The sequence below is a fragment of the Marinomonas mediterranea MMB-1 genome, assembly GCF_000192865.1.
In the GTDB taxonomy this organism is placed as follows: domain Bacteria; phylum Pseudomonadota; class Gammaproteobacteria; order Pseudomonadales; family Marinomonadaceae; genus Marinomonas; species Marinomonas mediterranea.
Genome location: NC_015276.1, coordinates 230,687 through 461,372, shown reverse-complemented (window position 1 = coordinate 461,372; position 230,686 = coordinate 230,687). Strand labels below are relative to the sequence as shown.

Genomic DNA, 230,686 nt, shown 5'->3' with positions numbered 1-230,686 from the left:
TCATAACGCCATTGCTAGGGTACATGTAAAAGACGATGTCATCGGAAAATTTCAATCGTCTTATGCGAAGTACATATCGGCTTTAAGAGACAATGAATTTCACTTTATCATAGGTGAAAGCCGTAAACCCTCCTCTGACGAGTTGTTCTTAAAGCTGAATACTATGACGCTTATTCCTAAGTGGGACTGGATGATAGGTTATGGCCTTTATATGGATGAGCTAAACGTGCAAGCGTGGGAGCTATCCACACCGTATTTTATCGCCGCTTTCTTAACCCTTATGTTAATGCTCATTATCGTTCGAGTTTTATTAAGTAGAATACAAAAATCGATCGGAACAGAACCCTATACATTAAAACAACACATTGAAGGCATGGAGCGAGGCAATTTAACCCACGCTTTTTCCAGTGTTGCAAAAGACAGCATTCTAAGCGCCTTAACGCTGTTAAATAAAAGCCTGAATGGAACCTTTTTAGACCTACGCAACAAAGCAAGCAATCTAAACAATGACGTAAAATTAAGTGAATCCAGCTTAGAAAAATTATCTCAGAGTATTGATAAAAATAGACGTCACCAACAAGAGATTCGTGTCTACTTAGAAAAATGCAGTGTCGCTGGAAATGAATACACGGACCTTATCGCAACACTCGCTCCTGTAACGGTCAAACTACATGAAAGTGCTAAGCAATGCTTTACTGACTCTGAACGCAGTGACATCGCGTTGTCGGATCTACGTGCGTTAATCAACGAAAACAAACAACGGTCTGAATTTCTAAAGCGTCTATCCAGTAAGTTGCTCGACACGATTACACAATTACGAGAATCAAACACGTCTTACGAAGGCAGTAATGCAAACGCAGGGTTAATTCATCACTTAGAACACCTTGTTAATGAAGAGCTCAGCGAACTGGACTCACTTTCGCGAGCCTTTCTTTCGGCCGAGGAATACCTCAACTTCGCTTTGGATTCAGCGTTAACTGAAAAAGTCACACAAACATACAAATCGTCGACCAACATAATGCAAGTTTGCCAGGAGTTTAACGCGTTCAAAGACGCATTAGATAACAACCATAAAACAAAAATTCAAATGATAGAGCAATTAGAAAAAGACTTAATTAGTTTGGCAGAAGAAAATGAGAAACTGACTACCCTCGTCCAAGGTTTAGGAAGTACCTCTCAAAAACTGGAAAACGACTTAAGCTCATATAAGCTTTAGATTCAACAATACACTCTGGGGTTGTTACTTTTGGGCTACATTAAAAGTCAGCTAGTAAAATTTGGGATATTTTTATCCTACTTACCAAAGCCTTCTTGGTCATCCACGGCTCTGGTAAGTTTGATCTGTATCTTTGTTATTTTAAACACAGCGCACTTTCGTACTATTGGCGATGAGTTTATTTCTTTAAACAAATACGCTCATGATGTAGCCCTAAGAAACCAACAAGTTAGCTTTCAGGCACAAAAAGTACTGGCACTTGCCTCCGAACTATCCGACCAATCCTGCGATAATAATAACTTAAATCAGCTACGACGCATTCGCGCACGCTATCACTACATTGAAGACGTTAGCTATACACAAAACAACGCGATCCACTGTAGTGCCGTTTGGGGAAAACTAGACTCGCCATTTCAACTAACAGCACCAGATTCAGACGACGCGAGTGGAGAAGGCTTGTCTTTCTGGCGCTCAGCGGACTATCTCACCGGAGAGTTCGAGCAACGGACACTGCTAAAAATAAAAAATGTCATCGTCGCGATATCGCCCGCCGCATACTTAGACATTAACCGACGGTCCACAAAAACAGGAGTAGTGATGTACAACGACAACACTGGCTTTGTGTATTTTACCTTAGACGATATGCCATCCGACTATGTCGCCAAAGCCATTAATCATGAGGCGTCATTTAAAGATTGGCTTCCTCTGCCAAATGCCATCATCACTGAAAAGCGCTGTGATCACTCCAGAAATTTTTGCTCTGTCGCTATCGATAGAAAACTAGGCTTATACGCAAAGCCCTTTACCTACAGCGCCTCGCTCGTGGTACTGGGCATTATCGTCGGTATCGTCCTATCTTTTGTTATCCAATATAGGAAGTTTGCGCCTAGGGCATTGCTCAGCAAGCTGCGTTTTGCCATAAAGCGAGAACTCGTTTTTCCACTGTATCAACCCAAAATACACTTGCAATCAGGACGCATTATCGGGGTGGAAGCCTTGGCTCGCTGGGTCGATGACACAGACGGTTTTATTTCACCGGATACATTTATCTCCCTTGCAGAACAAAATGGCGACATACTAAAGCTCACGAAAGTCATCGTTCGTAAAACGCTAAAGGATTTACACACATTCCTAGAAGCCGATCGCTCACTGTCAGTCAATATCAACGTCGCTGCTAGCGATCTAGGCGAACTCGACTTCTTTGACTTTATCTACCGAGAAATGAGTCTATACAACATCCACAACAATCAAATCGTCTTTGAAGTCACCGAGCGCTCAGCCATGGATCATGACGTGCTCATTAACTCTGCGAAACGACTCACTCGCGATGGCTACAAACTTTCATTGGATGATTTTGGCACCGGCTTTTCGAATCTGTCTTGGTTGAGCTCTTTGGAGCCAGATGAAGTCAAAATCGACATGATGTTTACCCAAGCAATCGGCACCCAAACGGTTAATCAAATAACGCTTGATGGGATCTTCCAGCTTTTAGAGGCTTTGGATACGTGTGCAGTATTCGAAGGAATCGAAACAGAAAAGGAATTAGAGTACATTCTGAGCCGCTCTCTAAACTCTAATGGACAAGGTTGGTATTACAGTAAAGCGGTTGATAGAACAGAGCTGAGCAGAATGCTAAAAGAACAGCCCTATTTAACGTAGCGACTACATTTACAATCGCTACTCGTCACACTTAGGACTCTTTAACGAAGACTATTAAAGAGTCCTGATAACCGACTAACGCTGACCAGTCGGCTTATGACCTCTTGCCAGCTCTCCCGAACGCTGGCCATTATTATGGCGAGACGTACTTCGGCTTTTTGGCTTCTTTGGTTTTTTCGGTTTTTTTACTTTATCCGAAATTCTCGTCTCACGAACTTCGTTGACAGGTTTAAATCCTTCCAAGTAATCACGTGGAATCGGTTTACGAATCAAATTCTCAATATCAGATAACTGATCCGCTTCATCCTCGCTCACCAAAGAGATCGCTTCACCCGTTGCACCCGCGCGGCCAGTTCGGCCAATTCGATGCACATAGTCCGCTGGAACATTGGGTAAATCAAAATTAACAACATGTGGAAGCTGGTCAATATCGATACCACGAGCGGCAATGTCTGTGGCCACCAGCACTCTGATTTCGCCAGACTTAAAGCCAGCTAACGCCTTTGTTCTGGCGCCTTGGCTTTTGTTGCCATGAATCGCCGCCGCTTCAATGCCTGCTTTTTGGAACAGGGTCGCTAATCGGTTAGCGCCGTGCTTCGTACGAGAGAAAACCAACACTTGGCTTAAGTCGCGCGACTGTATCAAAAACTTTAACGCCGCACTTTTCTTCGACTTATCCACTGGGATAAGGCTCTGCCTGATCACCTCTACCGTGGTATTAGGTGGCGTAACAGAAACCTCAACAGCGTCTTTAACCACATTTTGCGCCAATTCTCGAATATCATCAGAAAACGTCGCAGAGAAAAGCAAAGTCTGACGTTCTTTAGGTAAGAGTTTCAGAATACGTTTAATATCGTGAATAAAACCCATGTCCAACATGCGGTCTGCTTCATCCAATACCAGAATTTCAAGCTGCTTAAATGAAATTGCATTTTGAGAGAACAGATCCAGCAATCGACCCGGTGTCGCAACGAGAACGTCAACGCCGCGTCTTAACTTCATCATTTGTGGGTTGATTTTAACGCCACCAAATACGACTTCAGCGCGAAGAGGCAAGTTCTGAGAATAGGCTGCCGCATTTTCGTGAACCTGTGCTGCAAGTTCTCGAGTCGGTGTTAATACCAAAGCCCTAACATTATTACTACGAGCCTTTTCGCCCTTAGATAGCAGCTCAAGTATTGGCAACGTAAACCCAGCGGTTTTACCCGTACCCGTTTGCGCCGCCGCCATAACGTCTTTCCCTTCTAAAACGGCGGGAATAGCCATGGCTTGTATTGGTGATGGTTCGGAATACCCTTGGGACTTAATAGCATCCAGAATAGGAGCAGATAGCCCCAAAGAAGAAAATGACATGAATTGGTCTCGATTCAGTAACAATTACGCATAAAAGCGGGTTCAGCTGAAAAGGAGTATTACGACAAGCCAATTCCACACTGAAGAAGACGCGAAGAATACAGCAATAGGAGGCGTATCGCGACTCTAATCTTTTGAACAAAGAGAAAGCGTTTTATTCAACCTTGAGCAAGAAGATTAGAAGATAACAAGCAAGAATCAGCAAAATAAAAAAGAACAAAAAATGGAAATGCACGAAATGTAGTAATTTTACTCCAACTTATATATTACTTATTCCTATAGAAAGAGGAGAAAGTCCAAAAAATAGACAATAAGTTAAGGGATTAATAAGAAAACAGCCCAAATTAAGCAAAAAATAAGAAAGAAATACCATTGTCTTCATGTCTTATATTGAAATATTGTTACCTAATCGAAAGATTATTTCCTGAAAATACTTTCGAGGAACAATAAAAATAAAATATAAAAGGTAATAGAAAATGAAGAAAACCTCCCTATACGTTGCCGTTGTCTCGGGACTAATTGCTATGAATAGCGCCTACGCTAGCCCATCATTTGACGCAGACTTCGAGATAAACACAGACATTAAAAATCAAAGTGGCAGCAATGATTCAAGCGTTAACGGCACGACATACGATCAAAACGGTCGAGTAGCGCTCAACATAGCCTCAGAACATACATCCGGTGATAATTTTATAAAGTCTAAGGGAACCTTGCTTGTTTCTACGGATGGCTCCACAGGCATCGACGATGCATTTATTCAATTAGGCAATGACTCCTTTGACGCTCAATTTGGTCGATTCGAGGCCATCAACCTATTCCCACTCGGCAAAGATACCATTGTCGAACATGCTGGTGGCGTTACAGTCTATCAAGGAAACAAAGTAAGAGGTCGTGCCGGTGACGATGGCGGTCAGATTGCCCTAAACATTAAATCTAGCGACGCTCTGTCTTTCCAACTCGCTACGATATATGGCGATGATGACGCTAACGGCGACGACAACACAGCCTTTTCAGGTATCCGCCCGACAGTGACTTACGCAACCGATGGCATGTCTATTTCAGCCGGCTTCGAACAAATAAAGTACGATGGTACATCCTCAACTAACGATGTCAGCCAGTCCGGTTTTTCCATAACAGCCAATTTCGATGTGGGTGGCGCAAACATCAACCTATCAGCTGCAAAAATGGAAGATGACGAAAGCAAACAAGAAGTCATGTCATGGGCTGCAAATATGACAAGCGGAGATTTTGGTGTTGGCATCATTTCCTCTAATGAAGACAATGCCACTGGTGATGACCCGAGCGTTCTTACAACATACGCAGCTTATACAATGCCGCTGCTAGATATCGACGCGGCGTCCATGACGTTAGCAGCTTCGTACTCTAAAGCAGACAAAGTTGCCGCTACGACAAACGACGAGACAATCGCAACCCGACTACGCTTTAATTACGCGTTTTAACGGGTAGCCTCAGGAAGCCGTGCATAATATCTTCCCCTTTTATTATTGCATCGCTTCCACACTCTAACAAAGGGGAAATGGCCTCAAACATAGCCACCTTATCGATACGTCTTCCTCAACACATCCAGCATAGCTGTCGCCGCGACAGAAAGGCTGGATCGAGACTTACACACCACCCCAACATGACGACTGACAATAGGGCCAGAAATCTGCTTACAAACCACACCTTGTTCCTCTGCTTGTTGTCGACACAATGCAGGCACCACGGCGACGCCCAACCCTTCGCTCACCATTCGTCCAACGGTGGCAAGCTGGTGAGCATCAAAGGCAACCGTAAAATCGATATTCACTTCTTTTAACGCATTTTCGATCATTGCTCTCACGCTAGAGGGGCGCTGTAGAGTAATAAAGTCGTATTTCAGTAATGCTTCCCAAGTTAAAGATGCATGCGCGTTTAACGCATGATTATTCGGTAAAATCGCGATAAACCTGTCTTCGAATAAAGGGAAGAAGTGTAATCCTTTCGTCTGATAAGGCTCAAACGCGATACCAAGTTCAACCTGACTGGCGCTCACCATTTCGACCACCGTGTCTGACAGAACATCGTCGATCGCTACTTGAATATTTGGAAACGAGTCGTGGTAGTTTTTGATCGCCTTTGGCAACAAAGACGCTGCAAAAGAAGGCATCGCGGCGATGCTGATTTTCCCCTTTTGCAAAGCAAACCTTTGACGAATTTCTTCTTCTGAATTTTGCCAATCATTTAATAGACGCTTGGCTATGGGTACGAGCGCGTTACCTTCTGGCGTCAAGGCAATGGTTCGTGTTGTGCGCTCAAACAACTTTCCACCGAGCGATTCTTCTAAGCTCTTTATCGACAAGCTTAACGCGGGTTGAGAGAGGCTGAGCTGATTTGCCGCGCTGGCAAAACTCATGGACTCCGCAACCGCTAGAAACACTTTCATTTGTTTGACGTTCATAAGCGATCTAGCTCCGCACCATTATTTTGAATTTCTTATTAATAAATAGATATTACAAAATTAACTTATCAATCTACTTAGATCAAACTAAAGCCATAAACACAAAGAATAAAAACATTGAGGACAGTAACTATGGCTGGTTTTAATAAAGTCGTGCGCTCCTATGAAGACGCTCTGAAAGGCCTAGAAGATGGCATGACCGTTCTAGCAGGCGGTTTTGGGTTGTGCGGCATACCTGAAAACCTTATCGCAGAAATCCAACGAAAAGGCACGCGCGGGCTCACCGTGGTTTCCAACAATTGTGGTGTAGACGGCTTTGGCTTAGGCCTGCTACTGGAAAAGAAGCAAATTAAGAAAATGGTGTCGTCCTACGTCGGCGAAAACGCGCTGTTTGAACAACAACTCTTATCTGGTGAGTTAGAAGTAGAGCTCACACCTCAAGGCACACTTGCCGAAAAAATGCGCGCTGGCGGCGCTGGCATCCCGGCGTTCTTCACCGCCACAGGCGTTGGCACTCCCGTGGCCGAAGGCAAAGAAATTCGCGTATTTAATGGCAAAGAGTACCTAATGGAAACAGCCATTAAGGGCGATTTCGCTATTGTTAAGGGCTGGAAAGCGGACAAGTATGGCAATGTAATGTATCGCCATACCGCGCAAAACTTTAACCCGCTAGCGGCAACCGCAGGTGTCGTAACCGTCGTCGAAGTCGAAGAGTTAGTTGAAGTCGGTGAATTGGAGCCGTCTCAAATACACACCCCCGGTATCTATGTTGACCGCGTTATCCAAGGCACGTTTGAAAAGCGCATCGAACAGAAAACAATAAAAAGCAGTGAGGTCTAATATGGCACTTTCTAGAGAACAGATGGCGCAGCGAGTCGCTCAAGAGTTACAAGATGGGTATTACGTTAATCTCGGTATCGGCATCCCAACTCTTGTTGCCAACTACATCCCAGACGATATGGCAGTGATGTTGCAGTCGGAAAATGGCTTACTGGGCATGGGCGAGTTTCCCTCAGAAGAAACCCTTGATGCCGACATGATCAACGCCGGAAAACAAACCGTCACCGCTGTCGAAGGCGCGTCTATTTTCTCATCGGCGGATTCATTCGCCATGATTCGCGGCGGTCATGTAGATCTAACCGTACTAGGCGCGTTCGAAGTCGACGTTAACGGAAACATCGCGTCGTGGATGATTCCCAATAAACTGGTGAAAGGTATGGGCGGCGCTATGGATCTGGTCGCTGGCGCAGACAACATCATTGTTACGATGACCCACGCATCCAAAAGCGGCGAATCCAAGCTCCTTAGCCAATGTAGCTTGCCCTTAACAGGAAAAGGCTGTATCAAAAAAATATTGACGGACTTAGCTTGGCTTGAGATTCACGATGGTGCCTTTATTCTTAAAGAGCGCGCGCCGGGCGTCAGTATCGAGGAGATCCAACAAAAAACAGAAGGGACACTGATTATTCCAGAGCGAGTCCCTGAAATGCTTGTCGGTTAACACATGATAAAAGTAGAAAATAGCTTGTTAACATGAATCACACACTACCTGAGACCTTTGTACAAACGACATCGCGAACAAAGCTCTCTAACTATAACAATAATGAAGGAAGCCACATATGAAAGCAGTTATCGTCGCTGCGGCACGCTCCCCCATTGGCGCGTTTAACGGCGCGCTATCAACCCTAAGCGCCGTCGAGATTGGAACACAAGTACTGTCGGGGCTACTAAACCAAACTCCAGCCCTTAGAGCACATATTGATGAGGTGATTCTCGGTCAAGTGCTCAGTGCTGGCTGTGGACAAAACCCAGCTCGCCAAACAGCGTTACACGCAGGATTAGCTCAATCCGTTTCCGCAATGACCATCAATAAGGTCTGTGGCTCAGGCCTAAAAGCCGTCCAGCTCGCCGCCCAGTCAATACTCAACGGCGACGCAAAAATGGTGGTCGCTGGAGGACAAGAAAGCATGAGTCAGGCGGCACATGTTCTACCGAAAAGCCGCAATGGTAAAAAGATGGGGGATTGGACGCTATTAGACTCCATGGTCACCGACGGCCTGTGGGATGCGTTTAACGATTATCACATGGGACAAACCGCTGAAAACATCGCATCGAAGTGGAACATTACGCGTGAGGAACAAGACCGCTTTGCCGCTAAGTCTCAACAAAAAGCCGCTGCCGCACAAGCCGCAGGGCGTTTTATTGATGAGATCCTTCCTATTTCGATTCCTCAACGCAAAGGAGAGCCGCTAAACATCACGGAAGACGAGCAAATTCGTCCAGATTCCAATGAAGCGTCTCTTGGAAAACTGCGTGCGGCCTTTTCAAAAGACGGAACCGTGACCGCAGGCAACGCCTCCACTCTAAATGACGGTGCCGCAATGGTGGTCGTTACTTCCGACGAAGAAGCTCAACGATTAGAGCTCCCTATACTCGCAACGATAGAAGCTTCTGCAAGCGTGGGCGTAGCGCCAGAAATTATGGGCACTGGCCCCATTGCATCAAGCAACAAAGCATTGCAAAAAGCCCAATGGAACATCAATGATCTAGACTTAATCGAAGCAAACGAAGCATTTGCGGTTCAAGCGATGTGCGTTAACCAAGAGCTAGGGTTGGATCAAGACAAAGTCAACGTAAACGGTGGTGCCATTGCATTAGGCCATCCTATTGGTGCGTCTGGCTGTCGAATTCTCGTTTCATTGCTGCATGAAATGCGTAAAAGAGACGCTCAAAAAGGTCTCGCTACCTTGTGTGTCGGCGGTGGTATGGGAGTCTCGTTACTCGTATCGCGTTAATATTCCGACGTAAGCAAAAGAGAAAAAGAAAGAAGAAAGCATAGAAAAAAGAGCGGTCATCGACATGATGACTGCTCTTTTCACTTACCTCTACGGGCTTCTTCTCACTCACGTATTCATTATTGCAACTGCTCTTACAAATCCTGCAGACGCTTTTTCAATCTTGTAGGGGAAACAAGACACCAAAAAGCCATGGGCAGGTAATGCCTCAAGATTAGCGAGTTTTTCCATTTGCCCGTAGCCGATGTCCCTACCAGCTTTATGACCTTCCCAAACAATAGAAGGGTCTTTTTCTTCCTGAAACCGTTTAGCCGTATAACTAAAGGGCGCATCCCAACTCCACGCGTCAGTGCCAACCACGCGCACGCCCTGATCAAGTAAAAAAAGCGTGCCTTCTCGCCCAATGCCAACTCCCGCAGAGAGATATTCAGGCTCACCGTAAATCGCGCCCGCTCGTGTATTGACCAACACAATGTCCAACGGTTGAAGCTCATGTCCAATCCGCGCTAGCTCCTCTTGTATGTCTTTTGCACTAACAACATAACCATCGGGCAAATGACGGAAATCTAACTTCACACCGCGCTGAAAACACCACTCTAACGGGAGTTGATCGATCCCCCACGCAGGTTTGCCTCCATCGGTTGTCGACGCGTAATGCCATGGTGCGTCCATGTGTGTTCCACTGTGTGTTGTGATTTCAAGGTCTTCAGCCGCCCAACCTTCTGCATCAGGTAAATCTTCCGCTTTTAAACCTGGAAACATAGACAATAGACTGCCAAGACCTTCTTGATGATCCGTATACTTTATTTTTGGACGCAACGGTGGCGGATCAGTATGTGGATTGTTGTTTAGAGTGACAGAAAGGTCGATCACTTTATGCCCCGTCAATATGCCGTTTTTTAATGCATCAAACATTTACATTCTCCTGAACAATATATTGATCAATGGCACCGAAAACACTCCCGCCATCTGGTAAACAAGCCTCCATTCGAATGCGATCACCGAAAGACATAAACGGCGTTTTTGGTTTCCCTTCTTGAATCATGTCCAATGCACGCCTTTCAGCAATGCAAGATGAGCCTTTTCGCGTATCACGATTAGAAACCGTACCCGAGCCGACAATCGTGCCAGCACCGAGCTTGCGCGTCAGTGCGGCGTGGGCAATTAAATCCGAAAAAGAGAAGTTCATTTCTTCGCCATTTGCACTCCCAAACCACTCAGCGTTCCACTCAATGTTCAAAGGCAAACAAACACGCTCGTTCCTCCAGCCATCAACAAGTTCATCGGGGGTCACCGCAACAGGCGCAAAGCTCGTTGACGGTTTTGCCTGAAGAAACCCAAAACCAGCTTGGATTTCTCGTTGAATAAAGCCTCTTAAACTCACATCATTTAGCAACAAGATAAGCTTGATATGCTGAGCCGCGTCCGTTGACGAACACCCCATTGGCACATCATCTACCATCACAGCAAACTCGCCTTCAAAATCGATATTATGATCTTCGGTAGGCAGCCTAATATCGTCACGCGCGCCTAAGAAGTCATCCGCTGCACCTTGGTACATAAGCGGTATCGTTTCCATCTCCGCCTGAGGAGGTAAATTAAACGCCTTTTGCAATAACTCACCATGATTGAGAAACGCAGAGGCATCGCACCATTGATAAGAGCGAGGTAAGGGAGCCATTACAAGACTAGAATCGAACGCAAATGCTTGCTGGCAATTGCCGTCGTTTAAATCTTGATATAAGGCTTCCAGTGGTGCTTCCCATTGCGCCCACGTCTCCATTAAACATTGCATGGTGGGCACGTGATCAATAAGACTCACTGCACTATTAAGATCCCGTGAGACTAGTACTAACGAGCCATCACGATGTCCGTTTTTTAACGTCGCAAACTTCATAGTGAGTCCGCTCTCCTCAATTCATGTTGGATTGAAAAAATATTTTTAGATTTATCCATAAGTGAGCATTCACTTCCCCTATAACTAATTTAATTAAGGAAAAGAGGAAGTGTTTAGCAAAAAATTTAGCCGCTCACTCAGAGAGACTTAGATAAAAAACGAGTACTTAGGTTACAAAACTAGGCCGTTACCTTGTCCTCTTTTACCGAGGCATTCAGCTCTTCCGTTGCCTTCGAAACAGGAAGGAACAATGACAAGGCACTTGATACAAGCAGTAAACAAGACGCCACGATGAGCCACGATGAATAGCTTCCAGATGCATCGAACATACGGCCAGCAACATACGGTCCTACGGCACCGCCGACTAAGAACACCGCATAGATCACACCATAGACAATGCCGTATATTTGACGCGCAAATAGGCGACCAATTAGGAAGGCAATCAAATCCACCTCAGCACCGATCGCAAGCCCGGTAATGACCGCACCCAATTTCGCGTACTGCGGCCCACCTAAGCCCAGCGTCAAAAATCCAACGCTGGCGACTAGGAATAAACCTGCTGTGATATACGCCGCTGAGAAGCGGTCTAACAGGAAACCGACAATCAAACGGCCGACAATAACCGAGATACCAATCAAGGACGCCACCGCTCCGGCTTGTGGTGGCGTCAAGCCACTGTCAGTAAGCATGGAGAAAAAGTGTGCCACCGTCCCCAACACAGCCAGAGCCGTGAGAAGGAAGATGGCACAAAGGTGGTAAAAACGACCATTACTTAGGAAACTCGATGCCACAGGGCTTGAATTCGATGTTGATGACGGTTCCGATTTATCTGTGTTGACTTCGGTGTCTCTAGCGCCCATCAAAAGTACGCCAATGACAGGAATACACACAGCAACCACGACACCTAAAGCGTAGTAGCCCGCTCTCCAGCCGTGTTCCGCGATATAAGGTGCTAATAGATCGGGAAGTAACATGGCGCCAACGCCAGTTCCCGTCAGAATAATACCGAGTGCCTTACCGCGGTTTGCGCGAAATGCCACAACCACCAAGCGAGTAAACGGCAGCGGCGTCGAACCCGCCGTGATCATAGACATTAAACCAATCAGAATCAGGTACGTACTGAGGTCTTGCGTAAATGCACCCAACGCGAAGAAAGACCCAGACAACAGCGCTAGTGACACCAAGCACACCTTCACGCTACCAAAGCGATCCACCAACCACCCTGTCGGGATGACCATTGCAGCGGCGCATAAAGTGCCAATTAACGCCCCGAGAGAGGAATCCGCACGAGTCCATCCGAACTCAGCGGCAAGCGGCTTCATAAAGATGCCAATGGAATAGAAGTATATTGAGCTAACGCCAACCGCAATGCCTATAAACGAGGCAAGCAATACACGCCAATTTTGTGTAAATTCAGAAGTACTCATGCAGCACCTCCAACAACACGTTGACGAACAGGGTGCAAGGCACTATTGATCTCTATTAGATCATGAGAACCCAGCTGCATTTTCATTAGAAAAGAATATTGCATATCTCTTTTTCCTATTTATTTTTGTTATAAATCGATATCCAATTTCGATAATAGGTGACTAGAATGTATTAAAAAAATCGTATTTCACGATACGAGGCATTTAGATTTTCTGATACCAATAAAAATAAGACACAAATCTAGGACCCTTATGAGATTTCACCATTTAGACCTTAATTTACTGGTTGCACTGGATGCAATATTAACGGAAAAAAACGTCACCCGTGCTGCGGACAAGCTCTGTATCAGCCAATCGGCGGCCAGTGGTTTACTCGCTCGACTCAGAGAGTTTTTTGACGACGATTTACTATTGCAGTCAGGCCGTCAGATGGTGGCAACGCCGTTTGCGTTAACACTTGAAGAGCCGGTTAAAAGAGTACTGCTAGACATCCAAACCAACATTGTTAGTGGTAAGAGTTTCTCCCCAGAAGAGTCCAATCGCCACTTCAGATTTATGGCGTCTGATTATGTGACTACTGTTTTTTTGGCGGATGTATTTCATAAGCTTAGCAGCCTCGCACCGAATATGACCTTCGATGTTTTACAGACAACCAATCACTACGACGAAGCGCTAACACGCGGAGAAATCGACTTTTTGATACAACCTAATGCCTATATGAATGAGCATCATCCGCACGAACTGCTTTTCGACGACCAATACGTCTGCGTCGTATGCGAAAATAATACAAAGGTTGGCAATTCAATCAGCATCGAAAAATATCTAGAACTCGGACATGTCGTCATTAACCTTGGAGAAAACAGAGCGCCGAGCTTTGAAGAGTCCTTCGCTCAAAAATTCGGGAAAGAGCGGCATATAGAAGTATCAACGAGCAATTTCAATACACTGCCACACCTACTAATAGGGACAAATCGTATTGCTGTAATGCAGTCACGCCTTGCTCACCTCTATTTACCGACTTTGCCCATCAAAATCCTCGACACGCCAGAATCCATTCCCGCTTTAACAGAACACATTCAATGGAATAAAGTGATGGATAATGATCCAGCGCACCGCTGGTTAAGAGAAGTTTGCTTGAAGACAATGCAGTAACTCTTTTAACTTGTGACTTGTGACTTGTGACCTAAAAAGTACGACTGACGACCTAAAAAAGCCAATTGGATACACGATCACCGCACAAACAACGCTCTCTAAAACGCTGTTTGTGCGGACGTATTTAGAACTTGTAACTCACGCCCGTGCCATAACTGATGCCGCTTTTCTGATCCGTCACCTTATCTTGCATCAATCGCGTAAACCACACAGCCTGCTTCGACAGGTTATGGTCGTAGCCCAATGTCAGTGTTTCACGTTCAAGATCTTTCGCCCAACTGCGCTCCATGGTGGTGCTCGCAAAAGACGCCTTAAACGCGCCGTTTCCAACTGGCGCTGAAGCACCAAGTTGAACAGTGTTTAAACTGTAATCCTGATCCGTACTTAAGCGCGTTCCTTCCACCTCTGTTTTACTCACTTGTCCGTAGAGTTTTACCGACTTGAAGTCATACCAACTACCTAGCTGATAAACGCTAAAGTCTTGCGCGGTAAAAGGAGGCGTAGAGCCAGCGATACTGGTAAAGCCTAGTGGGTAAGTCAATGTCGCACCACTGATTTTTTCAGCCGTCGCCATAATCGCAAATGGGAAGCCCATCATAGAGACACTGGCTCCAACACGTTCACCCGTTGTGCCTCCTTCGTCTGGCGCAGCCATAACCCCGATACTGACTTTGCCTAATTTAGGTAACGTGTAATTTATGGCGTTGTTCCATGAACTGTCTGTTGCACCGGACCCTGTAGCCATCGGCTGCGCAGGGCTTCCCACGTAGCTGTGCATAAAACTCGGACTATAAGCACTTGAATTAAAAAATGGATTAAACACAACAGTGTTAATGAAATTGAGCGAGGTTACTCGGCCCGCTTTAACCGTACCAAAGTCGCCTTCCAATCCACCCCAAGCAAACCGACTGTACAACCCTTCGTTGTTGATGCCCCTCGTTGACTCGCCTTTGTCAAATTGAATAAAGCTCGCAACTTCCGCTTTTGCCGTCAGGCTGTCGGTGATTTTCGCCTCGCCTTTCAAGCCAAAGTAAGACGTCGTCATCATATTCGAGTCCACTTGAAGCTCACTATCCTGACTGCTTAACGCTCGTGATTGAACCCCTAAATTAATCAAACCAAAATACGATAACTTACCGTTTTCGTCAGAATACAGCTCGCCAGCTTGCGCCACGCCAGACACCGCTAATGCGCCGATGACGGGAGCAAGTTTCATTTTTTTGGAAATCGATCGGGAAACAGACAGGCACGTAGGACGTGATAATGACATTGCATTTTTCATATAACGCTCCAACTTTATTATTTTTTTTGGATTATGTTTGAAGAGTTAAACGTTATCTATGTGACTAAAATAAGGAAAATCAATTATCACGATATAAGTCATATAGTTTTTTGAATATATATTTTTTTAGATATCTTTTTTCGAGCTCCTGCCAGAAACACACAACATGGCAGGATAAGCAGCAATGGTAGACATCAATAAGCCACTCTGTTTTTCCTTTACGAGATCTTACTAACACCTTCTATTTATTAAGTTTTTGTATCTTTGTGTTCTTCTCTGTTTGAGTTTTTCTGCCTATTTGTAGGCTGCATTGACTCTCATCTCAAATCAGACCTTAATCAAGATTAACTCAGTACGCGCTATCTTATTTTCTTGATTTAAGGCCCTTCCTTCCTGCAACGAAAATCAGCGTCAATCACATAAAATTTTGGGAGTAATACACGTGTCTAAAGTAAAGATTTTAGTTGTAGATGATTCAATATCATTGCGAACAATCTCGAAGAAAATTCTGTCGGGGCAAGACGATTTTAACGTTATTGGCGAAGCCGCCGATGGCGCTCAGGCACTCGAACTTCTCAAAACCGTAGAGCCCGATGTCATCATACTCGACTTAGTCATGCCCATTATGGATGGTAAAGAAACTCTCTCTAAAATCATGGAGCGCGGCCACAAAGCCAAAGTCGTGATCGCAAGCTCAGTAGGAGGTGAAGACTCCGTAGAAGAATGCCTCAAGTTAGGCGCAACCAGTTATGTTCAGAAGCCGTACGAACATGAAGACCTAGTAAGAGTGGTGCGATTAGCAAACGCCAGCTAACCCTAGCAGGAGAAATTTGAAAATGAATACAAAGTTTTTTGGTCAGTTCCTACTTGAAAAAGGCATCATCAATAGAGAACAGCTTTTGGAAGCGCTCGACGCGCAGCGAAAATCAGCGCCGCTATTAGGCGATATCGCCATTGAAAAAGAATGGATCACAGCACAGCAGGCAGCACGTATCAATACGGAACAACGCCGCCAAGACAAACGGTTCGGAGAGATTGCCATTAGTCTTGCATTATTGGACGACAGCCAAATCGGCGTATTGCTAAGCGAACAAAAGTTCCGCCGCCAGTATTTCGGGGAAATCTTGGCGGAACTGGGGTACATAAGTCGAGACGATTTAGACACTCAATTAGTCAAACATCGCCAGTACAACAATGAGTTCGCGGCACACATTGATACATCATTCGAAGATTCCGCGCTAGGCACTAAAGCCCGTGCGGTCAGCGAGCTGTTTTCGCGTTTTTATCAACGTATGATGAAAACAAGTATCTCGATTACCGATGTCTTCAATACATTACCAGAGAATAAGCAAGGTGATTTATTTTGGACTCAAACCATCCAATCGGATAAAACCTATCATTTGACGTTAAGCTTAAATAAAGAGCATGCCTGTTTAATTGCATCCAATTTTTTAGACATAACAATAGACGAGCTGGATGAACTGAGCATCGACGCCGTTTGCGAGTTTTTGAATACATTCTTAGGACACGCGTACATCAAAATTAGCAACGACACCATGCCCAAAATTCAACCGCCTCAACATCACGCAGCCCTTACCAACATGCCGATTAGTGTATGCACAACCTTGATGTTCGATAGCGGAAAATTCGCCATTGGCGTGTCTATCTCGATTGCCGAATAAGCCTAAAGACGAAAAACATCAACGTTTTCAAATGGCGTTTAAGTGCTCGCTAAGCCAAAGAGCACTTAAACGCCAACAGTCTATAGGTCTGTTTCAGCTCGTAGCCAGTCAACAACCAACATTTCAATAATTAACATTTAAATGACCGATGAGAAATTGAAATCGTGTTTGCATGCAACTAATTCCCTAGAACGACCACCTACCTTTCAATAGTCATTTAGTAAGGTAGGCAAAATGTCCATTCTCACTCAAGAACTGACCAGTACACTGGCAAATACTTCGTGCACGCAAGAGCAAATAGCAACCTTAATCCAGCAAGGTTTTTCTCAGCTGATCCGCAATGAGGATCAAACACTGGATATTGTGTATTCTCAAGCGTCACATGCTTTATGCTGCTTATACCCATTAATCAGCATTGACCCTCTGGTCGATACGCACCTTTTCGAGTTTGCCTTACAACTCAACCTACTGCCCAGCTTTAACCTAGCGGCGGGCATCGCGTACGACCCCTCGCAGAAGCTATTGTATTTGCAGTATCTCTACCAAATTCAAAACGCTCCTATTTCATTAGATGACAGCCTGACAGAACTAGATACCTTAGCGTTTCAAGTAAAGTCAGCCTTAAAGCAGCAGCAATCTAGCATGCATTGAGCAGCTTTTATCAGCCTGCTCGCCATAGCTTGCTCATACAAGTCGACCCCCCCCCGAATAACGGCCACCTTAATTATTGATAAAAGGGACCTAAATTATGCCATTGAACAACATCAATACGTCTTTTTCACATCTCAAACTGGAAATAGACACGACGTCGCATGCATCAAGCTCAAACACTCATGCTGATACAAGCAAAAGCAAATCCATGGCATCGATGTCGAAATTCTTGAACTGTTTTGCGCCAATGAACAGCACAGATAGCCCAAAGACGCCCCATTCACCGTCGACACCAGAAACGCCCGAGACACCCACAACACCTGACTACGTTGCAATGATTGGTAAAAAGCGCATACAAAACAGTGATATGAAGCGCTCGCTTGCCCAGCTAATCGACCGTTTCAATAGCTCGGACGATCCGTATAAAAGCACCGCACCGAAACCGGCAGAATTCACCATTGCTCGCTCTCTAGAGAAAAAAGACCGGTCTCTGTTCGCCCACAATGCACTCTCCGACGATGAGTTTTTGGGGCTAAACCTTTACACCTCTGCCCTGTATCGACCCATTAATCAGCACCTCAGATACGAAGCAAAAGCGGACACCGCGCCCGTTGTTGATGCCATGATCAGTGGGATGAACAAACTCGCAAAAATCCCCGATTATCGAGTCGACCAAACCGTCTATCGCGGCATAGAAAAACGAATGACGGACCAAGAAGTTCAACAGCGCTTTCAGCAGTACAGCATCTATTCCGACAGCGCGTTCATTAGCTCATCACTGGACGAAGCCGAAGCGGCTGAATTCATCGGCCCTGTTCAACTTCAAATAACGCCTGTTACGGCAATCAAAGCAGAGGAATTTTCCGACTGGCCAGATGAAAACGAAGCGATTTTCAAACCCAACACCCAATTTTTTGTTGACGACGTAACGAAAGACGACAATGGAAAAACTTGGCGAGTCAAACTGACAGAAGTCGACGACGTCATTGCGGACTTTGTAAAGAATAGATAGACAAAACGGATACGATCTATGACACAACCTACCTTGCTACTCCTAAAATCACAGCTTCAGACATTAGCGTTGGAAACCGAACACATTGCGCAAATCCTCCGTGATGGTTACCTACTGCTAGAACGAGAGGCTCTGCCTGTTATTCTCATAACAGTCACAGAAAACAAACAACAACTTCACCTTACCAGCGCACTCATGACACTGGAAAAAGACACCTCGCCGACCTTGTTTGCTCATGCGTTGCATCTGAATTTCTTACCGCAACACACCTTCTCTGCAAACATTGGCTTTGATGCTGAAAACGACCAACTGTGCCTTCGCTATTGCCACACGTTAACCAACGAGCAATACGCACTGAACAACACCCTCAACAATTTCAGTCATCTCGCCGCAAAGATCTCGTTATCGTTGCAGCAGTTTAGAGGCACGCTTCGCAGCTAATATGGTGAATATATCGACCTCTCATTCCCAGTCCATAGCTCAGTTATCGCCGTTATCGCAGGAAAAAACTGACAACGAAGCGGTATCAAAAAGCCAAACTTCCTCAAAAAACCAAACAAATACGCTCCAAAAGAATGAAAAAATCGAAGCCGCATTAGGCGATTACATCGCCAATCACCCCGCAGCAAAAGCGACGATGAATGCACTCGTAAATGGCGCTGTAAAGACGTTCACCAAAGCGCACGGTGAACACAAAGGCTGGGCAGAAGTGATGCAGGCAGCAGCGCGACCAGGAGACAGCAACCGCAACGGTAACGGTGTGCTATCCGCGCGATTTGATGTTATTGGCAGCGTCGGTTGGAATGGCCCAGCCATAAAATCAACACTAAAATCGGGCAGTCTGCGAGAACAAGGAACCCTATTCTTAAACTTGATTTTGAGCAAAAACTTCCAGAGCTTACTAAAAAACAGCGCCTCCAATGAATCATTAAAACCCGCGCTTGCCGAGACTTTCAACACAAAACTGGCACACGAAAAACAGGATAGCCTATTTAAAATGACGGGGTGGGCAGCGCAAACAAATCACTCTAGAGAACAAGTCGCAAAAGCACACTTAGCGCCAGCTGGTGCCCTTATATCAGAAGGCAAAATTAGCCAGCGCGAACTTGCCTTCCATCGACATAACGCCGTAAACCAAAGCGGAAATCAAGATAAAGTTGGCTTTAACATCCCCCCACCAAGTACCGATGAACTAAAGGTCTTGAGAGGCTATGGGAAAGACATCTGGAAAATCAAACCAGACAGTGACTTTGCCCAAAAAGCAGACCAGCATCAAAAACCTGTGATAGCTGGGCCATCAGGAAGTGCGGCGCGCTTTATGGCCGTCGCCAAGCTACTAGAACCTCATTGTCAGGCACAATTGGGGGTTTCAGATGAACGCTCATTAACGGAATTGACCCGCTTTGCGTGCTACGCCTACTTCCTCCAAGACAGCCACCACAGCATGCTCGAAATAAACTTAGGCGCTGCCGAGCAAGGCCTAGACGAACAGTGGGATGATTCACTCTACAACGAAATGTTTAGCCAACCAATTCAAGGTAAGGGCTTCGAGGTAAACACAGACATGTTGAGCGCGGTGGTGAATGATCTAAACAAGGGAGACCGACAATAGACAATCGCCAAGTACGAGCATCACTCACTATTCAATCGGCTATTCGACACTCTACTCACAGCCTGCTCGACGACTTATTCGATCATCATAATGTGGGATCATATGCGCGATCACATCGCGCTTTTCTTGTTCTAAAGTCAGTCTTCATAACACTAGAACTTCTGACATAAGCAACACAAGTACATCCTTGCTTGAACAACATACAAGTTAGTATTTTAGGCGCTACAATTAGAACGAACTCATTCAGTCCGTTAAAACAATAAAAAGAGATTTTATAAACAAAAAGCAAAAAAAAGCTCTTCTATCTATCGATAGAAGAGCTCAACACCACCATGTTATGCAAGCTTGATAAACAAGCTCACATTGTTAGGTTCTTGCTAATGTCGTTTAGACATCAAGGAAATCCATGATGCCTTCGGCCGCTTTACGACCTTCGTCAATGGCGGTTACAACGAGGTCAGAACCACGAACCATATCACCACCAGCAAAGACTTTTTCGTTGCTGGTTTGGAACATGTACTCGCTGTCACCTGGCGCCACTACGCGGCCACGACCGTCAATATTAATACCAAATTTTTCAAACCAAGGCGCTGGGCTTGGTTGGAAACCAAATGCCACAAGAACCACATCCGCTGGGATGATTTGTTCACTGCCTTCGACTACTTCCGCACGACGGCGGCCGTTTTCGTCAGGTTCACCCATTTGGGTTTCAACCACTTTAATGCCTTCAACTTTTCCATCACCCACGATCTCTACAGGTTGACGGTTAAAAAGGAACTGAACCCCTTCTTCACGCGCGTTTTTCACTTCGCGGCGAGAGCCTGGCATGTTCTCTTCATCACGACGGTACGCACACGTAACATTTTTCGCACCCTGACGAATAGAGGTACGGTTACAGTCCATCGCGGTATCACCGCCGCCCAGCACGATGACTTGTTTGCCTTTCATGCTGATGTAGTCTTCTTCGTTTTCTTCGAAGCCTAGGCAGTGGTTGACGTTAGACACTAAGAAATCGAGCGCATCGTATACCCCAGGAAGATCTTCACCGGGGAAACCGCCTTTCATGTACTTGTAAGTACCCATGCCTAAGAAAACAGCGTCATACTCTTCCAGCAAATGCTCGAACGGTACGTCGTCACCAACACTGGTGCCAAGTACGAACTCAACGCCCATTTCTTCGAACACTTCGCGACGACGCGTCATCACAGATTTTTCAAGCTTGAACTCAGGGATACCGAAAGTCAGTAAACCACCGATCTCTGGGTGTTTGTCAAAGACAACCGGCTTCACACCGTTACGAACCAATATATCCGCACACGCAAGTCCCGCTGGACCTGCACCGACAATCGCTACGGTTTTATCAACCGGTACGACGTTAGACATATCTGGACGCCAACCCAATGCAAAGGCCGTATCGGTGATGTATTTCTCAACCGAACCGATCGTCACCGCACCGAAGCCACCTTCGCCAAGGGTACACGCCCCTTCACACAGACGGTCTTGTGGACACACTCGACCACACACCTCTGGCAATGAGTTGGTCTGGTGACTCAACTCAGCGGCTTCTAAGATGTTGCCTTCGCTAACCAGTTTTAACCAGTTTGGAATGTAGTTGTGTACAGGACACTTCCATTCACAGTAAGGGTTACCACACTCTAGACAGCGATGTGACTGATCCTGTGCTTTCTCTTCTTCAAACGGTTTGTAAATTTCTACAAACTGCGCCTTGCGCGTCAGTAGAGGTTTTTTCTTAGGATCTTGACGATCCACTTCAACAAATTGAAATACGTTGTTTAAGCGCTCAGACATAAGCGTTCATCTCCTATGGCTGCGTTGTTATTCCGGACGTTGACGAGTGTTCGCTAATAGCGCGCTCAAACTCGCGGCTTTAGGCTTAACCAGCCAGAATTTACCAATGAAATCGTAGAAGTCATCTAGAATTTCTTGGCCCCATTCACTACCTGTTTCGTTCACATATTCTTGGATAACACTGCGTAAATGCGAACGGTATTCTTCGGTCAACTCTGTGCCGACTCGTTGAATCTCAACCAATTCGTGGTTGTATTTGTCAACGAAGGTACGATCAAGGTCAAGTACATAAGCAAAGCCCCCTGTCATACCCGCACCAAAGTTGTAACCTGTATTGCCCAGTACCGTGACCATACCGCCGGTCATGTATTCACAACAGTGGTCGCCCGCGCCTTCAATAACCGCATGAACACCAGAGTTACGAACCGCGAAACGCTCGCCCGCAGTACCCGCAGCGTACAATTTGCCGCCCGTTGCACCATATAGACAGGTGTTACCGATGATCGCAGAGTCTTGTGACTTGAACATTGACCCTTTTGGCGGACGAATCACAAGCTTACCACCTGTCATGCCTTTACCAACGTAGTCGTTCGCGTCACCTTCTAGGTACATGTTCAATCCACCCGCGTTCCAAACGCCGAATGATTGACCCGCTGTCCCGTTCAGTTTCAAGGTCAACGGTGCATCCACCATGCCTTGGTTGCCGTAGCGTTTAGCGATCTCACCAGATAAGCGAGCACCAATAGAACGGTCACAGTTGGTAACGTTAAATTCAAACTCGCCACCTTCTTTCTCTTCTACTGTGTCCTTCACTGCCGCCCACATCGTATCAGCGTGTGCGCCTTTATCGTGCGGTGGGTTAAACGGTACTTCACAGTACTGAGGTTTGTCCGCTGGAATCGCATCGTTATTAAGAATAGGCGATAGATCCAAGTGCGCTTGTTTCTCAGTTTCACCCGGTAGCAGTGATAGCAGGTCGGTGCGACCAATCAAATCTTGCAACTTGGATACACCCAGTTTCGCCATCCACTGACGCGTGTCTTCAGCCATAAAGCGGAAGAAGTTTTTGATCATCTCAACCGTACCAATGAAATGCTCGTCACGAAGATGCTTATCTTGTGTCGCCACACCCGTCGCACAGTTGTTCAAGTGACAGATACGTAGGAACTTACAACCCATTGCCACCATTGGCGTCGTACCGAAGCCGAAGCTTTCAGCACCTAAGATCGCCGCCTTAACCACATCTAGACCGGTCTTAAGACCACCGTCTGTTTGCAGACGAATCTTGCCACGAAGATCGTTAGCACGCAGCGCTTGTTGCGCTTCTGCTAGGCCAAGCTCCCATGGCGATCCCGCATGACGGATCGAGGTTAATGGTGACGCCGCTGTACCGCCGTCGTAGCCAGAGATCGTAATCAAGTCAGCGTAGGCTTTCGCAACACCCGCTGCAATCGTACCAACGCCCGGCTCAGAAACCAGCTTCACAGACACAAGTGCGTCTGGGTTAACCTGTTTCAAGTCGAAGATAAGCTGCGCTAAATCTTCAATCGAGTAAATGTCGTGGTGCGGTGGTGGAGAGATCAATGTCACACCCGGTACAGAGTAACGCAGACGCGCAATTAAGCCGTTTACCTTACCACCCGGAAGCTGACCACCTTCACCTGGTTTCGCACCTTGCGCTACTTTAATTTGCAGCACTTCAGCGTTCACAAGGTATTCTGGCGTAACACCAAATCGACCTGATGCAATTTGTTTGATCTTAGAGCGTCGCTCTGTTCCGTGACGCGCTGGGTCTTCACCGCCTTCACCAGAGTTTGAACGACAGCCCAGTTCGTTCATTGCTTGTGCCAATGCTTCGTGCGCTTCTGGAGACAACGCACCTAAAGACATACCTGCTGAGTCAAACCGAGGAAGGATGGTATCGATGCCTTCTACTGAATCTAACGAGATAGCTTGCGCTTTATCAGACAAACCAAACAAGTCACGCAGCATAGAAGCTGGACGAGTATTTACCAACTCAGCGTATTGCTGGAAGTCGGCAAATTCCCCGCTGCCCACGGCCTTTTGCAGGTTACGAACGACATCTGGGTTAAACGCATGGTATTCAGCACCATGAACGTATTTCAGATAGCCACCCTGCACAATAGATTTACGTGCTTTCCACGCCGCAGACGCCACTTTTGCCTGCTCTTTTTGCAGATCCGCAAAAGTTGCACCTTGAATACGGCTAGCAACGCCTTTGAAACAAGTATCAACAACGTCTTTAGATAGACCAACCGCTTCAAAAAGCTGTGCACCACGGTAAGAGGCAACGGTTGAAATACCCATCTTAGACATGATTTTCATCAGGCCTTTATTGATGCCTTTACGGTACTTACGATGGCACTCAATTGGGTCGCCTAGCACTTCACCTTTATCGATCATATCGTTCATCAAACGATATGATAGGTATGGATAGATCGCCGTCGCACCAAAGCCAAGCAATACAGCAAACTGATGAGGATCGCGTGCAAAGCCCGTATCCGCAATAATGTTTGAATCACAACGCAAGCCAACAGCCGTTAAGTGATGGTGAACCGCACCAACAGCCATTGCCGCTGGGATTGGCAAATGTGTCTTTTCAATGTCGCGATCCGTTAGCACAACGATCACGGCGCCATTACGAACCACTTCTTCTGCACTCATCTGAAGGTTGCGTACTGCTTGTTCTAGCGTCACTTCTTCAGGGTTGTAGTTGGTGTTTAAACGAGCCAAACGGAAGCGGTGATCTTCCATCGCCAACAGTCGGCTGTATTTACGCGGCGACAAAATAGGCGATGACAAAATAATACGGTTGGCATGCTTCGGCGTTTCTTCAAATAAGTTACGCTCAACACCGACACAGGTTTCCAACGACATCACAACCGATTCACGTAGTGGATCGATCGGTGGGTTGGTCACCTGAGCAAACTTCTGACGGAAGTAATCCGTCACAGGACGCGTTTGACTCGACATGACCGCCATTGGCGTATCATCACCCATCGAGCCAACGGCTTCGTGTCCGCTTTCAGCTAATGGACGGAAGATTTGATCGCGCTCTTCAAACGAAACCTGGAACATTTTCTGGTAAGTTTGCATTTGCTCAGCAGAGAAAGGAACAAACTCCATTTCATGCTCTTGCAAAAGTGATTCAATACGAATCGACTCTTGCTTCAACCATTTACGGTAAGGGTGCGCTGATTTAAGTTTTTCGTTGATGTCGTCTGTGTGAAGTACTTCACCATTTTGCGTATCAACCACCAACATCTGACCCGGTCCGACACGACCTTTAGACACAACGTCTTCTGGTTTGTAGTCGTAAGTGCCGATTTCAGATGCAAGCGTAATAAAGCCATTCTTGGTAATCACCCAACGTGCAGGACGCAAACCATTACGGTCAAGCATACAGATCGCGTGACGACCATCGGTCATTACCAAACCGGCTGGGCCATCCCAAGGGTCCATGTGCATAGAGTTGTACTCATAAAAAGCACGCAACTCTGAATCCATGTTTTCAACGTTTTGCCAAGCAGGTGGAATAATCAAACGTGCGGCACGGAAGATATCCATACCACCGGTCACAAGCACTTCCAACATGTTATCCATGGAAGAAGAGTCAGACCCTGTCAGGTTAACGATAGGTTGCAGATCATTTAGCTCAGGAATAAGAGGAGAGCTTAGTTTAGAAGCACGCGCCAACGCCCAATTACGGTTACCTTCAATCGTGTTGATCTCACCGTTGTGTGCAACCATACGGAATGGCTGAGCAAGCGGCCAACGCGGTAACGTATTCGTAGAGAAACGCTGGTGGAAGACACAGATTGCAGTCTGAAGCTTTTCGTTTCCTAAGTCTTTATAGAACGAAGGCAAATCTTCCGGCATCATCAAACCTTTATATGACAAAACGCGGTCAGACAAAGAACAGATGTAAAAGTTTTCGTATTCAGAAAGTGCGATTTCCGTTTTACGACGAGACACGAACAAACGGGTTGCAAAGGTACGAGCATCCATACGGTTGCTGTCGACAAACACTTGTTCAATACGAGGCAAACAATCTAACGCGATGCCACCAAGGCACGCAGAGTCCGTTGGCACTTCTCGCCAACCGACGACTTTTAAGCCTTCTTTTTCAAGCTCTTGGGTCAAGGTATCACGTTGCTCAATCGCTAACGCTTCATCTTGATCAAGGAAAACCATACCGACGCCATATAGGTCGGACAACATATGATTGAATAAAGACAGCGCTTCACTGCGCAAGAATGCATCGGGCTTTTGAATCAAAAGACCACAGCCATCACCCGTTTTGCCGTCCGCGGCGATCCCACCTCGGTGTGTCATGCAAGTTAAAGACTCAATTGCTGTCTTCAATAGCTCATGGCTAGAAGTGCCTTCCATATGAGCGATCAGACCAAAGCCACAGTTGTCTTTGAACTCACCAGGACGATAAAGACCTGTATTCATACACCAACTCCCACTGTAAAACGTAAAATTAGAAAGATATTTAGAAACTAGTAGGGAAAAAACGAACCAAAAAAAACGTTTTTGCCTTTGTTAGGATATTCGTGTGGGCCTACAGAGAGGCTCTAAGTGACGAAATTTACCCACACTTCCCTTTTAAATTGGCACTCATCTTAACTCGCGACCACCCCTTGCTCAAATTTGACACCCGTGATTTCAAGTCAAATTCAAGGTAAATTAAACCCAATTCACGCGTTTTACATCGCTGTTGGAGTATTTTCTGTCGTGTCGTTTTTTTTCAACAGAAAAATCCTCTGAACATTGCGATTTTTCAGTAAAATATGGTGTTTTTTTCTATTTTCTCTCAATTTTATCAAAAAAGTACGATTTAGAGTCCGATTTCGCACTAATAGAAAACAAAAATATTCTTTAAAATCAAAGACTTTATGTCTAAATTATGGTTTTAGACGATATAACTCTTGGACAAAGTTGCGTGAAAATAACCGAATATCCAAAGGCAGAACAATTAACTAAGGAAATCACAATGTCTAGTAGAGTCTACTGTGTTGCTCAATTTTTACCCAAATCAGGTCAAGAGAAAACCCTCTTCAAGGTCTTGCAAAGCTTAGAACCGAACACACTTAGAGAAGATGGATGCATCGAATACCGAGTTACTCGACAAGTCGCCAGCCCCTACGCAGAAGGAAAAAGCTTCCCCATCGCCTTCCAAGAAATCTGGAAAGACATGGCAAGCTTTGAAGCACACTGTAACCGCAAGGAAATCGGCGAATTTTTCCAAACCTACTGCGAGGCAGACGACGGCTTAGCAGAAGACTGGAATGTCTGCATTTATACCGATGAGCCAGAAGAATTCGACGCACCCGTGTTTGCGTAGTTTTTTGAGATAAACAAATTAGAACAACTTAGGGTCGGTACTGAATCTATTATATAATTTAACCCATTGCTTTTACTGAAAAATTTTCAGATCCCTTCCCCTTACCAAGGGGAAGGTTAGGATGGGGTCAATTACTAACCCTAGTTTCATCTGCCCCTAATTTTCTGAGACATGACATTAAAAAGTGATACTGGTCAAACAATCATCACTTTTTTATGCAAACAATCATTTCCCCCTTATATATTAGAATTTACTAATATTAAAGAGAGGACAGTTCCATGATTCGCAGAAAACCCAACATGACGTTTCATCCAAGCTATTGGTTCAGTTCTTTAGGTGCTGGCGGTACGGCGGTAAGTTTTTTTATGTACCTGATGTGGATGGTACCTCATAAAAACACACCAATACCGACATTTGCGGATTGGAGTACTCAGTTAAATGAAGGTGGTTTTATGGCCGCCCTTACGTTTGCCTCATTAGTAGGGATTATTGTGTTTTCCATACTCCATTTTGCATTGTTGTTTTGGAATATCGCCGAAAGTACCGCGTTCAAAAAAGACTTAAAAGCACTCGTTAATACACCCGCTGAAGTACAACTTATGGCCATCCCTGTCACCTTCGCCATGACAGTGAACGTGCTGTTTATTCTCGGCGCTTTATTTATCCCTAATTTATGGGCTTCCGTTGAGTTACTTTTTCCCGGTGCAATTGCCGCATTCGCGTTAATTGGTGTTTACGCTGTACGTATCTTTGTTCAGTACATCTCCAACATGGTACGTAGTGGCGGTTATGCAAGTGTCGATCATAATCACCTATCCGCCTTAGTAAGTGTATTTACGTTTTCTATGTTATCGGTGGGATTCGCGGCCGCTTCGGCTATGTCTCATATTGCGATTACAGCTGCGATTGCAACGACATTGAGCATTGCATTTTTCGCCTTCGCGTTACTCATTGGCATTATTGTATTGAGTCATGGTATCAATGCGATTATGAAGCACGGAATCGCTGAAGCCGCTTCTCCTAGCCTATGGATGCTGATTCCTATTTTGACGGTATTGGGCATTAGTTGGGTACGTTTATCCCATGGGTTAAACCACCACTTTGGGATTGAGAGCAGTCCGGGTTCTCTCTTCTTACCTCTCACCGTTATTTTCATGCTGCAATTAGGGGTTTTTACATTAGGTTATAAAGTCATGAAAGCCAATCATTATTTGACGTATTATTTATACGGAGATAAAGAAAACCCTATCAGTTTTGGATTAGTATGCCCCGGTGTCGCTTTGTTTGTAATGGGGATGTTCTGGTGGCATATCGGTTGGGTAAAAACAGGAATTATTGAGCCTTTTAGCCCTGCCTATTGGATTGGAATAGGTGTCCTGTTTACTATTCAGGTCATTACTATTAGCGCCTTACTCAAACTAATCCGTAAACTACTACGTCACCCAACACCGACAAAAGTGGCCCATGTTTAATTCGAGCACTATTTTCAACTGGTCTTGAGACTCTCTCAAAAAATATAGATCAGAATATTAGCTAAAAAAGGGAACGTTCATGGCTCTTGGCAATCAATGATTTCGCAAAAAAATCACCGCCAAAGTCATGAATGCAGCCTCTATATCAGAATTAGATAGGCTCAAAATGGTAACCAAAGTTAGATACGTCTTCATGAAATACGTCCGCAACCAGCTCCTTACCAAAATCAGAGTAATACTCGCTATAATGAAGATGCTTTGAGCCATTTACGTTTTCTTCGAAAGGTTTCATGACATTCACTTTTGACAGAAATTTGGGGATATCCTGAGCATAGTTTTCAAATCGGCCAATCTCATCTACAAGTAAATTACCGTCATCATCAATTAATTGCTGCCACTGGCTAAAAACCAATCGATTTCCACGACATCCTCCGATTTTCTGGGTCGACACCGCCTCCAAAAATTCATCAAACTTTCGCCAATGGGGAGAATCCGGTAAGGCATTTAATGCGGCGCTGTTCAGGTCAAATGATGCATCAGATAAAGCCATCAAAGCGTACCAAGAGACTAGCCTCTCCCAGGGGTTTCGAACCAATGTAAATTTAAAAAAAGTATCGAATTCTTCCCCTAGAATAGCTTTGCCTTCTTTCATAGATAAGTGCTGTAAACGTACCTGTTCAACGTCTTTAACATGTCGTTTTATATGTTCGGTCAACGACGTCCCACCGGTTCTTGAAACATGACAGAAAAGAAAATTGTGTTGGCGTGATATGTACATATAACTTCCTTCGGCTTAGGCTGGTAATCCTCCCCTTTTTAATGCCGTTCAAAAGTAGACGTTAAGCGGCCATTAGAGGTGGCTTACCTCCGTTGGCAGTATGTGGCCTTTCATAATTGTAAAACCATAGCCACTCTGTTGCATAGTCTTAGACTTCTTCGAGCGTATCAAACAGGTGTTTACTGACCCAGCCATATCTCGCTGTTCGATTGTAACGCTCAATATACGCATTTTGTTGACGGTTACACGGTTGAATATAGTCTATTCTGATGCCTTTCTTTTTAGCCCACTTACCGAACTCATGACTAATAAACTCCGGGCCGTTGTCGCAACGTAAGCGTACGGGCGGATTACCGGCTCATGTGCAGACAAAAAATGCGCCACTTATGCTTGAGTAAATGTCGAGAGATCAGCGACCCATTGGAGGTATTCTAACGTCGCGACATAAAGTGTCCCTTTAGCGTCCAAGTCTAAAGACATCTCGATTTTCTTCAACGCATGAATAGGAAACAGTTGGTTTAGATACAGGTTTGGAAGACTAGCTTTTACAATCAGCCAACCCAAGCACTGACAGGAATTAACTAGAAAGTAACAGAACAATCCCTTCTCGAGGTCTGTCATATAAAGGTGTTGATCGTTATTTATAAAACAGCGGCGTCAAGATCTACTCATTAAAACACCAAGTACCATCTTCCGTTTTTCCCTTGGCTCTTAGAAAATACAAAAACAATTATGCTTTACGATATCGAGTGTCTAGGGAAGGCACGAATAAGTCTTATGAGCTTCAGTCTTATCAGAGAAACAGCCTATTAAGGCGAGAGTGAGCAGGAATGTTAATACCTTTCAATCACTCTTAACAAAGATAGGCTGTTTCTCTGAAAGACCCAGAAGGCGTAGGCTAAACTCTCTTTAATTCTTTGTTCACTTTCTTGCCAATATGCTCGATATTGGACGGCGAAACTTACCTCAAATAAAGAAGCGTTATCCACACGCTGAAGCCAATGGACTTATTCACACCTTCCCTAGAGAAAAGTAACGTAAAAAAATCAATGACACACTTTGAACTTAAGCTTCGATAAGAGACCTTTGGGTTACTTTTATACTTTCCTGTTGCTTGATAAATGCGTTATATTCAGAAAGCAATAAAATCATCGTAGAAACAATAAATACAAAAAAGAAACACCCCCAAAAACAAAACAAAATTTATAATGTTTAAAAAAACTTTCGTAAAAAATATTGTTATTCGTATTAGTTGATGCCATTACTGTAGTTAATGATACTGGTGATAACAATTGAGCATTCACAATCATAACAAGCCAAGCAATACATATTTGCTCTTCAGTAAATCCGGCATCTAACATTGGCTGAGAAAACAACAAACTAAAGGAAATAAAAAGTAATAAAGGATGAATAAGAAAGACACTCAAAATAGGCACTAAGAAAATAGGAAAAATCAATATAAAATCATTACCAAGAAAAGAAAGAACTTCGTATGGATTTACTGATTTTAGTATTGGGGATATAGAATAGCTAACACTACCAACTCCTATGAAGAAAAGAACTTGCCGCCATATAGAAAAGAAAGCTTCAGATACTTTAAAGATAGTACGCCATTGCAAGAATAATGAAAAAATAATAAAAAACAGTGATTGCTTTAACAAAAAGCTTCCATTCAAAAAAAGTGAAAAAACATACATATAGAAAACATTCAGAAATGCCAAAAACAAAGAGAAAAGCAAAATATTTAAATTGAAAAAGGAAAAAGGTGTCTTTTTATTATCCAGAAATATTATAAAAAGACATAAAGGTAGCCCAATCAAAAAAACAGAGAAAATTGAATCAAATTCATAAAAATCAAAAACATAACCAGATGCTAATGTTGTAGGATATATAAGCATACTCGAAGTTAATCCTCTTGATATTTTTTTTGTCTCAATAGGTCCCTTAGATAAAGCTTTAAGAAATGACGAAACACCTAACCCAAAAGAAAAAGCACTTAAAAAAGAGATTATTTTTGTCTCAATTGAAGAAGATTTAGCTTGATCAAATTCCATTTTTTGAAAAAGCCTTCTGTTGATTAAGGATAACTTCAAAAAGCTAAGTGCTAATATATAAACAATAACACTATCAAGAAAAAAAGCTCCTTCGATAGTTTTTTTATAGAAAGAATCAATTCCATCGCTTAAACTAAAATTAAAAACAAAAGATAATATTAAAAAAACTATCCCCATACTAGAAAGGTAGTTAACAATTAAAAATCGAAACATAAAAACCAAAATAATTAAAAGAAAAAAAGATCAAGAAACAACATTTTCTTTTGATGACAATACATCAAGATAAATTTTATTTGCTAAAAAATTACTATCCATCAAAAATGTCGATACCATACCTGGCCTTCCAAGAACCAATGTAAAATATTTAGGCCCTTCGGATGATAAACCAATAGCATGAAAATTTTCGCACGGTTCACCATTAATATCAATTACTCTATGCTGTGAATCAATATCAAGCCCTCCATATTGGAAACCGCCATTATTAAAAAATCTAAACTTTTCTTTTAAATTATTAACCAAGGTATCTTTTCGCTCATTAAAATTTATCGTGGGCATTCTAGCTTTTATCAGATAATCAATATTCTTTTCTTTTTTATCATTATTAAATTTTTGAACTAACTTAAAACCGTTTTCTGTTTTTAATACTGTAGGGTTAGCAGCAGTAGAGACTGAACATAACCCAGCTTTAATAAGTGCTTCGAGTTGCATCAGCCTTAGATATGGAGGCCCAACACAAATCTTATTAATTATTGGCTGCCATTTATTTATTAAAACCTTGTGTGACTCTGGATTTAAGGCAGAATAATCTGTAGCGACTCGAATAACATCACGTAAATCTCTTACGACATCCTGACAAAATTTATAAGGATTTTCAAACTTACCATCAAGTGATTGAGAATAGTCTAACTTTAACAAAGAGCAAAAACTTTCAACGAATTTTTTTTCATCATTAAAGTCCAATTTTTTCTCTGGATGGAAGAAATAATCCGTATCAAGAGCACCCTCTCCTCCTTGTTGCATATATGCAATTTGCAACTCAGTAATTAATAAAGGTAAAACATCGAGTTCAAAGTCAAGCTTACCTTTTATTTTTTTCATATACTCAATAGATTCAGTTTTAAAAACAATCGGCTTGTAAATGAAAGATGTATTAGCGTTATAGGCACGGCTTGAAAGAAAAATCCCAGATCGCGAAAAAATATTTAAAAAAGGCTCATTTCCTGAAGCAATATACTCTAAACCACCATCAGAAGACGCCACAAACTCTCCACCGCGCCCTTCAGTCAAACTACTAATAACATCAAAAGCAGTCAATCCCATTCCTTGAATGCCGACCTCAGATCCGCTTGGTATTTCGTGCATTTTTTCTGTAGAAAAAACAAAGTCAAACACTCTATCATTTCTAACTTCCATATCTTCATGACCACTACAAATTGTAATAGAATCAACCTTGTAATTATCATTTTTTGTTTTGATCGAAGCTCTACCAAAACTCGAATCAATATCTATCACTTCCTCATTAATTTCGAAGAATGAAATACCCAATTTTTTTAATCTGTTTATTTGAAAATCGTAAAAATAATTTAAGTATTCACCCAAAACACTTCTAGAAGGATAGTCTGATTCGCCAATAGGTTGTTTTTTTATCTGAGTATGCCACTCATAAAAACAAGGGCCAGATTTCACGGGGCCAAACGATTCCATTTCATCCCCGTAAAACATAGTTATTTGACTGGCGATAGTATTTGCCAATAACCCTTTAGGTAGATCTTTTTTATGACAACCTGACCCAAATTCTTTATTCTTCTCAAAAAACAAAAATGAAATATTAACTTTATCTTTCGAGTTCTCTATATATGTAATCATCCTCTCAAGTAAAGAGGTACCTCTTGGCCCCATACCGACAATCGCAATTTTTTTCATTTTCAATCCTTTATTGAAACAAAAAAATTATAATCTATTTATTCATTTAAAAGCGGTGCTTTCAAAGCTACTTCTAGATGAAATTCTCTCACACCACTTTGATAACTTAGGATAATTATCATTTATTTTCATTTCAGGAATACGAAACAATATATAGCTCAGGGATACTGCAATAGAAATATCTCCTAATGTAATGCTTTCCTCATGAGAATATTTTTCTATATTTTCTTCAAGTTGCCCTAGTGATCGACGAATTCCATTAAATCGCCTTAAATTCAATATTGAATTATCAAGCTCTCTACCCAAATATTTTTTGGAAATGACTATTGAAAAGGCGGCATCCATTATACCTTGACCTAACCCCATAAGATAAAACACATTTTCTTTATATTTATTAGGTATAAGCGAGGGAGTTTTTTCATCAATGGAGTCTAAATAATTGGCAATTATTATCGATTCATTTATTGCCAAACCTGATTCTAAAACCAAGCTAGGAATTCTTCCTAATGGATTTATTTTAAGAAAATTTTCATCATCACTCCAAGGATCACACCAAACAAGATCTACCTTTTCAGTCATTTCTTTCTCTAAAATCAGGATCCTAACCATTCGAGCATAAGGTGATGTTTTATTTGAAAATAACTTCATATTAAAACCTGCAATTAAATTATCGAAAAATTGAAAATAGTTTAAAGCCAACCACATAATTACTCAAAAAGGCTAGAAAAGCACCAATGAATAACGCAGCACTGCCAATGTAAAACAATAAATAATAACTCCCCATATTTTCATATAATGCAGACATAGCATAGCCAGACAAGGCCTGAGCAGTAGAAAAAAACGCAGTAGCGTATCCCCATAAACGCTTATAATTAATGGCATCAGACAGTTCAGAAATACGCCCAGAAGTTAATGCCACAATTCCTGGAACCATGGCGCCAACCAAAAAAGAGGATAAAGTTCTACAAATAATTGATATAGAAAATATAGGTATTACAATAGCTAGAGCTTTAATTATAAACGCAATATAAAGAGCAGAATGCCAACCAAACTGCTGACTTAAGCGCCCTGCTATCAAGGGACCAAAAATGGCTCCTACACCGAAAACAGTCCATTGTATTGATGCAACATCTACTCCTAATGCCTTTTCTCTTGCTAAATAGTCAACCCAAAATAGGGTATGAGGAATAAAGCCAATGGCATCCAAAGCATAGGCTAGCACTACAAATAGTACGGCTAATTTGACGTTACCTTTAATGCCTTTAGTAGAATTTGTCTGCTTTTTTTCTGTCGCTATACTTGAGGGAAGCTTAATAAAATTACGGTCACTTACTACTCCAGATAATAGACTAAGCAAACCAAGCATGAACCAAATCGAGGACAAACCAAACTGAATAGATAATGGCACTATCAGGGACGACAAAATAATACCAAAGCCAATGCCCATAAATATATATGAACCAATTTTGCTACGACTAGCTCCTGGGATAGCTAATAATGCAGTTGCGGGGCCTACAACCATGAGTATGGCGCCACTAATACCTGCGATTAATCGCCAAGTGAAAAACCATATATAACTGCCCGGTTGAGCACAAAGGAAGAAGCTTAAAGAGATTGCAGTAAAGCATAGAGCCATTAATAATCGAGGTTTGATATATAAGGAAATATAATGTGCAGCCAGTGCGCCAATTAAGTAACCAACAAGATTCGCGCCACTTAAATAGACGGAAAAAACCTCATTAAACCATCCTTGATGAACTAATTCTGGCAAAAGTGGAGTATAGGCAAAGCGTGAAACACCTATTCCAGAAAATGTTGCCATACCTCCCACTAGCAAAGCAGGCAAATATTTTTCTAACATAGCCCTATCCATAGCTCTATCTCTTTCCTTGCTCACGATAAACAAAAAATTCGCTTCATTATAGTGCCAAAACAAAACAACAGCACCATATCGGTACACACATTTATATTCCCATACACCCAAGGTGTCAAGCTGATTTTAAATCAGTATAGAAATTAGAATCATAATCAATCTATCTATAATTTTTTTCTAATATCGAGCTAACAATAAGTCAACCGCTACTAGGATATCAAACGTCAACTACTTTATGAGGTTATCGTAAATTAACTTGGCCGCTTTTTTCGGTAGATTTCATAGCGCGCTTTCTGCAATAACTCTCTCCTTCTAGTCTATAAATGTCAGATTGATACGAGCCACCCATAGCTTTAGGAGCGAGTTCGATAATTCAGTAATGTCAAATAGCATAGTCAAGAATGAGGAAGATAAGCGTCTAGTAAACTACACATAAGCATCTGATTTCGATTTACATAGAGTGATGATTTCTTTGGTCTAAAGAATGATTGTCTATGTTTACCTCCTCTCCCCAAGTTTCTATTATCTTGATTTGTGGCTCAACCGATATGCGTAAAACCATTGATAGCTTATGTGGCCGTACACGTAATCGAATGTTGAGAAACACTGCGAATAACGAATACGTTTGTATCGAAAGCGCTGGCCGCGGGTGCTACCTTCAAATCACGCACAACCACCTTCAAACAGCGCACAATTATCTTTAGACGACCTGCTAGAAGCACAAAGAACAGCATTGCATAATAACCAACAGAAAAAGCCAGCAATGGCATGAATCTGGACGAGCCTATGGGTTACAAAACCTCGGTACCAACGCCTGCGTTTCGAGAATCATTATCATCCGATTCGATTACCACAACGCCAATTGAGCTCTCACTGAATTCAGAGCTAGCCTCATCAGAAAGGTGGCCAGCTCAATTGACACCTAGCACGATATAATTGGGTAACAGCTAGGGAAAAATGCCTCAATTCTGTTTTCCTGCAACTCGTAGAGTATCCAAAACAAGTTACGAAGTGATCTAACACTTAAAGACTATGCGTTGCGCTATACCATCAAGGGCACTTCTGGGTCAGATGAAAATTAGTCCTTTTTTAATCTCTTTTTCTTCTGCCCCCAATTTATTTAGCCTTTTTCAGTCATCTCAAGAAAAGCGCTATGGGTTTCTCGATAAGCGGGCCTTTGACGGATCCGGTCGACGTAGGCAGCGACTTTAGGAGAGGGCTCCATCCACTTAAAGACCATGGAAAAGTCGAGTAAACCACCAAACACCACATCCGCCGCGGTGAATTGTTCACCCAGCGCCCAACCTGCTTCTGGCGTCATGGATTCTATTGTTTCCAACACACTGGGCATATCCCCCCAACCTGCCGTTGTCGGTTCTGGATGCACCAACCCGCAAACAGAAAGTGAAAACATAGGCTCAATGGTGTTACCTGCAAAAAATAGATAGCGGTAATACGCACCTCGATCAGTGGAATCAATGGCAGGCGCAAGCTTCTTTTCAGGGAATTTATCGGCAAGGTACGCACAAATAGCAGACACTTCCGTCACCACCGTATCGCCGTCCATCAACGCTGGCAACTTGCCCATAGGGTTGATGTTCTTGTACTCGGCTTGGTGATTCTCTTTAGTTGTAAAGTCGATGAACACTCGCTCATGCTCTACCTTCAGTTCTTTCAGCATCCAGTCTGTTGTGATGGCTCTACTCATAGGGTTGTAATAGTGCTTCATGTTTATACTCCTTTTACGCGTCATAAAGTTAATAGATGGAAGCTTTCCACTGATTTGAAGTATATGGATATTTATGCCATTTCATGACATATTTTATCTATGATAAATACCAGCTTTGAACAACGAGCCGAACGGCGTAATCGTCTCATCGGCCTACTTCGCTCCGAAGAATATTGGAAGACATCAGACCTGCGTGAGCAATTAGGGGTAAGCCAACGAACCTTAATGCGTGAGCTGGCTGAACTGAAAAAAGCGGGCTACCCCATTGAGTCAGATAGGGGGCGAGGTGGTGGCATTCGACTAAACGGCCGATGGGGAATCGATCGATTAAATTTAAGCCATCATGAGGTCATTGAATTGATACTTTCTTTGGCCATTATGGAGTCTCTGAAATCCCCGCTTCTTACAAGCAATTTAAAAGCGATCAAACAGAAACTGTTCCAAGCCTTCCCTCAAGAACAACGCAATGCCGTCAGTAATATCCGTAAGCGCATCATGATTGGCGACAACGCAGGCGCCAATACCGTATCACGCTACACAGAACCCGCTCAGGCCTTATCCGAGAGCATCGCAGAGGCGTTTTTACGGCAAAGATGTCTGGAGATTGATTATCAGTCTGACTCAGGGGAAAAAACAACGCGTGTGATCGAAGCGCAATACATCTTATTAAATTGGCCTATCTGGTACATCACTGCTTGGGATCATCTTAGATCGTCCTCTCGAATGTTTCGAATAGATCGAATCCAAAACGCTCGGATGGTTGACGGTTACTTCCAACTTCGACCAATAGAAGAATTTATCGGTGCGTATACGCCATATTATAAAAGCATTTAACAGGGGACTTTATCCTATCCACTCATCTATAGACGGGATAACTAACACCTTATGATAAGCAGTTGTTGGTCTAAGTGGACTGAATCATTTTTTTCAGCAGTTTTTCACAGGCAGTTAAAAGCAATGGTTCTAGATCTTTGGAAACAAAAATCGGCTTGTACCTAAAGACTCCCCTCAGGCTTAAAACGCCCGCAAGGTATTCACCCCAAGGCATTTTTACGGTTACCGAATAAGTTTTCTTGGTGCGTTGACTCTTTATGTAATAGAGCCGAGACTTAATCTGAACTTTTGGGCGCCAAAAGATAGGTAATGAAAACGGTGGTGTCATTGTGGAAGTGAACTCAGCTCCTTGCACTTTGGCTATCATCACGTCCAAGCCTAGGTCATTACCCTCAGGCTCATACACAGAACTAACAGGCGGAAGCGACGAAAAAACGCTCTCCACGATCACTTTGGCTTCATAATCTAGCTTCTCAGATTTAAACCAACCTTCCTCATCTGAGCGTTTCCACTCCTCTCTTGGCACTGCGACAATTGACGCCATAAAAACGCGCGGTTTAGTAGGCTTAAATATCTTAGATAGCATATGAATACAGCTCCCTTATTTATAGAGTCCCTGCAAGATAAAGGCCTCGCATTGTTTACGCATCCCAGAGTTACTTATGATTAAAACCTAACAAACTTGTTAAATGCCACATTAGAGACAGCTTCTTAGGAGATGTCTTCATATTAAATTTCAAAATCCACTTTTAGGCTATTACCTTCTCAACTAATTGCTCACGACTTGTGACCGTTGCATATTCTCCGTGTAGATTTGCAAGAGACATCGCATGCACCTCATCAGCACTGCGTGCTAAGCCAAAATAGTCTGGTTTAGCAAAGGTAAAACAAGCATCGTCTACCACGTACACGGTATAGCCAAGGCTGCCGCCCGTTCTTGCGGTCGATTCCACTGAGTTGTTCGTTGCCACGCCAACCAAAACGATCTCATTAACACCAAGCTTTTTCAGTTCATCATCCAAGCTATTGTTAATAAACGCACAAGGAACCGATTTTTCAATGGTTGTCTCCCCTTCTAATGGCAGAAATGCTTCCTTGAATTCGAATCCTTCTTGATCTGGCCAAAACACAGATTCTCTTTGTTTAGATCGATGTTTTACATGAAAGATCGGCCAGCTTTTCTGACGCCATAGAGACAACAAACTCGAAATTTCAGTTTCAGCAGTTGGATTGTTTCTCACGCCTAATTTGGGATGATCAATTCCCTTTTGCTGATCGATTAAAATTAATGCATGCACGTTACTTATTCCATAGTAAATCCAACAATTAAGGGGCTTACAGCAAAGCCGCCACAGTAATAAACGCCTGTTGAATTGTCGTGTCTTATACAGGACGCACTTATTATCGAATTTAGGAGCAACTTACTCATCCTTGAGTAGGTTATTTGAGATTAATGAGTTAGAAATTTGGCGTCAATAAAGTTATGGGGGGCCTGTATAGATTTCATTATTTCTTTTTAAGCTCCACAACTTTCGGTGTATTTTCGAAGCCTTCTATTTCGTACTCATAAGGCTCGTAACCTGAAGCAGTGACCCTAACCTCAGCCCATATTCTGATTGCGGAAAATGGGATTGGCGTCCATACCCGCATGCGACTTACTTTGAAATTACCTTCATTGTCTGTCGTCAACGATTTAGTTTTATTGTCTAACGTCTTATGAGTAACTTCGATATTCGCTACCACGGGAACACCGTTACTGTCTCGCACCACCCCTTCGACTTCGGGACTAATTGAAATAACTGCACACCCAGAAAGAGACAGCAGTAATAAGATTATAAATAGTCGATTCATGATGTATAACGTCCAGCACAGCGGAAAGTGGCTCCGATACCGCCCCTTGTTATTGTTAAGAGCCGACTGTGAATACATTATAATGATATTTGACTGGCTCATTGTCTTACCCCCAGTCTTTAATTAATAACGAGCTATCCAAATACATTGGTAACTCATAGTCAGTTTTTAGGTTTTTGGGAATAACCCTAAATTTTATTCTTGATTCAAAGTACAAATAGCAATCTACACACTGTTCTACCGCCACAATCTCAACCTTTAACCCCACTGGGAAATTCGTTCGCGACTTTACAAATCTGTTGGCAGCTCCCGGAGGTAAAGAATACTGGGGCCTGTACAGTATGATCTTCTTCTGTCCATCCATGAAAAATAACGTCTTCGTTTGACGTAAGCGCCAATCCGACCGATTCAGAGTATGGTGTGATATTACTTACATCCTCAAAACTAACAGTGCCGCAACCTGTAACAGTAGCCATCGTAATTATGAATATTAAACGAAGCACGATACGCATTAAGGCCCCTAAGCGCCCAAAGCCGCGACAGTGACGCGGTCCAGCCCGAAGGGCGATGCAGCCTTAGCTTGTTACACCGTTTGTATTGCCCATAAATATGCCAGCCCTAGAGAAATAACACTAATTAGCGACACTTTAAGTAATTGCGTCCTGCGCTTTACCGCAACGTAAGCTATTAACCCTAAGTTGCCAACTACGAGATACGGTATCACAATCCCAAATAATATGGCATTGGGAAAAGCCCGATTAACGCCGCTGTAAACGAAAGAATTACCGTAAGTGCAAGAGCTAAGGGCAATAACCAAATTTTCTCGATAGTTTTATTCATTCTCAATTAGACACCTAACGTTCATCTAAACTGCCGTAACGGATTTGGTTGTTTTGCATTAACGTAGCGAACAAACACAAAACGGGAAACGCAGTGAAGGTCGGTTTGAGCCGATTTTATACGTGCTCGACAGCACAATAGGCCTCTTTACCAACTTTTAAAATTGCGTATAAAGAAACAGCACAAAAACCAGTTAAAAGCGTTGCTTCCACTCCAAGAACACTACCTATAAAGGCCGATATTATTGCGACTATAGACTTAGTTCCTTTTTCGCCTTCCAGCATTAACTGCTTACGCAACTTCAAATATTTTTCATCATCCGTACATATTATTGTACAAATCTCACTCTTAACAGCCTCCCAGTATTTTTTGGGGGGTCTAGACTCTAGCTCATTTTTTGTGCGCTCAATTGCTCTCGCTTTATCTTCCGAGCTCGCTAAAGGACTAGCCATGCCTTCTCGGTACAATAGAGATGCTGCCGTCTCGATATCATCAAAGAAAACAAATAAGGCAGGAACCATATATTGCAATTCCGATTTGTCAATTTTCTCAATCCAGTCCATTATGTCCTCCGTGTTCACTTACGTATAACATTTTATTTATAGGCATACCCAACCACACAGACATGATTTCGACCTAAACTCTAACACTTTGATGTAAATGAAATTTTAGCTTCTCAGAAAAACTGCATAATGTCGATGGTCATGCACCTACGTATTTTTAGATACAGCATTATTTCACCACCCGTTCACTTACATTCGATACTAATACACTTTAAAAGGTGCGTGATAGAGGTAACGAAAAAGTGAATTTCGTTCACCTCGAAATGGTTTGTTATGTTTGAGGTAGAGCAAAGTAGACTGGAAATATGGCTTAGAGGATGGCCAGTTTTGAGCGAGTCAATGACCCCTAACCCTCCCCTTAAGTAAGGGGAGCGAAGAAAATCGTTTAAACGTCCTGTCCGTGTTGCAGTAGGTAGGTTTTGGCTTCTTCTCGTCCCATGTATTTGCCGAGGGTTTTCAGAGGAACATTACGTAGGTCGACGACAATGAGGCCATCGAGTGTGTCGTTAAAGTCTGGATCGAGGTTAAAACAGACGAGTTTACCGTTCATTTTAAGGTACTGACGCAGTAAAACAGGAAGGCCTTTGCCATCTTCCATTCGGCTTAATAAGTTGGACAGTAAGCTGGTATCGGCTAAGCACGATAGTAGATGCGGCTGCCAAAATGTATTGCCTGCTTTTTTAAACGGAACGGAGGGCGAAACCAATTCCGCTTTGTGTTCGTCATAGCAATGCAACGACAATGCTTCCATCATCAGTTGGCGTGCCATTGGGCTGTAATCGTTGCTTATGCTCACTGGGCCAAACAAGTTGGTGTATTTTGGGTGCTTTGATGCAAACGCGGCGATCCCTTTCCAAAGTAGGAGCAGGGAGTTTAAGTTACGCTGATACTTTTGCGTCACGACAGAACGCCCCATTTCAATGGAGGTGTCTAACGTCTCTAAAAACTCTGGCCCGTATTGAAATAAGCTTTTGGAGTACAAGCCGTCGATCCCGTTGTTCTCCAGCAATTCATCCACCAGCCCCATTCGATACGCGCCGACCAGTTCTCGCTCTTTACGCTGCCAGACAAAGAGTTGTCGATAGTAGTGGTCGTATTCATCAATGTCGCATGCGTTTCCGCTGCCTTCGCCAACCGCTCTGAAGTTCTCTTCCCGAACGCGACCAATTTCTTGCATCATATTGGGAATATCACGCGTGTGAACGCAATACACGTCGAAATCCCCTTGCTTCAATAAACAACTGTCGTCGCTTAATGCGTCGATTTCTGATTCCAGTACATCGGGCGATATCGGCGAGATAACAGGGTCTAAGTGTTGCGACACAGGTTTAGTTTGCGCAGCACTCTGTGGGCTCATTAAGTAGGTGTTCAGGCGTAGATACTTGACCAGTTCTTTGTTGTCTTCAAAACGCCCTGTTTCAGAATACGGTAATGGGTTGCCGATTAAGATCTGAATGTTCGAAGAATGTTTGTTCAATAGCTCGCGTCCTAACATGGCCGTTCGCAATAAGGGATGTATTTTTCCTGCGTTATAAAACAAGGCGCTGTTTTTCCCATCGATGTACATAGGAACCGTTACTGCGCCGCTTCGTTTGATAAACTTGGCGACGCTTTGGCTCCATTCCACATCGGCTAACATGTTTGCGTTCTTTCCTGTTTCGGGGTCACGATACGTAGAGACTTCTCCGGCGGGGAAAACAACCAGCACTCCGCCGTCACTCAAATGTTTGTGTGCATCTCGAACGGCTTTGGCGTTGGTGCGAGCGGACGATTTGCCTTCGAATACATCCACACCAATAAACAGATCTGATATCTCTGGCAAACGCTTTAACAACTGATTCGCCAACACCTTCACGTCTTGCCTTACTTCGCCAATTAAGTCCGCGAGAATCACGCCCTCAACTGCGCCCAAAGGATGATTGGCCACAATAAGAACGGGCCCCTCTTTGGGGATATTCTCAATGCTTCCGGCGCCAACACGGTAATCCACGTTAAGCACCTTTAGGGTGTGTCGCATGAACTCGAAGCTGGACAGGTTTTGTGGACGTTTTTGATATAAACGATCCAGTTTAGCTAAGCCTGTCATCCATTCTAGAAAGGATTCACCCAAGCCAAATGGCGTGATACGAGGAAGACGAAAAGGACTTTGCATTCTAAATGCCTCACATTTTTTCAGCGGTGTTCAGTGGCAGAATAGTAGACAGTGTACCTTCAGAAGATGTCAGGTCTTTGACAGTCAAATAAAGCGCGCTTAACCAAACTAGGCAGGCCATTCCGAACAGCAAACCGCCGTCGTATCCGACAATGTCACCTTGATCATTAAACGCTGGCATTTCTATCCCTAGCGGTGTGAATAAGTGAAAGAAGATCGCGCCCGACATCACACCAACACTCATGAGGGCGCCAAAGCCATGCAACCGACTAAACAGCACGATGGCGGCAATCAATTCAGCTGTGCCCACCATATACGCGCCATAATCTGCAAACCAGCCAAAGCCCGACCAATCGCCTAACGTACTAAAAATATAGTGGGTTTCATAAGACCCCGTAAATTTGAAGAAAAGCGATTGAATAAACACAAACGCAATGAAGGCAGACAGCGCATATTTGATATGTTTCGGTTTCATTTTAGAGTCTCTAACACCAATTCGATTTATTTTGCGATGAGCGTTGGCCAGTTTTTATCGCCTTGAGCAATGTGACCCGGAATGTCCTGACTCCATTTATCTTTGATATTTTGGTTGTAATTTAGATAGAGTTTGCCATCTACTATAGACCAATGTTCTGGATCGCCTTTTGCAAAATCGTTTTTAGCAGAGACGGCCCACGCACAATAACCGCCGTACTGTGGCGCGTATTTGTCGGGGTCTTGTTTGAATAGGTCCAAGTTCGCTTGCGATGCGAAGTACCAGTTCGCACCTTTGAATTCGGTCTTATAATCCGAGCTTCCTTTAACGGGTTTACCTTGGGTAAAGTACGCGACGGTGTCGTAACCGCCCACGGCTTTGCTACTGAAATAGCCTGTGTAAATTTCGCTTTGGGCAAAGCCCAATGTGCTCATCATTAGCATCAGAGCGGCAAACATTGCTTTCATAACGTTCTCCAATTTTTCTAATAAGGGTATTCTTTATACTCTTAGATCTAAGGTCTAAGGTCTAAGGTCTAAGGTCTAAGGTCTATTCAAAAAGCACTAAGCGCTTGGCGAGTACTACGCTCGTTTAAAAACGCGCATTGAACCAACGCCTTTAACAAACCAAGCTCGTATATCGCGTTAACATCACGCTGTTTTGCTCAACGGCTGCTTTGGATAAATGTGTGCACGGCGACCCTGCGACGTAGCTCATCAATTGCTCTTTAGCGCTCACTCGCACATAGGTGAAACTCACACTTTTTGCATCGCCCCTGTGCATACACACTGAACGGTGTGGCACTGAGGCATGATGATGGCGGTGAAAATCAATTAAAGAGTCAAAGTCGGGGGATTCGATTTTCTCATAGACAGAACGTCGGTAAGCACTCACTTCAACGAGGTCAACTCCTGAAGAGAAGTGCGGAGACTGCATTTTTTCGACCGATACTGACTCACCATCCCAACAGAAGCCCGTTACTTGCGTTTGGCCGTACACGAACACCAACAGGGTAAAAGGTGCGAAGCTTTCCATTGCAAAGGCTTTGAACCGCGCCGCCACTTGTTCGATTCCGGTCGAACTGGATAGCATTTTGAGCAAGTGCCCTCGAGAAGTCAGTTCGCCTTCTGGCACTTTGCCTTGATAGTTGTTGAGCAAACACAGTGACAACCCGGCTTCATTGGTACTGATCCAACTGCCGTGCCCGACGGGGTCAATGGGCATGAGTACATCAACGCCTTTTAGTGTTACTTGCTCTGGTGGTAACGCGGCAGCGCGTGTTTTTTGCTCATCGCGATTGAAGAAGATCTCATAGCCGTTTTTATGAGTTAGCCAAGTGACTGAGCACATTATGATTCTCCTCGCAGATAGGTCGCGGTGGCGGGTGCAATGCCGAACAACGCATTTGCCTCTACGCTCGACAGACTCAAGGCGACTTTTATCATGGCATAATGATGGTTTGCATGCAGAGAGGCAAAGGTAATTTCACGCCCTAACGTGGAACTCGTTTTACTTGAGACCAGACGCGAGACGGAGACTTCGTTAATAACGCAAATTGCTTGATTTAACTGCGCGCTGTTAAGTGATAACAACCACGCTTGCATGGCTTTCAACTCTTGCTTTGCCACTTTTATGGAGGTTTCCACGTCGTGCCCTCGGCGGCGTAGGTTGTAATCCACTGTGATTTTTTCGGCGCAGTTTTCTCTCGCTTGCGCTTTGCTTTTTGCGTTACTCCTTTCCTCCTCGCGATTAACACCACTGGCAACTGCATGAAATACGTCTAGGAGGTGACGATAATGAGCGCCGATGCTGCTCATCATATGCGGCTTGGCAATATGTACGTACTGATCTTGCGACAGGGAGTTCAGGCAATCTAGCCCTTGCTGAAGGACTTCTAACCCGCCTTCTATGGCGGCCATTTCCTCGTTGTCTGTCATGCTATTTATTGAGATTACAGTCATCTTTTTTTCTCTGCCCTAATCCGTGGATGGGTAGTGGCTAACTAGGTTCTTTTCCGCTCGCCACGCTTTTAGGAGCGTTTTCAACTTAGGCGTTTTGAAACCACGCTTTTTATTCAACAAACCAATTTCAAACAAAATTCGATACTGCTTAAGCAGCGTTGCAAAGATGTGTTTGAGCGGCGTGCTTGAATCCCAGATGTGGGTCGCTTCGCTGCTGGCGCCGTTCATTTCGAGAATGCTGAAGCCTTCGCCTTGCATCAGTTTTTGAATGTTTTCAAACTTGACGTCCAAGCGGCCGTAATAGTAGCCGTCGACGTCTTTTAGAATGTCGTCGAGCTTGTCAGTCAACGCTTGTGATATGTACTGATTGCCGTCTCGAAAGATGGAACCTCGACTGTGACTACCTGCAAACGCTAAGCGCACCTCTTCGTTTTCGGCGGGGACGGAATCCAACCGATCAATGTGTCTTGGAAAGTACAGGTGACTTAACTGGCTCGCTCTTGGGCAATGCTCTATAAGCGCTTTTAAGGTTCGCTTACCATCGCCGACAACACTTGGCGCATACTTCAAGGTAATCGAAATAATCTTACCTTTGGATTCACCGGGGTAACGTACATAAAAGACGCCTGCTTCGGCTTCGTAAGGTGCTTTTCGTTGCAACAGAAAGCGCGCGCCTTGTGGAAAATCTTCAATGTAGTGTTCGAGCTGCTGCAACGTCCCAATGAGTTTCACGCCAACGCCCCGACAGCCTAGATCGGGTTTTGCGACGATCGGAAACTCAATGCCGGCTGTTTCCATTTTCTCTAATGCGTTCTCAACCTGTGTGTCTAAGGATGCTTCTGTTTTCGTTAGCGCTATAAAAGGCTCTATCCACTCTTTGGCATAAGACCCAGCAAGATCTAAGATGGCTTCTTTTGATTCCCCTACCATGCCACTGAGTTCAATCGATGGGTTGGCAACCAAGGGTAAGCAAATATCCCCATACCGAATCCCTTGTGCCAAACATTGGACAATGACAGGGGTATAGAAAAACCATGTGGGCATAAACTCATAGGGAGAGACGCTCCGCTTGGGACAAATCTCCAATTTCGGCATCCCTGCATTGACTCGATGCGGTTCGATAAACTGCATATTCCTTATGGGTACTGATGTTGATGTCATAGTCATAACTGAAGTCACACATACCTACGCTTGAGCGTTTTCGAGAGAATGAGGTTAACGAGTAGCAACACGGACAGCGCGACAACGGGCATAAGCCATTTCACGCCGTCATAGGTCTCGGTAGCGGCGATACCGACCGAATAAAGCAATGTAAAAATCAGCACACTCCAAATGCTAGTCGCGACCAAGGCGGCTGAGAAGAAGAGCCAAGGAGACAACGCCATAAACCCACTCAAGGTAAAACCTATGGTTCTTAAGCCTGGGATAAATCGAATCAGAAACAGATTAAGGAATGGGCGCTTGGTGAGCATTTTTCGAGTGAGCTTAAAATAGCGACTGGTCAAGGTTTTGTATCTCAACCCTCTGAGGCGGCGACCATATCGACCTAATACATAGAGCGCCAAATCGCCAGTGACGATGCCTATAAAGATCGCCATCAAGGCGACGGGGATATTGACCAGACCTTGGGTAGCTAAGGTGGCGGCGCATACAATCGCCACGTCTTCGAGTACATACGTTAAGAGCAACAGCCCAACGAACACGAAGCCAACAGAATCCGCATGCGCGACCAACCAAGCTTGCCATTCGACTAACATGGCGAACCTCGGTAATACGCTTGATTTGTTGATGCTATAAATGACATGTACGCTGACGCCTCATCCACATTAGAAGGTAAGGATTACCTTTTAAACTGTAGGTTAGACGCGGCTATATGGTGAGCTATTACACTCTTTTTTAGATTTATTTTTTAAACTTAATCGCGAAGCGCAGTACTTAGATGCACTAATGGAAGGCTCGGAGGGGTAAATTTAAACGATCAGCACGCGAAATAGGACAACCAAACACACTCAAACAAAAGACTCAACGAAGCGGAGAAACAGCTAAACACACTAGAGCAAGAGCGCCTCAAGAGCACGAACCTAGAGGCTGGAGCTGGCCTGATCCAGTGTCTGTGACGGTTTTTCGCCAAAGAGGTTTCGATAGTCTTTCGCAAATTGGCTGAGATGCCAAAATCCCCATGTTGCCGCGACGTCTGAAACGGTGGTGTCTATATCACTTTTGATGAGATTTCGACGCGCTCCGTTTAGGCGAGAAATACGCAGATACTGAATTGGACTAATGCCGATGATGCTTTCGAAACTGTATTGCAAAGTTCGACGGCTGACGTTGGCCACCTCACATAAATCGGTCACCGTCAGCGGCACATCAGGATGCGCTTCGATAAAGCGTCGCGCAGTATCGACCACTTCTTTGCGTCGATGAAACGTTTGTGTACTGGCGGGTTGTGGGGTTTCTTCTTTCAAGACTTCCAACAGTGCCATCATTAAAACATCGTACGACATTCTATTGGCTTTTGTGTGTGTACTCATGTCCAGCATGCGTTGAAGGACGACGCGAACATCACGCAACGTTTGCTCAGGTAACGCTAATCGCCCATGTTGCATAAGTTCTTTCCAGTTTAGCTCCACGCCATGTATCGCTGCGGTTTTCATGAGCGACTCTAGCTGCACAACCATGCCATAGAGATTGTAGTCTTCCGGTGTGGTGAGCTGGAACTCGTAATCTCCAGGGCGACACATAATGGTATTTGGGTGAATGCTTAACCCGTTAATTCGACTGGCTTCTTGATTTTCTACGGGAATACCAAGCCATACAGAGTCAGGCCATACAATGCATTTTTGCTGCAACGCTTGGCTGGTGTATTCCTGAAAAACTTGGAGATCGTCAAACGCAAGCTCTGTGATACTTCCAAAAAAGCTTCCTCGGCTGGTTTGATCGTATTCCTGATTCCAATTTGTCAGGTTCTCCGCATGCAAATCCGCATCAAATGCTTCGGTTCGACGAATTTCGTTGACCTTTTTTGGTGCATTCGTAGATAACAACATGCTGACCGCTCCCCAATTAATATCAAGTTTGTGCAAAACCGACAGTCATAGAAATACTAAATCATTGATTTTAAACGGTTTGTATTTTTGCCATTTTTCGATAACTCGAAACTAAATGACCGTCTTAGTATTAGTTACTGATATGAACCAGCAAAACCTGTGCCGAGGAACTGGCATCAAAACAGACTAAAAATGAAAGCAGACGCTCGTTCGAGCTGACTGCTACAAAGGAACAAAAGGTTAACGCTCAATCAATGTCGCTAACCGATATTAAATATCACGAAAAAGACTAATCAATCTCAAGAGGAACGTCCAAATGAGCACAGAAACGCCAACGCTCGAATCCTTGCAAGCAGCGCTCGATGCGCAGCAAGCAGTATTCGAAATGCATCAATCGATGAATGTCGAAGTATTCTACTGGTGGTGTACTGCCATAATGATTATGATCCACGCCGGTTTCTTGGCGTACGAAATGGGCGCGTCTCGCAGTAAAAATGCGCTGGCAGCCGGGGTGAAAAACGTACTGGCTCTTGCTGTTATTATTCCGACTTTCTACCTATTTGGTTGGTGGATTTACAACGCATTCCCAGGTGGTCTTATTCCAGCTGAAGCGTCCGCTGCACTTCCTTGGTCGCAAAGCATGGGCCCTGATGTTCAAGACATGGGTACAGGTATCTTCTGGGCAGCGTTTGCTCTATTTGGTGCGACAACCGGTTCGATCCTTTCCGGTGCTGTTATCGAGCGTATCCGCGTCAGTGCTTTCTTAATTCTAACCGTTGTTCTTGGTAGCGCGGTGTGGATTCTTGCAGGTGCATGGGGCTGGCATCCAGACGGTTGGTTGTTGACTGAACTTGGTTACCACGACGTAGGCGCATCCGGTGTTGTTCACGCGGTAGCAGGCTTCTTCACGTTGGGTGTACTGATCAACCTTGGCGCTCGTAAAGGTAAGTTCATCAATGGCATAGCTCAAGTGATTCCACCACATAACCTTCCTATGACGCTAATCGGCCTTATGATGATCATCTTCGGTTTCTTCGGATTCCTAGGCGGCTGTATCATCTTTAATGGTGGCGAAACTGGTTGGACTACGATTTACAACAACCCTACTAACCTATCTGCATTCGCGTTCAATACACTAATGGGCTTCGCTGGTGGCGTGATCGGTTGTTACATTGCTAGCCGCGATCCTTTCTGGACAATGTCTGGTGGCCTATGTGGCATCATCTCGGTTGCTGCAGGTCTTGATCTTTACGATCCAGCGCTTGCTTTCATTATTGCGACAAGCATGGGCTTCATTGCCGTTAAAGTTGCAAAAGCACTTGAAAAAGCAGGCATCGACGACGCGGTTGGCGCGGTTACCGTTCACGGTTTTGTTGGCTTCGTTGCGGTTATTCTAGTCGGCGTTTTCGCTGGCGGTACGCCAAACGTAGGTGGCAACCCAGAGATCTCTCTATACGGTCAAACAGTGGCTGCGGTTGTCATGGCAGTAGTTGGTTTCCTACCTGGTTACCTAATCTCTTACGCACTTAAGAAAGCGAACATGCTACGTGTTCCAGACAAAGCGGAAGACCTTGGTATCGACGAAGTTGAGATTTTGGCGAAACCTTACCCAGAAACCGACGTTCCCGCTAAAACTAGCCTAGAAACTCAAGGAGCTTAATAATTATGGGTACTTCTATTACATCATGGGAAAACGTATCAGCTTACTTCACGTTTGCTGATAACCCGCTTGCTCTTGTTCTATTCAGCATTGGCGCAGCGGCCATTGTAGCTGGCTTGATCTCATCGATCAAAAAGCACGAAGACAACGCGTTCGAAGAGTACAAGTAAATAGTACTCGCTCTCTCCCACCTCCCTAAGTGGGAGAGAGCTTTTTTACTCGCCTTAACCCATTGATACAACTCAACCTATCACGTTTATTGTCTGCAAATATGTTTATATAACAACGCTTTGACACATAAAATACGAAACGACGTAGACAAAGCATCTGACTTTAACGTAAATATAAATCAAATAGAGCAACCAGAGACTCGGCTATGAGCACACCTTCCTTTCAATTTCGCCATACGGTTGGTGAAAAGACATTCGGTTTTAAAGACCTCAAGGAGCTAATGGCGAAAGCGACGCCAGCGCGTTCTGGAGACCGACTTGCAGGGGTCGCCGCGGACAGCGCCGAAGAACGTGCAATTGCTCAAATGACATTAGCCGATGTTCCGCTGAAACAGTTTCTCGAAGATTTACTCATCCCTTATGAAGACGATGAAATTACACGCCTGATCATTGATGAACATGACAAGGCAGCGTTTGCACCAATCTCGCATTTAACAGTCGGTGGATTTCGCGATTGGCTTCTCAGTGACTTAGCCAGCCCTTCTGTTCTGAAAGGAATTCGCGCAGGCGTGACACCTGAAATGGCGGCGGCGGTCAGTAAAATCATGCGCAATCAAGATTTGATTCTTGTTGCCAAGAAATGCCATGTTACAACGGCGTTTCGCAATACCATTGGCCTGCCAGGTCATCTCTCAACACGACTTCAGCCCAATCACCCGACGGACGATTTAACCGGCATCGCGGCCAGTATGCTAGATGGCCTGCTTTATGCCAATGGTGATGCCGTCATCGGTATAAACCCCGCTACCGACAATGTGGCGCAAGCCTGCCGTCTGATAAAAATGATGGGGGACGTCATTGACCATTACGAGATTCCAACCCAATCTTGTGTCTTAACCCACGTCACCAATACCATCGAAGCCATTGAACAAGGCGCGCCTGTTGATTTAGTGTTTCAATCCATTGGCGGAACGCAAGCGACGAACGACAGCTTTGGTTTTAATTTAAATACCCTCGCCGAAGCCCACGACGCAGCGCTGTCTCTTAACCGAGGAACAGTCGGTAATAACGTCATGTATTTTGAAACAGGTCAGGGCAGCTCATTGTCAGCCAACGCACATCATAACGTTGACCAACAAACCTGCGAAACACGCGCTTATGCCGTTGCGCGCAAGTTCGACCCACTACTGGTTAATACCGTCGTTGGGTTTATTGGGCCAGAATATCTATACGATGGAAAAGAGATCACCCGTGCGGGGCTTGAAGACCATTTCTGCGCCAAGTTATTGGGCGTACCAATGGGGTGTGACGTTTGCTATACCAACCATGCCGATGCCGACCAGAATGACATGGACAACTTGCTTACATTATTAGGCGTTGCGGGTTGTACCTTTATCATGGGGATACCCGGGTCCGATGACATTATGTTGAACTACCAAACCACCTCTTTTCACGATGCCCTGTACGCACGTCGCGCTCTTGGGTTAAAACCTTCGCCTGAATTTGATGAGTGGCTCAAGAAGATTGAAATATTCCGAGATAACGATCATTTTGCCTTGAATCATCAGGTACCGGATGCCTTCCATCAGTCTCTAAATCGTTTGATTGGTTCTTAGTTAGGGTGGTTAAGATGAATACGATGAAAAAGGAGCAGAAAGAAGAGGTGAAACACGAGATGAATAACACAGCAAACCGTTCAACGGACTTCCCTAGCCACCCGACAGAAGAGGCGGTCGTCGAAAACCCATGGGAACGACTTCGCTCTTTTACGGACGCTCGAATTGGCCTTGGTCGTGCTGGTGTCAGTGTCCCGACAAAGCATTTGATGAATTTTCAGCTTGCTCATGCAAAAGCACAAGATGCGGTGCATACACCGCTTAATACCGATGAGCTGATCCAACATTTAAAAACGCAAGACTGGAACCCAAGTGACACGGTTCATAAACTTCACAGCCATGCGAAAGACAGACCAGAATACCTTCAACGTCCTGATTATGGTCGCATGCTGGATGCCGATTCTGTTGATACGCTGACCCATTATCGTCAGGAATCCAACGAAGAATACGATCTCGCTTTCGCCATTGTTGATGGACTTTCAGCGTTCGCCATCGAAGAAAATATCACCCCTTTCTTGAGCACCTTGATTCCTCAACTTACCTCAACGAAACAGCAATCTACGCCTTGGAAAATCGCGCCATTATGTGTCGTTGAGCAAGGTCGTGTTGCAATCGGCGACCACATTGGCGAACTGCTTAACGCAAAATGCGTAGTTGTGCTCGTCGGCGAAAGACCAGGGTTAAGTTCACCCGACAGTATGGGCTTATATCTCACGTGGGCCCCCAAAACCGGTCTCACCGATGCGTATCGAAACTGCATCTCAAATATTCGTATGGCGGGGATGAGCTACGCAGATGCAAGCTATAAAGCAATGTATCTACTTACCGAAGCCCGCGTTATGAAGCTCTCAGGCGTAAACTTAAAAGACCGAACAGGCGATGAGGTTTTGGAACATGACAGTAAAGACAATAATTTCTTGATCTCATAGGCCGATTCAATACCCAGTGGCTATCGAGAGGATTTACAGCAAGGTGTAGGGTTGCTACTCTCACGTTTTTCTCTATATACGGATTCGGTAATGCTAAAGGCCACGTTAGACGACACTTTGTATTTGTTTAAAAAGCACCAAAAAGACTTCTTACTCTTGGCAGTCTTTATGAGCGCGATATATTACCTTATTGAACTCGTATTTTTTGGCGGCATTTCAACCGATGTCGATACATCCCAAGACAGCGTAAACCCGAACTCGTTGCTGTTCCCTATACTGGTTTCGACTGTCGTCGGCTTTTTATTCAGTGCGTTGACCATTTCCTATGTGGCGTCAGTAAGACGCGGAAGTCCCAGTATAAAAAGCAGCTTGCTCATTGGTATGAGTAAGATTTTCCCAATTGTGATGGTCTATATATTGGGTGGTTTAGCCATTGCGTCAGGGCTAATGTTATTGATTGTCCCAGGCATTATTTTAATGGTGCGACTTTCTTTGTCGGCCTACTACGTCGTGTTGAGTAACCTCGATGCAGTGTCTGCGCTAAAAGCCAGTTGGCATAAAACCAAGGAATACTTCACGATTATCTTCTTTGCCTACGTTGCGATGTTTGTCGCAAGTATCGCATTGAGCAGTACGGACTCCTTCCTAATCGAGCAAATGCCCGCATTAAAATACCCACTTCATCTCGTCTATATGATCGTGTCTGAATTAATCACCATCATGATGACGATTTTCATTTATCGCGTATTCAGTTATTCAGAAGATTAATGTGAACATACGATGGGGCAAAGCCCCGTCGTATGTTTCTTAGCACGAAATACGTTCTTCATTGATTCCAAACAAAAACGACAGCGACCACTCTCCCGGATTCAATACAAACCCTTGTGACAAGCTTAGACCTGAAATAATCTCAATATCCCCGTGAGGCTCCCCAGAAACTGAGATGTCATAATCCTCGCTGACAATTTCGTCTCCTTCTTTCAGCCTCTTTATCGCTTTAGGATCATAAACAGCTAAGACTATGGTGTTAGCGTCTTTGATTGAAATCCCTTCGCCATTAAAGTCGCCAGCGGCGATTCTTAACGCACTTCGGTAACACAGGTCATGACTTTCTTTTCGAATCAATTCCCCTTTGCCTGCGATGCCCCTTAAGTACAACAAAGAGCCGACCGTCGGAGAATCAATGAAAACCACGCCTAATGCGTCTTCTGGAATCGAAACGGGCGCTTTAACTGTCGCGGAAGAACATGCCGAGAGGCTGAGCATCGAGACAATGATCATACTTACGGACAATAGTCGGCACCTATTTAGGTTAAATTTCATGTTTTTTCTCCTTACCGTTAATCGTGGCTGATATCTGTGGTTACTCGATACTGGTAGCCGTTGCGGTTCAGCGGCTACCAAGCTGATTTCAATAAGGCTAGAATGGAGCGAAATTAGTGAAAGTGCGTCCTCAATCGTGCTTGAGGACGTTTCAGATCGTGAATTGAGACATGCTACGGCCACGTTTAACACATAGGAAAGGTTATGATCGCTGTACCACTACCATTTGTCGTCGCTTTGCTTCTTTCTATCTTAGCGATGGTGATTTTTTTTAGAAGAGAGAGGGATGAACGCCCTGCTTTTTTGTTTTTGGCGCTGTGTGCATTCACTACAACCGTTGTGGGTCTTCGCTGGACAACGGATCTGACCATATTTAAATTTTTACAACCTATCCTTGCTTCCTTTATACCCGCAACGGCTTGGTATTGCTTTGCGCGAGCGCATCGTAAAACAGGCTTTAGTTATTTACACTTTGCTCCACCAGTAATCCTATTTCTCGCTTCATTGACCTACCCATTTTGGCGACCTCCCATCGATCCGGTTCTAACCACGCTTTACGCTGCGTATGGAATCGCGCTTTTAAGACTGTCTATCATACGCGATAGTATTCCAACGTACGTTCGCTTGAGTGATATTCCTAATGCCATTAAAGCTGAGCGCGGCGCAGGCATCATGCTGCTGATGTCGGCGACAATTGACGGTGCTTTAGCAATCGATTTTGCCTTATTCGGCGGTCAGCATTCCATGTTGATTCTCGCTCTTGGGCACGCTCTAATCTTGCCACTACTCGCCATTTTAGTGGTAAGAATTAGTGTAAGTATTCACTCCGAATCCAGCCTCGATGACGTTGAAGAACTCGCTCCGATAAATAAAAATGCATCCACCACGGGCACATCACTAGAAAAAGCAACAAAAGCGGATGCGAACAATAACGCACTCTCAGAAAGTGAAGCCGATGCTATTGTCGAGAATATTGATCGCTATATGAAAGACAGACAAGTCTATTTAGACCCTGACCTGACACTGGATCGTCTGGCTAGAAAGGTGTGTATTCCTGCACGACAAATTTCCTCAGCCATTAACTTGATACACCAAAGAAACGTATCGCAGGTCATTAATGAATATCGTATCGCCCATGCACAGCACTTACTGACAACGACGGACGATACGATTACCCAGATTTATCTGAACTCAGGCTTTCAAACAAAATCTAACTTCAATCGGGAATTTTCCCGTGTGGCTCAGCAAACACCAAGCGAGTTTAGAAAAGCCTCAAAACATCCTAGTCATTAGAAATAGCACTTCCGTTGTATATTTTTGTCGCCCCGTACTACTCACCTAGTACTACCTGCCTGCTGGGTCAATAATTAATTGGACGGCAATAAAAAATCATTTGACTCAACCTACAAATATGAACGACAATCATTTTCACTAACAACTCCAATACACATCTAGGATTATATATGTATCGCAAGTTATTGCCGCTCGGCTTAGTCATTTCATTACCTCTCTCTATACTTGCAGCAAATATGGCACAAGCCGCTGATGAAACCGAACTAGACACATTGGTTATTCAGTCTAGCCGTATAGATACTAAAGCGGAGAACAGCCCTCAGGTAGTCACGATCATCTCGAAGGAGCAAATCGAAGCACAACTGAGCATCTCGACCGATAGCTCACAAGCACTCGCTAACCTACTGCCAGCCTATGCACCCAATACTCAGAAGTTAAACAATGCAAGTCAGACTTTCCGAGGGCGTTCAATTCTTTACATGATCGACGGAGTTCCACAATCGAACCCGCTTCGTGAAGGCAGCCGATCAGCCCATACTATTGACCTGTCCATGGTAGAACGCATTGAGGTCGTGCATGGTGCTACTGCCATTCATGGACTGGGAGCAACAGGCGGGATCATTAACTTTATCACCAAGTCGACAAACACAGACACGCTTTCCCAGCATGTTGGCATACAAGTTACAACTCCAACAGAAGAAATAGACGGTGATACTCTTTCATATAAAGTGAATTATCAGGCGCAAGGGAGTAAAGGTAATTTAGATTATTTGATCGGACTCACAAAAGAAGAACAAGGTGTTTTTCTAGATGGCAATGGAGATTACGTCGGCTCGGCAACTACTCGTGGCGACATAATGGATTCAAGTAGCTACGATGCCTTTGTTAAATTAGGCTACTGGTTCGATGATGACCAAAACATTGAATTTGAACTAAACCAGTATCAACTTGAGGGAAACATGAACTTCTCTGGTGTATCTGGAGATCGCGACAATGGTGTGGCAACGTCTTCAATCAAGGGAACACCTGAAGGGAAAGCGCCTTTTAACAAAGTCCAAACGACCAGTATTACTTATACAGACAGTGATCTAAACGGTATGACATTGAAGGCTCAAGCTTTCCATCAGGACTTCAAAGGGCGATATGGCGCTACAAAGTCAGGCAGTTTTCAGGATACGAGCATCGCGCCAAGCGGTCAGCTCTATGATCAAAGTCAGAATGAGTCCGAAAAAATCGGAGCAAAATTCAGTCTTTCAAATGATGAGCTGCTTGACGATACCCTTAAGGTAACGGGTGGTTTGGATCTTATGCAGGATACAACTAGCCAAAAGCTTATCCTTACCGATAGGGTCTACGTGCCTGAGACCGTCTATGAAAACTATGCGCCGTTCATCCAGCTAGAATATCAACCTATTGAGCGCTTGGTGTTGCAAGGTGGGATACGCTATGAAACAGCCAAACTTGATATCGATACCTATCAAACCGTCGCTGCGCGTAATGGCGTAACCGTTGATGGCGGATCTCCGGAATTCGATGAGACGGTCTACAACGCAGGAGCGGTATTCAAAATAACCCCTTCAATTAGCCTGTTCGCAAATTATTCTCAAGGATTTGGCATGCCGGATGTAGGTCGTGTTCTTAGAGGGGTCAGTACAACTGGGCAAGATGTCGATACTCTGATCGATTTGTCCCCAATTCTGACTGATAACTACGAAACAGGAGTGCGTTTTAATAACAAAGCGGTGGACTTCGAAATCAGCTACTACGAATCCAAATCGAAATTGGGAAGCCGAATAGTCGAAAACGATGGTTTATACACGGTAAAACGTGAGAAGAAAGAGATCAAAGGCGCGGAAGCATCAGTTGGCATCCAGCTAAACGAGCAGCATAAAGTGTCCACCAGCTATTCCTATATTGAAGGAAAGTCTGACACAGATAACGATGGAAAAGTAGACACGAAACTCACTGGGGCGGACATTCCGCCAAATCGAATTATTGCCTCATGGCAAGCAAATTGGAATGATAAACTCTCCTCTCTCTTGCAAGCAAGCCACGCTCTCGACCGCAGCTTTGACGATGAAGAGCTTGAGTTTGATGGCTACACTTTGTTTGATGCATCCGTAGGCTATAAGCTGCCTGTCGGTCAACTTAATGTCTCCGTGGCAAACTTATTGGACGAGGACTACTTCACGTATTACTCTCAAAGTGCATATAAAAACGATGATTTCTACTTCAAAGGGCGCGGACGTACTGTCACTGTCGCGTACGGTTTAGACTTCTAGTTATTTTCTCAGTCGGGAAGGAAGGTGCGAATAAGTCAATAGCGGCCGTCATTGGCGCTCTTGACTTACGCTAGAGCCTTTTTGGCAGTCTTACATAATGGGCAGTTATTGCAGTATTCTGTAGGATCCGTTGCAAGATAATAGTAACAACAGGTTTTTCGAATTCTCACCGAAGTATCACCCTCTTCTTTTATACTATTTTTGAAATAAAATGGTGCAATTGGATTTCTATCTAGGCCATATATTTCCGAAGAATCAGAACTAAGCAAGTATAAAAAGTCCGATTCCGCTTTTTTCTTTGTTGTTTCATCTAATCCAGAAACGATGACTCTGCGTTCGTAAATACTAAAAACCCTTACCGCAATATTTTCCCATAATATACTCTCGGATACGCCGGTCAACTTACGCAGCTGCCGAACAAGTAAGGTCAAATTTCCCGAAAAAGCCTTTGTCAGCCGCCTCTTTCTCCAACTATCTCGACCTTTTTCAGGCTTACTTATCTGTGTTGTTTTAAGAGGAAACTGAGATTTCCAGAGTCTATTCTCTAGAGGATATTCAAATATACAGTTATTAATCGACACATCTAGCCCTTTATCATAGCGAGACATTCCATATAAAAACGATGCTAAAGTTAGGAAAGCAATTCGCTTCATAACTAAGGATGCGGTGACACGCAGGGTGCTGGCTCCAAGCGCAGGCATAATGGTATTAAGCGTCTTTAGACAGAGTTCATCGTCCAACAGTTTCTGTGTATCAATTGAATCAGAAGAACGCGTTTCAATACCTCTGAGGCCAAGCGTTGAAAGGGCATCCCACTCCCTATCGGTTAAGCTATTCATGCGGTGTGATTCTGCTCAGCTTGCTCATCGACTATAACTCTTCCTTTACCATGAGGGACACACATAGGTGTACCAAATAAAGGGTCCTTAGCGATATGACAACGCATACCAAACACCGCTTCAACCATCCCTGCATTCAATACCTTCTCAGGCGCACCTTGGCAATATACCCCACCATCTTTCAATGCAATAAGCTGATCAGCATAGCGGCAGGCTAAATTCAGATCATGCAGAACCATGACAATGGTGACTTTTTGCTCCCTGTTCAATTCAAACAATAAGTCCAGTATTTCAATTTGATAGGTTAAGTCTAGATACGTTGTCGGTTCGTCTAACAACAGAATTTCAGTATTTTGAGCCAAAGCCATTGCAATCCAAGCTCTTTGACGTTGGCCACCAGATAACACTTCAATAGGCCGATCAGAATAGGCCGTCATATTGGTATCAATTAGCGCTTTACGCACATAATACTCGTCTTCTTTACTCCAATTTTGGAGCCAATTTTGATGGGGATACCTGCCTTGCTTCACCAACTGTTCAACCGTCAGACCTTCTGGCGCAACAGGCCCTTGGGGCAATATTGCCATTTTTCGAGCGACGCCCTTTCCGGGAAGTTGATTGATATTCTGCCCTTCAAGAAAAATCAGCCCCGAGATAGGCTTTAAAAGTCGCGCAAACGATTTTAATAGTGTCGATTTACCACAACCATTACCGCCCACTAATACTGTCACCTTTTGCGATTCGATCGTTAAGTCCAATGAATCGATGACGGTATCAGACGAATCATAAGCCAAAGAGAGCTTCTCACTATTTAATGGCCACGAAGTATTTAACCTCATAACATCTGTCCCCTTTTAGAATCTCTGGCGGTAAAGTAAGTAAATGAAGAATGGCGCCCCAATAGCAGATACAAATACACCCGCAGGGACATCTAAAGGCAGAAATACAGTACGACCAACTAAATCAGCAAGCATGACTAAACATGCTCCCAACAACGCTGAGACGGGAAGCAATAAACCAAAACTACGAAATACAATTCGCCTTGCTATGTGAGGTGCAATGAGCCCAACAAAGCCGATAGCACCGACATATGCGATGGCAGGCGCTGCTAATACGACACTGATTATTAGCATTCCGAGTCTTAAACTCTGCACAGAAATCCCCAAACCTGTCGAAATCTGGTCCCCAAGCTCCTGCGCGTTAATTTGACGGGTAAAAAGCAATAAAAAAGGTAAACTGACACAGACCCAAGGAAGCAGAGCTTGCACATCTTTCCAATTGGCGCCATACACGCTTCCAGTCAACCAAATATACGCTGTGATGCTGGTTGATAACGGACTAGCGGCAATAGCAAACGTTGTAATGGCTCCCATCAACGCTGATATCCCCATCCCAACCAAAATCAGTCTCATGGGCGTAATTCCATTACGCCAAGCTAAGCAATACACTAATAAAACAGCGCTAAATGCACCAAGAATAGAGAAAAATGGTAACCAGAAAATACCGAGCGTTGAACTGAAAAAAGACAGATAAGTAATCGCGGCTGCCGATGCACCTCCGGTTATACCAATAACATCAGGAGACGCCAAAGGGTTACGAATCATAGACTGAAGTAACAAACCAGACGACGCTAAAGCGGCGCCGACGATCGCAGACATAACTACCCTAGGAAAGCGTAATGATTGAGCGATGAACTCTGAAAGAGTGTCACTTCTGGAAAACATGTCAAAGAGGATTTGCCCTATCCCAATAAACTGATTACCTACGCTCAAAGAAATAAGCATGATGGCAAAGACAACCACGATCAGAGCGCACATAACGGCGACAGCAGAAACAGGAATAGCGGCCGAAATTAAACGATTTCGAATAATCCACAGCTTAGACATGACTCTTTCCTTTTCTGGCAAGATAGATAAAGAACGGCACGCCTAAAATAGCGGTGAGGACGCCAATAGGAAGCTCTTCTGGGGCAATAACAAACCTTCCAATAATATCTGCCAGCATCAATAGTATCGCTCCCCATAGAGCACTTAACGGTATAAGCGATCTATGATCGTTACCCGTAAAAGCACGCACCATATGGGGAACAATAAGACCGATAAAACCGATGTTTCCCGCTAACGAAACGGCAATACCAGCCAAACCAATAATCAGTGTACTTAAGAGCGTTTTAATAAGCAGTGTATTTTGCCCAAGACCTTTCGCTATATCATCCCCGGACAGCAAAACATTGATATGAGGGGAGCACAATATGGCTGCAAACATAAAAAGACAGGTATAAGGCAAAACCTGTCCAACAGCATCTAATGAACGTCCGGACACTGAGCCAGCCATCCAAAACAAAACACTATCCAGACCTTCCTGCCCCAAGACTAATATTCCTTGAGTAAAGGCAACAAAAAGAGATGAAATAGCAACGCCAGACAATACAATTTTTACAGGGGACAGGCCATCACGCCCTAAAAAGCCAATGCCATAAACCAATCCTCCCGCCATTGTCGCACCAAAAAACGCGATCCACAGTAAGCTACCAGCGGACAACGTTGCGGAAAAAGAAGAACATAAAACGATAAAAAACACGGCTCCCGCATTAACGCCAAAAATAGAAGGCGCCGCTAACGGGTTGCGCGTTAATGCCTGCATCAATACACCTGAAACCGCGAGCGAGGCGCCGACAAGGCCGGCAACAAATGTTCGAGATAAGCGAGTTGTTTGAATGACGATGTGATCAATAGAATGCGGATCGTAAGCAAGGAAAGAATGCCAGACAGCCTCTAACGGCACCGGATATTGCCCAGAAGCAAGGCTAAGAAAAAAAACAGCAGCTAACGCGGTGAACGCACTAATAAACACCCACTTGGTTTTTGTACTCATACTCGATGAATACATCATTAACTGTCTGAATCTGTAATGATGTCAAAATGGCGATATAGATCATCAAGCATTAGATTGGCGCCAATAATCCCTCCTGAAAGCAACCAAGTCACTCTGTCGACCTCATATACCTTACCGTTTTGAGGAGCTTTTAATGCCTTCCAAAGCGGGTGAGAGCGCCATGCCTTATAATTTTGTCTTACAATCTCATCGTCAGAATGCAAAATAATAAAAAACATATCAGCGTTTGCGCTGGGTAAAGCCTCTTTAGTCTTTAACTTTACTCCCCAGCCTGTTTGACTGGGCAAAGGAAAAGTAAACCCGACCTCATGTAGTACCGAACCAGCAAAGCTTTTTTGCAAATATAAACGCAGGTGGTCAGCACGAATATTCAAAACCGATACACTAATTGGCCATTCAGAGTGGTTTTTCTTCATTACTTCTCTTAATTGGCCTATTCGCTCCTGAAAAGTCGACCAAAGCTCTTTGCCTTTCCTGTCACGACTAATTGCCTTTGCAGTTAGTTCTAGTGAATGCTGAAAGTCATACACATTTTCAGCTAACACAGTCGGAGCAATTTGAGATAATTGAGTATATATTTTTTCATGGCGGGACCTTGTACCAATAATCAGATCCGGCTTTAAAGCAGCAATTGCCTCTAAGTTAGGCTGTGTTTCCAACCCAACATGCGAGACACCTTTTAAAGCTGGGCGCAAATATCGATAAGTCGGTTTTTGGGCCCAAGAATCGACAACCCCTACAGGAGTAACACCTAACGCGACAACCGAATCTGTTGCCCCTTGAAAAAGAGTAACCACTCGCTTTATGTCTTTACTCACAGACGTTACACCCATCGCATGAGTGACCTTCGTCATACCTTCATCACTAGAATAGGCTGAAAAAGCCATTAAAAGCGACGCAAATATGCTGAGGTGTTTTATAAATCGATTCATTGAAGACACCCTCAATTCTCCTTACAAAAGGATAGAAATAAGGGTGATAATAATTACTATTAACAATCATATCAATTTATAATTTAGAAAATGATAAACATCGTTGTATATTGCATCGTGGAGCTGTTTCCGTGTCTTTTGTTTTCCATCCAAACAAATTATGCCGTCTCCAGGAAGTTCTTCTTCTAATATCTCGTAGGCATGAGGCTTACATAGCTGCACGAAGCTAAAATGCGTTGCATCAGGGTAGACTTTATATTGCACTGAACCACGTGGTAACTTCCTTGCGATGTGCCCTGACTCTTTATCGGCAGACAAACCATCAATAGAGCCTCCTTCAACAGAAAAGTCACCGATATCAATGCCCGCCCCCAGAACCAACACTGGTTGGTTAATTTGCTCTAAACTTTGGTCAGAAAACGAGTGCGCTGCCCCTAAATCAAGGCTCACAAACGATTGAATACGGCGGTCTTTTAATACACGATCAAGAGGCTTGGCAATGTCTAATCTCATTTCCTCAGCCACACTTTCTACACGAGGGTTTGGATGGTTATCGTGATATTGACGCATCGACGCGTAATCGACTGTCGCCCCCGCCAATAACATCACTGTCCAACCACCTAACGAGTGTCCTATGACGCTGATGTCCGATTCGTCGATACTTGCCTGCCAATCGCTATCGGTTTGGAGCCAATCCAATAATCGAGACACATCTGCGGGACGTTCCCACCATTGTTCCGCATCGATTTTATCGTGTCGAAAAGTTGAGGTCCCCGGATGATCGACAGCCGCAACTAAATAGCCTTGTTGGACCAATCTGGTCGCCAACCAATTTAGATTGCGCCAATGTCCGCGATAACCATGGGAAAGTAATACAAGAGGGAAGCGTTCTAGTTTTGGAACCGCATTTTTAACTGCATACGTCCCCTTAAACGCAATATTGTCTGCAATCTTAGACTGCGGCTCGCTCTGTTCTGTGGGGTACCATATCGTTGCGTCTAATGGACGCGAAGAGTCGGAGTAAATGGGGACATGCGTCAAGCCCACGTTATCCGCTATTGCAGACGACATCAGTAAACTCGTCACCAGCCCTGATAAAAGAGCCTTTATAAAGGTATTCATTGTTGCTCCCGATAAGAAGGTTAAGTCAGTAGCAACAATGTTGGTTTTATTCTCGTAAACAGACGACCTAAAAGAGGATTTAGGTCGTTCTAAAACCTGTTCGAGGACATTTCACAAGTCTCTATTATTTATTAGGGTTCGGCACCACAGGACAATTAACAACGATGCGGGAGCGATTAATGGTCACGAGACCTTTACGCTCAGCCGCGTAGATATCCCCTTCTGATTTCAGCTCATACGCTTTTTCAGGATCCGTCCACTTCACCCAGTACATAAGCCAGAGTGGAGAATACTGCGTGTCGGTACTTTTCGGCCCAACAGGCCAAGGAGCAGAAGGAAACACATTGCGTTGCTCTCCGCCAGGAAAACCATACACTCGTTCTAATGCTGTTTTGACTCGCGGCGGTTTTGGATATCGCGGAATAGCATCCCGCAAACGCGGCGTATAGTTGGCGTTCATCTGCTCAGCCATCTCTTTGTCTGATACATCAGTCGTAATATAAAAGACCTCTTTACCCTCATACCACGCTGGAAATACTGGCATGCTCATCTGCATGGGCAAGTCTTTATAAGAGTTTGAAGAACAGGCTGTTAGCAATACAGCAAGCAAACAGGACAAAGCGATCTTAATTTTCATAACACTTCCCTTAGTGGCTACGTTGATATAGCGGCGACATTGATACGGATAATAGTGACACTTTCTTTATGAATGCCTTTGGAATATGAGTATAGAGTCTTTGTTGTTGGATTCTAAGATTTTCTTACACTCAATTCGCCAATATCTTAATACGTACCCTTGATTAAGGTCACGTTGCGACATGAACAATTCCGATACAGTCTCACCAGTACTTTGAATAAGCGGCTTCTCAAAACATCTTAATAGAGAATTCCTTAGTAGAAAGGAGCCTTAGTAGACATCCATTCGTGTAATACACTCATTAGGATTTGTATTGTATGCAATCACCTCATGTTCGTTTAATACCCGCTTCTCTCTCCGTTCTATCCGCCTTAATATTGTGGTTTATTGTCCCGGTACCCGATGGCGTTAATGTCAATGCTTGGCATTTACTCGCTCTGTTTGTCGCGACGATTATCGCCATTATTGGTAAAGCCATGCCAATTGGTGCGGTTGCGCTTATTGCCATTTTCTTTGTCGCTTTCACTGGCGTAACCAGCAACAGCCCGTCTCAAGCAATCAAAGATGCGTTGAGCGGTTTTTCAAGCTCTCTTATTTGGTTGATTGGTATTGCCATTATCATTTCGAGAGGACTCGCGAAAACCGGTTTAGGGCAGCGCATTGGCTATTACTTTATTTCGATCTTTGGCAAACGTACATTAGGCGTTGGTTATGCTTTAGCTCTTTCTGAGTTGGTACTCGCTCCCGTCACACCGAGCAATACGGCACGAGGGGGTGGGATTATTCATCCTATTATGAGGTCCATTGCCGAGAGTTTTCATTCCTCCTCTGAAGAAGGGTCCCAACGAAAAATTGGTCACTATCTGGCTCTCGTGAATTACCATACCAACCCCATTACGTCCGCCATGTTTATTACTGCGACCGCCCCAAATCCTCTGATCGTAAAGCTGATCGCTGATGCCACCGGAGCAGAAATCAGTATCTCTTGGGGTACGTGGGCATTGGCGGCTTTACTTCCAGGATTGCTATGTCTATTACTCATGCCATTAGTGCTCTACTTCCTCTATCCTCCCGAAATTAAACACACACCGGATGCGACAAAGTTTGCCCAACAAAAATTGCGAGCGATGGGGAAAACCAGCACCCAAGAGAAGATCATGATCGCGGTGTTTACTCTACTTCTCGTACTCTGGACAGGACTGCCTGCGGCGCTGTTTGGTGATGACTTTAAGGTACACACTACGACGACTGCGATGCTAGGGCTCAGTGTGCTTCTCGTGACTGGCGTACTGACATGGGATGACGTTTTAAAAGAAAAATCTGCTTGGGATACAATCACTTGGTTCGCCGCCCTGATAATGATGGCAACGTATCTCAATAAACTTGGGTTAATCGCTTGGTTTTCTGGCGTTGTCGAAACAAACATTACTCATCTTGGGCTGGGGTGGATTCCTTCTATTTCAATATTGGTCTTAATTTACTTCTACACACATTACTTTTTTGCCAGTACAACCGCACATATTACCGCCATGTTCGCCGCTATTTTCGCTGCTGGCATTGCGCTGGGTGCGCCGCCTCTCATACTCGGCTTACTTATGGCTGCCGCTTCTTCTTTGATGATGTCTCTGACTCATTATGCAACTGGCACCTCTCCCATTATTTTCGGGTCTGGCTATGTTTCAATGGGCGATTGGTGGAAAGCAGGCGTTGTTATGAGCGTGGTAAATCTCGGAGTTTGGTGTATCGCCGGAGGTCTATGGTGGAAAGCGCTAGGGTATTGGTAGTACTTCAAAAACAAGGCGTATGTCGATCACAATTACCCGAGGGCTCATCCTAATACATTGTTTAAACTAAAGAACATGTAATGTTTTATATTTATATTGAAACATTATTCATATATCATCCGAAGTTTAAAATTTATGTAAAAATAAGGATGATATATGGAATTTAAAAAACTGTGTATAGGTGCTGGTTTGGTATTAGCTTCGACAGTATCTATGGCAGAAATGCCTGAGTTTGGAGCACAAATAGGATATGCATCAGGTGGTGATAAATTAGCAACAGCCACATTTATGGACGGTTCAACGGAATCTTTGTATGCGGGCTCAGGATTTACTATCGGTGCTTTTCTAACAGCCCCTATATCAGCAGAGAGTGACATTGATTGGAAACTCGCGATTAATTATCTTAACGACTCCATTGACGCAGCGAACGGCGAAATTAGCTTCAGCCGCTTTCCAATAGATGCGTTAGTTATAAAGAACTTCGAAAAGTTCAAACTTGGTGGTGGTATAACCTACCATTTAAATCCAACCTTGGATCTAGACACTCCAAGCTACAATGAAAAAACAGATGCAGATAATGCACTTGGATTCATATTAGAAGGTTCGTATATGCTTACACGCGACGTTGACCTTGGCCTTCGCTACACCAATATCGAATACGACTTCAAGAATGCGCCAGCATTTGACGGTTCTCATGTAGCAATCAATTTAGCGGTTACCTTTTAATAAAAGGCATACGCAAATAAATAGAAGGGTGCTAACTCACCTTTCTATTTAAAGCCCGTCCCTTGTTTCGCATATTTATACACGGTATTGCGACTTACGCCTGCCGCTTTCGCCGTCTTAGAAACATTGCCGTTGAACTGCCCTAGCAGTTTGGGAATTCTCACGTCTAGGCTTTCTTGCTTTTCACCCTCAACTTGGTTTGAAGTCAAAAGCTCATCCGTTTCGCCGCTCTGAAGATCGTCAAAAAAGTCATCCGGCAAATGCCAATCCTCTAATACATCGCCGTCGGCCATCGCCATACCAACTTTCAATACGTGAACCAACTGACGCATGTTTCCCGGCCACGGATGTGAACTCAGCAAGGTCAACATTTCACCCGTAAGTAATGGCGCTGGGTCTTCTAGTCGTAATCGGTCGTGTATGTAAGAAATAACCTCTCTCTTATCCATCCGATCTCGCAATGAGGGCAACTCGATATTCAACCCGGAAATTCGATAATACAGATCTTGTCGAAATCGACCTTCGTGAACCTCCTGTTTTAGTTGTCTATTGGTTGCGGAAATCAGTTTTACATCAACGGGGTAGACGTCGGTCGAACCTAACGGTGTGACGACTCGCTCTTGTAACACTCTTAACAATCGGGACTGAACCGCCATCGGCATTTCACCAATTTCGTCTAGAAATAACGTGCCTTTATGCGCGCGTCGTATGAGTCCAATCGACCCTTTACTTTGTGCTCCGGTAAACGCGCCTTTTTCATAGCCAAAAAGTTCAGATTCAACCAATTCTGATGGGATAGCGGCACAGTTTACCGCCACCAGCATTTGAGCCTGCCGCGAGCTATGATAATGCAAACTGCGCACGAAGATTTCCTTACCAGCCCCGGTTTCTCCATGAATCAGAATTGGAATGTCTTTCTCCATAATTTTATGAGCTTGCTTAACAACACGGCGTACTTTTTCGTCGCCATGCTCTAACTCTTCCAATGGAACAACATTTTCGGGCAGTAATCGCTTTTCTTTCGCGGGTTCAGGTCGAGGAGCAGCGTTAGGCTCGCTCAAAGTGGTTTCAGGTGCCACATACCCTTCCGTTTTTCGAAAATCAGGGATTCGCATAACAGGTAAAGCAGGCGGTAAGACATTGACATAAAACTGGTAACGACCGAGTGCTTTCAGTTTCATTGGGATATTAGTCGGTTGATGCTTGATTTCGCGCATTTCACAATCAAATACCTGAGCAATATTCAGCAAAGCTAAGTCTCTGGCTAGGACAACTTCTGCGCGACGATTCGCGGAGACGATGGTGCCATTCTCATCCAACACAAGCACCCCTGACCAATGACTGTCCAAACTGATGAGGTTGGTATTAAAAGTGAGAATGAAATAGTCTTTTTGAAAGGCGGCGAAGATCAGTCGATTCTCCACACTAAGTGACATGAGTTTGACCATACCCAGTGTGTGATCTTGAGGTAGATAGGCATCTGAGGAGATGTCGAGTACGCCAACAACGTCATTTTGCGAGTCGTAAATGGGAGAGGCAGACCCGACCATAAAGCGATTCGCACGCAAGAAGTGCTCGTCTCGCCCAACTTGAATCGCCTGCCCTGTAATCAAAGCGGTACCAATGGCGTTCGTCCCGACGCCTTCTTCGGTCCATTGATTACCACCGACTAAACCATGACTCTGGCCATACCTGTCATCACGACCAAAGCGGTTTTTGCCCCACGTATTCAAAACATGGCCTTGATGATCGGCCAGTACAATCATACAGGAAGAGTTATTTAGGATGTTTTCGTAATAAGGAAGAACTTCGTTTTCCGTGGTTTCAAGAAGACTACGATGCTGATCCAAAAGATCATGTAATTCACCTTGCGGAAGCGTACCAAAATCCGGTTCCGACCCATGATCTAACCCAAACTGCTCACAACGAAACCATGACGCTTCAATTTGCGACTTATGTTCCGCTTCAACGTGATCAGTACAGCCATCTTTTGCGTCCACGCAGGCACGCTCTGATTCCGTAACAGAGTCCATCGGCTTACTCTCTGATTGTGCTTTTTGTTGTTTTTCTTTTTTCATTCACTTCTCTGCATATCTTTTACGCAAAGAGCGACAAGCCATTGAGGAGTCTGCCAGCAACGAAATCTATTCTCAACTCCTAAACGCATTGTGCGACTAGAAAGCCGGAACATCAATGAAATGTTACCACTTTTTCCTGAACCATCTTTTGCCTGTGCGCATAGCCAATACTGGATAAAATACTGCTAATCCTTCTCTAAAGAACAAAAGCTAAATCAAATCAATCGTCTATACTCCAGCTTGCGATTTTTCTTTAAGTCCATTTAGATAAGGAAGACTATGAAAAAGATACAGATTAGAAATACCCTAAAAACAACGTCGATCGTATCAATGACAACATTGACCCTAATTGGTTGTGCTGCCCACACTCCGGATAAAGATAACGAATCGGTAGCAACGAGCGCTCCGATAGAAAACGTTTGCATAGGCACAACGGATTTACCCGATTCGCTGTCACCCTACTTCGAAGAAGTGCAAGACGAAGCCTTATTAACACAAACGCTTGGCCAACCAGAGAAAGGCATGCTCTGCCAAGGTAAAGTTTATCAAGCCAAAGCAGATACCCAAGTCCCGCTTTATCGCGCTTGGAATAGCACGAACCCTCACAGTCAATTCGGTAAATGGTGGGCTTTTAGTCAACCGGAAGGGCTCGTCTCTAAATATCGTTCTGATTACGAAATCTGTTACCAGTGGTCACCGCTCGACAAACTGGTCAGCTGTACGCTCAAAGCGGGGACGAAAGTGGTTGTAGGGAATGGTCAAAGCGCTATGTGCTCGAAGTACCTAACGTACGACGTCTCGCAATCTCAGCAAGTTTACTTAACGGAAGCTGAGCAATCCCTGAGTAACTGTGACGTAAAAGACGCTGCCTTCTCTTGGGAATAAAAAGCGTAGAAGAAATAGAAGTCCGATTACTAGAAAGAAAAAAGTAAAAAACGCCCTAAACTTGTCGAAGCCGCCTTCCTCCGGCAAGTTTAGGACTCGTCTCCAACAACCTCAAGCACCTACCTCCATACGTTAACGACAAAGCAAACGGTCTCAAAAACTGAACACTCTACTGAACACTTTTTTCGTTTTTGAACATATGTGAACACCTTACCTCCTCAGCTCTTCGCTCTCAGAGAATATCCAGAAAGATAAAAATAAACCATAAAAATCAATTCCTTAAAAATCACTCAATCATACTTTTCAAATATGGCACAAACATTGAAATACAAGTATTGAAACTGCTCTTTGAAAGAGTGTTTTCGAAAACAAAAATAACGTAATCGTGTTCATGTGCGAAAAGCGACAAGCCAGAAGCGAATCATTCATAAACACATTTATCCGCATCATTGTGGCGGCCATAACAAAAACAAAAGGTTAACAACAATGTCATTAACGCTAGAAAACGTTTCTCGCGTTGTCGAAGGTGAAACTTGGATCTCTGACGTCAATCTGACATTGGAACCAGGTTCGTTCAACGTCCTACTGGGCAGAACGTTAGCCGGTAAAACAACGCTAATGAGATTGATGGCTGGGCTTGATCGTCCAACCAAAGGCAAAATATTGATGAACGGTGTCGATGTCACCGGCGTGCCTGTTCGAGAACGAAACATCTCAATGGTGTATCAGCAATTCATCAATTACCCCAATATGACGGTGTTTGAAAACATCGCGTCGCCCTTACGTCTCGCTAATCTGTCGGAAACAGAAATAGACAAACGCGTGCATGAAACCGCAGAAATGCTGCGCATTGAAGAATACTTGGGTCGCTTACCACTGCAGCTGTCTGGAGGGCAACAACAGCGTACAGCAATGGCCAGAGCACTGGTCAAAGACTCTCAGGTTATTCTATTCGACGAACCTCTTGTGAACTTGGACTACAAACTCAGAGAAGAACTCCGCCAAGAATTGAGAGCCTTGTTTAAAGCAAGAAATTGCATTGCAGTCTACGCCACAACAGAACCAAATGAAGCACTCGCACTGAGCGGTAACACCGCAGTGTTGCACGAAGGTCGTCTTCTACAGTTTGGTGAAACCGCTGAGGTTTATCACCAACCTCAAAACATTATTACAGCGGAAATGTTCTCTGAACCGCCTATTAATGTGGTTCCCGGAAAAGTCACCGAGACGGAAGTTACGTTCGATGACAAAGTTCATTTTCAGCTCAATAATGATTTGCGAAGCCTGCCTGCGGGGCAATATCAATTTGGAGTAAGAGCATCACACATTGGCTTGGTCCCTCACAACGATGACGATTTAGAACTGCCTGTCCAAGTGGATTTAGCAGAAATCAGCGGCTCTGAGACGTTTCTTCATGTCCACAATCCTCACTTTGATTTGGTGCTGCATTTATCAGGGGTTCATCAGTATCAGGTAGATCAAGAAATCAAAGTCTATTTTCCTACGCATAAGCTGTACGCCTTTAACGACCACGGCGACATGGTGCATGCCCCAGCACGTATTGGAGGTCTTTGATCATGGCAGAAATTACACTCAATGCCTTGGCGCATACCTACAGCGATTCGCCTACCAAGCCCGAAGATTACGCCATTAGACAGATGCAACATGTGTGGCATCAAGGCGGAGCCTATGCGCTTTTGGGGCCGTCTGGCTGTGGTAAGTCGACTTTGCTCAACATCATATCGGGGCTGCTTGAACCGTCGGACGGAGAAGTATTATTCGATGGCAAGCGCGTGAATGAACTAAAGCCAGAAGAGCGCAATATCGCACAGGTTTTCCAGTTTCCCGTGGTATACGACACCATGACGGTTTACGACAACTTAGCTTTTCCACTTAGAAATATTGGTGTTCCTTCCCATAAAATTCGCTCGAAAGTTCTGGAAGTGGCCGAAATATTAGAGTTGTCAGATCAACTCAAACGCAAAGCCAAAGGTTTGTCGGCCGACCAAAAACAAAAAGTTTCGATGGGACGCGGCCTCGTCCGAGACGATGTGTCCGCCATTTTATTTGATGAACCGCTCACAGTCATTGACCCTCAGCTCAAATGGAAACTGCGCCGTAAGCTGAAGCAGATTCACGAACAATTCAATATCACCATGGTCTATGTCACACACGACCAGCTTGAAGCGTCGACCTTTGCCGATAAAATCGCGGTTATGTACGACGGTCAGATCGTGCAATTTGGCACACCAAGAGAACTGTTTGAGAACCCTGCTCATACCTTCGTAGGTTACTTTATTGGCAGCCCAGGGATGAACTTCTTTAATGCAACGTTTAGTGCCGGTTCTCTATCATTCGGTAAGCATGTCATTTCGATTCATTCGTCGTTAGCAAATCACCTCCAACAGCGTGGTGATATTACCGATGTGAAAGTTGGTATACGTCCAGAGTTTGTTCATGTCTGGGACGGCTTCAATGACGACGCTTACGAAGTGGAGGTCGACTATGTCGAAGACCTTGGCACCTACAAAATTCTGTCCTTCATTTTCAACGGCATCACAATGAAAGCACGACTCAGTGAAGATCAGAAAGTGCCCGTTGGCAAAGCCTATATTAGCTTTCCTGAGCAATGGACCAAGCTCTACATTGACGAATACCTTGTTGAGCTAGGCTCTGAGGCTCAATCCGAACATGAGTCCGAACACCGATCCGAAAGCCCATCACAAGGTTCTGAGGAGGCCGTAAATGAATAAGGTTGAAAACAATAAAGCTTGGTGGCTTGTCCTTCCGGTTTTCATCATTGTCGCGTTTTCCGCCATCATCCCGTTGATGACGGTCGTGAACTACTCGGTTCAAGACATTTTCGATCCATACACTCGGTACTTTGTTGGCACAGAGTGGTTCAAACAAGTGATGACAGATACTCGCTTACACGATGCACTGGGGCGTCAGTTTATTTTCTCATTCACGATTTTATTGATTGAGATTCCGTTAGGGATTTTGGTTGCCTTAATGATGCCCACCAAGGGAAGAAGCGCCTCGTTAGCATTAATCCTTGTCGCCATCCCGCTCTTGATTCCGTGGAACGTAGTGGGAACTATTTGGCAGATTTTTGGACGTGCCGACATCGGCTTATTTGGCGCATTTCTTTCGTGGCTAGGCGTTGATTACAACTATGCGTCTAATCCCATTGACGCGTGGATGACGGTCGTCTTGATTGACGTTTGGCACTGGACACCACTCGTTGCCTTGCTTTGCTACTCGGGCTTACGCGCCATTCCAGAAGTCTATTATCAAGCCGCTCGTATTGATCGGGCCTCTCGCTGGGCGGTGTTCCGGTATATTCAGCTCCCTAAACTGACCAATGTTCTGATCATAGGAGTACTTCTGCGCTTTATGGACTCCTTTATGATCTACACCGAGCCATTTGTGTTAACGGGAGGCGGACCCGGCACGTCCACCACCTTCTTAAGTCAGTCTTTGGTTCAACAAGCCATTGGTCAATTCGATCTTGGGCCTGCAGCAGCCTTCTCGCTGGTGTACTTCCTTATCATTCTGTTGGTGTGTTGGGTGTTCTATACCACCATCATGAACATGCAAAAAGACAAATAGGAGGCGATGATGTCAAACCCAAGCCTTGTCTCAGAAACTCAAGATAATGGCGTTTCAAAGAGACGCCTTTCAGAGACACCCAACACGGAAAAACCTCGTCATCAACCGCTTGCAATGCAAGCCCCGGTAGTAAGTCACGCACAAAAGAAAGCGCGTAGAGCCGTGTGGCGTGGACGAATCGGATTAAACCTCTATTTAATCCTTTTACTTCTACCGATCTATTGGTTGATTAATATGTCTTTTAAGACAAACACCGAGATTCTTAGCGGCCTTTCGCTGTACCCTGAGCATTTCACATTGGATAACTATGCGAAGATATTTGGCGACCCCACCTGGTACATGGGGTACGTCAATTCAATGCTGTATGTGTCCATGAACATGGTCATCAGCTTACTCGTCGCTCTGCCAGCCGCCTATGCTTTTAGCCGTTACAAGTTCGTCGGCGACAAACATATGTTCTTCTGGTTGCTGTCGAATCGGATGGCCCCACCAGCAGTGTTTCTACTGCCGTTTTTTCAGCTGTATTCATCCGTAGGTTTATTCGATACTCACATCGCGGTCGCGTTAGCGCATTGTCTCTTCAATGTCCCGTTGGCGGTCTGGATCTTAGAAGGGTTTATGAGCGGTGTTCCTCGTGAGATCGATGAGACAGCCTATATCGACGGCTACTCATTTCCTAGATTTTTTGTACGTATCTTCATTCCCTTGATTCGGTCTGGTATCGGTGTGACGGCTTTCTTTTGTTTTATGTTCTCTTGGGTTGAGCTATTGCTTGCTCGCACACTCACGTCTGTTGACGCAAAACCCATTGCCGCCATCATGACTCGTACCGTTTCCGCGTCCGGAATGGATTGGGGGCTATTAGCCGCCGCTGGCGTACTCACAATCGTACCCGGCATGCTGGTCGTTTACTTCGTTCGTAACCACATCGCCAAGGGTTTTGCCCTTGGTCGAGTATAGAGGAGAAGCACCATGGTTTGGATGTCTTGGACCTTACCCACTGCCCTATTCTTTGGCGGCATTGCACTCATTCTTGTGGCAATGACCACTTGGCAAATTGTTTCGCCGTGCGTTGAACGCAAGGGCTTTTTGCCCATTGTCACATCACGGGGAGACAGACTGTTTATCGGCCTGTTAACCAGTGCCTTTATCCACCTGACTTTTGTCGCGCTGACAGAAGTCGCCCTTTTGGTGGCCACCGCCCTGTCCGTTATTTGGATGATTATCCTAATGCGCTGGGGTTAAGGACGAAGCAGCGAAATAGGCAGGAAGCTTAAGAGAGTGTTCATAAAAATAAAGAAACTTAATGTTGAGGTAAAAGATGAAAAATAAGAAAAAAATCGCCCTAGCAGCATTACCTTTCGCCGTAATGATGCATTCCGCATCTGTCTGGGCTGATGCCTATTCCGACGCGGCGAAAAAATGGGTATCGGACGAGTTCACGGTCTCTACGCTATCGAAACAAGAACAGCTTAACGAGCTTTCTTGGTACACAGACGCTGCAAAACGTTTCCGAGGTATGGAAATCAACGTCGCCTCTGAAACATTAACCACCCACAAATACGAGTCTCAAGTATTGGCGAAGGCCTTCGAAGAGATTACGGGGATCAAAGTCAATCACGATTTGATTCAAGAAGGGGACGTGGTTGAGAAGCTACAAACACAAATGCAGTCTGGCCGTAATATCTACGATGCGTACGTTAACGACTCAGACTTAATCGGCACGCACTTTCGTTATGGTAAAGTCGTTCCAATCTCCACCATGATGACAGGTGACGGCAAAGACTACACGTCACCAACGTTGGATCTAGCCGATTTTATCGGTTTGGATTTCACCACAGGCCCCGATGGCGTGCTATACCAACTGCCAGATCAGCAGTTCGCCAACTTGTATTGGTTCCGAGCTGACTGGTTCGCCCGTGACGACCTGAAAAAACAATTCAGCGATATTTATGGCTATGAACTAGGGGTGCCTGTTAACTGGTCTGCCTATGAAGACATTGCAGAGTTCTTTACCGATCATGTCAAAATGATCGATGGCGAACCCGTCTACGGTCACATGGACTACGGTAAAAAAGACCCTTCACTGGGTTGGCGCTTTACTGATGCATGGTTCTCAATGGCTGGCGCGGGTGACAAAGGCATTCCAAACGGTTTGCCTGTCGATGAATGGGGTATCCGAATCGAAAACGGCTGTTCTCCAGTCGGCTCAAGTGTCTCCCGTGGAGGCGCAACCAATGGTCCAGCCGCCGTTTACGCGACAACCAAATACGTCGACTGGTTACGTCAATATGCGCCACCAGAAGCACAAGGCATGACCTTCTCGGAATCTGGGCCGGTACCTGCGCAAGGCAGTATTGCCCAGCAGATATTCTGGTACACCGCCTTCACAGCCGATATGACGAAACAAGGCTTGCCTGTCGTTAATGATGACGGTACACCGAAGTGGCGTATGGCGCCGTCTCCAGTGGGGCCATACTGGGAAGAAGGCATGAAGAAAGGTTATCAGGACGTAGGGGCTTGGACGTTCATGAATTCCACACCAGAAGATCGTCGTTTAGCAGCGTGGTTGTACGCTCAGTTCACAACGTCGAAAACCGTATCGCTAAAGAAAACCCTTGTCGGATTAACCCCTATTCGCGAGTCCGATATCAATTCACCTGAAATGCAAGCAGCGGCACCGAAGCTCGGCGGCTTAGTTGAATTCTATAAAGGGCCCGCACGTAAAGAATGGTCTCCTACAGGCACCAACGTTCCAGATTACCCTAAGTTAGCTCAGCTTTGGTGGCAATACATATCGCAAGCCGCCAGTGGTGAGGCAACCCCGCAGGAAGCTCTGAAGGGCTTGGCGGCAGCACAGGATAAAGTCATGCAACGACTTGAACGGGCAAATGTTCAAAAAACCTGTGGTCCTAAGTTAAATGAGCCACGTGATGAGTCCTACTGGCTTAACCAACCCGGTTCACCAAAAGCCAAACTTGCTAATGAAAAACCACAAGGCGTCACAGTGAATTACGAGGATTTGATTCGTTCTTGGGAGTAAACGCGATGTTGCACCTAGTCGCTCCAAGCGTTAGGTAAAACCTGAGAAAAAAGTAGCAAATCAAAAAGGGTCAACGGACATTTGTGCGTTGACCCTTTTTTTTGTTCATTACAAATTTGTATAGTTCCTGAATGTCTGATGTGACTTTGGCATACTAGAGTACCAACCTCGACAGGATGAACTTCTCATTCACACACGAGGAATTGAACATGAAAAAAGTACTCATCGTTGCCATCACCGTTTTTGCTTTGTCTATTACGAACGCAACAACCGCATGGGCAAATCAGCCCGCTGCTGACAAACAAGTAAACGTCGCCGAGCCAACAATCACCATAGTGGAAGCAAAAGAAATACGTGATTGGCTCTGTGAAAGTCTCACTAAAGTAGGTCATGTTGTCGATGCCTTTGATAAAGGCAGGGAAGCTTTAATTGCCGCCTCCACACGCGACTATCATGTGCTCATTTTAGATTGGATGGTCCCTGATCTAGATGGTATTGCCGTATTAAAAACACTGCGTGCAGCCAAAATAAACACCTCTATTATGATGCTTACCGCCCTCGGTGACGTCGATGATCGAGTCACAGGGTTAGAGGCAGGCGCAGACGATTATCTCGCAAAACCGTTTGCCATCTCTGAGTTACTTGCTCGGATCAACGCACTGGGAAGACGTACATTGTCAACGTCAATGGAACAACAGCAAGACACCACGCTAGTATATGAAGACCTTGAACTGGATCTGTTGGCGTTAAAGTGCCACAGAGCTGACGAGAATATTCTCTTGAATACCAAAGAAATCAGGCTACTCGAAACACTGATGCGTAACCAAGGTCGGGTAATGACACGCTCAATGCTGTTAGAACGAGTGTGGAATATTGATTTTAACCCTGAAACCAGTATTGTAGAAACTCACATCAGTCGACTAAGGGCGAAAGTAGATAAGCCCTTCCCCACATCACTGATCCGAACCGTTCGCGGAGCAGGATATATCTTTGGCAATTAATGCAGTGATCAGCAAGCTATTCAAAATGAGTGCGGTCCGCTATGCCATGCTCCAGTCCGTTTTTTTTATTGTCTTATTAGTGCTCGCCAGCGTCATTCTTCAGCGTCAAATCACCTTTCAAGCCTACGACGATATCGATCAAGAACTCATCCTTTTTGCAGAAGACCTAGCGATTAGTTTTGACGAAGCGGATGGCATGCCCAAGTGGTATACGCTAGGAGAGGATGAACTGGTTGTAAACAGAATCGACCGTTTTCGTTCAGATGACAATAAGGTTTATGGGCTAATCAAACACGATGTCTTTAACACAAACGGATTTTCGACACTTCCTGACGACCAATTATTCGAAGCGCGATTCTTACGAGAGCTCTATATTGACGAATTTTTTGGTGGTACATCGGGTGAGTTTTACTCAGAGCTCAGCGACATGACAGAAGGACATCACGAACGATATCAACTTAAACAGCAACAATGACGCAGCGCCCATAACAACAGAACTCATATCAGCGCAAGATATCGATTACGCAAGCAATTGGCGTGTTTATGTCGTTGACGTAAAAGGAGGCAAAATCGCCGTTTACATGTCAATAGATGAAACCAACGACGTACTCAACCTAATCCCCTCAATCGTTTGGCCTATTGGTATTCTGCTGGTCATCACGCCCCTAATTGGCGGGATTCTATTCGGCTCGTTCCAGCAAAAGAGACTGGCCCGTATCTCTCACGGCCTAAAACAAATTGCGGGGGAAATCTATCCGTTCGCATGGCGCCGAAAAATCAACGAGACGACATTGATGAACTAATGACACATCTTGATAGCACGACAGAAACGCTGGATCGCTCCATTACGCAAATTAAACACAATGCACAGCACTTTGCTCACGAGCTGCGCACGCCGATGACCCATTTAAAAAATGAACTGGAACTGGCTAATGAGACCGTTGACTTATCGCGAGCACTCAACAAAGCTGATGACGTCATTCGTATTTTTAATGCGGTTCAGCGTATAAACCGACTGAGTAATCGACACGTTTTAGAGCGACGAGAAGAGGTCTCTCTCAATGACGCCGTCAGTACCGTATCCGACTTATATAAAGAGGTTATTGAAGATAACGATAAGGCCCTAATCACGGCGACCAACGCAACCAAAAACATCATCGCGGACCGCCAATTGATCACACAATTGCAGTGTAATCTCGTTGAAAACGCCATGCGCTATGCAGGTGAGCACGGCATTCATATGAGGAAACGCCCTTATAACGGCCGCAGCCCGCAAAGAAGCCGCCGGCCTGCAAAAAACCATTAAACCGCAAAGAAGCGACACTGATTCACATACCAAAAGGGAACCATTTAGCGGTACCGCCTACTTAAAGTTCAAACACTTCTTTAGGTATGACCACCGTGACAATACCCACGCCGACCAATGCACTTGTTAGATCTCATACGTTTTCGCACACTCGGTCGTCTGAGCCTCATCAAAGACCAGTAAACGGGCAGGATGACACAGACAGCCAGCTACGTAAGAATCAGCTCAAGAAAAGGCTCATTGATCTGACTCAAACGGAAAAAGCACTCCAACAGAGTGCGCATCGACATTTACGTTTTGATCATACGGTGAATTTAGAAGGTGCAAGCGGTGCAAATTACTCGCAAAGCCGCAAAAACGACTTAGCGAAATTAAAAGGTACGGAAGAGATTGTCGCCCAATACGGACTCACCTTCGCATCGCCTGATCGCCCTTCAAAAGACCATCTAAACCAGCTGACCCTTATTAACGATTTGGAGTCGGATTATCTTAGGGACAATCCGTCTTTTGACTACAAAGATGCATGCGATGCGGTCTATCGGTCGGTTTGTGGTCGCCGTAAAAAACCCGCGCTGTTCGTGAACAGTCGTCATGCGGCCGGACAAATCCTAGAACATTTCAGAGGCACGAAAGACATCAGTGGCACGCCTGAACAACACTTAGAGAAGCACTTAAAGCCACTAAAAACGGGGATGTACGCGCTAGAGTTTCAACATCAAGCAAGTGTTGGCGCCGCTCGAAAACTAGTGGATGTTTATGGCGCACGACCTTCGGCCTTTGTTGTCACCTCGGCGACACAAAGCCAGCGCTTCGTGCCGGACCCTAAGATAAATAATCAAGATCTACTGGATTCGTTTCAAACGCTCTCGCACAATGTCAGCGATCGGCTTAGAGCTATCCCTGATGGCATCGGGTCTGCTAAGCTGGCTCACACAGCGGCAGATTTAATCGACCAGCTTATCGACGTATTCGACGCAAAAGCGACGATGGATGTCCATGCACAAAACCCTATTTTGGCAAACAGTTTATCGTCCATGAAGGCCATTGCGGACTCGCTCCCCGAACTGTGTCACGACAGTCGTAAGTTTAATAATGCTTACCAAGCGCTGATAGAGGAGCTTCAGGTTAGTCTAAGTACCACAAAACCTTATGACAGCGACGACTTGCATCAGATTTCTAAAGCATTACTCAGCTCAGACGCTTTACCCGCTTCCGTTCCCGAGCCTCGCGTCCATCTTGCCAGCTCAGGCATGGGTGCATTGACTCTGGCATTTGAAATTGCAGAACACCTTACTGGCAACCCAAACGTAGAAGAATTATCGACATCCAAACATGGTACAAGCCCCGTCTACTATGAAGTAGAGCAACTTCGATACCACCGTATGGTTGAGTCTGACAATGCCGCAACCGTCTACGCGACACTCAATCACAGCACGCCTAGAAAAGCAGGCGATCTAGCGTGGGACATTGATGCAGTCTCCTCTGCGTTAAAACAAAAATTAAGGCAAACAAACCAACACAGCACGGCTAACAACGCTATTACAAACAACAGCACAACAAGCCAACCGCTGTATTGTATTCTCGACGCGACGTTAGAAAAACGAGGGGACATAGACACGCTATGCCAGCAATTCGGCGACGACATTGCGCAAAATAAGCTCAAAATCATCGTCTGCAAGAGTTATCAGAAATTCGCTAACCTGGGCACAGCAAAAGTCATGGCAGGAGGAATCGGTATACTGTCCGCTGATGATCCTGATTTAAAGCGAGCCAACGACTATTTGAACGGCATAGAGAAAGACATAAATTTGATGGCCAACAACGATGGCCAGTTACTGACTCTCCTTTTAGGCTGTCGAGATCACGAGTTTAATCTCGTCGATAGGGCAGTAGAAAACAGCACGTTTACCGCTAAACATCTGTTTAATGGAAAAACAGAGCCGGATAATAAGAACCTATTTAACGGCCAAAAGGTTCATCAAACATTCGATTATAGTGAAGCTCATTTGCCCTTTGGGCTGCTCACTCAGAACAGTCAACCCCACTCACTGTCCTTAAATCTCGAAAGCGGTCAAAAAGACATTCCTCTGAACCGAAACAGTCACCTAAGCGGTTTATACACGCCCGCTCGTGACAGCTTCGGCTTCAATCAAACAACCCGCACTATGATCCCCGTAGACAATCAACAATCTGTTCGTCTGTCTTTTGGGCAAGAGAGTCAAGCGGAGCTGGTTGAACAGTTTTACGCGCCGAGCCTCTTAATGAAAAAAGACAAGCAAGCTTGGAGCTGCCAACATGCACGAACACTCATACATGATCTGGCGAATGAAGCAATAAAGTCGGTGCGGATTCCACCGCACGTCAAACCCGCTCTATGGCAAAAGCTGCATGTTGCAGGCCAACTCGAAAAACCGAAAACGTCGGATGCAGAACGGCTGACACTCTCCCCAGATTCCTTACGACTAAAACAGCTTCAAAATGGAGAGCGCGGTTTAACGCTCAATAAAATAACGTCCGTAATCAATCACCTTGGGGAAATGATTACGCGATCAACAAAACCAGAACAATGGACATTAGGGAAAGACAGACCCATCGTTGACGAGCTGTTAAATGGCTTGATTCAGTCTGGCCTACCTGGCGTCTCTTCTGCTGGGCGATCAGGTGTGTTGGCACTGCAAGCACACATGAGCATGGCTGATATGAAAAGTGCGTCAAAAAATCAGCGATTACGAGGGCTGCAATCGCTTACCTCGGCCATTCTGCGACTTCCCGGTTGGTCGGGAACACCACAACAACTCCTCGCGATCCCGGATGAGGTTTTCCAAAAAGCTACACCTTCCCAAAAAGAAACCACGCTGAGTGCCCTGTTCAGTACGCTAGACAACAGCACACAACTCAATTTAATGCAGCGACTCGCTGACAAAGGTGACCTAAATAAGGCGACCGCTTGCCTAGAACGGTTCGAGAAGCGCGAACATACGGCAGCTGAAAGCTTCCATTCAACGTCAGGCGGTGATGTCCAAACCATCAGCGATGCGAAACAAAACAGAATGGACAGCAAACTCAGTCAGCTCAGAATGGATCTCGGCTATAAAAGCTAACGTTTCACGATCCGCTCGCTTGCCTGCAACATCGAATGCAGCAAAACATTGGCGCCCGCTGCGCACTGCTCGGGTGAGCTGTATTCGATTTCGTTGTGACTAATGCCATTTTCACACGGAATGAAAATCATCCCCGTCGGCACTAGATCCGCCATATAACAAGCATCGTGCCCCGCCCCAGAATAGATATCCATATGACTATAACCGAGTAACTGCGTCGCCGCTTTTACATCATCCGATGCACTAAACTCAACAGGGGCGAAGTACCAAAATGGGTCCACCTTGATATCAAGGTTCCGATCTCGCGCCAGTGTCTCACAAAAAGAAATCAACTCCTGATGCATAGTAAGCAGTGTGTCTGACGATGGGTTGCGCAGTTCCGCGCTGAAAGATACCTTGCCCGGTATGGTATTTCGAGAATTCGGGTAAACCTGCATAAATCCGGTTGTGCCCAAGCCATTCTCATGTCGCAATGCGATTTGCTCTAGTTCTGCAATGATTAGAGAAGCTGGCACCATCGCATCCTGTCGCAAATGCATGGGCGTCGTACCAGAGTGACTCTCTCGTCCGTTCACTTCAACATTGTACCAACGAATACCTTGACCTAGGCGCACGACGCCAATGGCTTTATGTTCGTCTTCAAGTATAGGGCCTTGCTCTATATGTGCTTCAAAAAAGGCTCCTATAGGACGACTGCCTATTTCTTCCTCTCCTAAGTAACCAATTCGTTTCAGTTCATCGCCAAGTCGAATACCATTTGCATCGGTTTTGTTTAACTCCGTCGCTAAATCAAATCGACCTGCATACACACCGGAGCCTTGCATCGCTGGTTGAAATCTTGACCCTTCTTCATTAGTCCAAACGGAAAACTCCATAGCTGTGGGCGTTTGTATGTTATTTTCATGCAGTGTTCGTAGCACCTCGACACCAGCCAGAACGCCAAACACGCCATCAAACTTACCCCCGGTAGGCTGCGTATCTAAGTGACTGCCTGTTGCGACCGCAGGCGCATGGTTATCATCTCCCGCTCGTCTGGCAAATATATTGCCTATTTTATCGATATAAACATCGCAACCCGCTTCTTCACACCAAGAAACGAATAAATCTCGCGCTTGCTTATCGAGATCGGTTCCTGCAAGCCGATTGCAACCTCCTTTTTTTGTGGCACCGATTTTAGCCATTTCCATCAAAGACGCCCAAAGACGTTCCTGATTGATCCGTAAATCTGACATTTTTTCACTCCCATCCGCGATAGAGAATAAGCAGCAACAAGCAGGCCAATTTAAGACATAGGATCGACTAGAAACGTGCGTTCTGTTCAAAACGCACTCTATAGGAAGAGCGCAAAAGAACACAGCACAGGAAAAAAGAAATTCAAAAGAGTGAATTTAAAATTTAATAGAGAGCATTTGATATTCGTCTGTGCGGAGAGACGAATATCAAAGAAGAGGACGTGTGAGGTAAGAAGGCGAGAGGTGCGCTAATCCGTATACTGAACCAGTTGTAATTCGTTTCCTGACGGATCGAGAAAAGTCGCTAGCCATCCCCCCCAATTTTGTTGCTCTGGCAGGCCCTTAAACTCGACCCCCGAAGAACGCAGTCGTTCGTATTTTTCAGTGATATCACAGGTATCAAATGACAACCCGGTAAATCGACCAAGCAGTGATTGCTCGAATTCCGGTTCATTTTCTGAAACCGATTCCAGTATGAGCTTTGTTTTCCCTGTATTAAAAATACACACTTGAGCGTCTGGGTTGTAACACTCTAGCGCTAGCCCTATGTTCTCATAGAAGGCCTTTGCATCTTCAATATCGCTAACGAAGACACGAGCCGCACTTAGGTTCATAACTACCTCACAGCATTAAAATTATTCTAATGAATGTTATTTTAAACATATCAGCGATTAATGCTATAAGCCTGCACGAAATGGGGTTATATCATGGAAGAACAGTAACAAATGGCTACCATTTAAACATTGCGCTATTCTTTCTCATTTTTAAGAGAGATATAAAGTACACTGATAATAATCATAGCTGCACCAACCATTTGATAGGCACTTAAAGACTCATTCAACCAGACACTCGCGAACACTGCACCAAAAAGCGGCTCGCTTCCCATTAGCAATGCCACTTTGGTAGAGGACACCTTCCTCACCGCGTAGTTTTGCGCAAAGAACGCAAACAAGGTTGCGAAAATAATCAAATACGCCGTAATCAACCAGAAGTCCTGCGAAGACGGTAGAGCAAAAGACACATGTTCGATCCTGATTCCAGCGAACACAGCATCATTAAACACAGCCGCCAAAACAATCGCCCCCAATGACACAATGAACGACTGCGCCGCGGTGAGACTTAAGGAGGTAATTCTTCTCCCCTCTACAAGATATTTGGTGGTCGTCACCATTACGGCTCTTAGAAAAGCGGCCATCAGTATTAAATAATCACCACTGTTCAGATCAAAAAGCACCGTCAGTGAAAATCGCTCTGTGGCATCCAGTCGATTAAACGCCAACAATGCGACACCGATGACACTGGTGATTGAAGTCAAAAACAACGGTTTAGACACCCACTGTCGACGAGTCAAACTCTCAACAAACGCTGTCATTATCATGGAGAGGCTAATTAAAATCGCCGCATTGGTCGCGCTTGTTAACGCAATTCCCATTACTTCACACAGAAAGATTGAAAGCAGAATCACACCAGTTGGAAGTGATCGCACCCAGTCTTTGTTCAGCCCTTGCCATGATGCTCGTAGCACATGTGGCAGTAACAATAGAAACGTAATGCCAAAACGTAATGCGATAAAAGTAAAAACCCCAGTATAGAGCAATGCTTCTTTCGTTAGACCATAGCTCGTGCCCCACACAATCGCTACAGCGAGCAACATCAACTCCGTGAGCGGCAGTTTCGTTGTTTGAAAATAGTATTGCGTTAATCTCATTGTCGTTTCTCCATCTCAACGCTCACACATAAGAGCGTCATGGCATATTAATTGATATCTTTAGAACAACAATTGGGTAAAAATAGAAAACTGTATTGCTCAAGTAGCATTAATATTCGACTACGTACGACATAATAAAAACACGAGGCCTCTTTTCCTATGACACCGAATCAATTGCTTGAACTGCTGCCCGAGTTAGCCGTATTCGTCGCTGTCGTAGAAGAAGGCAGCTTTACCAATGCTGGGAAGAAGTTAGGTTTACCTCCCTCTTCCATCAGTCGGACAATTTCAAAACTCGAAACCGGTTTAACGACAAAATTATTGGAGAGAACCACTCGCCGTGTTGCGGTGAACTCAATCGGACGAGAAGTATTTGAATCAGCAAAGAATATGCTTAACTCGGCAAAGTCAGCGGTAGACATAACACAGTCTCGACAAAATCACTTAACCGGTGAGCTACGCATCGCCGCGCCCAAAGCATTCACAAAGCTCATACTGGCCTCGATCGTGTTTGAGTTTATGGAAGCGAACCCAACATTGACCCTAAAAGTCACTGCATCTGACCATATTATTGATCCTTCTAGTGGTGAGGTCGATCTCATTTACCGATTAACCAACCAGCCTATCGACGGCTTGGTGGCACGAAAAGTAGCTAATGTTAAACAAGTAATATGTGCCAGCCCAACTTACTTAAAGCGAAAGCAAATTCCCTCTAGACCGGAAGACCTGACCCAACACAACTGCATATCCCTCGGAGAGTTCGAAGGCGACCATATCTGGTACTTCGATCAGTCAGGGCATACGGAAAAAGTGAAAACTCAGGGAAATTTTTCCAGCAATCACTCAGAGATTCGCAAAGAAGCGGTACTCAGACACATGGGGATTTCAGCGTTCCCAGAGTTTGCAGTAAAAGAAGAGTTAGAAAGTGAAATGTTCATTCCATTACTACAGGACTGGCATTTTTCAGGAACCTATCAAGGTGAGGTGTTTGCACAATATTCACAATCCAGATATGTTCCCATACAAATTCGTCGCTTTATTGAGTTTTCGACACCACGAATCGCGCATGTACTCTCAGACGATTAAACACCATTTCCGAGGCTTATGATGCTCCCGAACCCTTTACTGCACATGGACTTAAAATCCCTAACGGGGCTCCTATACCTGTTGGAAGAGCGGAATGTGAGCAAAGCGTCGGATCGTTTGTTTATCAGTCAGTCCGCCATGAGTCGCCTACTTAACCGCCTTAGAAGCGCATTTAACGACCCTTTGTTTATACGAACCGCGACAGGAATGGAACCCACGGCCACTGCATTAAGGCTTGAAGCGCCTGTTAGACAGATGATCGAGCAATTGTCTCAACTCGCTCAAGATCAAGAGTTTATACCAGCCAACTCCAACCGAACATTTCGAATAAAGACGTCCCATTATCAATCACAAGCCTACCTGCCATTTATCGCAGAGCGCTTTTATACCGAAGCACCCAACGCAACATTAGAAACCAGCGCGTTTAAAGGAAACATCGCGGTTGATGAAACGGACTCTCTAATCGATGTAGTTTTGTTCAGTGAGCTTTTTATGTTGCCAAATCATTACGATGTCGAGCGTTTAGGTCATGAACAATTTGGCTGCGTTATGTCTAAGCAACACCCTCTTGCCAATCAAGAAAGCATTAGCCTCGAAGATTACCTCTCTTACAAGCATGTGCTTGTAAACATTGGTCAAAACGCCAAAGCCATCACGGATTTTGCCTTGGGCGAACACGCCAAAAGGCGTCATTTTGCTCTCAAAACACCTTACTTTACCGCCGCTCTCGAAGCCGTCGGAAAAACCCAATTGTTAATGACAACGAGCAAACTGTTAGCAGAGCGCTTCAAAGACCCGTTCAGTTTAACGATTCAAAAGCTGCCTTATGAGTTCAAAAACACCAATTACTCCATCGGCTGGCCTAAAACCGTTGCGCAAGATGCAGGCAGTACTTGGCTCAGAAACCTCTGTCGCGATGTTGTACTTGAGCACATCCCGTTCCCTAACATCTAACACCTAAGAATCAAACGCCAAGCAATCTAACATCACGCATTAAATCGTTTATTTCATGACTCTACACTGAACTTTCGCTGCGATTCTTCCACCTAGATCAGGACATTTAGATGACGGGACAAGAGCATGCAGCCACAAACGACGTTCGGATTTAATTACATTGAAGAGTTCAACTGCCTCGCGGATGCATGCGAGGACAATTGTTGCAGCGGGGATTGGCGTATTGCCATCGACGACAAGCAAGTAGAAACGTATCGCAACAATTACCCTGATATTTTCAACATCATCGCCAAAGATAATGGCGGCTATATCATGTCTCGAAAAGACTCGACTTGTGCTGGTAATGACGGCGGCCTTTGCTCGATTCACCGAGACTATGGTGAATCCGTTCTTTCTAATACCTGTATCAACTTTCCTCGTCTGTACCGCTCAATTGGACAACATTTTACCAAAGGTGGCACCATGAGCTGTCCGGAAATAACCCGCAAGTGTCTGTTTGACAAACGTCCTTTTGACATCGTCGAAAGCAAGCTGCCAGATAACCACAGCGGTGGTGAAGACATACCAAAAAGTAACGCATTATCTATTACAGATGCGAACTGGAAAAGCACCCTTTCCAGTCTGCTTACCTTAGTTCTCGATGAGCAATACAACATTGAGAGCACGCTTTATTCATTGCAAACTGTCATCCCAAGGTTGGAATCGTCGCCAATGGATGCATGGCCAGAGATCTTATTCGCATGCGACCTTAAGAACATTAACGACGTTCAGATCGACTCTGACGATAGCATCAGACATTATGAAAAAGTCACCATGTTACTTGGAACATTACTGGAGCATCTTGATCGTCCCAGCGCTTCTGACCTTCCTCGCCAACAGGCCGTTCAATCATTTGAGGTTATTTCAGAACAATCAGAGCCAACACGTGTAAAAATCCAGCCTCTTTTAAAGCAATATCATAGTGAGCTTGATAGCGTGTGGATTCAAACCACGTTAAAGCGATTTGTCGCAGCGGAAATGACTCGCTGTGGTTTTCCGTTTATTTCTGAAACCTCGATCGGAAAAGACTACGGAGAAAACCTAACAGAGTGGTTTCATACTCTCTGTGCGCGCACGTTAGCATTGCGATTACACTTGGTGATCCAAGCGGTTCATAGCGTGACTCAAGAAGACCTAACACCAAAAAAAAAGTGGATAGTGGACTGGGTATACAATTACTGTAGGAAGATTAACCATGAGCGTTCAGGCGCCATGGAAAGAGCACTGCGCAATGTAGTAAGCGAAGAAGGTCTTGATGATCTATGGCAGTTTAATCAAATGTGATGTTAAGAAATCGCAATAGGAAAGTGTCGCTTTCCTATTGCGCTAACACTTTAGTATTGGTTAGACAAAACCCATTTGTCGGCATTTTCCATCTCTAAAGCACGCTTTATTAACTCTTCACGTTCTTCAGAATCTTGAGCATGAAAGTCAATGTGTGTACGTACACGACCAGCATCTTTGTCATGTTTTAGCTCATATTCGACAGTGATAGGGAAAATGGTCATTTCACCATTCTTTACAATTAAAGGAATCGTTTTTCCGTCTTGCAAAGGATAAACTTTTCCTTTGCCGCCCGACGCACGAATTCTATTTCTCGAAGCGGCATCAATACGATAGCCTGTCACTTCATACTCACCCGCTGGAATAGTGTCATTGACATTAAAGTCGTTAACACCTGATGGTGGGTCAATTAAGATCGATAAATTGGGATCATTATTCAGGATAAAATGAGTCACTAAATAACCATTGGTCTTAGCCTTAATATTCGCTTCGAAAGGCGCTAATACTAGGGTCTCGTATCCCTCTTCAGGTTGAGGTAGCGACTTACACCCCACCAATAGAACAACGCCAATCGACATCGCAATAGCAGATACTATACTTCGTATTTTGTTCATTTCCTTACAATCCTTGAGATATTGATAAAAACAAGGGCGCATTCTGTCAATTTTCAGTAAGCAAATCAACGACAGACAGTTAGTCACTAATAAAAGCTATCCGTGAGCCTCAACAGACCTTAACCATTCCCAATCACTTGTCACCTGCTTGGCATAGTCTCGCTGCGATTGGATTAACCCATCCCAAGCCTCGCTAGAGGTTTCTACTACGGCTTTTTCAAACTGATTGGAGCGACGATCTGAACGAGCATGAGCCAGTGCGAGCACGACGCCACATGCTTCGGCATAATCCGCGAAACCACCTTTTTCAGCTCGCTTACCACAGGCAATGTCTTCTGGGTCGATCCCTACCCGAGCGTGATGTCGAGAGCGCACCAGCCAAGGCGCTTTTTTCCACATCACGTCGTCTAACACAAGGTCAGGGTTACGCTGCATACGGCGCTGACAATTAACGGTTAAGTGGGCGGGATTAAGTTGATTAATCGGGCTCAGGTCATGAAACTCATACAAGGGAGCCGCAGCTCGCTGTTTCTTTACTTCGACAATATGACAAAGGCTTATTTCTGCTTTTGAGAGCAATGGATTGGGGCCAACAAGTAAATAGTAACGTGTCATGTTGACCGAGCCTGTCCCCGCACCGAGCCTCACAACAATGTCCAAAATCGAATCATCGACATACGGCGCAAATGCTTTCTCTAATTCTCGATATTCCGCACACTCTATTCGACTAAACCTATCCGAGATATCGCGAAAACGCGGTGACTGCTCATTTAAATCAACGCTTAAGTCTACCGCTTTCGCAAGCGAGCTTTTGATTAAGAAGTCTTCCCCTAAATCCATGCGCTTTATGGCTTTTTGCTCTGGTTTAAACAGAATGTGCTCATTATCAACCCCGTTGAGAACATGGCTGTAATCCCATGTTTTTTCGACTAACTTTTCACACGCCGAACGATAACCATGGATAAATAACAGCAATGCGTTTTGTACCGCTGCATCGTCCACAACTTTGCTTTTAGAAAGCGGTTCTAACGGAACATAACGACCCGCTAAGACGCCCTGACAATGATCTGCAGCTAAGATCAAACTCACACCAAAGCGAAGGAGATCCCAGCCTGCGAAGCCAACGCACGCATCATCAAAGTCATTCGGTGCAAAAATCACCTCTTCACCGTGAGAACCTTCTTCACTGAAAAAGCCGAAGTTGGAAATGTGGCAATCCCCCATGATCATGGCTTGCGGCCACTGATTGATTCCATGAGGCAATTCCACTTTAGAGTGGGCTAAGTCGCGGTAAAAGACAGACGACGCACCACGCAGCATAACAAAAGGGCTAACGGCCATTTTTCGATGTTTTTCCAACCCAGAGCCTGGCTGCACACCATCAACACGGGTCATCACCTGGTTTAGCTCTTCTACTCTATCTGGCATGGACACTCCAATTCGTTACTTTCGTTGCTTTCGTTACTTGGCCGCCGACTCCATTGTCCGAGCTAACTCAAAGTCACGCTCAGAAATGCCACCAACATCATGGGTCGTAAGCTGGATATTCACCTTGTTATACACATTGAACCATTCTGGATGATGGTTCAATTTCTCGGCACTCAAAGCACATTCTGTCATAAATCCAAATGCTTGAGAAAAATTCTTAAATTGAAACTGTTTCGTCAGTTTTTCATTTTCAATATGCCACGGACTGTCCAATGGCTGATTAAGATCGATTAACGCCGCGACAATTTGCTCTTCTGATAATTTGTTCATAGTTCATCCATTAAATTGGGTTAGGGTCGTCGCCATAAGTTTAGACAACTTTATGCCGCTCTATACCGCTAATAGAGCAAACATTCTAAACCGCTCTGGATTTAATAATCGGCATTCGAATTAAACCTAAGGCAAAGAGCATTCCAACACACACCGCCGTTAGACCAACGGACTCGGTCAAGTTAATCGTCTCACCCAAGATGATGACACCCAAAATCAATGCCACAGGCGGGACAAACGCAGCGAATATCGCTCCTCTTGATGCACCGAGGTAACTGACACTTTTCGCATAGCAATACAAAGCAACGATCGCGGCAAGCACGCCTTGATAAAAACCATGCTGCAAAATAAGTTCAATCGGAACCTCCTGCACAACCTGAGCCGTAAAGGGAATACAAGCGATACCAGACACCACTGAGACCATAGCGGTTGCCACCCAAGAAGGAATTTTCCAGTATTTGCTAAATAGGGTGAAAGATGCCCACAAAGCGCCACAACCCACAAACATAAAATCGCCCATCAGCACAGCGTGATTAATTTCGCTCCCGTCACTAAAACTGCGGCTAGCTATCAGCACGACGCCCGCCAAAATAAGACTGATGCCTAATCCTCGTGCTAGCGATATTTTTTCCTTAAATAAAAAAATACTGCCCAACGTAGAAAACACCAGCATAGTACTCGGACCAATCGCGCCAAAATGGGCACTTGAAGAATACGTAATCCCAGTGGTCGCCAAATAAGCATATGGCGCTCCGGCTCCTATCGCCAATAACAAGCCTTTACTAAACAAATACTTCAGCTTAACGGCTTGATAGATCAGGATTGGCAGGAGTAAAACGCCCGAGACAATAAAACGCAATGTCACAATATCAACAGGCGACAGATGTTGAAGCGAGGCGACTTTTGAAAATACTGGCCAACTTCCCCATATTAGGGACGCTAGTACCCCCAGCGAAATCCCTTTAATTGTGTTGTTATCTGAACTCTGCATTGCCTCTACTCCTTTCTTAGTTATGCTATACAGTCTAACTCGTTTAACATTCGTTTCGCGGCTAACATTAACAGCTTCAGAAGATTAACTGCGTTTTTTCAAACTTTAAGAAGATTTTCTGCACATGAGAGCACTATGGACAATTTTGATTTGGAAATACTTGATCGATTGCAACGAAACAGTCGGATAACAACGGAAACACTCGGAATAGAAATCGGATTGTCCGCAACGGCAGTACAACGGCGCATAAAGAAGCTCAAAGAAACGGGGATAATCGATAAAGAAATCGCCGTGGTTAACGAAGCGAAGCTCGGAAGCGCCGTTACAGTCATTATTGAAGTCGCCATGAAACGCGGCGGAACGGACGTTATCGACGCTTTCCAAAAGAAAACACAATCCTTCAACTGTGTGCAGCAATGTTATTACGTTGCAGGAGAAAATGACTTCATTCTCATTGTAAAAGCCGATAGCTTACAACATTATGAAGAAATTACGCGAGACCTACTTCTTAACGATAAGAACATTCATAAGTTTTATTCCAATATCGCGATGCAAAATGTAAAAGTAGGATTGGAATACCCGATAAGAAAAGACAAAAGAACGATCACTTAAAATACGCGCTACGAAACCCAATGGGTGCCATTTGGTTCGCAACGCGTATAAGTGAGTCCTCTAAACCGCAATATAACGATTCTATTTTATGAACTTCACCTTCTCGTGAATTCGCTCAAGAATCGCGCCTTTACGTTCATTAAAGGTCTTCTTGTTTTCTTCGAATATGTTATTGCCTTTGGTATCGATGGAGATGATCAGAGGACCAAACTCTTTAACACGATTTACCCAAAGCGTTTCAGGCATACCTAAATCACGCCACTCAGCCGCTTCTATGGCTTCAACCTTTGTGGCAGCAACAACAGCACAGCCACCTGGGAATACGGCGTGTACAGCATTGTTTTCCAAACACCCTGCAGCGGTTTCTTCGCCCATTCCACCTTTACCAATGATCATTTTAACGCCGGTTTCTTCAATAAACTGACGCTCAAATTTTTCCATTCGCATACTGGTCGTTGGGCCAATGGAAACCATTTCAAACGATCCGTCGTCTTTCTCACGAACAATTGGGCCCGCATGAAAAATAGCCCCGCCGCGTACATCAACCGGAAGCTGCTGTTTCAGCTCAATAAGTCGACGGTGAGCAACATCACGACAGGTTACAAGGTGACCTGTCAGATACACGATATCCCCTACATTTAGGTCCGCTAGTGCCTCATCGGTAATCGGCGTTGTTAAGATTTTTTTCATAGCGTTACACCCTCGTGAGAGATGATTTCGTAGCTCAGGTCGGCATTAAATTTAATGGTTCCACGACGATGCGCCCAACAACCCGTTGATACAGCAACACCAATCGTTGAAGGGTGGCGTGCAGACGATTCGATGTTCACACCCATTACTGTGTTGTCACCCGTTAACCCTTGAGGCCCGATGCCAACTTCATTAAGCCCTTCTTCTAATAACTCTTCCATTAAGGCTGCATTAGCGTTCGGGTTGCTTGTATCAACAGGACGCAAGATCGCTTTTTTCGACAAACGTGCTGCCGTTTCAACGGAAGTTGACACACCGACTCCAACCAACAATGGAGGGCACGCGTTAACGCCTCGCGAGGTAATTACGTCAAAAACAAAATCCGCGACGCCTTCATACCCTTGCCCCGGCATCAATACTTTTGCGTGGCCTGGTAATGTACAACCACCGCCAGCCATGTACACTTCGATTTCTGCGGTATCTTCATTCGGAAGAATTTCCCAGTCTAACCAAGGAATATTAGACCCCGTGTTCGTACCGGTATTTTTCTCATCAAACGTCTCGACCGCATTGTGTCGAAGAGGCCCTCTTTCAGTCGCACCTAACGTTGCGGCACGTAGAATTTCCTCTAACTCTCCAATCAAAGGAAACTTGGCTCCAACTTTAAGAAAATACTGAATAACGCCTGTATCCTGACAGCTCGGTCTATCGAGCTTATCTGCCGCTTCTTGGTTTTCTGCCATTGTGTCGTAAATTTCAATGGCCATCGGGTTTTTTTCTTTCTTTCTTAACTCGGCCTGCTTTTTCTTTACGTCTGTAGGTAATCGTTTGCCGATGTAGCTGGTGAACCTACTCATTACATCCGACATGTGTTCTATGGATTGCTCGTTGCCCATATCTCCCCCTTATTATTGGTTTTTTACGATAGGCTGGTGATATGATTCTAGGGTTCTGGCATAAAATCAGTTAAAAATAAAAGACAGACACTTTTTCCCTGGAGGCAACAGTGGACCCGACTTCTGAGTATGATTTCTTTATTTCTCTGGCAAGAAATGGAGCGCTTTCAGCCACCGCACGCGAGCTCAACTTAACGCCCTCTGCCGTTACGAAAAGACTCACTAATTTAGAATCTCGTCTGGGAGTTCGGCTCGTTAACCGCACAACTCGAAAAGTAAGTTTGACCAATGAAGGAGAGGTCTATTTAGAGTACATAAAGAACATTAAAGAACAGATCGAAGAGATGGAAGCGGTCATTACCAAGCGCAGAAGTACACCAAGAGGCCTCCTACGTGTTAATGCGCCACTAGGTTTTGGAAGAACCTACATTGCCCCCATTCTTTCAGAATTTCTATCCGAGAACCCAGCTGTTGAGATACAACTCATGCTGACAGATCGACCAATGACGCTTCCCGACGATTCCATTGATGTTTGTATTCGATTTGGGCAAGCCCCAGATTCTCGTGTCATTGCACGAAAAATAGCCCCAAACAGACGTTTAGTCTGCGCTGCGCCAAGTTATCTAAAACGTTATCCCAAACCCAATAGCCCCGCAGATCTTGCTGAGCATAACTGCATCATTATCAAACAAAATCAACAAGTTGCAAGCGCGTGGCGTTTCTATAAAAACGGTAAAGAAGAGGTTATCAAAGTAAAAGCCAACATGGTAACCAATGATGGAGAAATCGCATTGCGGTGGGCGATTGACGGCCACGGTTTGGTCATGCGTGCGGAATGGGATTTGGCAAAATACATACGCCAAGGCAAGCTTGAAATCGTCTTGGAAGACTATGAAACCCCCGAGGCCGACATCTACGCTGTTTATATGGAAAGACAAAACCAATCGGCAAAGCTAACGCGCTTTTTGGATTATCTTCAAGATTCATTTCTTAACAGCGAAAACAAAGAAAGATCCTTTTGGTAGGACCTTTCTTTGTTACGTGCTTAAGATCAAGCGGTGCTAAAGCGTTCTAGACCTTCTAAACCACGTCTTAGAAGAGTAAGCCTTCTGGCATACGCAGAAGAAGAACCTCTTTCATCAACAGGTAGAATGCTCCAACTATAACCACTGAAACCGACACATTTTTAAGCATGGGAATCATTTTAGGTTTATCGAAATTTGCAATTAACATAATCAATGTAAATGCGAGTAACGATGAAAGCGCAAAACCTAATGTCGACATAGACAAAGTCCAACCGCCAACAACAACGATCACCCCTAACTGACGCCCATTGGGAACGACACAGAGTTCAGAAAACTTCGTCTCACTCGAACTCTTAAGACTTTTAACAAGCAACAACGCCGCAATACCTAACATTGCATAAAGTATGTAGCTTGGGAAAACAGAACCCAAAGGTGACATTCCGCCCATTTGCGTAAGCAATACACCACCCACAACCATAACCAACCCAGTCATCACAATATTGGATGTTTTGTGGTTCAACGTCGTGTCTTGAGTTACAACCTTTTTTTTGCGTGCCATCCAAAGAGGAAACACCAATGCAAAGATCGCACAAAGAATGATTCCTATTGATATCGGCCGTCCAAAGAACATTTCGAGCACTCGCCCCTGCGCGGAGCCAATTAAATAGGTTTGAACAAAGCCCTGTTCGGCAATTTTTCCGAGCACCAGCCCCAATACAATGGGCGAAGCACTGAAACCAAACTTCGACAATACCCATGCAACAACACCCAAAGAGAACATAACAAAGGTATCATGTGGATTACTGTGAATTGCATAACTACCAATAACGGTAAGGAATGCTACAGTAGGCACAAGCAACTGCTTTGGTGTTTTCGCTATCGATTTGTACGCATATTTACCGAGGATTAACCCAACAGGAAGCATTAATAACGTTGCGATCAACAAACCATAGATGAAAGTATAAACAATACTTCCCTGCTCGGTGAAAAGCGTCGGGCCTGTTTTGATTCCTTGAACCAAAAGAGCCCCTAATATAATGGCATCTGGTGGCGTTCCTGGAATCCCAAGCACTAACGTCGGGATAAACCCTCCACCTACTGTCGCATTATTAGCCGATTCCGTCGCGATAATGCCATCCGGTGCGCCTTTACCAAACTGCTCCGATTCTTTAGAACTACGACGCGCTTCAGTATACGAAACCAACCCAGCAATAGAACCACCCGCTCCCGGTAAAATGCCCACGATTGTGCCAATTACGGAACTGCGAAATAAATTAAATTTACGCTTAATAATCAGCTGAAATGCCGACGTCAGAGATGACTCACCCGAAGCGGAAGCAAAGTTGAGGTGCGGCGTTTTCGTTGCTACGAGATCTATGATTACCGGCATACAATACAGCCCGATAATCGCTGATGTAATGTCGATGCCTCCTAATAAGGAAACTTGATCAAACGTAAAGCGTACGTCTCCGCCCACAACGGCGACACCGACTGTGGACAAAATTAAGCCGATGCACGCGCCTATGAGGCCTTTTAGTGTATTACCGACAGACAAGGCTGAAATCAGCGTCAGGCCAAATACCGCCATCCAAAAGTATTCCGCGGGGCCAAACGCCAGCGCAACTTCGGCAAGTGGTGGAGCAAGCAGCAAGAGTGCGATTCCTCCTACGAGTCCCCCTCCGACAGAGGCAAAAGTCGCTAGAGAAATCGCAAGCGCGCCTTTCCCTTGTTTTGCCATAGGGTAACCGTCAAAGGTCGTCGCGATTGCGGAAGGAGTGCCCGGCGTATTTACCAGAATAGCGGCGAACGCTCCGCCATATATTGCTCCCGTATAAATAGCACCCAATACGATGAGACCCGAAGCGGGCCCCATCACATAGGTAAATGGCACTAACACGGCAACCGCCATTGTCGCAGAAAGCCCTGGCATCGCACCAATCACAGTACCTGCAATGACACCGACCAGTGCTAACATCAAATTAAGTGGAGTCAGGGCTTCCACTAAATAGCTGAGTAGGTCCATGATGTGCTCCCGCGCTTACTTAGTTAAACCAAGTAGCTCAGCGACTCCTTGATATTCTTTTTGATTCGCTTCTAGGAAGGCATCCATTTCTTTGTAAGAAATATCCGTTAACACGAACCCATTATCTTCCATTTTCTTAACAAACTCAGGATCTTTGTTAATTTCACCGATAATATTAGACAACTTCATGCGTACGTCTTCTGGTGTCGATTTTGGTACGGCAACACCACGATACGCACCGCCGACTAAGTTAATGCCAAGCTCTTTGAACGTCGGTACATCCGGAAAAGCAGACAAGCGTTTTTCTGAAGAAACAGCCAACATTCTGAGTTTATCGCCTGCACTTGCGCCCGACGTAGCGTAGGCAAAACCTGCTGTTAGCTGGTTGCCCATCAGTGAAGTCATTGCAGGCCCAATACCGCTAAAAGGAACATACGTTGTCGTTAGGCCGGTAAACTTATCAAATAAAGTCTGGCCGATATGGTTAGCTGAGTTGGAACCGGAACCTGCAAACGTTACCATTCCTGGGTTTTTCTTCGCGAATGAGGTCAAATCACTCAGCGTTTTAAATTTGCTGTTCGCTGGAACGAAGATCGCATTTGGCGTGTAATGGAAATAATATACGGGCGTCAGTTCTTCTGTTTTATAACCAGAATCTTTCACGATTGGCTGCATAATCGTATGAGGGATATTAATACCCATCACAGTATGCCCGTCTGCCTCCATTCCATTAAGCTGAGACCAAGCGACGGCTCCACCAGCACCCGGCATGTATTGAATAACCGTTTTTACACCCGCATGTTTTTCAAACACGGTTTGCTGAAAGCGTGCTGATAAATCAGATTCTCCGCCTGCATTAAAAGGCAGAATGTAGTTAATGGGTTTGGATGGGTAGTCATCCGCAATGGATGCTGCTGAAAATGATACGAGGCCGGCAGTAACAGCGGCTAGTAATGGCTTTGAAAGTCGAGCGAATTTATTTTTATTCATTATTTTACCCTTTATAATTTTTTTAGGATTGGCAAAAACACTATAACCATATGCGAATGGCCTTACGCCTTCTGAGGGTTAAATCTTTATTTACTTTTTTTCAATAATCAAACAACACAGGCACAAATAAAAATTGGCCATACGAAACCGCATTTAAACAGGCGCCGCTCGTCGCTTTATAGGCGTCGCTTTCACGATGGACGTACTCGTCTCAGCAATTTCATTAATATTCATCAGTATATCGTCCAATTCATGAATATCTCTTAGACACAATCGCCCATAAAAACAGTCCTCTCCCGTCACTCGATCACACTCAATAAACTGTGGAATCGACGTAAGTAACGCTTCGAGTTCTTTCATTTTTCCTGACAGTTGCCGAATACGAACGATCGCCGTTAAACTATAGCCTGCTTTTTCAGGATCAACCTCAACACGATACCCAGAGATAACACCTGTTTCTACAAGGCGCTTAAGCTGCCCACCAGCCTGATCGCCATTTTATCTTTCATCTATCCAATCACTGCTCTGATTGTTGACCATTTGGCTTTTGGTCCACACATCTCTTTAACCCCGATTGCCGGCGTAGTTCTAATACTCCTTTGCGTATGTGCCGTAAAGTTTAATTGGTCTGTGGCATCGGCATTAAAGCCAAAGAAAGCCTTATACGATCGCCCTTTCTAAGTGCTTTGAAGTGCGCTCTAACTGCTAAATTGGTGCGCCATAATCCACTATGACGTATCTTATTAAACCTCAAAAACACAATTCCATAACAAAAAAGAGGTTATTTATTCTTTATATTTCAAAAGGTTAAAAACAACAATTTGCAATCCCGCACAACATGGAACAAATGTTGCTCCTAAATTGATATCTGAAACTAAAGCGTCACCCGCCTAAGTGCGAGGGCATTTTTACACATTTATCATTACGTCTCGGAGCATTCAACATGAAGTCAGTGTTACGTTTATCCCTTTTAGCCAGTTTAGTCAGCGCCACGTCAGCCTTCGCGGCAGACAAGGTAACGTTCCAATTGGATTGGCTACCCGGAGGGGATAAAGCCCCTGTGTACGTTGGTATTCAAGAAGGTTTTTTTGAAGCCTTAGACCTTGATGTAAGCATTGCCAGTGGACGAGGCTCAACCGACGCGTTAACTAAGATGGCAACAGGTCAATCTGATATCGGCAGCTCTGATATCGGCGCACTGATGGCCGCTAAGGCACAAGAAGATGTGCCTGTCGTGGCGGTCTTACCTTACTTCACTCAAGCTCCGCATGCGTTTTTTGCACTCAAGAGTAGCGGTATCGATTCAATTGAGAAGCTGGAAGGCAAAAAAGTCGCAACGTCGCCTTTCACTTCTTCGAATGCCTTTTTGCCACTTGTATTGAAAGAGAATGACCTGTCCGAAAGTGATATCAAGCTGGTTAAATCAGACCCTGGTGCACTCGGCCCGATGATGATTACAGGTAATACGGATGCCATTATTGCTTGGGTAACGAATACCGCGCTGTTTACTTCGCAAGCCGCTGAAGCAGGAAAAGAGATCGTAGAACTGCCTTGGTCTAGTGCTGGCTTGTCTCTGTACAGTTCCTCACTTTTAGCGTCTGAACGCTTCTTAGAAGAGCGTCCAGACGTCGCAAAACGCTTTATTAAAGCGTACAAAAAGTCGATTGAGTTTACCTACTCCTACCCAGACAAGGCAGGTGAAGCGTTACACAATATGGTACCTGAGGTCGACGCTGGCATTGCAGCTGCTCAAATTAAGAGCATTACAAACCTTGTTTACAACGATGTCACGGAAAAGGATGGTTTTGGTCAATTTGAGCAAACTCGCCTAATGCAAACCTGGGACTACGTCGCTGAAGCGAATTCTCTTTCAACGGATGCACTTGATCCGAAAGACGCCGTCAATTTGAACTATTTGCCTGATTAATACTGACAAACAGTTCATTTGATTAGGAGCAGTACATGACTTCCCAACAGCAAACCGCGTTTGTCTGCATGGAGGGCGTTGGACATAAGTACGACTTATCGCCAAACGCCCCCATGGCAGTGCAAGATATCAACCTCAATATCCACCGCCACGAATTTGTGGCGGTGGTTGGACCTTCCGGTTGCGGTAAATCCACTCTTTTACGCATGGTCGCGGGTTTACTTATCCCGTCCCACGGCTCTGTCAGTATTTTTAATAATCCGGTTGTTGAGCCTCGTGACGATGTCGGGATCGTCTTTCAAAAGGCGAACCTTCTTCCTTGGTTAAATGTGAAAAAGAATGTTTTATTTCCTTTGAAGCACAAATACGGAAGGTACTCCAAAGACGACGAAAAGCGCGCTGACGAATTACTAAATATGGCCGGGCTCAGTCAATTTTCAGAAAAAATGCCCGATGAGCTCTCCGGTGGTATGCAACAGCGAGTGGGTATTGTTCGGGCGTTATTGCTCAACCCAGACATATTATTAATGGATGAACCCTTTTCGGCACTGGATGCATTAACAAGAGAACAAATCGGATTCGATTTACTCAAAATTTGGCATGAAAAGCCAAAAACAGTGCTCTTTATCACTCATTCGATTAATGAAGCGGTATTGCTTGCTGATCGAATACTGGTCATGAGTAAGCGCCCGGGCTCAGTGTTGGACCTCATTAAGGTAGACCTCCCCAGACCACGTACATCGAAAACAATTAACGATCCCAAATTTGTCGCATTAACTGACACCATTAGAGGACATATATATGAGCCAAGCGTCCCTGCCTAAAAGCGCTTTAGGGCGGCAACTCTATCGATTTGCTCCTGCGCTTTTCTTCATCGTCTTAATTGCGTTGTGGGAACTTGTTTGTCAGGTAGGCAACGTGCCGAATTATATATTACCGGCACCTTCTGCCATTGTTTCGGCTTTTTTCGACGTAGAGATTTCTCGATGGCTTACCCACCTCTGGGCGACATTGCGTGTTGCACTAATGGGTTTTGCCTTGTCGATTCTAATTGCGATACCACTTTCAATTGGCATGATTCGATCTGAGCTCTTAAATAGAACCTTATATCCTGCTCTGATTGTCATTCAATCGACGCCTGTTGTCGCCGTTGCACCCTTGATCATTGTATTACTCGGCACAGACGATCCTTCTAGAGTATTAATCACCTGTTTGATTACGTTTTTTCCATTGGTCGTTTCAACAACAACAGGCATGTTAGAAACACCACCCGAAATGATTGAATTAAGCCAATCTTTACGCGCGCCAAGATATCGTGAAACGTGGCAGATCCGGATCCCGTATGCAATTCCTCATATTTTTAGCGGCTTACGAGTGTCCATTACCCTCGCCATTATTGGCGCGGTTGTCGCCGAATTTGTCGCAGCAGAAAAAGGGCTTGGGTATTTCATTCAATTCTCAACATCGTTTTTCAAAATACCACAGGCGTTTGCTGGACTGATCTTTTTAGCCGCAATCAGTTTGTTGCTATTTAAATCCGTGCAATGGATACAAATGTACTTTTTCCCTTGGAGTTTACCGAAGAAAAAATAACGAATAATGCGTGAGAATGACTATGAATTCAGCGAATGAACTAAACGAAATAGACACTCAACTACTGAAAAAAACCTTCCGATTAGCTGAAGATGCAAAGCAGAAAGGGATTCACCCATTTGCTGCGATTCTCGCCGATGATCAAGGGCAGATACTTATGGATCAGATCAACGGTTATCTGCCGGATTTGGACATGACGGGGCACGCTGAACGCAAACTTATGACACGAGCCAGTAAAGCCTATCGGCCTGACTTTTTGGCGAAATGCACGCTCTATATTTCTGCTGAGCCTTGCGCGATGTGTGCAGGTTCGGCTTATTGGGCGGGTGTAGGTCGTGTTGTTTACGGTTTAAGTGAAGCCCGATTAAAACGCATCACAGGTAATCACCCCGAAAACCCGACATTAGATTTACCGTGTCGAACCGTTTTTAATTCAGGGCAACGCGACGTTGAAGTCCTCGGTCCTTGCCTTGAAGACGAAGCAGCAAAACTCCAAGAAGGGGTGTGGTAAAACAAAAATACACGAGGAGTAGAAGCTGGCAGGTGGGTCACACTAGGTCATTGCTCCATTCATCCTATACCGCGATAGAGAGACAACGGTATCGACATGTAAATGGAGAACGTAATGACCTATTCACTTGAAGAATTAAATAGAGAATCTGCTGTTGGTAACGCAGGCAAAGAAGCCAATGACAGAGAAATACGAGTCATCGATTTAAGCAACTTTGAACAACGCCGAAGTGAAATCACAGAACAGCTCTGGTCCGCTGCGACCGAAATAGGTTTTTTTCAACTCAGCCATCACGGGATTTCTAAAAGCGAAATCGATGCGGCATTTTTTGAATCAAACCGATTCTTCAACCTCAAAAAAAAAGTGAAAGAGCGATATCTAAGACCGAAAGGCATCAACGCGGGTTGGGAAAGTCGCAGCCAAATCAGGCCTTCCACAGGAACGGCAGACCAAAAAGAGTCCTACCAAATTACGCAATTCCATATGCAAGACCTCTGGCCAACAGAAGAGGAATTACCCGCCTTTCAGCATAATATGATGACGTTCGAAAATAAGTGCTGGTCATTAGGCATGAAGGTCCTGTCTTGTTTTGCCGACAAGCTGGGCTTTGAGCACGACTTCTTTTCAGACGCTCATGATCCGAATAAGCCGGATTATCAAAGCACTCTGCGTTTATTGCATTATTTTCCAACCGAGGGCGTCGATCAACAAGAGAACATTTGGCGAGCAGGCGCCCATACAGATTTTGATTGTCTTACCTTGCTGTTTCAGCATGAAGGGCATGGTGGATTGCAGGTTTGCCCAGGAAAAGAGATCGACAGCCAAAGCTGGACAAGCATTCCTCCAAGAAGCAATGTTGTGACCTGCAACATAGGCGACATGTTAATGAGATGGAGTGATGATCGGCTCAAATCAAACTTTCATCGTGTTCGTATGCCTTTAAAAGACGAATACTGTGGCAGTCGACACTCTATCGCGTTTTTTTGTCAGGCAAACAAAGAACAGACGATACAAGGCCCAGACAAGCGCTATCCACCGATAACAGCCAAAGATTTTTTAAACATGAGAATCCAAGCGAATTTTACCAAAGCCGACTATTAAAATTGGTCGCACTGCCAGCTGTATGGTTTCAGGTTACTTATAACTGACCTTATCGTCTTCCAACCATACAGTTTGACGAGGTATTGCCGCTATCTGACTCTACTTTCAGATTGGCCTGTACGCTATCGTCATACGTCGTCTACAAAAACTTGGAATTTGGTCATGCCGCTATATGCTCGCCTACTCGTTATGTTTATTCCCCTAATATGGGGTTTTAACTTTGTTGTCATTCGTTGGGGGGCAGAACACATGGATCCTGTGATGATGACCTGTCTAAGATTTACGTTTACCGCATTGCCATTAGCGTTCTTTCTTAAACGTCCTAACGTACCTATGTCTATGATTGCCTTACATGGGCTCCTTTTTGGCATTGGAATGTGGGGAGTAGTGAACCTTGCCGTCGCGCTCGGAACGCCAGCAGGTTTGTCTTCTATCCTGATGCAATCCGCCGTGTTTATGACGCTTATCATGGCGGTTATATTCTTTAAAGAGCGCCTCCCAATGGTAAAAAGTATCGGGGTCTTAGTCGCGTTTATCGGCTTTCTTCTGGTGGTTATGTACCGCGGTGAATCCGTTCCTGTTATAGGTATTGCGCTTATGTTTGTTGCAGCACTCAGCTGGACAGGCTGCAATGCGATCATTCGTCTCTATAAACCAGACAGGCCCATTAGCTTTATTGTTTGGTCGAGCGCTTTCGTCCCCGTACCGACACTTGTTATCGCAGCCATACAGCAATATGCGTCTTCTGGAATGATCGACACACAGCAGCTGATCCCGATGCCATCATTAAATGGTTGGCTATCCATTGTTTTTCAGTCATTGATAACAACGATTATCGGATATGGCATCTGGACGTGGGCCATAATGCGTTATGGGCTAGGAAATGTCACCCCTTACTCATTACTCGTGCCTGTATCTGGATTATTCTTTGGATGGGCAATCTACGAAGAAGCGCTTTCAAGCATGGAGGTGATTGGTTCCAGCGCTATTTTGGCAGGCTTAGCGATACTGTCCTATCCGGTCAAAGCCCCACATATAAATAAAAAGCCCGTACTTGAATAAGTATGGGCTTTTCAGGTTAAAGTGGTTTATTTTTTACCAACTTAGGGATAGGTCGGCTTACTAAAGTGTCGGCCATTAACAATGGCGTCCATAATCGAGGTGTACGTTGTGCTTCCTATCGTTGGGCTCATTAAATCCAAGTCATTGTAGCCTGTTGGCGCAGAACCACTTGAGTAAACTAACGCAGTAACATCAGTTTCATCTGTGAGTACGCTATCAATGTCTCTGTCGTAGCGGAATTCATTTCCTGTTACTTCAGTCTCGTAGAGACAGGACGTCGTCGGAGCATATCGAATATTACTTGAGGCCGAACTGCTCAGTTCGTACTGGTTACTTGAGCTAGAGTAGGACAAGAACTGGCGTTGAGCATAAGCATGTAATGTATGAGTTCCAGGCCCGGCCCAATTACAGTAAAGCCCTGTAATATCGCCACTCGTGGACGCATTCACTGAATCGCCATACCCATAGTAAGACTCACCATCGTTGCCACCAGAGTTCAAGCCAACGAACAATATTCGTGAGCTGCCATCACCAAATCCCGCTTGCCATGTATAAGCGTAAGAGCCGCTTCGGTCTGTTCGATCAAACTCTGCGGTTAAAATAGAAAAGTTATTATCCCATGCACTCGTAGGGCTCAAGTGTTGCAGTGTCTTACCCGTAATGGCTTCTGAGAAGTTAGTCTGATCATGCCCGCACAAATTACCGTATCTATGCTGAGTCACGATATTATCGCCGTTACGTTTATAATGAAGCGAGCCATTGTGGGTGATATTGGCACCACCGTGTGTGTCAGCAGTACAATTTCCTGAAGGGCTGTAATAATCGTCCATTTGATATTGAATCACCCCTTCGTACGCCGTTGATGACGACCCTGGCGTGTGTTCCATTCTAAGACCAATGGTTTGAGGTGTCGTTGCGCCCGTTGGTGGCGTTGAATCGGTATATTCAAACTCCAGCGTATACGACCAAACACCCGCACTGCTTTGACTCAACTGTGCCGTTGTAACCGAAATAGAGGATGGCATTCTAGAGCTGAGTGAGCTGCTCAGATCGACCGGCGTACCACCAGCAGTAGGCAATGAAACACCATCGAGTCGTGCGACTGCCAATAATCCAGCAAAGCTCATCATGGACATAAAGGTTCGGTTTGCGGCTCCGCGCATTTGTGCATTCAGCTCGGCTGCCGCACAGGCCTCGTTCGTTGATCCATTTGTTTCTGTCCAAATGCCCACATCACCTGAAGGAAGTGTCCCTGAATTACCCGCCGTTCCATCAGGGTGATTCGCATAAGGCACCGCGGGACCGAAACACTCTGCACTGCCAACATCCGTAAAGAAGTGAGAAATATCAAACTTTGAAGAAAAAGCGGATGCGCTGGCACTTACAGCTTCAATTTCCGTGGAAATTGCTTCCATACTGTACTTCGCATCTGATGCCGTTCTGTTTAGCATCCGAGATGCCGTTGTCGCGCTTGAAGAGCGTTGCAAAGGCGATGCGACAGAAAGCCCTGTAGGAAATTTGCCTTCCATTTCAACCGCAACCGAAGAACTAGAAGAGTTTGATGAAGAGCTCGAACTTCCTGAGCCGTCTAAATCGCATCCTGCGAGTGATACTGTGATAAAAACAACACTAAGTGACAATTTCTGCATAGCGACTCTCTCAACAAGACGCGCCCAACAAGAGACGCTCGACTAAACACTCTATCTTTAAAACACTCTCACAAACCAAATAAGAACGCCTTAAAATAACCAAATTGCATGTATGAAATAACTATAATAAAAATTTGCGCATTTTGTGCTTATTTTTATTGTTATTTTTCTATCGCCTATAACGTGTTTAATTAATAACTTTATTTAAAGTTTTGTCTCATCTTGTCGAGCCTGAAATTAAGCGTCTATTTGTGCTATTCCTGAAGACGTAACATTACTGAAAAGGAGCATTGCGTTGCTGATTTTCAACATAAGAACTGTCGGTTAGACTTTTTAAAAAAGCGATCAGATAATACGTCTCTTGCTGAGTCAATTCAAAGCCTGAGATTCTGGCATCTCGTAAAGGTGAAGCAGCGGTTTCGATATCAGACCGTCCACCTGCGGCATAATGTGCAATAACCTCTTCAAGCGTTTTTATAGAACCGTCATGCATATAAGGTGCTGACAGCTCGATATTACGTAACGTAGGAGTTCGAAACTTACCCTTATCTGAGTCGACGTTAGTCACTTCGAAAAGCCCCTGTTCTCCTTGAGGGTAACTGCCTTTTTTATCCACATTATAAAGCCCTGTATTATGAAAGCTTGGTTGTCCCGTTGCGTCGCTAAAGTGCCGACCTGAATGGCAACCAGAGCACCCTAGCGATTCACTAAAAAACAAAACCTCGCCCTTTTTAGCCGATTCACTGATAGCACCTTCTTGACCATAATAACGGTATTGATCATAAGGGGCGTTCACACTGATTAATGTTCGCTGATAAGCACCTAACGCCATAAACACCTGTTCAAAATCAATAGTGTCGCGCTCAGGAAAGGCGGCCTTGAATTTATCAGGGTACAACGGGTGATCAGAAAGGAAATTCAACACTTTTTTTTCATAGCCTAGTGTTCCCATTTCAACGGGATGCGTACCAAACATGGGAACTGTCGCTTGCTCTTCAAACAAGGTGATGTTCGGGTCAGCCCACGTCAATGTGGTCATATAGGCCGTATTAACGAGCGAGAGCGCGTTGCGGGTATGAAATTCTCCGGTGATACCAACGGACACTTTTCGATTTTCGGAAAAGGATTTTTCCGGAAGGTGGCACGTCGAGCAAGAGACATACCCCGCTCCCGAAAGGTTAGAGTCGAAAAACAGCTCTCGTCCCAATTCTACTTTTGCACTACTCATTGGGTTATTTTCGGGAACAAAGGGAGGGTCTACATCATGCGGTAAATTCCACTGCCAATCGTTTTGTTCCACTTGAGTAGCCGCTTCTCCTTGTGACCTTAAGATTAATACAAAGAATAAAACGACACTCAGCTGTATATCAATTCGCATCTCATCACTCCTATTACTGCCTATTAATCATAGTAAAAGAAGCGATGTATGGGTTATGCAAAAAAGAGTACGGTAACCTCCCTTACGAACTTTTCCTAGTCATCTTTCAAATCTGAAAACTGACGGTTTAAATCAAATTTCCGAGACGTCACATGACGTTCCATATTGGTTACACTAGCAGCAATCGTATTCAACTTATCTTTTGCTTTATGTAATCTAGCGGACGCACTCTCAGCATACTTGAACATTTTTTTCGGACGATAAGTATGATGTCGCTCATCGTATTCGTACTCGATGTCTTCGTAGTCGGGTTTAGGATCAAGAAATACCCAAAGCCCAATATACGCCATCACGGTAAACCCACCCAAAAACAAAAAACCACCGAAAACAGCAAGTCGGACAACCCAAGTATCGATGTCGAAGTGATCAGCAAGCCCTGCGCATACTCCGCCAATGTAGCCCTTCTGTGTGTTCCGATAAAGATTTAACGCCCAGCCCTGTTTCTTTTTTTGTTTAAAATCGCCTTGGTACTTATATTTCATTCTCGCTCTCCTATTGATCAAACGCACAGCTCACCGCGACTAGTCTCGTTCTTCTGCCGTAGCGTGTGCTCGCCATTGTGGGCTCGTCTCATCCAATATCTGTTCTAGCGTTCTTACTCTGTCTGACAACTTGTCGGCCTGAGCTAAAAGATGTTCCAGCTCTTTCTTTTCGGTCGAATCCAAGCCTTTTACGGATCGGGTTCGGCTGCGGTAATGCAACAATAACCAGATAGGCGCGACAAATGTCATAAAAATGATCGTGGGTACAAAGAAAAATACGGCCATACTCATAACATTGATCCCTTTATTTGATTTCTAGAAGCTTAGCTTTGTTTGTCCATCTTATCTTTAAGGCGCGCCAGTTCATCATTTATTGCATCATTGTTTTCCAGCTCGTCAAATTGAGCGTGTAAATCTTGTTTCGAGGTCGCTCCCATGTCCATTGACTCAACTTGTCCTTCCAGATGATCCATTCGACGCTCAAAGCGTTCAAACTTTTCAAATGCATCGCTGATGTCAGCACGATGACTTTGACGTTTTACTTTAAGGCGGTTTTCAACGCTAGACTGTCGCATTAGTAGCGCTTTTTGCTTCGCTTTAGCGTCATCTAACTTACTCTGCAATTGTGCAATTTCTTCATTCAATTGCTCTAGGTGTTCATCTAAATTGCCCAGTTCTGCATTGATTCCATCCATTTCCTTTTCGGATTGTTGCTTCTCAGATAGCGCCGCTCTTGCAAGATCTTCTCGGCCTTTCTCGATGGCCAATACGGCCTTCTTTTCCCACTCATGAATGTCTGCTTTTAGACGCTCAAGCCTGCGTCCTGTGGTCTTACGATCCGCTATTACTCTCGCTGTGCTGGAACGCACTTCAACTAAAGTCTCTTCCATTTCCTGAATCATCATTCGAATCATTTTTTTCGGGTCTTCGGCTTTGTCCAACAGCGAAGTAAGATTGCTGTTAATGATGTCTGTCATTCTTGAAAAAATACCCATGATCTCTTCCTCATTGTCGATAGATGAATATTCAAAGTAGCGCTCAATGCCACATTGAATAATTAATTTATACATATCAGAATGCATGCCAACTCTCATAACCCATTGATTTTGAAAAAATTAACAAAAACCATATGATTTTAGGATCATCAAAAAGGCGTATAAAACCAATTACTGGTAATTTAAACCTTCAAAATATGGTTAAATAAACCAAACTTAGCGTTAAATAATTGGGTAACGTGATGATAACTAAACCTCAGCGTATTATCGGCAGCTCATACGCGCTCGCTCGCACATTAGAACACGCGTCTCAGTTAGCAGAGATTGATCGATCCGTCTTGATTTGTGGAGAACGCGGGACAGGGAAAGAGTTGATCGCAGAGCGCTTGCACTATCTATCAAAACGCTGGGACCAACAGTTTATCTCGCTTAACTGCGCGACGCTCTCTGAAGAATTACTCGAAAGTGAGTTATTCGGTCATGAACAAGGTGCCTTTACCGGCGCAACGAAATCTCATAAAGGACGCTTTGAGCGCGCCCATTCCGGTACTTTATTCTTAGATGAATTGGGTACATTGCCAATGAGAGCACAAGAAAAGCTGCTCCGTGTTTTGGAGTATGGCGAATTCGAGCGGTTAGGCGGAAGCCAAACCATCAGTGTGGATGTAAGAGTCATTGCGGCGACCAATGCAGATCTACTTAAGCTGGCAAAAGAAGGTCGATTTCGCTCAGATTTACTCGATCGATTGGCATTTGATGTCGTGAACATTCCTCCTCTCCGTCACCGTAAAGAAGACCTTGAAGAACTGGCAGAGTTTTTTGCGATTCGGTTTACCACTGAGCTTGGCTGGGACGTCTTTCCAGGTTTTAGTGAGCAAGCGCTAACGACCCTATTCGACTACGAATGGCCAGGGAATGTTCGAGAACTTAAAAATGTGATTGAACGCTCGGTTTTTCGCACAGGGCAAACCAGCCATGAACTCACATCCATTATCATTAATCCGTTTGCACTTGATCATGAGCCCTTATCTAAAATAGGCAAAGAAGAGACGGATACCTCTACCGTAAACGCCGCTCATTCGAACGACGCTTTCAATGACCAACCGATTGACTATAAACACGAGGTAGAGCGACTTCAGCGTGAGCTTGTTTCCAAAGCGTTAGGTCGGCATCAGCACAACCAACGCAAAGCGGCGAATTATTTAGGACTGACTTACGACCAATTTCGAGGATTAGTCCGTAAATTCACACCTCCGTCCTAAATTACGGCACGGTTTCAAATGTCGGTACGCCTTCGGGGATCTCATACCAGCTTTTTTTACTTTTCACCCAAATGTGAGCATCAGGTTTAAATTCGATATCGTCAAAAGCCGTTAGCTTGAGCTTTAGAACACTCGTATCAAGCGGGTTGTAATGATAGATACGATTTCCACAGCCCGTACAAAATTTCGCCGCAGCGGTATTTCCGCTGTCAGCTTTTCGGCTCCAGTCTCCCATTTCACCTGAGATTTCAACGGTTTCTTCCTTAACGAAGAGCGTAAGACTAAACGCACTGGTCGACAGTTTCTGACATTCTTTGCAATGGCACGCCAACACTTTTGCGGGAGGGTTATTCAACACAACTTGAACTTGTCCACATTGGCAAGTTCCCTTTATAGGATAGCTCATAAACAACGCCCTATCAGATCGATGACACTAATCAGCATAGCGAACAATACAAACAAGCGTTACCACCAAATCTGACATCAAAAGTGAAAAGCACACAAAGCATGCAGTGCCTCTGAGACTTTAATCGTTCAGCTCACGTTTTTTCGCAGACCAATCGATGTCAGGCATGTTCATCCCATGTCGCCCTTTATAGTTAGGGCTTTGAGGGGGCTGCCAATCTGCTAAAACGACGTCTTCTAATTTATAAATTTCGACTTCAAGCGGGTGACAAGTAGACAAAGGGTCTTTTGCGTCAGGCCCCCATAAATCAACCGACAAATCCCCACCAGGACAACATGACAACGCGCACAGTAAATCAATCTCTGCAAAGAATTCGAGATAGTCACCTTTCTGCGCAGGGCAGGCCTTCATGAAATATTTATCTTCATTATTTAGCCCAGTACATTGGAAAATATTTAACACATCATGAACATCGAACTCGGTCAATCCAAAAGGTACAACGGCTCTGACCAAATTTGAATGACAGTGAAAGTCAAAATCATCTCCCGTCAGCAGGTGATTCACATAAGGGTCACAGCGAGTACCTAATAAATCATGCACTCGCCCGCCTTCTGCGTCTTCCCCGTAATCCGCTAGTGTGTCGTCAATAATGGTGACCATAGGGCGTAAAAACGGCAGTGTTGACCAAATTCTATCGTGAATGCTGACGTGCGCACGTTGAAGCTGGCGAGTACGAGATGCCCACATACGTTCTCTGGGGTCGTGGCGATTCCACATATTAAAATCGCCTACTTGTGGTCCATTTGGAACCTTCACACGAAATACATGCCCCGCAGGTACTTCCCAAGCCCTTCCAGAACGAAGTGGAATGTGAACCGTTTCAACCAGAGTACGCTGACAATTACCTTGCTTTAATCGCTCATAAAACTGGGTATCAATTTCCAGTTTTGACCCTTTGCCTGCCCGATAGGCCGCTTCAACATTCGACATCGTGTTCTCCCCAATTACTCTCTAACATTACGTTCTAACGCAATGACCTATGACTTCTTTTAGATTAAGCGATGAAATTACTGAAAAAAATGGATATATTTTAAGGAATAGATGACAAAAACTTGAGTTTATGACCATACCTTACAACGCACTGTATACCTTCCAACTTGCCGTCAAACTTGGCAGTTTGCGACGAACGGCTGATGAGCTGTCACTCACAGAATCCGCGGTCAGCCATCAACTTAAACGCCTAGAAACGCAAATAGGCCGACCATTACTGACCAAACAAGGCAGGCAACTCAAGCCAACGCCTGTGGGAGAAAGGCTGGCAAACCGCTTGGTTCTCCCCTTCAAAGACATCGGGGACGCTTTATCAGAGCTAAAGAACACTCAAGAAGACTTAAGCTTATATGTTCAACCTTCTTTGCTAGACGTCTGGTTACTTCCCAAACTACTGCACTTTCGACCTCAATATCCTCAAATTCGGCTATCCATAAACTACCTCACATCCGCGCCTGAAACGTTGAGCGATACGCAACTCCTTATACGCAGCTATGACCAAGATTACCGAACAAGCAATCATCTTTTTCCCATTTTGGATGGCGAGACTATTCCAGTATGTAGCCCTCTTTTTACAGAGATAAACCAAATACGGTCACCTAACGATTTAGTCGATGTCACGTTATTGCACGATAACTCAATTGACGCTTGGCAAAATTGGTTCGCACAGTTCGATCTTCACAATGCAGTACGACCCGACCTTGTATATGAAGACTTCCATTTACTTAAAAGTGCAACGTTAGCGGCTCAAGGTGTCGCACTGTGTCCGACGTGTTTAGTTAAAGAGGAGTTAGAGAGCGGAAAACTCGTGCAACTATTTTCCGATAAAGGCAATCAGGGAAGGATGTATGGATTAGAGTTCGCTACCTGCGCGAACTCTAATCTTAAACTACTCGCACATTGTCTTAGAGACAAATAAGCACGTTAACGCAGGCTGATAATTTCCCAGCCTTTCTGTTTTGCAGTTTCAGTCAAGATAGGATCAGGGTCAACGGCTATGGGGTATAACGCATTCTCAAGCAAAGGCAGGTCATTATGAGAATCACTGTAAAAGTAGGTCTCTTTCATTTCATAACCATGTTCGTTTGCCCACTGAATAGCGCGCGTCACTTTACCTTCTCTAAAAGTCGGAGTACCCACGATTTCGCCCGTAATGATGCCATCTCGATATTCAATATCGACGCCTAAGGCATGCTCAACCCCTAGGTATTTAGCAATCGGGGCAACGAGGTGCGTGCCCGTTGCGGATATAATAACAACCTCATCACCCTCTTGCTTGTGACGCTCTAGTAGCGCTTTTGCTTTATCCAACGTCATATCAGCAACCACATCTTCGATAAATCGCTGAATAAGATTATTTACATCCGCTTCCGATAACTGAGTCAACGGCGCTAGGGTGTAACGCATATACTGAGCCAGATCTAACGTACCGTTATCATAATCGTCCATGTAGGCATGATTAATCTGTAGAAAATCTTCCGGCGTTGGTGCATCGCTTTCTACTATGTATTCAGAAAATGCCTGCGCTGTATCGCCTGCAACCAATGTATTGTCCAAATCAAAAAAGGCTAATGCCATGACAACTCCTTAATAGAGACCTTTACCCTAGTGCAACTGCCACTAAACCGATAAAGGTTAAAATCACTCCGGTTAACTTTGGCATGTGAAGCGTTTCACCAAAACCAATAACCGCAAACAAAACACCCAGTGGAATACTCAATTGACGAAAAGCCACTACATAACTGACGTCGTCCACAAAGGCCATACTTAAAATAACAAGCGCATAGGTGCCCAACATGAGAACAGCGGTTAACACGCCATATTGCCACTTGTTTCTAACAACATCGTAAAAATCGTCACGCGAGGAGCGCTTAAAAAATACAAAACCAAACATCCAAAAAACCGCAAACAGGCTTTGCAACACAACATAAAGCAAAGCAATCTCTAACGCAGAAGCGACAAACTCACCTGACGGCGTCGTAAGAGCTCTCATAAAACTGGTTGCTTCATCATCCACTAATGAATAACCCGCTGTCGCAAACGCCGCAACTAAGGCAAATAATGTGGTTCGATTTACATAGTTAGCCAGTTTAAAAGATCTAAAGCTGGTTAACGGGATAAAGAAGCAGCCCGCTACAATCAATACAATGCCAACAATGGCCTGCACACTAACGCTGTCCTGACGACCTAAAACAAAGCTGGAAATACAAACCAAAATTAACGGTGAAGAACGAGCAATAGGATAAGCAACAGACATGTCACCGGCTTTATAGGCTTCTGACAACCCCCACAAATAAAGCGCTTGGAAAAAGCCCGTCACAAACAACAGCGCCAAAATGGCCCCATCGATAGAAAGAAGCAGCTCGTACTGCCATACCAATACAGGAGAAAACACCACGACGCCTGCGATCGATACAAAAAAGAAAAAAGGCACGGACGGACTGGAGCTCTTACCGAAATAATTCCAGCCCGCGTGCATAAAAGCAGAGATCAACACTAAGACAATCGCCGTTATGGTCATGTGTTTATCAGCTTAGTAGACTTAACTCGTTGACTCAGCTGTTGACTAAGGTAACCCTCCAACACTAACGTACTCGCCAGCGTTGAGAGCTTTTCAATAACACGTCACCAACAAACCAATGCACTATCTTAGCAACCATACAGGTCATCATGATCATAACGGCCATCGCGGCAGCGGGAGCAATATCACCGGCGTCATCCATGTTTAACACAGCAACAGAGGCTAGCGTTGTATTGTACGAATACAAAAATACAACAGCCGATACCGTTGTCATGGCGTTCACGAATAAATAGCTCGCAATGTCTAGAACAGCAGGCAGACAAACCGGTAACGATACACGCCAGAACGTAAAGATCTGCGGCACTTTAAGAGAAGCAGAAACGGCCTCGAACTCTGGATCAATTTGCTTCAGCGCAGTCGTTCCGGTCAAATGACACACAGTATAAAAGTGACTAATTGTACAAACGACCAATATAGTCATTGTGCCGTAGATGCCGTTTAACGGGTTATTTGGCCCATTAAAGAAAAAGATATAAGCAAGACCAAGAACCAGCCCAGGTACGGCAAGCGGCAGAATAGCGAATAAATGGAAGAACCATTTGATCACTTTATAGCCACCCAATTTTTCAATTAAATAAGACTGGAAGAAAATAAAGCCAGTACCAATCACAGCGGTATAACACGCCATTTCAATGGAATTCCAGTAGCTGTCCCAACCACCGCCGTCCATCAGGTCAAACTGATAATTATTCAAAGATAAGGTTAGATTGTATGGCCAAAAGGTGACCAAAGAGGCGTACACTGCCATGGCAATGATACCGACCACAATCGCAGATAAAATAAGCATGGTCACTAGGAAGAAGCGATCCACCAGCGGACGTTTTGGCGCAACCCAAGGAACCGCTTTTGATGTTAGCAAAGCAGATTGACGGCGCTGTAACCAGCGATCAGTAATAAAAGTAAGGATTGCTGGAAGCAGCAAAATTACACTGACGGCAGCCCCCATTTCAAAGTTTTGCTGACCAATAACCTGCTTATAAATGTCTGTCGCAAGCACGTTAAATTGCCCGCCGATCACTTTTGGTACACCAAAGTCGGTGATCACCAAAGTAAACACGACAAAAGCGACACTGATAATCCCATACTTCGCACCGGGTAAAGTGACCGTAAAAAAGGTTCGCATGGGAGAAGCGCCCAATACGTTAGCCGATTCATATAAACGAGCATCCGTATTACTCAGTGCCGTTACCATGATCATAAGGGCATGTGGAAATGTCCAAAAGCACGAACCAATGATAATACCAATAGGGCCATATATGCTTTCCCCCATTAGCAACTCTTTCATAATCCCTTGATTACCAAATAGGTAAACTAGGCTGATAGCAGGTAAGAGAGAAGGTGCCAAAATTGGCAGTGCCATAATCAGACGAAAGGAGCCTTTAAGCGGGATTTTTGTTCGTGTCAGGCCGTATGCTGCCATGAAAGCCAATGACGTCACAATAATGGTACAGACAATGGCAATCGAAACAGAATTACCGATAGAACTCGATAAACTCGGTGTTGAAATAAAGGTCAGAAAGTTATCTAGACCGACGAAATCACCCGCCTTGTTTTGAACACTTTTCGATAACAAAGAATATATCGGCAGTACAATACCAATAAAGAGAGCAATAATACCAACGACGAGAACGCCACCAAGTAACCACTCATCAAGGCTCTTTTTACCAAAAAGAGGGCGTTTAGAAGCACTTGAACCACTAGCAGAAGAAGTTGCGTCCATCATTACACCCCTTCAAATACATGCAAGCGATCTTTTGGTAACTGGCAAATAACTGAATGCCCTGCTTCAATGTTAAGTGTTGCCATTTCATTCATAGAGACGTCGGCCAACAAAGGCGCTTCAATACCATCTAGCTTCAAGGTTGATCGCACACGGGAGCCTAAAAACTCAGTGTGAGCAACGCGGCCGGTAAAGGTGTTTTGATCCTGCCCTTGAGCAAGAAAACGCACATCTTCAGGACGAATGGCAACTTGAATGGCATTTTTCTTTTGTCCAAGTTGTCCATCAAACTCAATCGTATGATCTCCCGATTTAAGTAAGTGGTCGCCAGCGATGTCCGCCTGTAAGAAGTTCATTTCACCGACAAATGACGCCACAAACGCAGATTTTGGCTGACTGTAGACCGTTTGGGGAGAGCCAATCTGTTCAATAATTCCGTGGTTCATTACGACAATTTTATCTGCCATGGTCAACGCTTCTTCCTGGTCATGGGTTACCATTATCGTGGTCACACCTAGCTTTTCTTGAAGCTGCTTTATCTCTTGACGAAGATGCGCCCTTACACGTGCATCCAAAGCAGAAAGTGGCTCATCCAACAAAAGTAGCCCAGGTGACGTTGCCAAAGCACGAGCTAATGCAACACGTTGTTGTTGCCCTCCAGAAAGTTGAGCAGGATACTTGCGCTCACTACCCGATAAGCCGACCGTAGCAAGCAGCTCTTTTACTCTATTTCGTCGCTCTTGCGCCGAAACATTTTGAGTAACAAGCCCATATGCAATGTTGTCCTCTACTGTGAGGTTTGGAAACAAGGCATAGGACTGAAATACAATACCAAAATCACGATGCTTAACAGGTGCATACGTAATGTCTTTGCCAGCCTGATTAACCTGTCCACCGGTTGGTAAATCAAGCCCAGCGATAATACGAAGTAAACTGGTTTTACCGCACCCAGAAGGCCCCAAAAAACAAACAAATTCGCCTTCAGCCACATCCAAAGATACGTCGTTTAAGGCGAGATGCGTGCCAAATTTTTGATGAATATTATTAAGCGCTAAATAAGTGCTGCTCATAGGGGTACCTTTATATTATGTGCGGTAAAACAAATGCCCCAGCATCATTCAATGACTGAGGCATAAAGTTAGATCAGTGATTATTTTGGATCACTTTTGCTGTCATAACGCTCTTGCCATGTTTTTAAGATGACTTTTCGGTTTGCAGCTGACCAACCAAAATCGTTGTCGATCATTAGAGATTCAGCGTTTTCTGGGAAGTACTTAACTGGCTTCGCAATACCCGGCATCGCGACCACTGCGTAACCTTTGTTGTACATCTCATTTGCTTTTTTAGAGACAGTCCAGTCAACCAGTGTTTGAGCAGCCTCTAACTTATCGGTACCTTTAATAATGGCCGTCGCTTCCATATCCCAACCTAAACCTTCAGATGGGAAAACGATATCAAGCGGTGCGCCTTTCTTCTTCGATTTTGCTGCACGGAAAGCAAAAGAAATACCAATGGCGGTTTCACCCGCTGCTGCTAGCTTACAAGGCTTAGAGCCTGAGTGTGTGTAGCGGCTGATATTTTGGTGTAGACCATCCATATACTCCCAGCCTTTTTCCTCACCGAAGATTTGTAGCCAGCTACTGACGTCCAAAAATCCAGTACCTGAAGAATTCGGGTTAGGCATGATGATATGCCCTTTATAGACAGGCTTTGTTAGATCTTGCCAAGAAGTCGGTTTTGGTAGACCTAGCTTCTCCGCTTCGACCGTGTTGTAACATACCGCTGCCATCCAAGCGTCCATACCTGTCCATACAGGCTCTGCTGAATTGTCACGGAATTTTGGAGAAAGTTTTTCAAAACCTTTTGGTTTGTAGGATTGCAGCATCTCTTCGCCATCCAACAACATCAAACTGGTTGCAGCAAGTCCCCAAACAACATCTGCCTGTGGGTTTTCTTTTTCGGCAAGCAATTTCGCGGTAACGATGCCAGTAGAATCACGAACCCAGTTGATTTTAATATCTGGGTGATCTTGGTTAAAACGTGCAGCGTACTTTTTCAAGTCTTCTGCTTCTACTGCTGTGTATACAGTAAGTTCCGTTTTCGCTGCATGCGCTGCAACAGATACAGTAGTGATACCCGCTAGTACAGCTAAACGATGCATCCAGTTTTTCTTGCTCATCTTCACTTCTCCAATCATTAAAGGGCGCCGATTCAAGTAATCTATTAGGCCTCTAATCAATTATCGCCAAATCGGTCAAAAAACTTAATCAGAGAACCTAACTTCAAACTGTCTATTTTTAAAATATACTGGTATAGACCAGAAGACAAGTAAAAGATAACAGCCTTTTATGTCATCAATATGACAAGAAATACTTTTTAATTGTGTAAAAAACACACTATCACGTGAAATTTAAGGAAAATAGAAGGGAATAAAAGAAAAAGTGTCGAATTCAATTCATGCGACACTTTATGAGGATGACAAAGCACTTTTGTGTGAAAGCCATTAGAGGACAAAACAAAATGATAGAAAGAGACTATTCGCGCACTTCAATTGCGATATTAACGGCATCATGTCGCCAGAATTCGTAATCGAGTTCCAACACTTGATTGCCGTTAATGTAGTTCACTCGCTCAACATGCAGCCCAGGCTGACCAGATGCGATACCAAGATCTTTAGCCGCTTCTTCGGGCAGTGAGGTGGATTTAAATGAAAGATCCATATCACGGTAGCAAAGATCATATTTGTTCTTCAGTAACTGGCTCAGTGATTGAGTAAGATCTTCATCTTCAATGCCCGGAAGATACGCAATATTGATGTACATTCTTTCGATTAAGACCGGACGCTTATCGATAAACCGTCGGCGATGCAAAAAAAGAACGGGGGACCCTTTTTTAATGCCCATTTTTTGAGCGATTTTCAATGACGCAGGCTCGACAACTTGTTCAATTTTTTCCGTCGATGGCGCAAAACCTTGCTCTGAAACATATAGGTTAAAACTAAGTTGTGCGGCAGGGTTATAGGTCACTGCAGGAGGCGTCACAAACCACCCTTTGCGATTCTCACGGTAAATCAGACCTTCCGCTTCAAGATTCTGTAGCGCTTGCCTTACCGTTACTCGGGTCAGGTTAAACTGCTCTCCAATTTCACGCTCTGAAGGAAGTTTCCCCCCTGCTTGAAGCACATTTTTGCGAATTAGATAACTAAAATGCTCTTGGATGTGGCGGTAATGCGTGTCTGCCATGATCTGACCCTTTAGGCAAATTTGATTGGGGCGCTATTCTACACCGAACCTAGACAATAGAGACAACGACTTTGCAACGAAGTGTTAAGACAGCATGAGCAAACCTTTCAAGAAAGTGTGAAATTCCTCCTCATAGGTAAAACGCGCAAGCCCTTATTTTTAGACAATCACTCGAACAGGTTCTAGTACTTTCATCTGCTCTGGCGTAATGTCGACACGGTATGCAATAACCTCAACCCCCTTTTGTACCGCCTCTTTCAACGCCTGCGCATACTTTTCATCAATATGTGCTGCTGGTGTTACCGAGTCAATCCCTGTATGACTGACACAAAAGAACAATACAGCGCGCTTACCTTGTTCCACCATCGAAGTGAGTTCATAAAGATGTTTTCGTCCTCGCTCCGTCACCGCGTCAGGGAAGTAACCTTGACCATCTTCCTCAAGTAAAGTGACACTTTTCACCTCGACATAACACTCACTTTCCGCATTAGACAAGAGCCAATCTACGCGGCTGTTCTGCCCATATTTCACTTCGGCCTTTATCTCATTGTAATTTTGCAGCTCGGGGATTACTCCACCTTTAATCGCCTCACCCACCAATTTATTTGGGTAACCCGTATTGATACAGGCTAAAAACCGCTCATCAACTTCAACTAACTCCCACGTATAAGCAAGTTTACGTTTTGGATTATCACTTTTCGATACCCAAACTCGTGCGCTTTCTTGCTGACAACGTTTCATTGAGCCTGTGTTCGGGCAGTGCGCCGTAATAATCTCGCCGCTGTCTAACTCTATATCAGACAGAAAACGCTTGTAGCGCTTGATTAAGCGCCCTTGCTGTAAAGAAACTGGGAATTTCACGTGTTTTCCTTTTTAAAACTTTTTAAAAGCTGTGTGGCTTAAACTTCAATCATATTATGGATTATATGCCGTTTCATTATATGTGGCACTTTTTCCCACACGAGATTAGACTTAGTCACTAAGCTATCGACAGAACACCTTACACAATATGTCAGCACAAGATCCAAACTGCGCCGAAACAAATTCTAAAAACCTAGTTCGCATCGCCTTAAAGCGTGTTTTAGGGGCACTTACTCGCTTGGCGATTCGATATGGCGTTAGCTTCCCTGAATTTGCGGAACTGACTAAAGATGCTTACGTAAGAGAAGTAAAGAAGTCGTTAGAACTGAACAATGAAAAAGTAACTCAAAGCCGAATTAGTATTGTCAGTGGCGTACACCGTAAAGATGTTAAACGACTCACTGACGAAGTAGACGAATCAAGCCACCTAACAACCAAGCACTCGATCACATCAAGAGTACTCAGTATTTGGTTAGGTGACAGTGGCTATTTAGATCCTCAGGGACATCCGTTGGAACTGGATCGACATGGAGAAAAGTCATTTGACACCTTAGTCAAACAAGTCAGTCTAGATATACGTCCCAGAACCTTATTCGATGAGTGGCTGCGCAGAGGCTTACTCGTCGAGCAACCCGGCGCCAAATTAAAACTCAACTTGGAAGCGCTCTTTCCAAGTGACGATTTAGAAACCAAAATGAGTTTCTTTGCCCGCAACACCGCCGATCATATTTCGGCCTGCGAACACAATCTAGACAACACTCGATCACCCTTTCCTGAGCGCTCCGTCTTTTACAACCGCTTATCTAAACAATCTGTAGATGAACTGCAAAAAACGGCGCACGAGGGAAGCCATAGCCTCCTACTTGCTTTAAATAAACAAGCGCAGCAACTAGCAGAAAGAGACGATCAAGACACACTTAACAATCATCACCGATTTATTCTCGGTACGTATTTTTTCCGGGAAGAAGAATCCTCCCTCGTGAGCGCTCAAACAGCGCAGGATCAAAAAAATGCCTAAGCTCATTAAGCTCCTGCTTGTTTCAATTTCATTGCTTATGCTGGTCGGCGCCAGTAATGACAGAGGCCTCGGTGGCACAGGTAAGGCGACAGTCGATGACCGAGGATTAGGCGGAACAGGCTTGGCAGACGATCGTGGCCTTGGCGGCACGGGAATTATCGGCACCATCACCGAATTCGGCAGCATTTGGGTAAATGGCTTAGAAATAGAGCTTGATGAACATACGTTGATTACCATCGATGGAAAGAAAGCAAACGAGACGGACCTAAGGTTAGGACAACAGGTCGCCGTACTCAGTCATAAGGTTGATAGCGATTGGTTTGCGAAAGAAATCCAGATACAACACGCATTGATTGGTGAGGTTGAAGAAGTCACTGATGATTCATTAACCATATTGGGGGAAGCCGTTTTTCGTGACCCTAAAGCGCCAGGTAATTGGCCTAACATTTCAATCGGTGACAGGCTCGCTGTCAGCGGCTATTTCTTTAATGGCGCGTTCTACAGTACAGATGTAAGTCGAGAACATCGAGCCTCTTCTACTAACTGGCAACTTTCAAGTCTCGCCTACCTCGACAACAAGGGCAATCTGAGATTGGGAAATAAACGCCTACCTTCCGGTATAGGTATCCAAGCAGGCGACAAGGTAACAATCACCCAAAACGGCATTGAAAAAGTGACAAGTCAAAAGGTGTTCGGTCGATTTGCGAATAGCTATCTAATTGAAGGTAGGAAACCTGATCGAGATAAAAAAGACACAGAAATAGATATAGAAGAAGACAAGCCTAATCAACGAGACATCGAGCTTTCTGCTAAAAGCCCTAAGCCTAAAGATGGCAATAAGAACTATGATACCAACCCGAGAACGACGCCAGAAGAACGCAATTCAACACCAAAATCTGGTTCGAATAACAATAGTAAGTCTTCAAAAAAAGAGCAAAAAACTCGAAGTAGCAGAAATGAAGGCTCATCTTCTAAGCGAAATACGAATAAGCAGGGAAGAGAAAAGAAAGATAACCGAGGAGATAAGAATCGAAGGTAACAGGTCTTTATCATTTAAATAGCCTGTTTACGTTTTAACAGTATTACGGATACAACTAAACCTTAACACCAATAAAAAAGCCAGCTTAGGCTGGCCTTTTTTTATTTCTAGACTAAACGAAATATACTATTCCCACTCAATCGTCGCAGGTGGTTTTGACGATACATCATAGGTAACACGAGAAATATGCTCTATCTCGTTGATAATACGACCAGACACTTTTTCTAATAGCTCATAAGGTAGATGAGCCCAACGCGCTGTCATAAAGTCAATTGTTTCAACGGCACGTAATGCGACAACGTATTCATAGCGACGGCCATCTCCAACAACGCCAACCGACTTAACAGGTAAGAACACGGTAAATGCCTGACTCGTTTTGTCGTACCAGCCTGATGCACGCAACTCTTCAATAAAGATAGCGTCCGCGCGACGTAAAATATCAGCGTAGTCTTTCTTAACTTCACCCAAGATACGAACACCTAGACCAGGTCCTGGGAACGGGTGACGGTAAACCATATGTGGAGGTAAGCCTAGTTCCACGCCTAATTTACGAACCTCGTCTTTAAATAGCTCTCGTAGAGGTTCAACCAATTCGAATTGCATATCTTCTGGAAGGCCACCCACATTGTGGTGAGATTTAATGACATGTGCTTTACCGGTTTTAGAGGCCGCAGATTCAATGACATCCGGATAGATAGTGCCTTGCGCAAGGAAATCAACGTCCGTTAATTTAGCCGCTTCTTCGTCAAAAATATCGATAAAAGTATTACCGATAATCTTACGTTTCTGCTCGGGGTCCGCCACACCAGCAAGTTTACCTAAGAACAAGTCTTCTGCATCAACGCGAATCACATTCACACCCATGTTTTCTGCAAACATAGACATTACTTGATCGCCTTCATCTAAACGAAGTAGACCGTTGTCGACAAAAACACAGGTCAGCTTATCGCCGATTGCCTTATGAAGAAGAGCCGCAACGACAGATGAATCTACACCACCAGAAAGAGCCAACAAAACCTTCTTATTGCCAACTTGCTCACGCATGCGAGCGATTGCGTCTTCTGCAATATTTGCTGGCGTCCAAAGCGTTTCACAGCCACAGATATCCACAACAAAACGAGAAAGAATAACACCACCTTGTTTAGTGTGAGTCACTTCAGGGTGGAATTGAACACCGTAGAATTTCTTCGCCTCATTCGCCATACCTGCGATTGGGCAGCTTTCAGTTGACGCCATCAAAGAAAAGCCTTCTGGCATTTCAACCACTTTGTCACCGTGGCTCATCCAGACATCAAGCAATGACACGCCATTGTTAGCAATGTGATCAGCTACGCCATTCAACAATGTATAGTCTTCATGTGAACGAATTTGCGCGTACCCAAATTCACGTACATCAGAGCACTGAACTTTACCGCCCATTTGCTCGGCCATGGTTTGCATGCCGTAACAAATGCCCAGTACAGGAACACCTAATGAAAATACAGTTTCAGGTGCGCGCGGTGAACCTTCTTCGGCAACAGATTCAGGACCGCCCGCCAAAATAATGCCCCTTGGAGCAAAATCGACAATTTCCTGGTCCGTCATATCAAAAGCACGAATTTCACAGAAAATACCAATTTCACGAACACGGCGAGCGATTAACTGAGTATATTGAGAACCAAAATCTAAAATAAGTATCTTATGAGCGTGGATATCTTGCGACATTGTTAGCCTATCCTTCACCCTTACACAAAGGGCTACGTATCAAAATAAATTATCAAATAAAGATGGGGTGTCAATGACACCCCATCTGAGTTTCTTTTACTATCTAAACTTAGCCAGCTTGATAGTTCGGTGCTTCTTTGGTGATTGTCACGTCATGTACGTGACTTTCACGCATTCCAGCGCCTGTAATCTGTGAGAATTGCGTTTTCGTACGCATTGACTCGATATCTGCGGAGCCAGTATACCCCATCGATGCTCTTACACCACCAATTAGCTGATGAACCACTGCCGCCATCGGGCCTTTTGAAGGAACGCGCCCTTCAATACCTTCTGGAACAAGTTTCTCTACACCACTGTTTGCGTCTTGAAAATAACGGTCGCTAGAACCTTGAGATTGAGACATTGCACCTAATGAGCCCATACCTCGATACGCTTTAAAAGAGCGTCCTTGGAACAGAACCACTTCGCCAGGTGCTTCATCAGTACCTGCTAGTAGGCCACCAACCATGATAACACTTGCGCCAGCAGCAATCGCTTTAGCAATGTCACCAGAGAAGCGTACACCACCATCAGCAATAACAGGAATACCACGAGGATTCATTGCTTCAGCAACGTTCGCAACAGCACTAATTTGTGGGACACCGACACCAGCAACAATACGAGTTGTACAGATAGAACCTGGGCCAATACCCACTTTTACGCCGTCTGCACCTGCATCAGCTAAGGCAATGGCCGCTTCCGCTGTCGCGATGTTACCACCAACAACTTGAATATGAGGGAAGTTCTCTTTTACCCAACGAACACGATCAATCACTCCTTTAGAGTGACCATGAGCTGTGTCAACAACGATAAGATCAACACCCGCTTCCGCTAGAGCGGTTACACGATCTTCTGTGTCAGCACCCGTACCAACAGCTGCGCCGCAACGAAGGCTACCTTGCTCATCTTTACAAGCGTCAGGATAAGTTCGCGCTTTATTGATATCAGTAACCGTCATCATACCGCGAAGTTCAAACTTGTCGTTTACCACTAACACTTTTTCAATGCGGTGTTCGTGCAGCATTTTACGCACACGGCCTTGAGAGGCATTCTCTTCTTCAATAGTGACCAAACGCTCTTTTGGCGTCATGATGTCAGCAACCGTTTGATCAAAATCTTTGACAAAACGAACATCTCGACTCGTAACAATCCCAACCAAATCGTTGCCTTCTACAACGGGTACACCAGAAATATTGTGCGCTGATGTCAAGTTCATCAATTCACGAACACTGGCACTTGGATTAATCGTTACCGGATCACGAACGATACCACTTTCGAATTTTTTCACTCGACGGACTTCTGCCGACTGCTCTTCGATGGTAAGGTTTTTATGAATAATACCGATGCCACCTTCTTGCGCTAACGCAATTGCCATACGATGTTCAGTAACCGTATCCATTGCAGCAGAAACAAGTGGGATGTTTAGTTCGATACCTTTTGAGATACGCGTTTTTAGACTAACGTCTTTTGGTAAGACTTCAGAATAGCCTGGGATAAGCAGTACGTCGTCAAACGTTAAAGCTTCTTGAACAATTCGCAACATAGTGGGGAGTTTCCAATGCCAACAGGGTGTTAAGATGGCAAGTAATTCTATCTCAACAGGGACGTTCGGTAAATCAAAACCATGAGTGATTGATGAAAAAATTTACAACTTTGCACACTTCAGAGCCAACTTTCAGCGTATCAGAGCTAAATAGACAGATACAACAGCTTCTAGAGGCAAGTTTGCCTTGGATTCTTGTAGAAGGTGAAATATCGAATTTAGCTCGTCCGGCGTCTGGACACTGGTACTTTTCACTGAAAGATGACAAAGCTCAAATCCGCTGTGCTATGTTTAAAAACCGCAACTCCGCCGTTCGTTTTCGCCCAAAAGACGGCGATCATGTTCGGCTTAGAGCGAAGGTGACTTTCTATGGACCAAAAGGAGATTGCCAACTCACTGTCGAGAGCATGGAGTCGGGTGGAGAAGGAGCATTGCAAGCAGCCTATGACCGACTCAAGGCCAAATTACAGTTAGAAGGGCTGTTTGAGCAAAATCACAAAAAGCCGTTACCAAAACGACCTGAACGGATCGCAATTATCACCTCTCCTGCCGGTGCCGCCATTCGAGATATGATTATCGCTTTTCGACGCCGCTTCCCTCTAACAGAATTAACAATATTGCCCTCTCTCGTTCAGGGTCAAGGTTCTGCGGCCAATTTAACAAAGCAATTAGAGCGAGCTGACAGCAGCGGCCATTTCGATGCCATTATTATTGGTCGGGGCGGCGGCTCCTTAGAAGACCTTTGGAGTTTTAACGATGAGCTTCTCGCGCGTAGCATTTTTCATTGTACAACCCCTATCGTCTCCGCTGTTGGGCATGAGACAGACTTCACGATTGCAGATTTTGTTGCAGACATAAGAGCAGCAACGCCAACCGCCGCCGCAGAATTACTAAGTCCCGAAATCTCAACCTTACTATCGGGTTTAAAGCAATCTGAACTCAAACTAACGAGGCGAATAGAGAGCATCACTCAAACCGCACAGCAAAGGCTAGACTTTCTCTTAAAGCGGATTCGACACCCTAAAGAACGCCTTGATATCCAGCAAGATAAATTACACAACTTAAATCATCGCTTAAAAGAAGGCATCCAAAAACACCTAGATTCGAAACAAGTTCGATTAGAGAAAGATTCGATAAAACTCATGTCCACGTCACCGATGCGCACTATAGTCAAAGAACAAGCGTACATAGAGCAACTCGAAGGGCGCTTAAACAGAGCGCTAAAAAGCACAATGACATCTAAGGCAACAACCTTTACCCGACTCGTTGAACAACTTAACTTAGTGAGCCCTCTAAATACTTTAGCCAGAGGGTATGCGATCGCGACACAAGATAAAAAAGTGATCCGTTCAAAAGATGACATTAGTGTCGGCAGTACCCTCAATATTAAAGTCGAAGACGGCTCTTTCGATTGTCAGGTTACACACATAGACGACATAGAAAAGGCGTTTTAAACTCTACTGGATATAGAAGCATCTCGACACCGAAGGAATTGTAATGACCGATATAAAATTTCTGAGTAAGCTCTCCGCTCTGACTGTTTGTTGTCTGTTAGCCGCGTGCACACAAACTCAATTGACCCCTGCTAGCAATGCTAGCCCAACAGCGGAAAACACCTGTATTCAGGAAGAGTTAAAATCGCCTAACTTACAATTCAACTGCGGTAATCGCATTATTGCCATTACAGTCGACGCTGAAAACTCGTCGCCTCCAGGCATGTTTGATAAAGAAAACGGGCAATGGACTCTAGCCCTGTCATTTGAAGCTAAATCTTCGACAAAACCACCGCTAACATTCGATTTCACAAACGCAAAGTTGACACGGGATGACATTAAAATCGCAGGTCTAGACGTCGACGATAGCATTACCAATACTATAAGAGTTAAAAGCTCAGTCACGGGGACCGAACCTGTTTTTGTGTCTGGTATCAAAGTCTCTACTGAACTAAAACAATTTGAGCTCAATACCATCGAGATAAAGCTTAATTATAACGAACTAACATTAGGCAAGTTTGTCCTTGAAGTGCTTGCTCACTCAGCCATTATTTTAGGCAGCTAGCCCTTAAATAATCTACATTTATAAAAATCTTTGATGGCTATCTAAGCGTTAACGAGCTAAAAGTGTGTTAACGAGCTAAGAGTGCTTCAATATGCTGTTTAAACTGATCAGTTTTTCCCAAAAAGCGGGAAACTTCAATAGAATTTAGAACCCCATCAATTTCTACCCCAACTGTTGGGTAACCTTGACCTTGCAGCTTTCGCAGCCACTCAAGGCTATCGCTTAGGTGACCGGCTAGATCCACTTTAAGGTACTCACCTAAAAATAGATCACGCCTCAAGCCTATTTCTTCTGCGATCTCAGCCAAGTTGTTAATGTCAGACACATATCGACCATCTTGGTAATGAGCATTTTGAATCGCCGCATACATTTGAAGCCCTTTATTCTCAAGTGACTCTGAGACAATAATTGCTCGTATTGGCGGTTCAGAATCCAAAATCAGATCTTCATTTTTAAGCAATTCATGCTGGTAACGATCACCAAATACCAGCCCTGACATCTCCGCAATACGCTTGTCATGAGGCAAAACAAATTGTTGTAATTTCGGCCCCATTTTTTGACGACGATCTCCAATCCAAAGACCACCACAATGCAATGTAACATGGACACATTCAAGTTCATTAGCAGCAAGAATCAAAGGGCTAGCGCCATAACACCACCCACAAAGAGGGTCATTAACATAATGTAAAATGACGTTTGACATGTTATTACCTACAATCAAGAAATGGGTTTATTTAGAATTTGTCAGTTTAAAGTAATGACAGACTGACGTACGTTATAAATTAACTATCGTGTTAATAGAAAGTTCATAAGATAAAAAACGATAATTAAAGAAGAAAAATATTTTTACTAGCCGTCGACGCGTTCTGAGAAATATAACTCAGATAGTAGAGGTAAAGTGATGTGAATTTCGCCAAATCACGTACGTTTCAAGCAACATTAGTCTTAGTCACTGCCGTTATTTTGATTGGGTTAGGAAGCAGTCTTGTAAAGTTCAAGCAGAGCATCAGAGATATACAGAAAAATATCAGCACAACACCGCACGAAATTCGCTATCAATTGCATCAATCCATTCATCAAGTCACGTTATTAGAACAGGAGATGAGGCTTCGAAAGCAGCACTCACTTTCTTACGACAGTCGCTCATTAATCAATCGAACAGAGCAACTAAAGTACCGAGTGATCAATATACGGGGAACGTGGGATGCATTGGATACCAACTTGGATAAGTCCCATGTACGTGCTGAGATAGGTGAATTTGAAGAACAAATCCTAACGCTTGAGTCACTTTTAAAAAATGCATTTAAAAATGAAATAACATTCATGCCAAAGGTCGCTCAGCAAATACTAAAGCTTAAATTTGCAAATACTCAAATGTTCGCCAGCGGCAGTAAATTTCTAAGACTGCATACCGAAAATTACGTCAAAAAATTATCAACAATTGCGACCGCTATCAATGCCTTGATCGTGGTATTTATCAGCATGCTGCTGATACTTTCCTACTCCTTAATTGTCATTTTCAAACAACGAAATACGCTAAATCGGTTGTCGACAGAAGACCCTCTAACGAAGCTGTACAATAGGCGACAGTTCAATCTACACCTTTGTAAATTGGTAGATAGGTATAACAACTCTCGGTCACCACTTACTCTGGTCGTCTTCGACGTCGACTTCTTCAAAATGTTTAATGACAACAGAGGCCATATAGCCGGAGATAAAGCATTGACCCAAATCGCCGAACGCCTTATCGCTCTAAATAGCGAAACGCTAGGGCTAGACGCCTACCGAGTAGGGGGCGAAGAGTTCGCTTGTCTCTACTGCGGCCTCGATTATTCAGACAGCTTGGCGTTAGCAGAAGACATTCGAAAAACGATTGAAAAACTGAAAATCCCCCATGAAACAAGCGACATTTCAAACTGTATCACAGTCTCTATTGGCGTCGTCAATGCAAATCAGTTTGAACACGCGACAAGTGATACGATGTATTCTGCAGCCGATCAAGCGCTTTATGAGGCAAAAAAACGCGGAAGAAATTGCTCTTACCAATATAATACTTAATTAAGATAAACTCTAATTAAGTCCATAACGTTCCAGTTTTTTAATTAATCCCTGACGAGACAGACCTAGCATTTTCGCTGACTGAGTTTTATTGCCCCCAGTTTCATCCATCGCTCTTCTTATGGTCTTGATTTCCAGTTGCTTTACTTGCTCATCTAGAGGTAGCTCCAAAGACACAGCACTTTCCTGCATTTGCTCACTTCCACACATTACGGATGCCGCCTTTACATCGGGATAGAGCAGGCTTATGTCGTCTAATGAGACCGCATCACCGGCGCAAATCGAGATGACGCTTTCCAATGCATTTCGTAACTCTCGCACATTCCCTTTCCAAGGTTGAGAACAAAACCACTCCATGGACTCCTTATTTAATGAAATCGCATTTGCTTTGCTACGTTGCTCGCTTAAAAAATGCTGGACCAGTAAAGGAATGTCTTCAGACCGATCATGCAGAGATTCGGTTTCAATATTCACTCCTTTAATTCGATAAAATAAGTCTTCCCTAAATTCCCCATTTAACACTTTTTCGCTTAAGTTCGCGTTCGTTGCCGAAATCACTCTCACATCAATGTGTACTTGCTCTCGCCCACCAACAGGGAAAAAAGTACCTTCTTGAAGAACACGGAGAAGCTTCACTTGCATAGCACTTGGCATCTCCCCAATTTCATCTAAAAACAATGTCCCGCCATCCGCGAGCTTCAACAGCCCTTCTTTGTCTTTCTCCGCCCCTGTAAAAGCGCCTTTGACATAGCCAAATAGCTCACTTTCTAACAAGTCTGCAGGTATTGCCCCGCAATGGACTGAGACAAAAGCACGAGATGACCTAAGACTAAGGTTGTGTATGCTTTGCGAGATCACTTCTTTGCCTGTTCCTGACGGCCCCATGACCAATATCCGAACATCGGTTGGCGCAATGCGTTCAATCAAAGAACGAATTTTCTGAGCGCTCTCAGAGACGCCGATATACGCATTCGCATTTTTTGTTTTCGACCCCGCCTTCAGACGAGAGACTTCTCGCTCTAACTGTGTTTTCGTGACCGCACGACGCACCACCACAGCCAGCATTTCAGGATCTATCGGTTTGGCAATAAAGTCCCAAGCACCTTGCGAAATGGCAGCAAGTGCTAGCTCTCGTTCAGCGTGCCCCGTAATAATAATGACCGGAGTATCACCAAACATAGACATACTTTGTAGTGTATTTTGTGGGTCAAAAACAGGAGGCAACGATAGATCCAATAGAACTAAATCGGGCGTTATTTGTCGTAACGCATACCCTGCTTCCGTCAAGGTTCCAACACTGGCCACTTGATAACCCTGCATTTCTAACCAACCTCCTGCTAATTCTCTAAACGCAGGTTCATCGTCAATTAATAAAATGTGCCCACCAGCTTGCATACATTAACTCTCTTTTACAGGGAAAATAAGTTCGAACGTAACAGGCCAACTACCGTCGATTGATCTTTCACTATCTTGGCGCAAAGCCTCATCGTTATGTGTAGTCTGATAGTCGCTAGAAGATCGGATAACGGCATTGCCATTAGGTGTATTGTGATTAGCTAAATACTGAATCGTACCACCATGAGCTTCCATTACTCGTCGTACAATCGCCAACCCTAAACCACTTCCGCCCGAACGTTTACTAACAAACGGCTGAAATAAGTCATCGGTCGTTAAACTACCATCGAGTTCCGGCCCATTATTTTTTACATAGATACGAACAAGGCTCAGCCCTTTAACGTCTGCTTCAACATTTGCAGAGATGTGTATTGCACCACCCTCTTGATTTCGTACAAAAGCGAGTGCGTTATCAATCAAGTTAATAAAAACCTGCTGGATTCGATGTGCATCACCCTCAAACTGCAAGTCAGAGGGAATATTAACGTCAACCTGCACCGCTCCCTTTTCAGTCGTTGCTACAATGCTCTTAACCAATGGCAATAAACGAACAGTGGATAACTGCAACGTCAGTTTTCCAGAGTACACCAGCATATCGCTTACTAAACGATCAGCTCGTTTAAGTTGCGTTTGAATGTGTTCTTTTACCTCTTTGGACGTACTGTATGACGCCATTGAAATAATATTAAGTGGGTTGCGTAACTCATGTGCCATCGCCGCAGACAGGTGGCCTAACTCAACCAAATGCTGTTCGTCTAAACGCTTTTTCTCAGCCTCAGCTAGCTCAAGAGAGCGCTCTAGTAACCCACAACTCGTTGCAAGCAAAGAACCGAAAACCTCGATGGACAACCGCATCCCGGGACTCATATCGGCATTCTCATTATGATCGGTAGACCAGCCAGAAACATGCTTTGAAACGATTACATTTAAACCTAGTTGAGTGTCTATTTTCGCAGATTCACGGGAAACACCTTCGCCTCCCTCAATCATAATAGTGACATCTTTTCTGAGATAGGTAGAAAGTAAGCGCTCACCTTTATCAATCAGCTCTTCCCAAGAGGATGCGCCTTCGAGGCTCGACGACCAATGCTCTAATACTGAATCCGTCAATACAGCGCCGGGGTAGATCAACCTTTCACTCAGTCGGCTCAACATAGGATAAAGGAGAGCAGCAACTAGAAGAATCGCCATGGAATAAATCCAAAGCTGCCAAATGGGTACATCAGACAGCGCCCTCAGCCCAACCTGAGCAGAAACCGCACTTGCCACTGCAATCATACAAAGCAACACCAGCATCATAGCCAAGACTAACAAAGCTCTATTTGCGAAGGCATTGACGGCAAGTATTTGGTAACGCACCACGCCATAGACTAACAAGAGCAGGTAGCTTGGAAGCAACAACATTGGATAGGGAAAGCGCTCGATACCAAAAGAGGGGAATACGAAGCTCGTTGCCAATAGTAAGCCCCAAGCGCCCACACCGAACATCGCTAAAATAGACCGCCGCTTGTTTCCTATATGATGTAGCCACCCATAAAGTAATATGGCGTGCGCAAGCATACCAATAATCACTGTGTACGCTAGGTTCACCATACCTGACTCAGTAAACACAAAAAACGGCCGACCTTGAATCAACGAATTAGCACTGCCCGCACCAGCCCACCAGCTATACCCCACAACGATAAAACTGGTCATATAAACAATCGGCAAACCTCTAACCCAAGCATCTAACATCGGACGCCTTACCGATCCAGTATTCACAAACAACAGCGCGAAATGCAAAAAGAAAGTGGGCATGATGGGGTTCGCCAAAACCAACGCGACACCTAATCGAATCTCCCCGTGAAAGAGTGCTAAGTGCCCGAAGCACCAGCATGCCATCATCACAGCAAAACCTGCTAACGCTCTCAGTTCCGATTGCTGCCCCGCTCGCCAAATGAGCCATGACGCGACCAATAAACCACAAACGCTGGTTAGTAAAATCGAAATTTCAAAAAAAATTGATAACGACAACCTGTAAACCTCATTAACAATAAGCACGACAAGAAACGTAAACTTAGTTTACACCATAAAAACCACAGAAATAAATAACCATAAAATTCAATAGTTTAAAACAAAACCATTAAATGGCATACAGATTGCTATAAACGAGGAAACAATTGATTTAAATCAAAAATAACGAGGAAACACCCATGAATACAGCGTCACTTCTGATGGAGGTCATCACACTCTTTGCCATGATATGTTTGGCCATCAGCCCTTTGGCCGTCAAGCAATGGCTCACAATGCGTGCTTCAATTTCATTAGATAAGGCACCGCAGCGTTCACCCAGTGAAACACCTCTAAATAGTCGCACACGTTCAAACAGCAACGACTCTTCTCTTCTTTAACATTATGCCACTAACCTGAGGTTAAATATGGAACTCGACGTTGCCCTATTGTCTCGAATTCAATTCGCCTTTACGGTGAGTTTTCACATCATCTTTCCAAGTATTACGATTGGACTTGCTACGCTGATAGCGATTTGGGAAGGGTTATGGTTAAAGACGCATAACCCGCTCTACTTACAACTGGCAAAATTTTGGATTAAGCCATTTGCGATCACCTTCGGTATGGGTGTTGTCTCCGGTATCGTTTTATCGTATGAATTTGGTACAAACTTCTCCGAGTTTTCAAACCTTGTTGGTCCAATACTCGGCCCATTGATGGCTTATGAAGTATTAACCGCCTTCTTTCTAGAAGCGGGCTTTCTTGGTGTCATGCTCTTTGGGTGGCAGCGAGTCAGTCGAAAAATGCATTTTTTCTCGACGATTACCGTCGCCATTGGCACTTGGATATCAGCATTTTGGATTATCGTTGCAAACTCTTGGATGCAAACGCCGACAGGTTACAAAGTTGTAGAAGGCCAATATCATGTGGCTAGCTGGATGGAAGTTATCTTTAACCCATCGATGCCCTATCGCTTAACTCATATGTTGCTAGCCTCAATGATCACCGCCACCTTTGTCGTAGCGGGCATCAGCGCTTACTACCTTTTTAAAAGAAAGCACGTCGCGTTCGCAAAGAAAGGCTTGTCGATGACCATGTGGATCGCACTGGCCCTTACGCCATTGCAAGCTTACATAGGAGACTTACATGGGTTAAATGTAAAAGAGCATCAACCGATAAAATTAGCCGCGATGGAAGGCATATGGCCTAAACAAGAGGCGGAAGTTCCACTCCTCTTATTTGCCCTACCCAACATGGAAACAGAGCAAAACGATTATGAAATTGGTATTCCTAAATTAGGTAGCCTTATTCTAACGCATACTCCGGACGGCGCATTGACTGGGTTAAAATCAGTAGAGCCTCAAGACAGGCCCAATGTCCCCCTCGTATTCTGGTCGTTCCGCGTTATGGTCGGCCTTGGCTTTGGCATGATTGGTATTGCTGTACTTGCTCTGATATTACGAAAAAAAGACCGTTTATTTGAGAACAAACCGTTTCTCACCTTAGTCGCGGCATTTACGCCCTCTGGTGTTATTTCCGTATTAGCGGGTTGGTATGTCGTCGAAGTAGGGCGTCAACCATGGCTGGTGTATAACCTAATACGGACTCAGGAAGTCATTTCTCCGCTTCCCGCTGAGCGCGTTCTTTTTACCTTAATCATGTTCGTCATCATCTACACCCTATTGCTAGGTGTTTACCTTTATTTTATGCGAAAAGTGATCAAAAAAGGACCTCCTAGTATGAGTACATTGGAGCAGCAATTAATCGGGATGAAAGCGCCAGGATACGCACTTGCATGGGTTAAAAGTTTGAAAAACTCAGAGGAGAAAGCGTAATGGATCTAGCACTGTTTTACTTTTTAATATTGGGCTTCGCAGTCTTCATGTATGTTTTGTTAGATGGCTTCGACCTTGGAATAGGCATCCTTTACCCATGGTTCGAAAGCAAATCCGAACGCGACCACCTTATGCGTTCGATCTCCCATGTCTGGGACGGTAATGAAACTTGGCTCGTATTCGGAGGCGTGATGCTCTTTGCAGCCTTTCCTGCGGCTTACGCGGGGATAACATCAACGTTTTACCTCCCTATTATGTTGATGCTGTTTGCATTGATCTTCAGAGGCGTCGCGTTCGAATATCGCTTCAAGGCGGATCGTTCTCGCCCATACTGGGACTTGGCATTTAGCGCAGGCTCAGCCATTGCAGCATTCTGCCAAGGCATATTATTGGGGAGCCTTGTCCAAGGCATTCCAGAGGGCAGCAGCATGATTGCGAGCTGGCACTGGCTTACTCCATTCACTATTTTAACCGGATTTAGTGTGATGGCAGGGTATGCACTTATGGCCAGTAGTTATTTGTTTATGAAGAGCCGAAGCGACATTCAACGACGTGCAAGCCATCTAGGAAAAAATTTACTCATCTGTGTGGTATTGGCAATGCTCACTGTGAGTATTTGGACAACGATAGCATCACCTGAAATACAGAACCGTTGGTTTGAAAACGGCCACTTTATCTATCTCAGCCCCTTACCCATTATTAGCCTCTTTTTAAGTATTGGCATATGGAAACACTTTACTCGTCATCAAATGCTGAGCGGCCAGTCTGAAGGCAAAAATGACAGTCGACCTTTTTGGTATTCTGCTGGACTCTTTCTCACCGGATTCATTGGTTTGGTTGTTAGCTTGTTCCCGTATTTGATCCCACGTCAGCTTACGCTTTGGGAAGCGGCTGCGCCAGACTCAAGCCTTACCTTCTTGCTGGTTGGTGTGTGTCTTTTTATACCTTTGATCCTCGCCTATACCCTTTGGGGATACCGTGTTTTCTCCGGAAAAGTCGAAGACTATCAAGAAGGCTATTAACTCAATATTTTTGAGAGGACTAAGAATGAAACTCAAGTCGTGGAAATGGTTCGTCGTACTCTATGTCGGAGGGATTGTCAGCGTCTCTCTTTTGGCTTTTACCCTAAAGAGTCTAATTTACCTATTACCTTAATTAACTCACCCCAATAGCAATTATGAACAGGGCGAGAATTGGACTGGGATTGCGTTAGAGCCTTCAAAGAACTCTGACGCAATTCTAATCCAATCAAATTCGACATCAGCAAGCCACATGTAGACAACTTCAAAAGGCTCCGTGACAAAGAAATAACTCTAAGTGTTGATTAGATAAAATTTCAATAACAGAATATAGTTAGAGACCATCCTGTGAGTCAGGGCTTAAACCCAAAGACAGCTTATTCATTGGAAGAGACATGAAACCATTGCGCTACCAACATATTGATGAACTACCAGGGCTTACCCTCAGTGAAGCGAAAATGCCCCAAGTTCAATTTGAAGCGCACTTTCATTTGGAGTTTCATATTGGGCTTATTGAGCAAGGCCAGCTGACTCAATCAATTCAAGGAAAAAAACTCCCTCTTACTCCTAGAACCGTTTGTATCATCCCTCCCGGAGAGGTTCACGATGGCGTATTTAACGCTAAAAACCTGAAAGTTGATGGCAAAGAAAACCAATATAACTTGGCTACGTTTAGAGTACCTAATCAACTAATACAAACTGCATTTGAAGAAAGTGAATTAAGTAATAAAGGTGAACAAGTCGAAGGCTTTATACGACCCGCATTAATTGAGAGAAATAACATCGCTGAAAACTTTATGCAGTTAAAGCGCGCACTGATACCAAATAACAACGCAAGCCAACTGCACAAGGATGTGCTGTGGTCTAACTCGATTTCTGAGTTGCTATCGCAGCTTCATCAAGCTCCCTCACTTAACTACGACTATCAAGGACTAAGCAATAATGAGTTCAACATCATACAAGAATATTGCTACGCCAATCTTCATCGAAAAATCGGCATCGATGAATTATCAACTCTTATTCAATTAACGCGCTTTCAGTTTATCCGTCGATTCCAGAAAAGAGTTGGAATTGCTCCACACACTTGGCTAACCAATCTTCGGCTCGAATCTGCCAGTCATAAATTGCTAAGCACCAAGACGACGATTACCGACATCTCGGCAGATGTCGGCTTTTACGATCAAAGCCATTTTAATCGAGTATTTAAGAGAGCATACCGAGTATCGCCATCTCAGTATCGCAAAGGAACCTAGCGGTTTTAGATTCTGGATTGCTTAGCCGCCAACGTATTAAATCGCCTCGCACTCTCGACAAATGCTTCCACATCTTCCTTTAGTGTTCGAAATGATGTAACAAGTCGAACTACGCCACTTTCCCAACGCCCACCGTAAAATGCAAAACCTTTGCTCTTTAAATAGTCTTCCATTCCGTCAGGTAAGGTACAAAACAGCATATTTGCTTGAGCAGGCGTATTAATTTTTATTTCAGGAATACCGCAAAGGCCATCTTGCATTAAGGCCATCATCTCATTAGCGTGCATCGCATTTTTTAGCCATAGTTCATCCGTTAAATAAGCTGCCATCTGTGAGGACAACAAACGCATTTTCGAATGCAAATGACCGCCTCGCTTACGAAGTACATCAAGGTTCTTAACTAACTCCCTATTAAAAACCACTATTGCTTCCGCCGCCATCACGCCATTTTTAGTGGCTCCAAAAGATACAATGTCGATCCCAGCTTTCCACGTCATTTCAGCAGGCGAGCACTTTAACGCAACAAGTGCATTCGCAAATCGAGCGCCATCCATATGAGTCGCGATACCGACCTCTTTCGCGATATCGGTTAACGCTTTGATCTCTTCCAATGAATACACGCTACCGACTTCCGTGACTTGAGATAGGCTTAACGCCCCTGGCTGACAGGTATGCACGTCTCCTATTTTTTGGGTTGCCGCTTTTCGCAGCTGCAGAGGGTCTATTTTTGCATTCGCCCCACCTAGCCCCACAAGACGAGCCCCTCCAGTAAAAAATTCGGGAGCTGAGCTTTCATCGTTTAATAAGTGGCTTTCTTGATGACAAAAAACGTTCCCCCATTGAGGTGTCATTGCACTTAAACTTAATACATTTGCAGCCGTACCCGTCGAGACCAAAAAAACATCCACCTCACATTCAAATAGGTCCGCCAGCATGTTCGTTACTTGTACCGTTCCTTCATCGTTCCCATAAGGCATTGCGTTGCCTTGGGCAGCTTTAACAATGGCGGCTAAAACTGAATCCGACGCACCTGCAATATTGTCGCTGGTAAATGCTACGTTCATTTTCACATACTCCCTTCCGTTACATTATTTGATTCAAATATTGCCAACTTATACGCCGCTGCGCTTGTATTTTTGTGCAGAAAATCAAGTCTGAGCACTTTCTTTAACTTTATTTTTAACTTTTGCATCCATTTAGATTTCCTCGTCGTTTCTATAAACACTCTACATCAACAAAGACAAATCGAGGTCATAATGAAATCTGTTTTAACCAAATTTAGCGCGACAAAACAATCCCTTGCTTTACTAGCATTGCCACTCGTATTATCCATTAGTACAAACGCATTTAGCGGTTCGTATGGTTACAATGATGATTACGACACAACCCCTATCGTCAAACAAACAACAGAAATCGGTACAGTATGGGCGACGTCAAAGGGCATGACCTTGTATACGTTCGATATGGACAAGGACAATCGCTCAAACTGTAATGGTCGATGTGCAAAAGCATGGCCCCCTTTGCTAGCAGCAAAAAACGCAAAAACAAACGGTGTATTTAGTACGATCACGCGCAATGACGGAACAAAGCAATGGACCTTAAACGGTGAACCTCTCTACACTTGGATTAAGGATAAAAAAAGTGGCGATACGACAGGCGATGGCGTGAAAGGCGTTTGGCACGCAGCAATGACTAAATAGAACTAAGTTATATAGCATTTTGTAAACAAAACCGCGTTTTTCTGAGAGTTTACCAAAGTAGAAAATACGAAGGCTACAAAGGTAAGCTTTCTGAAAATCGCGCGTATTCAGGAGTCTTTAGTGAACAACGACGTTTGGAAGCAACAGGTTGAAAGCTGCTTAGCTCTGATCAAACTGAGGCATCAACCCGCTTTTGAAGAGCTCTACAAATTAACAAGCAGTAAACTCTACGGACTCATCTTAAAAATGCTGCCCGATAAAGACATAGCGGCAGATATCCTTCAGGAGAGCTATACCAAGATTTGGTTGCAGTCCGATCGATATCGCACCGATCTCGGAGGTGCTTGGGCTTGGGTTTGCCAACTTACACGCAATACCGCTATTGATAAAATTCGCTCAATTCAGCGCCAACCACTCATAGGAGACGATGCGGATTTACAACATCTCGCCACGTCTGACAGTGGTATCTGGGAAAATGAGAAAGACTTGAGCCGTTGCTTACAAGCCATCAAGCAAGAACCTCGTACAGCAATTATTCAAGCTTACGTGTACGGATTTTCACATGCTGAACTCGCTGAACGCCTCCAAACACCACTTGGAACACTAAAGTCTTGGATTAAACGCGGCCTAAAGGATTTGCAACAATGTCTAGAAGCTTAAGATATCGACGTCCTGAAATCCAAGACCATTTAGCGAGTCAGTACGTGGTCGGAACACTTTCAACTCGATGCCGTAAGCGGCTAGAAACGTTGGCTGAACAGATCCCTGAATTGGAAAATAGAATTTATCACTGGCAGCAACGTATGACCCCTATTAACGACGCTCTCGCCGAAGCGACACCACCAAAAAAAGTTTGGAAGCAGCTCAACCAATTAAGCCGATCAGAAGATCAGTCTCGCTCGTTTACTACCGTAATTTGGCAGGCAATCAATGTCTGGAGAGCGGCGACCGGAATGGCGCTCTTAGCGCTACTTATTACCGTCTACCTACCTATAGATAACAATCAAAACCCACAGTTCAAATCTGCAAATTATATTGCCAGCCTAAATAAACCACTTTCTCCAGATACACTAGGCGCACAAGCTTCTCATATTACCTATGAACCAAATATTGTAATAGCCGCTTATAAAGGTAACGAGAAGAGAAAATCAGAGCTGCACTTACAGTGGAATCAACGCCAAGAAAAGACAAGTTTAACAGGCCTTACTATCTGGGCGAGTAGCCAAGTTGATGGTTCACTCACCTCGCTAGGTTCCGTTTCTTTACTCGAGAATGGACGCACGTTAAACAAAGAAGAATGGTCTACGATTAAAAACAGTGCAGAGCTTATGATCATCGAAGGGAACCACTCAGATGGCACCGTTCGCTTTCGTGGACCTTGTTTACAGTTGAAAACGTGGCAAGTAAGCGGTCCTAACAATGCAAGCTTTTAACGCATTCTTCACCCGATAGCGATCGTTAGCCGATACAGAGTTTCACTTCCATTGCCGTTGGTAAAACGTTTTTCATACGACCCCATCACAACCAATCAGCGGAACTGACAAGCGCTGGCGAAAACCTAAAAAGAACATATATTCCAAAAATCATTTAATTGATATATTAGTTCATACCGCTTGTTGATAGAACTTAACCTAATAAACAGACTTAATACGGATTTAAAACTGCCATGAACCTTTACCTATATGACCATTGCCCCTTTTGTGTTCGCGCTGAAATGGTGGCAAATTACAAAGAGACTGCCACAAACACCATCTATCTACTCAATGACGATGAGCAGTCGTGCTTTGACTTAGTTGGGGCAAAAATGGTTCCAATTTTGGAGACGGAAGAAGGAGCAATGGGAGAAAGCCTTGATATCGCAAGCGTATTGGACCAACTAGGTAAACCTGAAAACAGTATTCGACCTGGTGGAGCGGCCGCTCATTATCTTGATATCTTAGGCAGCGTCAACTTTGCGATCAATTGTTTGCTCTTTCCCCGTAACATTCATATCGGGCTTCCCGAGTTTGAGACTCAATCAGCTCGAGATTATTTTCAAAGAAATAAAGAAAAAATGATAGAAATGCCATTTTCAAACGCGTTATCACAAACTAAAGAACACGTGGTCAAAGTAGAAGCAGCGCTCAATCAACTTCCAACCTTGCCACTGCCATCTGATCATGGCAACTCAATAAGTTGGGACGACGTTCTAATCTACCCAACTTTAAGGAACTTAACGATGGTCCGCGACCTTTCTTTTCCTGAGCGAGTAAGCACTTACATAAAAGAAGTCTCCGCACTCACGAATACCCATACCTACCATGACAAAGCCTCTTAATCAAAAGGCACTGTTATCCATTTTTTCTGCCCTCTAACACACCTTACTGAGAGCTTTCTCTAATGACTGCTCTCTTCCTTCTAATTTAAAAGCATTTTCCAGACAACAGCATAGTACTTTTTTTGATCAGTTATTCTAAAATTAGAATTGGTGCAATTTTTATTCTATTTTCATTCGCATTTTGAAATTCCTTGTCTACACTAAAATTTAACTTTTGCTTTCCAAGCTAAGGTTATTGCTATGAATGGGTATCAATAATAATAAAGTTGCCACCCGAATCTCGTCCTAGAGGAGCTAGAGAATGAAAAAAATAATAAAAGGTCTATTGGCTACTTCCGCTGGCTTGTGTTCCAGCATTGCTCTGTCAGCCAGTATTATTGTTGTCAGCCACGGTCAGGCAAACGATCCGTTTTGGTCTGTCGTGAAAAATGGTGTTGAGCTCGCAGCCCAACATACAGGCGCTGATGTCGATTACCGAGCACCAGAAACCTTTGATATGGTTGCAATGTCTCAATTGATAGACGCTGCGGTCAACCAAGAGCCTGATGGCCTTGTTGTATCTATTCCTGATGCCGACGCACTTGGCCCTTCAATTAAACGTGCTGTTGCGGCGGGTATCCCTGTTATATCGATCAACTCTGGCTCCGATGTCTCTAAACAGCTAGGCGCGCTTCTTCACGTTGGCCAAGACGAATTTGACGCAGGTTTAGCCGCGGGTAAAAAACTTGCAGAAATGGGCGGTAAAAAAGGTATTTGTGTTAACCAAGAAGTTGGTAACGTGTCTTTAGACCTTCGTTGTGAAGGCTTCGCACAAGGCTTTGGTGGTAATGTGAATGTATTGCCGACAACTAACGATCCTTCCGAAATAGAGGCGAAAGTACGTGCAGCATTGGATTCAAACCCTGACGTAGACACTATTATGGCGCTTGGCGCTTCCACTGCGGGTGAACCAACTGTTGCTGCTGTAAAAGCACTTGGGTTGTCTGGCGAGGTTAATGTAGCAAGTTTTGACCTTTCTGCTGATTTCCTTAAAGCAATTGTTAATGGTGATGCTACGTTTGCGATCGACCAACAACAATTTCTACAAGGTTACCTATCTGTTAACTTCCTAGCTCTTCACGCGGACTATGGCTTAATGCCTGGTGGCAATGTGCCTTCTGGTCCAAACCTGATCACTGCTGACAAAGCGGGACAAGTTGTGGAACTGTCTGCAAAAGGCATCCGTTAAATTTCACTTCTAATCATGGGAGGTCTTTTCGACCTCCCTTTCTCTTTAAATATCCGTTTTTCAGAGTAACTGAATGTGTTCCGGAGGGATTATGTCACTTGAGAATGAATCGACAGTTGATGAACGAATTAAGGAAGAGAGTCGTGTAGCTCAACTTATGAAAAGACCTGAGCTGGGTGCAGTAGCAGGCGCCTTACTTGTAGCAATCTTCTTTTTATTTACCGCTGATGGTTCCATGTTCACACTTTCTGGAATCATAAATGTTCTTTCACCAGCAGCGCAACTCGGCATACTAGCAATAGCCGCTGCACTCTTGATGATTGGAGGAGAATTCGACTTATCTATCGGGTCGATGGTCGCGTTTGCCGGACTGATCTTTGGCTTTTGTGTCGTCAACTTCGAACTTCCTCTCATTCTTGCAATACCAATAACACTGATCCTTGCCGCGGGCGTTGGATCGATTAATGGTCAAATTGTACTAAGGACGGGACTTCCTTCCTTTATCGTTACGCTTGCCTTCTTGTTCATATTACGAGGCCTTTCTTTAGTAGGGCTAAAAGCAGCGACAGGAGGCTCAACTCAGCTTCGAGGTATCCGCGAAGCGGTCGAAGGAGACCCTCTCGTCCCATTTTTCAGTGGCGACGCATTCACTGGATTTTTTCAATGGGCCGCATCGATGGGTTGGATTGATACCTTTCGCAGTGGATTACCAAAAGTACCGGGGATTCCGGTGGAAATTCTCTGGTTTTTAGGACTCGCAGCACTCGCGACCTATGTACTTCTTAAAACACCAGCAGGCAACTGGATCTTTGCAGCAGGCGGCGACAAAAATGCGGCATCTAATTCAGGCGTTCCTGTTCGAAAAGTTAAAGTTGCGCTGTTTATGTTAACCGCAGGCTGTGCAGCGTTACTTGCAATCACTCAAGTACTCGATGCAGGTAGTACCGATGCACGTCGTGGCTTCATGAAAGAGTTTGAAGCCATCATTGCAGCGGTAATTGGCGGCTGTCTGTTAACTGGCGGCTATGGTTCGGCAATAGGAGCATTTTTCGGTTCTATCATATTCGGGATGGTTGTAATTGGCTTAACTTACACCGACATTGACCAAGATTGGTTCCAAGTGTTTTTAGGATCCATGTTGTTATTAGCCGTTATCTTTAACAACGCTATTCGCAAACGTGTGACAGGGGAGCGCTAAAATGTCTGAATCAATTCTTCATATGGATAACATTGAGAAGCACTTTGGTAATGTCATTGCGTTGAACGGGGTGAGTTTTGATGTAAAACCAGGTGAGTGCCATTGTCTATTAGGCGACAACGGTGCAGGTAAATCGACCTTTATCAAAACAATGTCTGGCGTCCATAAACCCAGTAAAGGTGAAATAATCCTAGACGGAAAACCAATCGTTTTCGATAGTCCACGCGCTGCAATGGGGGCAGGTATCGCCTGTGTTTACCAAGATTTAGCGATGATTCCTCTTATGTCTGTTGCACGTAATTTCTTTATGGGTCGTGAGCCAACAAAAGGCCAGCTCCTGTGGAAACGCTATGACAGTAAAATGGCCGATGAGATCACCATGACTGAAATGAAAAAGATGGGGATCAACTTGAGAAGTGCGGATCAGGCCGTAGGAACGCTCTCTGGCGGTGAGCGACAAACTGTCGCCATTGCCCGAGCCGTGTATTTTGGTGCAAAAGTATTGATCCTCGATGAGCCAACCTCTGCACTCGGTGTTCGTCAAACATCAAACGTTTTAGCAACGATAGACAAAGTTCGTAAACAGGGTGTCGGTGTCGTTTTTATTAGCCATAACGTTCGTCACGCTCTTGCAGTAGGAGACCGCTTTACCGTGCTCAACAGGGGTAAGACGTTAGGTACAGCCGCTCGCGGGGAAATCACATCAGAAGAGCTACAAGATTTGATGGCTGGCGGACAAGAGCTCGCACAGCTAGAAGGTTCATTGGGAGGGACAATTTAAAAAATTAGTAGACAATAGTATCGGTGACAAAAGGAAGAAACCTTGCCACCGATACTACGCTTTCACCAGCTTTATTTAACCGTAATACTCCGCACGATTTCACATAACGCGTAAGTATAAAACCAGCTATAAAATAGACGGTACTGCTGGCGGTCGAAGATTAATAGGCAGTTTATTCTCTTTTAGCGATGCAACTTCAATTTGCTCATTAAGTTGAGCTTCTACGTTATCTCCCACTTCCATTTTCCCAGCCAACTCTAATGTGCTCACTAGTAGGTTGTAAGATGAAAACTCAGAAGATGTTGGTAAAGATGCCGTGTTTTCTTCACTCATAATATCTCCAAGCTTATTTGCTATCGATGCACCTGAAGGCAAAGATTCAAGAATCGCCGCCACTTTGAGATTATCTATATACTCCTCTTTAAATTCTGCAGACGAGACATCTATGACATCAATTTCTTGAGGGGGTTTAGATAGCCCCATTTTACTTTTAACATCACTATATGCTGATTCAAGCAAAGCAACGCTTGGCGTTCCTAACTGTCGTGCGACAATATGAGTCACGGTACTGACCGTTGGCTGATCTGCTTGATCCCATGACGAGAAAAAGCCGGTCAATTCAAACGATGAATCAACTGTCAACCACTCTCCAAATGCAATTACCCCATCTTGGTCCGAATCAATAGAACCAGTAGATGCAGACCCACATTGAGCAATGTCACATTGCATCAATGTAAGCTCATTATCTTTCCCCGATACACGAACATAGACTAAATCAGGCATATTAGACGTATCAAATCGATACATTCCATTGTCATCGGAACTAACGCTCGCAAAAGGCGTACTACTTACAGTACCCGATTCTACAGAGTACACCTCTACAAGAGCATTGCGCATAAGGCCCTTAAACACTCCGCCAGTAAAACTCTCTGTTTGCTGATCTTCTGATCCAGAACTTGACGAGCCTCCGCAACCCGCTAATACGGCTCCAGACAAAAAAGTAACGCCTATAAATCGCATTACTTGGATATCCATATTCCCTCTCCTGCACTCACAGACTCTAGTAATTGGTAGCCTGAATTGGTAATCAACTCTTCGGAATTCCCGCCTTCACCAATATAGCCAAAATACTCTCCATCGCGATACGCCCAAACATAGTTAACATTTCCGAAAAATTCTGCCACATTTTCTACATCAACCATCATCCCGACTAAATGAACGCCTTCAGGTAAATCCTCAACATCGGACGAGCTTATAACCCCGTGTTCAATCTCAGCTATGGCAAGCATACCGTAGCTCCTAGGGTTATCTAACACACTATTTTGGCCATTAGCATATTCGATCGCCAACTGATCACTTGAGACGAGGCCATACTCTGTCGGGTTATTTAATACACTATTTTGACCATTAGCATATTCGATTTCCAACTGATCACTTGAGACGAGGCCATACTCTGTAGGATTATTTAATACACTATTTTGACCATTAGCATATTCGATTTCCAACTGATCACTTGAGACGAGGCCATACTCCGTAGGATTATTTAATACACTATTTTGACCATTAGCATATTCGATCGCCAACTGCTCACTAGAAACTAGTCCATGCGCTGCTGGGTCGGATAATACGTCGGCTTGACCCGCTAATCGTTCTTGCTCCATTAAAGCTTGCTCAGCTTCGCTATATGGCAATATCTCAATCTCACGTGAGCTAGTTACATGACGTTGACCATCAGTAACCACTAATTGAAGTGTATTGATTCCAAGATTTAAGGAAACATCTACCTCCTGACCTAACTCGATCTCAGTTATAACCCCATTTATATTTAACGTCGCATCTAAATTAACATCTGTAGAAGGGTGGCTAGCTTCAGCTAGAATGGTCTGAAGTTGGTTTGGCCTAAAAATACCATCAATATCAAATGTGGTAATACTCGGTTTAGCGCCTCCACTACTAAATAACAAAGCCGTTTCGTTTTCGATTAAAGCCTCATTATAAGAATATTGAACTGCACGCCCCCCTAACTGAAGACCGATAGTCGCTCCACTACCATTCGAGAATCCTGCTGCGGATGTCGCCAACACATCTTTGTAATTAACTAAAATTTCAGGCGTAGACTCATTAAAAACTACTTGAAAACTAACGTCATAGCCATCGCCAGTTTGCGAAGAATACCCAAAGCGGTTAATACTGTCGTAATTTACAATGAATTGTCTATTAGGCGAATTTCCGACAACAGCATACGATACCACCGTCTCCGAGCTTGGATATAAATCATCCCAATATGCAGCAACTAGCCCAAGACTTTCCTGTCCGTTTAAAGGTAACGAAGTATTACTATAGGAGTAATATCTCTCGTCAAAAGCAACAATACCATTACTCCAAACAGTAAGAGCTTCTTGATATGTTCCATCGGGTAACGTAATAGAAAAGCCTACATCTAATGTGGCATAAGAATCATCGCTCAAACTTAAAGGGGTGCCATCTATTTCAATGTATTGATATTCAGTGGTCGTTACTACTGGCTCTTCTACTGATACGATATCAAATACACTTTCTGGATAGCCCTCAAACTGAAAACTAGAGCCCCCCGTCCACGTAACATCTACGTCTACGGAAAAAATACCATCTCCAGCAATAAGATCACCATCAACCCCAGTATCATTTAACGTAAAGCTTTCACCTAAACCTAACAAGCTTGGAGGGTTGAGAAGTTCGGCACAGTTAACAATAGCAGCTTCTACTCTGACTGACTCACCTAGAGATGCAGAAGCTCGATCAAGAGAAGGTGAGAAGCGATTAAGCTGTATCATATCTTGACAGTTAATTGCGCCATTATTCGATTCGCCCCACAAAAGAAGATCGCCATGCGCGACTGAACGCTCATTAAAAACCGACGAATTCGCAGTCGATAAAAGTAGATTTTTTATTTGTATCGCCGTCAAATTGCTATTACTAGCTTTGATCAGGGCCGCGGCGCCAGCAACATGAGGTGATGCCATTGACGTTCCCGACAAGTAACTATAACCGTTATTAGGCACAGTTGAGAGTATATCAACACCTGGGGCAACGATATCGACACTAGAAGCACCGTAGTTTGAAAAATACGCGAGCGCTCCGCTACGTTGACTCGCTGCAACACTAATTATATTAGGAAGTTCGTAGCTTGCTGGATAGCTTGGATAAAGGTCATTGTTATTTGATGAATTTCCTGCAGCAGCGATAAACAAAATATCGTTCTCAGCCTGCGACGCTATCGCTTCATACAGCGGATCAGAATAACCACCTCCTCCCCAACTGTTGTTAGTTGCAACTATGTTTAGACCTTTGTTTACTTTTAGATTAATAATGTAATCTAAACAGGCAAGCGCCCCTGCAGTGTCGCCAGAGCCTGAGCTACCTAGAAACTTACAAGCAATTAACTTAGTGTGCCAGGAGACACCGGCTACGCCTATTCCATTGTTGCCTACTCCAGCGATGGTGCCGGCAACATGTGTACCGTGCCGATTGTCATCAAATGGATCACCGTCCTGATTATATGTATCTATTCCATATATATCGTCAACCCAACCATTGCTATCGTCATCAATACCATTCCCTGCAATCTCATCGGTATTAACCCACATATTGGAAGCTAAGTCTTCATGCGTGTAGTCAATTCCTGAATCAATTACCGCTATATAAACATCCTCTGAACCAGTAGTAACACCCCACGCTTCAGGCGCATTTATATCAAAACTACCTTGTGTATTATTCAGGCCCCAAAGATTTTCAAACTGAGGGTCATTAGGTAAAGTTGCGGAACTTGCGTCTTCAAGTGCGGTAACAGTATAGTTTAAAAAAACTCCTTTGACTCCAACTACATTACGGGCTTGCTCCATAGACAGCTTTAAATCGGCTGAATCTGTGAGATGGACTACCTCAACAGTCTTAAGGTGATCATACTGCTTAATCGATGAAATATTTTCTACCGAAGATGATATTCCTGCATCTTTAGCGCTCGGCCTATTACTATCCCAAACAATAATAAAACTATCATTCGAAAACTCAGGGGTCGAGAAGTTCTGAAATGATGGAACAGATGCAAACAGAGTCGTAGAGAAAAGTACCAAAAAGACCAAGAGCAAACGTTTACGCACAGTTAGTTCCTTCTAAATAACAGTAAAATGAGCTTACGATTATAATACACATTGCTGACTAAACGACACACTCTAAGGTCATTATTTGAACAAGGTCTCGCTCTACCTATTACAGCTTACAGCGTCGCACTTATTATCTGAATTTAGGGACGAATGTTATAATATAGAAAGATCATTTATTTAAACTATCGCAATCAACATATTTATAACCATCAGGCATATTAGAAACCAATACAAAGCCTTTCTCTTGAGCCTTTAGCAAATCTTTTTCTTTAATTTTAAAAATATGAATTTGATTCATAGGCGATCCACAAACAAAAGCAACCATTTTATTTTCAACACCGCAACTTTGGCTTAGCACAGCTATATTGTCGTCTAGTAAATAGCGCTTCGACTGCTCAATTAATACGGCAGTGCTTTCACATTGTACACGCTTGTTTGAAATTGCAACGTCAACAAAGGTGTCTGCACCGGTTTCTTTACACCAAGACAAGAAAACTAGTATAGCGGTCATAATAGCTTTGCTCTTAAACATGCTCACTTTCCTTACCGTTAATAAAGCTTCACTACATCTCAAAAAATTAGTAATTACCAAATTAAAGCGCTCAGAAATAGCGACTTATTAACAGATGGTACCTTAACGCCAATGCCTAGTCATGCCTATCAAAAAACACTTACCTAGGCTCTAATGATCGCTGTTAAGCTTCTCCTTACTTAGGGGGTTGGGAGCAGGTCTAATTGATAGAGCTAATGAACCTTACGCAATTAGGTGTAGGGCTTCCCAGAGCTCTTTAATGGTTTTTAGAAAGGAAAGTAGGAAGCCATTAGGTTAGTCGATATGCACTAAATCCTTAGTAAGAGGAGGGAATACTACATATCTACAAGTAGATAAATGGATTTTACGTACTTTTAGGGGGTGTTTGCTTGCAAGATTCTCGGTTTGGTTCAGTCCAGAAACAGAAAAAGCCCTGACCATTTCTGATCAGGGCTTTCTGTATTAGAAGCTTGACGACGACCTACTCTCACATGGGATCCCCCACACTACCATCGGCGATGGCGCTTTTCACTTCTGAGTTCGGGATGGGATCAGGTGGTTCAACGCCTCTGTGATCGTCAAGCAAACTGGGATGTGTTCGTTCTGGGTGATCGATTGTTTCTCTGATCTACTCCCAAAACACACAAGTTCGTTACTTGGCTTATCTTACTGATTCTGCTGGCTTTTTCAATCTAATTAATCGATCGAATCACTCAACGCAATCAGCGTGCTTTAACAATGCTTTTTGAAATAACTCTAATCAAACTTCAAACCCACTCTCTTATCAAGAGTGTCGTAAATTCATATGCACTTCGCAGTCTTTCTCAAAACCACTTTGGTGTTATATGGTCAAGCCTCACGAGCAATTAGTATTGGTTAGCTCAAGGCCTCACAACCCTTACACACCCAACCTATCAACGTCCTAGTCTCGAACGGCTCTTTAGGGAACTTAAAGCTCCAGTGAGATCTCATCTTGAGGGAGGCTTCCCGCTTAGATGCTTTCAGCGGTTATCCCGTCCGAACATAGCTACCCGGCAATGCCACTGGCGTGACAACCGGAACACCAGAGGTTCGTCCACTCCGGTCCTCTCGTACTAGGAGCAGCTCCTCTCAAATCTCAAACGTCCACGGCAGATAGGGACCGAACTGTCTCACGACGTTCTAAACCCAGCTCGCGTACCACTTTAAATGGCGAACAGCCATACCCTTGGGACCGGCTTCAGCCCCAGGATGTGATGAGCCGACATCGAGGTGCCAAACACCGCCGTCGATGTGAACTCTTGGGCGGTATCAGCCTGTTATCCCCGGAGTACCTTTTATCCGTTGAGCGATGGCCCTTCCATACAGAACCACCGGATCACTAAGACCTACTTTCGTACCTGCTCGACGTGTCTGTCTCGCAGTTAAGCGCGCTTTTGCCTTTACACTCTATGCATGATTTCCGACCATGCTGAGCGCACCTTCGTGCTCCTCCGTTACTCTTTGGGAGGAGACCGCCCCAGTCAAACTACCCACCACACAGTGTCCTCGATCCCGATAAGGGACCTGAGTTAGAACCTCAAACATACCAGGGTGGTATTTCAAGATTGGCTCCGCTTGAACTGGCGTCCAAGTTTCAAAGCCTCCCACCTATCCTACACAAGTAGGTTCAAAGTTCACTGTGAAGCTATAGTAAAGGTTCACGGGGTCTTTCCGTCTAGCCGCGGATACACAGCATCTTCACTGCGATTTCAATTTCACTGAGTCTCGGGTGGAGACAGTGTGGCCATCGTTACGCCATTCGTGCAGGTCGGAACTTACCCGACAAGGAATTTCGCTACCTTAGGACCGTTATAGTTACGGCCGCCGTTTACTTGGGCTTCGATCAAGAGCTTCGCTTACGCTAACCCCATCAATTAACCTTCAAGCACCGGGCAGGCGTCACACCCTATACGTCCACTTTCGTGTTTGCAGAGTGCTGTGTTTTAATAAACAGTCGCAGCCACCTGGTATCTTCGACCGATCAAAGCTTAGAGAGCAAGTCTCATCACCCTAACCGGCGCACCTTCTCCCGAAGTTACGGTGCCATTTTGCCTAGTTCCTTCACCCGAGTTCTCTCAAGCGCCTTGGTATTCTCTACCTGACCACCTGTGTCGGTTTGGGGTACGGTCTATGTATATCTGAAGCTTAGAAGTTTTTCCTGGAAGCATGGCATCAACCACTTCACCCAAAAGAGGGTTCGTCATCAATTCTCAGCCTTAAGAGGGTCCGGATTTACCTAAACCCTCAGCCTACAACCTTAAACGCGGACAACCATCGCCGCGCTGGCCTAGCCTTCTCCGTCTCTCCATCGCAATATACATCGGTACAGGAATATTAACCTGTTTCCCATCGACTACGCTTTTCAGCCTCGCCTTAGGGGCCGACTCACCCTGCCCTGATTAACATGGGACAGGAACCCTTGGTCTTCCGGCGAGGGGGTTTTTCACCCCCTTTATCGTTACTCATGTCAACATTCGCACTTCTGATACCTCCAGCCTGCCTTACAGCTTGACCTTCAACGGCTTACAGAACGCTCCTCTACCATACTAGTAAACTAGTATCCGTAGCTTCGGTGTACAGTTTAGCCCCGTTATATCTTCCGCGCAGGCCGACTCGACTAGTGAGCTATTACGCTTTCTTTAAAGGGTGGCTGCTTCTAAGCCAACCTCCTAGCTGTCTAAGCCTTCCCACATCGTTTCCCACTTAACTGTAACTTTGGGACCTTAGCTGACGGTCTGGGTTGTTTCCCTTTCCACGACGGACGTTAGCACCCGCCGTGTGTCTCCCGCGCTCATACTCATTGGTATTCGGAGTTTGCATGGGGTTGGTAAGTCGGGATGACCCCCTAGCCCAAACAGTGCTCTACCCCCAACGGCAATACGCGAGGCGCTACCTAAATAGCTTTCGAGGAGAACCAGCTATCTCCGGGCTTGATTAGCCTTTCACTCCTATCCACAAGTCATCTCCAAACTTTTCAACGTGTGTGAGTTCGGTCCTCCAGTTGATGTTACTCAACCTTCAACCTGCTCATGGATAGATCGCCCGGTTTCGGGTCTATTCCCAGCAACTAAACGCCCTATTAAGACTCGGTTTCCCTACGGCTCCACTAAATGCTTAACCTTGCTACTGAAAATAAGTCGTTGACCCATTATACAAAAGGTACGCAGTCACCGAACTAAGTCGGCTCCCACTGCTTGTACGTACACGGTTTCAGGATCTATTTCACTCCCCTCACTGGGGTTCTTTTCGCCTTTCCCTCACGGTACTGGTTCACTATCGGTCAGTCAGGAGTATTTAGCCTTGGAGGATGGTCCCCCCATATTCAAACAGGATATCACGTGTCCCGTCTTACTCGATTTCATTGATAAGGCATTTTCGTATACGGGGCTATCACCCACTATGGCGACCCTTTCCAGAGTCTTCTACTAACACCAAATCAACTTAAGGGCTAATCCCCTTTCGCTCGCCGCTACTAAGGGAATCTCAATTGATTTCTTTTCCTAAGGGTACTTAGATGTTTCAGTTCCCCTCGTTCGCCTCGTAACGCTATGTATTCACGTTACGATACCCGCAAGCGGGTGGGTTTCCCCATTCGGAAATCTTGGGATCAAAGTCTGTTTATCGACTCCCCCAAGCTTATCGCAGATTACCACGTCCTTCATCGCCTCTGACTGCCAAGGCATCCACCGTGCACGCTTGGTCACTTGACCATATAACCCAAAATGATCTCATTCAGTAATACTGAATCAGAAACATTGAACTACATACCAAAGAGCTTTTGTACCTCTTTGGATTTACGATTGTTAGATTGTTTACTCAAATCTCAGAAGGAATTAAGAGATCCGAATATCAATCCACCGGTTTGACGCTTGATTATCGTCTATTTCAAAAAGTCATATTGTTAAAGAGCAAGTTTAGTGCAAAGCACTAAGTCAGATGCTTGATGAGTAAATCAGTCAAACTTCTTGCTTAGAACTCTGTTCTAAAACACTTTTAAGATAGGTTGCTATGAGAACTCATAGCCATCAGATAATTTGTGTGAACGCTCACCAGAGCTTCTTATCGTTTAAGGAGGTGATCCAGCCCCAGGTTCCCCTAGGGCTACCTTGTTACGACTTCACCCCAGTCATTGACCACTCCGTGGTAACCGCCATCCCGAAGGTTAAGCTAGCTACTTCTGGAGCAATCAACTCCCATGGTGTGACGGGCGGTGTGTACAAGGCCCGGGAACGTATTCACCGTGGCATTCTGATCCACGATTACTAGCGATTCCGACTTCATGGAGTCGAGTTGCAGACTCCAATCCGGACTACGACGCACTTTTTGGGATTTGCTTACTTTCGCAAGTTCGCCGCCCTCTGTATGCGCCATTGTAGCACGTGTGTAGCCCTACTCGTAAGGGCCATGATGACTTGACGTCGTCCCCACCTTCCTCCGGTTTGTCACCGGCAGTCTCCTTAGAGTTCTCAGCATCACCTGCTAGCAAATAAGGATAAGGGTTGCGCTCGTTACGGGACTTAACCCAACATTTCACAACACGAGCTGACGACAGCCATGCAGCACCTGTCTCAGAGTTCCCGAAGGCACCAAAGCATCTCTGCTAAGTTCTCTGGATGTCAAGAGTAGGTAAGGTTCTTCGCGTTGCTTCGAATTAAACCACATGCTCCACCGCTTGTGCGGGCCCCCGTCAATTCATTTGAGTTTTAACCTTGCGGCCGTACTCCCCAGGCGGTCTACTTATCGCGTTAGCTGCGCCACTAATCTAAAATCGACCAACGGCTAGTAGACATCGTTTACGGCGTGGACTACCAGGGTATCTAATCCTGTTTGCTCCCCACGCTTTCGCACCTCAGTGTCAGTATCAGTCCAGGATGTCGCCTTCGCCACTGATGTTCCTTCCTATATCTACGCATTTCACCGCTACACAGGAAATTCCACATCCCTCTACCGTACTCTAGCCTGCCAGTATCAGGTGCAATTCCAAGGTTGAGCCCTGGGCTTTCACATCTGACTTAACAAACCACCTACGCGCGCTTTACGCCCAGTAATTCCGATTAACGCTTGCACCCTCTGTATTACCGCGGCTGCTGGCACAGAGTTAGCCGGTGCTTCTTCTGAAGCTAACGTCAAAGTACTTGAGTATTAATCAAGCACCCTTCCTCACTTCTGAAAGTGCTTTACAACCCTAAGGCCTTCTTCACACACGCGGCATGGCTGGATCAGGGTTGCCCCCATTGTCCAATATTCCCCACTGCTGCCTCCCGTAGGAGTCTGGGCCGTGTCTCAGTCCCAGTGTGGCTGATCATCCTCTCAGACCAGCTAGAGATCGTCGCCTTGGTAGGCCTTTACCCCACCAACTAGCTAATCTCACGCAGGCTCATCTAATAGCGGAAGGTCCGAAGATCCCCTCCTTTCCCCAAAAGGGCGTATGCGGTATTAGCATGCGTTTCCACATGTTGTCCCCCTCTACTAGGCAGATTCCTACGCGTTACTCACCCGTCCGCCGCTCGACGCCTGATAGCAAGCTATCATCGTTTCCGCTCGACTTGCATGTGTTAAGCCTGCCGCCAGCGTTCAATCTGAGCCATGATCAAACTCTTCAGTTAAAAGAATTTGCTCTAACTCATGAATAACGTCTGACTTTAACTATTTGTCTTCCAACCTAAGCTGAAAGACCGTAAAGCGAATTGACGTGTTCACTCATCAAAGACTTTAATTTTCTAGAAGTCTCCAGCGAGCGCCCACACAAATTATCTGATTATCTATTTTAAAGAGCGTACTGACTGGATCATCTTAAGAAGTTGTTCTTCTTAGTGTGTCACTCGTTGTTCTGAGTGGCTCTCCGTGTCAGTGGGTGCGTATATTACCTTCCAGATTTTTTTACGCAAGTACTTTTTTCATTTATTTTGATTTTATTTATAAATAAGACAATTCCATAGATCCGCACTAAAAAAAGAGCCCCTCTATACATCTATATAGAAGGGCTCTTTTTTAGTTACCTGAATCAAAGCATTCAATAATGCAGAGTCATATTACTATAGCTGAACAACTCGCAACTCTTTCGGCATAGAGAAAGAAACGTTTTCCTCTTGCCCTTTTAGTTCCTTCGGCTCTTCACCACCTTCACTAACAAGACGCTGAATAACATCGGTAACCAATACTTCAGGAGCTGAAGCTCCCGCAGTAATTCCGACAGAAGACACACCATCTAGCCATTCACATTGAATTTCACTCGCATTATCAATTAAGTGAGCCTTGGTCCCCATACGCTCAGCTAACTCACGCAGTCGATTTGAGTTGGAGCTATTTACAGAACCAACAACCAAAACCAAATCACAATCGGAAGCTAATGTTTTAACGGCATCTTGACGATTCTGAGTTGCGTAACAAATATCGTCTTTTCTTGGGCCACAAATATTTGGAAAGCGCTGCCTCAATGCATCAATCACAACAGACGTATCATCCATCGAAAGGGTAGTCTGAGTAACAAAAGCCAGTTTATCTGGATCTGATACTTTAAGAGTTGCTACATCCTCAGCATTTTCAACTAGGTAAATAGCTCCGCCCTTTGAAGTATCATATTGCCCCATCGTACCTTCAACTTCTGGATGACCATCATGACCGATCAACACGCACTCCATACCATCCCGAGCATAGCGAACGACTTCGAGATGCACTTTCGTCACAAGCGGACAAGTTGCATCAAATACTTTTAGCCCACGGCGGCTCGCCTCGGTCTTCACTGCTTGAGAAACACCATGAGCACTAAATATTACTATCTTATCGTCAGGCACCTGATCTAGCTCATCAACAAATACAGCACCTCGCCCTTTCAGAGACTCAACGACAAATTTGTTATGTACCACTTCATGGCGCACATATATAGGAGCTTCAAACAAATCTAAGCAGCGATTCACTATATCAATAGCACGATCAACACCTGCACAAAAACCTCTAGGATTCGCTAATTGAATTGAAAAACTCACTATACCCCCTCGACCTCAACGATCTCGATTTTGTATGTTAGAGTGCGGCCAGCAAGAGGATGATTAAAGTCCACTTCAACCGTTTTTTCGTTGATCTGAGCAATCACACCAGGAAGTTCATTCTTATTAGCATCAGCAAATGAAACAACCATGCCTTGCTCCAAATCCATTTCAAACTGATCACGAGAAATCGCTTGAACATTACTAGGGTTATGCGCACCAAAAGCTTTTTCAGGAGCCATGTTAAATGAGCGCGAATCGCCAGCCTTCAATCCCAAAAGCACCGCTTCAAACTCAGGTAATAAGTTGCCATCTCCAAATTCAAAGGAAGCAGGAGTTTTACCAAAATTTGTATCGACTACTTGCCCATCTTCCAATGACAATTCAAAGAACAATGTTACTTTACTGCTTTCAGTTACTACCGTCATTTTTTATCACCTTGCTGGCGCTGTGGCATAAAGCTATCTAGAAGCATAACAATCACTCCTAATGTAATCGCAGAGTCAGCAATATTAAATGCTGGGAAATACCACTCGCTTTGCCAATGCACTTGAATAAAGTCCACTACATGACCGTAAACCAAACGATCATATAGATTACCAACCGCTCCCCCCAAAATTAAAGAAAGCGCCAATGACTCCATTACGTGAGTTTTACCGATTTTGACCAATCGCCAACTTATTCCAATGACGACGGCGGCGGCAATAAAAGAAAAAAACCAACGTTGCCAACCACCCGCACCCGCTAGAAAACTAAATGCAGCGCCTGTGTTGTAGCGAAGTGTTAGATCAAAAAATGGCAAGAGTGCAATCTCTTGCCCGTAATGTAAGCTGGCTTCAACGGCTTGCTTGGTTATCCAGTCCAATACAAACACGATCGAAGCAATGGCCCACCATAAGCGAGCCTGTTGCCATGCTTTTTTCATCATTAAGCGTAGAGGCGTTGCTCACCCTCTCCTTCTGGCAAGTTGCTAATACAACGATCACACAACTCAGGGTGTTCTTCACGCTTGCCAACCTCTTCGCGATGGTGCCAGCAACGAACGCATTTTTCATTTGAGCTAGTAGCAACAACGACTTTAAGGCCATCGAGCTCAGATTCAACAGCATTTTCTGACGCATCGGAGAAAGGAAGTACTTTCACATCAGAGGCAATCAAAACAAAACGAAGCTCATCACCCAACTGATCAAGCACTGACTTCAAGTTGTCATAACAGAAAAGCGTAATCTCTGCACTCAAGCTGGCTTTAATCTTACCTTCGTTACGAGCCGCTTCTAACACTTTGTTTATCGCTACTTTGGCCTCTAGCACCTGCTTCCAGAAATCGCGTCCAAAACGCTCTTCGCCAGAAAGCTCTGTTAGACCCTCATACCAAGTCTCAAGGAAGACTGACTCGCCATGCTCACCAGGAAGAGACCGCCAAATTTCATCGGCAGTAAAACTCAAGATTGGAGAAATCCAACGAGTGAATGCTTCGACAATATGATAAAGCGCAGTTTGCGCTGAACGACGAGCCAAACTGTCCGGTTGTGTGGTGTACTGACGATCTTTAATAACATCAAGATAAAAACCACCAAGATCCACAGAACAGAAGTTTTGGATTTTTTGGTTTACAGTATGGAATTGGTACTCGTTGTATGCCTCTTCAATTTCTTTTTGCAATTGAGCGGCACGATCCACAATCCAACGGTCCAGGGCGATCATTTGATCACTTTCCACCATGTCTTTTGCTGGATCAAAACCATTCAAGTTCGCCAACATAAAGCGAGCAGTATTACGAATACGACGGTAAGAGTCCGCTACGCGTTTCAAGATTTCATCAGATACGGTCATCTCACCCGTATAATCAGTCGCAGCGACCCATAGGCGAATAATATCGGCGCCCAGCGTACTCATGACTTTTTGAGGAGAAACTACGTTCCCTAAAGATTTCGACATCTTACGGCCGTCACCATCAACCGTAAAGCCATGGGTAAGCACTTGCTTGTACGGCGCCTCTCCACGAATAGCGATAGATGTTTTTAGTGACGACTGGAACCAACCTCGGTGCTGATCAGAGCCCTCTAAATATAGGTCGGCAGGGAAACTCAATTCTTCACGTTGATCCACAACAGAATAATGCGTCACACCAGAATCGAACCATACATCAAGCGTATCTGTGACCTTACTGTAAGAATCTGCCTCATCGCCCAATAACTCTTCTGGAGTCAGGTCGAACCAAGCATCCATCCCTACTTTCTCAATACGCTTAGCAACATCTTCGATCAAACGAGGTGTGTCGGGATGAAGCTCTTGCGTTTCTTTATGGATAAATAAAGCAATCGGCACACCCCAAGTACGCTGACGAGACACACACCAATCAGGGCTGTTATTTAACATCCCTTCCATGCGGTTTTGTCCCCACGTTGGCACCCATTTCACACCATTAACGGCTTCTTTTGCCTCATCCAGCAAACCTTTTTCATCCATACTAATAAACCATTGCGGTGTTGCACGGAAGATCAAAGGTGTCTTAGTACGCCAACAATGCGGATAGCTGTGGAAGATTTTAGATTCAAAGACCAACGCCTCATTTCTGTTTAGCGCATCAAGAATCGCAGTGTCTACTTTATACACATGCATGCCGGCAAACTCGCCTGCAGCCTCAGAGTATACGCCGTTGTCTTGAACAAGATTGATTGTACCGAGACCATTTTCACGACCTACATTAAAGTCATCAACACCATGATCAGGCGCAGTGTGAACACAGCCTGTACCAGCTTCTGTTGTTACATGCTCACCAAGTATGACGGGGATATCACGTTTTAGGAATGGGTGATTCAATACCGTTCCGTTTAAATCCTTACCAACAGCACGACCAACAATACGGTAGTCCGACACGCCGTATCGAGTCATCACGCTATCAATCATGTCCTCTGCTAGAATTAAACGCTCTTTTCCTAACCCCATATCCACTTCAACAAGTGCATAATTAAACTCAGGATGAATCGAAACGGCCTGACTTGCAGGAAGCGTCCAAGGCGTCGTTGTCCAAATAACAACAGATACTTTCCCTTCACCCTCTACATCCGAAAACTTTGCAGTCAAAGCGGCTTCGTCTTGCGGCGCATAACGAACATCCAGCGAAAGGGAAGTTTTATCCTGGTACTCAACTTCTGCTTCAGCTAACGCTGACCCACCAACCACACTCCAATAAACTGGTTTAAAACCTTTAACGAGGTGGCCATTTTCTGCGATCTTGCCTAAAGCACGAACAATATTCGCTTCCGTATCGAAATTCATTGTCAGGTACGGTTTTTCCCAGTCACCCTGAATTCCTAAACGGATAAAGTCTTTTTTCTGCTCTTCAATCTGTGAGTAAGCATACTCTCGGCACTTCGCACGAAACTCTTTGAACGAAACCTTATCGCCCGCCTTACCTATCATCTGCTCGACTTTGTGCTCGATCGGCAAACCATGACAATCCCAACCAGGGATATAAGGCGCATCGTAGCCACTTACGGTTTTAGATTTAACAATAATATCTTTGAGGATTTTGTTAACCGCGTGACCAATATGGATGCTACCGTTGGCATATGGAGGGCCATCATGAAGAATAAAAGGCTTACGGCCTTTACTAACTTCACGCATTTTTTGATATAAATCCATATCCTGCCAGCGTTTAAGCATTGCAGGTTCACGTTTTGCCAAATCACCACGCATCGGAAAGTCCGTGTTTGGCAGATTCAACGTTGGTTTGTAATCACTCATGGTTTGTTAACTTATCCTCAAAGATCGTCGTTCACAGATTGCGAAAGAAGCGCAACGCTTCCTCTTTATCACATTGAATTTGTTTTTCTAACTCATCAAGCCCAGACATTTTGCGCTCTGGACGAATAAAACAATTAAACTCAACAGAGACATACTTATGATATAGGTCTCCATCGAAGTCAAAAACATGTACTTCCAATAATGGATATTTGCCATCTACAGTAGGCCGAACACCGATATTAGCAACACCTTGATATTGCTGCCCATCGACAAAAAAACTGACTGCATATACGCCTCGAAGAGCAGGCTCGCACCCTTTCAGATGCACATTTGCGGTTGGAAAACCAATCGTTCGCCCAAGCTGCTTACCACCAATGACACGCCCACTCATGACCAAAGAGTGTCCCATTGAACGAAGCGCATCATCGAAGCGCCCTGATTCCAGCTGCTGTCGAACCAAAGTACTGCTGATTCGCTCGTTATTCTGAGACAAAACAGAGGATGTACTTTCGACATCAAATTCGCTCAATTCACCAAAGCGAGATAAATACTCAAAATCACCCTGACGGTCACAACCGAACCGAAAATCATCGCCAACCACCAAATGCCGAATATGTAACCCCTCTTTTAATATGAGATTACAAAATTCAGACGCATCGAGGTTACGTAATTTGTTGTTAAATGGCAGACACAAGACATAATCAATACCTTGTTGTTGCAACAACTCAATTTTATCTCGCATCCGGGTTATACGACCCGGTGCGGATTCAGGCGCAAAAAACTCGCGAGGCTGAGGCTCGAAAATCATGACACCTGCAGGTGACTGATATTGCTTTGCAAGCGACTTCACTCTAGAGAGTATTGTTTGATGCCCTAAATGCACACCATCAAAATTCCCGATTGTGAGTACGCCATGCTGATGCTTAGAGCGGATATTGTGAATACCCCTAATTAGCTCCATAAAACCTCTAGTGCTGAATCAACCACCGGACACAGGCAAGCCATAAACACTTCGCCTACGTCGAAAAAATAACCGGAATTATATAGTAGTCGGCCACTCAAAGGTAGATCACACCGCAGCAACTTTTAGATCCTTAGCCCTTAACCCGAATAAGAAACACGAACCGCCATAGAGAAAAACACCAACCATCACCAATATCGCAACATGACCTACACGCTGAATATCAGACAACAGCAACCAATCGATCCCGCGAGACTGATAAAAATATATCCACCCTCCCAATACACAACACGCCATAAAGAGTGACGCGACGTGCCTTAGCCAGCGCACATGCCAAACAAAGTATTTGTCTTTTGCCAAACCTCGCCACAACAAAAAGGCATTTAATCCAGCAGAAAGACTCGTTGCGAGCGCGAGTCCCACATGGCCGAAAGGCCAAACCAAAATCAGATTAAACACCATGTTCGAGACCATAGCGATAATCCCTATTCGTACAGGTGTTTTCGTATCTTGACGAGCGTAATACCCTGGAGCCAACACTTTTATAAGCATCATAAAAACAAGACCAATAGAATATGCCTGCAAACTCAATGCGGCCATTTGAACATCATTAGCACTTAAAGCACCACGGTAAAAAATCGTAGCAATAAGCGGCTCCGCAAGAAAAAACAAGGCAACGGAAGAAGGCAACGCAATAACGACAAGCACTCGAAGCGCCCAATCAAGCGTACTCACAAACTTAGCACTATTCTCAGCAGCAAAACTCCGAGACAACGAAGGCAAGATAACGGTGCTGATCGCAATAGCAAACAACCCCAAAGGCAGCTCATAAAGTCGGTCAGACAAATAAAGCCACGTTATCGAGCCAGTTTCCAAAAAAGAAGCCAAGACCGTATCCAATAAAAGATTAATTTGCCCTACAGACACACCAAATAGTGCCGGCCCCATTAATAGCAAAATGCGCTTTACACCCGAATGGCGAAACCCAATGCGCGGGCGGGCAATCAACTTCATTTTGGCCAAGAAAGGCACCTGAAACAGCAACTGAATCAGACCCGCAAAAAACACCCCCCATGCGACCGCGGTTTCTGCCTGCGCAGCTTCTTTAGCAAAATACAAAGTAGCCACTAGTAATGAGACATTTAAAAAAATGGGCGTGATAGCCGGCACGCCATATTCGCCATGGGCATTTAAGATACTCCCTGCCAAAGCAGTGAGCGATATAAACAGCAAGTAGGGAAAAGTGATCGTAAGCAACTCTGCGGCAATCGATGCTTGCAAAGGGTCGTCCGTGAAACCAGGAGCAAACACATAAACCACCCACGGCGCTGCGACCATAAACAACGCAGTCATCGCCAACAACACAACCCCTAACGATCCGGTAACCGCGCCAATTAACTCTCGAACCTCTTCTTTAGTGTTATTAATTCGATAGTCACTTAATACAGGAACAAAGGCCTGCGCGAACGCCCCTTCCGCAAACAAGCGACGGAAAAAATTAGGAATTTTAAAAGCAACGTAAAAGGCATCCGCACTACCACTCGCTCCAAGAACAGAAGCTAATGCCGCATCACGAGCCAAACCAAGTATACGAGAGAGCAAAGTACAAAAGGATACGAGCACACTGGATCGCAAGAGCGTTTTTTTAGATGTCACTGTCGTCTGATCCATAAGGAGTATGTTTTTACTAGCCGATAATTCAGAAATGAAATGATTGATAGGTGTGCGCTTAACCTCTATTTCCGATAGCCCGCCCACCAAGCAACAACGAACAGGATTCTATTACAGAATTGATTAAGGCAATTTAGAATAGCATTCGCACCGGGATATTACAGCTCAAAAAAACATCATTTTGGCTATTATTTGTATAATGGGGTTGCTGCAAGCGCAAAAACTGGTACAATCCGCCGCGAGATTTTCAAGTTAAACTTGACATCAATTTCACTATATAACGACACGTTGTGTTGTTTCATTTTATAAAAGATTTGAAGGAGCCAGACTGTGGCAAACTCCGCCGGTTCAAGAAAACGTGCGCGCCAGGCGATCAAGCGTCGCGCTCACAATGGTAGCCTGCGCTCTATGGTGCGCACATACTTGAAAAAAGTAGATGCAGCTATTGAAGCAGGCAACCAAGCTGAAGCTCAAGCAGCTTACGTTGCAGCAACGTCTAATCTAGACAAAGCAGCAAACAAAGGCCTTTACCACAAAAACAAGGCAGCTCGTCATAAGAGCCGTCTGAGTGCTAAAATTAAAGCACTAGGCTAATTGTTATAAAAAAACCGGCGTCAGCCGGTTTTTTTATATACAGATTTTCTAATCAGACAACTTCTACACAAGAAGTGGCAACAACAAACACACTCTAGCTCGACAAAACCAATCTGTCACTCACCAAAGAATATAATCAACCCCCAAACAACAGCCGCCTGAATCACCGCCAACATAACTGCAGCAGAACCCAAGTCTTTAGCCCTTCCAGACAGCTCATGATGCTCATTGCTGATTCTATCCACAATTGCCTCAACACTCGAATTTAATGTCTCAACAATCAAAATCAAGCTCACACTAAAAATCATCAAAGCAATCTCTAATGCCGAGTCACCCAGCCACAACGCCAATGGCACCGCCAACAAAAACAACCCAACCTCTTGACGAAATGCCGCTTCATGATGCCATTGCGCCTTCAACCCCTGACAGGAATATTTAGCCGCATCCATAACTCGCTCAAATCCAGTTTTACCAGGCTTAGCCATTGAACCCTCTTCTTTAAATCATAACCAAATCATCGCGATGAATTAATTCAGGCTCACCCTCGTAGCCCAACACATCACCCCTTTCAGATGAAGGCTTACCAAGAAGCTTAAGCGTCTCCGCAATGCTATAGTTCACTAATCCGCGCGCAACCAATCCGCCTTTCTCATCCACGCAAATCACCATATCACCACGAGCAAAAGACCCTTCAGCATCTTTCACGCCGACTGGCAGCAGACTTGTGCCTTTTTTACGCAATGCTCGTACCGCACCCTCATCCAGTATCAACGCACCTCGGCTCTTTAGATGCCCTGCTAACCACTGCTTACGAGCCGCTAACGGCGTGAAGTCAGGCAACAGCCAAGTACCTAAAGGCTCACCAGACACAGAGCGCACGATCACACCCACTTCGCGACCAGACGCAATAAGAGTGTCAGCCCCAGAACGCGCAGCCAGTTTCGCAGCGCGCACCTTTGTTAGCATTCCACCACTTCCCAGCACACCAGCACCGCCACTCGCCATCGCCTCAAGCCTCTCATCCGAAGCTGAAGCATGCGATATCAATGTTGCATCTTTATGATCTCTTGGGTTTTTATCGTAAAGACCATTTTGATCGGTCAATATGAGCAACAAATCCGCCTCAACCAAATTCGCAACCAACGCGCCCAATGTATCATTATCACCAAAGCGAATTTCATCCGTTACAACCGTGTCATTCTCATTAACAATCGGAACAACACCCAATCCAAGCAAGGTACGCAACGATGAGCGTGCATTCAGGTAACGGCGTCGATTAGATAAATCATCATGTGTGAGAAGTATCTGCGCTGTATTCAAACCAAAGCGTTCAAAATGAGATTCGTAAACTCCCACTAGCTCCATCTGCCCGACAGCAGCCGCCGCCTGAAGCTCGTTAACTTGTGTCGGTCGAGAGAGAAAACCAAGTCGCTTCATGCCCGCCGCTATTGAACCAGAAGAGACCAATACAACCTCTTTCCCCTGCTTCCTTAGCTCAGCAATCTGCTCAACCCAACTACCAATGCTATTTACATCTAACCCTTGCCCATCGTTTGTGAGCAATGCACTGCCAATTTTGACAACGACACGCTGTGCCTTTGCGATTTTCTCTCTGATATCCATTTTACCACTCTACTTTCATACAAAATGACTGAAGCAAAATTAACGAACGTATTCTACATCCACGTCATAATCGTCATCATCAAAGTCATCGTCATCGCCTTCTTGACCTCTACGTCGACGATTCTCTCTCAATAGACGAATTCGGTCTCGACCTTCTTCATCAATCAAAGCACGTATATTGTTCTCTTCTTCTTTAGCAGAGTCATCTTCCAATAAACGATCTTTCATTTCATCTAGCGTCGTCATCAAATCAAGGCACAGCGGTTCTGTACCCGCACCTGAAATCGCCGAAATTCGGTACACCTTACCTTCCCATTCCAACGCATCGATCACGCTTTGGCAACGCTCTTCAACTTCGTCTTCAGGAACCATGTCGATCTTATTCAGAATCAACCAGCGATCACGCTTTTCAGCCAACGTTGGGGAGAAATTCTCCAACTCATTCACCGCAATAACCGCCGCCTCAGCAGGAGTAACTTCATCCCACGGCGCCATATCAACAATATGCAGAAGAATACGGTTACGCACCAAGTGCTTCAAGAAGCGAATCCCAAGGCCTGCGCCGTCTGCCGCACCCTCGATAATTCCTGGAATGTCCGCAACAACGAAACTCTGGTGTTTCTTCACTTTCACGACACCAAGGTTAGGCACCAAGGTAGTAAAGGGATAATCCGCTACCTTAGGCTTAGCAGAAGAAACGGATCGGATAAACGTGGATTTACCTGCGTTAGGCAACCCCAACAGACCAACATCAGCCAACACCTTCATTTCCAACTTAAGGTTACGCTCTTCACCGGGCGTTCCTTTCGTCGTTTGTCTTGGCGCACGATTGGTACTGGATTTAAAACGAGTATTACCCAGACCATGACGACCGCCCTGAGCAACTTTCAACCTTTGACCAACTTGAGTAAGGTCTCCTAGCGTTTCGCCCGTATCCTCATCGATAATCGTGGTTCCAACAGGCACTTTCAGCACCAAATCTTCACCTTTCTTACCCGTCATATCACGGCCTTGACCACCTTCGCCATTTTCAGAAAGGTATTTCTTGGTATAACGATAGTCAATCAGTGTATTTAAAGACTCATCCGCCTCTAACAAAACACTACCGCCGTCACCGCCGTCACCGCCGTCAGGACCACCTTTGGCTACAAATTTTTCGCGCCAAAAACTCAAGCAGCCGTTTCCACCTTTACCTGCTCGAACATAAATGGTCGCTTCATCAACGAATTTCACAACATCACCTCTTGTGAGGGTTACCAGACTAATTACGTCTGATTATAGAATTTTTCCAAAAAAAAAGCCCCGCGCTGCGGAGCTCTTTTCGTTCTTTTCGATAAAAGAAATTAAGCAGAAACGACAGAAACTGTGCGACGCTTGAATTTACCTTTAACTTCGAACTTAACCTGACCTTCAGAAACCGCAAACAAAGTGTGATCTTTACCGATACGAACACCTTCACCAGCGTGGAATTGAGTGCCACGTTGACGAACTAAGATGTTACCAGGAATAACAACTTCGCCGCCGAAACGCTTAACACCTAATCGTTTCGACTGACTGTCGCGACCGTTCTTAGTACTACCACCAGCTTTTTTGTGAGCCATGATTTACTCCTAAAATATTAAAACTTTAACGCTTAGTTAATGCCTGTGATTTTCACTTCTGTGAACCACTGACGATGACCCATGCGCTTCATAGAGTGCTTACGACGACGGAATTTCAAGATTTTAACTTTGTCGCCACGGCCGTGAGAAACAACTTCAGCTGTTACTTTAACGCCTTCTACAACAGGCGCGCCAACTTTAACGTCGTCGCCGTTGCTAACAAGAAGAACGTCGTTGAACTCAACAGCTTCACCAGCTTCAATAGCTAGCTTCTCAACTTTAAGAGTTTGACCTTCTTGCACGCGGTATTGCTTACCGCCGGTTTTGATCACTGCAAACATTTTTTTCTCCAATTAGATTTACCCGGCTACTGGAATAAGTTTGACCTACTTCTAGTGGCAAGTTCGTATTCACTCTGAATCAAAGGACAAGCCTAAGACGCCAAGCAATCACGATATACCATATGATAGGGAGCAAAGTGTGGGTAAATCGGACGCAGCATTGTACAAAAGAGAACCACTTAAAACAATAGCAACACAAGTTTTCTAGTACTTTTTCGTGTTTTTAGTTGACCCTCTCGTCGCGCTTACCTAGCATGTTGCGCAATTGCTCAATAGCATACGATTACAAAGCTTCGGAAGACCCATGCAACCCACCAAGATTCATGATGTTGTGGCTGATGAATTCAGTCAGGTAAATGATTACATTCTTAGCCAACTGAAAAGTGAGATTCCTCTCATTGAACAGATTGGCTACTACATTATCAGTAACGGCGGCAAGCGAATGCGCCCCCTTATGGTTCTGCTTGCCGCACGTGCAGCACAACCCGCTCAAGGGCTTTCCGAAACGCAACTTAGTCACACCGTCAAGATGGCTTCTATTATCGAATTCATCCACACTGCGACTTTACTCCATGACGATGTTGTTGATGAATCCGATATGCGTCGAGGCAAAAAGACGGCAAACGAGGAATGGGGTAACGCTCCTAGCGTCTTGGTAGGCGACTTCCTCTATTCTCGTGCCTTTCAAATCATGGTAAATGTTGGCAGTGTGCCCTGTATGGAGATTCTTTCAAATACAACCAACATCATCTCTGAAGGCGAAGTACAACAACTTATCAACTGTGGCGACCCTGACACGAGTGAAGAAAGCTATCTCAAAGTCATACAATACAAAACAGCGAAGCTATTTGAAGGCGCGGCTTTGTGTGGCGCTGTCGTTGCAGGCGCATCAGAAGAACATCAGAAGGCCCTACAAGCTTACGGTATGTATGTAGGCACCGCCTTTCAGCTTGTCGATGATGTAATGGACTATGTTAGTACGGCAGAAGAAATGGGCAAAAGTGTCGGTGATGATCTAGCAGAGGGCAAACCAACTCTCCCGTTGATTTACACAATGAAACACGGCGATGCTGATGCTAAAGAGCGCGTAAGACAAGCAATCCTAACAGGTGGGCTTGAGAATCTAGAACAGATTCTATCGGATGTACGCGCCTGTGGAGCGATCGAATACACGGAAAAACAAGCAGAAGAGCAAGCCGATTTAGCGATCAAGGCAATTCAGGCTTTCCCAGAGTCTGAGCATAAATCGGCGCTTATCGCCCTAGCGAATGCCGCTGTAAAACGACGTAATTAAGAGTAAGAGAATCCCTCAGCTCAAGAGGCCTTACTACAAAAGGCCTCTAACCACTTCCGCCGTATCAAAAGGCTGCTCTTGCATAAAGCAATGCTCCCCCTCCACTTCTACTAATTGGATATTAGAGTTGAGCTTGGCGGCTAAATGATACGATTCTTTAAAGTATTTATAAGTGTCTTTACCGTACACGATTTGCGTAGGCACAGACAGACGCTTAACAGCTTTCCAAAGACCTTTTGGATAACTGGCAAAAATAGCCGCCTCCATCCAAGTTGGGCAATTTAAATGGTAATGATTGTGATCGTCACAGGTTAACGAGTAGCGAATATAATCCTCTAGACACTCTTCGTCCCAACCTTTAAATATACCTCGCCCCAAAAAGCTTTTTTTAACTTGCGCATAGGAATCCCATTGAGTTCGGCGTTTACGCGTTCGCTTCGCCAATGGAACATAATGATCCAATCCCGCAATTTGCATCCCCCGTAGCAGCCAAATTAGACGAGGAGGAAACAAAGCTGGATCCAAAAGAACCAGTCGCTCAAAATGCTCAGGCGCTTGAACACTCATTAATAAGGTCATCGCCCCACCGAAACTATGCCCTACACCGCAAAGGGGCACATCCAACGTCTCGCTGTAATGCACTAGAGACTCATTGAAACGTCGTGCTGTCTCATTCCAACCAATAAACGCTTTGCCAGCAGGAGATTCCCCATGCCCGGCAGCGTCCTGAGTCAGGATAGTATAATCCTTTGCAAGCGGAGACAGCATTTTACTGTAGGTACCGACCGCAAAACCATTACCGTGCAAAAAATGGAGCGCTTTACGCGGACTCTCAGACTGATGTTTGTAGCCAGCTAACGCCCAATTATCTTTTTCATTCTGAAAAGATATTGGCTCAAAATTAAGCGAATTCATGAATTACCAGCCACCAAAGAAATAATCTAAAAACATATCAAAATAACCCAGTTAGAACATATTATAATTTCTAGGGAGATACAATGAGACAATAATCGTCATTTTACCGCATCTGTACCTTCTATTTTTACCTCTTTTTACGAGTATCCTTGGTTTTTTTGTCTGCAAACATTCATATTAAGCCATCATATCGATATAATTGTCAGGATTTATTACTGCTAATTGGACCACTCAAGAAGCGCCCTGTGTTAGGGACAGGCTGAAAGTGGAAATAGGACTATAATGACTACAGCTTCATCGTTTGAAAAAGACGAACTACTAAAATGCGGCTACGGCGAAATGTTTGGTGCGGGTAACGCACAACTTCCCGTTGGCAATATGCTTATGATAGATCGCATCGCTCACATCTCAGCGGAAGGCGGCGAGTTTGATAAAGGCGAAATCATTGCCGAACTCGATATCAATCCAGACCTATGGTTCTTCGAGTGTCACTTTCCTGGCGACCCAGTCATGCCTGGCTGTTTAGGTCTTGATGCAATGTGGCAACTTGTTGGCTTTTTCCTAGGTTGGAAAGGCAATAAAGGCCGCGGTCGTGCTTTAGGTGCTGGCGAAGTCAAATTCACAGGCCAAATTCTACCAACAGCCAAAAAAGTCACCTTTCATATTCAATTGAAGCGTGTGATTGAACGTAAGTTGGTAATGGGTATCGCAGACGGAAGCGTAAAAGTCGACGGTCGCGAGATCTACACAGCAAAAGATTTGCGTGTTGGCCTTTTCACTTCAACTGAAAATTTCTAATTAAAAGTAAAGAGGCAGATTTATGCGTCGTGTAGTAGTAACTGGCCTAGGCGTTGTAAGTTGCTTAGGTAATGATAAAGAGAGCGTTTTAGACTCTTTAAAAGAAGGCAAATCAGGCATTCGTTTTGCCGATGATTATAAAGAACATGGGTTCCGTAGCCACATTTGTGGTCGAATCGACGTTGACGCTACTGTCATCGATCGTAAAGTACGCCGCTTCATGGGCGACGCTGCGACATACGCCTATCTGTCTATGCAACAAGCGATTGCTGATTCAGGTCTTTCAGAAGATCAAGTTTCTAACGTTCGCACGGGACTAATCGCGGGTTCTGGCGGTGCATCTGCACAGAACTTAGTAGACTCAGCAGATACACTCCGCGAAAAAGGCGTTAAGCGTGTTGGACCATACCGTGTTACTCAAACCATGGGTAGCACCGTATCAGCATGTCTAGCAACGCCTTTTAAAATCAAGGGTGTGAACTACTCGATTACATCTGCTTGTTCTACAAGTGCACACTGTATCGGCAATGGCATGGAACTTATCCAGCTTGGCAAACAAGACATCGTCTTTGCCGGTGGTGGTGAAGAAGAAAGCTGGACGCAAACATGTATGTTTGATGCAATGGGTGCGCTTTCTTCTAAGCGTAACGACACACCAGAACAAGCTTCTCGTGCATACGATGCAACTCGTGACGGTTTCGTCATCGCTGGCGGCGGCGGCATGTTGGTTCTTGAAGAACTTGAACACGCTAAAGCACGTGGCGCGAAAATCTACGCAGAAGTCGTAGGTTACGGTGCAACGTCTGACGGCTATGACATGGTTGCGCCATCGGGTGAAGGTGCGATGCGTTGTATGCAAATGGCAATGAGCACTATCGACGGTGACATTGACTACATCAACACGCACGGTACAAGTACACCTGCTGGTGATATGAAAGAGCTTCAAGCCGTTAAAGAGACCTTTGGTGACAAGATCCCTTCAATTAGCTCAACGAAGTCTTTATCTGGCCACTCTCTAGGTGCTGCAGGCGTTCATGAAGCTGTCTACAGCTTGTTAATGATGGAAAACAACTTCATTGCCGCTTCTGCTAACGTTGAAGAGCTAGATCCAGAGGCTGATGGCATCCCTGTTGTGACAGAGCGTCAAGACAACGTAGACCTTAAGCATGTTATGTCTAACAGCTTTGGCTTCGGTGGCACTAACGCCAGCCTTGTTTTCAAAAAATACGAAGGCTAATAACTCGATTACTTCATAGCGAGCTATTAAGATCAGATCTAAAAAAACCGCGACTTGTCGCGGTTTTTTTTCCTTAAATGACCCTACCAAGCATTACCGCCATTCAAATAGAACTCGGAAAAACCTTGACCATTTTGATCAAAAACTGTTCGAACGGTAGTCATCATTGGCTTACTCCTCAAACACTCAGTCGTTTCCCAACTCATAGACGCACTAAAAAAATAGGATGTCGACGAAAACGGGAAATATATTCCCCCAAGTGTTTTTGAAGGCATCACTGCACCAGCAACAGAAGAAGGGCTATTCGAAGCAGAAAATTTTTGAAGATACTGATACCCAGCTCCAGCAACTAGCTCACCATTATTCGAACTAAAGTGATATGGTGAAAACTTAAAATTTACGGTTTGATTTGACTTATTTTCAACTATTATGTGAGTGCGTTGATAAGGATTCTGTATTGTTGGAGGAATCCTTTGCCATCCTTTATATACTATCTCACTAGCTTCCGTAATAAAGGTATGAACTGTTGGATCGTACTTCTCTAACTTATTACTTTCATTATAGACATACTCGGTCCCCATACACGCATCAGTATCTAGAGTGTATGCCTGCAATGGTAAACATATTAACGCCCCCACAGCGACAACTAACTTTTTCATCCTTAACTCCTTCTATTAAACTGCAATCGAACTCTATATAAAAAAATATCTCAAATCAGTGCATCTGACTCATAGTCGTACGCATCCAGGATTCCATCTCTTCGTGAATCTCGCTGGTCGACTTCCCTTCTGATTCAATCAATTTACCAATTGATACTTTGATTTCGCCTGAGTAACGTTTCCACGTACGACTGGGCCATACATGTCCGGCATTATGAACCATAGGTAATATAGGCGCCTTGGCAGAGGCCGCTAACATTGCAGCGCCTTTATTAAAGGCTTTTTCTTGGCCGGGCTTAGCACGCGTTCCTTCAGGAAAAATTAACACTGATCGGCCTGAGGCGATTCGCTCTTTGCCTTGCTTCAGTATTTGCTTCAATGCCCCTGCTCGTTTTGAGCGGTCGATCGCAATAGGCTGAACCATTCGCAATCCCCAGCCGAAAAACGGAATAGAAAGTAGCTCCTTTTTTAGGACGGTTGAAATGGGCGTCGTTAATACTTGAAGCAAATAGGTTTCCCATTCGCTTTGGTGGTTTGAAACCAACACCACAGGCCTTCCTTTAGGGACGTTTTCCAACCCTTCAATTTCAACTCGAACGCCACATACCACTCTGAATAGGAACAATAAAATATGGTTGTGAACATTAAGAACAGGTTGTCTGCAACGCTCGGGAAGGAAGAACGCTATTGTCGGGGCAACCACCCCCGTAAAACCGGTCAATACTGAATAGATAATCAAAAACAGAATGGAACCAATCCATGACCTTAATGACATCTTACGATTCATAAAGATGTAAACCCCTATCTCTAAACCAATTAGAGCGCTACTGCGCTCTATTCTGTTGTTGAATCAATGGATTCGCGTACATTTGTAGTACCGTCTTTCGTAACGCTTCTGGACACGTATCTATGTACTCAGAAAATGCCTTATCGCCTGACTTTTCACCGTTCAACATGGCTAAAGCAGCCTCATTCGAAGGATGTATTGCATAGTTAGCGACGATTTGACGATCGATTTCTTCAACCATTGCCTCAGGCGTGTCGCAATTGTGGTCAATCAGATCACCAAATGTCACCACGACTTTACCCTTAAATCCTACAATACCATTCTTAATGCTATCAATGTCTTCGAATTCAGATTTTTCATAACTTCCTGTCGTCGATTTTTCTTGCAACTCATTTGCTTTATCGAAGGCACAAGGGTCGTATTCATACGAGATAGAAACAGGGACGATTTTTAAGCTTTTCATAGCATCAGGAAATGCGACTTTCTGTTTTTTCTGACTCATGTAAAACATTTTAATAATGGCTGGATCCGTTTGATCTATGCCATCTTTCGCGCGCCCTTCTTTTTGAGCAATCCAAATATTGGAATGATCTTCTGTTAAAGAGTGTGTGATATAGGAAGACAACTGACCAAACGCCGCCATCATTTCCCGCACACCGTTCGCAGAACGCTTTACGATAAAGCTCTTATTCAAACGCATCAGGTCAGAGACAAACTCACGACGTAACAAGTTATCGCCAATTGCAATACGAACGGTATCCAACCCTGCCAGATAGAGCCCATAGTTTACAAACGCAGGATCCATTGCAATATCGCGGTGATTAGAAAGAAAAAGGTACCCTTCTCCTTTCGTGAGTTTTTCGATACCGCGATACTCAACATCCGTTGTTGTTGTCTTAATCATGCGCTCCATGTAATCCGCCACTTTCATTTGAAAGTCATGAACACACTGGATTTTAGAGGTCTCTCGTTTTAGCACGAGCTTAACAAGAGAGTTAAGCACTCCACGCGTCCAATGTGGCCATTTTGCAAATCGAAAACCAATAATGGTTTTAATAAAGTCAGGTGTTTCCACCAGATTTTCTAACACCCCGGCGACTTCATCGTCGTTGTAAGGGCGAATATCATGAAACTGATCCATTAATAATTCCGTTCTCTAGCGAACTTTTGTTATAGGTTGTTAATTGTAAAGCCTTGTTCCTCAAGAACTTGGGCATTCGCCGCAGAACTAATCACTGCGGCACTCTCATTTTCAGGCGTTAAGTAACTCTTCGCCACACGTTGCAAATCCTCTACCGTCACAGAGAGAATTCGCTTACGCTGTTGTTCACGGTACGCTTGTTCACGACCGTGTAACTGCAAGAAGAAGTCTCCTTGCGCCTCTCCAGCTGGAGAACTCGGTTTATCAAGAGAACCAATCACTCCGAGAATCGCTTCTTCTAATGCTTCTTCTGAATGATCATTTTCTAATAACCATGAGACAGACTGGTCGAAATCCGCCAAGGTCTCAGACAAACGCGGATCGCGGTACGAATAAAAGCGGAAAGCGCCCGCTGTACCATCGAAGCTTGCCCCGCCGCCGTAAGCACCGCCCTGCTCACGAATGACTCTATGTAAGTAACCATTTCGCAAGAAGCCGCCTAATACCGTTAACGGTGCAACATCTGGGTGACTGCCGGATGGTGTTTTAAACGCTTTCGAACAAAAGCTAACTTGAGTTGCTGTCGTCCAACCTTGTTTTACCGTCTTCTCAACAAACGGTAATGTAAAGCGCCCCAACTCAGAAGATGATTGAGCAATGTTCTGCCAAACAGGGGAAAGCTCAGCTTCCAGCGACTCCAAATGATGACCTTCCGCCACCAGCAAGACTTGCTTCGGCATTGAAAGCACTTTTGAATGTATGGATGTTAGCTTGGCAACCAATACATTCATTGCGTCATCACCTTCTTTGAGAGAATCGTCCAACGCGATTAGGTTTGCGATCCCTGTCATACCACCCCACGCTTCTTCCTGTGAAGACAGCCCAGAGATGCCACTCGCCGCTGACGTCATTGCCAAAGAGTGACCTTGGCCTGTAATCGACTGTTGACGACGTGCGCGACGCTGCGCAATTAGCTCTTTAATGCGACCGGCTTCATCAAAGCGTACGTTTTTCAACGTATCCGTCATCAACTCAGTCATTGCTAACGCATTTGGCACAAGCGCTTTAGAAGAGATGACAAAGTAGCCATTTAGTACGTGCTTATCTTCAAGCGTTGCGCGAATCGAGTTCGACGCACCTAGCCCGCCACAAATCTCAGCTTGACGAGATTGCATTGCCAGATAATCCTTATCACCCACACCCACTTCGCTTAGCAACATAGCAAACGTCGGTAAAACGGCCGTTTCTTCTGCGGTTAACTCAGGCAGTTCGATCACTAGCTGCTGGTACACCAAGCCATTTGTACCTTGAGGGTAAAACGTAACGGGTACGGCTTTTTCAAGTGACTGATTGTCGTAAACAGGAATCGATGCAGGTACATCTTCTAGGCCTACTTTAGGTAGAATGCTAATATCATCCACCTGCTCTTGGCGCTCTTTTAACGCGTTAGAACGATCAATGATGTTTTGCTTCTCATCTTCAGAAAGAGACGCTTTGATATTCGCCAAACGGGCTTTTTCGGCGTCGTTTCTCACATTTTCTAATGAATCATCCGGAGACAAGGTTAACGTCACACGGTGCGCATTTGAAAGGATCAAACTGCGAATCAAATTCGGAATGTAATCCGTATTTTTCACTTTTTCGCGCATGCTATCAATAACAGGATCAAGATCCAACTGAGCGATTACATCGCCAGAATGAACCGCCGTAGACAGACCTGCCAGAATCAGTTGAAGACCGTAAGGGTAGCCGCCGCCACCAATTTCTCTCTGACTCAACTCTAACTGGTGCAACATCGCATCGACCATACTTTGGTCAACGCCATTTTCAGCCACCTCTTCTAATGCGTCTAAAATAAGCTTCTCAACGGCTTCAGCGTTCTCACGCTTCACACCTTCAAGACCACACATGAAGCTCATTTCTTTATTGCTGTCTTCAAGGCCGCACAATGGAGAAGGAGCTTGGCCTAACTCAGAGTTTTCCAATACACGACGCAGTGGTGACGCAGAATTATCTAGCAACACACTAGACAACAACTGGGCCTCAAATTGCTGCCCAAGGTCTGTACTTTCACCGAGAAGCCAACTCACAACAACGTGCGAGCCATCTTCTTTTACTTCTTCCGCCGCAAAGCCTTCTTCTACTCGTACAGGCGCGAAATAGCGCTTTGCATTGTCAACCGACACGGTTGCATCCAATGACTCAAATCGCGATAACACCTTCTCTTCGAACTGGGCTTGTAAAGTTTCTGCTGGAATATCACCAAATGTCATAAACACCGCATTCGATGGGTGATAATGCTTACGGTAAAATGCCATGAGATCGTCATAAGACAGATCTGGAATATCCGTTGGCTCACCACCAGAATTAAAATGGTAAGTGTTATTTGGGAACAAATACTTCGTCATGGTCTGCCACAATACAGACGTCGTCGAACTCATTGCGCCTTTCATTTCATTAAACACAACGCCTTTAAACGTTAGGTCAGACTCTGCATTTTCTGGCTCTTCGAACTCAAGTCGATGTCCTTCTTGAGCAAAATCCATCGGATCAAGGCGCGAGAAAAATACAGCATCAAGATAGACATCGAGTAAGTTGAAATAGTCTTTCTTGTTCTTACTGGCAAATGGGTAAGCCGTCCAGTCGGAGGATGTAAACGCGTTCATGAAGGTATTAAGTGAACGGCGAATCATCATAAAAAACGGATCGCGAACAGGGAAACGCTCAGAACCACATAAGACAGAGTGCTCCAAAATATGAGCAACACCGGTCGAATCAGTCGGTACCGTTTTTAATCCAACCAAAAAAACATTTTCGTCGTTATCTGAGGCGATATGATAGTGCTTTGCGCCTGTCGTCGTATGTTCGAATTCCTGAACGGATACATTCAGTGCATCGATGTATTCACTGCGTACAAATGAAAACGCAGGATGGTGTGCAATGCTATTTGTCATTCCCTACCTCGTAAACGGTACTCATAGGTGATATCTAAAGAATTGGGTATCGCTCTGGCAAAATTCAATGGTTAAAAAGTGGACTGCCAGAAAAGAGGCCAATTGTATCAAATTCCGCGCTTCTACAGAACAAATTGCTCGCCTGATTGAAAAATAGACACAAAAACCCTAACGTTTTTGATGTTTTTCCCAGTTTTCCAGACGCGCTTTTTCACTTTTCCGGAAGAGAACATACACTGCGCCGAGGCCGCCATGGTGACGTTGGGCAGAATGAAAGGCCATGACATCGTCTAAATCACGAAGCCATTTATTAATGTAACTTTTAATGGTGGCTTGATTATTGGGGTCGGGCTCTCGATCGCCTTTACCATGAACAATAATCGCCACTCGAATATCATGCTTAATGCAATCTTCAACAAACTGGAACACTTGTTGACGCGACTGCTCAACTGTACGGCGGTGTAGATCCAATCGAGCCTCAATGCCATATTTGCCTTGTCGCAAACGTTTAAAAACACCGTCTTGCACGCCATCTTTCTTATATTCCAGCATGTCGTTGGGATCCACTTTCAACACATAATCATGAGAAAGATGATTACGATCCGCTTCGGCTGCCACCTGAGCAGCGAGCTTTCTTGCTTCGTAGTCGACAGGCGCACCTTTCTTCGCAAGATATACTTCGTCTTTTTTTAAAGGTGTTACCCCCTCTACTTCTTGAGCAAAAAGGGAAAAATCATCATCGTCTGCCACTCAAAACCCCAAACATAAGCACCACATTGATCAAACAATGCTACCTCATGCAGATAAATAAAACGTTAACAGATGATTTTACTCGAAAAAATGAATAACAGAAAATTTGATTTCCTTTTTACATCTTTCACAACACAACCAAACACACATCGTATTCAGTCTTAGACATCAAAAAGGCCCTTTTAAGGCCTTTTTGATGTCTTTATTTGCGTTTAACTTTCTATGGAACAAATAACTCTCAACGAAAAAAATAGCCCTGAAAGTAGCTCTAAAATTAACTCTGAAAGAGTCTTACCCGTTAAGCTTAAAATACGACAGAGAGTTCTTCTGTGTTTCTGCCAGTTCAGACAAATCCTGCGACGCTTGGAGTGTGTCATTTATAGACGTCATATTCTCACTCACAGAATCGAAAGTCTCTGCGGTGATACGACCTATATCTTCCGTTACACTTAATTGCTCATGCGATGCCGTCGCAACCAGAGAGTTCACATCAGAGATAGATTGAACCGCGTCAGAAATATCATCAAACGACTCTTTCACCTGAGTCGCCAACGACACAGACTGCTCAATCAATTTCACATTGCTGCCCATATTGGTATTGGCGCGCTCGGATTGAGATTGCAGTTTCTCAATAATCCCCTGGATATTGACCGTTGACTCTTGCGTTTTAGACGCAAGGTTACGCACTTCATCAGCTACAACCGCGAATCCACGTCCCTGCTCCCCTGCTCGCGCTGCTTCGATAGCCGCATTAAGCGCAAGCAAGTTTGTTTGCTCTGAAATACCACTGATCACCTCGGTCACACTGCCAATTTCAATCGCGAACTGTCGCAACTCTTCCACTATTTGAGCGGTTTCAGCAAAGGACGCATTAATTCGATCAGTCAGATCAATATTTGTATCTAATGTCTTGTTGCCACTGGCCACATTCTCCTGTGCTCGTTTTGCAGCATCCTCTGCTACGACGGCTTTTTCACTGACTTCCTGAGAGGCGGAGTTCAACTCCCGAAGCGAGGACGTAATTTGCCCTATTTGATCGAGCTCTATCTTTGCATTCGCGCGTGTGTTTTTCATCACAACGTTTAGCTTGGTTGACGCCGTAGACACGTTTTCAGAAATGCCATGAGAAGTAGAAATCAAAGAGGTTAATTGATGAGATAAATCAACGAACGATTGGTATATGCCTGTTTCATTCCCAGTGCGCTCGATTTCTTTACTCAAATCCCCCTTAGCCATGTCCTCCAGCAACTCTGCAATTTTACTCGGCGTGCCGCCCACGGGTTCCAATACAAGCCTTTTAATAATCAGATACAAGATCCCCATCGAAACAACAATGCATATCAAGCCAAAGACCAAAGAGAACACTAATTGCTTTTCAGCGGCGGCGTAAATATTGTCGTTTTCAGTAAGCACGACAAACTGCCAACCCGTGACATCCAGCTTACCCCAGAAGCCCGTTAGGTGAACTTCTCTATCAAACGCTTTAACGTAAGCGATGTAATCAAGTTCTCGATTATTGTCACTTAACCCTTCATAAGAAGGATGAATCCCAAAAAGATTTTTTCCGATATCATTTGGGTTTGGAGCTACCAGTATGGTGCCATCAGATGTATAAAGGTACATACCCTCTCGTTCTGCATAATTACCCAACACAGCCTTCAACAACACAGTTGAAACCACTGAGAACTCATCGTTTATTTTGTACGCCATCGCAATAATTTCATTACCCGTTAAAGCGGACTTAAACGGCTTCGAAATATAGGTAGATTGGCCATCCTGAAAGAGTGCAGTATAAAAAGGGCGATTTAATTTTTTAGCATTAAAACCGAACATCTTCCCTTCTGCTCCGCCGAATAACTCTCCATCTTTATTCATAAAAGCAATGGAGTCTGCAATGTCATTTTGCGAGCGAGTTAATGCCTGTAACTGAATCAAACCATTTTTAGAAAGTTGATCATTGACGATGTCGCTACTCGTAATATCGACCGACGACAGCATTTTTAAATAACCGCTAATTCGTGTCGTGAGCTCCGCTTCAATTTCAGAGTTTTGTGTTTGCAGAATAGATTTATTCAGCGCCACGGACTCACTCTTAAAAGACAAGTAATTCATAATAGAAAACAGGGCAACAATCATGAATATAATGGCACTCAACGTGCCAAAAATTTGCATCTGGAATTTATTCATTTCGACGAATCCGATTATTTATGAGCCAGTATGGAAGCCGCAGTAATGCGACTCGACGACTACAACGACAAAACACCTTTCGTCAAAGTGTCCTTGAAAAGGAAAGAAACGCCATCGTTTTCCTGTAGGCTTTTATTGCGAAACGTAATTCCTTGTAAGTTCATAACCACTTAATGCTACCGATAACATTAAAAAGAAGTAGGGATATAGAGAGCAACGAATGAACTTGTCTTTTAACCTAGGTTGGGTTGTTTTTATGCATATTTAACGAAAAAGCAGGAATTAGACAAATTGTATTCGCCGCAAGCAAAGCGACGATTGTCATGGAAGGAAAGCCAAATATGTCTACATGAAATAAAACTCCCATCAAAGCCGTGCCAATTGAGCCTCCTAACAAAGTCAAGACCCTAGACCATGCGCTTACATCCGGCGTCTTCTCCTTAGTAATATCAACATAGAGGTTAGTCATTGCTAAAAGAGTTAACAACCCAAGAGCGGCTCCCCGAATAAGCATACATAACCCAACTAATATGCTCGAATCAAATACAAGGGGAAAAAGTAAGGGTGCCGTTCCCAATACCCCAAACAGAGTTCCGATCAACGCAACGTTTGCCGTTGAAAACACCGAGGAAAGTCGGCTTAGATAAAAGCGAGACAATAACGCACCTACTCCTCCGATCCCCAACATAGAACTAGAGAGGAGCACAGAATAATCATAAGACTGGACAAATATCGAAGGCAAAATGAACAAACCAGCATAAAAGGCAAAGCTACTAAGAAACAACAGAATAGCCGTATTCCGAAATTGCCCCCCTGCAAACAGAGCTATATCAAGCACAGCGGACTCTGACCTCCTCAGCGTATGAAAAATGTAAAAACAAAAACACGCTATGCAGATGAAGGTGAAACAGAAGATATCCCATGATAAATAAAACGCTCTATTAGATGAACTAATGCTCGATAGAACATATACGAGAGAACCTAACGCCAATGCAAAAGTCAGATAGCCCGTGAGATCTAACGCTGCTCCTCTGTTCCCTAAGCAATTTGGAACAAAGCATAATGCAAATATCAGTGCTCCTATTGAAATAGGAACATTGATTAAAAAAATCCAATGCCAGCTCGTCAGCTCCAAAATACCACCAGCAACAAACGGTCCAAAGATCGGAACAACCACCGCGGGAATGGCAACTTTTGCCATTGCGCTTCTAAATTGCTCTCGCCCCAACGCATTCAATAAAATGGGCTGCATTGCTGACATCAGCACACCCGCTCCAATTCCTTGAACAATGCGATACGCCGTTAATTGATTCAAAGAGTCTGCTGTGGCACAGGCCGCTGAAGACAAAAGAAACAAGCATAACCCCGAAAGCCATACACATTTAGTGTTGTATCGCTTCATACCCCAAGCACATAGCGGAACAGTTACAGCAGCCGCAAGCGTATAGAATGTAACGATTTTCTGTAATTCATGAACCGATACAGAGAAGTATTGACTCAATGAAGGTATCGCAACACCCAAAGCAGTGGAATCTAATAAAGGAAGAATACTTCCTAAAACCAACGAAAGAATAATCCAGTTATCTGACACGTTACTATTTATTAAATTATCCGAAGCGCGTTTCCGCTTTAGAAATGAAGTCATATAGCCCCCACATCTACTTCGAGGGAAAAACGATACATATCTCCCTGATGAGGAGCTCTGTTAAATAATAACTTGAGAGACTCTGGTCCTCTGGTATACAAACCCCGCTCCACATAACTAAAATCATTGGGAATCCGCATATCCAAGAGTAAATCCATTAGAATATTCGCGGTGATCTCTATCTGTCTTATCGAAAACTCAGCTCCAAGGCAAATATGTAGTCCCGCCCCAAAAGCTAAGTGATGTTTTTTTATCGGAACTTTCGACTGGTCGACTTTTCGGTTTAACTTAAATTTAGAGGGTTCCGGAAAGATATTTGGGTCTCGGTTAGCAGCACCAATCATGTTAAAAACTAATGCTCCCTTTTTAATCAAGACTCCAGATAGTTCAATGTCGGTGCTAGCCTGACGAGGAATAAGCTGAACGGGAGAATGAAGCCTAAGGGTTTCTTCGATCGCTCGCCTCATAAGTTTTCGATCTCGATTCACTACATCAAATAGTTCTGGATCATCCAACAGACATTTGAAAAGCATCGCCAATGTTTTATCGGCAGGTTCTGTCGCTGCTAATAAAATATTCAAGCAGAGAGCTACTATTTCTTTTGTACTCATTGCGTTTTCTTCATCACAAAGACATAAAAGAGAAATAAGATCGCTTCCAGGACTTAGCCTCCGCTCTTCCACAATTGGAGCTAAAAACGCCCTCAGGCTTCGGCTACATTCTAGACTGTGCATTTTTTCTAGTTCATTCTGATTTAACTGAGTTATGAAGTTGGCAACTCCAACATGCCACTCTGCAATTTGCTGATAGTTCTCTGACGGAAGTCCCAAAATGCCTAACGTAACTAGAACGGCATAGTCTTTCCCAAAATCCAAAACTAGATCAATTTCTCCTTTTTCGAGATACGGCTGGAGTAACTTTTGAGTAACCCTAGAAATTAACACGCTATACTTTTCCTTAAAGTACTTTCCACTCAAGCCATGCAATACCGCTTTGCGTTTATGTAAATGCTCTTGACCTTCCATCTGAGCAAGAACACGATCTCCCATTACTGGTTGAGCTCTAACGGACAACGGTGCAGTAGTAAAGACAGGTGTAGTAAGGACTGTCTTTACGTCATCGTACTTTCCAATAAAATATGCACTCGTTTGATTATCCTGAAATATGCAATTACTACGATGAAGGTATTCATAAAATGGATATGGATCTGCAACAAAACCGGGATTAAGAACATCAAATGTTTCTATATGAGACATAAAGTACTCCAGATAAACGAAAATAATTAAAAAGTGTGTATCGGCTTAATGACGCCATAGCTCTGGAACCTTCCCACCTTTAAATTAAACTCACCCGCGTATAGCCCTTTACCGATCGGCCATGGGCGGTGATATACCAAAGTGGAAGAAGAAACGTTAAGAATGCGGGGGGTATCAAGATAAAAAGGCAATTCTGCAAAGATGTAAGGAAGAGCGATATTAATATCTTTTTCTGACAGATCTTGCTCTCCCTTTCCCACACCCTTGAGCCTACCAAGTAATGCCTGGCGAGACATTTGGAGACATGATTCTCGAAAGCAGCTATCTTCTTCAAATGCTTTCTCGACATTATCTTTAAGCTCTATATATTCTGGTACTAGTAAATAATGCGAAAAGTCTATAACTCTAATTCCTTCGAATATTAGACTCCTAGATAATGCTTCTTCCACATACTTATTCAGACGCCTTAACTCGCGCGCTGTTTTCTTTTTCGCCTTTTCAGTACTATATCCCGTTGCAACTAGCAGCCTTGAGGCTTCTTCGGTACTAGGCAGCAGGATATCAACTTGTAAAAAATTAATTTGAGCCCATTCGATAATTGCTCGAATGTACTCTTTACTGAAACGGGAGTTAAAAGGGCTAATGCCCACAAATACGTGCTCACCTTTAGCTATAATGGTATTACAACGCGAAGTCTCTCCATGAATCGAAAACGCGTGATAATCTGTATTCGCTTTCAGCTCCTTTAGAATCGACTTGGCTTCGCCACTTTGAGCTTCAATAGACAACATTCCTACCTCCAAAAAAACACAGTTAGTTAACTAGAGCAGCGCCCAAAAGCGCTTTCCTTTGTTATATTTATATCAAACAGACGCATGATAGGATGTCGAAAGAATGCCAAAAGGTATCGAGACCAAGTCAGATTTAAAAAATAGCAACGTACTCAAAGCAGCAGATCGTTTGAAGCCAGATAAAAGCAGACCGATAAGAGCACTAGCGCGCTCAATGGAAGCTGCTTCAAAGGTAGAGTCTCATCATCATTCGTGGGGGCAATTGGTGTTTTCTGATGCGGGGGTGACTAAAGTTTCAACGCCAAATAGCACCCATATCGTCCCTCCAAATCACGGGCTTTGGATACCACCCGATATGGAGCATGCTGCAACACTTCTAGAACATGCTAAGCTTTTCTCTGTGTATATCGCTAAGCGGGACAGAAGGTCCGAGTATGAATTAGACAGCCCAGAAAAGTGGGAAGAGTGTCAGGCCTTTAAAGTCAGCCCCTTATTACATGAACTTATCGTAAAACTAAGCCAGATTTCGGAAGAGCACATAGATGACTATGAATACTGGGCTGTTTGCACTCTCATTTGGAGCGAACTCAAGGAGGCACATCCATTGTCTTTAGGTGTTGTACTTCCTGAAGAAAAGAGATTAAAAGTACTTTGTAACGTTTTCTTAGAAGATCCATTACCAAGTATAAGTCTCAAGCAACTGTGCAAACGCTGCGGTATTAGTCTAAGTACCGCATCGAGATTGTTTCAAGACCAACTTGGAATGGGCTTTAGCCAGTGGCGTCAACAAGTTATCCTTGCCAATGCATTGGCATTAGCATCTCAAAAAATGCCCATTAATCAGATCGCTTATGAATTGGGGTATGCCTCCCCAAGTATATTCAGCGCTATGGTGACGCGAATGGTTGGCATGCCGCCCAAATTGTTTTTTCAATATTGATGAGGCTCGCCATGGCATCAACACTCAAAATGACCAGATAAAAATCACTGTCTATTTGGAATCGGTAGCGGCAAATAATCCGTATTTATATATCCAATGAATCAGACATTCGCTATACTCCGCGCTCTTTCAAAATAACGACATTATGACATGGAGTCAGTCAATGAAGTTTTCTCGTCTCGTATTACCGTGCGTAGCGGTAGCCGCTCTGGCCGGCTGTTCTGCAACAACTCCTCACTTAAAAAGCTCTGTTTCAAGAGGAATGGCAGGAATCGAAGCCCGCGTACCCTATACAAATTATACAAACTACTTTGGTTACATTGATTCTTCAGTAAAACCAGATGGTAAGTATAAAAACAAAGATGCATATTACCTTTATGTTTGGGTGCCTGCGGCAGTTGATGAAATTGGTGTATCGATGATCTCACCTTCAACCTCTGCCCCAAGTGATTCAGACTTCGTTCATAGCAACTTTAATGTCGGTATGAAAAATGATGCTAGCAAATTCTTCGATACTTACTTGCTCTTAGATCGCTTAAATATTGTAGACAGCGCTAAAATCAAAAATGGCGGTAAAGTGCTACAGAACCTTGGCCGTGATGACGATTCATCAGAACTACCAGCCAATCCAAAAGGTTTGCATTTCAACTCTCTTTTGAGAAAAGTCTCGTCCATGACCAACCCTAGCGAAGCGTTAGTGCGTGGCGTCTACCGAATTTCATTTACCTCATTCCGCTCAAGCATCGAAGGTTCATTTGAAGCAACAGTGGGTACAAATGTCCCTGGTGTAAAAATCGCTCCGTCTTTAACAGAGCTACACAATCTAGTTAACGCAAACTAACTCAGATTTTAAATAAAGGCCCACACGGGCCTTTATTTTTTGCTTTTTTCATTTGTTACGCAAACATATGAGAGTGTTAAATTAGCTTATTTAAATTCTGGCCATTTCAATATTGGTCAGCAATATCGCTTTACAACCGAGCGCTTGCAGATTGTCCAAAATAGTATGTGCTTCATCTCTCTTAACCATAGACTTTACAGAGCACCAGTTATCATCCCTTAATTGGCAAATAGTTGGAGATTCAATACCTGGGGTCAGATTACAAGCATCGTCCAGTATATTTACAGGCGCATCATACTCCACTAACTGGTAATCCAGTGCGATAAGTCGCCCAGATATTCTATTCACTACCTTATCAATACCTTTTTTATTACGTGGCTCTGATACGGAGTAAAGAGAGGCGTTGGACGTAAAAATTGGCTCCGATATTATCTTTAACCCAGCAGATTTGAGCGTGGCGCCCGTCTCAACTATATCGACAACGCAATCAGACAAACCTAAGCTAATCGAAATTTCAACGGCTCCGTCTAGCTCAACAATCTCCATCTGGTCATCTCGAAAATAATCACGCACAATGTTCGGGAACGAGGTGGCAACTCTCAAACCAAATAGATCTTCCTTAGATTGAAAACCAGAATCTTGCATTGCTGCTATACACAGTTTCGAATGCCCAAACGGCAAATCTAGCACTTTTTTAGCGGTACTCGCTTTTTCTCGATGGAAGTCATCCCCTGTCACTCCAAGGTCAATAATTCCCTTGCTCAAGTACATAGGAATATCGCTGGCACGCAGAAAATAAAATTCCACTTCATTCTGTGAATCTCGGTAAAACAAGCCTTTAGTCGGCTTTTTTACTTTGTAACCACACGATTTAAGCAGGTCGATACAGGGTTGATATAATCCACCCTTGTTTGGTAACGCAATTCTGATCATATCTAAGTCCATGTAAAAGGATTCCAAATTAAACTGTCATACGAAACAAGATGTTATTCTGACACGTTTTCTTATTTCAATGTTGGTCTAAAAAACGACGCAAACAAGTTTTTTGACACTTACTTGGCCTTAGATAGCTTAAACATTGTAGACAATGCTAAAATCAAGAACGGGGGCAAAGTACTACAGAACTTGGGGTATGATAATGAATCGCTCCATATTTGGCAGAACCACACGAATTCGTTTTCTTATCAAGCACACACTTAACTTCTTCAGTCCAAAACAAAAAGCCCCGCAACTGCGAGGCTTCTATTGATCTAACTCTAAACTCAATATTCCTTAGAACAGTTAAATATACCTGAGAAATAGAATTTACTGCATGAGTGAGTAAAATCAAAACCTTACAGATTATCCTGACAAAAGTGTAAAGTTAACTGTAAAAGATGACGTCCTTTGCTAATGAACACTTTACACCTGACTATATTAGCTGAGCATCACCGTTGGATGGCACGGAAAGTCGTACGGAAAAAGATTTCGCAGCAAAAGTATTGGTGGTAAGGCGATTCAAGCCATTGCTCTAATACCATTTCGTCAGACAAATTATGCAAGTGCTGCAAATACAGCAATCCCGCCATAAGGCGAGTGGGTAACACAGCTGCGCCAACCGTCGCAAAGTGCACTCCCAATTCATCATCTAACAAATTCCAATCAATGATCTTAGCCAGTCGAACTAAAGGTTGATTGGGATCGATGATATCAACAAGTTGACGCTGGAATAAATCCTTTTGCGGGACGGCCTTTGTCTGACGAGGTTTCATAAAACTCACCTGTTCTGAACAGTTTTTGAGAATTATCACATATTTACAGAAAGATCAATGGAGAAGCTATCTTATAAAAATATATTAGATTCAATAGGTTAAAAGTTATCTAGGGGTGACTACCTAAACTCTAACCCGTTTTATCATTCATCTCGCTACAAAAAATCAGTTAAGTCCACAATTTTTCATGTGGACTTAACTAACGATCTACTCATAGATCGTTGGGACTTTCAATAACGCTAAGTTTTTAGATACTCCAACAAAAATGAGAGAGACATCACTGTAATGATAAGAGATATGGTGATTGAAACCGCAACTTCATCCTTAAAAAAGTTGTACTTATTCGCGAAGACATAGACACCTGCACCAATTGGTTGAGCAGACATCAGAACAGCGACAATAAACCAGATATTATCGAGTGTTAGCCCAAAAATAAAATAGCCAATCGCAAAAGTAACAGAGGGCTGAACCAACACTTTTGTAATGATAATCGGGCTTAAAAAGGCAATATTACGCAATGACGTGCTGTCTTTACTTTCTAGTTTTGCAAGCCCAAGCCCAAGTGCAAATAAGGCGGTTGGACCAGATGCGCCCGCCAAAAAGGTAGTAAATGACTGGATCATTGGTGGAATGGCTAAAGATAAAAATGATACCGCTCCACCGGCAATAACGGCAAGTGTTAGCGGATTTAAAAATGTTGTTTTTACGGCACCAACGAGACTATCAAGTAAAGAGCCATTATCCTGAGAAGCTTTAGCAGCGATGTCGTGAGTAATGATAACCGTCATAATTACCGGAATATTATGTAGTATAGTAGCAATTGCTGCAGGTACTGCCGCTTGTTCTCCAAATACAGATACAGCAATAGGAACTCCCATATATCCTGTTGTACCATAACAGGCGGCCATACCAACTAAAGACGACTGAGTGTGACTAAACTGTCTTAATGATCCTAGAATTACTCCTAAAAGGTACGCGACAGCAATACCACCTAAAGTTGCGAATACAAACTCCCATTGCAATAACTCTACAGGATCAGCATTCGCGACAGCAATAAACAACAGTGCGGGGAGGGATATATATAATACATAGTCGTTTAGTAGCTTATCAGAACCTATGGGGAAACTACGAAAACGGCCGAATACATAACCAATAAATATGACCATAAATATTGGAAAGACGATAGAAAACATATTAAATCCATTAAAGGTGAATAAAGGCGAGATATCAGAAAACTCTCACCCATATGAGGGTTATTTCATAATATCAATGAAGTTTTTAGAAAGTTTTTCGTAACCCCATGAATTTTCATGATAGAAGCGGTAAACTGAACTTTTCATATCTTGATAGGATTCAGTTATAGAATGTATTTCAGTTTCCATAATACTCCTCAACTTATCTATACCTTCCAAGATTTCTTCTTCTGTATAGATGTTTTTTATCTCACACTTTTTAAAAGCCATTTTTATAGTGTCGGGGTGAAGTCCTGGATAATTAACAAAGTAGTTTTTCTTATCAGGTACACCTAAAAAATCTGGAATATTTAACACACCAAAATTAGAGTCTGTTTCCATTGCACCGCTTACTGGTCGGAATACATTTGGAGCTTGCATAAATATATCTTCACTTAATAAAGCAGCTTCTAGCAACTTTTTCATATCAATAGGCTGACGTCCCACTTTAATATTATTCACTCTGCACATATTAAGGACTTGCTCCATAGGAGCGATTCCAGAACGGTTTCCGAAGCCAGCTAAAGAACCTTCGATCATTTGGAAACCAGCTTGGATAGACGCCATCGCATTTGCAAGTGCTAGCCCTGTATCATTGTGGGCATGGAAGCAGAAAATGGTTTTAGGGTAGTCCTTGACTAAAGTAGAGCACAACTGGTGAGTTATATGAGGCTGCATTGATCCCACCGAATCATTAATGCGTATGATGCTGACACCGAGTTCCAGAGCATTATTTATTTGTCTACATATCTCAGCATATTTTTCAGGTTCAACACCATTTCTAAAATTATTTAGAACACTGGCTTTAAACTTTCCAGCCCCTAAGCTTCTAAATGCGTCCACAGCCTTTTTGAAAGTCCCTTGAGATTCTCTGTAATTAATCATCCCAAAGCTAAACGTAGTTTCTTTTATCCAATCTGGATTGAAATTTCCTTTTTTAAAATAGTCAAATGCAGTTTCCCAGCAATTAAGTAATATAATATATGACGCTTCTGTGTCTTTCGGGATTCTATTAGCCTCCCGATACTTGAATAGAGCTTCCCAGACATCTGGCTTTTCTGGCCCACACCCTACAATAAAATCTCTTATTCCAGCCTCTGTCATTTTTTCTAAAAGTTGCATTTTAGATTCAACAGAGATTGGAAAAGGGCAACGTTCAACACCTTCTCGAAGTGTTTCATCAACTAAGAATGGAACAGGGAAATTGTTAAACCGGAGGTTTTTATAATAAAGATTAGCATTCATATGCATGATTTCCTTTTTTTAATCCATTAAATATATCCGTCGCTTTACATGTCATATATGACCGCGATTTTTTATTCTTTCACAGTAAATAAATTACGTCAATAACATATAATATGCAGAAGATATGATTAAGCTTTTCAGATGAGGCCTAAATTCAAGTTCGAAGTGCAACACTTTTTATTTCAAGCCACTAAGCACATCTCTTTAAATACGACCGCTGGCTGCTTGAACCCTAAACACTTCCTTGGACGATAATTGATTCTCGTCATCGCCCAGTGAATCATGTCATCTTCAATCTCTCTTAAATCTGCTCCTTTACGCACATATTACCTTAAAAGACCGTTACTGTTTTCGTTCGCGCCGCGCTCCCAAGAGCTATAAGGGCGGGTAAAATAGACTTTGGTATCCAGCGCTTCTGCAATCTTAGCATGATGAGCAAATTCTCTACCGTTGTCTGCTGTAATCGTATGCACTTGATCTTTAAAGGGCATTAACAACTCTATTGTCGCTTGGGCAACAGATCAAGTTGGTATAGCAAATGAGATGACATCACATATAGGATTCAGAAGATCCGTTTCTAAAGTAGATTGGAACAACAACACTAATATCAGGCTAGGATTACAGGTCTCCTAGCCTGATATTACAATAATAAATGTATATCCATAGTGCCATAATCGATTCCACGCTGGCTCAATATAGAAGTAATCTGACCTCGGTGATGCGTACTATGATTAAACATATGTGTCACTAATAACCATGCGGGCTTGGACCGCTTCAGATTATCTACTTTACTAATAAAAGAGAATTCACCAGCTAACCACGCCTCATCTATCTGATCAGACCATTTTTTAATTTCTCTATCCCACCGAAAGCGAGCATCCCGAAGAGCATCATAGTCACCATAAAGCTCTCGTCCAAGTTCCGGTATTTTACTATCATCGCCGATAAATCGAGAGATCCACGCAATATCGCCATATAAAATATGATTCAACGTACTGTGAATGGACTTAAAATACAGCTGACAATCAGCCTTTCGCTCTTTATCAGGCAGTTGAGCGCATGCTGCGAATAACTGCTCATTTATCAAAGCATTATAACGAGACAATCTTTGGCAATACTCTTGTGAAATCATAAAACACGTACCTATGAACTCAGAAATAGTCATTGAAATTACTTGAATAACTATAAAGAGAGCTGACTCGAAATAAGAACAATGGTTCTAACTCTCCCTTATAAAAAAGCCTCGCAAATGCGAGGCTTCTATTGATCTAACTCTAAACTCGATATTCCTTAGAACGGGATATCATCATCAAAGTCATCAAAGTTTGGTGCAGGCTGCTGTGGCTTAGCTTGCTCAGGCGCTTTTTGCTGCGGTGCGCTTTGTGGAGCAGGTGCACTTGCTGCAGGCTGTTGCGGTTGGTTACCCCAACTACCGAATGATTGTGGCTGTTGTGGTGCCGCTTGCTGAGGTGCAGATTGTGGCTGGTTAAAACCGCCGCCCTGTGGTTGATTGTTGAAGCCACCACCTTGAGGTTGGTTAAAGCCGCCTTGTGGCGCAGACTGTTGTGGCTGGTTGAAGCCACCCGCTTGTTGCGGAGCCTGTTGAGGTGCTTGTTGACCGCCAAAGCCGCCGCCCATGTTGTTGTCGTAACCGCCTTGTTGGCCGTCTGCACGACCGTCTAGCAATTGCATTTCGTTCGCTACGATTTCAGTAGTGTAACGTTTAATGCCGTCTTTTTCCCACTCACGCGTACGCAATGAACCTTCAACGTAGACTTTAGAGCCTTTTTTGATGTATTCGCCAGCGATCTGACCCAAGCGGTAGTTACCACGGTCCATGAACGCAACACGGTGCCATTCAGTACGCTCTTGCATTTGACCTGTTTGACGGTCTCTCCAGCTTTCAGACGTTGCTAAACTGACGTTTGCCACGGCTGCACCAGAAGGCATGTAGCGTACTTCTGCATCACTACCCGCATTACCAATTATAATTACTTTGTTAATTCCACGTGCCATGACGTTCGTTCTCCAGAAACTCTATTCTAAATTGACACTTGAGGCGCTACGCGCTTCAGTGTCTCTTTGTCTAACCGTTTTTTGTCTATCTTGAGATAAGCCGTTTGCTCATCCGTAAAAATCTGCATGTCTTCCACTCCTTGAATACGCTCTAATTCCCTTTTAAATGCCTCCAACTCTGCATCCGTTAGATCGGGCAGGCTGAATGCTAAACTACTTAGCGATTTTGGTGCAGGCTGACGGCTGGCGATAATAAGCCAAGCTAACCAGATCAAGCCAACCACTGTAAAGAGGCCTTGCATTCCATAGTGCTGAACTAACCATCCGCCACCAACCCCGCCTAGAAACGCGCCCATAAACTGATGTGTTGAGAACACACCCATGGCAGTACCACGGTAACCAACAGGGGCCAATTTACTGATCAAAGAAGGCAAGGTCGCTTCAAGCGTGTTAAAGGCGATGAAGAACGCACACACCCAAACTGCAAACACCCATAATACTGTAGTCCAGCCCATAAGTAATGTGGAAATACCGATTGTCGCGATGACAATCAATAATATTAATTTCATTTTACCGCGTGCTTCGGCCATGATCACCAGAGGCAACATGCCAATAAATGCAAGCCCCATAACCACTAAATACAAAACACTGTGCATCCCCAGTGCTAAGTCAAAACGCTCCAACAAAATCGTCGGAATCGCGACAAACAAAGCGGTTAACGAAGCATGCAATAATAAGACGCTGATGTTTAAAAAGCGCAGCTGACCGTTTTTTAACACACGCGCTAAAGCTACTTTACTTGGCGTCGTGTCTCGCTTAAAGCTGTGTTGTGTGACATTGGGCACTGCAAACAAGATTAAGCCAATACCGACGATAGAAAACGCGAAAGATAAATAGAACAAGCCGGTTAAGCCAACTAGGTCAAACAACCAAGGCCCCAACACCAGAGAAATCATAAACGAGGCACCAATACTGATACCAACGGTCGCCATGGCTTTGGTTCGGTTTTGTTCTCGGGTGACATCACTTAACAATGCCATTAACGTACTAGCAATGGCGCCAGCTCCCTGCACTGCCCGTCCAGTAATAAGTTGATACACATCGTCTGCGTTGGCACAAATAAGGCTACCCAATGCAAATAGGATCAAACCGATAAAGATAATAGGTTTTCGGCCAAAATGGTCTGACATCATCCCCATTGGGATTTGCAAACTTGCCTGACTAAAACCATAAATACCGATCGCAACACCAATTAATGCAGTGCTTGCACCACTTAAGTCATCTGCTGCAATGCTGATAACGGGCATAATAAGAAATAAGCCCAACATGCGAAATAGATACACCAAGGCGAGCGCCAATACAGAACGACGTTCAATAAGATCCATAATAAGCCTAAATTATAGCCTGAAAAGGGGTTATACAGCGTTTTAGATACGTGCCGACATCCTAACAAGTGATTGAAGATAAAGGATATTTCTTCAAAAATACGCCCAAATTCATCGTACTCGCGTATAAGCTTGAGAAGGGTGATGACTTACGCTTTGCCTTTTTAGCCCTAGGGTAAATTAAAAAAGATGAGCGATTTTACTAAAAATACCGTTGAAGCTCTATTTTAACTACTGTAAAAATAGACAGTTATTATACACAGATTAAAATTTTCCTGTTTTACCCATATTTGGTAGGAGACTCATGGATACCATTACTGTGCGCGGCGCGCGCACTCATAACCTGAAGAATGTGGATTTAGACATTCCACGCGACAAGTTGGTTGTTATTACCGGACTCTCAGGCTCTGGTAAATCCTCGCTGGCGTTTGACACTTTGTACGCGGAAGGACAACGTCGCTATGTAGAGTCTTTGTCCACTTACGCTCGGCAGTTCCTTTCCATGATGGAGAAGCCAGATATTGATCATATCGAAGGTCTGTCACCTGCGATTTCGATTGAGCAGAAGTCAACGTCTCATAACCCACGTTCGACCGTGGGGACAATTACCGAAATCTACGATTATCTTCGACTCTTATTCGCACGAGCGGGCCAGCCTAGATGTCCCGACCATGGAGAGCCACTCGAAGCACAAACCATCTCTCAGATGGTCGATAAGGTCTTATCTCTTCCAGAAGAAAGTAAGATGATGCTGCTCGCGCCGATCGTAAAAGACAGAAAAGGTGAGCACTTACATACGATTAGCGATCTGCTATCTAAAGGCTTTATCCGCGCGCGGATCGATGGTTTGGTGATCGATTTAGATGACGCCCCTGCGTTAGAAAAAAATAAAAAACACACGATTGAAGTCGTCATTGACCGCTTTAAAGTCCGTCAGGATCTAAAGTTGCGTTTAGCCGAATCGTTCGAGACCTGTTTGGCGCTGTCCGATGGTATCGCCAAAGTCATCAACATGGACGAGCCCAAAGACGAACATATTTTCTCCAGTAAATTTGCCTGTCCCGTATGTGGTTACAGCCTAACCGAGCTTGAACCGAGACTCTTCTCTTTTAATAACCCTAATGGCGCATGTCAGACGTGTGATGGGTTAGGCACGCATCAGGTCTTCGACCCTGAGAGAGTCATTCAGGACGAATCGCTGACGCTTGCAGAGGGGGCCATTCGCGGTTGGGGTCGACGAAGTATTTTTTACTTCCAGCAACTCAATGCGTTGGCGAATTTCTATGACTTTGATATCGAATCCAAGTACCGAGACATACCGAAAAAGTTCCAAGATAAGATTCTCTTTGGTTCTGGAAAAGATAAGATCGATTTCGTATACATCAATGAACGTGGCGATAAGATGACGCGCTCACATGTCTTCGAGGGTGTAATTCCAAACTTACAACGACGCTATCGCGAGACCGAGTCAGAAAGCGTACGAGACGATCTTTCTCAGTATATTAGCATTCAGCCGTGTAGCGATTGTGGCGGCTCTCGACTAAACCGTGCCGCTCGCAATGTCTTTATCAGCGAAGAGACATTGCCCGAGGTCGTTAAGCTGCCTATCGCGGAATGCTTGAAGTATTTCGATGAGCTACAGCTGACCGGCGCTAAAGGCGAAATCGCGTCGAAAATACTAAAAGAAATCAAAGACCGACTCACATTCTTAGTTAACGTTGGCCTTGAATATTTAACCTTAGACCGACAGGCGGATACGTTATCAGGCGGCGAAGCACAACGCATACGCCTCGCCAGTCAGATTGGCGCGGGTCTTGTGGGTGTCATGTACATTCTGGACGAACCTTCAATTGGTCTTCACCAACGGGATAACGAGCGTCTCATTCAAACGTTGACTCGTTTACGCGACCTTGGCAATACTGTCATTGTTGTCGAGCATGACGAAGACGCAATCCGTATCGCTGATCACGTGGTCGATATCGGCCCGGGTGCTGGCGTACACGGCGGTGAAGTTATTGTCAGCGGAACGCCAGAAGATATTATGGCGTGTGAAAAATCCGTGACGGGGCAATATCTAAACGGCGTGCGTAAGATCGAGGTTCCTGCTTTACGCCACCCAGCGAAAGAAGGCAAACATCTCACGCTACATGGTGCTAAAGGCAACAACTTAAATAACGTTACGTTGAACATACCGTATGGTGTGATGACATGTGTAACGGGTGTTTCAGGGTCTGGTAAATCAACACTGATTAACGGCACGCTCTTCCCGCTTGCAGCTACGGCACTCAATGGTGCAACAACGCTCAAAGCCGCGCCATACGAAAAAATAGACGGTCTAGACTTATTTGATAAATGTGTCGATATTGACCAAAGCCCAATTGGACGTACTCCGCGCTCAAACCCTGCGACCTATACAGGCATCTTCACACCAATGCGTGAATTATTCTCTGCCACTCAGGAAGCTCGCTCTCGCGGCTACAAGCCGGGACGATTTAGTTTTAACGTGAAAGGCGGACGATGTGAAGCCTGTCAGGGCGACGGTGTGATCAAGGTAGAAATGCACTTTTTACCTGACGTTTATGTACCTTGTGATGTCTGTAAGGGCAAACGATACAACCGTGAAACATTGGAGATCCACTATAAGGGCAAAAACATTCACGAATGTTTGGAAATGACCATCGAAGACGCTCGTGAGTTCTTTGATCCGGTGCCCTCTATTGCGCGTAAGCTACAGACTCTCATTGACGTGGGTCTTGGGTATATCCGACTAGGTCAGGCTGCGACGACGCTATCGGGTGGTGAAGCACAGCGAGTGAAACTAGCTAAAGAGCTTTCTAAGCGCGATACAGGCAAAACGCTGTACATTCTTGATGAACCAACAACGGGGCTTCATTTTGCGGATATAGAGCAGCTGCTTAAGGTATTGCATCGCTTACGTGACCACGGAAATACCATCGTTGTAATCGAACACAATTTGGACGTTGTCAAAACAGCAGATTGGATTGTGGATCTTGGGCCGGAAGGTGGCAGCGGCGGTGGCTATATTATTGCGGAAGGAACACCTGAAAAAGTAGCTAAACACGAGGGTTCACATACCGCTCGATTCTTAAAACCGATGCTTTCTTAGCATAGTGCGATAGTTCCTAGAAAAAGCTCTGTACTAACTTATCCACCGACTTAACATTCAAGTTAGTTGGTGGATAAGTTTAGTTTTTGCGCGACTGCTGTGCTCTCAATGTCTCTTCTTTAATGCGCTTTTATCTAATTAGCCGGTATCGCCTGAGCTCTTATCTAAATCGTGTTTTATCCACATAGTTGTTACAAGATAGTTTTTATCTAAAGAGCCCGCAAGTCTATCTATGTCACAGATACTGTGTACGACTTTTGGCTGTGATCGCTTTCTGTATCTATTCAATCATATGGTTTCTAACAACAAAGTAGCTAGAGAGGATACGAATAAATCGTATAGGCTTGAGTCCTTTTTGAGATACAGCTTATTAAGGCGAGAATGAGCGGGAATATTAACACCTTTCAATCACTCCTAACGAAGGTCGGCTACTTCGTCGAGAGACTAAAAAGACGTGGCGTACTTAAGGTTAAATTCGCGCTCTTTTTACTCTTCGTAAGTTTTCTTGCCAATAGGCTCAATACTAGACAGCAAGACTTACCTAGAATAAAAAAAGCGTTATCCACATGCCAAAGTCAGTGGACTTCTTACACCTTTCTTAGATCTATCCACAATATTCTATCTCGTTGCCTATTAGACAGTTGTGTAGGAATTAATCAGGTTATAAACAGGGTTTTCAACAATCTACCTTTTCATTGCTAATTTTACTGCTGTGGATAATATAAGAACCGCATTTAAGACATTGAACCATTCGGAAAGAAAGAACGAACACATATTTAGATCTAGCACGTTTGCGGCAGAGCGCGCGCAGGATGGCGACGAGTCACCATCACGACCTAACTGATCACTAATCTAGGAAAAAATAACCCAAGACAGTTGTTCTGCATTCGACTCAGCATCTATGAGTTGTCACAGCTAAAACTTAGAGTGCAGGCTTTAAGGTGGCGTTTCTTTACTCAACGGAGGCGAAAGCGAAAGCAAACACAAGCGCAAAGCATGTGACGCACGGACTTGGGGGGATAAATCTCGGGCATAAAAAAACCGGACTATTGTCCGGTTTTTTGGTATTTCGAGAACTGATTACTCAGCTTCTGCTTCCGCAACTGGTCGATCAACCAATTCAACGTAAGCCATTGGTGCGTTGTCTCCAGCGCGGAAACCGCACTTAAGGATACGTACGTAACCGCCTGGACGGTTTTGGTAACGTGGACCTAGTTCTGAGAACAATTTACCAACTGCATCTTTGCTACGAGTACGAGCAAATGCAAGGCGACGATTCGCAACGGAATCTTCTTTCGCCAATGTGATTAGTGGCTCAGCAACGCGACGAAGTTCTTTGGCTTTCGGCAACGTAGTTTTAATAACTTCGTGCTCGAATAAAGAAGCAGCCATATTTTTGAACATCGCTTTACGATGAGAGCTAGTACGGTTTAAGTGACGTCCACTCTTACGATGACGCATTTTTAATTCCTTACCAAACTACGGTGGTCATGGAACAATGACCTAGCGAGCTAGTACCTTGCTGTCGTCTTTTAAACTAGCCGGTGGCCAGTTTTCTAGACGCATACCCAAAGACAAACCGCGCTGTGCTAAAACATCTTTAATTTCGGTTAACGACTTCTTACCTAAGTTAGGCGTCTTAAGAAGCTCAACTTCAGTACGTTGGATTAGGTCACCGATATAGTAAATATTTTCTGCCTTCAGACAGTTAGCACTGCGAACAGTTAACTCAAGATCATCAACCGGGCGTAGCAAAATCGGATCAATTTCATCCTCTTCTTCTTCAACAACTGCTTCGCTTTCGCTTTCAAGCGCTACGAAGACAGCAATTTGCTGTTGAAGAATAGTCGCTGCACGACGAATTGCTTCTTCAGGGTCGATAGTACCATTAGATTCGATGTCTAGGACAAGTTTATCCAAATCAGTACGTTGCTCAACACGAGCATTATCAACACTGTAAGCCACACGGCGAACAGGACTGAAAGAGGCATCCAGTTGCAAACGACCTATTGGACGAGTCTCATCGTCGCTGGCAACACGAGCGTCAGCAGGCTCATAACCACGACCACGAGCGACTTTGATCTGCATGTTTAACTCTGCAGTGTCATCTAAGTGCGCAATAACATGATCTGGGTTAGATATTTCAGAGTCCGTTACTAACTGGATATCACCAGCAGTTACGACACCTGGGCCTTTTTTACTCAAAGTCAGAGTTGCTTCATCTTGCCCGTGTAGAGCGATCGCAACTCCTTTAAGGTTAAGAAGAATTTCAATTACGTCTTCTTTTACCCCTTCAATCGCACTGTATTCATGCAATACTCCGTCGATTTCAACCTCGACAATTGCACAACCAGGCATTGAAGACAGCAGTATACGGCGTAACGCGTTACCCAAAGTGTGACCAAAACCACGTTCTAGTGGTTGTAGCGTCACTTTAGCGCGAGTACTGCTAATTTCCTGTACTTCAATGTTGCGTGGGGTTAACAATTCGCTCACTGAACGCTGCATAGATCCACCTATTTCATTATCCTAATCGTCAATTAACTATTACTTAGAGTAAAGTTCGACGATTAGGTTCTCATTAATTTCAGCTGACAAATCGGCACGCTCTGGAGCAGCTTTGAAAGTTGCTTCCAATTTAGTAGCGTCTACTTCAATCCAATGGATAGAAGTACGATTTTTAGATAGCTCTAGTGCGTTTTGTATACGCAACTGCTTCTTAGCTTTTTCACGGATAGAAACAACATCACCAGCTTTAACTTGGTAAGATGCAACGTTAACCGTTTCGCCGTTCACTAGAATGCCTTTGTGACCTACTAGCTGACGGGCTTCCGCACGTGTAGAACCAAAACCTGCGCGGTATACAACGTTATCTAGACGAGATTCTAGAAGTTGTAGAAGGTTCTCACCAGTCGCACCTTTGATACGAGCTGCGTGCTTATAGTAATTACGGAATTGCTTTTCCAATACGCCGTATGTACGACGAACTTTTTGCTTTTCACGAAGCTGAAGGCCGTAATCAGATAGACGACCACGACGTGCACCATGCACACCAGGAACCGTTTCTGCTTTACATTTTGATTCAAGAGCGCGAGCGCCACTCTTAAGAAGCAAATCTGTGCCTTCACGACGAGACAGCTTACAAGTTGGACCTAAATAACGAGCCATGTGTCTGTCTCCTCTTAAACGCGACGTTTCTTAGGCGGACGGCAACCATTGTGTGGAATTGGCGTCACGTCTGTGATGTTGTTAATGCGCAGACCTAATGCATTTAATGCACGTACTGCGGACTCACGACCAGGACCAGGGCCCTTGATCATTACGTCTACGTTTTTAAGACCGAACTCTTGAGCAACTGCTCCAGCTCGTTCTGCCGCAACCTGAGCTGCGAATGGTGTACTCTTACGAGAACCACGGAAGCCTGATCCACCTGCAGTAGCCCATGATAGAGCGTTACCTTGGCGGTCAGTGATAGTCACGATCGTGTTGTTAAACGACGCGTGTACATGAGCAACACCGTCGACAACCGTCTTTTTGACTTTCTTCTTGGTGCTGCGCGCTGCTGGCTTAGCCATATTGCACTTTCCTATCTAATGCTCAGCTTTAGCCTTTCTCTTAGCTAAAGCGAAACGCGTTAATATTACTTACGAATTGGCTTACGAGGGCCTTTTCGTGTACGAGCGTTCGTTTTGGTACGTTGACCACGAACTGGTAAGCTGCGGCGATGACGAATACCGCGATTACAGCCTAGATCCATCAAACGTTTGATAGACATGCTGACTTCACGACGTAGATCACCTTCTACAGTGTAGTTAGCAACTTCACCACGTAGTTGGTCAAGGACTTCATCACTCAAAGAACCGATCTTCGCAGTTTCAGCAACACCAGTTGCTGCACATATAGAGCGAGAACGTGTGCGACCGATTCCGAAGATGTAAGTCAGAGAAATGACCGCATGTTTATTGTCAGGAATATTGACACCGGCTATACGAGCCATTCACTTTACTCCGTTGTTATGGATGATTAACTCATCACTTTGCTTTTACAAGGGCGGCAGATTATGCCCAATTCTCGGACAAAAATCAACCACCCTATCCCATCATCGAGTAATAACTCAATTAACCTTGACGTTGCTTATGACGAGGTTCAGCTTTACAAATTACTCGAACTGAGCCGTTACGACGAACGACCTTGCAGTTACGACAGATTTTTTTTACAGATGCACGTACTTTCATGTTCAACTCCAACCTATGCTTAACGCATTAGGCCATTTGGACCATAACCAGTCAGATTAGACTTTTTCATTAATGACTCGTACTGATGACTCATTAAGTGACTTTGTACTTGAGACATAAAGTCCATTACCACGACAACTACAATCAACATTGAAGTACCGCCGAAATAGAATGGAACATTCCACAAGACTACAAAGAACTGAGGCATTAGCGACACAAGAGTGATGTACAACGCACCAAACAGTGTCAATCGTGTCATTACACCATCGATATATCGAGCTGTATGATCGCCTGGACGAATTCCCGGCAAAAACGCACCGGATTTCTTTAAGTTATCTGCCACATCTTTAGGGTTGAACACCAGCGCTGTGTAAAAGAAGCAAAAGAATACAATTGCTATCGCAAACAACAGCACATATAGCGGTTGCCCAGGAGCTAGAGCCAACGAAACATTTTGCAGCCACTCCATACCTTCCCCTTGACCAAACCATTGGCCAATTGAAGCTGGAAATAGCAAGATACTAGAAGCAAAGATAGGTGGAATAACACCAGCCATGTTTACTTTTAGTGGCAAATGACTCTTCTGTGCGGCAAAAACCTTTTTGCCTTGTTGACGCTTAGCGTAATTAACCGTAATGCGACGCTGACCACGTTCGATGAATACAACGAACGCGACGGTTGCAATGGCTAGCACACCAATTAACAACAAAGCTAGAATATTTATATCGCCTTGGCGAGCCGATTCAAATGACTGACCTAGAGCAGAAGGAAGGCCGGCAACAATACCAGCAAAGATTAAGATAGAGATACCATTACCGATACCTTTCTCTGTAACCTGTTCACCTAACCACATCAAGAACACTGTACCTGCTACCAGAGTTACGACTGCAACTGCGTAGAACTCGATACCAGAACTGAAAGAAATACCCTGACTTGCTAGTCCAACCGCCATTGAGGCAGACTGAACTAATGCAAGGAGTACCGTTCCGTAACGTGTATATTGAGTGATTTTACGGCGTCCTGCTTCACCTTCCTTTTTGAGCTGCTCTAGCTGCGGACTCACTACTGTAAGTAACTGCATAATGATCGAGGCAGAAATGTACGGCAGAATACCTAGAGCAAAAATACTCATTCTCTCTAGTGCGCCACCTGAGAATACGTTAAATAAACTCAGAATTGTGCCTTCATTTTGATCAAACAGTGCTGAAAGCCTATCAGGGTTAATACCCGGAACAGGGATATGAGCACCGATACGATATACAATAATTGCTAAGAATACGAAACGAATACGAGACCAAAGTTCGCTTAGTCCGCTTTGCATTCCAGCTGGTAGTGAGCCACGCTTTGCCATTTATTCCTCGACTTTTCCGCCAGCTGCTTCAATAGCAGCGCGAGCACCTTTAGTCACCTTAAGACCACGAACAGTAACCGCTTTGTCGATAGAACCTGACAAAATAACACGTGCTGTTTTGATCTGATGACCAATGATGTCTGCGCCTTTAAGAGCAGCCAAATCTACAACTTCAGCATTTACTGCTGCTAGCTCATTCAAACGAATTTCAGCAACATACTTAGCCTGACGTGATGTGAAACCGAATTTTGGCAGACGACGCTGCAAAGGCATTTGACCACCTTCAAAACCAGGTTTTACTGAGCCACCAGAACGAGACTTAAGACCTTTATGGCCACGTCCGCCTGTTTTGCCCAAGCCGCTACCGATACCGCGACCAACACGTTTAGGAGCATGCTTGCTACCTTCGCCAGGACGAATGGTATTTAGGAACATGTTATTCTCCTACTACTTTAACCATGTAATAAACTTTATTGACCATGCCGCGTACCGCTGGAGTATCCTCAAGCTCACGACGCTGACCAACTTTCTTAAGACCCAAGCCTCTAACTGTTTCACGGTGCTTTGGAAGACGACCGATCGGGCTGCGGGTCAATTGTACTGTGATGGTATTATTAGCCATGCCAGATTACCCCAAAATTTGATCGACAGACTTGCCGCGCTTAGCCGCAACCTGCTCAGGTGCTTTCATGTCCTGCAAACCTTTGATCGTTGCGCGAACAACGTTTACTGGGTTTGTAGAACCGTAACATTTTGCCAATACGTTGTGTACGCCAGCGATTTCAAGAACCGCACGCATAGCACCACCGGCAATTACACCAGTACCTTGTGAAGCAGGCTGCATGTAAACTTTAGAAGCGCCATGTGCTGCTTTTACTGGGTATTGTAAAGTATCACCGTCTAGTCGAACGGAAACCATGTTACGACGAGCTTGTTCCATTGCTTTTTGAATAGCTTGAGGAACTTCGCGAGCCTTACCACGACCGAAACCAACTTTACCGTTGCCATCACCAACTACTGTTAGCGCAGTGAAAGAGAAGATACGACCACCCTTTACAACTTTAGCAACACGGTTTACCTGAACTAGCTTCTCTTGTAGATCGCTAGTTTGTTGTTCATTAACTGCCATTTGCTTCCCCTTAGAACTCTAGACCAGCCTCACGAGCAGCGTCAGCTAGAGCTTGAACGCGACCGTGGTATTTGAAGCCTGAACGATCGAAAGCGACCGCAGTGACACCTGCTTCTTTTGCTCGCTCAGCAATCAAAGCACCTACTTTAGAAGCAGCATCTTTGTTACCAGTAGCGCCAGAACGTAGGCTTTCGTCCAAAGTAGAAGCGCTTGCTAGCACTGTGCTACCACATGGCGAAATTACTTGGGCATACATGTGACGAGGAGTACGGTGTACAGTAAGACGATTCGCACCTAGGTCACGAATATGCAAACGTGCTTTGCGAGCACGACGAATTCGAGATTGTTTCTTAGTGATCATGAATGCTTACCTACTTTTTCTTAGCTTCTTTACGACGAACATGTTCGTCAGCATAGCGTACACCCTTGCCTTTATATGGCTCTGGTGGACGGAAACCGCGAACTTCAGCTGCAACCTGACCAACGGCTTGTTTATCAACGCCCTTAATCACGATTTCAGTTTGAGAAGTACACTCTGCAGTGATACCTTCTGGTAGTTCGTAGTCAACTGGATGAGAGAAACCAAGAGATAGGTTTAGCACCTTGCCTTTAACAGCAGCACGGTAACCAACACCTTGTAACAAAAGTTTCTTTTCGAAACCTTGGCTTACACCAACAACCATGTTGTTTACTAGTGCACGTGTAGTACCAGCTAGAGCACGGCTCTGCTTAGCACCATCGCGTGCTGCAAAAGTAAGAACACTCTCTTCTTTTTTAACTTCAACGCTTGTGTGTACGTCTAGCTCTAAAGAACCTTTAGCGCCTTTTACGACGATATTTTGGCCTTTTAAAGCAGCTTCTACACCACTAGGAAGCGTCACGGGACTATTAGCAACTCGAGACATACTAACTCCTAGAATACTGTGCAGATTACTTCGCCGCCAACACCAGCAGCGCGAGCTGCACGGTCAGTCATCAAACCTTTAGAGGTAGAGATGATTGCAACACCTAAACCTGCTTCTACTTTTGGTAGATTGTTAGATGCTTTGTACTGACGCAAACTTGGGCGAGAAACGCGTTTAATTTCTTCGATTACCGGCTTACCTTCGTAGTATTTCAACTCGATAGTAAGGGTCGGCTTTACACCTTCTTCTACGGAATAGTCTGTAACGTAACCTTCTTCACGTAGAACATTGGCTAATGACACCTTCATTTTTGATGAAGGCATGCTAACAGATGTCTTAGCTGCCATCTGAGCATTACGGATACGAGTGAACATATCCGCAAGTGTATCTTGCATACTCATTTAAGAGCTCCTAAATAAAAAACCATTGTGCAGCAAATAGAGCTCGCGCATAGTACACAGCAGCGAGCGGAATGTCCAGAAGTTTTCCAGACACCCCCTCACTGCAATGTATTATGATCGCGCTCTACTTGCTTACCAACTAGCTTTCTTCAAGCCTGGTACGTCGCCACGCATTGCCGCTTCACGAAGCTTGATGCGTGATAGACCGAAGCGACGGTATACACCGTGCGGACGACCAGTTACCTGACAACGATTACGTTGGCGAGAAGAAGATGAGTCACGAGGAAGCGCCTGCAACTTAAGAGTTGCTTCCCATTTCTCATCGTCCGATGCATTAACGTCGTTAATGATCGCTTTTAGAGCAGCACGCTTTTCAGCATACTTCGCTACTAACTTGGTACGCTTTGCTTCGCGTTGAACCATCGATACTTTTGCCATGATTCCTACCTCTTATTTCTTGAAAGGGAAACTAAAGGCGGCTAGCAAAGCACGACCTTCTTCGTCGGTACGAGCGGTTGTTGTGATAGTGATATCAAGACCACGTACACGATCAACTTTATCGTAATCGATTTCTGGGAAGATGATCTGCTCTTTAACACCCATGCTGTAGTTACCGCGACCGTCGAATGATTTCGGGTTCAAACCACGGAAGTCACGGATACGTGGGATAGCGACGTCTACTAGACGATCGAAGAAATCCCACATACGCTCACCACGTAGAGTAACTTTACAACCGATCGGGTAACCGTCACGGATTTTAAAGCCTGCTACTGATTTACGAGCCTTAGTAACTACTACTTTCTGGCCGCTAAGGGCTTGAAGATCATTTACCGCATGTTCAAGAAGTTTCTTGTCTGCGATAGCTTCACCAACACCCATATTTAACGTAATTTTAGTGATTTTCGGCACTTCCATTACATTTTTGTAGTCAAACTGTTCAGTCAGTTTAGCTACAACTTGATCTGTATAAACTTGCTTAAGTCTCGCCATGGCTATAATTCTCGCTCTTAGGCGTCGATCGCTTCACTGTTAGATTTGAAAACACGTACTTTCGTACCGTCTTCATTCACTTTAAAGCCGACGCGATCCGCTTTACCTGTAGCAGTGTTAAAAATTGCTACGTTAGAAATTTGGATAGGTGCTTCTTTTTCAACGATGCCGCCAGTTGTGCCCTTCATAGGGTTTGGCTTCTCATGTTTCTTGATCATATTGATACCAGAAACAAGAACACGACTCTCGTCTACTACCTTAACAACTTTGCCGCGCTTGCCTTTATCTTTACCAGCAATTACAACAACTTCGTCGTCACGTTTGATTTTACGCATTATGTCCCCCTCCTCTTACAGCACTTCAGGCGCAAGAGAAACAATTTTCATGAATTGCTCTGTACGCAACTCACGTGTAACAGGGCCAAAGATACGAGTACCAAGAGGCTGCCCTGAAGCGTTCAATAGAACCGCAGAGTTTACATCAAAGCGGATAATAGAACCATCTGGACGACGAACACCTTTCTTAGTTCTAACGACAACTGCGTCTAAAACCTGCCCTTTCTTAACACGACCACGAGGGATCGCTTCTTTAACTGTGACCTTGATGATGTCACCGATAGCAGCATAACGACGATGAGAGCCACCCAGTACTTTAATACACTGAACGCGCTTTGCGCCGCTGTTATCTGCTACATCAAGCATCGATTCCGTTTGAATCATTGCTGCTCTCCAATCAAATTAGATAACGAGTCTCACGAAGTAACAGCTTATAAAGCTGCTACTTTCTGAACTACCTGAACCAGTTTCCAAGTCTTAGACTTAGAGTAAGGGCGACATTCAACCACCGTTACCGTATCACCGATTTGGCATTCATTGTTTTCATCGTGAGCATGTAGCTTAGAAGAACGACGAACAAACTTACCGTATAGTGGGTGTTTTTCCGTACGTTCAACTAGTACTGTGATGGACTTATCCATCTTATCGCTTACCACTTTACCAGTAGCAATACGCGCTTTAGTTTCTGCACTCATTTTAGTTACCTGCCTTATCGTTAAGCACGGTTTTAACACGTGCGATATTGCGGCGAACTTCTGAGAGCAAATGACTTTGCGCTAACTGACCTGTGGCTTTCTGCATACGCAGAGTGAATTGCTCACGTAACAGTTCGATCAACGTCTCTTGTAGCTCAGCTACAGACTTTTCTTGCAGTTCTTTTGCTTTCATCTACATCACCGTACGCGTTACGAAAGTTGTGGACAAAGGAAGCTTAGCTGCGGCTAGTGCGAATGCCTCGCGTGCTAGCTGCTCTGAAACACCCTCAACTTCATAAAGCATTTTACCAGGTTGAATCTGTGCAACCCAGTATTCTACGCTACCCTTACCTTTACCTTGACGAACCTCTAGAGGTTTCTGAGTAATCGGCTTATCAGGGAATACACGAATCCAGATTTTACCACCACGTTTGATGTGACGCGTCATTGCACGACGAGCCGCTTCAATTTGACGAGCGGTGATACGACCACGAGCGGTCGATTTCAATCCGAATTCACCAAAGCTAACTTGGTTACCGCGCAACGCCAAACCACGGTTGCGGCCTTTTTGCATTTTGCGGAACTTAGTACGTTTAGGTTGTAACATGACTTACTACCCCTTACTTAGACTTCTTCTTTTGTGCGCCTTTCTCAGCACGCACTTGTTCAATACCGCCCAAGATTTCGCCTTTGAAGATCCACACTTTAACACCGATAATACCGTATGTTGTGCTTGCTTCATAAGTAGCGTAGTCAATGTCAGCGCGTAGAGTGTGTAGAGGCACACGACCTTCGCGGTACCATTCTGCACGTGCAATTTCTGCACCGCCCAGACGACCACTTACCTGAACCTTGATACCTTTCGCGCCAGCACGCATAGCATTCTGAACCGCACGCTTCATAGCACGACGGAACATAACACGACGTTCAAGCTGGCCAGCGATATTCTGAGCAACTAGCTTAGAATCAAGTTCTGGCTTACGAATTTCTTCGATGTTGATGTGAACTGGTACGCCCATCATCTTAGAAACTGCATTACGTAGTTTCTCAACATCTTCACCCTTCTTACCAATCACGATGCCCGGACGAGCAGTGTGAATAGTAATACGAGCAGTTTGTGCAGGACGCTGAATCTCAATACGAGATACAGATGCCTGAACTAATTTCTCTTCTAGGTACTTACGAACCTGAAGATCGTTTAGTAGTAGCTTAGAGTAGTTTTGATTGTTCGCATACCAAGTAGAAGTATGATCTTTAACTATCCCTAGGCGAATTCCAGTTGGATGAACCTTCTGACCCATTGGGTTTCTCCTAATTAGTCAGCGACTTTAACTGTAATGTGGCAACCGCGTTTCAAAATACGATCAGCACGGCCTTTAGCGCGTGGCATAATACGCTTCAAAGTCATCGCTTCGTCAACGTAAATCGTAGATACACGCAAGTCATCGATGTCTGCGCCTTCGTTATGCTCAGCATTAGCTACAGCAGACTCAAGCACTTTCTTAACAATCGCTGCCGCTTTCTTAGGACTGAACGCCAAAATGTTCAGTGCATCGCTTACAGACTTGCCGCGAATTTGATCTGCAACCAAACGGGCCTTCTGCGCTGAGAGGCGAGCACCTTTTAATGAAGCACTTACTTCACTCATGATTATACCCCTTATTTACCGTTTGGCTTTCTTGTCCGCAGCATGACCCTTGTACGTACGGGTCGGAGCGAACTCACCCAATTTATGACCGACCATGTCTTCAGTTACAAGAACTGGGACATGCTGGCGACCATTATGGACAGCGATAGTCAACCCAACAAATTCTGGGAAGATAGTAGAACGGCGAGACCAAGTTTTGATTGGTCGACGATCACTTTTCTCTACCGCAGCCTCTACCTTTTTCAACAAATGAAGGTCGATAAATGGACCTTTTTTTAGTGAACGTGGCACAGTCGTTTCCTCTTATTACTTAGTACGACGACGTACAATAAGTTTATCAGTACGCTTGTTCTTGCGTGTCTTGTAGCCTTTAGTAGGCACGCCCCATGGTGTTACCGGGTGACGACCACCAGATGAACGACCTTCACCACCACCGTGTGGGTGATCAACCGGGTTCATTGCCGCACCGCGAACAGTTGGGCGAACACCGCGCCAGCGCTTAGCACCAGCTTTACCAAGAACACGCAAACTGTGCTCAGAGTTAGATACTTCACCTAGAGTTGCACGACACTCAGTCAATACTTTACGCATTTCACCTGAGCGAAGACGTAATGTTACATAACGACCTTCACGAGCAACCAACTGAGCAGATGCACCAGCAGAACGTGCGATTTGCGCACCTTTGCCAGGCTTAAGCTCAACACAGTGAACCACACTACCTACAGGAATATTTTGCAAAGGCAAAGTATTACCTGGTTTGATAGGGGCATCTGAGCCACTAGATACAACAGTACCAGCCGCCATACCTTTGGAAGCGATAATGTAGCGACGCTCACCATCAGCATATTTAACTAGCGCAATATTTGCAGAACGGTTTGGATCATATTCCAAACGCTCGACTACCGCTGTGATTCCATCTTTATTACGACGGAAATCGATCATACGGTAATGCTGCTTATGACCACCACCTACGTGACGAGTAGTGATGCGTCCGTTGTTGTTACGACCACCAGATTTGCTTTTTTTATCTAGCAAAGGAGCGTAAGGTGCGCCTTTGTGCAAATCGTTGTTAACAACTTTAACAACGTGACGACGGCCTGCAGATGTTGGCTTACTTTTTACAACAGCCATTGACCTATCTCCCCTTATTCAGCGCCCATGAAGTCGATTTCTTGACCTTCAGCTAAACGAACGTATGCTTTTTTCACATCGTTACGCTTACCTAGGCCGCGAACCGTACGCTTTGTTTTACCTTTTTGGTTCAACGTGCGAACAGATTCTACTTTCACTTCAAACAACGCTTCGATTGCTTGTTTAATTTCAGGTTTTGTAGCATCACCTGTCACTCGAAAAACGTACTGACCGTTGCCTTCAGCAACGATAGTCGCTTTCTCAGAGATGTGCGGACCTAACAAAACTTTATAAATGCGTTCGCCGATCATGCTAGTGCCTCCTCAACTTGTTTCAGAGCACCAACTGTCACCAACACTTTGTCGTATGCAATCAAGCTAACAGGATCGATAGACGCAGCATCGCACACGCCTACATTCGGAATGTTACGCGCAGCCAAAAACAGGTTGTCATCTAAATCATGAGAAACAACCAACGCGTTTTCTACATTCAACTCTGCCATTTTTGCTTTGAAAAGCTTAGTTTTTGGAGCGTCAATTTTAAGCTCCTCAACTACAACAAGACGGTCTTTACGAGCAAGCTCAGACCAGATGGTGCGCAATGCTGCACGATACATCTTCTTGTTTACTTTCTGAGAGTGGTCTTGTGGTTTAGCAGCGAATGTTACACCACCAGAACGCCATAGAGGACTACGAATAGTACCTGCACGAGCGCGACCAGAACCTTTTTGTTTCCAAGGCTTACGACCACCGCCAGCTACTTCAGAGCGAGTTTTTTGAGCGCGTGTACCCTGACGAGCACCTGCCAAGTATGCTGTAACAACTTGGTGTACTAGTGCTTCGTTGTACTCACGAGCAAAGGTTACATCAGAAACTTCAACCGTTCCTTCAGCACCTGTCAAATTCAAGTTCATTGTCTATTCCTCTTAGCGTGCTTTAACAGCTGGTTGAAGAACAACGTCACCGTTAGTCGCGCCAGGAACCGCACCTTTTACAAGGATAAGGTTACGCTCAGCATCTACACGAACAACTTCTAGAGATTGTGTAGTTACTTGAGCCGCGCCCATGTGACCTGCCATCTTTTTGCCTTTCCAAACACGACCAGGTGTTTGACATTGACCGATAGAACCAGGAGCACGGTGAGACAATGAGTTACCGTGTGTAGCATCTTGCATACTGAAATTATGACGCTTAATGCCACCTTGGAAGCCTTTACCCTTAGATTGACCAGTTACGTCAACTGTGGTTACAGACTCGAAATCAGCAACTGTTAGCTCATCACCAACATTGATTTCTTTTTCGCCACCTGCCAGGCGGAACTCCCATAAACCACGACCCGCTTCAACGTTCGCTTTTGCAAAGTGACCTGCAGCAGCTTTGTTTACACGGTTTGCACGGCGCTCACCAACAGTTACTTGAACAGCGCTATAGCCGTCAGTTTCTGCTGTTTTCACCTGTGTTACGCGGTTCGGTTCTACCTCGATGACGGTTACTGGCACGGATACACCATCTTCATTGAAGATACGTGTCATTCCGGCTTTGCGTCCGACTAATTGAATAGCCATTTTTTACCTCGTTTGCCAGTTGTGTACGGGGCTATCACCCGCTACGGCTGACCATTCCAGGCCATTCCACTAATGTGCTTAGGCCAACTGATTACCAGCTGGTTATCGCACCCCTAAACTTTGAGAATTAACCCAAAGAAATTTGTACTTCCACGCCTGCCGCAAGATCTAGTTTCATAAGAGCGTCAACAGTTTTCTCTGTTGGCTCTACGATGTCTAGAACACGTTTATGTGTGCGGATTTCGTATTGATCACGTGCATCTTTGTTCACGTGAGGAGAAATCAACACTGTATAACGTTCTTTGCGAGTAGGAAGCGGAATAGGTCCACGTACTTGAGCGCCTGTGCGCTTAGCAGTGTCCACAATCTCTTGCGTTGAAGCATCAATCAGACGGTGATCGAACGCTTTCAAACGAATACGGATTTTTTGGCTTTGCATTTCCAACTCCAAATACAATGTTTTGAGCAACTCAACTGTATACTTTTTGAGCCACTATCCTTTTTTAAGGACGGCGAATTCTAGCCACTATAAAATTGGTTGTCAAGTAACCAATTTTAAAAGCTAAAAATTTTGATCAAAAAACAAAAAAGGCCGCTCGAAAAATCGAGCAGCCTTTTTTAGCTAATTAAATAAAAGATTCGTAGAATCGATTATTTAAGAACTTTAGCTACAACACCAGCACCAACTGTACGACCACCTTCACGGATCGCGAAACGAAGACCTTCGTCCATCGCGATTGGGTGAATTAGAGTAACAGTCATCTGGATGTTATCACCAGGCATAACCATTTCAACGCCTTCTGGAAGCTCACAAGCACCAGTTACGTCAGTAGTACGGAAGTAGAACTGTGGACGGTAACCTTTGAAGAATGGAGTGTGACGACCACCTTCATCTTTACCTAGAACGTATACTTCAGCTTCGAACTCAGTGTGAGGATTGATAGAACCTGGAGCAGCCAATACTTGACCACGCTGAACTTCTTCACGCTTAGTACCACGTAGAAGTGCACCGATGTTCTCACCCGCACGACCTTCGTCAAGAAGCTTACGGAACATCTCAACACCAGTACAAGTAGTTTTAGTAGTTTCTTTGATACCTACGATTTCTACTTCGTCACCAGTATTGATGATACCGCGCTCTACACGACCAGTTACTACAGTACCACGGCCTTGGATAGAGAATACGTCCTCGATAGGCATGATGAATGCACCGTCGATCGCACGCTCTGGCTCAGGGATGTAAGAGTCTAGAGTTTCAACTAGAGTCTTAACAGCAGTTGTACCCATTTCGTTATCGTCTTCACCGTTCAATGCCATTAGAGCAGAACCTGGGATGATTGGAGTGTCATCACCTGGGAAGTCGTATTCAGAAAGAAGGTCACGTAGTTCCATGTCTACCAACTCAAGCATTTCTGCGTATTCTTCAGAGTCAGCACCGCCACAGTCTTCAGCAAGAAGGTCTGCTTTGTTTAGGAATACTACGATGTATGGTACACCTACTTGACGAGAAAGAAGGATGTGCTCACGAGTCTGAGGCATAGGGCCGTCAGTCGCACCACATACTAGGATCGCGCCGTCCATTTGAGCAGCACCTGTGATCATGTTTTTAACATAATCGGCGTGTCCTGGGCAGTCTACGTGTGCGTAGTGACGGATTGTAGAATCATATTCAACGTGAGACGTTGCGATTGTGATACCACGCTCACGCTCTTCAGGAGCGTTGTCGATACCGTCAAATGCAACAGCTTCACCACCGAATACTTCTGCACATACGCGAGTTAGCGCTGCAGTTAGAGTAGTTTTACCGTGGTCAACGTGACCGATAGTACCAACGTTAACGTGTGGTTTATTACGTTCGAACTTTTCTTTTGCCATGATACATACACCTTAAATATTAGTAAGTATGATGATTAATTTTCATATTTGATGATCGCGTCTGCCACACTAGCTGGCGCTTCAGCGTACTTTAGGAATTCCATTGCATAACTTGCACGCCCTTGCGACAAGCTACGCACATCAGTTGCATAACCAAACATCTCACCTAAAGGCACTTCTGCTCGGATAATTTTACCTGACGGGGAATCGTCCATTCCCTGAACAAGACCACGGCGACGATTCAGGTCTCCCATTACGTCTCCCATGTACTCTTCAGGAGTTACAACTTCTACTTTCATCACTGGCTCAAGTACACAAGGATCAGCATCAGCCGCACCCTTCTTCAAGCCTTGAGAAGCTGCAATTTTAAAGGCCATTTCGTTAGAGTCAACATCATGGTAGGAACCATCAAACAATATTACCTTAAGCCCCAATAATGGGTAGCCTGCGATAACACCGTTTTTCATTTGCTCTGCGATGCCTTTCTCTACTGCTGGTATATATTCCTTCGGAATAGCACCACCAACAATCTCGTTTACAAACTCAAGACCTTCAGTATCTGAAGGTATAAGTTTCATAACAACGTGGCCATATTGTCCACGACCACCAGATTGGCGCGCAAATTTGTGGTTAACTTCCACTTCTTTGCGAATTTTTTCTCGGTATGAAACTTGGGGATTACCAATATTCGCCTCAACTTTAAACTCGCGACGCATACGGTCAACGATAATGTCGAGGTGAAGCTCTCCCATACCGGATATAATTGTCTGACCTGTCTCTTCATGTGTTTCAACACGAAAAGACGGATCTTCTTGCGCCAATTTACCCAGCGCAATACCCATTTTCTCTTGATCCGCTTGAGATCTAGGCTCAACCGCAACAGAAATAACAGGTTCTGGAAACTCCATGCGCTCTAAAACAACGACTTTTTTCTGATCACAGAGTGTGTCGCCCGTTGTTACGTCTTTCATACCGATCAACGCAGCAATATCTCCGGCTCGCACTTCTTTGATTTCTTGCCTGTCATTAGAGTGCATTTGCACCATACGACCTACACGCTCACGCTTTTGTTTCACTGAGTTGTAAACCGCATCACCAGAGCTTAGCACTCCGGAATATACTCGTACGAAAGTTAGTGACCCAACAAATGGGTCAGTGGCAATCTTGAACGCCAAAGATGCGAACGGAGCCTCGTCATCAGCCTCTCGACTAACAGACGTTTCACCGTCATCCAACGTCCCTTCAATTGCCTTAACTTCAAGCGGCGAAGGCATATATTCAACAACAGCATCAAGCACAGCTTGAACACCTTTGTTTTTAAACGCCGAACCACACGTTACGAGCACCAATTCATTTGCCAAAGTACGCTGACGTAAGCCAGCCTTGATTTCCTCGATAGATAAATCGCCCTCTTCAAGGTACTTATCCATCAATTCTTCATTTGCTTCAGCTGCGGCCTCAAGCATTTGCTCACGCCACGTTTGAGCCTCTTCAACTAAATCAGCTGGAATTTCTTCAAGCTCATAAGTCATCCCCTGATCTGATTCATTCCACATAATTGCTTTCATGAGAACCAGATCAACGACACCTTTAAAGCCTTCTTCCGTACCTATGTTGATTTGAATAGGAACAGCGTTCGCGTTTAAACGCTCTTTCATCTGCTCCACAACACTGAAGAAGTCAGCACCAGTACGGTCCATTTTATTAACAAACACCATACGAGGAACCTCGTACTTATTTGCTTGACGCCATACTGTTTCGGTTTGAGGCTGAACACCGGAAGAGCCACAAAGAACCACGACTGCACCATCCAACACACGTAACGAACGCTCCACTTCTATCGTGAAGTCTACGTGCCCTGGCGTATCAATAATATTGATTCGGTGCTGATCAAACTGTTGACTCATACCACTCCAGAAACAAGTTGTTGCTGCTGAAGTGATAGTGATACCGCGTTCTTGCTCTTGCTCCATCCAATCCATGGTAGCTGCACCATCGTGCACCTCACCAATTTTATGGGACAGACCAGTATAGAACAGAACGCGTTCAGTTGTAGTCGTTTTTCCAGCATCAACGTGTGCACAAATACCGATGTTACGATAGCGGTTGATGGGAGTTTTACGTGCCACTTTGTTTGTCTCTCCGGACGATTAGAATCGGTAGTGCGAGAATGCTTTGTTCGCTTCTGCCATACGGTGAACGTCTTCACGTTTCTTAACAGCAGAACCTTTGTTCTCAGCAGCATCTAGAATTTCACCCGCTAAACGTAGCGCCATGGATTTTTCGCCACGCTTACGAGAAGCTTCTACCAACCAACGCATAGACAAAGCTGCACGACGAGCTGGACGAACCTCTACAGGTACTTGGTAAGTCGCACCACCTACACGGCGAGATTTAACCTCTACCATTGGTTGGATTGATTCTAGTGCTTTTTCGAAAACCGACATTGGGTCTTCTGATTTAGTGCGTGTTGCAACAGTGTCTAGCGCTTTGTAAACAATGCTCTCTGCTACAGACTTCTTACCACTAACCATTACATGGTTAATGAATTTTGCAAGAAGTTGACTTCCGTGCTTAGGATCTGGAAGTACTTCACGCTTTGCGACGACGCGTCTTCTAGGCATGTCTATGTCCTCTTCAGGTTAGCCCGAGACAAACTAGTTAATCTGCTCGGCCTTACTTTAATAAAATTATGTTTCTAAACGATGAAATAAGCTTAAGTTATTAACTTGAAACTTACTTAGGACGCTTAGTACCGTACTTAGAACGGCCCTGTTTACGATTTTGTACGCCTGAAGTATCCAAGCTACCACGAACTGTGTGGTAACGAACACCTGGAAGGTCTTTTACACGACCGCCACGAATCAGCACTACGCTGTGTTCTTGCAGGTTGTGACCTTCACCACCGATGTAGGAAGTTACTTCAAAGCCGTTCGTCAAGCGAACACGACATACTTTACGCAAAGCCGAGTTAGGCTTTTTAGGCGTAGTAGTGTATACACGTGTGCAGACGCCACGGCGTTGCGGACAAGCTTGTAACGCAGGTACGTCACTTTTTGCCACTTTACGTTTACGTGGTTTACGAACCAACTGGTTAACGGTTGCCATTATACAAGCTCCACAAATCCAATACTTATGACGGATATCGTCAAAATTAAGGAGGCGCAAGTGTAATTTGCGCCTATAAAACAGTCAATAGGGAGGAGACTAAAAAATCACCTCCCTTTGACTAAATCAGCAAATTTAGTCTTTTAGAGCGGCACTTAGTGCTTCTTCGACATCAGAAGCACTTACTGTAGCACTTCCTTCCTTCGCTGCTTGCGCAAGTTCTTTCTTGTTCTTGCGCTCGCTGTGGTATGCCAAACCTGTACCCGCTGGGATAAGTCGACCTACTACAACGTTTTCTTTCAGACCACGTAAGTGGTCTTTCTTACCGGTTACCGCACCTTCTGTTAATACACGCGTTGTTTCTTGGAACGACGCGGCAGAAATAAAGGATTCGGTAGCCAAAGATGCTTTTGTGATACCAAGTAGAACGCGCTCAAACTTAGCTGGGAACTTGTCATCTGCTTCTGCAGCTTCGTTCGCATCCAACAATTGAGTGTATTCAATTTGGTCACCTTGAATAAGGTCAGTATCACCGGCCTCACCCACATCCACTTTGCGCAGCATTTGACGAACGATAACCTCAATGTGTTTGTCGTTTATCACTACACCTTGCAAACGGTATACTTCTTGAATTTCCATTGTGATGTAGTCAGCCAAAGCCTCCACACCTTTCAAGCGTAAGATATCATGAGGGTTTAGAGGACCATCGGCAATGATCTCACCCTTAGCCACTTCTTCACCATCAAAGATGTTGATCTGACGCCACTTAGGAATAAGAGTCTCAATTGGATCACTTCCGTCTTGCGGATTGATAACCAATCGAATCTTACCTTTCGTCTCTTTACCAAAGCCAACAACACCTGTCGCTTCTGCCATGATCGCTGGATCTTTAGGACGACGAGCTTCAAATAGGTCAGCTACTCGAGGCAGACCACCCGTGATATCTTTGTTACCTTGAGATTCTTGCGGGATACGAGCCAAGACTTCACCTGACTTAATCGTAGCACCGTGATCCAAACTCAATAACGCTTTCTCTGGAAGCATGTATTGAACTGGAGAATCTGTACCAGGAATCATTACTGGATTACCTGATTCATCCACAACCGCAATCATAGGACGAAGATCTTTACCTGCTGAAGGTCGATCTCTCATTTCCAAGACTTCGATGGTAGTCAAACCTGTCATCTCATCGGACTGACGACGGATAGTTACACCCTCATCCATACCAGAGAATTCAAGACGACCTTGCGTCTCAGACACGATTGGGTGGGTATGTGGATCCCAGTTAGCAACGACTTGACCAGCAGTAACAGAATCACCGTCAAGCACACTTAGAACCGCACCGTAAGGAAGCTTATAACGCTCTTTCTCACGGCCAGCTTCGTCTGCAATAGCCAACTCAGATGAACGAGAAGCAACAACCAATTGGCCATTTTCGCGCTCAATGCTCTTCATCTTATGGAAACGAACGGTACCAGCACTCTTCACTTGAACACTATCTACCGCTGAAGCACGAGATGCCGCACCACCGATGTGGAATGTACGCATGGTAAGCTGTGTACCCGGCTCACCGATAGATTGCGCAGCAACAACACCAATAGCCTCACCAATGTTAACCAAGTGACCACGAGCCAAATCACGACCGTAACACTTACCACATACACCGTGTTTAGTATCACAAGTAATAACAGAGCGAACGATCATTTCGTCAACACCTGCCGCTTCGATTGTGCGAATGTGATGCTCATCAATCAAAGTACCAGCAGCAAGAACAAGCTCACCTTTAGTGTCCATTACATCCTGTGCAACAACACGACCCAGTACACGTTGACCAAGAGGAACAACTACGTCTCCACCTTCAATCATCGCGTTTACGGTAATACCGTCAGATGAACCACAATCTACTTCTGTGATTACCAAATCTTGAGCAACATCTACAAGACGACGCGTTAGGTAACCGGAGTTCGCAGTTTTAAGTGCGGTATCGGCAAGACCCTTACGAGCACCGTGAGTCGAGGTAAAGTACTGAAGAACCGACAGACCTTCACGGAAGTTCGCCGTAATAGGCGTCTCGATGATGGAACCATCTGGTTTCGCCATCAGACCACGCATACCACCTAGCTGACGCATCTGAGCGACACTACCACGGGCACCGGAGTCAGCCATCATATAAACAGAGTTAAAAGATTGTTGCTCAACCTCTTCTCCATCTTTATTGATAACAGTCTCTTTTGCCAAGTTTTTCATCATGGCATCAGTTACGGTTTCGTTAGTACGAGACCAAAGGTCAATTACCTTGTTGTATTTCTCGCCTTGCGTTACAAGACCATCAGCAAACTGGTATTCAACTTCTTTAACTTCTTCTTCTGCGCGAGAAATGATTTCAGCTTTTTCTGGCGGAATAACGAAGTCATCCACACCAACAGAAGAACCAGACGCTGTCGCGTATTGGAAACCGGTATACATCAACTGGTCTGCAAAAATACACGTCTCTTTCAAGCCAACCTTACGGTAACATTGGTTGATTAGGTTCGAGATCGCTTTCTTTTTCATCGGCTGGTTAACAACCGAGAAGGGAAGGCCATCAGGAACAACATCAAACAACAACGCACGACCAACAGTTGTATCTGCAATGAAAGTCGAAGGAACTTTTTCACCTTCTAGCGTTGTATCAACTTGGTTGATACGTACTTTAACTTTTGCGTGCAGTTCAACTTGCTTAGCACCATAGGCTCTATGAACCTCTTTGATGTCAGCGAAAGCCATGCCTTCACCTTTAGCGTTGATCTTGTCGCGAGTCATGTAGTAAAGACCCAATACAACGTCTTGAGAAGGAACAATGATCGGCTCACCGTTCGCTGGGGACAAGATGTTGTTTGTAGACATCATCAATGCACGTGCTTCTAACTGAGCTTCGATTGTTAGAGGTACATGTACCGCCATTTGGTCACCATCGAAGTCAGCGTTATACGCCGCACACACAAGTGGGTGCAACTGAATCGCTTTACCTTCGATCAACATAGGTTCGAACGCTTGAATACCCAAACGGTGCAATGTAGGCGCACGGTTAAGCATTACAGGGTGTTCGCGGATAACTTCATCTAGAATATCCCAAACCTCTGGTGTTTCACGCTCTACCATTTTCTTCGCAGCTTTAATGGTCGTTGCCATGCCGCGTAGCTCTAGTTTAGAGAAGATAAATGGTTTAAACAGCTCAAGTGCCATCTTCTTAGGAAGACCACACTGGTGCAAACGCAATGAAGGACCTACGGTGATTACAGAACGACCAGAGTAGTCTACACGCTTACCAAGCAAGTTCTGACGGAAACGACCTTGCTTACCTTTGATCATATCTGCCAAAGATTTCAGAGGACGCTTGTTAGAACCGGTAATTGCGCGACCACGACGACCGTTATCAAGCAATGCATCAACAGACTCTTGCAACATACGCTTTTCGTTACGTACGATGATATCCGGTGCAGCAAGCTCTAAAAGACGTTTCAAACGGTTGTTACGGTTGATCACTCGACGATATAAATCGTTCAAGTCAGACGTCGCAAAACGCCCACCTTCTAGCGGCACAAGAGGACGAAGATCTGGCGGAAGTACTGGCAGTACTTCAAGCACCATCCATTCTGGGTTGTTACCAGAATTATGGAACGCTTCAATCAACTTCAAACGCTTAGAAAGCTTCTTAATACGAGTTTCAGAGTTTGTTGCGTTCAATTCTTCACGCATCGTGTTGATTTCTTCAGCCATATCCATGTCGCGTAGCAACATTTGGATAGCTTCAGCACCCATACGAGCGTCAAATTCATCACCAAACTCTTCTAGTGCTTCGAAATACTGCTCATCATTCAAAAGCTGACCTTTATCAAGCGTTGTCATGCCTGGGTCAATTACTATGAAAGATTCGAAATAAAGCACTCGCTCAATATCACGTAGCGTCATATCTAGGATAAGACCGATACGAGACGGAAGAGACTTCAAGAACCAAATATGAGCAACTGGAGACGCTAGTTCGATATGCCCCATACGCTCACGGCGCACTTTAGACAGAGCAACTTCAACGCCACACTTCTCACAAATGACACCACGGTGTTTCAAACGCTTGTATTTACCACACAAGCATTCGTAGTCCTTAATAGGACCAAAGATTTTTGCACAGAACAATCCGTCACGCTCAGGCTTGAACGTACGGTAGTTGATCGTCTCAGGCTTTTTAACTTCGCCGTAAGACCACGAACGAATCATATCTGGCGAAGCCAGACCGATACGAATCGAATCAAACTCGTCAGATTGTCCTTGTGATTTTAGAAGACCTAATAAGTCTTTCATGTATATTCGCCCCACTCGTAAGGCTGGGGAGCCGCGCTCCCCAGCAGGTCAAATGTGATTCGTGCTTATTCGTTTTCCAACTCGATATCGATACCAAGAGAACGGATCTCTTTAACCAATACGTTGAAGGATTCTGGCATGCCTGGTTCCATACGATGATCGCCATCTACGATGTTCTTATACATCTTAGTACGGCCATTCACGTCATCAGACTTAACGGTCAACATTTCTTGTAGTGTGTATGCTGCACCATAAGCTTCAAGTGCCCATACCTCCATCTCACCGAAACGCTGTCCACCAAACTGAGCTTTACCACCAAGAGGCTGCTGAGTAACCAAGCTGTAAGAACCTGTAGAACGAGCGTGCATTTTGTCGTCTACCAAGTGGTTCAACTTAAGCATGTACATGTAACCAACCGTTACTGGACGCTCAAAGGCATCACCAGTACGACCGTTAAACAACTTAATTTGACCGCTTTCGTTCAAGCCAGCAAGACGCAACATGCGTTTGATTTCTGCTTCTTTAGCACCATCAAAAGCACCAGATGCCATAGGCACGCCGCCTTTAAGGTTCGATGCCAGCGTTAAGATTTCGTCATCTGTGAAGCTATCAAGATCTTCTACACGAGCTGAGCGCAGTCCATCTTCATGACCGTTATAAACCTCACCTAAGAAAGAACGAAGTTCTTGCACTGTCTCAGCTTTTTCTCGCTCAATCTGGATCATCTCGTTGATCTTACGACCAAGACCTTTTGCTGCTGCACCTAAGTGAGTCTCAAGAACCTGACCTACGTTCATTCGAGACGGAACACCAAGAGGGTTCAAGACGATGTCGACAGGGTCACCATTTTCGTCGTATGGCATATCTTCAACAGGCATAATTTTCGAGATTACACCTTTGTTACCATGACGGCCGGCCATTTTATCACCAGGCTGAATACGACGTTTGATAGCAACATAAACTTTAACAATCTTAAGTACGCCAGGCGCCAAGTCATCGCCAGTTTGAAGCTTACGCTTCTTATCTTCGAACTTAGCATCAAGCTCTTTACGACGTTCAATCAAAGCCGCTTGCGCTTTCTCTAGCTGTTCACTAGCGTCTTCACTTGCTACACGAATCTTAAACCACTCAGGGTGGTCCAAATTAGCCAGGTAGTCTTCAGTAATGATTGCATTACGTGCTAGACCAGGACCGCCTTCTGCTTGCTGACCGACTAGCGCTTCCGCTAGACGTTCAAACGTCGCTTTCTCGACGATACGGAACTCTTCGTTAAGATCTTTACGTACTTGGTCTAACTGAGACTTTTCAATAGATTTCGCACGTTCGTCTTTTTCGATGCCATCACGAGTAAAGACCTGAACATCGATAACTGTACCGCGAGTACCGGTTTTAACGCGCTGAGATGTATCTTTAACATCAGACGCTTTTTCACCGAAGATAGCACGCAACAGCTTTTCTTCTGGAGTCAGCTGAGTTTCACCTTTAGGTGTCACTTTACCAACTAGAATATCGCCAGGCTCTACTTCTGCACCGATGTAAACAACACCGGAAGAATCAAGTTTAGAAAGCGCGCCTTCACCTACGTTTGGAATATCCGCAGTAATCTCTTCAGGCCCAAGCTTAGTATCACGAGCAACACAAGTAAGCTCTTGGATATGGATAGACGTAAATCGATCTTCTTCTACCACTCGCTCAGAAACAAGGATGGAGTCCTCGAAGTTAAAGCCATTCCAAGGCATGAACGCGATACGCATGTTTTGACCCAAGGCCAAATCACCCATATCAACAGAAGGGCCATCCGCCATGATATCGCCAGATGCAACCTTTTCGCCTTTCATGACAAGAGTACGCTGGTTAATACATGTATTCTGGTTAGAACGCACGTATTTGGTCAGGTTGTATATATCTACACCCGCCTCACCTGCAAGCGTCTCTTCAGAGTTAACACGTACAACGATTCGGCTTGCATCAACAGACTCAATCACACCGCCACGACGAGCAACGATACAAACACCTGAGTCTTTCGCAACATTGCGCTCCATACCCGTACCAACAACAGGCTTATCAGCCTTTAACGTTGGAACGGCTTGACGTTGCATGTTCGATCCCATCAATGCGCGGTTTGCGTCATCGTGTTCTAGGAACGGAATCAAAGAAGCAGCAACCGAAACGACCTGGCGTGGAGACACGTCCATCAAGTTCACTTTTTCTTTTGCCAACAAAGTGGTTTCGTGCATGTGACGCACCTGAACCAATTCGTCAACCAAACGGCCTTCTTCGTCAACATTAACGGATGCTTGTGCGATTACGTACTTCGCCTCATCAATAGCGGAAACGTAAACCGTTTCATCCGTCATTTTGCCATCAACAACCTTACGGTAAGGTGTTTCAAGGAAACCATAGCTGTTAGTACGCGCATACGTAGACAACGAGTTGATCAAACCGATGTTTGGTCCCTCTGGTGTCTCGATAGGACAAACACGACCGTAGTGTGTTGCGTGTACGTCTCGAACTTCAAAGCCCGCACGCTCTCGCGTCAAACCACCGGGGCCAAGCGCAGAAACACGACGCTTATGAGTTACCTCAGAAAGCGGGTTGTTTTGGTCCATGAACTGAGACAGCTGGCTGGAACCGAAGAACTCTTTAATCGCAGCAGCAACTGGTTTAGCGTTCAACAAATCTTGAGGCATCAAGCCATCAGCTTCTGCCATAGACAGACGCTCTTTAACAGCACGCTCAACACGAACCAAACCTACGCGGAATTGGTTCTCTGCCATTTCCCCAACAGAACGCACGCGACGGTTACCCAAATGGTCGATATCATCTACCATGCCGTTACCGTTACGGATATCCAACAACGTCTTCAGTACCGCAATGATGTCTTCATTATCCAGAATGCCCGGACCTTTATCTTCATCACGACCTAAACGACGGTTGAACTTCATACGACCAACACTTGAAAGGTCGTAACGCTCTTCTGCGAAGAAAAGACCTTGGAACAAGCCTTCAGCAGATTCTTTTGTTGGCGGCTCGCCTGGGCGCATCATACGGTAAATTTCTACCAATGCTTCCAGCTGATTGTTTGTTGGATCAATACGCAATGTGTCAGAAATAAATGGACCGTGATCCAAATCGTTCGTGTACAGCACATCAATTTCTTTAATGCCTGAACCCACCAACGCTTCTAACAAATCAACAGATAGCTCTGTATTCGCCTCTGCAATCAACTCACCTGTCGCAGGATGCACAAGGTTTTTCGCAGATACTTTGCCTAGGATATATTCTAGTGGAATAGAAAGACGTTCTAGACCCGCTTTATCCATAGCACGAATATGTTTCGCAGTAATACGACGACCTTCTTCTACGATGATCTCGCCGTTACCATCAACAATATCAAACAGTGCAGTTTCACCACGAAGACGGCTAGCAACCAAATCCATCTCAAACCCATCTTTACTTAGGTAGAAACGAACGGTATCGAAGAAAGTATCTAGGATTTCTTCTGTTTTGTAGCCTAATGCACGTAGCAAAATAGAAACAGGTAACTTACGACGGCGGTCGATACGAACGAACACGCAGTCTTTAGGATCGAACTCGAAGTCCAACCATGAACCACGGTAAGGAATAACACGAGCAGAATGCAGTAACTTACCTGAAGAGTGAGTCTTACCACGGTCGTGGTCGAAGAACACACCAGGAGAACGATGCAACTGAGATACAATTACACGCTCTGTACCATTGATAACAAAGGTACCGTTTTCTGTCATGAGCGGAATTTCGCCCATGTATACTTCTTGCTCACGGATGTCTTTAATTGCCTTGTTCGAAGATTCTTTATCATAAATGATAAGTCTTACACGAACGCGTAAAGGAGCCGCGTAGGTCACGCCACGCAGTTGACACTCTTTTACATCAAAAACAGGTTTGCCTAATCGGTAATCGACGTACTCTAGAGCCGCATTGCCGGAAAAGCTGACCATTGGAAAGACAGATTTAAAGGCCCCATGTAGACCTAATTCCTCACGCTCTGCAAGGTCTTTACCCTCTTGCAGGAATTTACGGTAGGATTCAAGCTGAATTGCCAGCAAGTATGGCACATCCAAAACGGGCGGCAGTTTACCGAAATCCTTACGGATACGTTTTTTCTCAGTGTATGAGTAAGCCATCAGCATTCCCCAGCTTGTGCACATTGACGCAAAAGGCCTAGATAAGGCCTTACCAAATAATGAGAGAGTTTTCTCTCAATAAAAAATTCTTTTCATTTTATCTGGGTTTTAGAAACCCAAAAAGGCCGGTGGCAAAATGCCACCAGCCAATTCGACTAAAGGCCGAATTCTGGAACAAGTTCTGTCATTATTTAACTTCGACAGATGCACCAGCTTCTTCAAGAGCAGCTTTAAGTTCTTCTGCTTCTTCTTTAGATACGCCTTCTTTAACTGTAGCAGGAGCGCCGTCAACCATGCCTTTCGCTTCTTTAAGACCAAGACCAGTTGCTGCACGTACAGCTTTGATTACGTTAACTTTCTTATCACCAACAGCAGTTAGGACAACGTCAAACTCAGTTTGAGCTTCAGCCGCTGCGCCAGCGTCGCCGCCAGCAGGACCAGCAACAACTGCAGCAGCTGCAGTTACGCCGAATTTTTCTTCCATTGCTTCGATAAGTTCAACAACGTCCATTACAGACATTTCTGCTACTGCATTGATGATATCTTCTTTAGTTAGAGCCATGACTCAGATTTCCTAGCATTCTTTAATAATTGCCCGAGGGCAATAAAACAAAATAAGTGTATCAAGAGCGCGTATAAAATTACGCAGCTTCTTGCTCTTTCTGCTCGCGTACAGCCGCAAGAGTACGAACCAGTTTGCTTGTAGCACCCTGTAGTACGCTCATCAACTTCGCGATAGCTTCGTCGTATGTTGGCAAAGATGCCAAACGATCAATGTCGCCTGCTGCGATCAACTCACCGTTGAACGCCAATGCTTTTACTTCAAACGCATCGTTGCCTTTCGCGAATTCTTTCAATAAACGAGCAGCCGCACCTGGGTGTTCGTTAGAGAAAGCAATCAACGTAGGACCTACGAAGCTGTCTTTTAAGCATTCGAAGTCAGTGCCATCAACAGCACGACGAGCTAGAGTGTTACGCACAACACGTACATAAACACCAGCTTCGCGTGCTTCTTTGCGAAGTGCAGTCATATCACCAACGGTAACACCGCGGGAATCAGCTACGACAGCAGACAACGCACTTTGGGCAACTTCGCTAACTTCGGCGACAATGGCTTTTTTGTCTTCTAGACCTAATGCCACTGGTTTTCTCCTGGATTAGCAGGGACAAGTCCCTAAATTTTACCAACTCTCCGATTGCTCGGAGTACTTTACTGGTGAGTTGGATCCAGTTTAATCTGAATCGGGCCACACCATCTGCGCAGGAAAAACGTTTCGCAACGTTTAATTAAACTCTCGTTCCTACGGTCTGTGACGGCCTATATGAAACAGTCATACAGGCCCTCAGCTCGACTTAGAAGCTCAATGCACCTAAATCAATCAATAGACCAGGTCCCATTGTAGAGGACAAAGTCACTTTCTTCATAAAGATACCTTTAGAAGACGCTGGCTTAGCACGACGTAGGTCGCTTAGAAGCGCTTCCAAGTTACCTTTGATAGCGTCAGCAGAGAAGTCGATAGAACCAACACCTGCATGAACAATACCATTTTTATCAGTACGGTAACGAGCCTGACCAGCTTTTGCGTTTTTAACTGCAGTCGCAACATCAGGAGTAACAGTACCAACTTTAGGGTTAGGCATAAGACCACGTGGACCTAGAACCTGACCCAATTGACCAACAACGCGCATCGCATCTGGAGAAGCGATAACAACGTCAAAATCTAGATTACCTGCTTTCACTTGCTCAGCAAGATCGTCGAAACCAACGATATCAGCACCTGCTTCTTTAGCAGCTTCTGCGTTTGCACCTTGAGCAAATACGGCAACACGTACATCTTTACCTGTACCGTGTGGCAATACTGTTGAACCACGTACAACCTGATCAGATTTACGAGGATCTACACCTAGATTAACAGCAACATCTACAGACTCTTTGAACTTAACAGTAGAAAGCTCAGAAAGAAGAGCAACCGCTTCTTCTACAGAGTACAATTTAGTCGCTTCAACTTTTTCAGCGATCAAGCGAGCGCGTTTAGTTAGCTTAGCCATTATTCAACACCCTCAACATCTAGACCCATAGAGCGCGCACTACCTGCGATAGTACGTACAGCAGCATCCATATCTGAAGCAGTCAAATCTTGCTGCTTAGCATTAACAATCTCCTCTAGTTGAGCACGAGTAACCGTACCAACTTTTTGAGTATTAGGACGTGGAGAACCGCTTTTCAGACCTGCTGCCTTCTTAAGAAGAACAGAAGCTGGAGTCGATTTAGTTTCGAATGTGAAGCTACGGTCAGCGTATACAGTAATGATTACTGGTGTTGGAAGACCTGGCTCAACGCCTTGAGTTTTAGCGTTGAAAGCTTTACAGAATTCCATGATGTTCACACCATGTTGACCAAGAGCTGGACCAACTGGGGGACTTGGGTTCGCTTGACCCGCTTTAACTTGTAGCTTGATATAAGCTTGGACTTTTTTAGCCATTATTTACTCCAGATGGGTCACCGCCTAAGAACATTAGGCTACCCGTTTACAAAATCAGGCTTTTTCAACCTGACTAAATTCCAAATCAACAGGGGTAGATCGACCAAAGATCAATACTGCCACTTTAATTCGGCTCTTATCATAATCAACCTCTTCCACAACACCATTAAAGTCAGCGAACGGCCCGTCATTAACACGAACCACTTCACCCGCTTCAAACAATGTCTTAGGACGAGGCTTGTCTACACCCTCGTTAACGCGCTGCAAAATAGCATCCGCTTCACGCTGAGTGATTGGAGAAGGTTTGTCTGCTGTGCCGCCAATAAAGCCAAGCACACGCGATGTACCCTTCACCAAATGCCAAGAGTCATCGTTCATATCCATTTGCACTAACACATAGCCTGGATAGAACTTTCGCTCACTCTTGCGCTTTTTACCGTCGCGGATTTCGACTACTTCTTCAGTAGGAACCAAAATCTCGCCAAACAAATCTTGCATAGACATAAGCTGCACACGCTCTGTAAGCGCACGCATCACATGCTTTTCATACCCCGAGTACGCTTGTACTACATACCATCGTTTAGCCACGACCAACTCCTAACCTATTACTGCGGAAACGACCCAACCAAGAGCTGAATCAACACCCCACAGCACGAGAGACATAAATATAACAACCGCCAAAACGATCAATGTTGTTTGAACTGTTTCTTGACGAGTTGGCCATACTACGCGTCCAATTTCCTTCTTAGCTTCTTTCGCCAAAGTAAAGAACGCTTTACCTTTGACCGTTTGCAAAGCGATAAAGCCCGCCACAATCGCCAAAACTAATACCGCAATTAAGCGATACAGCAACGATTCTGCAGAAAAATAATTATTACCAACTACGCCTGCTGCAACCAGCAGAACAACAATCGCCCACTTAAATACGTCTCCGCGAGACTCTTGAGCTTCTGTATTCGAACTCATACTTCAGGTGATCCCTAGCTTAGATATAGGATACGAAATTTGGCAGGCCAGGAGGGACTCGAACCCCCAACAGCCGGTTTTGGAAACCGGTGCTCTACCAATTGAACTACTGGCCTACAATCGTATGGGCGGAGGATGATACCGATTTACAAAGGACTTTGCAAGGGTATTCGCCCAAAAAACAGACAATAAAAAAGGCGGTCAATCCCACCTATTTAAATGCACTTTTGAAATGCTGGAGCTCATGAGCAGATTTGAACTGCCGACCTCACCCTTACCAAGGGTGTGCTCTACCAACTGAGCTACATGAGCACAATCTTGGAGTTTGGAGCGGGTAGCGGGAATCGAACCCGCCTCTTCAGCTTGGAAGGCTGAGGTAATAGCCACTATACCATACCCGCTTAAATGGTGGAGGGAGGTGGATTCGAACCACCGAAACTTTCGTGGCAGATTTACAATCTGCTCCCTTTGGCCACTCGGGAACCCCTCCACTAATACGACAGCTCACACTATCTCTTGTAACTTTCGCTACTGCTCCAAAAGGTGGGAGCCATTATATGAATCGCTTTAGCAAATGCAAGCGCTAACAAGATTTTTTTTCAATTTTTATCAAAGACGGTTCCATTTCTAGTGATTTAAGCCAATTATTGAACAACTCATCTGTCATCTGTGTCGCAATATCAACAACATACAGACTTACTTTACGCTGATGTTCGAAAACTTCGACATCGTAATTCGCTTTAGTTTTAATGGCAGCCGCCGCTTGTTCCGCTCTCACTTTAGACGAATATAGCCCCAAAGAAATGCGATTCTTCATTTCGCCACGGTTAATAATAAAACTATCAACCCCTCTCCCTTTGAGATCTGCCACAATTTTATTCGCCGCCGCTCGATTATTTGGTGCCGATATATAAAGCCAGTATTTATCTCGTTCACCGATTTTCTGAGTTTCGGTATAGGCCCAGCGCTTTTTGTTTAAAGAGACCAGTATGGCTTTGTGATCCTTCTCTCGCTCGGTTTCAATGATTCTACAAGACTTTACGTCTTCGTCACGAGGTTCTTGTGTCGCAGCTATCCCAACCCCATCAGACGAAAGAGTAGGATTACGTAAATTCGACTCCGCTTCGGAAACCGCGTTTTGTAATCGCCCTTCTAATCTTTCTAACGCTTCACGCCGCTCAGCGATTTCTCTTTGCGCTGGTTTAACACTCAACTCTTCAACTGGCTCGGACATTAAAGCGATTTTCGTCCCCACCGGCGGCGCATACACTTTTTCCTGAAAAGCCTGTCGCTGATCCTGAGAAAAGCTGTGCCAGCTAAAAAATCCTGCATTAATCAGCACAACCAATAAAAACAACCATCTCATGCTTTTCGATTCTCTATAATTTCATCGCCCACTAGTTTCGCACCTTTAGCAACCAAGTGCTCATCACAAATGCAATTTGCTCCCGCTGATGTAATCAACGTCTTACCTCCCCCGCCTGTTGCAAACCAAACATAGTCAGGATATAAGCGCTTTAACCGCTCAACAAAACCAACCGCCATTTCTTCACAACCTAATTCTACCGCGCCAGCCGTATTATTAGGAATGCCTTGACCCTTTCCAAGCTCATCATTGGAATAACGAATGCGAGCCGTATTACTAACTAACCCTTCTTTCATCATTTTAAGGCCAGGAACGATATAACCTCCCAAATGAACACCTTGGCCATTAACGAAATCAGCTTTAATCGCTGTTCCCGCATCAAAGACTAAGGTTGCGCCTTTGGATTCATGGTACGCAGCAATGGAAGACAGCCACCTATCAACCCCCAATCGATGCGGCTCTTCATAGGAGTTTGTCACACCACATGAAGTCGCCTCCACCACAATGGGCAACCACTCAACATTTGGGTACGCAGCCTGAATATCCGCATGCAGCATCGCATTTTGCTCATTCGAACGAACACTCGCAAAATAAATAATGTCAGGATAGAAATTATCAAAACTGTGTGGATCATTGTCGTATACCTTGCCTATGACTTCATTGCCATCAAAGGCGGTCCACTTTAGACGAGTATTCCCCGCATCTACCACCAATACTTTTTGAACCATAATATTATTGGTTTTGCCTTCGCACACTGACTTCTCCCCCATGCAGGGACTCAATCTTACCATCACGCTCCAACAAGAGCGCACCATGTGCGTCAATACCACGCGCTGTGCCTTTTAACTGCTGCCCAACACTCGTTACGGTAACGGGTTGATTCAGCATGACATCGCGTTTCTGCCACATTTTCTGGTAATACTCTATCCCTTTCCCATTCGAAAAGTTTTCACATATCGCTACTAATTCATTTGCGAGTAACGCAAGCACTCTATTTCGATCGGGCGTTTGCGGCAATCTTGATGCTAGATCAGTCCAAGGCTGATCAATGGCAGACATTTCGTCATCCAGCATTTCAACATTCAAGCCAATGCCGACAATCACCTGACAAGCGTCCTGATCAGCAACCATTTCCAGTAGGATACCTGCTATTTTTTTACCTTCAACTTGGACATCATTAGGCCATTTCAAGCCTACACCAGCAATACCGAGCTCATCCAGCACGTTAGCGACGGCAACGCCAACCGCAAGACTTAACCCTTCTACAACCGCCACTCCGCCTTCAAATCCCCAAGCAAACGACATAATGATATTGCGCGCGACGCCGCCTTCCCAGCTACGCCCTCTTCGGCCTTTTCCTTGAACTTGTCTCTCACAAACAAAGAGTGCGGGTAAACTGCCATTTTGATTAATGTACTGTTTCAAATCGCCGTTAGTCGACCCTGTTTCAAACTGAATATTGACAGATACAGTTGAATTAAGGCCTTCATCACGCAACCGACTCTCTTCCAACAAGGTCAGCTTGTTTGGCAGTCGATACCCTCGCCCTTTAACAGAGTGTACTCGTACACCGATACTTTCCAGCTTTTTGAGTTTCTTCCAAATCGCAGCTCTGGAAACACCGATTTCCTTACCCAATTCTTCACCCGAATGGAATTGACTGTCACTCAGCAAGGTCAGAATATCTCGCATACCTGTCTATCTCTTCTTTTAGTTATTGTGTCTAAATTCTGGAAATGTGCGCCCATGACGCAATAACCAATTTGTTTTTGGATACTCACAGTCCCCATCAATCGCGTGCAAGGCGTACGCATGTCGTGATTGCGCTGATCGATTTGCGTGACTCAAGTGAGGAAACTCACCGTTTAGAACCACCATAGAACCTTTGGGGACCTCTAAAGGCGCCAACGCTTCATCAGGCCAATCTACGTCAGACAATTTCGTCATTTTCATAGCGCTCTCGCCTTCTGAAACCCGCTCAAAGCGTTTCTCAAGCCCTTGTTTATGCCCTTGAGGGACGCCCCAAAGGCAACCGTTTTCTAACGTGGCATCCTCAATGGCAAACCATAACCCAATCACGCTCATCGGCCGAGTAAAGAGGAACGTACTGTCTTGGTGACAGTTCACTTCTCCCCCAATATTGGGCTGTTTAAAAATGTACATCGATTGAGCGGCCAATGGCTTTTTCATACCGAGCTGCTTTAGAATCGTCGCCCAGATAGGACTCAATGAAAAATCAGCAAATAATTCATCTTTGTCATGCAAAGCGTGACCAATTTTATTAATTGATAGCACCTTATCCTGCCTTAACTCGCCATGCTCATCAAACGCTTCCTCTTCAAAAAAGTAAGAGATGCGCTCTGCAGATTTTAAGAAGTAATCATCGGTTTGACGATCTTGCTCTTTCGTGGTGAAGATTGATCGAATACTGTTAGGGTCAAACTCTTCCAACCGTTCATTAATTCGAGATTTTAATAAATCACATGTGCCGCTTGAAACCGCGCCTTCAATAACCAAAAAACCTTGCTCGTGATATTGAGCAATCTGTTCTGGCGTTAACTCGTTGAGTCGTATTTCAATTTGACCAAACATTCACTTCTCCAAATCAATCACACTGACAGTCGCTACCTTAGAAAGCCATCAGATTTTAATACGCAGAATGGGCTGAAATAAAAGAGCCGATATCCTTCATTAGATCATCAAACAAAGGGTTCCACGAAACGCGTC

General features: G+C 44.5%; 215 protein-coding genes, 4 tRNA genes, 3 rRNA genes and 3 pseudogenes (2 of these 225 cut by a window edge). 73 read left to right on the top strand and 152 right to left on the bottom strand.

The window, feature by feature from the left end; genetic code table 11:
* Nucleotides 1-1,216, top strand: the 3' portion of a protein-coding gene (locus MARME_RS02220; protein ID WP_013659645.1) for a cache domain-containing protein. 272 nt of this gene lie to the left of the window's left edge; only the last 1,216 of its 1,488 coding nucleotides appear in the window; its start codon lies off the left edge, out of view; its stop codon occupies nt 1,214-1,216.
* Nucleotides 1,217-1,246: 30 nt separating this feature from the next.
* The gene (locus MARME_RS02215) at nt 1,247-2,875 is read left to right on the top strand and encodes an EAL domain-containing protein (RefSeq protein ID WP_013659644.1); all 1,629 of its coding nucleotides are present in this window, start codon (nt 1,247-1,249) and stop codon (nt 2,873-2,875) included.
* A gap of 75 nt (nt 2,876-2,950) precedes the next feature.
* Here the strand turns inward: MARME_RS02215 and MARME_RS02210 are convergent, their stop codons facing one another.
* Complete coding sequence (locus MARME_RS02210) at nt 2,951-4,228, bottom strand: DEAD/DEAH box helicase (protein ID WP_013659643.1); 1,278 nt, start codon at nt 4,226-4,228, stop codon at nt 2,951-2,953.
* A 476-nt stretch (nt 4,229-4,704) separates the two neighbouring features.
* Between MARME_RS02210 and MARME_RS02205 the strand changes: the two genes are divergently transcribed.
* Nucleotides 4,705-5,688: a carbohydrate porin gene (locus tag MARME_RS02205; protein ID WP_013659642.1), complete on the top strand. Its 984-nt coding sequence runs from the start codon at nt 4,705-4,707 to the stop codon at nt 5,686-5,688.
* 98 nt (nt 5,689-5,786) lie between these two features.
* Here the strand turns inward: MARME_RS02205 and MARME_RS02200 are convergent, their stop codons facing one another.
* Nucleotides 5,787-6,668: a LysR family transcriptional regulator gene (locus MARME_RS02200; RefSeq protein WP_013659641.1), complete on the bottom strand. Its 882-nt coding sequence runs from the start codon at nt 6,666-6,668 to the stop codon at nt 5,787-5,789.
* Between the two features lie 132 nt (nt 6,669-6,800).
* On the opposite strand from MARME_RS02200, the gene MARME_RS02195 reads away from it, so the two are divergent.
* The 3 genes from MARME_RS02195 to MARME_RS02185 all read left to right on the top strand — a co-directional run bounded on the left by MARME_RS02195 (nt 6,801) and on the right by MARME_RS02185 (nt 9,463).
* On the top strand, nt 6,801-7,508 hold the full coding sequence (locus MARME_RS02195) for a CoA transferase subunit A (protein ID WP_013659640.1): 708 nt from the start codon (nt 6,801-6,803) through the stop codon (nt 7,506-7,508).
* A 1-nt stretch (nt 7,509) separates the two neighbouring features.
* The gene (locus tag MARME_RS02190) at nt 7,510-8,169 is read left to right on the top strand and encodes a CoA transferase subunit B (RefSeq protein ID WP_013659639.1); all 660 of its coding nucleotides are present in this window, start codon (nt 7,510-7,512) and stop codon (nt 8,167-8,169) included.
* A 118-nt stretch (nt 8,170-8,287) separates the two neighbouring features.
* Nucleotides 8,288-9,463, top strand: a complete 1,176-nt coding sequence (locus MARME_RS02185) for an acetyl-CoA C-acetyltransferase (protein WP_013659638.1) — start codon at nt 8,288-8,290, stop codon at nt 9,461-9,463.
* Between the two features lie 108 nt (nt 9,464-9,571).
* Here MARME_RS02185 and MARME_RS02180 read toward each other — a convergent pair whose 3' ends face one another.
* From MARME_RS02180 to MARME_RS02170, 3 genes are all read right to left on the bottom strand, one after another.
* The gene (locus MARME_RS02180) at nt 9,572-10,378 is read right to left on the bottom strand and encodes a cyclase family protein (RefSeq protein WP_013659637.1); all 807 of its coding nucleotides are present in this window, start codon (nt 10,376-10,378) and stop codon (nt 9,572-9,574) included.
* On the bottom strand, nt 10,371-11,360 hold the full coding sequence (locus MARME_RS02175; protein WP_013659636.1) for a fumarylacetoacetate hydrolase family protein: 990 nt from the start codon (nt 11,358-11,360) through the stop codon (nt 10,371-10,373). The genes MARME_RS02180 and MARME_RS02175 overlap by 8 nt, the downstream gene beginning before the upstream one ends.
* Nucleotides 11,361-11,539: 179 nt before the next feature.
* The gene (locus MARME_RS02170; RefSeq protein WP_013659635.1) at nt 11,540-12,787 is read right to left on the bottom strand and encodes an MFS transporter; all 1,248 of its coding nucleotides are present in this window, start codon (nt 12,785-12,787) and stop codon (nt 11,540-11,542) included.
* A gap of 252 nt (nt 12,788-13,039) precedes the next feature.
* Here MARME_RS02170 and MARME_RS02165 point away from each other — a divergent pair, with 252 nt between their 5' ends.
* Entirely contained in the window at nt 13,040-13,939 is a 900-nt protein-coding gene (locus MARME_RS02165) for a LysR family transcriptional regulator (protein ID WP_013659633.1), read from the top strand.
* A gap of 124 nt (nt 13,940-14,063) precedes the next feature.
* Here the strand turns inward: MARME_RS02165 and MARME_RS02160 are convergent, their stop codons facing one another.
* Entirely contained in the window at nt 14,064-15,221 is a 1,158-nt protein-coding gene (locus MARME_RS02160; protein WP_013659632.1) for a porin, read from the bottom strand.
* Nucleotides 15,222-15,663: 442 nt separating this feature from the next.
* Here MARME_RS02160 and MARME_RS02155 point away from each other — a divergent pair, with 442 nt between their 5' ends.
* From MARME_RS02155 to MARME_RS02130, 6 genes are all read left to right on the top strand, one after another.
* The gene (locus MARME_RS02155; RefSeq protein WP_013659631.1) at nt 15,664-16,035 is read left to right on the top strand and encodes a response regulator transcription factor; all 372 of its coding nucleotides are present in this window, start codon (nt 15,664-15,666) and stop codon (nt 16,033-16,035) included.
* Nucleotides 16,036-16,057: 22 nt separating this feature from the next.
* Complete coding sequence (locus MARME_RS21275; protein ID WP_013659630.1) at nt 16,058-16,903, top strand: hypothetical protein; 846 nt, start codon at nt 16,058-16,060, stop codon at nt 16,901-16,903.
* Nucleotides 16,904-17,137: 234 nt separating this feature from the next.
* Entirely contained in the window at nt 17,138-17,554 is a 417-nt protein-coding gene (locus MARME_RS02145; protein WP_013659629.1) for a CesT family type III secretion system chaperone, read from the top strand.
* Between the two features lie 97 nt (nt 17,555-17,651).
* Complete coding sequence (locus tag MARME_RS02140) at nt 17,652-18,566, top strand: NAD--arginine ADP-ribosyltransferase ART (RefSeq protein WP_013659628.1); 915 nt, start codon at nt 17,652-17,654, stop codon at nt 18,564-18,566.
* A gap of 18 nt (nt 18,567-18,584) precedes the next feature.
* On the top strand, nt 18,585-19,007 hold the full coding sequence (locus MARME_RS21270; RefSeq protein WP_013659627.1) for a CesT family type III secretion system chaperone: 423 nt from the start codon (nt 18,585-18,587) through the stop codon (nt 19,005-19,007).
* A 1-nt stretch (nt 19,008) separates the two neighbouring features.
* A complete protein-coding gene (locus MARME_RS02130) occupies nt 19,009-20,178 on the top strand; it encodes a hypothetical protein (protein ID WP_013659626.1) in 1,170 nt (389 codons plus the stop codon).
* Between the two features lie 387 nt (nt 20,179-20,565).
* Here MARME_RS02130 and MARME_RS02125 read toward each other — a convergent pair whose 3' ends face one another.
* The gene (locus MARME_RS02125) at nt 20,566-21,987 is read right to left on the bottom strand and encodes an FAD-dependent oxidoreductase (protein WP_013659625.1); all 1,422 of its coding nucleotides are present in this window, start codon (nt 21,985-21,987) and stop codon (nt 20,566-20,568) included.
* Between the two features lie 27 nt (nt 21,988-22,014).
* Nucleotides 22,015-26,466: a glutamate synthase large subunit gene (gltB, locus tag MARME_RS02120; RefSeq protein ID WP_013659624.1), complete on the bottom strand. Its 4,452-nt coding sequence runs from the start codon at nt 26,464-26,466 to the stop codon at nt 22,015-22,017.
* A gap of 541 nt (nt 26,467-27,007) precedes the next feature.
* Here gltB and MARME_RS02115 point away from each other — a divergent pair.
* Nucleotides 27,008-27,358 (top strand): putative quinol monooxygenase, encoded by a 351-nt coding sequence (locus MARME_RS02115; RefSeq protein ID WP_013659623.1) that lies wholly within the window; start codon nt 27,008-27,010, stop codon nt 27,356-27,358.
* Nucleotides 27,359-27,636: 278 nt separating this feature from the next.
* The gene (locus MARME_RS02110; RefSeq protein WP_013659622.1) at nt 27,637-28,830 is read left to right on the top strand and encodes a TsoY family (seleno)protein; all 1,194 of its coding nucleotides are present in this window, start codon (nt 27,637-27,639) and stop codon (nt 28,828-28,830) included.
* A gap of 151 nt (nt 28,831-28,981) precedes the next feature.
* On the opposite strand, the gene MARME_RS02105 is transcribed toward MARME_RS02110, so the two are convergent.
* The 7 genes and pseudogenes from MARME_RS02105 to MARME_RS02070 all read right to left on the bottom strand — a co-directional run bounded on the left by MARME_RS02105 (nt 28,982) and on the right by MARME_RS02070 (nt 37,187).
* Nucleotides 28,982-29,608, bottom strand: a complete 627-nt coding sequence (locus tag MARME_RS02105; RefSeq protein WP_013659621.1) for a sulfotransferase family 2 domain-containing protein — start codon at nt 29,606-29,608, stop codon at nt 28,982-28,984.
* 61 nt (nt 29,609-29,669) lie between these two features.
* A pseudogene (locus MARME_RS21745) lies at nt 29,670-29,954 on the bottom strand (integrase core domain-containing protein); the annotation flags it as partial.
* Between the two features lie 802 nt (nt 29,955-30,756).
* Nucleotides 30,757-31,875 carry a hypothetical protein gene (locus MARME_RS02095; RefSeq protein WP_013659619.1) on the bottom strand — a complete coding sequence of 373 codons (1,119 nt, stop codon included), beginning with the start codon at nt 31,873-31,875 and terminating at the stop codon, nt 30,757-30,759.
* A gap of 30 nt (nt 31,876-31,905) precedes the next feature.
* Nucleotides 31,906-33,585: an FAD/NAD(P)-binding protein gene (locus MARME_RS02090; RefSeq protein WP_013659618.1), complete on the bottom strand. Its 1,680-nt coding sequence runs from the start codon at nt 33,583-33,585 to the stop codon at nt 31,906-31,908.
* A 42-nt stretch (nt 33,586-33,627) separates the two neighbouring features.
* Nucleotides 33,628-34,233: a glutathione S-transferase N-terminal domain-containing protein gene (locus tag MARME_RS02085; RefSeq protein WP_041648127.1), complete on the bottom strand. Its 606-nt coding sequence runs from the start codon at nt 34,231-34,233 to the stop codon at nt 33,628-33,630.
* A 19-nt stretch (nt 34,234-34,252) separates the two neighbouring features.
* The gene (locus MARME_RS02080) at nt 34,253-35,446 is read right to left on the bottom strand and encodes a YbfB/YjiJ family MFS transporter (protein ID WP_041648126.1); all 1,194 of its coding nucleotides are present in this window, start codon (nt 35,444-35,446) and stop codon (nt 34,253-34,255) included.
* A gap of 1,132 nt (nt 35,447-36,578) precedes the next feature.
* Nucleotides 36,579-37,187 (bottom strand): glutathione S-transferase family protein, encoded by a 609-nt coding sequence (locus MARME_RS02070; protein WP_013659615.1) that lies wholly within the window; start codon nt 37,185-37,187, stop codon nt 36,579-36,581.
* Between the two features lie 99 nt (nt 37,188-37,286).
* Here MARME_RS02070 and MARME_RS02065 point away from each other — a divergent pair, with 99 nt between their 5' ends.
* Entirely contained in the window at nt 37,287-38,021 is a 735-nt protein-coding gene (locus tag MARME_RS02065) for a helix-turn-helix transcriptional regulator (RefSeq protein ID WP_013659614.1), read from the top strand.
* A gap of 70 nt (nt 38,022-38,091) precedes the next feature.
* Here MARME_RS02065 and MARME_RS02060 read toward each other — a convergent pair whose 3' ends face one another.
* From MARME_RS02060 to MARME_RS02000, 12 genes are all read right to left on the bottom strand, one after another.
* Nucleotides 38,092-38,607, bottom strand: a complete 516-nt coding sequence (locus MARME_RS02060; protein ID WP_013659613.1) for a hypothetical protein — start codon at nt 38,605-38,607, stop codon at nt 38,092-38,094.
* Between the two features lie 163 nt (nt 38,608-38,770).
* Nucleotides 38,771-39,319 (bottom strand): cysteine hydrolase family protein, encoded by a 549-nt coding sequence (locus tag MARME_RS02055; protein ID WP_013659612.1) that lies wholly within the window; start codon nt 39,317-39,319, stop codon nt 38,771-38,773.
* 208 nt (nt 39,320-39,527) lie between these two features.
* Entirely contained in the window at nt 39,528-39,872 is a 345-nt protein-coding gene (locus MARME_RS02050) for a carboxypeptidase-like regulatory domain-containing protein (protein ID WP_041647732.1), read from the bottom strand.
* 956 nt (nt 39,873-40,828) lie between these two features.
* Nucleotides 40,829-41,275 (bottom strand): hypothetical protein, encoded by a 447-nt coding sequence (locus MARME_RS02040; RefSeq protein ID WP_013659609.1) that lies wholly within the window; start codon nt 41,273-41,275, stop codon nt 40,829-40,831.
* A 385-nt stretch (nt 41,276-41,660) separates the two neighbouring features.
* Entirely contained in the window at nt 41,661-43,427 is a 1,767-nt protein-coding gene (locus MARME_RS02035) for a lysophospholipid acyltransferase family protein (RefSeq protein WP_013659608.1), read from the bottom strand.
* Nucleotides 43,428-43,437: 10 nt separating this feature from the next.
* The gene (locus tag MARME_RS02030) at nt 43,438-43,902 is read right to left on the bottom strand and encodes a hypothetical protein (RefSeq protein ID WP_013659607.1); all 465 of its coding nucleotides are present in this window, start codon (nt 43,900-43,902) and stop codon (nt 43,438-43,440) included.
* 26 nt (nt 43,903-43,928) lie between these two features.
* The gene (locus MARME_RS02025) at nt 43,929-44,369 is read right to left on the bottom strand and encodes a YHS domain-containing (seleno)protein (protein ID WP_013659606.1); all 441 of its coding nucleotides are present in this window, start codon (nt 44,367-44,369) and stop codon (nt 43,929-43,931) included.
* Nucleotides 44,370-44,520: 151 nt separating this feature from the next.
* A complete protein-coding gene (locus MARME_RS02020; protein WP_013659605.1) occupies nt 44,521-45,252 on the bottom strand; it encodes an NRDE family protein in 732 nt (243 codons plus the stop codon).
* Nucleotides 45,252-45,863: a hypothetical protein gene (locus tag MARME_RS02015; RefSeq protein ID WP_013659604.1), complete on the bottom strand. Its 612-nt coding sequence runs from the start codon at nt 45,861-45,863 to the stop codon at nt 45,252-45,254. The genes MARME_RS02020 and MARME_RS02015 overlap by 1 nt, the downstream gene beginning before the upstream one ends.
* Before the next feature lie 15 nt (nt 45,864-45,878).
* Entirely contained in the window at nt 45,879-46,994 is a 1,116-nt protein-coding gene (locus tag MARME_RS02010; RefSeq protein WP_013659603.1) for a hypothetical protein, read from the bottom strand.
* Nucleotides 46,995-47,038: 44 nt separating this feature from the next.
* The gene (locus tag MARME_RS02005) at nt 47,039-47,620 is read right to left on the bottom strand and encodes a DedA family protein (protein WP_013659602.1); all 582 of its coding nucleotides are present in this window, start codon (nt 47,618-47,620) and stop codon (nt 47,039-47,041) included.
* A gap of 324 nt (nt 47,621-47,944) precedes the next feature.
* A complete protein-coding gene (locus MARME_RS02000) occupies nt 47,945-48,910 on the bottom strand; it encodes a helix-turn-helix domain-containing protein (protein ID WP_013659601.1) in 966 nt (321 codons plus the stop codon).
* Nucleotides 48,911-49,226: 316 nt separating this feature from the next.
* Here MARME_RS02000 and MARME_RS01995 point away from each other — a divergent pair, with 316 nt between their 5' ends.
* The 5 genes from MARME_RS01995 (at nt 49,227) to MARME_RS01980 (ending at nt 54,053) form a co-directional block, all read left to right on the top strand.
* Nucleotides 49,227-50,570: an ammonium transporter gene (locus tag MARME_RS01995; protein ID WP_013659600.1), complete on the top strand. Its 1,344-nt coding sequence runs from the start codon at nt 49,227-49,229 to the stop codon at nt 50,568-50,570.
* Between the two features lie 5 nt (nt 50,571-50,575).
* On the top strand, nt 50,576-50,740 hold the full coding sequence (locus MARME_RS22230; RefSeq protein WP_013659599.1) for a hypothetical protein: 165 nt from the start codon (nt 50,576-50,578) through the stop codon (nt 50,738-50,740).
* 206 nt (nt 50,741-50,946) lie between these two features.
* A complete protein-coding gene (locus MARME_RS01990) occupies nt 50,947-52,356 on the top strand; it encodes an ethanolamine ammonia-lyase subunit EutB (protein WP_013659598.1) in 1,410 nt (469 codons plus the stop codon).
* A 14-nt stretch (nt 52,357-52,370) separates the two neighbouring features.
* Complete coding sequence (eutC, locus tag MARME_RS01985) at nt 52,371-53,285, top strand: ethanolamine ammonia-lyase subunit EutC (protein WP_013659597.1); 915 nt, start codon at nt 52,371-52,373, stop codon at nt 53,283-53,285.
* A gap of 90 nt (nt 53,286-53,375) precedes the next feature.
* Nucleotides 53,376-54,053, top strand: coding sequence for a hypothetical protein (locus MARME_RS01980; RefSeq protein ID WP_013659596.1), 678 nt, complete (start codon nt 53,376-53,378; stop codon nt 54,051-54,053).
* A 39-nt stretch (nt 54,054-54,092) separates the two neighbouring features.
* Here the strand turns inward: MARME_RS01980 and MARME_RS01975 are convergent, their stop codons facing one another.
* The gene (locus MARME_RS01975; protein WP_013659595.1) at nt 54,093-54,608 is read right to left on the bottom strand and encodes a hypothetical protein; all 516 of its coding nucleotides are present in this window, start codon (nt 54,606-54,608) and stop codon (nt 54,093-54,095) included.
* 204 nt (nt 54,609-54,812) lie between these two features.
* Between MARME_RS01975 and MARME_RS01970 the strand changes: the two genes are divergently transcribed.
* Together MARME_RS01970 and MARME_RS01965 are read left to right on the top strand one after the other, a co-directional pair.
* Entirely contained in the window at nt 54,813-55,901 is a 1,089-nt protein-coding gene (locus MARME_RS01970; protein ID WP_013659594.1) for a helix-turn-helix domain-containing protein, read from the top strand.
* A 170-nt stretch (nt 55,902-56,071) separates the two neighbouring features.
* Nucleotides 56,072-58,183: a TonB-dependent receptor gene (locus tag MARME_RS01965; RefSeq protein ID WP_013659593.1), complete on the top strand. Its 2,112-nt coding sequence runs from the start codon at nt 56,072-56,074 to the stop codon at nt 58,181-58,183.
* Nucleotides 58,184-58,248: 65 nt separating this feature from the next.
* Here MARME_RS01965 and MARME_RS01960 read toward each other — a convergent pair whose 3' ends face one another.
* The 7 genes from MARME_RS01960 to MARME_RS01930 all read right to left on the bottom strand — a co-directional run bounded on the left by MARME_RS01960 (nt 58,249) and on the right by MARME_RS01930 (nt 64,608).
* Nucleotides 58,249-59,022 carry an IucA/IucC family C-terminal-domain containing protein gene (locus tag MARME_RS01960; protein WP_013659592.1) on the bottom strand — a complete coding sequence of 258 codons (774 nt, stop codon included), beginning with the start codon at nt 59,020-59,022 and terminating at the stop codon, nt 58,249-58,251.
* Nucleotides 59,019-59,861, bottom strand: a complete 843-nt coding sequence (locus MARME_RS01955; protein WP_013659591.1) for an ABC transporter ATP-binding protein — start codon at nt 59,859-59,861, stop codon at nt 59,019-59,021. Before MARME_RS01955 ends, MARME_RS01960 begins: the two co-directional genes overlap by 4 nt.
* 15 nt (nt 59,862-59,876) lie before the next feature.
* Nucleotides 59,877-60,908 (bottom strand): FecCD family ABC transporter permease, encoded by a 1,032-nt coding sequence (locus tag MARME_RS01950; RefSeq protein ID WP_013659590.1) that lies wholly within the window; start codon nt 60,906-60,908, stop codon nt 59,877-59,879.
* Nucleotides 60,901-61,896 (bottom strand): FecCD family ABC transporter permease, encoded by a 996-nt coding sequence (locus tag MARME_RS01945; RefSeq protein WP_223295002.1) that lies wholly within the window; start codon nt 61,894-61,896, stop codon nt 60,901-60,903. Before MARME_RS01945 ends, MARME_RS01950 begins: the two co-directional genes overlap by 8 nt.
* Nucleotides 61,897-61,913: 17 nt before the next feature.
* Nucleotides 61,914-62,849: an ABC transporter substrate-binding protein gene (locus MARME_RS01940; RefSeq protein ID WP_013659588.1), complete on the bottom strand. Its 936-nt coding sequence runs from the start codon at nt 62,847-62,849 to the stop codon at nt 61,914-61,916.
* Nucleotides 62,850-62,915: 66 nt separating this feature from the next.
* Nucleotides 62,916-63,971, bottom strand: coding sequence for an alpha/beta hydrolase family protein (locus MARME_RS01935; protein WP_013659587.1), 1,056 nt, complete (start codon nt 63,969-63,971; stop codon nt 62,916-62,918).
* A gap of 124 nt (nt 63,972-64,095) precedes the next feature.
* Complete coding sequence (locus tag MARME_RS01930; RefSeq protein ID WP_013659586.1) at nt 64,096-64,608, bottom strand: DUF7482 domain-containing protein; 513 nt, start codon at nt 64,606-64,608, stop codon at nt 64,096-64,098.
* A gap of 317 nt (nt 64,609-64,925) precedes the next feature.
* On the opposite strand from MARME_RS01930, the gene MARME_RS01925 reads away from it, so the two are divergent.
* Both MARME_RS01925 and MARME_RS01920 read left to right on the top strand, forming a co-directional pair.
* Complete coding sequence (locus MARME_RS01925; RefSeq protein WP_013659585.1) at nt 64,926-66,392, top strand: DASS family sodium-coupled anion symporter; 1,467 nt, start codon at nt 64,926-64,928, stop codon at nt 66,390-66,392.
* A gap of 156 nt (nt 66,393-66,548) precedes the next feature.
* Entirely contained in the window at nt 66,549-67,118 is a 570-nt protein-coding gene (locus MARME_RS01920; RefSeq protein WP_013659584.1) for a hypothetical protein, read from the top strand.
* A gap of 44 nt (nt 67,119-67,162) precedes the next feature.
* On the opposite strand, the gene MARME_RS01915 is transcribed toward MARME_RS01920, so the two are convergent.
* On the bottom strand, nt 67,163-69,196 hold the full coding sequence (locus MARME_RS01915) for a sigma-54-dependent Fis family transcriptional regulator (protein WP_013659583.1): 2,034 nt from the start codon (nt 69,194-69,196) through the stop codon (nt 67,163-67,165).
* Between the two features lie 279 nt (nt 69,197-69,475).
* Between MARME_RS01915 and MARME_RS01910 the strand changes: the two genes are divergently transcribed.
* The 11 genes from MARME_RS01910 (at nt 69,476) to MARME_RS01855 (ending at nt 82,144) form a co-directional block, all read left to right on the top strand.
* Nucleotides 69,476-70,081, top strand: coding sequence for a hypothetical protein (locus MARME_RS01910; protein WP_013659582.1), 606 nt, complete (start codon nt 69,476-69,478; stop codon nt 70,079-70,081).
* Between the two features lie 486 nt (nt 70,082-70,567).
* Nucleotides 70,568-71,656, top strand: a complete 1,089-nt coding sequence (locus MARME_RS01905) for an ABC transporter ATP-binding protein (RefSeq protein ID WP_013659581.1) — start codon at nt 70,568-70,570, stop codon at nt 71,654-71,656.
* A gap of 2 nt (nt 71,657-71,658) precedes the next feature.
* Nucleotides 71,659-72,834 carry an ABC transporter ATP-binding protein gene (locus MARME_RS01900; protein WP_013659580.1) on the top strand — a complete coding sequence of 392 codons (1,176 nt, stop codon included), beginning with the start codon at nt 71,659-71,661 and terminating at the stop codon, nt 72,832-72,834.
* On the top strand, nt 72,827-73,693 hold the full coding sequence (locus MARME_RS01895) for a carbohydrate ABC transporter permease (protein WP_013659579.1): 867 nt from the start codon (nt 72,827-72,829) through the stop codon (nt 73,691-73,693). Before MARME_RS01900 ends, MARME_RS01895 begins: the two co-directional genes overlap by 8 nt.
* Nucleotides 73,694-73,807: 114 nt before the next feature.
* Nucleotides 73,808-74,653 (top strand): carbohydrate ABC transporter permease, encoded by an 846-nt coding sequence (locus tag MARME_RS01890; RefSeq protein WP_041648121.1) that lies wholly within the window; start codon nt 73,808-73,810, stop codon nt 74,651-74,653.
* A 12-nt stretch (nt 74,654-74,665) separates the two neighbouring features.
* Nucleotides 74,666-74,938 (top strand): DUF2160 domain-containing protein, encoded by a 273-nt coding sequence (locus MARME_RS01885; protein WP_013659577.1) that lies wholly within the window; start codon nt 74,666-74,668, stop codon nt 74,936-74,938.
* Nucleotides 74,939-75,014: 76 nt separating this feature from the next.
* Nucleotides 75,015-76,736 (top strand): ABC transporter substrate-binding protein, encoded by a 1,722-nt coding sequence (locus MARME_RS01880; protein ID WP_013659576.1) that lies wholly within the window; start codon nt 75,015-75,017, stop codon nt 76,734-76,736.
* 209 nt (nt 76,737-76,945) lie between these two features.
* Nucleotides 76,946-77,737, top strand: a complete 792-nt coding sequence (locus MARME_RS01875) for a response regulator transcription factor (RefSeq protein ID WP_013659575.1) — start codon at nt 76,946-76,948, stop codon at nt 77,735-77,737.
* On the top strand, nt 77,727-78,212 hold the full coding sequence (locus MARME_RS01870) for a hypothetical protein (protein WP_041647731.1): 486 nt from the start codon (nt 77,727-77,729) through the stop codon (nt 78,210-78,212). Before MARME_RS01875 ends, MARME_RS01870 begins: the two co-directional genes overlap by 11 nt.
* Nucleotides 78,213-78,500: 288 nt before the next feature.
* The gene (locus MARME_RS01860) at nt 78,501-79,043 is read left to right on the top strand and encodes a sensor histidine kinase (RefSeq protein ID WP_148230987.1); all 543 of its coding nucleotides are present in this window, start codon (nt 78,501-78,503) and stop codon (nt 79,041-79,043) included.
* Nucleotides 79,044-79,138: 95 nt separating this feature from the next.
* On the top strand, nt 79,139-82,144 hold the full coding sequence (locus MARME_RS01855; RefSeq protein ID WP_013659574.1) for a hypothetical protein: 3,006 nt from the start codon (nt 79,139-79,141) through the stop codon (nt 82,142-82,144).
* Here MARME_RS01855 and MARME_RS01850 read toward each other — a convergent pair.
* The 3 genes from MARME_RS01850 to MARME_RS01840 all read right to left on the bottom strand — a co-directional run bounded on the left by MARME_RS01850 (nt 82,141) and on the right by MARME_RS01840 (nt 85,084).
* The gene (locus MARME_RS01850; RefSeq protein WP_013659573.1) at nt 82,141-83,376 is read right to left on the bottom strand and encodes a Zn-dependent hydrolase; all 1,236 of its coding nucleotides are present in this window, start codon (nt 83,374-83,376) and stop codon (nt 82,141-82,143) included. The two genes, MARME_RS01855 and MARME_RS01850, sit on opposite strands and share 4 nt — an antisense overlap.
* Before the next feature lie 248 nt (nt 83,377-83,624).
* The gene (locus tag MARME_RS01845) at nt 83,625-83,990 is read right to left on the bottom strand and encodes a VOC family protein (protein WP_013659572.1); all 366 of its coding nucleotides are present in this window, start codon (nt 83,988-83,990) and stop codon (nt 83,625-83,627) included.
* A gap of 134 nt (nt 83,991-84,124) precedes the next feature.
* Complete coding sequence (locus MARME_RS01840; protein ID WP_013659571.1) at nt 84,125-85,084, bottom strand: DMT family transporter; 960 nt, start codon at nt 85,082-85,084, stop codon at nt 84,125-84,127.
* Between the two features lie 159 nt (nt 85,085-85,243).
* On the opposite strand from MARME_RS01840, the gene MARME_RS01835 reads away from it, so the two are divergent.
* The 3 genes from MARME_RS01835 to fliB all read left to right on the top strand — a co-directional run bounded on the left by MARME_RS01835 (nt 85,244) and on the right by fliB (nt 88,447).
* Nucleotides 85,244-86,170 (top strand): LysR family transcriptional regulator, encoded by a 927-nt coding sequence (locus tag MARME_RS01835; RefSeq protein WP_013659570.1) that lies wholly within the window; start codon nt 85,244-85,246, stop codon nt 86,168-86,170.
* Between the two features lie 18 nt (nt 86,171-86,188).
* Complete coding sequence (locus MARME_RS01830) at nt 86,189-87,124, top strand: LysR family transcriptional regulator (protein ID WP_223295001.1); 936 nt, start codon at nt 86,189-86,191, stop codon at nt 87,122-87,124.
* 126 nt (nt 87,125-87,250) lie between these two features.
* A complete protein-coding gene (gene fliB / locus MARME_RS01825) occupies nt 87,251-88,447 on the top strand; it encodes a flagellin lysine-N-methylase (protein WP_013659568.1) in 1,197 nt (398 codons plus the stop codon).
* Between the two features lie 50 nt (nt 88,448-88,497).
* Here the strand turns inward: fliB and MARME_RS01820 are convergent, their stop codons facing one another.
* The 4 genes from MARME_RS01820 to MARME_RS01805 all read right to left on the bottom strand — a co-directional run bounded on the left by MARME_RS01820 (nt 88,498) and on the right by MARME_RS01805 (nt 91,810).
* Entirely contained in the window at nt 88,498-89,061 is a 564-nt protein-coding gene (locus tag MARME_RS01820) for a hypothetical protein (protein WP_013659567.1), read from the bottom strand.
* A 96-nt stretch (nt 89,062-89,157) separates the two neighbouring features.
* Nucleotides 89,158-90,489, bottom strand: coding sequence for a DUF2252 family protein (locus MARME_RS01815; RefSeq protein WP_013659566.1), 1,332 nt, complete (start codon nt 90,487-90,489; stop codon nt 89,158-89,160).
* A gap of 33 nt (nt 90,490-90,522) precedes the next feature.
* Nucleotides 90,523-90,819 (bottom strand): 4a-hydroxytetrahydrobiopterin dehydratase, encoded by a 297-nt coding sequence (locus MARME_RS01810; RefSeq protein ID WP_013659565.1) that lies wholly within the window; start codon nt 90,817-90,819, stop codon nt 90,523-90,525.
* 85 nt (nt 90,820-90,904) lie between these two features.
* Nucleotides 90,905-91,810, bottom strand: a complete 906-nt coding sequence (locus tag MARME_RS01805; RefSeq protein WP_013659564.1) for a DMT family transporter — start codon at nt 91,808-91,810, stop codon at nt 90,905-90,907.
* A gap of 135 nt (nt 91,811-91,945) precedes the next feature.
* On the opposite strand from MARME_RS01805, the gene MARME_RS01800 reads away from it, so the two are divergent.
* On the top strand, nt 91,946-92,422 hold the full coding sequence (locus MARME_RS01800; protein WP_013659563.1) for an Lrp/AsnC family transcriptional regulator: 477 nt from the start codon (nt 91,946-91,948) through the stop codon (nt 92,420-92,422).
* A gap of 81 nt (nt 92,423-92,503) precedes the next feature.
* Here the strand turns inward: MARME_RS01800 and ttdB are convergent, their stop codons facing one another.
* Entirely contained in the window at nt 92,504-93,112 is a 609-nt protein-coding gene (gene ttdB, locus MARME_RS01795) for a L(+)-tartrate dehydratase subunit beta (RefSeq protein WP_013659562.1), read from the bottom strand.
* Nucleotides 93,109-94,008, bottom strand: coding sequence for a L(+)-tartrate dehydratase subunit alpha (ttdA, locus tag MARME_RS01790; protein WP_013659561.1), 900 nt, complete (start codon nt 94,006-94,008; stop codon nt 93,109-93,111). The genes ttdB and ttdA overlap by 4 nt, the downstream gene beginning before the upstream one ends.
* Before the next feature lie 110 nt (nt 94,009-94,118).
* On the opposite strand from ttdA, the gene MARME_RS01785 reads away from it, so the two are divergent.
* On the top strand, nt 94,119-95,033 hold the full coding sequence (locus MARME_RS01785) for a LysR family transcriptional regulator (RefSeq protein ID WP_013659560.1): 915 nt from the start codon (nt 94,119-94,121) through the stop codon (nt 95,031-95,033).
* A 67-nt stretch (nt 95,034-95,100) separates the two neighbouring features.
* Here MARME_RS01785 and MARME_RS01780 read toward each other — a convergent pair whose 3' ends face one another.
* The 3 genes from MARME_RS01780 to MARME_RS21265 all read right to left on the bottom strand — a co-directional run bounded on the left by MARME_RS01780 (nt 95,101) and on the right by MARME_RS21265 (nt 98,406).
* The gene (locus MARME_RS01780; RefSeq protein ID WP_013659559.1) at nt 95,101-97,056 is read right to left on the bottom strand and encodes a tripartite tricarboxylate transporter permease; all 1,956 of its coding nucleotides are present in this window, start codon (nt 97,054-97,056) and stop codon (nt 95,101-95,103) included.
* A gap of 15 nt (nt 97,057-97,071) precedes the next feature.
* The gene (locus MARME_RS01775) at nt 97,072-98,046 is read right to left on the bottom strand and encodes a tripartite tricarboxylate transporter substrate binding protein (protein ID WP_013659558.1); all 975 of its coding nucleotides are present in this window, start codon (nt 98,044-98,046) and stop codon (nt 97,072-97,074) included.
* Nucleotides 98,047-98,199: 153 nt separating this feature from the next.
* Nucleotides 98,200-98,406 (bottom strand): Lrp/AsnC ligand binding domain-containing protein, encoded by a 207-nt coding sequence (locus tag MARME_RS21265; RefSeq protein ID WP_049787737.1) that lies wholly within the window; start codon nt 98,404-98,406, stop codon nt 98,200-98,202.
* Nucleotides 98,407-98,989: 583 nt separating this feature from the next.
* Between MARME_RS21265 and MARME_RS01765 the strand changes: the two genes are divergently transcribed.
* From MARME_RS01765 to MARME_RS01740, 6 genes are all read left to right on the top strand, one after another.
* Nucleotides 98,990-99,973 (top strand): ABC transporter substrate-binding protein, encoded by a 984-nt coding sequence (locus tag MARME_RS01765; RefSeq protein ID WP_013659557.1) that lies wholly within the window; start codon nt 98,990-98,992, stop codon nt 99,971-99,973.
* Between the two features lie 35 nt (nt 99,974-100,008).
* Entirely contained in the window at nt 100,009-100,797 is a 789-nt protein-coding gene (locus MARME_RS01760) for an ABC transporter ATP-binding protein (RefSeq protein ID WP_013659556.1), read from the top strand.
* Entirely contained in the window at nt 100,775-101,566 is a 792-nt protein-coding gene (locus MARME_RS01755) for an ABC transporter permease (RefSeq protein ID WP_013659555.1), read from the top strand. The genes MARME_RS01760 and MARME_RS01755 overlap by 23 nt, the downstream gene beginning before the upstream one ends.
* A gap of 22 nt (nt 101,567-101,588) precedes the next feature.
* Nucleotides 101,589-102,077 carry a nucleoside deaminase gene (locus MARME_RS01750; protein ID WP_013659554.1) on the top strand — a complete coding sequence of 163 codons (489 nt, stop codon included), beginning with the start codon at nt 101,589-101,591 and terminating at the stop codon, nt 102,075-102,077.
* Between the two features lie 114 nt (nt 102,078-102,191).
* On the top strand, nt 102,192-103,178 hold the full coding sequence (locus tag MARME_RS01745; RefSeq protein ID WP_013659553.1) for an isopenicillin N synthase family dioxygenase: 987 nt from the start codon (nt 102,192-102,194) through the stop codon (nt 103,176-103,178).
* A 162-nt stretch (nt 103,179-103,340) separates the two neighbouring features.
* The gene (locus tag MARME_RS01740) at nt 103,341-104,240 is read left to right on the top strand and encodes an EamA family transporter (RefSeq protein ID WP_013659552.1); all 900 of its coding nucleotides are present in this window, start codon (nt 103,341-103,343) and stop codon (nt 104,238-104,240) included.
* Between the two features lie 41 nt (nt 104,241-104,281).
* Here the strand turns inward: MARME_RS01740 and MARME_RS01735 are convergent, their stop codons facing one another.
* From MARME_RS01735 to pspA, 5 genes are all read right to left on the bottom strand, one after another.
* Nucleotides 104,282-105,889, bottom strand: a complete 1,608-nt coding sequence (locus MARME_RS01735) for a hypothetical protein (RefSeq protein ID WP_013659551.1) — start codon at nt 105,887-105,889, stop codon at nt 104,282-104,284.
* 274 nt (nt 105,890-106,163) lie between these two features.
* Entirely contained in the window at nt 106,164-107,267 is a 1,104-nt protein-coding gene (locus MARME_RS01730) for a methanobactin export MATE transporter MbnM (RefSeq protein ID WP_013659550.1), read from the bottom strand.
* 95 nt (nt 107,268-107,362) lie between these two features.
* Nucleotides 107,363-107,809 (bottom strand): PspC domain-containing protein, encoded by a 447-nt coding sequence (locus MARME_RS01725; RefSeq protein ID WP_013659549.1) that lies wholly within the window; start codon nt 107,807-107,809, stop codon nt 107,363-107,365.
* Between the two features lie 39 nt (nt 107,810-107,848).
* A complete protein-coding gene (gene pspB, locus MARME_RS01720) occupies nt 107,849-108,100 on the bottom strand; it encodes an envelope stress response membrane protein PspB (RefSeq protein ID WP_013659548.1) in 252 nt (83 codons plus the stop codon).
* Nucleotides 108,101-108,132: 32 nt separating this feature from the next.
* Nucleotides 108,133-108,804, bottom strand: a complete 672-nt coding sequence (pspA, locus tag MARME_RS01715; RefSeq protein WP_041648116.1) for a phage shock protein PspA — start codon at nt 108,802-108,804, stop codon at nt 108,133-108,135.
* Nucleotides 108,805-109,046: 242 nt separating this feature from the next.
* Between pspA and pspF the strand changes: the two genes are divergently transcribed.
* The gene (gene pspF / locus MARME_RS01710; RefSeq protein ID WP_013659546.1) at nt 109,047-110,066 is read left to right on the top strand and encodes a phage shock protein operon transcriptional activator; all 1,020 of its coding nucleotides are present in this window, start codon (nt 109,047-109,049) and stop codon (nt 110,064-110,066) included.
* Between the two features lies 1 nt (nt 110,067).
* On the opposite strand, the gene MARME_RS01705 is transcribed toward pspF, so the two are convergent.
* On the bottom strand, nt 110,068-110,472 hold the full coding sequence (locus MARME_RS01705; protein ID WP_013659545.1) for a GFA family protein: 405 nt from the start codon (nt 110,470-110,472) through the stop codon (nt 110,068-110,070).
* A 120-nt stretch (nt 110,473-110,592) separates the two neighbouring features.
* Nucleotides 110,593-111,462 (bottom strand): urea carboxylase-associated family protein, encoded by an 870-nt coding sequence (locus MARME_RS01700; protein ID WP_013659544.1) that lies wholly within the window; start codon nt 111,460-111,462, stop codon nt 110,593-110,595.
* A gap of 130 nt (nt 111,463-111,592) precedes the next feature.
* Between MARME_RS01700 and MARME_RS01695 the strand changes: the two genes are divergently transcribed.
* Entirely contained in the window at nt 111,593-112,441 is an 849-nt protein-coding gene (locus MARME_RS01695) for a LysR family transcriptional regulator (RefSeq protein ID WP_013659543.1), read from the top strand.
* A gap of 5 nt (nt 112,442-112,446) precedes the next feature.
* Here the strand turns inward: MARME_RS01695 and MARME_RS01690 are convergent, their stop codons facing one another.
* The 7 genes from MARME_RS01690 to sfsA all read right to left on the bottom strand — a co-directional run bounded on the left by MARME_RS01690 (nt 112,447) and on the right by sfsA (nt 119,926).
* Nucleotides 112,447-113,100: an HAD family hydrolase gene (locus MARME_RS01690; protein ID WP_013659542.1), complete on the bottom strand. Its 654-nt coding sequence runs from the start codon at nt 113,098-113,100 to the stop codon at nt 112,447-112,449.
* Between the two features lie 22 nt (nt 113,101-113,122).
* Nucleotides 113,123-114,043: an EamA family transporter gene (locus tag MARME_RS01685; RefSeq protein ID WP_013659541.1), complete on the bottom strand. Its 921-nt coding sequence runs from the start codon at nt 114,041-114,043 to the stop codon at nt 113,123-113,125.
* 64 nt (nt 114,044-114,107) lie between these two features.
* Nucleotides 114,108-115,826, bottom strand: a complete 1,719-nt coding sequence (locus tag MARME_RS01680; protein WP_013659540.1) for a putative 2-aminoethylphosphonate ABC transporter permease subunit — start codon at nt 115,824-115,826, stop codon at nt 114,108-114,110.
* Complete coding sequence (locus MARME_RS01675; protein WP_013659539.1) at nt 115,826-116,893, bottom strand: putative 2-aminoethylphosphonate ABC transporter ATP-binding protein; 1,068 nt, start codon at nt 116,891-116,893, stop codon at nt 115,826-115,828. Before MARME_RS01675 ends, MARME_RS01680 begins: the two co-directional genes overlap by 1 nt.
* A gap of 80 nt (nt 116,894-116,973) precedes the next feature.
* Nucleotides 116,974-118,002, bottom strand: coding sequence for a putative 2-aminoethylphosphonate ABC transporter substrate-binding protein (locus MARME_RS01670; RefSeq protein WP_013659538.1), 1,029 nt, complete (start codon nt 118,000-118,002; stop codon nt 116,974-116,976).
* A 355-nt stretch (nt 118,003-118,357) separates the two neighbouring features.
* Nucleotides 118,358-119,065, bottom strand: a complete 708-nt coding sequence (gene phnR / locus MARME_RS01665) for a phosphonate utilization transcriptional regulator PhnR (RefSeq protein WP_013659537.1) — start codon at nt 119,063-119,065, stop codon at nt 118,358-118,360.
* A 159-nt stretch (nt 119,066-119,224) separates the two neighbouring features.
* A complete protein-coding gene (gene sfsA / locus MARME_RS01660; protein ID WP_013659536.1) occupies nt 119,225-119,926 on the bottom strand; it encodes a DNA/RNA nuclease SfsA in 702 nt (233 codons plus the stop codon).
* Between the two features lie 148 nt (nt 119,927-120,074).
* On the opposite strand from sfsA, the gene MARME_RS01655 reads away from it, so the two are divergent.
* A complete protein-coding gene (locus MARME_RS01655; RefSeq protein ID WP_013659535.1) occupies nt 120,075-120,944 on the top strand; it encodes a DUF6502 family protein in 870 nt (289 codons plus the stop codon).
* Entirely contained in the window at nt 120,937-121,983 is a 1,047-nt protein-coding gene (locus tag MARME_RS01650; protein ID WP_013659534.1) for a DUF5666 domain-containing protein, read from the top strand. The genes MARME_RS01655 and MARME_RS01650 overlap by 8 nt, the downstream gene beginning before the upstream one ends.
* 126 nt (nt 121,984-122,109) lie before the next feature.
* Here MARME_RS01650 and guaA read toward each other — a convergent pair whose 3' ends face one another.
* Nucleotides 122,110-123,687: a glutamine-hydrolyzing GMP synthase gene (gene guaA / locus MARME_RS01645; RefSeq protein WP_013659533.1), complete on the bottom strand. Its 1,578-nt coding sequence runs from the start codon at nt 123,685-123,687 to the stop codon at nt 122,110-122,112.
* Nucleotides 123,688-123,796: 109 nt separating this feature from the next.
* Entirely contained in the window at nt 123,797-125,269 is a 1,473-nt protein-coding gene (gene guaB, locus MARME_RS01640; RefSeq protein ID WP_013659532.1) for an IMP dehydrogenase, read from the bottom strand.
* A 92-nt stretch (nt 125,270-125,361) separates the two neighbouring features.
* On the opposite strand from guaB, the gene xseA reads away from it, so the two are divergent.
* Complete coding sequence (gene xseA / locus MARME_RS01635; protein ID WP_013659531.1) at nt 125,362-126,723, top strand: exodeoxyribonuclease VII large subunit; 1,362 nt, start codon at nt 125,362-125,364, stop codon at nt 126,721-126,723.
* Between the two features lie 43 nt (nt 126,724-126,766).
* A complete protein-coding gene (locus tag MARME_RS01630) occupies nt 126,767-127,327 on the top strand; it encodes a hypothetical protein (protein WP_013659530.1) in 561 nt (186 codons plus the stop codon).
* Between the two features lie 67 nt (nt 127,328-127,394).
* Here the strand turns inward: MARME_RS01630 and MARME_RS01625 are convergent, their stop codons facing one another.
* Nucleotides 127,395-128,030 (bottom strand): DsbA family protein, encoded by a 636-nt coding sequence (locus tag MARME_RS01625; RefSeq protein ID WP_013659529.1) that lies wholly within the window; start codon nt 128,028-128,030, stop codon nt 127,395-127,397.
* Between the two features lie 200 nt (nt 128,031-128,230).
* Between MARME_RS01625 and MARME_RS21260 the strand changes: the two genes are divergently transcribed.
* Complete coding sequence (locus MARME_RS21260; RefSeq protein WP_013659528.1) at nt 128,231-129,385, top strand: GGDEF domain-containing protein; 1,155 nt, start codon at nt 128,231-128,233, stop codon at nt 129,383-129,385.
* A gap of 12 nt (nt 129,386-129,397) precedes the next feature.
* Here MARME_RS21260 and MARME_RS01615 read toward each other — a convergent pair whose 3' ends face one another.
* Both MARME_RS01615 and MARME_RS01610 read right to left on the bottom strand, forming a co-directional pair.
* Nucleotides 129,398-130,780, bottom strand: coding sequence for a sigma-54-dependent transcriptional regulator (locus MARME_RS01615; protein ID WP_013659527.1), 1,383 nt, complete (start codon nt 130,778-130,780; stop codon nt 129,398-129,400).
* Between the two features lie 3 nt (nt 130,781-130,783).
* A complete protein-coding gene (locus MARME_RS01610) occupies nt 130,784-132,793 on the bottom strand; it encodes a sensor histidine kinase (RefSeq protein ID WP_013659526.1) in 2,010 nt (669 codons plus the stop codon).
* Nucleotides 132,794-132,972: 179 nt separating this feature from the next.
* Here MARME_RS01610 and MARME_RS22010 point away from each other — a divergent pair, with 179 nt between their 5' ends.
* The 4 genes from MARME_RS22010 (at nt 132,973) to MARME_RS01590 (ending at nt 136,876) form a co-directional block, all read left to right on the top strand.
* Nucleotides 132,973-133,170 carry a hypothetical protein gene (locus MARME_RS22010; protein WP_013659525.1) on the top strand — a complete coding sequence of 66 codons (198 nt, stop codon included), beginning with the start codon at nt 132,973-132,975 and terminating at the stop codon, nt 133,168-133,170.
* Between the two features lie 27 nt (nt 133,171-133,197).
* Complete coding sequence (locus MARME_RS01600; RefSeq protein ID WP_013659524.1) at nt 133,198-134,604, top strand: cytochrome ubiquinol oxidase subunit I; 1,407 nt, start codon at nt 133,198-133,200, stop codon at nt 134,602-134,604.
* Entirely contained in the window at nt 134,604-135,626 is a 1,023-nt protein-coding gene (cydB, locus tag MARME_RS01595) for a cytochrome d ubiquinol oxidase subunit II (protein WP_013659523.1), read from the top strand. Before MARME_RS01600 ends, cydB begins: the two co-directional genes overlap by 1 nt.
* A 392-nt stretch (nt 135,627-136,018) precedes the next feature.
* Nucleotides 136,019-136,876, top strand: coding sequence for an AraC family transcriptional regulator (locus MARME_RS01590; RefSeq protein ID WP_013659521.1), 858 nt, complete (start codon nt 136,019-136,021; stop codon nt 136,874-136,876).
* Nucleotides 136,877-136,881: 5 nt separating this feature from the next.
* On the opposite strand, the gene MARME_RS01585 is transcribed toward MARME_RS01590, so the two are convergent.
* The gene (locus MARME_RS01585) at nt 136,882-137,940 is read right to left on the bottom strand and encodes a threonine aldolase family protein (RefSeq protein WP_013659520.1); all 1,059 of its coding nucleotides are present in this window, start codon (nt 137,938-137,940) and stop codon (nt 136,882-136,884) included.
* Nucleotides 137,941-138,132: 192 nt separating this feature from the next.
* Between MARME_RS01585 and MARME_RS01580 the strand changes: the two genes are divergently transcribed.
* From MARME_RS01580 to MARME_RS01550, 7 genes are all read left to right on the top strand, one after another.
* Nucleotides 138,133-138,576 carry a COG4315 family predicted lipoprotein gene (locus MARME_RS01580; protein WP_013659519.1) on the top strand — a complete coding sequence of 148 codons (444 nt, stop codon included), beginning with the start codon at nt 138,133-138,135 and terminating at the stop codon, nt 138,574-138,576.
* Nucleotides 138,577-138,696: 120 nt separating this feature from the next.
* A complete protein-coding gene (locus tag MARME_RS01575) occupies nt 138,697-139,236 on the top strand; it encodes a sigma-70 family RNA polymerase sigma factor (RefSeq protein WP_013659518.1) in 540 nt (179 codons plus the stop codon).
* On the top strand, nt 139,221-140,009 hold the full coding sequence (locus tag MARME_RS01570; RefSeq protein ID WP_013659517.1) for a hypothetical protein: 789 nt from the start codon (nt 139,221-139,223) through the stop codon (nt 140,007-140,009). Before MARME_RS01575 ends, MARME_RS01570 begins: the two co-directional genes overlap by 16 nt.
* 233 nt (nt 140,010-140,242) lie before the next feature.
* The gene (grxB, locus tag MARME_RS01565; protein ID WP_013659516.1) at nt 140,243-140,893 is read left to right on the top strand and encodes a glutaredoxin 2; all 651 of its coding nucleotides are present in this window, start codon (nt 140,243-140,245) and stop codon (nt 140,891-140,893) included.
* Nucleotides 140,894-141,194: 301 nt separating this feature from the next.
* The gene (locus MARME_RS01560; RefSeq protein WP_013659515.1) at nt 141,195-142,121 is read left to right on the top strand and encodes a sugar ABC transporter substrate-binding protein; all 927 of its coding nucleotides are present in this window, start codon (nt 141,195-141,197) and stop codon (nt 142,119-142,121) included.
* 91 nt (nt 142,122-142,212) lie between these two features.
* Nucleotides 142,213-143,319 carry an ABC transporter permease gene (locus tag MARME_RS01555; protein ID WP_013659514.1) on the top strand — a complete coding sequence of 369 codons (1,107 nt, stop codon included), beginning with the start codon at nt 142,213-142,215 and terminating at the stop codon, nt 143,317-143,319.
* Between the two features lies 1 nt (nt 143,320).
* Entirely contained in the window at nt 143,321-144,100 is a 780-nt protein-coding gene (locus MARME_RS01550) for an ATP-binding cassette domain-containing protein (protein WP_013659513.1), read from the top strand.
* Between the two features lie 126 nt (nt 144,101-144,226).
* On the opposite strand, the gene MARME_RS01545 is transcribed toward MARME_RS01550, so the two are convergent.
* From MARME_RS01545 to murJ, 12 genes are all read right to left on the bottom strand, one after another.
* Nucleotides 144,227-145,135, bottom strand: coding sequence for a hypothetical protein (locus tag MARME_RS01545; protein WP_013659512.1), 909 nt, complete (start codon nt 145,133-145,135; stop codon nt 144,227-144,229).
* Nucleotides 145,120-148,239, bottom strand: coding sequence for a S8 family peptidase (locus MARME_RS21255; protein ID WP_013659511.1), 3,120 nt, complete (start codon nt 148,237-148,239; stop codon nt 145,120-145,122). The genes MARME_RS01545 and MARME_RS21255 overlap by 16 nt, the downstream gene beginning before the upstream one ends.
* Before the next feature lie 172 nt (nt 148,240-148,411).
* The gene (locus tag MARME_RS01535) at nt 148,412-148,774 is read right to left on the bottom strand and encodes a hypothetical protein (protein ID WP_013659510.1); all 363 of its coding nucleotides are present in this window, start codon (nt 148,772-148,774) and stop codon (nt 148,412-148,414) included.
* A 468-nt stretch (nt 148,775-149,242) separates the two neighbouring features.
* A 5S ribosomal RNA gene (rrf, locus tag MARME_RS01530) occupies nt 149,243-149,357 on the bottom strand.
* A gap of 262 nt (nt 149,358-149,619) precedes the next feature.
* A 23S ribosomal RNA gene (locus tag MARME_RS01525) occupies nt 149,620-152,505 on the bottom strand.
* A gap of 357 nt (nt 152,506-152,862) precedes the next feature.
* Nucleotides 152,863-154,401, bottom strand: a 16S ribosomal RNA gene (locus tag MARME_RS01520).
* Together the 16S, 23S and 5S rRNA genes form the textbook arrangement of a ribosomal RNA operon.
* A 429-nt stretch (nt 154,402-154,830) precedes the next feature.
* Complete coding sequence (ispH, locus tag MARME_RS01515; protein WP_013659509.1) at nt 154,831-155,781, bottom strand: 4-hydroxy-3-methylbut-2-enyl diphosphate reductase; 951 nt, start codon at nt 155,779-155,781, stop codon at nt 154,831-154,833.
* Nucleotides 155,781-156,209, bottom strand: a complete 429-nt coding sequence (locus tag MARME_RS01510; RefSeq protein WP_013659508.1) for an FKBP-type peptidyl-prolyl cis-trans isomerase — start codon at nt 156,207-156,209, stop codon at nt 155,781-155,783. The genes ispH and MARME_RS01510 overlap by 1 nt, the downstream gene beginning before the upstream one ends.
* Nucleotides 156,206-156,709: a signal peptidase II gene (gene lspA, locus MARME_RS01505; protein WP_013659507.1), complete on the bottom strand. Its 504-nt coding sequence runs from the start codon at nt 156,707-156,709 to the stop codon at nt 156,206-156,208. Before lspA ends, MARME_RS01510 begins: the two co-directional genes overlap by 4 nt.
* Entirely contained in the window at nt 156,709-159,531 is a 2,823-nt protein-coding gene (gene ileS, locus MARME_RS01500; protein ID WP_013659506.1) for an isoleucine--tRNA ligase, read from the bottom strand. Before ileS ends, lspA begins: the two co-directional genes overlap by 1 nt.
* Nucleotides 159,532-159,562: 31 nt before the next feature.
* Nucleotides 159,563-160,492 (bottom strand): bifunctional riboflavin kinase/FAD synthetase, encoded by a 930-nt coding sequence (ribF, locus tag MARME_RS01495; RefSeq protein WP_013659505.1) that lies wholly within the window; start codon nt 160,490-160,492, stop codon nt 159,563-159,565.
* Nucleotides 160,493-160,600: 108 nt separating this feature from the next.
* Nucleotides 160,601-162,163, bottom strand: a complete 1,563-nt coding sequence (gene murJ / locus MARME_RS01490; RefSeq protein WP_083799836.1) for a murein biosynthesis integral membrane protein MurJ — start codon at nt 162,161-162,163, stop codon at nt 160,601-160,603.
* A 330-nt stretch (nt 162,164-162,493) separates the two neighbouring features.
* On the opposite strand from murJ, the gene rpsT reads away from it, so the two are divergent.
* On the top strand, nt 162,494-162,757 hold the full coding sequence (gene rpsT, locus MARME_RS01485; RefSeq protein WP_013659503.1) for a 30S ribosomal protein S20: 264 nt from the start codon (nt 162,494-162,496) through the stop codon (nt 162,755-162,757).
* A gap of 116 nt (nt 162,758-162,873) precedes the next feature.
* On the opposite strand, the gene MARME_RS01480 is transcribed toward rpsT, so the two are convergent.
* From MARME_RS01480 to rplU, 5 genes are all read right to left on the bottom strand, one after another.
* The gene (locus tag MARME_RS01480) at nt 162,874-163,242 is read right to left on the bottom strand and encodes a diacylglycerol kinase (protein WP_013659502.1); all 369 of its coding nucleotides are present in this window, start codon (nt 163,240-163,242) and stop codon (nt 162,874-162,876) included.
* Between the two features lie 13 nt (nt 163,243-163,255).
* Nucleotides 163,256-164,380: a glutamate 5-kinase gene (gene proB / locus MARME_RS01475; RefSeq protein WP_013659501.1), complete on the bottom strand. Its 1,125-nt coding sequence runs from the start codon at nt 164,378-164,380 to the stop codon at nt 163,256-163,258.
* Between the two features lie 39 nt (nt 164,381-164,419).
* Nucleotides 164,420-165,613 carry an Obg family GTPase CgtA gene (gene cgtA / locus MARME_RS01470; RefSeq protein WP_013659500.1) on the bottom strand — a complete coding sequence of 398 codons (1,194 nt, stop codon included), beginning with the start codon at nt 165,611-165,613 and terminating at the stop codon, nt 164,420-164,422.
* 110 nt (nt 165,614-165,723) lie between these two features.
* Nucleotides 165,724-165,981, bottom strand: coding sequence for a 50S ribosomal protein L27 (rpmA, locus tag MARME_RS01465; protein ID WP_013659499.1), 258 nt, complete (start codon nt 165,979-165,981; stop codon nt 165,724-165,726).
* 32 nt (nt 165,982-166,013) lie between these two features.
* Complete coding sequence (gene rplU, locus MARME_RS01460; protein ID WP_013659498.1) at nt 166,014-166,322, bottom strand: 50S ribosomal protein L21; 309 nt, start codon at nt 166,320-166,322, stop codon at nt 166,014-166,016.
* 304 nt (nt 166,323-166,626) lie between these two features.
* On the opposite strand from rplU, the gene ispB reads away from it, so the two are divergent.
* On the top strand, nt 166,627-167,616 hold the full coding sequence (gene ispB, locus MARME_RS01455) for an octaprenyl diphosphate synthase (RefSeq protein ID WP_013659497.1): 990 nt from the start codon (nt 166,627-166,629) through the stop codon (nt 167,614-167,616).
* 33 nt (nt 167,617-167,649) lie between these two features.
* On the opposite strand, the gene MARME_RS01450 is transcribed toward ispB, so the two are convergent.
* A complete protein-coding gene (locus MARME_RS01450) occupies nt 167,650-168,531 on the bottom strand; it encodes an alpha/beta fold hydrolase (RefSeq protein WP_013659496.1) in 882 nt (293 codons plus the stop codon).
* Between the two features lie 282 nt (nt 168,532-168,813).
* Here MARME_RS01450 and fabA point away from each other — a divergent pair, with 282 nt between their 5' ends.
* Complete coding sequence (fabA, locus tag MARME_RS01445) at nt 168,814-169,329, top strand: 3-hydroxyacyl-[acyl-carrier-protein] dehydratase FabA (RefSeq protein WP_013659495.1); 516 nt, start codon at nt 168,814-168,816, stop codon at nt 169,327-169,329.
* 22 nt (nt 169,330-169,351) lie between these two features.
* Nucleotides 169,352-170,566, top strand: a complete 1,215-nt coding sequence (gene fabB / locus MARME_RS01440; protein ID WP_013659494.1) for a beta-ketoacyl-ACP synthase I — start codon at nt 169,352-169,354, stop codon at nt 170,564-170,566.
* A gap of 83 nt (nt 170,567-170,649) precedes the next feature.
* Here the strand turns inward: fabB and MARME_RS01435 are convergent, their stop codons facing one another.
* The 9 genes from MARME_RS01435 to MARME_RS01395 form a co-directional block, all read right to left on the bottom strand.
* A complete protein-coding gene (locus tag MARME_RS01435; RefSeq protein WP_013659493.1) occupies nt 170,650-171,225 on the bottom strand; it encodes a hypothetical protein in 576 nt (191 codons plus the stop codon).
* A gap of 55 nt (nt 171,226-171,280) precedes the next feature.
* A complete protein-coding gene (locus MARME_RS01430; protein ID WP_013659492.1) occupies nt 171,281-172,012 on the bottom strand; it encodes a lysophospholipid acyltransferase family protein in 732 nt (243 codons plus the stop codon).
* A 37-nt stretch (nt 172,013-172,049) separates the two neighbouring features.
* The gene (locus MARME_RS01425) at nt 172,050-173,153 is read right to left on the bottom strand and encodes a 1-acyl-sn-glycerol-3-phosphate acyltransferase (RefSeq protein WP_013659491.1); all 1,104 of its coding nucleotides are present in this window, start codon (nt 173,151-173,153) and stop codon (nt 172,050-172,052) included.
* Between the two features lie 29 nt (nt 173,154-173,182).
* The gene (locus tag MARME_RS01420) at nt 173,183-176,107 is read right to left on the bottom strand and encodes an insulinase family protein (protein ID WP_013659490.1); all 2,925 of its coding nucleotides are present in this window, start codon (nt 176,105-176,107) and stop codon (nt 173,183-173,185) included.
* A gap of 168 nt (nt 176,108-176,275) precedes the next feature.
* Nucleotides 176,276-176,857 (bottom strand): DNA endonuclease SmrA, encoded by a 582-nt coding sequence (gene smrA, locus MARME_RS01415; protein WP_013659489.1) that lies wholly within the window; start codon nt 176,855-176,857, stop codon nt 176,276-176,278.
* A gap of 291 nt (nt 176,858-177,148) precedes the next feature.
* A complete protein-coding gene (locus MARME_RS22215) occupies nt 177,149-179,044 on the bottom strand; it encodes a methyl-accepting chemotaxis protein (protein WP_013659488.1) in 1,896 nt (631 codons plus the stop codon).
* 238 nt (nt 179,045-179,282) lie between these two features.
* Nucleotides 179,283-180,689, bottom strand: coding sequence for an MFS transporter (locus MARME_RS01405; protein ID WP_013659487.1), 1,407 nt, complete (start codon nt 180,687-180,689; stop codon nt 179,283-179,285).
* Nucleotides 180,686-181,945 (bottom strand): cytochrome P450, cyclodipeptide synthase-associated, encoded by a 1,260-nt coding sequence (locus MARME_RS01400; RefSeq protein WP_013659486.1) that lies wholly within the window; start codon nt 181,943-181,945, stop codon nt 180,686-180,688. The genes MARME_RS01405 and MARME_RS01400 overlap by 4 nt, the downstream gene beginning before the upstream one ends.
* A gap of 26 nt (nt 181,946-181,971) precedes the next feature.
* Nucleotides 181,972-182,736, bottom strand: a complete 765-nt coding sequence (locus MARME_RS01395; protein ID WP_013659485.1) for a tRNA-dependent cyclodipeptide synthase — start codon at nt 182,734-182,736, stop codon at nt 181,972-181,974.
* A gap of 103 nt (nt 182,737-182,839) precedes the next feature.
* Between MARME_RS01395 and MARME_RS01390 the strand changes: the two genes are divergently transcribed.
* Nucleotides 182,840-183,676, top strand: coding sequence for an AraC family transcriptional regulator (locus tag MARME_RS01390; protein WP_013659484.1), 837 nt, complete (start codon nt 182,840-182,842; stop codon nt 183,674-183,676).
* A 163-nt stretch (nt 183,677-183,839) separates the two neighbouring features.
* A complete protein-coding gene (locus tag MARME_RS01385) occupies nt 183,840-184,517 on the top strand; it encodes a Lipl32 family lipoprotein (protein WP_013659483.1) in 678 nt (225 codons plus the stop codon).
* A gap of 90 nt (nt 184,518-184,607) precedes the next feature.
* Here MARME_RS01385 and hisG read toward each other — a convergent pair whose 3' ends face one another.
* Entirely contained in the window at nt 184,608-185,450 is an 843-nt protein-coding gene (gene hisG, locus MARME_RS01380) for an ATP phosphoribosyltransferase (RefSeq protein ID WP_041648108.1), read from the bottom strand.
* Nucleotides 185,451-185,477: 27 nt separating this feature from the next.
* Here hisG and MARME_RS22000 point away from each other — a divergent pair, with 27 nt between their 5' ends.
* Complete coding sequence (locus MARME_RS22000) at nt 185,478-185,717, top strand: LipL32 family surface lipoprotein (RefSeq protein WP_317623683.1); 240 nt, start codon at nt 185,478-185,480, stop codon at nt 185,715-185,717.
* A 222-nt stretch (nt 185,718-185,939) separates the two neighbouring features.
* Here the strand turns inward: MARME_RS22000 and MARME_RS01375 are convergent.
* The 7 genes and pseudogenes from MARME_RS01375 to MARME_RS01345 all read right to left on the bottom strand — a co-directional run.
* Nucleotides 185,940-186,268: pseudogene (locus MARME_RS01375) on the bottom strand (transposase); the annotation flags it as partial.
* Nucleotides 186,269-186,507: 239 nt separating this feature from the next.
* Nucleotides 186,508-187,461, bottom strand: a complete 954-nt coding sequence (locus MARME_RS01370) for an AEC family transporter (RefSeq protein WP_013659480.1) — start codon at nt 187,459-187,461, stop codon at nt 186,508-186,510.
* A gap of 60 nt (nt 187,462-187,521) precedes the next feature.
* A complete protein-coding gene (locus MARME_RS01365) occupies nt 187,522-188,745 on the bottom strand; it encodes a beta/alpha barrel domain-containing protein (RefSeq protein WP_013659479.1) in 1,224 nt (407 codons plus the stop codon).
* Between the two features lie 182 nt (nt 188,746-188,927).
* Nucleotides 188,928-189,263 (bottom strand): annotated as a pseudogene (locus MARME_RS01360) (IS30 family transposase); the annotation flags it as partial.
* A 122-nt stretch (nt 189,264-189,385) separates the two neighbouring features.
* Nucleotides 189,386-189,877 carry a DinB family protein gene (locus MARME_RS01355; RefSeq protein ID WP_013659478.1) on the bottom strand — a complete coding sequence of 164 codons (492 nt, stop codon included), beginning with the start codon at nt 189,875-189,877 and terminating at the stop codon, nt 189,386-189,388.
* Between the two features lie 158 nt (nt 189,878-190,035).
* Nucleotides 190,036-190,761, bottom strand: a complete 726-nt coding sequence (gene ssb, locus MARME_RS01350) for a single-stranded DNA-binding protein (protein WP_013659477.1) — start codon at nt 190,759-190,761, stop codon at nt 190,036-190,038.
* Between the two features lie 26 nt (nt 190,762-190,787).
* Entirely contained in the window at nt 190,788-192,146 is a 1,359-nt protein-coding gene (locus MARME_RS01345) for an MFS transporter (protein ID WP_013659476.1), read from the bottom strand.
* Between the two features lie 304 nt (nt 192,147-192,450).
* On the opposite strand from MARME_RS01345, the gene uvrA reads away from it, so the two are divergent.
* Nucleotides 192,451-195,273 carry an excinuclease ABC subunit UvrA gene (gene uvrA / locus MARME_RS01340; protein ID WP_013659475.1) on the top strand — a complete coding sequence of 941 codons (2,823 nt, stop codon included), beginning with the start codon at nt 192,451-192,453 and terminating at the stop codon, nt 195,271-195,273.
* 1,080 nt (nt 195,274-196,353) lie between these two features.
* Here uvrA and rplQ read toward each other — a convergent pair.
* From rplQ to MARME_RS01095, 49 genes are all read right to left on the bottom strand, one after another.
* The gene (rplQ, locus tag MARME_RS01335; RefSeq protein WP_013659474.1) at nt 196,354-196,734 is read right to left on the bottom strand and encodes a 50S ribosomal protein L17; all 381 of its coding nucleotides are present in this window, start codon (nt 196,732-196,734) and stop codon (nt 196,354-196,356) included.
* Nucleotides 196,735-196,776: 42 nt separating this feature from the next.
* A complete protein-coding gene (locus MARME_RS01330; protein WP_013659473.1) occupies nt 196,777-197,781 on the bottom strand; it encodes a DNA-directed RNA polymerase subunit alpha in 1,005 nt (334 codons plus the stop codon).
* A gap of 39 nt (nt 197,782-197,820) precedes the next feature.
* Nucleotides 197,821-198,441, bottom strand: coding sequence for a 30S ribosomal protein S4 (rpsD, locus tag MARME_RS01325; RefSeq protein ID WP_013659472.1), 621 nt, complete (start codon nt 198,439-198,441; stop codon nt 197,821-197,823).
* Between the two features lie 14 nt (nt 198,442-198,455).
* Nucleotides 198,456-198,848, bottom strand: coding sequence for a 30S ribosomal protein S11 (gene rpsK, locus MARME_RS01320; RefSeq protein WP_013659471.1), 393 nt, complete (start codon nt 198,846-198,848; stop codon nt 198,456-198,458).
* Between the two features lie 65 nt (nt 198,849-198,913).
* Nucleotides 198,914-199,270, bottom strand: a complete 357-nt coding sequence (gene rpsM, locus MARME_RS01315; RefSeq protein WP_013659470.1) for a 30S ribosomal protein S13 — start codon at nt 199,268-199,270, stop codon at nt 198,914-198,916.
* Between the two features lie 121 nt (nt 199,271-199,391).
* Nucleotides 199,392-199,508, bottom strand: a complete 117-nt coding sequence (rpmJ, locus tag MARME_RS01310) for a 50S ribosomal protein L36 (RefSeq protein WP_013659469.1) — start codon at nt 199,506-199,508, stop codon at nt 199,392-199,394.
* 19 nt (nt 199,509-199,527) lie between these two features.
* Nucleotides 199,528-200,859, bottom strand: a complete 1,332-nt coding sequence (gene secY, locus MARME_RS01305; protein WP_013659468.1) for a preprotein translocase subunit SecY — start codon at nt 200,857-200,859, stop codon at nt 199,528-199,530.
* Nucleotides 200,860-201,294 carry a 50S ribosomal protein L15 gene (gene rplO, locus MARME_RS01300; RefSeq protein ID WP_013659467.1) on the bottom strand — a complete coding sequence of 145 codons (435 nt, stop codon included), beginning with the start codon at nt 201,292-201,294 and terminating at the stop codon, nt 200,860-200,862.
* A 1-nt stretch (nt 201,295) separates the two neighbouring features.
* Complete coding sequence (gene rpmD / locus MARME_RS01295) at nt 201,296-201,481, bottom strand: 50S ribosomal protein L30 (protein WP_013659466.1); 186 nt, start codon at nt 201,479-201,481, stop codon at nt 201,296-201,298.
* A gap of 6 nt (nt 201,482-201,487) precedes the next feature.
* Entirely contained in the window at nt 201,488-201,988 is a 501-nt protein-coding gene (gene rpsE, locus MARME_RS01290; protein WP_013659465.1) for a 30S ribosomal protein S5, read from the bottom strand.
* A 10-nt stretch (nt 201,989-201,998) separates the two neighbouring features.
* A complete protein-coding gene (gene rplR / locus MARME_RS01285) occupies nt 201,999-202,349 on the bottom strand; it encodes a 50S ribosomal protein L18 (protein WP_013659464.1) in 351 nt (116 codons plus the stop codon).
* Nucleotides 202,350-202,359: 10 nt separating this feature from the next.
* Complete coding sequence (gene rplF / locus MARME_RS01280) at nt 202,360-202,893, bottom strand: 50S ribosomal protein L6 (protein ID WP_013659463.1); 534 nt, start codon at nt 202,891-202,893, stop codon at nt 202,360-202,362.
* A gap of 8 nt (nt 202,894-202,901) precedes the next feature.
* A complete protein-coding gene (rpsH, locus tag MARME_RS01275) occupies nt 202,902-203,294 on the bottom strand; it encodes a 30S ribosomal protein S8 (RefSeq protein WP_013659462.1) in 393 nt (130 codons plus the stop codon).
* A gap of 132 nt (nt 203,295-203,426) precedes the next feature.
* Nucleotides 203,427-203,732, bottom strand: a complete 306-nt coding sequence (gene rpsN, locus MARME_RS01270) for a 30S ribosomal protein S14 (protein ID WP_013659461.1) — start codon at nt 203,730-203,732, stop codon at nt 203,427-203,429.
* 12 nt (nt 203,733-203,744) lie between these two features.
* Nucleotides 203,745-204,284 (bottom strand): 50S ribosomal protein L5, encoded by a 540-nt coding sequence (gene rplE / locus MARME_RS01265; protein ID WP_013659460.1) that lies wholly within the window; start codon nt 204,282-204,284, stop codon nt 203,745-203,747.
* A gap of 17 nt (nt 204,285-204,301) precedes the next feature.
* Nucleotides 204,302-204,619: a 50S ribosomal protein L24 gene (gene rplX / locus MARME_RS01260; protein WP_013659459.1), complete on the bottom strand. Its 318-nt coding sequence runs from the start codon at nt 204,617-204,619 to the stop codon at nt 204,302-204,304.
* 15 nt (nt 204,620-204,634) lie between these two features.
* Complete coding sequence (rplN, locus tag MARME_RS01255) at nt 204,635-205,003, bottom strand: 50S ribosomal protein L14 (RefSeq protein WP_013659458.1); 369 nt, start codon at nt 205,001-205,003, stop codon at nt 204,635-204,637.
* Between the two features lie 47 nt (nt 205,004-205,050).
* A complete protein-coding gene (rpsQ, locus tag MARME_RS01250) occupies nt 205,051-205,314 on the bottom strand; it encodes a 30S ribosomal protein S17 (RefSeq protein WP_013659457.1) in 264 nt (87 codons plus the stop codon).
* A gap of 1 nt (nt 205,315) precedes the next feature.
* On the bottom strand, nt 205,316-205,507 hold the full coding sequence (gene rpmC / locus MARME_RS01245; protein ID WP_013659456.1) for a 50S ribosomal protein L29: 192 nt from the start codon (nt 205,505-205,507) through the stop codon (nt 205,316-205,318).
* Entirely contained in the window at nt 205,508-205,921 is a 414-nt protein-coding gene (rplP, locus tag MARME_RS01240; RefSeq protein WP_013659455.1) for a 50S ribosomal protein L16, read from the bottom strand. It lies immediately after the preceding gene.
* 13 nt (nt 205,922-205,934) lie between these two features.
* The gene (gene rpsC / locus MARME_RS01235) at nt 205,935-206,615 is read right to left on the bottom strand and encodes a 30S ribosomal protein S3 (RefSeq protein WP_013659454.1); all 681 of its coding nucleotides are present in this window, start codon (nt 206,613-206,615) and stop codon (nt 205,935-205,937) included.
* 14 nt (nt 206,616-206,629) lie between these two features.
* Complete coding sequence (rplV, locus tag MARME_RS01230; RefSeq protein WP_013659453.1) at nt 206,630-206,962, bottom strand: 50S ribosomal protein L22; 333 nt, start codon at nt 206,960-206,962, stop codon at nt 206,630-206,632.
* A gap of 15 nt (nt 206,963-206,977) precedes the next feature.
* A complete protein-coding gene (rpsS, locus tag MARME_RS01225; RefSeq protein ID WP_013659452.1) occupies nt 206,978-207,253 on the bottom strand; it encodes a 30S ribosomal protein S19 in 276 nt (91 codons plus the stop codon).
* 15 nt (nt 207,254-207,268) lie between these two features.
* Nucleotides 207,269-208,093, bottom strand: a complete 825-nt coding sequence (gene rplB, locus MARME_RS01220; protein WP_013659451.1) for a 50S ribosomal protein L2 — start codon at nt 208,091-208,093, stop codon at nt 207,269-207,271.
* Between the two features lie 14 nt (nt 208,094-208,107).
* Nucleotides 208,108-208,404, bottom strand: a complete 297-nt coding sequence (gene rplW / locus MARME_RS01215) for a 50S ribosomal protein L23 (protein ID WP_013659450.1) — start codon at nt 208,402-208,404, stop codon at nt 208,108-208,110.
* Nucleotides 208,401-209,006 carry a 50S ribosomal protein L4 gene (rplD, locus tag MARME_RS01210; protein WP_013659449.1) on the bottom strand — a complete coding sequence of 202 codons (606 nt, stop codon included), beginning with the start codon at nt 209,004-209,006 and terminating at the stop codon, nt 208,401-208,403. Before rplD ends, rplW begins: the two co-directional genes overlap by 4 nt.
* A 12-nt stretch (nt 209,007-209,018) precedes the next feature.
* Nucleotides 209,019-209,657 (bottom strand): 50S ribosomal protein L3, encoded by a 639-nt coding sequence (rplC, locus tag MARME_RS01205; RefSeq protein ID WP_013659448.1) that lies wholly within the window; start codon nt 209,655-209,657, stop codon nt 209,019-209,021.
* 127 nt (nt 209,658-209,784) lie between these two features.
* The gene (gene rpsJ, locus MARME_RS01200) at nt 209,785-210,096 is read right to left on the bottom strand and encodes a 30S ribosomal protein S10 (protein WP_012071937.1); all 312 of its coding nucleotides are present in this window, start codon (nt 210,094-210,096) and stop codon (nt 209,785-209,787) included.
* A gap of 212 nt (nt 210,097-210,308) precedes the next feature.
* A complete protein-coding gene (gene tuf, locus MARME_RS01195; RefSeq protein ID WP_013659447.1) occupies nt 210,309-211,532 on the bottom strand; it encodes an elongation factor Tu in 1,224 nt (407 codons plus the stop codon).
* A gap of 35 nt (nt 211,533-211,567) precedes the next feature.
* Nucleotides 211,568-213,661 carry an elongation factor G gene (gene fusA / locus MARME_RS01190; protein ID WP_013659446.1) on the bottom strand — a complete coding sequence of 698 codons (2,094 nt, stop codon included), beginning with the start codon at nt 213,659-213,661 and terminating at the stop codon, nt 211,568-211,570.
* 21 nt (nt 213,662-213,682) lie between these two features.
* Nucleotides 213,683-214,156 (bottom strand): 30S ribosomal protein S7, encoded by a 474-nt coding sequence (rpsG, locus tag MARME_RS01185; protein ID WP_013659445.1) that lies wholly within the window; start codon nt 214,154-214,156, stop codon nt 213,683-213,685.
* A gap of 112 nt (nt 214,157-214,268) precedes the next feature.
* On the bottom strand, nt 214,269-214,640 hold the full coding sequence (gene rpsL / locus MARME_RS01180) for a 30S ribosomal protein S12 (protein WP_013659444.1): 372 nt from the start codon (nt 214,638-214,640) through the stop codon (nt 214,269-214,271).
* Nucleotides 214,641-214,775: 135 nt separating this feature from the next.
* The gene (gene rpoC / locus MARME_RS01175) at nt 214,776-218,978 is read right to left on the bottom strand and encodes a DNA-directed RNA polymerase subunit beta' (protein WP_013659443.1); all 4,203 of its coding nucleotides are present in this window, start codon (nt 218,976-218,978) and stop codon (nt 214,776-214,778) included.
* A gap of 65 nt (nt 218,979-219,043) precedes the next feature.
* Complete coding sequence (gene rpoB, locus MARME_RS01170) at nt 219,044-223,144, bottom strand: DNA-directed RNA polymerase subunit beta (protein WP_013659442.1); 4,101 nt, start codon at nt 223,142-223,144, stop codon at nt 219,044-219,046.
* A gap of 187 nt (nt 223,145-223,331) precedes the next feature.
* The gene (rplL, locus tag MARME_RS01165) at nt 223,332-223,706 is read right to left on the bottom strand and encodes a 50S ribosomal protein L7/L12 (RefSeq protein WP_013659441.1); all 375 of its coding nucleotides are present in this window, start codon (nt 223,704-223,706) and stop codon (nt 223,332-223,334) included.
* 79 nt (nt 223,707-223,785) lie between these two features.
* Nucleotides 223,786-224,286, bottom strand: a complete 501-nt coding sequence (gene rplJ, locus MARME_RS01160) for a 50S ribosomal protein L10 (protein WP_013659440.1) — start codon at nt 224,284-224,286, stop codon at nt 223,786-223,788.
* A 211-nt stretch (nt 224,287-224,497) separates the two neighbouring features.
* Nucleotides 224,498-225,193: a 50S ribosomal protein L1 gene (gene rplA, locus MARME_RS01155; RefSeq protein ID WP_013659439.1), complete on the bottom strand. Its 696-nt coding sequence runs from the start codon at nt 225,191-225,193 to the stop codon at nt 224,498-224,500.
* Complete coding sequence (gene rplK / locus MARME_RS01150; RefSeq protein WP_013659438.1) at nt 225,193-225,627, bottom strand: 50S ribosomal protein L11; 435 nt, start codon at nt 225,625-225,627, stop codon at nt 225,193-225,195. Before rplK ends, rplA begins: the two co-directional genes overlap by 1 nt.
* Before the next feature lie 54 nt (nt 225,628-225,681).
* Nucleotides 225,682-226,215: a transcription termination/antitermination protein NusG gene (nusG, locus tag MARME_RS01145; RefSeq protein WP_013659437.1), complete on the bottom strand. Its 534-nt coding sequence runs from the start codon at nt 226,213-226,215 to the stop codon at nt 225,682-225,684.
* 9 nt (nt 226,216-226,224) lie between these two features.
* Nucleotides 226,225-226,593 carry a preprotein translocase subunit SecE gene (secE, locus tag MARME_RS01140; RefSeq protein ID WP_013659436.1) on the bottom strand — a complete coding sequence of 123 codons (369 nt, stop codon included), beginning with the start codon at nt 226,591-226,593 and terminating at the stop codon, nt 226,225-226,227.
* Nucleotides 226,594-226,633: 40 nt separating this feature from the next.
* Nucleotides 226,634-226,709: transfer RNA gene (locus MARME_RS01135), tRNA-Trp, on the bottom strand.
* Between the two features lie 120 nt (nt 226,710-226,829).
* Nucleotides 226,830-226,905 (bottom strand) — tRNA-Thr (locus MARME_RS01130).
* A 14-nt stretch (nt 226,906-226,919) separates the two neighbouring features.
* A tRNA-Gly gene (locus MARME_RS01125) sits at nt 226,920-226,994 on the bottom strand.
* A 5-nt stretch (nt 226,995-226,999) separates the two neighbouring features.
* Nucleotides 227,000-227,083: transfer RNA gene (locus MARME_RS01120), tRNA-Tyr, on the bottom strand.
* Between the two features lie 93 nt (nt 227,084-227,176).
* Nucleotides 227,177-227,959 (bottom strand): SPOR domain-containing protein, encoded by a 783-nt coding sequence (locus MARME_RS01115; RefSeq protein WP_013659435.1) that lies wholly within the window; start codon nt 227,957-227,959, stop codon nt 227,177-227,179.
* On the bottom strand, nt 227,956-228,714 hold the full coding sequence (locus MARME_RS01110) for a type III pantothenate kinase (protein WP_223294999.1): 759 nt from the start codon (nt 228,712-228,714) through the stop codon (nt 227,956-227,958). Before MARME_RS01110 ends, MARME_RS01115 begins: the two co-directional genes overlap by 4 nt.
* A complete protein-coding gene (locus MARME_RS01105) occupies nt 228,692-229,651 on the bottom strand; it encodes a biotin--[acetyl-CoA-carboxylase] ligase (RefSeq protein WP_013659433.1) in 960 nt (319 codons plus the stop codon). Before MARME_RS01105 ends, MARME_RS01110 begins: the two co-directional genes overlap by 23 nt.
* A gap of 18 nt (nt 229,652-229,669) precedes the next feature.
* Nucleotides 229,670-230,551 (bottom strand): phytanoyl-CoA dioxygenase family protein, encoded by an 882-nt coding sequence (locus MARME_RS01100; RefSeq protein WP_013659432.1) that lies wholly within the window; start codon nt 230,549-230,551, stop codon nt 229,670-229,672.
* A 55-nt stretch (nt 230,552-230,606) separates the two neighbouring features.
* Nucleotides 230,607-230,686, bottom strand: the end of a protein-coding gene (locus tag MARME_RS01095; protein WP_013659431.1) for an alpha/beta hydrolase. Its footprint extends 1,096 nt past the window's final position; only the last 80 of its 1,176 coding nucleotides appear in the window; its start codon lies beyond the right edge, outside the window — the gene reads right to left on this strand; its stop codon occupies nt 230,607-230,609.

Coding starts and splice junctions, on each gene's coding strand:
- MARME_RS02210 (WP_013659643.1), bottom strand. CDS start 4,228: ATGTCATTTTCTTCTTTGGGGCTATCTGCTCCTATTCTGGATGCTATT.
- MARME_RS02205 (WP_013659642.1), top strand. CDS start 4,705: ATGAAGAAAACCTCCCTATACGTTGCCGTTGTCTCGGGACTAATTGCT.
- MARME_RS02200 (WP_013659641.1), bottom strand. CDS start 6,668: ATGAACGTCAAACAAATGAAAGTGTTTCTAGCGGTTGCGGAGTCCATG.
- MARME_RS02195 (WP_013659640.1), top strand. CDS start 6,801: ATGGCTGGTTTTAATAAAGTCGTGCGCTCCTATGAAGACGCTCTGAAA.
- MARME_RS02190 (WP_013659639.1), top strand. CDS start 7,510: ATGGCACTTTCTAGAGAACAGATGGCGCAGCGAGTCGCTCAAGAGTTA.
- MARME_RS02185 (WP_013659638.1), top strand. CDS start 8,288: ATGAAAGCAGTTATCGTCGCTGCGGCACGCTCCCCCATTGGCGCGTTT.
- MARME_RS02180 (WP_013659637.1), bottom strand. CDS start 10,378: ATGTTTGATGCATTAAAAAACGGCATATTGACGGGGCATAAAGTGATC.
- MARME_RS02175 (WP_013659636.1), bottom strand. CDS start 11,360: ATGAAGTTTGCGACGTTAAAAAACGGACATCGTGATGGCTCGTTAGTA.
- MARME_RS02170 (WP_013659635.1), bottom strand. CDS start 12,787: ATGAGTACTTCTGAATTTACACAAAATTGGCGTGTATTGCTTGCCTCG.
- MARME_RS02165 (WP_013659633.1), top strand. CDS start 13,040: ATGAGATTTCACCATTTAGACCTTAATTTACTGGTTGCACTGGATGCA.
- MARME_RS02160 (WP_013659632.1), bottom strand. CDS start 15,221: ATGAAAAATGCAATGTCATTATCACGTCCTACGTGCCTGTCTGTTTCC.
- MARME_RS21275 (WP_013659630.1), top strand. CDS start 16,058: ATGAATACAAAGTTTTTTGGTCAGTTCCTACTTGAAAAAGGCATCATC.
- MARME_RS02145 (WP_013659629.1), top strand. CDS start 17,138: ATGTCCATTCTCACTCAAGAACTGACCAGTACACTGGCAAATACTTCG.
- MARME_RS02140 (WP_013659628.1), top strand. CDS start 17,652: ATGCCATTGAACAACATCAATACGTCTTTTTCACATCTCAAACTGGAA.
- MARME_RS21270 (WP_013659627.1), top strand. CDS start 18,585: ATGACACAACCTACCTTGCTACTCCTAAAATCACAGCTTCAGACATTA.
- MARME_RS02130 (WP_013659626.1), top strand. CDS start 19,009: ATGGTGAATATATCGACCTCTCATTCCCAGTCCATAGCTCAGTTATCG.
- MARME_RS02125 (WP_013659625.1), bottom strand. CDS start 21,987: ATGTCTGAGCGCTTAAACAACGTATTTCAATTTGTTGAAGTGGATCGT.
- gltB (WP_013659624.1), bottom strand. CDS start 26,466: ATGAATACAGGTCTTTATCGTCCTGGTGAGTTCAAAGACAACTGTGGC.
- MARME_RS02115 (WP_013659623.1), top strand. CDS start 27,008: ATGTCTAGTAGAGTCTACTGTGTTGCTCAATTTTTACCCAAATCAGGT.
- MARME_RS02110 (WP_013659622.1), top strand. CDS start 27,637: ATGATTCGCAGAAAACCCAACATGACGTTTCATCCAAGCTATTGGTTC.
- MARME_RS02105 (WP_013659621.1), bottom strand. CDS start 29,608: ATGTACATATCACGCCAACACAATTTTCTTTTCTGTCATGTTTCAAGA.
- MARME_RS02095 (WP_013659619.1), bottom strand. CDS start 31,875: ATGTTTCGATTTTTAATTGTTAACTACCTTTCTAGTATGGGGATAGTT.
- MARME_RS02090 (WP_013659618.1), bottom strand. CDS start 33,585: ATGAAAAAAATTGCGATTGTCGGTATGGGGCCAAGAGGTACCTCTTTA.
- MARME_RS02085 (WP_041648127.1), bottom strand. CDS start 34,233: ATGAAGTTATTTTCAAATAAAACATCACCTTATGCTCGAATGGTTAGG.
- MARME_RS02080 (WP_041648126.1), bottom strand. CDS start 35,446: ATGTTAGAAAAATATTTGCCTGCTTTGCTAGTGGGAGGTATGGCAACA.
- MARME_RS02070 (WP_013659615.1), bottom strand. CDS start 37,187: ATGAAGCACTATTACAACCCTATGAGTAGAGCCATCACAACAGACTGG.
- MARME_RS02065 (WP_013659614.1), top strand. CDS start 37,287: ATGATAAATACCAGCTTTGAACAACGAGCCGAACGGCGTAATCGTCTC.
- MARME_RS02060 (WP_013659613.1), bottom strand. CDS start 38,607: ATGCTATCTAAGATATTTAAGCCTACTAAACCGCGCGTTTTTATGGCG.
- MARME_RS02050 (WP_041647732.1), bottom strand. CDS start 39,872: ATGAATCGACTATTTATAATCTTATTACTGCTGTCTCTTTCTGGGTGT.
- MARME_RS02040 (WP_013659609.1), bottom strand. CDS start 41,275: ATGGACTGGATTGAGAAAATTGACAAATCGGAATTGCAATATATGGTT.
- MARME_RS02035 (WP_013659608.1), bottom strand. CDS start 43,427: ATGCAAAGTCCTTTTCGTCTTCCTCGTATCACGCCATTTGGCTTGGGT.
- MARME_RS02030 (WP_013659607.1), bottom strand. CDS start 43,902: ATGAAACCGAAACATATCAAATATGCGCTGTCTGCCTTCATTGCGTTT.
- MARME_RS02025 (WP_013659606.1), bottom strand. CDS start 44,369: ATGAAAGCAATGTTTGCCGCTCTGATGCTAATGATGAGCACATTGGGC.
- MARME_RS02020 (WP_013659605.1), bottom strand. CDS start 45,252: ATGTGCTCAGTCACTTGGCTAACTCATAAAAACGGCTATGAGATCTTC.
- MARME_RS02015 (WP_013659604.1), bottom strand. CDS start 45,863: ATGACTGTAATCTCAATAAATAGCATGACAGACAACGAGGAAATGGCC.
- MARME_RS02010 (WP_013659603.1), bottom strand. CDS start 46,994: ATGCAGTTTATCGAACCGCATCGAGTCAATGCAGGGATGCCGAAATTG.
- MARME_RS02005 (WP_013659602.1), bottom strand. CDS start 47,620: ATGTTAGTCGAATGGCAAGCTTGGTTGGTCGCGCATGCGGATTCTGTT.
- MARME_RS02000 (WP_013659601.1), bottom strand. CDS start 48,910: ATGTTGTTATCTACGAATGCACCAAAAAAGGTCAACGAAATTCGTCGA.
- MARME_RS01995 (WP_013659600.1), top strand. CDS start 49,227: ATGAGCACAGAAACGCCAACGCTCGAATCCTTGCAAGCAGCGCTCGAT.
- MARME_RS22230 (WP_013659599.1), top strand. CDS start 50,576: ATGGGTACTTCTATTACATCATGGGAAAACGTATCAGCTTACTTCACG.
- MARME_RS01990 (WP_013659598.1), top strand. CDS start 50,947: ATGAGCACACCTTCCTTTCAATTTCGCCATACGGTTGGTGAAAAGACA.
- eutC (WP_013659597.1), top strand. CDS start 52,371: ATGAATACGATGAAAAAGGAGCAGAAAGAAGAGGTGAAACACGAGATG.
- MARME_RS01980 (WP_013659596.1), top strand. CDS start 53,376: ATGCTAAAGGCCACGTTAGACGACACTTTGTATTTGTTTAAAAAGCAC.
- MARME_RS01975 (WP_013659595.1), bottom strand. CDS start 54,608: ATGAAATTTAACCTAAATAGGTGCCGACTATTGTCCGTAAGTATGATC.
- MARME_RS01970 (WP_013659594.1), top strand. CDS start 54,813: ATGATCGCTGTACCACTACCATTTGTCGTCGCTTTGCTTCTTTCTATC.
- MARME_RS01965 (WP_013659593.1), top strand. CDS start 56,072: ATGTATCGCAAGTTATTGCCGCTCGGCTTAGTCATTTCATTACCTCTC.
- MARME_RS01960 (WP_013659592.1), bottom strand. CDS start 59,022: ATGAATAGCTTAACCGATAGGGAGTGGGATGCCCTTTCAACGCTTGGC.
- MARME_RS01955 (WP_013659591.1), bottom strand. CDS start 59,861: ATGAGGTTAAATACTTCGTGGCCATTAAATAGTGAGAAGCTCTCTTTG.
- MARME_RS01950 (WP_013659590.1), bottom strand. CDS start 60,908: ATGTCTAAGCTGTGGATTATTCGAAATCGTTTAATTTCGGCCGCTATT.
- MARME_RS01945 (WP_223295002.1), bottom strand. CDS start 61,896: ATGAGTACAAAAACCAAGTGGGTGTTTATTAGTGCGTTCACCGCGTTA.
- MARME_RS01940 (WP_013659588.1), bottom strand. CDS start 62,849: ATGAATCGATTTATAAAACACCTCAGCATATTTGCGTCGCTTTTAATG.
- MARME_RS01935 (WP_013659587.1), bottom strand. CDS start 63,971: ATGAATACCTTTATAAAGGCTCTTTTATCAGGGCTGGTGACGAGTTTA.
- MARME_RS01930 (WP_013659586.1), bottom strand. CDS start 64,608: ATGAAAATTAAGATCGCTTTGTCCTGTTTGCTTGCTGTATTGCTAACA.
- MARME_RS01925 (WP_013659585.1), top strand. CDS start 64,926: ATGCAATCACCTCATGTTCGTTTAATACCCGCTTCTCTCTCCGTTCTA.
- MARME_RS01920 (WP_013659584.1), top strand. CDS start 66,549: ATGGAATTTAAAAAACTGTGTATAGGTGCTGGTTTGGTATTAGCTTCG.
- MARME_RS01915 (WP_013659583.1), bottom strand. CDS start 69,196: ATGAAAAAAGAAAAACAACAAAAAGCACAATCAGAGAGTAAGCCGATG.
- MARME_RS01910 (WP_013659582.1), top strand. CDS start 69,476: ATGAAAAAGATACAGATTAGAAATACCCTAAAAACAACGTCGATCGTA.
- MARME_RS01905 (WP_013659581.1), top strand. CDS start 70,568: ATGTCATTAACGCTAGAAAACGTTTCTCGCGTTGTCGAAGGTGAAACT.
- MARME_RS01900 (WP_013659580.1), top strand. CDS start 71,659: ATGGCAGAAATTACACTCAATGCCTTGGCGCATACCTACAGCGATTCG.
- MARME_RS01895 (WP_013659579.1), top strand. CDS start 72,827: ATGAATAAGGTTGAAAACAATAAAGCTTGGTGGCTTGTCCTTCCGGTT.
- MARME_RS01890 (WP_041648121.1), top strand. CDS start 73,808: ATGCAAGCCCCGGTAGTAAGTCACGCACAAAAGAAAGCGCGTAGAGCC.
- MARME_RS01885 (WP_013659577.1), top strand. CDS start 74,666: ATGGTTTGGATGTCTTGGACCTTACCCACTGCCCTATTCTTTGGCGGC.
- MARME_RS01880 (WP_013659576.1), top strand. CDS start 75,015: ATGAAAAATAAGAAAAAAATCGCCCTAGCAGCATTACCTTTCGCCGTA.
- MARME_RS01875 (WP_013659575.1), top strand. CDS start 76,946: ATGAAAAAAGTACTCATCGTTGCCATCACCGTTTTTGCTTTGTCTATT.
- MARME_RS01860 (WP_148230987.1), top strand. CDS start 78,501: ATGGCGCCGAAAAATCAACGAGACGACATTGATGAACTAATGACACAT.
- MARME_RS01850 (WP_013659573.1), bottom strand. CDS start 83,376: ATGTCAGATTTACGGATCAATCAGGAACGTCTTTGGGCGTCTTTGATG.
- MARME_RS01845 (WP_013659572.1), bottom strand. CDS start 83,990: ATGAACCTAAGTGCGGCTCGTGTCTTCGTTAGCGATATTGAAGATGCA.
- MARME_RS01840 (WP_013659571.1), bottom strand. CDS start 85,084: ATGAGATTAACGCAATACTATTTTCAAACAACGAAACTGCCGCTCACG.
- MARME_RS01835 (WP_013659570.1), top strand. CDS start 85,244: ATGACACCGAATCAATTGCTTGAACTGCTGCCCGAGTTAGCCGTATTC.
- MARME_RS01830 (WP_223295001.1), top strand. CDS start 86,189: ATGATGCTCCCGAACCCTTTACTGCACATGGACTTAAAATCCCTAACG.
- fliB (WP_013659568.1), top strand. CDS start 87,251: ATGCAGCCACAAACGACGTTCGGATTTAATTACATTGAAGAGTTCAAC.
- MARME_RS01820 (WP_013659567.1), bottom strand. CDS start 89,061: ATGAACAAAATACGAAGTATAGTATCTGCTATTGCGATGTCGATTGGC.
- MARME_RS01815 (WP_013659566.1), bottom strand. CDS start 90,489: ATGCCAGATAGAGTAGAAGAGCTAAACCAGGTGATGACCCGTGTTGAT.
- MARME_RS01810 (WP_013659565.1), bottom strand. CDS start 90,819: ATGAACAAATTATCAGAAGAGCAAATTGTCGCGGCGTTAATCGATCTT.
- MARME_RS01805 (WP_013659564.1), bottom strand. CDS start 91,810: ATGCAGAGTTCAGATAACAACACAATTAAAGGGATTTCGCTGGGGGTA.
- MARME_RS01800 (WP_013659563.1), top strand. CDS start 91,946: ATGGACAATTTTGATTTGGAAATACTTGATCGATTGCAACGAAACAGT.
- ttdB (WP_013659562.1), bottom strand. CDS start 93,112: ATGAAAAAAATCTTAACAACGCCGATTACCGATGAGGCACTAGCGGAC.
- ttdA (WP_013659561.1), bottom strand. CDS start 94,008: ATGGGCAACGAGCAATCCATAGAACACATGTCGGATGTAATGAGTAGG.
- MARME_RS01780 (WP_013659559.1), bottom strand. CDS start 97,056: ATGGACCTACTCAGCTATTTAGTGGAAGCCCTGACTCCACTTAATTTG.
- MARME_RS01775 (WP_013659558.1), bottom strand. CDS start 98,046: ATGAATAAAAATAAATTCGCTCGACTTTCAAAGCCATTACTAGCCGCT.
- MARME_RS21265 (WP_049787737.1), bottom strand. CDS start 98,406: ATGAAAGAACTCGAAGCGTTACTTACGTCGATTCCACAGTTTATTGAG.
- MARME_RS01765 (WP_013659557.1), top strand. CDS start 98,990: ATGAAGTCAGTGTTACGTTTATCCCTTTTAGCCAGTTTAGTCAGCGCC.
- MARME_RS01760 (WP_013659556.1), top strand. CDS start 100,009: ATGACTTCCCAACAGCAAACCGCGTTTGTCTGCATGGAGGGCGTTGGA.
- MARME_RS01755 (WP_013659555.1), top strand. CDS start 100,775: ATGAGCCAAGCGTCCCTGCCTAAAAGCGCTTTAGGGCGGCAACTCTAT.
- MARME_RS01750 (WP_013659554.1), top strand. CDS start 101,589: ATGAATTCAGCGAATGAACTAAACGAAATAGACACTCAACTACTGAAA.
- MARME_RS01745 (WP_013659553.1), top strand. CDS start 102,192: ATGACCTATTCACTTGAAGAATTAAATAGAGAATCTGCTGTTGGTAAC.
- MARME_RS01740 (WP_013659552.1), top strand. CDS start 103,341: ATGCCGCTATATGCTCGCCTACTCGTTATGTTTATTCCCCTAATATGG.
- MARME_RS01735 (WP_013659551.1), bottom strand. CDS start 105,889: ATGCAGAAATTGTCACTTAGTGTTGTTTTTATCACAGTATCACTCGCA.
- MARME_RS01730 (WP_013659550.1), bottom strand. CDS start 107,267: ATGCGAATTGATATACAGCTGAGTGTCGTTTTATTCTTTGTATTAATC.
- MARME_RS01725 (WP_013659549.1), bottom strand. CDS start 107,809: ATGAAATATAAGTACCAAGGCGATTTTAAACAAAAAAAGAAACAGGGC.
- pspB (WP_013659548.1), bottom strand. CDS start 108,100: ATGAGTATGGCCGTATTTTTCTTTGTACCCACGATCATTTTTATGACA.
- pspA (WP_041648116.1), bottom strand. CDS start 108,804: ATGGGTATTTTTTCAAGAATGACAGACATCATTAACAGCAATCTTACT.
- pspF (WP_013659546.1), top strand. CDS start 109,047: ATGATAACTAAACCTCAGCGTATTATCGGCAGCTCATACGCGCTCGCT.
- MARME_RS01705 (WP_013659545.1), bottom strand. CDS start 110,472: ATGAGCTATCCTATAAAGGGAACTTGCCAATGTGGACAAGTTCAAGTT.
- MARME_RS01700 (WP_013659544.1), bottom strand. CDS start 111,462: ATGTCGAATGTTGAAGCGGCCTATCGGGCAGGCAAAGGGTCAAAACTG.
- MARME_RS01695 (WP_013659543.1), top strand. CDS start 111,593: ATGACCATACCTTACAACGCACTGTATACCTTCCAACTTGCCGTCAAA.
- MARME_RS01690 (WP_013659542.1), bottom strand. CDS start 113,100: ATGGCATTAGCCTTTTTTGATTTGGACAATACATTGGTTGCAGGCGAT.
- MARME_RS01685 (WP_013659541.1), bottom strand. CDS start 114,043: ATGACCATAACGGCGATTGTCTTAGTGTTGATCTCTGCTTTTATGCAC.
- MARME_RS01680 (WP_013659540.1), bottom strand. CDS start 115,826: ATGATGGACGCAACTTCTTCTGCTAGTGGTTCAAGTGCTTCTAAACGC.
- MARME_RS01675 (WP_013659539.1), bottom strand. CDS start 116,893: ATGAGCAGCACTTATTTAGCGCTTAATAATATTCATCAAAAATTTGGC.
- MARME_RS01670 (WP_013659538.1), bottom strand. CDS start 118,002: ATGAGCAAGAAAAACTGGATGCATCGTTTAGCTGTACTAGCGGGTATC.
- phnR (WP_013659537.1), bottom strand. CDS start 119,065: ATGGCAGACACGCATTACCGCCACATCCAAGAGCATTTTAGTTATCTA.
- MARME_RS01655 (WP_013659535.1), top strand. CDS start 120,075: ATGTCAGCACAAGATCCAAACTGCGCCGAAACAAATTCTAAAAACCTA.
- MARME_RS01650 (WP_013659534.1), top strand. CDS start 120,937: ATGCCTAAGCTCATTAAGCTCCTGCTTGTTTCAATTTCATTGCTTATG.
- guaA (WP_013659533.1), bottom strand. CDS start 123,687: ATGTCGCAAGATATCCACGCTCATAAGATACTTATTTTAGATTTTGGT.
- guaB (WP_013659532.1), bottom strand. CDS start 125,269: ATGTTGCGAATTGTTCAAGAAGCTTTAACGTTTGACGACGTACTGCTT.
- xseA (WP_013659531.1), top strand. CDS start 125,362: ATGAAAAAATTTACAACTTTGCACACTTCAGAGCCAACTTTCAGCGTA.
- MARME_RS01630 (WP_013659530.1), top strand. CDS start 126,767: ATGACCGATATAAAATTTCTGAGTAAGCTCTCCGCTCTGACTGTTTGT.
- MARME_RS01625 (WP_013659529.1), bottom strand. CDS start 128,030: ATGTCAAACGTCATTTTACATTATGTTAATGACCCTCTTTGTGGGTGG.
- MARME_RS01615 (WP_013659527.1), bottom strand. CDS start 130,780: ATGCAAGCTGGTGGGCACATTTTATTAATTGACGATGAACCTGCGTTT.
- MARME_RS22010 (WP_013659525.1), top strand. CDS start 132,973: ATGAATACAGCGTCACTTCTGATGGAGGTCATCACACTCTTTGCCATG.
- MARME_RS01600 (WP_013659524.1), top strand. CDS start 133,198: ATGGAACTCGACGTTGCCCTATTGTCTCGAATTCAATTCGCCTTTACG.
- cydB (WP_013659523.1), top strand. CDS start 134,604: ATGGATCTAGCACTGTTTTACTTTTTAATATTGGGCTTCGCAGTCTTC.
- MARME_RS01590 (WP_013659521.1), top strand. CDS start 136,019: ATGAAACCATTGCGCTACCAACATATTGATGAACTACCAGGGCTTACC.
- MARME_RS01585 (WP_013659520.1), bottom strand. CDS start 137,940: ATGAACGTAGCATTTACCAGCGACAATATTGCAGGTGCGTCGGATTCA.
- MARME_RS01580 (WP_013659519.1), top strand. CDS start 138,133: ATGAAATCTGTTTTAACCAAATTTAGCGCGACAAAACAATCCCTTGCT.
- MARME_RS01570 (WP_013659517.1), top strand. CDS start 139,221: ATGTCTAGAAGCTTAAGATATCGACGTCCTGAAATCCAAGACCATTTA.
- grxB (WP_013659516.1), top strand. CDS start 140,243: ATGAACCTTTACCTATATGACCATTGCCCCTTTTGTGTTCGCGCTGAA.
- MARME_RS01560 (WP_013659515.1), top strand. CDS start 141,195: ATGAAAAAAATAATAAAAGGTCTATTGGCTACTTCCGCTGGCTTGTGT.
- MARME_RS01555 (WP_013659514.1), top strand. CDS start 142,213: ATGTCACTTGAGAATGAATCGACAGTTGATGAACGAATTAAGGAAGAG.
- MARME_RS01550 (WP_013659513.1), top strand. CDS start 143,321: ATGTCTGAATCAATTCTTCATATGGATAACATTGAGAAGCACTTTGGT.
- MARME_RS01545 (WP_013659512.1), bottom strand. CDS start 145,135: ATGGATATCCAAGTAATGCGATTTATAGGCGTTACTTTTTTGTCTGGA.
- MARME_RS01535 (WP_013659510.1), bottom strand. CDS start 148,774: ATGTTTAAGAGCAAAGCTATTATGACCGCTATACTAGTTTTCTTGTCT.
- MARME_RS01510 (WP_013659508.1), bottom strand. CDS start 156,209: ATGACGGTAGTAACTGAAAGCAGTAAAGTAACATTGTTCTTTGAATTG.
- lspA (WP_013659507.1), bottom strand. CDS start 156,709: ATGATGAAAAAAGCATGGCAACAGGCTCGCTTATGGTGGGCCATTGCT.
- ileS (WP_013659506.1), bottom strand. CDS start 159,531: ATGAGTGATTACAAACCAACGTTGAATCTGCCAAACACGGACTTTCCG.
- ribF (WP_013659505.1), bottom strand. CDS start 160,492: ATGGAGCTAATTAGGGGTATTCACAATATCCGCTCTAAGCATCAGCAT.
- murJ (WP_083799836.1), bottom strand. CDS start 162,163: ATGGATCAGACGACAGTGACATCTAAAAAAACGCTCTTGCGATCCAGT.
- MARME_RS01480 (WP_013659502.1), bottom strand. CDS start 163,242: ATGGCTAAGCCTGGTAAAACTGGATTTGAGCGAGTTATGGATGCGGCT.
- proB (WP_013659501.1), bottom strand. CDS start 164,380: ATGGATATCAGAGAGAAAATCGCAAAGGCACAGCGTGTCGTTGTCAAA.
- rpmA (WP_013659499.1), bottom strand. CDS start 165,981: ATGGCTCACAAAAAAGCTGGTGGTAGTACTAAGAACGGTCGCGACAGT.
- rplU (WP_013659498.1), bottom strand. CDS start 166,322: ATGTTTGCAGTGATCAAAACCGGCGGTAAGCAATACCGCGTGCAAGAA.
- ispB (WP_013659497.1), top strand. CDS start 166,627: ATGCAACCCACCAAGATTCATGATGTTGTGGCTGATGAATTCAGTCAG.
- MARME_RS01450 (WP_013659496.1), bottom strand. CDS start 168,531: ATGAATTCGCTTAATTTTGAGCCAATATCTTTTCAGAATGAAAAAGAT.
- fabA (WP_013659495.1), top strand. CDS start 168,814: ATGACTACAGCTTCATCGTTTGAAAAAGACGAACTACTAAAATGCGGC.
- fabB (WP_013659494.1), top strand. CDS start 169,352: ATGCGTCGTGTAGTAGTAACTGGCCTAGGCGTTGTAAGTTGCTTAGGT.
- MARME_RS01435 (WP_013659493.1), bottom strand. CDS start 171,225: ATGAAAAAGTTAGTTGTCGCTGTGGGGGCGTTAATATGTTTACCATTG.
- MARME_RS01430 (WP_013659492.1), bottom strand. CDS start 172,012: ATGAATCGTAAGATGTCATTAAGGTCATGGATTGGTTCCATTCTGTTT.
- MARME_RS01425 (WP_013659491.1), bottom strand. CDS start 173,153: ATGGATCAGTTTCATGATATTCGCCCTTACAACGACGATGAAGTCGCC.
- MARME_RS01420 (WP_013659490.1), bottom strand. CDS start 176,107: ATGACAAATAGCATTGCACACCATCCTGCGTTTTCATTTGTACGCAGT.
- MARME_RS22215 (WP_013659488.1), bottom strand. CDS start 179,044: ATGAATAAATTCCAGATGCAAATTTTTGGCACGTTGAGTGCCATTATA.
- MARME_RS01405 (WP_013659487.1), bottom strand. CDS start 180,689: ATGACTTCATTTCTAAAGCGGAAACGCGCTTCGGATAATTTAATAAAT.
- MARME_RS01400 (WP_013659486.1), bottom strand. CDS start 181,945: ATGTCTCATATAGAAACATTTGATGTTCTTAATCCCGGTTTTGTTGCA.
- MARME_RS01395 (WP_013659485.1), bottom strand. CDS start 182,736: ATGTTGTCTATTGAAGCTCAAAGTGGCGAAGCCAAGTCGATTCTAAAG.
- MARME_RS01390 (WP_013659484.1), top strand. CDS start 182,840: ATGCCAAAAGGTATCGAGACCAAGTCAGATTTAAAAAATAGCAACGTA.
- MARME_RS01385 (WP_013659483.1), top strand. CDS start 183,840: ATGAAGTTTTCTCGTCTCGTATTACCGTGCGTAGCGGTAGCCGCTCTG.
- hisG (WP_041648108.1), bottom strand. CDS start 185,450: ATGATCAGAATTGCGTTACCAAACAAGGGTGGATTATATCAACCCTGT.
- MARME_RS01370 (WP_013659480.1), bottom strand. CDS start 187,461: ATGTTTTCTATCGTCTTTCCAATATTTATGGTCATATTTATTGGTTAT.
- MARME_RS01365 (WP_013659479.1), bottom strand. CDS start 188,745: ATGAATGCTAATCTTTATTATAAAAACCTCCGGTTTAACAATTTCCCT.
- MARME_RS01355 (WP_013659478.1), bottom strand. CDS start 189,877: ATGATTTCACAAGAGTATTGCCAAAGATTGTCTCGTTATAATGCTTTG.
- ssb (WP_013659477.1), bottom strand. CDS start 190,761: ATGGCACGTGGAATTAACAAAGTAATTATAATTGGTAATGCGGGTAGT.
- MARME_RS01345 (WP_013659476.1), bottom strand. CDS start 192,146: ATGGATCTTATTGAACGTCGTTCTGTATTGGCGCTCGCCTTGGTGTAT.
- uvrA (WP_013659475.1), top strand. CDS start 192,451: ATGGATACCATTACTGTGCGCGGCGCGCGCACTCATAACCTGAAGAAT.
- rplQ (WP_013659474.1), bottom strand. CDS start 196,734: ATGCGTCATCGTAAGAGTGGACGTCACTTAAACCGTACTAGCTCTCAT.
- MARME_RS01330 (WP_013659473.1), bottom strand. CDS start 197,781: ATGCAGCGTTCAGTGAGCGAATTGTTAACCCCACGCAACATTGAAGTA.
- rpsD (WP_013659472.1), bottom strand. CDS start 198,441: ATGGCTCGTTATTTAGGTCCAACTTGTAAGCTGTCTCGTCGTGAAGGC.
- rpsK (WP_013659471.1), bottom strand. CDS start 198,848: ATGGCTAAGCCAGCAGCGCGCAGCACCAAGAAGAAAGTCAAAAAGACG.
- rpsM (WP_013659470.1), bottom strand. CDS start 199,270: ATGGCTCGTATAGCCGGTGTCAATATTCCTGACAATAAACATGCGGTC.
- rpmJ (WP_013659469.1), bottom strand. CDS start 199,508: ATGAAAGTACGTGCATCTGTAAAAAAAATCTGTCGTAACTGCAAGGTC.
- secY (WP_013659468.1), bottom strand. CDS start 200,859: ATGGCAAAGCGTGGCTCACTACCAGCTGGAATGCAAAGCGGACTAAGC.
- rplO (WP_013659467.1), bottom strand. CDS start 201,294: ATGTTCCTAAATACCATTCGTCCTGGCGAAGGTAGCAAGCATGCTCCT.
- rpmD (WP_013659466.1), bottom strand. CDS start 201,481: ATGGCTAATAATACCATCACAGTACAATTGACCCGCAGCCCGATCGGT.
- rpsE (WP_013659465.1), bottom strand. CDS start 201,988: ATGGCAGTTAATGAACAACAAACTAGCGATCTACAAGAGAAGCTAGTT.
- rplR (WP_013659464.1), bottom strand. CDS start 202,349: ATGATCACTAAGAAACAATCTCGAATTCGTCGTGCTCGCAAAGCACGT.
- rplF (WP_013659463.1), bottom strand. CDS start 202,893: ATGTCTCGAGTTGCTAATAGTCCCGTGACGCTTCCTAGTGGTGTAGAA.
- rpsH (WP_013659462.1), bottom strand. CDS start 203,294: ATGAGTATGCAAGATACACTTGCGGATATGTTCACTCGTATCCGTAAT.
- rpsN (WP_013659461.1), bottom strand. CDS start 203,732: ATGGCAAAAGTATCGATGGTTCAACGCGAAGCAAAGCGTACCAAGTTA.
- rplE (WP_013659460.1), bottom strand. CDS start 204,284: ATGGCGAGACTTAAGCAAGTTTATACAGATCAAGTTGTAGCTAAACTG.
- rplX (WP_013659459.1), bottom strand. CDS start 204,619: ATGCGTAAAATCAAACGTGACGACGAAGTTGTTGTAATTGCTGGTAAA.
- rplN (WP_013659458.1), bottom strand. CDS start 205,003: ATGATTCAAACGGAATCGATGCTTGATGTAGCAGATAACAGCGGCGCA.
- rpsQ (WP_013659457.1), bottom strand. CDS start 205,314: ATGAGTGCAGAAACTAAAGCGCGTATTGCTACTGGTAAAGTGGTAAGC.
- rpmC (WP_013659456.1), bottom strand. CDS start 205,507: ATGAAAGCAAAAGAACTGCAAGAAAAGTCTGTAGCTGAGCTACAAGAG.
- rplP (WP_013659455.1), bottom strand. CDS start 205,921: ATGTTACAACCTAAACGTACTAAGTTCCGCAAAATGCAAAAAGGCCGC.
- rpsC (WP_013659454.1), bottom strand. CDS start 206,615: ATGGGTCAGAAGGTTCATCCAACTGGAATTCGCCTAGGGATAGTTAAA.
- rplV (WP_013659453.1), bottom strand. CDS start 206,962: ATGAGTGAAGTAAGTGCTTCATTAAAAGGTGCTCGCCTCTCAGCGCAG.
- rplB (WP_013659451.1), bottom strand. CDS start 208,093: ATGGCTGTTGTAAAAAGTAAGCCAACATCTGCAGGCCGTCGTCACGTT.
- rplW (WP_013659450.1), bottom strand. CDS start 208,404: ATGATCGGCGAACGCATTTATAAAGTTTTGTTAGGTCCGCACATCTCT.
- rplD (WP_013659449.1), bottom strand. CDS start 209,006: ATGAACTTGAATTTGACAGGTGCTGAAGGAACGGTTGAAGTTTCTGAT.
- rplC (WP_013659448.1), bottom strand. CDS start 209,657: ATGGCTATTCAATTAGTCGGACGCAAAGCCGGAATGACACGTATCTTC.
- rpsJ (WP_012071937.1), bottom strand. CDS start 210,096: ATGCAAAGCCAAAAAATCCGTATTCGTTTGAAAGCGTTCGATCACCGT.
- tuf (WP_013659447.1), bottom strand. CDS start 211,532: ATGGCAAAAGAAAAGTTCGAACGTAATAAACCACACGTTAACGTTGGT.
- rpsG (WP_013659445.1), bottom strand. CDS start 214,156: ATGCCTAGAAGACGCGTCGTCGCAAAGCGTGAAGTACTTCCAGATCCT.
- rpsL (WP_013659444.1), bottom strand. CDS start 214,640: ATGGCAACCGTTAACCAGTTGGTTCGTAAACCACGTAAACGTAAAGTG.
- rpoC (WP_013659443.1), bottom strand. CDS start 218,978: ATGAAAGACTTATTAGGTCTTCTAAAATCACAAGGACAATCTGACGAG.
- rpoB (WP_013659442.1), bottom strand. CDS start 223,144: ATGGCTTACTCATACACTGAGAAAAAACGTATCCGTAAGGATTTCGGT.
- rplL (WP_013659441.1), bottom strand. CDS start 223,706: ATGGCTCTAACTAAAGAAGATATCATCAATGCAGTAGCAGAAATGTCT.
- rplA (WP_013659439.1), bottom strand. CDS start 225,193: ATGGCTAAGCTAACTAAACGCGCTCGCTTGATCGCTGAAAAAGTTGAA.
- rplK (WP_013659438.1), bottom strand. CDS start 225,627: ATGGCTAAAAAAGTCCAAGCTTATATCAAGCTACAAGTTAAAGCGGGT.
- secE (WP_013659436.1), bottom strand. CDS start 226,593: ATGAGTTCGAATACAGAAGCTCAAGAGTCTCGCGGAGACGTATTTAAG.
- MARME_RS01115 (WP_013659435.1), bottom strand. CDS start 227,959: ATGAGATGGTTGTTTTTATTGGTTGTGCTGATTAATGCAGGATTTTTT.
- MARME_RS01105 (WP_013659433.1), bottom strand. CDS start 229,651: ATGCGAGATATTCTGACCTTGCTGAGTGACAGTCAATTCCATTCGGGT.
- MARME_RS01100 (WP_013659432.1), bottom strand. CDS start 230,551: ATGTTTGGTCAAATTGAAATACGACTCAACGAGTTAACGCCAGAACAG.